The organism is Lwoffella lincolnii, assembly GCF_002014765.1.
Classification (GTDB): domain Bacteria; phylum Pseudomonadota; class Gammaproteobacteria; order Pseudomonadales; family Moraxellaceae; genus Psychrobacter; species Psychrobacter lincolnii.
In genome coordinates this window covers 461372-650670 of record NZ_MUYT01000004.1, presented here as the reverse complement: position 1 = coordinate 650670, position 189299 = coordinate 461372, and the positions used below count along the sequence as shown (strand labels likewise).

At 43.3% G+C, this 189299-nt stretch carries 159 protein-coding genes, 7 tRNA genes, 1 other RNA gene, 2 pseudogenes and 2 riboswitches (1 of these 171 cut by a window edge); of the genes and pseudogenes, 89 read left to right on the top strand and 80 right to left on the bottom strand.

Annotated features, from left to right (window positions below; genetic code table 11):
• Positions 1 to 28 precede the first annotated feature (28 nt).
• From fhuB to B0682_RS05060, 5 genes are all read right to left on the bottom strand, one after another.
• Positions 29 to 2086 (bottom strand): Fe(3+)-hydroxamate ABC transporter permease FhuB, encoded by a 2058-nt coding sequence (gene fhuB / locus B0682_RS05080; protein WP_078306946.1) that lies wholly within the window; start codon positions 2084 to 2086, stop codon positions 29 to 31.
• Positions 2076 to 3038, bottom strand: coding sequence for an ABC transporter substrate-binding protein (locus B0682_RS05075; protein WP_240494853.1), 963 nt, complete (start codon positions 3036 to 3038; stop codon positions 2076 to 2078). The genes fhuB and B0682_RS05075 overlap by 11 nt, the downstream gene beginning before the upstream one ends.
• Positions 3035 to 3808: an ABC transporter ATP-binding protein gene (locus B0682_RS05070; protein ID WP_078306944.1), complete on the bottom strand. Its 774-nt coding sequence runs from the start codon at positions 3806 to 3808 to the stop codon at positions 3035 to 3037. The genes B0682_RS05075 and B0682_RS05070 overlap by 4 nt, the downstream gene beginning before the upstream one ends.
• Before the next feature lie 156 nt (positions 3809 to 3964).
• Positions 3965 to 5044: an SIP domain-containing protein gene (locus B0682_RS05065; protein ID WP_078306942.1), complete on the bottom strand. Its 1080-nt coding sequence runs from the start codon at positions 5042 to 5044 to the stop codon at positions 3965 to 3967.
• A gap of 70 nt (positions 5045 to 5114) precedes the next feature.
• Entirely contained in the window at positions 5115 to 7139 is a 2025-nt protein-coding gene (locus tag B0682_RS05060; RefSeq protein WP_240494852.1) for a TonB-dependent siderophore receptor, read from the bottom strand.
• Between the two features lie 373 nt (positions 7140 to 7512).
• On the opposite strand from B0682_RS05060, the gene B0682_RS05055 reads away from it, so the two are divergent.
• Both B0682_RS05055 and B0682_RS05050 read left to right on the top strand, forming a co-directional pair.
• Positions 7513 to 7588 (top strand) — tRNA-Lys (locus tag B0682_RS05055).
• A 56-nt stretch (positions 7589 to 7644) separates the two neighbouring features.
• A tRNA-Lys gene (locus B0682_RS05050) sits at positions 7645 to 7720 on the top strand.
• Positions 7721 to 7894: 174 nt separating this feature from the next.
• Here B0682_RS05050 and B0682_RS05045 read toward each other — a convergent pair.
• Both B0682_RS05045 and B0682_RS05040 read right to left on the bottom strand, forming a co-directional pair.
• Positions 7895 to 10024 (bottom strand): MacB family efflux pump subunit, encoded by a 2130-nt coding sequence (locus tag B0682_RS05045; protein ID WP_078306940.1) that lies wholly within the window; start codon positions 10022 to 10024, stop codon positions 7895 to 7897.
• Between the two features lie 4 nt (positions 10025 to 10028).
• Complete coding sequence (locus tag B0682_RS05040) at positions 10029 to 11312, bottom strand: efflux RND transporter periplasmic adaptor subunit (RefSeq protein WP_078306939.1); 1284 nt, start codon at positions 11310 to 11312, stop codon at positions 10029 to 10031.
• 324 nt (positions 11313 to 11636) lie between these two features.
• Between B0682_RS05040 and B0682_RS05035 the strand changes: the two are divergent.
• Positions 11637 to 12764, top strand: a pseudogene (locus B0682_RS05035) (RNA-guided endonuclease TnpB family protein).
• A 118-nt stretch (positions 12765 to 12882) separates the two neighbouring features.
• Here the strand turns inward: B0682_RS05035 and B0682_RS05030 are convergent.
• The gene (locus B0682_RS05030; RefSeq protein ID WP_078306938.1) at positions 12883 to 14130 is read right to left on the bottom strand and encodes an MltF family protein; all 1248 of its coding nucleotides are present in this window, start codon (positions 14128 to 14130) and stop codon (positions 12883 to 12885) included.
• Positions 14131 to 14580: 450 nt separating this feature from the next.
• Positions 14581 to 14733 (bottom strand): hypothetical protein, encoded by a 153-nt coding sequence (locus B0682_RS09505; protein WP_158077867.1) that lies wholly within the window; start codon positions 14731 to 14733, stop codon positions 14581 to 14583.
• Positions 14734 to 14804: 71 nt separating this feature from the next.
• On the opposite strand from B0682_RS09505, the gene B0682_RS05020 reads away from it, so the two are divergent.
• Positions 14805 to 16256 (top strand): S1C family serine protease, encoded by a 1452-nt coding sequence (locus B0682_RS05020; protein WP_078306936.1) that lies wholly within the window; start codon positions 14805 to 14807, stop codon positions 16254 to 16256.
• A gap of 41 nt (positions 16257 to 16297) precedes the next feature.
• Here B0682_RS05020 and B0682_RS05015 read toward each other — a convergent pair whose 3' ends face one another.
• Together B0682_RS05015 and nrdB are read right to left on the bottom strand one after the other, a co-directional pair.
• Positions 16298 to 16552 (bottom strand): 2Fe-2S iron-sulfur cluster-binding protein, encoded by a 255-nt coding sequence (locus B0682_RS05015; protein WP_078306935.1) that lies wholly within the window; start codon positions 16550 to 16552, stop codon positions 16298 to 16300.
• A gap of 26 nt (positions 16553 to 16578) precedes the next feature.
• Positions 16579 to 17712, bottom strand: a complete 1134-nt coding sequence (gene nrdB / locus B0682_RS05010; protein ID WP_078307096.1) for a class Ia ribonucleoside-diphosphate reductase subunit beta — start codon at positions 17710 to 17712, stop codon at positions 16579 to 16581.
• Between the two features lie 317 nt (positions 17713 to 18029).
• Between nrdB and B0682_RS05005 the strand changes: the two genes are divergently transcribed.
• The 4 genes from B0682_RS05005 to B0682_RS04990 all read left to right on the top strand — a co-directional run bounded on the left by B0682_RS05005 (position 18030) and on the right by B0682_RS04990 (position 20685).
• Positions 18030 to 19517 (top strand): sodium-dependent transporter, encoded by a 1488-nt coding sequence (locus B0682_RS05005; protein WP_240494851.1) that lies wholly within the window; start codon positions 18030 to 18032, stop codon positions 19515 to 19517.
• 95 nt (positions 19518 to 19612) lie between these two features.
• Positions 19613 to 19726, top strand: coding sequence for a methionine/alanine import family NSS transporter small subunit (locus B0682_RS05000; RefSeq protein WP_078306933.1), 114 nt, complete (start codon positions 19613 to 19615; stop codon positions 19724 to 19726).
• A 176-nt stretch (positions 19727 to 19902) separates the two neighbouring features.
• The gene (locus B0682_RS04995; protein WP_143823270.1) at positions 19903 to 20262 is read left to right on the top strand and encodes a hypothetical protein; all 360 of its coding nucleotides are present in this window, start codon (positions 19903 to 19905) and stop codon (positions 20260 to 20262) included.
• Between the two features lie 39 nt (positions 20263 to 20301).
• Positions 20302 to 20685, top strand: coding sequence for a hypothetical protein (locus B0682_RS04990; protein WP_078306931.1), 384 nt, complete (start codon positions 20302 to 20304; stop codon positions 20683 to 20685).
• A gap of 1 nt (position 20686) precedes the next feature.
• Here the strand turns inward: B0682_RS04990 and B0682_RS04985 are convergent, their stop codons facing one another.
• The 3 genes from B0682_RS04985 to ffs all read right to left on the bottom strand — a co-directional run bounded on the left by B0682_RS04985 (position 20687) and on the right by ffs (position 21475).
• Complete coding sequence (locus tag B0682_RS04985) at positions 20687 to 20977, bottom strand: type II toxin-antitoxin system YafQ family toxin (RefSeq protein ID WP_420845502.1); 291 nt, start codon at positions 20975 to 20977, stop codon at positions 20687 to 20689.
• A complete protein-coding gene (locus tag B0682_RS04980) occupies positions 20919 to 21206 on the bottom strand; it encodes a type II toxin-antitoxin system RelB/DinJ family antitoxin (protein ID WP_078306929.1) in 288 nt (95 codons plus the stop codon). The genes B0682_RS04985 and B0682_RS04980 overlap by 59 nt, the downstream gene beginning before the upstream one ends.
• 172 nt (positions 21207 to 21378) lie before the next feature.
• Positions 21379 to 21475, bottom strand: an RNA gene (gene ffs, locus B0682_RS04975) — signal recognition particle sRNA small type.
• Positions 21476 to 21606: 131 nt separating this feature from the next.
• Here ffs and B0682_RS04970 point away from each other — a divergent pair.
• Positions 21607 to 22353, top strand: a complete 747-nt coding sequence (locus B0682_RS04970) for an SIMPL domain-containing protein (RefSeq protein ID WP_078306928.1) — start codon at positions 21607 to 21609, stop codon at positions 22351 to 22353.
• On the opposite strand, the gene B0682_RS04965 is transcribed toward B0682_RS04970, so the two are convergent.
• Positions 22350 to 23057 (bottom strand): DUF4124 domain-containing protein, encoded by a 708-nt coding sequence (locus B0682_RS04965; protein ID WP_078306927.1) that lies wholly within the window; start codon positions 23055 to 23057, stop codon positions 22350 to 22352. The two genes, B0682_RS04970 and B0682_RS04965, sit on opposite strands and share 4 nt — an antisense overlap.
• 148 nt (positions 23058 to 23205) lie before the next feature.
• A complete protein-coding gene (glnA, locus tag B0682_RS04960) occupies positions 23206 to 24615 on the bottom strand; it encodes a type I glutamate--ammonia ligase (protein WP_078306926.1) in 1410 nt (469 codons plus the stop codon).
• Positions 24616 to 24998: 383 nt separating this feature from the next.
• Here glnA and B0682_RS04955 point away from each other — a divergent pair, with 383 nt between their 5' ends.
• From B0682_RS04955 to B0682_RS04940, 4 genes are all read left to right on the top strand, one after another.
• Complete coding sequence (locus B0682_RS04955; protein ID WP_078306925.1) at positions 24999 to 25634, top strand: anthranilate synthase component II; 636 nt, start codon at positions 24999 to 25001, stop codon at positions 25632 to 25634.
• A 95-nt stretch (positions 25635 to 25729) separates the two neighbouring features.
• The gene (gene trpD / locus B0682_RS04950; protein ID WP_078306924.1) at positions 25730 to 26839 is read left to right on the top strand and encodes an anthranilate phosphoribosyltransferase; all 1110 of its coding nucleotides are present in this window, start codon (positions 25730 to 25732) and stop codon (positions 26837 to 26839) included.
• A gap of 100 nt (positions 26840 to 26939) precedes the next feature.
• A complete protein-coding gene (gene trpC / locus B0682_RS04945) occupies positions 26940 to 27800 on the top strand; it encodes an indole-3-glycerol phosphate synthase TrpC (protein WP_078306923.1) in 861 nt (286 codons plus the stop codon).
• A gap of 65 nt (positions 27801 to 27865) precedes the next feature.
• Complete coding sequence (locus B0682_RS04940) at positions 27866 to 28591, top strand: Smr/MutS family protein (RefSeq protein WP_078306922.1); 726 nt, start codon at positions 27866 to 27868, stop codon at positions 28589 to 28591.
• A gap of 155 nt (positions 28592 to 28746) precedes the next feature.
• Here B0682_RS04940 and tkt read toward each other — a convergent pair whose 3' ends face one another.
• The 3 genes from tkt to miaB form a co-directional block, all read right to left on the bottom strand.
• Positions 28747 to 30747, bottom strand: coding sequence for a transketolase (tkt, locus tag B0682_RS04935; RefSeq protein ID WP_078306921.1), 2001 nt, complete (start codon positions 30745 to 30747; stop codon positions 28747 to 28749).
• Between the two features lie 162 nt (positions 30748 to 30909).
• Positions 30910 to 32193, bottom strand: a complete 1284-nt coding sequence (serS, locus tag B0682_RS04930; RefSeq protein WP_078306920.1) for a serine--tRNA ligase — start codon at positions 32191 to 32193, stop codon at positions 30910 to 30912.
• Positions 32194 to 32290: 97 nt separating this feature from the next.
• A complete protein-coding gene (gene miaB, locus B0682_RS04925; RefSeq protein WP_078306919.1) occupies positions 32291 to 33751 on the bottom strand; it encodes a tRNA (N6-isopentenyl adenosine(37)-C2)-methylthiotransferase MiaB in 1461 nt (486 codons plus the stop codon).
• Between the two features lie 608 nt (positions 33752 to 34359).
• Between miaB and B0682_RS04915 the strand changes: the two genes are divergently transcribed.
• The 4 genes from B0682_RS04915 to B0682_RS04900 all read left to right on the top strand — a co-directional run bounded on the left by B0682_RS04915 (position 34360) and on the right by B0682_RS04900 (position 38921).
• Positions 34360 to 36618, top strand: a complete 2259-nt coding sequence (locus B0682_RS04915) for a lytic transglycosylase domain-containing protein (RefSeq protein ID WP_158077866.1) — start codon at positions 34360 to 34362, stop codon at positions 36616 to 36618.
• A 123-nt stretch (positions 36619 to 36741) separates the two neighbouring features.
• Positions 36742 to 37212, top strand: coding sequence for a YbaN family protein (locus tag B0682_RS04910; protein WP_078306917.1), 471 nt, complete (start codon positions 36742 to 36744; stop codon positions 37210 to 37212).
• A 263-nt stretch (positions 37213 to 37475) separates the two neighbouring features.
• A complete protein-coding gene (locus tag B0682_RS04905; RefSeq protein ID WP_078307092.1) occupies positions 37476 to 38468 on the top strand; it encodes a malate dehydrogenase in 993 nt (330 codons plus the stop codon).
• Between the two features lie 213 nt (positions 38469 to 38681).
• Entirely contained in the window at positions 38682 to 38921 is a 240-nt protein-coding gene (locus tag B0682_RS04900; RefSeq protein WP_078306916.1) for a DUF2789 family protein, read from the top strand.
• Positions 38922 to 39026: 105 nt separating this feature from the next.
• Here the strand turns inward: B0682_RS04900 and B0682_RS04895 are convergent, their stop codons facing one another.
• Positions 39027 to 39653, bottom strand: a complete 627-nt coding sequence (locus B0682_RS04895) for a pseudouridine synthase (RefSeq protein WP_078306915.1) — start codon at positions 39651 to 39653, stop codon at positions 39027 to 39029.
• Positions 39654 to 40036: 383 nt separating this feature from the next.
• Here B0682_RS04895 and ffh point away from each other — a divergent pair, with 383 nt between their 5' ends.
• Entirely contained in the window at positions 40037 to 41569 is a 1533-nt protein-coding gene (gene ffh, locus B0682_RS04885; RefSeq protein ID WP_078306913.1) for a signal recognition particle protein, read from the top strand.
• A 148-nt stretch (positions 41570 to 41717) separates the two neighbouring features.
• Here the strand turns inward: ffh and B0682_RS04880 are convergent, their stop codons facing one another.
• Complete coding sequence (locus B0682_RS04880; RefSeq protein WP_078307091.1) at positions 41718 to 42509, bottom strand: oxygen-binding di-iron domain-containing protein; 792 nt, start codon at positions 42507 to 42509, stop codon at positions 41718 to 41720.
• Between the two features lie 460 nt (positions 42510 to 42969).
• On the opposite strand from B0682_RS04880, the gene B0682_RS04875 reads away from it, so the two are divergent.
• The gene (locus B0682_RS04875; RefSeq protein WP_078306912.1) at positions 42970 to 43353 is read left to right on the top strand and encodes a hypothetical protein; all 384 of its coding nucleotides are present in this window, start codon (positions 42970 to 42972) and stop codon (positions 43351 to 43353) included.
• Positions 43354 to 43463: 110 nt separating this feature from the next.
• Here the strand turns inward: B0682_RS04875 and clpB are convergent, their stop codons facing one another.
• Positions 43464 to 46100: an ATP-dependent chaperone ClpB gene (gene clpB, locus B0682_RS04870; RefSeq protein WP_078306911.1), complete on the bottom strand. Its 2637-nt coding sequence runs from the start codon at positions 46098 to 46100 to the stop codon at positions 43464 to 43466.
• A gap of 210 nt (positions 46101 to 46310) precedes the next feature.
• Complete coding sequence (locus B0682_RS04865; RefSeq protein ID WP_078306910.1) at positions 46311 to 46871, bottom strand: NUDIX hydrolase; 561 nt, start codon at positions 46869 to 46871, stop codon at positions 46311 to 46313.
• 146 nt (positions 46872 to 47017) lie between these two features.
• On the opposite strand from B0682_RS04865, the gene B0682_RS04860 reads away from it, so the two are divergent.
• Positions 47018 to 47755: an NUDIX hydrolase gene (locus B0682_RS04860; RefSeq protein WP_240494850.1), complete on the top strand. Its 738-nt coding sequence runs from the start codon at positions 47018 to 47020 to the stop codon at positions 47753 to 47755.
• On the opposite strand, the gene B0682_RS04855 is transcribed toward B0682_RS04860, so the two are convergent.
• The 9 genes and pseudogenes from B0682_RS04855 to B0682_RS04825 form a co-directional block, all read right to left on the bottom strand.
• Entirely contained in the window at positions 47752 to 47952 is a 201-nt protein-coding gene (locus B0682_RS04855) for a hypothetical protein (protein ID WP_078306909.1), read from the bottom strand. The genes B0682_RS04860 and B0682_RS04855 overlap by 4 nt on opposite strands.
• Before the next feature lie 3 nt (positions 47953 to 47955).
• Positions 47956 to 48234 carry an EexN family lipoprotein gene (locus tag B0682_RS04850; RefSeq protein ID WP_078306908.1) on the bottom strand — a complete coding sequence of 93 codons (279 nt, stop codon included), beginning with the start codon at positions 48232 to 48234 and terminating at the stop codon, positions 47956 to 47958.
• Positions 48235 to 48330: 96 nt separating this feature from the next.
• Positions 48331 to 48870: pseudogene (locus tag B0682_RS04845) on the bottom strand (TrbJ/VirB5 family protein); the annotation flags it as partial.
• Between the two features lie 12 nt (positions 48871 to 48882).
• Positions 48883 to 49023, bottom strand: a complete 141-nt coding sequence (locus B0682_RS09500) for a hypothetical protein (RefSeq protein WP_158077865.1) — start codon at positions 49021 to 49023, stop codon at positions 48883 to 48885.
• A 57-nt stretch (positions 49024 to 49080) separates the two neighbouring features.
• Positions 49081 to 49242 (bottom strand): hypothetical protein, encoded by a 162-nt coding sequence (locus B0682_RS09495; protein ID WP_158077864.1) that lies wholly within the window; start codon positions 49240 to 49242, stop codon positions 49081 to 49083.
• Positions 49243 to 49366: 124 nt separating this feature from the next.
• Entirely contained in the window at positions 49367 to 49807 is a 441-nt protein-coding gene (gene rsfS, locus B0682_RS04840) for a ribosome silencing factor (RefSeq protein WP_078306906.1), read from the bottom strand.
• Positions 49808 to 49888: 81 nt separating this feature from the next.
• Complete coding sequence (locus tag B0682_RS04835; RefSeq protein WP_078306905.1) at positions 49889 to 50674, bottom strand: NYN domain-containing protein; 786 nt, start codon at positions 50672 to 50674, stop codon at positions 49889 to 49891.
• A 134-nt stretch (positions 50675 to 50808) separates the two neighbouring features.
• Positions 50809 to 52950 (bottom strand): phosphate acetyltransferase, encoded by a 2142-nt coding sequence (pta, locus tag B0682_RS04830; RefSeq protein WP_078306904.1) that lies wholly within the window; start codon positions 52948 to 52950, stop codon positions 50809 to 50811.
• 128 nt (positions 52951 to 53078) lie between these two features.
• Positions 53079 to 54254: an acetate/propionate family kinase gene (locus B0682_RS04825; protein WP_411350822.1), complete on the bottom strand. Its 1176-nt coding sequence runs from the start codon at positions 54252 to 54254 to the stop codon at positions 53079 to 53081.
• A gap of 423 nt (positions 54255 to 54677) precedes the next feature.
• On the opposite strand from B0682_RS04825, the gene lptM reads away from it, so the two are divergent.
• From lptM to B0682_RS04800, 5 genes are all read left to right on the top strand, one after another.
• Positions 54678 to 54950: an LPS translocon maturation chaperone LptM gene (lptM, locus tag B0682_RS04820; protein ID WP_143823266.1), complete on the top strand. Its 273-nt coding sequence runs from the start codon at positions 54678 to 54680 to the stop codon at positions 54948 to 54950.
• Between the two features lie 124 nt (positions 54951 to 55074).
• A complete protein-coding gene (locus B0682_RS04815; RefSeq protein WP_078306901.1) occupies positions 55075 to 55410 on the top strand; it encodes a hypothetical protein in 336 nt (111 codons plus the stop codon).
• Positions 55411 to 55555: 145 nt separating this feature from the next.
• The gene (gene lysA, locus B0682_RS04810) at positions 55556 to 56974 is read left to right on the top strand and encodes a diaminopimelate decarboxylase (protein WP_205760106.1); all 1419 of its coding nucleotides are present in this window, start codon (positions 55556 to 55558) and stop codon (positions 56972 to 56974) included.
• Positions 56975 to 57135: 161 nt separating this feature from the next.
• Complete coding sequence (dapF, locus tag B0682_RS04805; protein WP_078306899.1) at positions 57136 to 58065, top strand: diaminopimelate epimerase; 930 nt, start codon at positions 57136 to 57138, stop codon at positions 58063 to 58065.
• 21 nt (positions 58066 to 58086) lie between these two features.
• Positions 58087 to 59100 carry a tyrosine recombinase XerC gene (locus tag B0682_RS04800; protein ID WP_205760098.1) on the top strand — a complete coding sequence of 338 codons (1014 nt, stop codon included), beginning with the start codon at positions 58087 to 58089 and terminating at the stop codon, positions 59098 to 59100.
• Between the two features lie 45 nt (positions 59101 to 59145).
• Here B0682_RS04800 and B0682_RS04795 read toward each other — a convergent pair whose 3' ends face one another.
• On the bottom strand, positions 59146 to 59634 hold the full coding sequence (locus B0682_RS04795) for a cyclic nucleotide-binding domain-containing protein (RefSeq protein WP_078306897.1): 489 nt from the start codon (positions 59632 to 59634) through the stop codon (positions 59146 to 59148).
• Positions 59635 to 59768: 134 nt separating this feature from the next.
• The gene (locus tag B0682_RS04790) at positions 59769 to 60719 is read right to left on the bottom strand and encodes a nitrilase-related carbon-nitrogen hydrolase (protein ID WP_078307088.1); all 951 of its coding nucleotides are present in this window, start codon (positions 60717 to 60719) and stop codon (positions 59769 to 59771) included.
• Between the two features lie 248 nt (positions 60720 to 60967).
• Here B0682_RS04790 and rpoN point away from each other — a divergent pair, with 248 nt between their 5' ends.
• From rpoN to B0682_RS04740, 10 genes are all read left to right on the top strand, one after another.
• Complete coding sequence (rpoN, locus tag B0682_RS04785; protein ID WP_078306896.1) at positions 60968 to 62584, top strand: RNA polymerase factor sigma-54; 1617 nt, start codon at positions 60968 to 60970, stop codon at positions 62582 to 62584.
• 735 nt (positions 62585 to 63319) lie between these two features.
• A complete protein-coding gene (locus B0682_RS04780; protein ID WP_078306895.1) occupies positions 63320 to 64030 on the top strand; it encodes an FHA domain-containing protein in 711 nt (236 codons plus the stop codon).
• Positions 64031 to 64103: 73 nt separating this feature from the next.
• Positions 64104 to 64179: transfer RNA gene (locus tag B0682_RS04775), tRNA-Thr, on the top strand.
• 84 nt (positions 64180 to 64263) lie between these two features.
• Positions 64264 to 64347: transfer RNA gene (locus tag B0682_RS04770), tRNA-Tyr, on the top strand.
• A gap of 24 nt (positions 64348 to 64371) precedes the next feature.
• Positions 64372 to 64445 (top strand) — tRNA-Gly (locus B0682_RS04765).
• A gap of 11 nt (positions 64446 to 64456) precedes the next feature.
• Positions 64457 to 64531 (top strand) — tRNA-Thr (locus tag B0682_RS04760).
• A gap of 23 nt (positions 64532 to 64554) precedes the next feature.
• Positions 64555 to 64630, top strand: a tRNA-Asn gene (locus B0682_RS04755).
• A gap of 341 nt (positions 64631 to 64971) precedes the next feature.
• Positions 64972 to 65277 (top strand): CopG family transcriptional regulator, encoded by a 306-nt coding sequence (locus B0682_RS04750; RefSeq protein ID WP_078306894.1) that lies wholly within the window; start codon positions 64972 to 64974, stop codon positions 65275 to 65277.
• Between the two features lie 111 nt (positions 65278 to 65388).
• On the top strand, positions 65389 to 66243 hold the full coding sequence (gene kdsA, locus B0682_RS04745; protein ID WP_078306893.1) for a 3-deoxy-8-phosphooctulonate synthase: 855 nt from the start codon (positions 65389 to 65391) through the stop codon (positions 66241 to 66243).
• A 222-nt stretch (positions 66244 to 66465) separates the two neighbouring features.
• Positions 66466 to 67788: a lytic murein transglycosylase gene (locus B0682_RS04740; protein ID WP_420845505.1), complete on the top strand. Its 1323-nt coding sequence runs from the start codon at positions 66466 to 66468 to the stop codon at positions 67786 to 67788.
• Between the two features lie 190 nt (positions 67789 to 67978).
• On the opposite strand, the gene B0682_RS04735 is transcribed toward B0682_RS04740, so the two are convergent.
• Positions 67979 to 68455 carry a hemerythrin domain-containing protein gene (locus B0682_RS04735; RefSeq protein WP_078306892.1) on the bottom strand — a complete coding sequence of 159 codons (477 nt, stop codon included), beginning with the start codon at positions 68453 to 68455 and terminating at the stop codon, positions 67979 to 67981.
• A 366-nt stretch (positions 68456 to 68821) separates the two neighbouring features.
• Between B0682_RS04735 and B0682_RS04730 the strand changes: the two genes are divergently transcribed.
• The 6 genes from B0682_RS04730 (at position 68822) to B0682_RS04705 (ending at position 75935) form a co-directional block, all read left to right on the top strand.
• A complete protein-coding gene (locus B0682_RS04730) occupies positions 68822 to 71050 on the top strand; it encodes an NADP-dependent isocitrate dehydrogenase (RefSeq protein ID WP_240494848.1) in 2229 nt (742 codons plus the stop codon).
• A 219-nt stretch (positions 71051 to 71269) separates the two neighbouring features.
• Complete coding sequence (locus tag B0682_RS04725) at positions 71270 to 72061, top strand: DnaA ATPase domain-containing protein (protein WP_078306890.1); 792 nt, start codon at positions 71270 to 71272, stop codon at positions 72059 to 72061.
• A 62-nt stretch (positions 72062 to 72123) separates the two neighbouring features.
• Positions 72124 to 72807: a DUF2057 domain-containing protein gene (locus B0682_RS04720; RefSeq protein WP_205760105.1), complete on the top strand. Its 684-nt coding sequence runs from the start codon at positions 72124 to 72126 to the stop codon at positions 72805 to 72807.
• 126 nt (positions 72808 to 72933) lie between these two features.
• Complete coding sequence (recA, locus tag B0682_RS04715) at positions 72934 to 73992, top strand: recombinase RecA (RefSeq protein WP_078306888.1); 1059 nt, start codon at positions 72934 to 72936, stop codon at positions 73990 to 73992.
• Between the two features lie 113 nt (positions 73993 to 74105).
• Positions 74106 to 75020, top strand: a complete 915-nt coding sequence (locus B0682_RS04710; protein ID WP_078306887.1) for a regulatory protein RecX — start codon at positions 74106 to 74108, stop codon at positions 75018 to 75020.
• 114 nt (positions 75021 to 75134) lie between these two features.
• Positions 75135 to 75935, top strand: a complete 801-nt coding sequence (locus B0682_RS04705) for a hypothetical protein (RefSeq protein ID WP_143823265.1) — start codon at positions 75135 to 75137, stop codon at positions 75933 to 75935.
• A 77-nt stretch (positions 75936 to 76012) separates the two neighbouring features.
• On the opposite strand, the gene ligA is transcribed toward B0682_RS04705, so the two are convergent.
• The 7 genes from ligA to B0682_RS04665 all read right to left on the bottom strand — a co-directional run bounded on the left by ligA (position 76013) and on the right by B0682_RS04665 (position 87643).
• A complete protein-coding gene (gene ligA / locus B0682_RS04700) occupies positions 76013 to 78046 on the bottom strand; it encodes an NAD-dependent DNA ligase LigA (RefSeq protein ID WP_078306885.1) in 2034 nt (677 codons plus the stop codon).
• Between the two features lie 18 nt (positions 78047 to 78064).
• On the bottom strand, positions 78065 to 79525 hold the full coding sequence (locus tag B0682_RS04695; RefSeq protein WP_078306884.1) for a cell division protein ZipA C-terminal FtsZ-binding domain-containing protein: 1461 nt from the start codon (positions 79523 to 79525) through the stop codon (positions 78065 to 78067).
• Positions 79526 to 79741: 216 nt separating this feature from the next.
• Positions 79742 to 83770 carry an AAA family ATPase gene (locus B0682_RS04690; protein WP_078306883.1) on the bottom strand — a complete coding sequence of 1343 codons (4029 nt, stop codon included), beginning with the start codon at positions 83768 to 83770 and terminating at the stop codon, positions 79742 to 79744.
• 135 nt (positions 83771 to 83905) lie between these two features.
• Positions 83906 to 84568 (bottom strand): C39 family peptidase, encoded by a 663-nt coding sequence (locus B0682_RS04685; protein WP_078306882.1) that lies wholly within the window; start codon positions 84566 to 84568, stop codon positions 83906 to 83908.
• Between the two features lie 9 nt (positions 84569 to 84577).
• A complete protein-coding gene (locus B0682_RS04680) occupies positions 84578 to 85534 on the bottom strand; it encodes a hypothetical protein (RefSeq protein WP_078306881.1) in 957 nt (318 codons plus the stop codon).
• Between the two features lie 418 nt (positions 85535 to 85952).
• A complete protein-coding gene (locus tag B0682_RS04670) occupies positions 85953 to 86426 on the bottom strand; it encodes a hypothetical protein (RefSeq protein WP_066891645.1) in 474 nt (157 codons plus the stop codon).
• A gap of 410 nt (positions 86427 to 86836) precedes the next feature.
• Positions 86837 to 87643, bottom strand: coding sequence for a sulfite exporter TauE/SafE family protein (locus B0682_RS04665; RefSeq protein ID WP_078306879.1), 807 nt, complete (start codon positions 87641 to 87643; stop codon positions 86837 to 86839).
• Positions 87644 to 87882: 239 nt separating this feature from the next.
• On the opposite strand from B0682_RS04665, the gene B0682_RS04660 reads away from it, so the two are divergent.
• The 3 genes from B0682_RS04660 (at position 87883) to B0682_RS04650 (ending at position 90192) form a co-directional block, all read left to right on the top strand.
• Entirely contained in the window at positions 87883 to 88524 is a 642-nt protein-coding gene (locus B0682_RS04660) for a carbonic anhydrase (protein WP_078306878.1), read from the top strand.
• 164 nt (positions 88525 to 88688) lie between these two features.
• Complete coding sequence (gene gloA / locus B0682_RS04655) at positions 88689 to 89252, top strand: lactoylglutathione lyase (protein WP_078306877.1); 564 nt, start codon at positions 88689 to 88691, stop codon at positions 89250 to 89252.
• Between the two features lie 13 nt (positions 89253 to 89265).
• Positions 89266 to 90192: a mechanosensitive ion channel family protein gene (locus tag B0682_RS04650; protein WP_078306876.1), complete on the top strand. Its 927-nt coding sequence runs from the start codon at positions 89266 to 89268 to the stop codon at positions 90190 to 90192.
• Between the two features lie 34 nt (positions 90193 to 90226).
• Here B0682_RS04650 and ribA read toward each other — a convergent pair whose 3' ends face one another.
• On the bottom strand, positions 90227 to 90817 hold the full coding sequence (gene ribA, locus B0682_RS04645; protein WP_240494874.1) for a GTP cyclohydrolase II: 591 nt from the start codon (positions 90815 to 90817) through the stop codon (positions 90227 to 90229).
• Positions 90818 to 91166: 349 nt separating this feature from the next.
• Between ribA and B0682_RS04640 the strand changes: the two genes are divergently transcribed.
• Complete coding sequence (locus B0682_RS04640; RefSeq protein ID WP_078307085.1) at positions 91167 to 93386, top strand: 1-deoxy-D-xylulose-5-phosphate synthase; 2220 nt, start codon at positions 91167 to 91169, stop codon at positions 93384 to 93386.
• A 143-nt stretch (positions 93387 to 93529) separates the two neighbouring features.
• Positions 93530 to 94357 carry an inositol monophosphatase family protein gene (locus tag B0682_RS04635; protein WP_078306874.1) on the top strand — a complete coding sequence of 276 codons (828 nt, stop codon included), beginning with the start codon at positions 93530 to 93532 and terminating at the stop codon, positions 94355 to 94357.
• 84 nt (positions 94358 to 94441) lie between these two features.
• On the opposite strand, the gene B0682_RS04630 is transcribed toward B0682_RS04635, so the two are convergent.
• Positions 94442 to 95833 (bottom strand): WS/DGAT/MGAT family O-acyltransferase, encoded by a 1392-nt coding sequence (locus tag B0682_RS04630; RefSeq protein ID WP_078306873.1) that lies wholly within the window; start codon positions 95831 to 95833, stop codon positions 94442 to 94444.
• Positions 95834 to 96063: 230 nt separating this feature from the next.
• Between B0682_RS04630 and gspE the strand changes: the two genes are divergently transcribed.
• Both gspE and B0682_RS04620 read left to right on the top strand, forming a co-directional pair.
• The gene (gspE, locus tag B0682_RS04625) at positions 96064 to 97566 is read left to right on the top strand and encodes a type II secretion system ATPase GspE (protein ID WP_078306872.1); all 1503 of its coding nucleotides are present in this window, start codon (positions 96064 to 96066) and stop codon (positions 97564 to 97566) included.
• 105 nt (positions 97567 to 97671) lie between these two features.
• A complete protein-coding gene (locus B0682_RS04620) occupies positions 97672 to 99069 on the top strand; it encodes an FAD-binding oxidoreductase (RefSeq protein WP_078306871.1) in 1398 nt (465 codons plus the stop codon).
• A gap of 104 nt (positions 99070 to 99173) precedes the next feature.
• Here B0682_RS04620 and B0682_RS04615 read toward each other — a convergent pair whose 3' ends face one another.
• From B0682_RS04615 to gcvT, 10 genes are all read right to left on the bottom strand, one after another.
• The gene (locus B0682_RS04615; protein ID WP_078306870.1) at positions 99174 to 100814 is read right to left on the bottom strand and encodes a phosphohexomutase domain-containing protein; all 1641 of its coding nucleotides are present in this window, start codon (positions 100812 to 100814) and stop codon (positions 99174 to 99176) included.
• 117 nt (positions 100815 to 100931) lie between these two features.
• On the bottom strand, positions 100932 to 101396 hold the full coding sequence (gene dut / locus B0682_RS04610; RefSeq protein ID WP_078306869.1) for a dUTP diphosphatase: 465 nt from the start codon (positions 101394 to 101396) through the stop codon (positions 100932 to 100934).
• 34 nt (positions 101397 to 101430) lie between these two features.
• A complete protein-coding gene (locus B0682_RS04605) occupies positions 101431 to 102183 on the bottom strand; it encodes an ABC transporter ATP-binding protein (RefSeq protein ID WP_240494847.1) in 753 nt (250 codons plus the stop codon).
• An 18-nt stretch (positions 102184 to 102201) separates the two neighbouring features.
• Positions 102202 to 103185, bottom strand: a complete 984-nt coding sequence (locus tag B0682_RS04600; RefSeq protein WP_078307082.1) for an ABC transporter substrate-binding protein — start codon at positions 103183 to 103185, stop codon at positions 102202 to 102204.
• Between the two features lie 176 nt (positions 103186 to 103361).
• Positions 103362 to 104123, bottom strand: coding sequence for an ABC transporter permease (locus tag B0682_RS04595; RefSeq protein WP_078306868.1), 762 nt, complete (start codon positions 104121 to 104123; stop codon positions 103362 to 103364).
• 41 nt (positions 104124 to 104164) lie between these two features.
• On the bottom strand, positions 104165 to 107056 hold the full coding sequence (gcvP, locus tag B0682_RS04590; RefSeq protein ID WP_078306867.1) for an aminomethyl-transferring glycine dehydrogenase: 2892 nt from the start codon (positions 107054 to 107056) through the stop codon (positions 104165 to 104167).
• Between the two features lie 143 nt (positions 107057 to 107199).
• Positions 107200 to 107970, bottom strand: coding sequence for a nitroreductase family protein (locus tag B0682_RS04585; protein ID WP_078306866.1), 771 nt, complete (start codon positions 107968 to 107970; stop codon positions 107200 to 107202).
• Between the two features lie 236 nt (positions 107971 to 108206).
• Positions 108207 to 108392, bottom strand: a complete 186-nt coding sequence (locus B0682_RS09780; protein ID WP_158077863.1) for a zinc ribbon domain-containing protein — start codon at positions 108390 to 108392, stop codon at positions 108207 to 108209.
• Between the two features lie 195 nt (positions 108393 to 108587).
• A complete protein-coding gene (gene gcvH, locus B0682_RS04575; protein ID WP_078306864.1) occupies positions 108588 to 108971 on the bottom strand; it encodes a glycine cleavage system protein GcvH in 384 nt (127 codons plus the stop codon).
• Between the two features lie 297 nt (positions 108972 to 109268).
• Entirely contained in the window at positions 109269 to 110426 is a 1158-nt protein-coding gene (gene gcvT / locus B0682_RS04570; RefSeq protein ID WP_078306863.1) for a glycine cleavage system aminomethyltransferase GcvT, read from the bottom strand.
• A 129-nt stretch (positions 110427 to 110555) separates the two neighbouring features.
• Positions 110556 to 110701, bottom strand: a riboswitch (glycine riboswitch).
• Positions 110702 to 110763: 62 nt separating this feature from the next.
• Positions 110764 to 110928: riboswitch (glycine riboswitch) on the bottom strand.
• Positions 110929 to 111027: 99 nt separating this feature from the next.
• On the opposite strand from gcvT, the gene B0682_RS04565 reads away from it, so the two are divergent.
• Positions 111028 to 111348: a YcgL domain-containing protein gene (locus B0682_RS04565; RefSeq protein WP_078306862.1), complete on the top strand. Its 321-nt coding sequence runs from the start codon at positions 111028 to 111030 to the stop codon at positions 111346 to 111348.
• A 63-nt stretch (positions 111349 to 111411) separates the two neighbouring features.
• Positions 111412 to 111942: a hypothetical protein gene (locus B0682_RS04560; RefSeq protein ID WP_205760097.1), complete on the top strand. Its 531-nt coding sequence runs from the start codon at positions 111412 to 111414 to the stop codon at positions 111940 to 111942.
• Positions 111943 to 112008: 66 nt separating this feature from the next.
• On the opposite strand, the gene B0682_RS04555 is transcribed toward B0682_RS04560, so the two are convergent.
• Positions 112009 to 113304 (bottom strand): ribonuclease D, encoded by a 1296-nt coding sequence (locus tag B0682_RS04555; RefSeq protein WP_240494845.1) that lies wholly within the window; start codon positions 113302 to 113304, stop codon positions 112009 to 112011.
• A 297-nt stretch (positions 113305 to 113601) separates the two neighbouring features.
• Between B0682_RS04555 and B0682_RS04550 the strand changes: the two genes are divergently transcribed.
• The 3 genes from B0682_RS04550 to B0682_RS04540 all read left to right on the top strand — a co-directional run bounded on the left by B0682_RS04550 (position 113602) and on the right by B0682_RS04540 (position 115652).
• The gene (locus B0682_RS04550; protein ID WP_078306860.1) at positions 113602 to 114006 is read left to right on the top strand and encodes an ACP-like domain-containing protein; all 405 of its coding nucleotides are present in this window, start codon (positions 113602 to 113604) and stop codon (positions 114004 to 114006) included.
• A 151-nt stretch (positions 114007 to 114157) separates the two neighbouring features.
• Complete coding sequence (locus B0682_RS04545) at positions 114158 to 114514, top strand: ACP-like domain-containing protein (protein WP_078307081.1); 357 nt, start codon at positions 114158 to 114160, stop codon at positions 114512 to 114514.
• Positions 114515 to 114941: 427 nt separating this feature from the next.
• Positions 114942 to 115652, top strand: a complete 711-nt coding sequence (locus B0682_RS04540) for an epoxyqueuosine reductase QueH (protein WP_078306859.1) — start codon at positions 114942 to 114944, stop codon at positions 115650 to 115652.
• A 115-nt stretch (positions 115653 to 115767) separates the two neighbouring features.
• Here B0682_RS04540 and B0682_RS09625 read toward each other — a convergent pair whose 3' ends face one another.
• The 4 genes from B0682_RS09625 to B0682_RS04515 form a co-directional block, all read right to left on the bottom strand.
• Complete coding sequence (locus B0682_RS09625) at positions 115768 to 116211, bottom strand: cupin domain-containing protein (RefSeq protein ID WP_240494844.1); 444 nt, start codon at positions 116209 to 116211, stop codon at positions 115768 to 115770.
• A 139-nt stretch (positions 116212 to 116350) separates the two neighbouring features.
• Positions 116351 to 116947 carry a recombination mediator RecR gene (recR, locus tag B0682_RS04525; protein ID WP_078306858.1) on the bottom strand — a complete coding sequence of 199 codons (597 nt, stop codon included), beginning with the start codon at positions 116945 to 116947 and terminating at the stop codon, positions 116351 to 116353.
• A gap of 65 nt (positions 116948 to 117012) precedes the next feature.
• Positions 117013 to 117345 (bottom strand): YbaB/EbfC family nucleoid-associated protein, encoded by a 333-nt coding sequence (locus B0682_RS04520; RefSeq protein ID WP_078306857.1) that lies wholly within the window; start codon positions 117343 to 117345, stop codon positions 117013 to 117015.
• Positions 117346 to 117533: 188 nt separating this feature from the next.
• Entirely contained in the window at positions 117534 to 118814 is a 1281-nt protein-coding gene (locus B0682_RS04515; RefSeq protein WP_078306856.1) for an O-succinylhomoserine sulfhydrylase, read from the bottom strand.
• Positions 118815 to 119124: 310 nt separating this feature from the next.
• Here B0682_RS04515 and B0682_RS04510 point away from each other — a divergent pair, with 310 nt between their 5' ends.
• The 6 genes from B0682_RS04510 to leuB all read left to right on the top strand — a co-directional run bounded on the left by B0682_RS04510 (position 119125) and on the right by leuB (position 126455).
• Positions 119125 to 121134: a phospholipase D family protein gene (locus B0682_RS04510; RefSeq protein ID WP_143823264.1), complete on the top strand. Its 2010-nt coding sequence runs from the start codon at positions 119125 to 119127 to the stop codon at positions 121132 to 121134.
• Between the two features lie 259 nt (positions 121135 to 121393).
• On the top strand, positions 121394 to 122812 hold the full coding sequence (locus tag B0682_RS04505; RefSeq protein ID WP_078306854.1) for an MFS transporter: 1419 nt from the start codon (positions 121394 to 121396) through the stop codon (positions 122810 to 122812).
• Positions 122813 to 122872: 60 nt separating this feature from the next.
• A complete protein-coding gene (dusA, locus tag B0682_RS04500; RefSeq protein WP_078306853.1) occupies positions 122873 to 123847 on the top strand; it encodes a tRNA dihydrouridine(20/20a) synthase DusA in 975 nt (324 codons plus the stop codon).
• Between the two features lie 258 nt (positions 123848 to 124105).
• Positions 124106 to 124756 carry a 3-isopropylmalate dehydratase small subunit gene (gene leuD / locus B0682_RS04495; RefSeq protein ID WP_078306852.1) on the top strand — a complete coding sequence of 217 codons (651 nt, stop codon included), beginning with the start codon at positions 124106 to 124108 and terminating at the stop codon, positions 124754 to 124756.
• 17 nt (positions 124757 to 124773) lie between these two features.
• Entirely contained in the window at positions 124774 to 125361 is a 588-nt protein-coding gene (locus B0682_RS04490) for a hypothetical protein (RefSeq protein ID WP_066888030.1), read from the top strand.
• Positions 125362 to 125381: 20 nt separating this feature from the next.
• The gene (gene leuB / locus B0682_RS04485) at positions 125382 to 126455 is read left to right on the top strand and encodes a 3-isopropylmalate dehydrogenase (protein WP_078306851.1); all 1074 of its coding nucleotides are present in this window, start codon (positions 125382 to 125384) and stop codon (positions 126453 to 126455) included.
• Positions 126456 to 126515: 60 nt separating this feature from the next.
• Here leuB and B0682_RS04480 read toward each other — a convergent pair whose 3' ends face one another.
• From B0682_RS04480 to rsgA, 3 genes are all read right to left on the bottom strand, one after another.
• Entirely contained in the window at positions 126516 to 126860 is a 345-nt protein-coding gene (locus tag B0682_RS04480) for a YbeD family protein (protein ID WP_078306850.1), read from the bottom strand.
• 212 nt (positions 126861 to 127072) lie between these two features.
• Positions 127073 to 128947 (bottom strand): RNA polymerase sigma factor RpoD, encoded by a 1875-nt coding sequence (rpoD, locus tag B0682_RS04475; RefSeq protein WP_078306849.1) that lies wholly within the window; start codon positions 128945 to 128947, stop codon positions 127073 to 127075.
• 210 nt (positions 128948 to 129157) lie between these two features.
• Positions 129158 to 130273, bottom strand: coding sequence for a ribosome small subunit-dependent GTPase A (gene rsgA / locus B0682_RS04470; protein WP_078306848.1), 1116 nt, complete (start codon positions 130271 to 130273; stop codon positions 129158 to 129160).
• 220 nt (positions 130274 to 130493) lie between these two features.
• On the opposite strand from rsgA, the gene orn reads away from it, so the two are divergent.
• On the top strand, positions 130494 to 131084 hold the full coding sequence (gene orn / locus B0682_RS04465; protein WP_078307079.1) for an oligoribonuclease: 591 nt from the start codon (positions 130494 to 130496) through the stop codon (positions 131082 to 131084).
• Between the two features lie 21 nt (positions 131085 to 131105).
• Here the strand turns inward: orn and lpxH are convergent, their stop codons facing one another.
• The gene (gene lpxH, locus B0682_RS04460) at positions 131106 to 132074 is read right to left on the bottom strand and encodes a UDP-2,3-diacylglucosamine diphosphatase (protein ID WP_078306847.1); all 969 of its coding nucleotides are present in this window, start codon (positions 132072 to 132074) and stop codon (positions 131106 to 131108) included.
• 57 nt (positions 132075 to 132131) lie between these two features.
• Positions 132132 to 132644, bottom strand: coding sequence for a peptidylprolyl isomerase (locus B0682_RS04455; protein ID WP_078306846.1), 513 nt, complete (start codon positions 132642 to 132644; stop codon positions 132132 to 132134).
• Between the two features lie 277 nt (positions 132645 to 132921).
• Here B0682_RS04455 and B0682_RS04450 point away from each other — a divergent pair, with 277 nt between their 5' ends.
• Positions 132922 to 134676 (top strand): glutamine--tRNA ligase/YqeY domain fusion protein, encoded by a 1755-nt coding sequence (locus B0682_RS04450; protein ID WP_078306845.1) that lies wholly within the window; start codon positions 132922 to 132924, stop codon positions 134674 to 134676.
• A gap of 65 nt (positions 134677 to 134741) precedes the next feature.
• Here B0682_RS04450 and B0682_RS04445 read toward each other — a convergent pair whose 3' ends face one another.
• The 4 genes from B0682_RS04445 to B0682_RS09490 form a co-directional block, all read right to left on the bottom strand.
• On the bottom strand, positions 134742 to 135131 hold the full coding sequence (locus B0682_RS04445; protein ID WP_078306844.1) for a DUF2237 family protein: 390 nt from the start codon (positions 135129 to 135131) through the stop codon (positions 134742 to 134744).
• Between the two features lie 79 nt (positions 135132 to 135210).
• Positions 135211 to 135615, bottom strand: coding sequence for an ExbD/TolR family protein (locus B0682_RS04440; protein WP_078306843.1), 405 nt, complete (start codon positions 135613 to 135615; stop codon positions 135211 to 135213).
• Positions 135616 to 135664: 49 nt separating this feature from the next.
• Positions 135665 to 136234 (bottom strand): MotA/TolQ/ExbB proton channel family protein, encoded by a 570-nt coding sequence (locus B0682_RS04435; protein ID WP_078306842.1) that lies wholly within the window; start codon positions 136232 to 136234, stop codon positions 135665 to 135667.
• A 79-nt stretch (positions 136235 to 136313) separates the two neighbouring features.
• Positions 136314 to 137297: an energy transducer TonB gene (locus B0682_RS09490; RefSeq protein ID WP_078306841.1), complete on the bottom strand. Its 984-nt coding sequence runs from the start codon at positions 137295 to 137297 to the stop codon at positions 136314 to 136316.
• Positions 137298 to 137898: 601 nt separating this feature from the next.
• Between B0682_RS09490 and B0682_RS04425 the strand changes: the two genes are divergently transcribed.
• The 3 genes from B0682_RS04425 to B0682_RS04415 all read left to right on the top strand — a co-directional run bounded on the left by B0682_RS04425 (position 137899) and on the right by B0682_RS04415 (position 142184).
• On the top strand, positions 137899 to 139368 hold the full coding sequence (locus tag B0682_RS04425) for an ATP phosphoribosyltransferase regulatory subunit (RefSeq protein ID WP_240494843.1): 1470 nt from the start codon (positions 137899 to 137901) through the stop codon (positions 139366 to 139368).
• Between the two features lie 141 nt (positions 139369 to 139509).
• Positions 139510 to 140799 carry an adenylosuccinate synthase gene (locus tag B0682_RS04420; protein ID WP_078306840.1) on the top strand — a complete coding sequence of 430 codons (1290 nt, stop codon included), beginning with the start codon at positions 139510 to 139512 and terminating at the stop codon, positions 140797 to 140799.
• 383 nt (positions 140800 to 141182) lie between these two features.
• A complete protein-coding gene (locus tag B0682_RS04415; RefSeq protein WP_143823263.1) occupies positions 141183 to 142184 on the top strand; it encodes a hypothetical protein in 1002 nt (333 codons plus the stop codon).
• A gap of 125 nt (positions 142185 to 142309) precedes the next feature.
• On the opposite strand, the gene B0682_RS04410 is transcribed toward B0682_RS04415, so the two are convergent.
• Positions 142310 to 143254 carry an ATP-binding protein gene (locus B0682_RS04410; protein ID WP_205760103.1) on the bottom strand — a complete coding sequence of 315 codons (945 nt, stop codon included), beginning with the start codon at positions 143252 to 143254 and terminating at the stop codon, positions 142310 to 142312.
• 97 nt (positions 143255 to 143351) lie between these two features.
• Here B0682_RS04410 and B0682_RS04405 point away from each other — a divergent pair, with 97 nt between their 5' ends.
• Both B0682_RS04405 and rimO read left to right on the top strand, forming a co-directional pair.
• Complete coding sequence (locus tag B0682_RS04405) at positions 143352 to 144662, top strand: protein kinase domain-containing protein (RefSeq protein WP_078306837.1); 1311 nt, start codon at positions 143352 to 143354, stop codon at positions 144660 to 144662.
• Positions 144663 to 144719: 57 nt separating this feature from the next.
• On the top strand, positions 144720 to 146306 hold the full coding sequence (gene rimO, locus B0682_RS04400; protein ID WP_078306836.1) for a 30S ribosomal protein S12 methylthiotransferase RimO: 1587 nt from the start codon (positions 144720 to 144722) through the stop codon (positions 146304 to 146306).
• Positions 146307 to 146341: 35 nt separating this feature from the next.
• Here the strand turns inward: rimO and B0682_RS04395 are convergent, their stop codons facing one another.
• Positions 146342 to 147226 (bottom strand): DegV family protein, encoded by an 885-nt coding sequence (locus B0682_RS04395; RefSeq protein ID WP_078306835.1) that lies wholly within the window; start codon positions 147224 to 147226, stop codon positions 146342 to 146344.
• Positions 147227 to 147445: 219 nt separating this feature from the next.
• Between B0682_RS04395 and pyrH the strand changes: the two genes are divergently transcribed.
• The 10 genes from pyrH to lpxA all read left to right on the top strand — a co-directional run bounded on the left by pyrH (position 147446) and on the right by lpxA (position 158568).
• A complete protein-coding gene (gene pyrH / locus B0682_RS04390; protein WP_078306834.1) occupies positions 147446 to 148171 on the top strand; it encodes a UMP kinase in 726 nt (241 codons plus the stop codon).
• Between the two features lie 89 nt (positions 148172 to 148260).
• Positions 148261 to 148815, top strand: a complete 555-nt coding sequence (gene frr / locus B0682_RS04385) for a ribosome recycling factor (protein WP_078306833.1) — start codon at positions 148261 to 148263, stop codon at positions 148813 to 148815.
• A complete protein-coding gene (uppS, locus tag B0682_RS04380; RefSeq protein ID WP_078306832.1) occupies positions 148815 to 149612 on the top strand; it encodes a polyprenyl diphosphate synthase in 798 nt (265 codons plus the stop codon). Before frr ends, uppS begins: the two co-directional genes overlap by 1 nt.
• Before the next feature lie 118 nt (positions 149613 to 149730).
• The gene (locus B0682_RS04375) at positions 149731 to 150531 is read left to right on the top strand and encodes a phosphatidate cytidylyltransferase (protein WP_078306831.1); all 801 of its coding nucleotides are present in this window, start codon (positions 149731 to 149733) and stop codon (positions 150529 to 150531) included.
• 99 nt (positions 150532 to 150630) lie between these two features.
• Positions 150631 to 151914, top strand: a complete 1284-nt coding sequence (gene ispC, locus B0682_RS04370; protein WP_078306830.1) for a 1-deoxy-D-xylulose-5-phosphate reductoisomerase — start codon at positions 150631 to 150633, stop codon at positions 151912 to 151914.
• A 94-nt stretch (positions 151915 to 152008) separates the two neighbouring features.
• Positions 152009 to 153403 carry an RIP metalloprotease RseP gene (gene rseP / locus B0682_RS04365; protein ID WP_078307075.1) on the top strand — a complete coding sequence of 465 codons (1395 nt, stop codon included), beginning with the start codon at positions 152009 to 152011 and terminating at the stop codon, positions 153401 to 153403.
• Positions 153404 to 153452: 49 nt separating this feature from the next.
• Entirely contained in the window at positions 153453 to 155882 is a 2430-nt protein-coding gene (bamA, locus tag B0682_RS04360; protein WP_205760096.1) for an outer membrane protein assembly factor BamA, read from the top strand.
• Positions 155882 to 157030: a UDP-3-O-(3-hydroxymyristoyl)glucosamine N-acyltransferase gene (gene lpxD, locus B0682_RS04355; protein ID WP_078306828.1), complete on the top strand. Its 1149-nt coding sequence runs from the start codon at positions 155882 to 155884 to the stop codon at positions 157028 to 157030. Before bamA ends, lpxD begins: the two co-directional genes overlap by 1 nt.
• Before the next feature lie 98 nt (positions 157031 to 157128).
• The gene (gene fabZ, locus B0682_RS04350; protein WP_411350827.1) at positions 157129 to 157692 is read left to right on the top strand and encodes a 3-hydroxyacyl-ACP dehydratase FabZ; all 564 of its coding nucleotides are present in this window, start codon (positions 157129 to 157131) and stop codon (positions 157690 to 157692) included.
• A 102-nt stretch (positions 157693 to 157794) separates the two neighbouring features.
• Entirely contained in the window at positions 157795 to 158568 is a 774-nt protein-coding gene (gene lpxA, locus B0682_RS04345; protein WP_078306827.1) for an acyl-ACP--UDP-N-acetylglucosamine O-acyltransferase, read from the top strand.
• A 103-nt stretch (positions 158569 to 158671) separates the two neighbouring features.
• On the opposite strand, the gene nrdA is transcribed toward lpxA, so the two are convergent.
• From nrdA to B0682_RS04320, 5 genes are all read right to left on the bottom strand, one after another.
• Positions 158672 to 160975, bottom strand: a complete 2304-nt coding sequence (gene nrdA / locus B0682_RS04340; protein WP_078306826.1) for a class 1a ribonucleoside-diphosphate reductase subunit alpha — start codon at positions 160973 to 160975, stop codon at positions 158672 to 158674.
• Between the two features lie 426 nt (positions 160976 to 161401).
• Positions 161402 to 163702 (bottom strand): class I poly(R)-hydroxyalkanoic acid synthase, encoded by a 2301-nt coding sequence (phaC, locus tag B0682_RS04335; protein WP_205760095.1) that lies wholly within the window; start codon positions 163700 to 163702, stop codon positions 161402 to 161404.
• 174 nt (positions 163703 to 163876) lie between these two features.
• Complete coding sequence (locus tag B0682_RS04330; RefSeq protein WP_078306825.1) at positions 163877 to 164527, bottom strand: phasin family protein; 651 nt, start codon at positions 164525 to 164527, stop codon at positions 163877 to 163879.
• 266 nt (positions 164528 to 164793) lie between these two features.
• On the bottom strand, positions 164794 to 166290 hold the full coding sequence (putP, locus tag B0682_RS04325; protein ID WP_078306824.1) for a sodium/proline symporter PutP: 1497 nt from the start codon (positions 166288 to 166290) through the stop codon (positions 164794 to 164796).
• 217 nt (positions 166291 to 166507) lie between these two features.
• Positions 166508 to 167377, bottom strand: a complete 870-nt coding sequence (locus tag B0682_RS04320) for a LysR family transcriptional regulator (RefSeq protein ID WP_078306823.1) — start codon at positions 167375 to 167377, stop codon at positions 166508 to 166510.
• Between the two features lie 174 nt (positions 167378 to 167551).
• Between B0682_RS04320 and leuC the strand changes: the two genes are divergently transcribed.
• On the top strand, positions 167552 to 169015 hold the full coding sequence (gene leuC / locus B0682_RS04315; RefSeq protein WP_078307069.1) for a 3-isopropylmalate dehydratase large subunit: 1464 nt from the start codon (positions 167552 to 167554) through the stop codon (positions 169013 to 169015).
• A 77-nt stretch (positions 169016 to 169092) separates the two neighbouring features.
• On the opposite strand, the gene B0682_RS04310 is transcribed toward leuC, so the two are convergent.
• Positions 169093 to 170028, bottom strand: coding sequence for a phosphodiester glycosidase family protein (locus tag B0682_RS04310; protein ID WP_078306822.1), 936 nt, complete (start codon positions 170026 to 170028; stop codon positions 169093 to 169095).
• A 266-nt stretch (positions 170029 to 170294) separates the two neighbouring features.
• On the opposite strand from B0682_RS04310, the gene ndk reads away from it, so the two are divergent.
• From ndk to der, 11 genes are all read left to right on the top strand, one after another.
• Positions 170295 to 170726 carry a nucleoside-diphosphate kinase gene (ndk, locus tag B0682_RS04305; protein WP_078306821.1) on the top strand — a complete coding sequence of 144 codons (432 nt, stop codon included), beginning with the start codon at positions 170295 to 170297 and terminating at the stop codon, positions 170724 to 170726.
• 180 nt (positions 170727 to 170906) lie between these two features.
• The gene (rlmN, locus tag B0682_RS04295; RefSeq protein WP_078306819.1) at positions 170907 to 172103 is read left to right on the top strand and encodes a dual-specificity RNA methyltransferase RlmN; all 1197 of its coding nucleotides are present in this window, start codon (positions 170907 to 170909) and stop codon (positions 172101 to 172103) included.
• Positions 172104 to 172202: 99 nt separating this feature from the next.
• Positions 172203 to 173162: a tetratricopeptide repeat protein gene (locus B0682_RS04290; RefSeq protein WP_240494873.1), complete on the top strand. Its 960-nt coding sequence runs from the start codon at positions 172203 to 172205 to the stop codon at positions 173160 to 173162.
• Complete coding sequence (locus B0682_RS04285) at positions 173153 to 173980, top strand: helix-turn-helix domain-containing protein (RefSeq protein WP_078306818.1); 828 nt, start codon at positions 173153 to 173155, stop codon at positions 173978 to 173980. The genes B0682_RS04290 and B0682_RS04285 overlap by 10 nt, the downstream gene beginning before the upstream one ends.
• A gap of 85 nt (positions 173981 to 174065) precedes the next feature.
• On the top strand, positions 174066 to 175184 hold the full coding sequence (gene ispG, locus B0682_RS04280) for a flavodoxin-dependent (E)-4-hydroxy-3-methylbut-2-enyl-diphosphate synthase (protein ID WP_078306817.1): 1119 nt from the start codon (positions 174066 to 174068) through the stop codon (positions 175182 to 175184).
• An 88-nt stretch (positions 175185 to 175272) separates the two neighbouring features.
• Positions 175273 to 176007 (top strand): YceI family protein, encoded by a 735-nt coding sequence (locus tag B0682_RS04275; protein ID WP_078306816.1) that lies wholly within the window; start codon positions 175273 to 175275, stop codon positions 176005 to 176007.
• A 12-nt stretch (positions 176008 to 176019) separates the two neighbouring features.
• The gene (locus B0682_RS04270) at positions 176020 to 176844 is read left to right on the top strand and encodes a substrate-binding periplasmic protein (RefSeq protein WP_078306815.1); all 825 of its coding nucleotides are present in this window, start codon (positions 176020 to 176022) and stop codon (positions 176842 to 176844) included.
• 21 nt (positions 176845 to 176865) lie between these two features.
• On the top strand, positions 176866 to 178125 hold the full coding sequence (hisS, locus tag B0682_RS04265) for a histidine--tRNA ligase (RefSeq protein WP_078306814.1): 1260 nt from the start codon (positions 176866 to 176868) through the stop codon (positions 178123 to 178125).
• Positions 178126 to 178165: 40 nt separating this feature from the next.
• Positions 178166 to 179044 (top strand): YfgM family protein, encoded by an 879-nt coding sequence (locus B0682_RS04260; protein ID WP_078306813.1) that lies wholly within the window; start codon positions 178166 to 178168, stop codon positions 179042 to 179044.
• A gap of 182 nt (positions 179045 to 179226) precedes the next feature.
• Positions 179227 to 180468, top strand: a complete 1242-nt coding sequence (gene bamB, locus B0682_RS04255) for an outer membrane protein assembly factor BamB (RefSeq protein ID WP_158077862.1) — start codon at positions 179227 to 179229, stop codon at positions 180466 to 180468.
• 57 nt (positions 180469 to 180525) lie between these two features.
• Entirely contained in the window at positions 180526 to 181944 is a 1419-nt protein-coding gene (gene der, locus B0682_RS04250) for a ribosome biogenesis GTPase Der (protein WP_078306811.1), read from the top strand.
• Positions 181945 to 182042: 98 nt separating this feature from the next.
• Here the strand turns inward: der and B0682_RS04245 are convergent, their stop codons facing one another.
• Positions 182043 to 183191, bottom strand: a complete 1149-nt coding sequence (locus tag B0682_RS04245) for a D-alanyl-D-alanine carboxypeptidase family protein (protein ID WP_078306810.1) — start codon at positions 183189 to 183191, stop codon at positions 182043 to 182045.
• A gap of 247 nt (positions 183192 to 183438) precedes the next feature.
• A complete protein-coding gene (locus B0682_RS04240; RefSeq protein ID WP_143823261.1) occupies positions 183439 to 184275 on the bottom strand; it encodes an MCR_0457 family protein in 837 nt (278 codons plus the stop codon).
• A 458-nt stretch (positions 184276 to 184733) separates the two neighbouring features.
• On the opposite strand from B0682_RS04240, the gene B0682_RS04235 reads away from it, so the two are divergent.
• A complete protein-coding gene (locus B0682_RS04235; RefSeq protein WP_078307065.1) occupies positions 184734 to 185525 on the top strand; it encodes a M23 family metallopeptidase in 792 nt (263 codons plus the stop codon).
• Positions 185526 to 185657: 132 nt separating this feature from the next.
• Here the strand turns inward: B0682_RS04235 and B0682_RS04230 are convergent, their stop codons facing one another.
• Positions 185658 to 187055 (bottom strand): peptidylprolyl isomerase, encoded by a 1398-nt coding sequence (locus B0682_RS04230; protein ID WP_078306808.1) that lies wholly within the window; start codon positions 187053 to 187055, stop codon positions 185658 to 185660.
• A 174-nt stretch (positions 187056 to 187229) separates the two neighbouring features.
• Positions 187230 to 189299, bottom strand: the 3' portion of a protein-coding gene (locus B0682_RS04225; RefSeq protein WP_158077861.1) for an LPS-assembly protein LptD. 1101 nt of this gene lie beyond the right edge of the window; the window shows 2070 of its 3171 coding nt (coding positions 1102-3171); its start codon lies beyond the right edge, outside the window; the stop codon is at positions 187230 to 187232.

The window sequence follows — 189299 nt, the reverse complement described above, 5'->3', positions numbered from 1 at the left end:
CCCCTTCAATAGAAGGGGGGGTTTTTACCTATTCCTTGGACATCATTCTCATTAGATATAACAGATATATTCCTCCGATGACTGACGCAATGATACCTGTTGGGATTTCGTATGGAAAAATGACATAGCGTCCAATCCAATCTGCGATAAGCATCAACCCTGCTCCTAGCATTGCTGACAATGCCAGCTGTTGAGATAAGCGTACCGCTCCAAGCGTCATTGCCAAATGCGGTGTCATCAGTCCAATAAAGCTTAAAGGACCGACAACAAGGGTCGAGATGGTACTAAGTAATGCAACAAGAATTAAGGTGATAATTTTGGTGCGTTTAATTGATACGCCTAAATGGCGAGCCATGGTCTCATTTAGGCTCATTATTTGCAGTGGTTTTAGTATGAATAAGCTGATGATGAATAGTACCAATGCCGCTATGACCACCCACCAAGCTGAGTTTGGGTTGGCGTAATAGGTTGTGCCAGATAGCCAATTTAATATTGCTTGTAATCTGGGATCACCTGATATTTTAATCAATGTTAAAACGCTGGTCATCATCGCTGAGATGGCAACCCCAACCAATAACAATAAAGAAGGTGATAATTTTCTGGCTAGCCATATGACCAAAAGAAGCACCAAGCCTGATCCAATCATGCCTGATACCAATAATACAGTAATGTCTGCATTTTTTTGATTTTCTAATCCCAGCATTGCCAGTAATAATGGGTTGAACAAAAATGCCAATATGACGCCTAATGCGCCACCTGAGCTAATTCCCATCACCTCAGGGCTTGCCATGGGGTTGCAAGTGAGTTTTTGTAATAGGACACCAGCACAGGCGAGCATGGTACCTGTTGCCATTGCAGATAATGTGCGTGGTAGACGAAATTGTTCAATTAAATAAACATCTGTTTGAATGGTTAAATGACCCATGGCATTTGGGGCAATATATAATGCAAGTCCGCCCATGATAACCAATATAAGTGCCATTCCAAACCAAAAAAAGCGTGTTTTTTCACTTCTTTTTATGGTTAAAAAGGCGAAAGATTCTTCGTGATGAATTTGCTGTTTGCTTTGATGGATTACCAACCAAATAACCATGCCTGATCCTAAAATACCTGTCAATGCACCAACAGGCAAATTAAGCTGAATCATGGGTTTAAGCCATGTTGTGAGTAGTGTAACCAAGTTGTTACTTAGCCATAAGAAGACCGCACCAAATCCAAATCCTGCCAACAATCGCTGCCAAATATGGCGGATTGCCAATAGATTGACCATGCTGGCTGAGGCAAGTCCAACAAAACTTAAGATGCCAACCCGACTCACCACGCTGGCTGTGATGATGGCGACCAAAATTATTGCCGCCAATCGTACCTGTGCGACAGGCACGCCCAGACTTTTGGCTTGTCGGTCATCTAAGCCCATTAAGGTTAATGGTTTGAGCAATAAAAATAGCACTGGGGGTAAAAATACGCTGATTGCTAATAAAAATTGACCAGTTTGCCAGCTTGATTGAGTTAAGTATCCACTGCCCCAAACTAAAACTCCCATCGTCCAATCAGGATAAAATATGATGAGCAGTTGGGCAATGGAGAAAAATAAGATGTTCACCACTAAGCCACTTAAAATTAATATCACAGAGTTCATATGGCTTTTGGTAGAAATGGCAAAGACCAGCACCATGCCCAGCAGCGACCCAAAAAATGCAACCCAAAAACTTCCATGTAGCCCAAAACTTGGTGCAACGATGGCAACAATTAATAACGATAATTCAGCCCCTGATCCGACTGCCAGCGTGGTATCTGAGGCTAAGTTGTTTTTGACCAGTTGTTGTAGTAACACACTTGCCACGCCAAGCAAACCACCTGATAGCATTGCCACAAATATGGTTGGTATGAGTTGTAATTGTACAACCATCTGATTTAGGCTAAGTGATTGTGATGGTAAAAACAACCATACAAATGGGTCATGCCAAGCTGTTTTTATGACCAAGCTTGTGCTTACCATTGCCAAACATAACAAACAGACAAACCATAAAATAATAGGGGCTTTTGGGGTGATGACTTGTTTTATTGCTGATATTTTATTGGGCATTGGCTATTTTCCCTTGAAAGGTTGCTTCATTAAGCCGTTCACCGAAGGTAACCATGGACGATATGCCACCGTATACCCACAGTGGTTTTATGACCGTCATACAAAGATTGTTTGCATATCCGAGCCTTTGCCATAATAAGGTGTCTCTGAGATCTTGGTAAAGCATGGGGCTAAAAGGTTCAACCACGACCAGACAAGTCTGTTGGTCTAATTTTGCCAAATCTCCCAATGTGATTGATAAAAATCCCCACATGTTCGCTTGTCCCATTTTATCTTCAAGCGTGATTAGACTCAGCCCCATTTCTTGAGTGGCAGGTTTAAATAAGCTGTTGTTGGCATAAATTCGTAAATTATTGGCATCTGCAAAATTCACCACGGCAATTTTTTGAATATCGGGATTTTTTTGTCTAAATATTAATCCCAGTTCATGCAGTTTTTGTTTAGATTCTATTAAAAATGCTTCAGCTTGTTTGGGCTGATTGATGATTTCTCCCAGTTTTTTGGTTGTCTCGGCATAATTTTGCCAAGTTGCAATGTCGCCGTATGAACCAAAAAAGACGCTGGTATGAGGAGTGTCGCCATACAAGGGACGCAAATGAGCGTAAAAATCATTGTCAATAATCATATCAGGCTGTAATTGTGCCAATCGTTCGGGATTTGGATAAGACCTTGCTCCCAAGTCAATGGTTTGGCTTGGTAGTTCAGGCTTGCCAACCCAATCAGGATAAATTTTAACATCACCTACAGCCATGGGTGGATAACCCATGGCGGTTAATGTGGAAGCAATCGCCCAATCAGGGGTGATGATCTTAAGAGGCTGGTTTTGTGTGGTGGTTGAAGAAGTATTTTGCTGATTGTGTTGAGTGGCTTGATGGGTATTTTGATGATGGTTTTGTGGTTGGCAGCCAGATAGCAGTAAACTGATGGCGAACAGTAAGCTTTTTTGCATCATATGACCGCCACCTTTTTGCCATTCATGGGGTGGCTTAGTAAATGTAAATGAATGCCAAAGATACGCTCAAGCACCTTTGGTTGCATTGTGCTGGCAATATTACCAATATGGCACAGTTTGCCATTTTTTAGAGCAATGACTTCATCACAAAATTGTGAAGCAAGATTAATATCATGAATAATAATCATAACTGCCTTGTTTTTTTGTTTTGCCAAGTGTTGGATTAGGCGAAGTATTTCAACTTGATATACAATATCAAGTGCAGCAAGTGGTTCATCAAGCAAAAGATAAGGCGTATCTTGGGCAATACACATGGCAAGCCATGCTCTGGCTCTTTCGCCACCTGACAGCGTTGTCATCGACTGCTTGGCAAATTGTTCAATTTGAGTGTGTTGCATTGCTTGGCATAAGATGGCGTGGTCTTGTGAAGTGGGTTTTTGTAACCATTTTTGGTGGGGATACCGACCAAGCATCACAAGCTCAGAAACGGTAAAATGACTGGCATCAGGCAACTTTTGTGGCAGATAGGACAGATATTGAGCAAGCGTTTTGGGCGGCAAATCAAAAATTGATTGATTTGTCAATTCATCTAATGCCACATGCCCACTGGTTGGTGTTATTTCACCTGCTAAGGTTTTGATAAGTGTTGATTTGCCCGACCCATTATGCCCAATTAAAGCATATATTTTCCCCTTTTCTAGGGTGATATTAATATCATGCAGTAAGGTTTTTTCTTGGCGAATAACCGTAAGTGATTGAGTAAAGAGCATAAATTAACCAAAAAAGATAACTTAATCAAAAAAGATAACAAATGGTAAAAAATCATGGTAAAAAATAAGGCAAGTTGTTAAGCCAATCAGACAAAACAAAGTAACATGGGGCAAAATGAACCAAGCAGGCTTGGTAAAATGGTGTGTTTATCAGTCTTATTCATCTCGCCAATATACTTTTAGCACAATGTCGCAATTTGAGCCCAAAAAGTTGCGAAGCATTGATCGAAGATGTTTGGTTGTGGTTGCCTCAAGTCCGCCCCAAATAGAATCAATTTTGATTGGCGTGTGCTGTAAAAAATCGATTAATTGGGCAAAAATTTGTTCGTGTGGTGCGTCATTTATCTTTGCAATCACGGGTAAAACTGTGATGCAAGATGATGGTAATGCTTCATCTAAATAAGCCAGCTCCTGAGCATTTTGTAAAAAAAGCAGCACAATGGGCATTTGGGGGTTTTGCCAAAGTTCTATCAACCTTGCTACCGTAGGTAGAGAAGTTTCATCAGCAATCAATAAACTCTGACCATGTAGATGCTCAATTTTTTCAGGGAATTCTCTTTCGCTGGTAATGATGTCATTGATTTGAACTGACTTTACCCATGTTTCACCAAGACTAAACTCACCATTTTTTTTGCCATGACAATATATGTCAATCCATGCCAAATGTTGTTCCTCTCCTTGGGGGGATATGGCTTGCCAAGCTTTTCGAAGTGTATAGTAGCGATAAGGTCGATTGGAATTTTGCTTGGTGGCAGATGAGCTAAGATTGAGTAAAAATGCGTAACCAGCAGGCAGTTGGGATAGATTTGTTTTTGACTGTAAGGTCAGGCGATACATATTTTGGCTAACTGCTGATACCGCCTGTAAAACAAAGTGGCGTTGTCTAATTTCGATGGTTTTTTTACCTTGTTTGCGATCACTGCGTTGCAGCAGGGCGATGTATTGCTCATTGAGTTGCTCGGCGGATTGAATGGCGGTATCAAATTGCAAAAACCAAATTTGTTGTTCTTGTTGATTGGGTTGATACCAGTCTTGCCCAAACTGTAAATCCAAGACAAAACCTTCTTGATAAATTTGTTTTAGCATCACAGATTGTAGGTTTTTGCATTGATTTTGGGTCAGCTCAAGCAGACCGATTGCCATACTTTTGATGTCATCAAGGTGATCTTCATTGATGTGTTTAACGATATCAGCCAGTTTAGCATCGTTTAACGGCGTTAAAGTGTGTTTTTGCATGATGTTTTTGGTATTTGTTGTTGGGGTCGCTATGTTTTATCAGCAATCTTTTATCAGCAATCTAAAAATACTAAAAGTTTGCCGTCAGGCTGACACTGGCTTGGCGTTCTGCACCCATCCAACAGTTCATCTTATCATAGCAAGAGCCAACATAAGTTTTATTAAACAAATTACTGACACTTAAGCCTGCACTGAGTGTGGGGCTGATTTGATGACTGCCTGCCAAATCTACCAAAGTAACGCTTGGCAAGGTATCGGAATTTTGTCTATCAACTTGCATGCCTGCTTGATGGCGAATGCCAACATTGAGCAAAGTTTTATCATTGGGTGTGATGGTTGTCCAAAGGCTTGCGGTATGCTTGGCGACTTGTTGAGGGCGGTTGCCAACCAATTGTGGATTAAATTCATCTTTGCTGATTTTGGCATCCACATAGCCATAGCTGAAACCCGCATGAAGCCAGTCGTTAAAATGATGGTCGGCTGACATCTCAAACCCTTTTGAGGTGGTTTCGCCTGTTTGTGTCTGTTTTGTCCAATCAACCGTTGCCACTTTTTCATTTTTCTTAGTGATGTCAAAGGCTACCAAACTTGCTTTGGTTTTATTGTCAGTTGAGGTGTATTTTACCCCAACTTCAAACTGATTGGCCGTGGTGGGTTCAAACGGTTTGTTTGTCACAAAATTATTGCCAACCAAAGGTTGAAATGATTGAGAATAACTTGCATAAGGTGAAAGACCGTGATTGAAATGATAAATCCCTGCCAAGCGACCAGAAGTTTTATTGGCTTGATTGATGGTGGTTTTATGGGTGTTATTTGCCGTTTGGGTATTGGTTACACTTTCATAGTTATCACGGCGTAGCCCTGCAACAACGGTCAGGTTGTTCCATTGCATCTCATCTTGTAGATATACGCCAAGCTGCTTTTGCTTAATGTCATCTTTTTGTTGATAGCCTGTCAAGTTTAAATTGGTTTTGCTAAATAATCCATGGTCTGGTTGAGCAAGGTCAATGGTTGGAACGCCTTGATACATGGCGTCGGCATATTTGGCGGTACTGTTTGTTTTTTGATAATCCACACCGAGCAATAGGTTGTGTGATGAATCCTTGATAAATAAATCATAGGCCAATTGGTTGTCTGTTGACCAGTTTGTCATATTTTCATCTGTGGTATAGGCTGTACGGTTGAGCTTGGAGTCTGAGCCTTGTACAAATCCTTGATGATAAGTATTTTTTTGTTGAGCTTTGGCGTTGGTGTGGCGTAAGATGTGCTTGAACTTTAAAGAGTCGTTAATTTGCCAGTTAATGGTTTGGCTTGGCATGAAGACTTTTTTACTAAAGTGATTCCAGTGGTCGCCTGCATACGCATTTGCACCAAGCTTGCCATAGCTTGCGTTGTATAGCGTTCCTAAACTTGGCAATGGTGTGGAGGGTAACATATTTGGGTCATTTTGATAATAAACACTGGCAAGTACCGAGATGTCATCATTGGGTCTCCAAATCAGCGAAGGATTGATTAATGTCCGTTTTTCTTTGGTGTCTTGCATTTGTCCATCTTTTTTACGAACCAATGCAACCATGCGATAATTGATGTCATCGCTGAGCTTTGATGTGCTGTCAATGCCAACTTCTTTTAGGTTATGTGTGCCTGTACGCAGTCTTATTTCATGCTGAGGCGAGCTTTTGGGGGTCTTGGCAACTTGATTGACCATACCACCTGGTTCGTTAAAGCCGTATAATGAAGACGCAGGACCTTTTAATATCTCAATGGCTTCGGTGGCATAAGCATCTACTTGTGGCATCAAGTTCCATGTGCCGTCATAAGGCAATCTCATACCATCATAAAAATTTGAATAATTTTTAAATCCTCGGATGTTGTATTCATCAAAAATACTGACCGTCCCCCGATTTTCTGTATCAACACCTGCTTCATAGCGTAATGCACTGCTCACACTGTCGGCTTGGCGTTGTTTAAGCGTATTTTGTTCAATGCGATGATAGCTCATCGGAGCTTGGCTGGGTGGTAGGGTGGTTTTGGTGGCGGTGGTTCGATATGTTTCACCATAAACTGTTATGGCATCAAGTCTGACCGTGGGCAATGGCTCAGAAGAAATGAGGGGGGGGGGGTAGACGCCATTGCTGATATTGAGCTTGAGACCAAGCCTATGGTGATGATATGGCGTATCGTGATGGGCAATAAAGACAAACGCATGGCAACCGACCTTTAAAACTGATATTTAAAAAAAAGAGATGTGTCATGGGTGTTATCATATCAATGATAATTATCATTATCAATAAATTTTTATGTCTTTGTGGTGGGCTGATTCAATGATGAACGAAGTTAAATGAAGTTAAATGAAGTTAAATGATGATGAAGATAAAGCTAAATAAAGCTAAATAATGAATAAATCGTTAAATTTATGCTTGCAAAATAAATATTTATGCGTATAATATGCTCTCACGTTAAGGCAAGGGTCGTTAGCTCAGTTGGTAGAGCAGTTGACTTTTAATCAATTGGTCGCAGGTTCAAATCCTGCACGACCCACCATTCGCCAAAATTATTTTTTACTCAGTCTTATGATTGGGTTTTTTATTTGGCATTTTGGGTCGTTAGCTCAGTTGGTAGAGCAGTTGACTTTTAATCAATTGGTCGCAGGTTCAAATCCTGCACGACCCACCATTTATTATTTTATCTGCTTTTATTATCGTTGATATTGATTGATTCTAACCCAACATGGTTATGTTGGGTTTTTTTGTTGGTTTTCTTATTTTTGGCATGTGTTGTTTGGTTTGTTTAGAAAGTTGGTCTTTGTGCCATTGTCTCTTTGTGCCACTGTTTAAATGGGGATACGCCTTAGTCTCTTGATAGTGCTTCGACAGGGTTAAGCTTAGCGGCGTTACGAGCAGGTAAAAAGCCAAACAGCATGCCTATTGCTGTTGAGCAGACGATGGCGGTAACGATGGAAGTGGTGGAGTAGATGACTTTGATGTTGTCTGACCCTAAATTATTGATGATGAATCCTATCAAAAATGCCAAACCAATGCCCAATAAGCCGCCAAGCAGACATACCAGCACCGCTTCTATTAAGAACTGTTGCATGATGTCACTTTGGCGAGCGCCCACTGCCATTCGGACACCGATTTCGTTGGTGCGTTCGGTGACAGACACCAGCATGATGTTCATCACCCCAATGCCACCCACGATTAAGGAGATGATGGCGATGGATGAGATGAGTAAGGTCATGGTGGTTGTGGTGGATTCAACAGTTTCTTTTAGTGAGTCAATGTTGTGTAAGCGAAAATCATCTGTGCCATGACGACTTTTCATTAAGTCAGAAATGGCATTTTCAGCGGTTTTGGTGGATACGTCATCATTGATACGCACAACAAAGCTATCGATGTTGTTTTTGCCCAAAATACGGTACATGACGGTGGTATAGGGCATGTAGATTTGTGGAATGTCTGTCATGCGTGAGAAGTTGTTGTCATTTTTGGCAAGCACGCCAATGACCCTTGCTGGTACTTGTCCAACTTGAATGATTTTGCCCAAAACTGCGTCATCATTTGTGCCTTCACCAAAAAAAGTGGTTTTGGCAGTTTGGTCGATGACGATGTCTTGTGCCAAACTATCCATACTGTGTTGGCTAAATGATTGACCTGCCGCTAAGTTTTCACCTGTAACGGAAAGGTAGTCTTTACCCACGCCATTGATACTGGCGGTTTCTCGTGTTTGTTTGTGGCGACTAGATAGGTTGGTGTCAACTTGTGGGCTGACGCTCTGTACATAAGGTTGGGCAGCGACTGCTTGAGCGTCGTCGGCGGTGAGATTGTTATTGTGGTAGGCACGTCTGGGGTCGCCCCATTCATAGCCGTCTATGACGGTAATGGTATTTGTGCCTAAGGCGTTGATTTGGGATAAAATGCTCTGCTGAGAGCCTTGCCCAAGCCCAACGATTGAGACCACTGAGGCAATGCCGATGATGATGCCAAGCATGGTGAGTAGGGTGCGCATTTTGTGGGCTGTCATCGCCAACAAAGACATTTTAAAGGCTTCTTTGAAGCGATCTAGGGCAGGCAGTCGTGATGGTGTTAGTGGTTTTGATGTGGGTGGCGGTGATGTGGTCGGTTGTGATGTGGACTGTGTGTCGACATCGGTCAAATGAGCTGGGTTTGTTAAGCCAAATGAGTTTTGAGTTTGAGTTCTTTGAGCATGATGAATACCATCAGCATTATCCTGTGTTATGGGAGTGTTGCGATGGTCAGCAATGATATGACCATCTTTGATTTCTATGACTCGTTGAGCTTGAGCAGCCAGTTTTGGGTCATGAGTAACCATGATGATGGTATGCCCTGCTTCTTTCAGTTGGTGCAAAATTGCCATGACATCATGCCCAGATTCACTGTCTAATGCCCCTGTGGGCTCATCAGCAAAAATAATGTCGCCACCATTCATTAAGGCACGTGCAATGGACACTCGTTGTTGTTGTCCCCCTGATAGCTGGTTTGGGCGGTTATGGATTTTGTCTGCCAGTCCCAGTTGTGTCAGTAAGTGACTGGCATGTTGCTTTCGGGTTTGGGTTGCCATGCCAGCATACACAGCAGGAATGGCAACATTATCAATGGCAGGCAAATCACCCAATAAATGATACCGCTGAAAGATAAAGCCAAAATGCTCTCGTCTTAATTTGGCAAGTTCATCAGCAGACAGCTTGGCAACTGATTTATCATAGATGTGATAAGTGCCTGCGGTGGCTTGGTCAAGACAACCCAAAATGTTCATTAGGGTTGATTTGCCTGAGCCAGATTGACCGATGATGGCGACCATTTCACCAGCATAAAATGTCAGGTTGATGCCATGTAAAATGCGAATGGTCTGTTCACCTGCATTAAATTCTTTGATGAGATTCTCAATCTTAATCACGGCATGTTTGTTGTTTTTGTGATTATGGTGGTTTAAATGGTGGTTTGAGTGTTTATCAACCATGACATCACATCCGTATTTGTGCTGTGCTTGCGTCAATGGAATTTATAGTGCTGTCTTCACTTAAGATGACGGTATCACCTTGGTTAATTCCCCGCAAAATTTGAGCTTGTACCCGATTGTTAATACCAACGCTCACCACTTTTTCTAAGACATTGCCATCGGCATCTAACACTTTGACCAGTGTTTTGTTGGGTTGTTCTATTAAAGCGGCTGATGGTATTAGGACGGCATTTTTGGCTTGGTTAACAATGATGTTAAGCTGGGCTGTCATGTCAATGCGAAATTTATGTTCTGGATTTGGCACTTCTAAATAGCCAGTATAATATACTGCTGAGTTGGTGGCACTGGTATTGCTGATGGATTCAGGGGCAGGTTCGATGCCTTTTAAAGTGGCATCATAGCGTTTGTCAGGTGCCCCAATTAGGTTGAAATACACAGGCATGCCAGCAGAGACATTGACCACGTCTGCTTCAGATATTTGGGCATTGATGCGTATTTGTGATAAATCTGCCAACTTAACGATGGTGGGGGCAGATTGCATGGCATTGACGGTACTGCCTTGCTCGGTAACCACAGACACAACCGTGCCTGAGATGGGTGCTCGAATGGTGGTCTTGCCAAGATTTTCTTGGGCTTGGCTTAGGTTGCTGTTGGCTTTGTTGACGCTCTCTTTTTGGTTGGCAATGTTGGCTTGTGCTTGAGCGATGGCAGCTTGCATTTGGCTGATATTGGCTTTGGCTTTTGCCACGGCTGCATCGGCGGTGTCTGCTTGGGCGACAGCATTGTCATATTCCTGTTGGGAGATGGCATCAATGCCAATCAGGGGTTTGAGCCGTTGAAGATTGGTACGGGCTTGCTTTGCTAATGCTTGTTGGGATTGTAGGTCAGCTTTGGCACTTTCTAGGGCAGCATGGCGACTATTTAGCTCAGCTAAGGCACTGGATTGCTCGAAGCGACTTTGTGAAAGTGATGAAGTGGCATTTTGCAAGTTGGTGCGTTGATTGACTTGGTCGATTTGGGCAATTAAATCACCTTTTTCGACCACATCACCCACTTTTACATACAAAGTTTGAATCTCTCCACTGACTTGAGCGCCAACGTTAACGGTATTTATCGCCTTGACTTTACCTGTTGCGATGACGGTTTGTTCAATATCACCAATTTCAGCGATGGCGGTGATGTGGTTAGGGGCTTGTGGCGTTGGTTTTAAAAAGTAATAAGCCAAAGCGGTGATGATTATCAAGGTCAGGGCAATGATGCCCCATTTTTTCAGTTGGCGAGTGTTCAACGGCCACTCCTTAATCTAATCAGTTTAATCTAATCAATGGCATGATAAAGTAAAAGACCATGTGTTCAGTGTTCACATCAATCATATGTTTATATAAAATGCACTAGTTTAGCGTATTTTTTTGGTTAAAGATAATTAAGAAATGTAAGCTTTTAAACCATGTGTCTTTTAACCTATCCTGTGCTTACATCTCCACCCATAATCTCTGATTTAGGTGGAGATGTAAGCACAGGCGACCTAAGCAGGGCGTTGTTGTTTTTCGATATATTGTCTGATGGCATTAATAATGCTAAATTATAACTACATTCACTCAACTAACAAGCCATGCTCAAAGCCTACCAATACAGAATTTACCCAAACAGTGAACAAGCCATAGCGTTTGAACAACACTTTGGTTGTGTTCGTTTTGTTTATAATTGGGCATTGGCATTACAAAATAGATATTACAAAATCTTTGGCAAGTCGTTATCACGCAGTAAAATTCAAAGCCAGTTGGTTAAGAAAAAGAAAACAGGCAAGTTTGCATGGCTAAATGAAGTCAATAGCCAATCGTTACTTAATGCCCTGCTCAATGTACATATCGCATTTACTAATTTTTTTAAAAGTCGTGCCAAGTTTCCACGCTTTGAATCTAAAAAAATCCCACAGCGAAGTTATCAATGCCCCCAACATTACACCATAAACTTTGAACAAGGCATCATCAACCTACCCAAAATCAAAGGCATCAAAACCGTATTTAGCCGTGAATTTGTTGGCAATATCAAAACGGTTATGATTAGCAAAACCGCTACGGGAAAATACTATGCAAGCGTGTTGGTAGAAAACAATGAAGTTGTACCAACACCTACCACAATAGAGCCTAGCCTAACTGTTGGTATTGACTTAGGCATCAGCCATTTACTAAATCTATCAGACGGTAGCAAGTTTGATAACCCAAAACATTTAGCCAACGCCAGTAAACTATTGGCAGTACAGTAAAAAATCTTTGCTCGCAAACAAAAACAAAGTAAAAACCATCAAAAACAAAAATTAGCCGTTGCTCGTATTTATGAAACAATACGCAACCAGCGCTTAGACTTACACCATAAAATCACCCATAAACTGATTTGCGAAAACCAAGCTACCAGTTATGCACTTGAAGATTTAGGTGTAAAAAATATGGTAAAGAACCATAAACTTGCCAAAGCGATTCATGATGTCGGTTGGGGGCAGTTTGTTACCCTGCTTACCTACAAGGCAAATTGGTATGGTAAGAATATCCTAAAGGTAAATCGGTTCTTTGCCAGTAGTAAAATTTGTTCGCATTGCCATCACAAATTAGACAGTCTGCCGTTATCGGTGCGTCATTGGACGTGTCCTAGCTGTCAAACACAGCATGACCGTGATGCCAATGCAGCAAGCAATATACGCCATCAAGCGTTAGCTGATGCACTAGGACTTAGTGTTGTATAAAGAGTTCCCTCATGCCGATACTATTCAGCGATGGTGGCATGACGAAAGATGGCAACCAAAGTTGCTATGGGTCGCAAAGATTCTCACGCCTACCGCTGGGTTTGGTGGTGGGAGTGTGTCAAGCCATACGCTCCACACGCTTAAGCGACATATTCTGTAGTTTTATCTCTTCAAGATAACTGCGAATGTTTGACACATAGTGCATACATTGCACATAGCGTCCATTGGTTTGGGCATTGTCTGCCAAATAGGCATAAACATTGCTCCAGCTGTTGGCATCTTTACCCCCTTGGCTCAGCTTAGCTTGAATGTCTTTAATGGCATAAGGACCCATATTATAAGCCGCCAACGCAAACCATATGCGATCAGGGGCAGGCACATCAGCAAACTCAGTCTTGAGCAGCTCCAGATACTTAGCACCGCCACGGATACTCTGGACAGGGTCGACCCGATTGGACACGCCCATCTGTTTGGCGGTACTGTTGGTAAGCATCATGATGCCTTCCACGCCAGTGGGTGATATGGCATTGGCGTTGAGGTGTGATTCTTGATAGCCCATGGCAACCAAAAGCTCCCAATCATGGTTGTATTCATCGGCATGGGTCTGAAAAGATGATTTATAATTTGGCAACTTTTCTGTCAATACCTTGGCAAAATGTTGCTGATTGTAGTCATCTTTGAGCAGATTTTGGTTATAAAAATGAGCAATCTTGGCGGTATTTAGCACCTGCACATCATCGCAAATATAATGGCTGGCATGCAAAGCCAAAGCATCAGAACCCTCTTTAAACGTCCAGCTGATTTTGGGGTTAAGCCCATAACGGGTCAAAGTGGCATCACGCCCACAGCTTAAATTCAGCTCAGACAACCCCATGTCATTAATCGTTCGACTGCTTGCCACGGTCAATGCCATGTCCACATCGCCAAAGCGCACCGCATCTAAGGCATCTTGCTCATCATCATAAGACAGCAAATTGAGCGTAACGCCCAAATCATTGGCATAACCACGAGTCAAATCATAACCAAAACCATGCTCAAAGCCATCAATGGAAAAAAACGTACTGTCACCATGCACAGCCGCCACGGTCAATTCTTGGCGCATCATGACTTTGGTATGGGCATTGTGGGCATGGGCAGTTTTGGCATCGCCACCCAAAGCGGTGTTAAAAGTGGCGTTATTTGCCATGCCATGCTCAAATGTGGTTAAGCTTTTGGCAGGCAATGACAACATCGCAATGGCAACCATCTGTAACGCTTTTTTGGTCTTGATAAAACCAGACGTTGCCAATGACGGTGAGGGTGGGGGTGGGGGTGGGGGTGTGAGATGTGCAAAATAACGGGTAAAACGTGTGATGGGTTTAGTCATTAATTTACCATACAAATGTTGATAATCATATTGACAACCATGTTAATAACACTTGATAACGATGTCGATAATCTTGATGACCATGTTAATAATGGTTAATAACACTGATAACGATGTCGACAATATTAACAATGACGGTTAACAACAGTTAACAATAACGTTGCCAATAACAATGAACAAACAGCTTAAAAAAATCAGCCATAGTCATAAAAAACCGTGAATATTGGCGAATATTGGCAATCATTATGGATAAAAAAGTGTAAATATCAAGTTTGTAAAGGGTTAAACGGTATTTTTTTGACGATTTTGTTACAAAATATGAGCGAATTTGCCCATTATTTGCACAACTGACAAAATAATGAACAAACTGACTGTCCAGTCTTTTTCACAATCAGCTTTTAGCAAAATTGTCAATCTCTGTTTGTTAACATGTGCTTATTAACATGGTCATCAACTGCGTTCATCAACTGAGTTTTTTACCAACTTAATACAAAATGATGGTAAAAATTTGCTCACCAGATGAGCCAAACCGAGTAACATATAAAACATATAAAGCGAGCAACACAACGCATCACGCATCATGTTGATATGGTCATTGTTCATATCACTGATGTCACAACCTTTTAGCATCATAACCTTTTAGATGGCAACGACTTAAGTTAGATGGCAACGACATGGCAAGCAACCACCACCCACAAACCCCCAACCACAGTCAAACGCCCCAACCGCCCAACCGATCCAAGGCGTTGATTTGGTTGCCATGGGTCTTGTTGGTTGCGGTGCTGATGGCGTTCTTGTGGTACTTCATTACCACCCAAGCACACCCTTGGCAATCGCCAACTGATTGGCAACCGCCAAGAGAGCCATTGAACAATCACCCTGTTGCCATTCCCAACAACGCCAATAACACATCAGAGCAAGCGTATCCAAACCTAACCGATAAGGTGGTGTCTTATCATGATGCGGTGGCAAAAGCTGCTCAATCCGTGGTCAATATCTACACCACTCAGCATGTCAGCCAAAACCCATATATGGCCGATCCAATTTTACGCCATTTTTTTGAGTTTTATGGGGGGTCGCCCAACCAAGAACACAACTCAACCAACCTTGGTTCTGGGGTGATTGTCTCAGAAGATGGGTACATCGTGACCAATGCTCATGTGATTGAAAAGGCAGATGAGATCATTGTTGCGCTCAATGATGGGCGTAAAGGGCGTGCCACGGTGGTTGGCACAGACCCTGAAAGCGACTTGGCGGTGATACGCCTTGACATGACCGATTTAAAACCGCTGGCATTTCGAGAAATGCCCATACAAATCGGTGATGTGGCGTTGGCGATAGGCAACCCCTTTGGGGTAGGGCAGACAGTCACTCAAGGCATCATCTCTGCCACAGGGCGGACAGGCTTGGGCGTGAACACCTTTGAAGACTTTATCCAAACCGATGCCGCCATCAACCCCGGTAACTCAGGGGGGGCATTGGTGGACGCTTATGGGCAACTGATTGGCATCAACACCATGATATTTTCTCGCTCTGGTGGCTCGATGGGCATTGGCTTTGCCATTCCCATTGCCTTGGTTGAGCAGGTGATGAACGCCCTTATCCAAAGCGGTAAAGTCAGCCGTGGCTGGCTTGGCATCGAGGTACAATCCCACATCAAAGACCCCACCCAATTAGACACCACCACAGGCGTACAGGTGATGAACGTGGTGCCAGGTGGGCCTGCTGCCCAAGCAGGATTAAGGGCAGGGGACATCATTTTAACCATTGATGACATTGAGATGACCGATGCCAACCGCCTTATCCAATACGTGGCGCGCAAATTGCCCAACACCGTGCTTGATGTGCAGGTGTTGCGTCAAGGTCAAACCATACGCTTGCCCACGACCTTAGCAGAAAGACCCAATCAGCAAGAGTTATTATCCAACAGCTTTACCCTGCCCAACCAACTGCCCCCCCAGACCCTGCCACAAGAGCCAACCGACACGGACACTCTGGCAGACAATTCAGATCAAGGCTTTAGCCAGGGTTTTAGTCAAGGCATGGGCAACCAGCTGTCAGAAGCAGAAAGAGAGCAAATGCGCCAAAGGTTATTGGAGCTGTTTAGCACCCAACGGCCACATTGATCCAGCTTTTTTACCCAAAAGCCCTTTCACTTAACCCAAAATCAACCCAAATCCAAGTATACAACCCCCTGCACCTGACACACACATGGCAACAGCTCATCATCTTTAAGATGTGCCATCGGTGGGGTAGGGTAGCTGATGGGCAGGCTATGACCAATCACCCGACTGCGACAACTGCCACAGTAGCCTTGTTTGCATTGATAACTGACATCATGCCCTGTTCTGATGAGACCATCGAGCAGGCTTTCGCCCTCGTGCAGATAAAAACGTTGTCGTTTGGTCACCACCCAAGTCATCAGCCACCGCCCAAGCCCATTTTAAATCACAACTCAAAACCATCAAAATCATGCTCAGACAAATCCGCATCAATCTGCCCCACCAAATAAGAGCTGATTTCCGTCTCTTGTGGGGCAACTTGCACATTATCCGATGACAGCCATGTGTTGATCCAAGGAATGGGGTTGGACTTGGCATCGGCAAATAAGCTTGGCAAGCCCACCGCCTGCATGCGTAAATTGGTGATGTACTCCACATATTGGCTTAAGATGTCTTGATTTAGCCCAATCATCGAGCCATCTTTAAACAAATAGCCCGCCCACTGCTTTTCTTGCTCAGCCGCCTTACGAAATATCTCCACGCATTCATCATGGCAATCTTTGGCAATTTGTGCCATTTGTGGGTCATCTTTGCCCATCTGCATGATGGCAAGCATGTGCTGCGTGCCTGTCAGATGCAACGCCTCATCACGGGCAATCAATTTGATGATTTTGGCATTGCCCTCCATCAGCTTGCGTTCAGCAAAGGCGAACGAACACGCAAACGACACATAAAAGCGAATGGCCTCCAACACATTAATCGCCATCAGGCACAGATACAGCCGTTTTTTCAGCGAATATAAGCTCACCGTCAGCGACTGCCCATCAACCTGATACACCCCCTCGCCATACAAAAGATACAACTGAGCATCACGATACAACGCATCATAATAATCAGCGATGTCTGACGCACGCTCCAAGATGGGTTGATTGTCCAAGATGGCATCAAACACCACGCTGGGGTCATTGACAATGTTGCGAATGATGTGGGTATAACTGCGAGAATGAATCGTCTCACTAAACGACCAAGTCTCAATCCACGTCTCAAGCTCAGGGATAGACACCAACGGCAATAGCACCACATTGGGCGAACGCCCTTGAATGGAGTCCAGCAATGTCTGATATTTCAGATTAGACAAAAAAATGTGCTGTTCATGACTGGACAAATGAGCAAAGTCAATGCGATCACGAGACACGTCCACCTCTTCAGGTCGCCAAAAAAATGACAGCTGTTTTTCAATCAACTGCTCAAAGATGGGGTGCTTTTGTTGGTCATAACGAGCCACATTCACCGATTGGCCAAAGAACATCGGCTCGGTCAATGGGTTGTTTTTATTTTGGTTAAAAATGGAGTAGGTCATATGGGCCACCAGATAAAACAATAAAAAAATAATAAAAAACACAATTAGCGAGATATTAACTGACATATTAACATAAATTGCCGAAACAGATTATTTGGTCTATTTGTATGTTTTTTTTTGTTGTCTTACTGGTGAGAGCTTGACAACGATACAAGATTAACCGACACTACTACTTATATAAAAAAGTAGGGAAAATTATTAAATTGATAACTTTTGGTTATTTCATTCATAATCGATGCCATTTATGATGAATACTGCCTATCATAATGAATACTATCCATGGATAATCGTTAATTAAATGCTTAAAGGAGATGAGGGTGGCACAACAACATCAACAACGTGAAAACTGGTCTGGACGTTCGGCGTTCATCATCGCCGCCATCGGTTCAGCGGTTGGATTGGGTAACATTTGGCGTTTCCCTTATGTGGCGTATGACAATGGTGGTGGGGTGTTTATGGTGCCTTATGTCATTGCTCTGTTTACCGCTGCCATTCCTTTGCTGTTTTTAGACTACATCGTCGGTCATAAATATCGAAGTGCTGCTCCCATCGCTTATCAACGCATGATTGGGTCTGCTCAATATGTCGGTTGGTGGCAGACCTTGGTTTGTTTGGTGATTGCCATTTATTATGCGGCGGTCATCGTTTGGGCAGGCAGTTATATGCTGTTTTCATTTGGGCAAAAATGGGGTGATGATACCACCCAGTTTTTTGTCAGTGATTTTATTCATCACACAGGTGATTTAACCCATACCTTTGTGCCATCGATGTTTTTTGGCTTACTGCTGGTGTGGGCGGTGTCATTGGTCATCATGTATGGTGGCATTCGTAAGGGCTTAGAGATTGCCAACAAAATCTGCATTCCCTTGTTGATGGTGTTGTTTGGCATCATGGTATTTAAGGCGATTAATCTACCAGGGGCAAACATCGGTTTAGAGGCGTTTTTTTACCCTGATTGGGGCAAAATGGCAAACCCTAACGTTTGGCTGGCCGCTTATGGGCATGTGTTTTTTTCCTTGTCTGTGGGTTTTGGCATCATGGTTACCTATTCCTCTTATCTGAAAAAGAACACCAATTTGACAGGCTCAGGGTTGGTGGTAGCGTTTGCCAATTCAGGTTTTGAGTTGCTTGCTGGCATTGGTATTTTTGCTGCCATTGGTTACATGGCACAAGCAACAGGGCAAAACGTGGCAGAAGTCGCCACAGGCGGGGTGGGGTTGGCGTTTTTTGTCTTCCCAAAAATCATCTCAACCATGGGCAACAGTGGCGATTTTATCGGATTTTTGTTTTTCGGATCGCTGGTTGTGGCAGGCATCAGCTCACTGGTCAGTATTTTAGAAGTGCCAGTGTCAGCATTTCGTGATAAATTTGCTTGGTCTCGCAACAAATCAGTCACTGTCGTGGCAGGATTATCGGCTCTGGTGTCTATTTTGGCATTCTCGACGGGCAGTTCGTTGATTTTGGTGGATGTGATTGACCAGTTTTCCAATAACATTGGCATCGTCATGGGTGGTTTGATGTCGATTGTGTGGGTGTTTTGGTTTAACCGTCATAAAATTCCTGAGCTGCTTAACCACATTAATGCCATCTCAAGCATCAAATTGGGCAAGTTTTGGGTGTTTATGCTCACGGTGGTAACACCGATTGCCTTGTTGCTTACCTTGACATTAAAGCTGTTTGACTTGATTAAGACCCCATACGAGGGCTATTCAAGTCTTGTATTGATGCTGTTTGGTTGGGGCGTGGTGCTGTTTTTTGCCATCGGTGCGTTTGTCTTAAGTCGCATCAAAGGCAAGCATCACTAACCATGATGATGCCCCTTGCCCCATTAGCCTAACTTTGTGGCCAAATCAAATAGATACCGATATTGATTGATACTGATACCAAAGGGAGAAAACTTATGTCCACCACTGCCATCATCTTTATGCTGATTGCCATGATACTGATATGGGGAGGCTTGATACTTGCCACCTTGCATTTGATAAAAAATCCTGACCTACCGATGGAAGAATGATGACACCCTGGCATGACTGAATAATGGCATGACCGCATCAGCTCATCAAAAAAACCACGTCATGGTCTTGGCGTGGTTTTTTATTCGCAAGGCATAAAAAAAGCGAGCGAGCCAAAACTACCAAGCAAATCGTACAGAGCGAATTGACGACACCAGAATAACCCTTACAGCAGAAATTGAGAGAAAGCGAGCGTTTAATATCAAACTCTATCAGCGACCACCAAACGAACCTACAAGCGAAATTGAACACCGCCTTAGCATTCAAAAATTGGCTGATGATAACCATTGGTGGACTGTTGGCGATAATCTTAGTCATGGGATTGGCCGCCCTATGGACATACAAGAGTTTAAAAGACATGAGAGCCGAACAAGCTCAAATACAGGCAACCATAGACCAAATGCCCCTGCCACCAAAAGTATTGAACCAATTCAACATACAGCAAGACGAGAAATTTTACTACATAGCGACCAAAAACAAGAAAGCGGAAGTATTTGCCAACAAAAACGGTGGGTACACAATCAAAATACGCAAATAAACGCCATGAGAGAGCCTACAATCCCTGTCAAAAGTAAAAATGGTAGGGCAGAGTACCATCTCATCTGCACCAAAAACACGCTTAAAACGCATTGTAGAGCCTTTAAACGCCATTCAACAAAAAAGACAGGATTTTTTCACCAATGCACAACAGCTTTTTGAACGATTACAACACCTTGCTAACCGAACTAGAACAGCAGTTAAACGACTTACAGGCGACCACAGCAACGCAGGGCGAGCAGATACGGCAATTAACGGCAGTCAATCAGTCTTTGAGAATGCAGAACGAGCAATTACAGGGGCTAATAGACAAATTAACGACACAGAACGCCAAATTAAACAACGAGAACAACAGGCTAATGAGCTTGTTGCAGAACAGCAAAAAGCCCTAGCAAGTAGCAAGGGCTTTGGGTTTGGGCGGTAGGTTAGCCAAAAATTTCTGAATGGGAATTTAGGCGAGCTAAGTATAATATTTCGCCATCACTTCGGTAAATCAACACCAAATCATTAGCCACATGGCAATCACGCCAACCTTGCCAATTGCCAGTCAGTGCATGGTCTTTATATTTGGCTGGCAGTGTCTCACTGCGACTAAGACAGGCCAAAACTTCAATCAAGTTTGTTGTTAGCTTGATTTTACGGATACGGTCAAAGTCTTTACTGGTTTTGATTTGTAGCATCGCCATGCTCCGCCAAAAGTTCATCAAGATTGGCATATGGCGTACCACCGCCATTGTCTAGCTCATACATTGCCGAAATGGTTTTAGCATTTGGCTCATAGTCAGCTTGATGGCTTAGGCTTAGGGGAAACTTGCGAGTGGCGACAAGCTCCAAAAACAGCATTTTGACCGCTTGGCTTGGCGAAATGCCGTAACCGTCCAAAATCGCCTTTGCTTGGTGCTTTAAGTCATCATCAATACGGATATTTAGATTTGAAGTTGTCATAATTTAGGCTCACATTGCACATAAATTTAATTGCATTGTAAAGCTATTTTGGGGCAAAATCAAGCAATAAACTAACCTAGACACCCATCACTTTTTTGAAAAATAGGCGGTACATAATATTTTTGTGGGCGGTTTGTCGGTCAAAAGCAACCGCAAGGCATAAAAAAAGCGACTCTATCAGCACATCCTCGGCACACATTGTGTCTACTACCGTTGCTACCTTCCGGTCCTGGCGGGGTTCATAGGACAATGTTGCGAGGCTACCAATAGAGCCACCAAACACGTATTATACATAATTTTGACAAAATTGCAATGGTGATGTGTCAATTAATCACTTAAAATTGACACATCATGTCATGATGATTTTACACTTTGACCGATTTTATATTATAGGTATGTTATGAAAACACCCAAAAAAATCACCCTAGTAAATATCAAACGTGCCAGTAGCATGGCATTGACAATATTAACAACATTGGCAGTTTTCTCAGGCATCGCCACCGCTGTTCACGCCCAACCAACAGGTTATGACCAGCTCAGTTTTAGCACCCAAGTCAGTGATGAGATTGCCAATGATGAAGTGCAAGCCAGCCTATACAAAAAAGCCCAAGCCAAAACTGCCAAAGACCTTGCCACTCAGCTGAACACTGCCATCAACCAAGCCATGCTCACCGCCAAACGCTACCCAAGCATTACCGTCAGCACAGGGCAACAAAATACCTATCCAAGATATGATGACAATCATAAAATCATTGGCTGGACTGGGGAGGCTTATGTACAAATCAAAAGTAGCGACATGAATGCGGTCAGTCAGCTGATTGCTCAGTTACAAGACAATTTACTGATGGGTGATATTCATTTTACGGTGTCAAAACAGCGTCAAAATCAGATAGAAATTCAGCTTAAAGAACGGGCATCAAAAGCATTTCAAGAGCAAGCCAGCCGCTTAGCACACACTTGGGGGGCAAATGGCCATCGCCTGATTAGCGTCACTCTCACCAGCAACACACACCAACCGCCAATACCGATTGGATCTATGTATTCACTGGCAGATGCACAATTGACCGCTGTTCCTACTCAAGAGTTTGAATCAGGTAACAGCGTCATCAGTGTGATTGCTGATGGTAAGATTGAACTGGTTCGTTAGGGCGTTTTTGCCACGTCAGCAAATGGATTGTCTTGTCTTAGGTTAAAATACAGTTTTTGATACCAAGGCAGGCGGTCATAAACTGCCTTTTTGCGTTGTAAGGCACGCTTATTTTGTACTGCCAAGTTGTTTTGAATGACATAAATGGTCTGATTCACTTGGCTTAGCGTGCTTGTGGGGTGGCCATCGCCATGACTGATGATTTGAGCAGTCAGCGTGTGTTCACCGGGGTTAAGCTCAAGGGTGGGTATGCTGGCAGTCAGTCCTTGGGTAATGGGCTGTCCGTCAAGCAATATTTGTACTGTGTCAGTGGCATCTAGGCTGGGAGTAACGCTCAGCTGAACATCGATGTTTTGTGCTGGACGGCGATAGGGGGTTGGCTCACTTGGGCTGATAAAGGTGAGCTGATAACGTTTGGGCGTTTGGCTGTTTTGATGATTGGCGGTGGCACTGGTGTGATGGCTTGAAGCAGGGGCAGGCGTGTAGGTGGATGTGGTGGCAGAAGTAGGGCTGATGCTGATGCTGGTGATGTCGCTGGCGGTGTCTTGGTACTGGTTAGGGCGGTCAGTAAAGATGACCTTGCCATTGTTGTCGGTCACTTTATAAATTGGGGTCGCTGTTGCGGTTAGGCTTGCCATGCTGGTTAAGGCAAAAAACAAGGTGGTAGAAAACGTGCTAACGGTATTAACGGTATTGGGTTGCATAAAATCACCATAAAATAGACAGATGTTGTTGACATGGTCATTATATTATCAATAGTCAGTCAATTTAAAAACCCAGCTGATTGATATTAACTGGGTTTTTAAAACGTGTTCTAATCAATCAGTTTGCCAATGGCTGATTGGTAACTGATTAGCAGCTATAGTACATGTCCATTTCTACAGGGTGTACGGTCACATTGAGCCGTTGTGCTTCTTCTTGTTTTAAAGCAATGTAAGCTTCTAGCATCTCTTTGCTAAACACATCTCCTTTTAACAAAAAGTCCATGTCATCTTTTAATGCTTGCAAGGCAACTTCTAAGTTCTCTGCCACGGTTGGGATTTGGGCTTCTTCTTCTGGTGGCAAATCATACAAGTTTTTGTCTGCTGCGTCTCCTGGGTGCAGTTTGTTTTGAATTCCGTCTAAACCTGCCATCAGCAAGGCAGCAAAGGCAAGATAAGGGTTGGCAGCTGGGTCAGGGAATCGGGCTTCCACACGAATGGCTTTTGGGCTAGAGACATGTGGAATGCGAATGGATGCCGAGCGGTTGCGAGCTGAATATGCAAGCTTAATGGGTGCTTCGTAATGTGGCACAAGGCGTTTATAGCTGTTGGTTGCAGGGTTGGTGATGGCGTTTAATGCGCGGGCGTGTTTGATGATGCCACCGATGAAGTATAGGGCGGTTTCTGATAGACCTGCGTATTCATCGCCAGCAAAGGTGTTCTGTCCGTCTTTGCTGATGGAGATGTGAACGTGCATTCCTGAACCGTTATCACCAACCAAGGGTTTGGGCATAAAGGTGGCGGTTTTGCCAAACTGATGGGCAACGTTATGCACCACATATTTAAGTTGTTGTACTTCGTCCGCCTTACGCACCATGGTATTAAATGACACGCCAATCTCAGACTGGCACGAGGCAACTTCGTGATGATGCACTTCAACACGTCCTTTGCCCATGATTTCTTCGATACGCTCACACATCACTGATCGCATGTCTTGACTGCTGTCGATGGGTGGCACAGGCAAATAGCCACCTTTGACATGAGGGCGATGTCCTGTATTGCCCCATTGGTATTCAGTGTCGGTTGACCAAGCGGCTTCTTCAGCCGTGATGGTGTGCCTTGCCCCTGACATGTCGATGGACCATTTGACATCATCAAAGACAAAAAACTCTGGTTCAGGGCCAAAAAATGCCGTGTCACCAATGCCTGTTGATTTTAGGTACTCTTCGGCACGGCGAGCGATGGAGCGAGGATCACGGTCATAACCTTGTAATGTAGAGGGTTCAATGATGTCACAAGTTACCACCACCGTGGGTGAATCAAAAAATGGGTCAATAAACGCCGTCTTAGGGTCAGGACGCAAAATCATGTCCGACGCTTCGATGCCTTTCCAGCCAGCAATGGATGACCCATCAAACATTTTACCATCTTCTAGCACATCTTCATCAATGCTGTCAGCAGGATAGCTGATGTGATGCTCTTTGCCACGAGTGTCAGTAAAGCGAAAATCCACCCATTTGGCATTGGCTTTTTGGATAAGGTCGAATAACTTGTTGGACATGGAAGTCTCCTATTAAGTTGGTGAGATAAGATGGTGTGTTGGTTTGTGACAATTGTTTGCTTGTGGCATATTGATGGTGGCATATTGGGCATTTGATTGTTGATTGTGGCACAGTTGAGACCGACTATGCAACCATATAACATAAGCAACCATATGATGATGCCACCATACATCATCGGTGAGATAAAAGTGATGGTAAAAGCAGGGTGCTGGTTTATTGATACATTCGGTTTGTGTTATAGTTATCGTTAAGTTATCTTAAGTGTCTTTTGCTCCAGATTGCTTTTTAGATATTGATGTTTAGGTGTGATGGTTACTTTTGGTTGGATTGATGATGACGATGATACAGTTAGATGACAAAGTTAAAAGTTAAAAGGTAAACCATGCTACTATTCATTGATAACTTTGACAGTTTCACTTATAACCTTGTGCAGTATTTTGAGCAGTTGGGGCAGACGGTGTTGGTTAAGCAAAACGATGCAGTAAGTATTGAACAAATCCAAGCAATAATTCCAGATGCGATTGTCATTGGTCCTGGTCCTGGCACGCCAGATAGTTCAGGAATTAGCTTAACAGTGATTGAACGGTTGGCAGGCGTGTATCCAATATTAGGCGTGTGTTTGGGACATCAAGTAATTGCTCAAGTTTTTGGTGCTAAGATAGTGCCAGCAGAGCAAATCATGCACGGACGTATCAGTGCGGTTCATCATGATGGTAAAGGTTTGTTTGTAGGGCTTATTGAGCCATTTCTTGCCACTCGCTATCATTCTTTGTTGGTGGATAAGGATAGTTTGCCCCAATGTTTACAGGTGAGTGCTTGGACGCAAGATGGTCTAGATGGTAAAGCTAATATAAAAGAAATTATGGGTATTTGCCACCATCGTTTACCTTTGTATGGGGTACAGTTTCACCCCGAATCGATATTAAGTCAAGCAGGATTGCTCCTTTTGAATAATTTTTTGCGTCTGCATGGGTTAAGTGATATTGATAGTCAAACATTACCAACCACCACTCTTTAGTTTGTAACTTAATTTCTACCAGTTTTTATTTATCATTTTATCATTATTTTTATCATGATATAGCAACAAAACGTCAGCTACAAAAAGGATTACCCATGCAAAACAGCCAATACGCCCTAACCTTAGCACAAATCAATGCCCTAACTGAAGAACAAATCGATAAAAAACTACGCTTAGCATTAGACAACGCCATCGATCGCATTGACTTAACCTATGAGCAAATGCGAGAGGTGATGTTGCTTATCATGACAGGCAAATGCAATGACGCACGCATGGGAGCGATGCTCACTGCTTTACGCATGAAAAGCGAATCCATCGATGAAATTACCGCTGCCGCTGCTGTCATGCGTGAGCTTGCTGAACGCATCGAGCCTACCAATCCAGAACGTTTGGTGGACATTGTGGGGACAGGTGGCGATGGGGCAAACTTATTTAATGTCTCAACCGCATCAGCATTGGTTGCCGCCACCGCTGGGGTAAAAGTTGCCAAACATGGCAACCGAAGTGTGTCTGGCAAATCAGGCAGTTCTGATGTGTTGGCACAAGCAGGGGTTAAGCTGGACTTAAGCCATGATGAAACCTTGGCTTGTCTTGAACAACAAAATTTAGGATTTTTATTTGCACCCAACCATCACCCAGCCATGCGTCATGCCATGTCTGTCCGTCGTGCTTTGGGCATGCGTACTTTATTTAACATCTTAGGGCCACTGACCAACCCTGCTGGGGCTGTCAATGCTGTGATTGGTGTGTTTACCCCCAAGTTGTGTTTGCCCTTGGCGAAAGTCTTGCAAGAATTGGGTGATAAGCATGTGATGGTGGTTGGTTCTAACGATGGGCTTGATGAGATTAGCCTTGCTGCAGGCACTCAAGTGGCAGAACTCAAAGATGGTCATATTGAAGTGTATGAGCTGATGCCAGAAGATGTGGGTATTGACTCACAGACCCTAATTGGGTTAGAAGTTGCCACATCAGAGCAAAGCTTGGCATTGATACGAGTGGCGTTATCTGGTGAAGAAACCCACAGTAAAACGGTGCTAAAAGCTCGAGACATGATAGCCCTAAATGCAGGGGCAGCGATATACGTTGGTGGACTTGCCAGTAATTTGCCCAATGGGGTGAACATCGCCCAAAGTGTGATACAAAGTGGTGATGCGTTGCATAAAATGCACAATTTTACCAAGTTTACCCAATCATTTGGCAAATAATGCCAATGATATCATCATTAACAAATAATTAACAAATAATTAACAAATTTTTAATAAAATATTAACAAATCATAACCAATAACATAACAGCCAAACCGCCATGACCAATATCCCATCAGTCTTACAACGCATCATTGCCAGCAAATGGCAAGAGATTGACATTGCTAAAACTCAGCAATCTTTATCAGAGATAAAAGAGCAAGCGTTGGCTCAACACGCCAGTGGTGATTATCTCAGCCGTGGTTTTGCCCAAGCATTACGCCATGCTTGGCAGTTGAATCAAGTGGGCATCATCGCTGAAATCAAGCAAGCCTCACCGTCCAAAGGCATCATCAGCCCAAACTTTGACCCCATTGCCATCGCAAAAGGTTATCAACAAGCAGGGGCAAGTTGCTTATCGGTATTGACCGATGTGCGGTATTTTAAAGGGCATGATGACCATCTGATTGTGGCAAAAAATACGTGTGATTTGCCTGTGTTGCGTAAGGATTTTATGGTCGATGCGTATCACATTTATCAGTCTTATTTGCTTGGGGCGGATTGTGTGTTGCTGATTGTGGCGTGTTTGGACGATGATGCCTTGCATCAGTTACATGGTTTGGCCATAGATTTTGGCATGGACGTGTTGATTGAAGTGCATACCGCCAGTGAACTTGAACGAGCATTACAATTGCCCTTCACCAAGCACAATATTTATGGCATTAATAATCGTGATTTAAACACTTTTAACGTGGATTTGGCACACAGCATTCGGCTAAAAGACCAACTATTAGACCGCTTGGCACAACACGGCGATAAGGCACTTGTGGTCAGTGAAAGTGGCTTACAAACCGCACAAGATTTACGCTTAATGCAGGCCAATGGCATTCATCATTTTTTAATCGGTGAGCAGTTTATGAAAACTGAGCAACCAGCAAACGCATTGAGTGAGATGTTGGCACAATTATCAAGCTTGGCTTAAGCTTGGTTTGATTGATTTAATTTAAATGACATGAATTTAACATGACAGACAAATGGTGATTATCGATGTCAAACTCTTTATTTTCTAAACAAATGCAAGACCAGTTAAAAGAGCTAAAAAGTCAGCTCACTCGTGGACGTGATGCCACCTCAACCGATGTTGAAAACCGAAAACCCACTGAACCTGTGAGCTTGCCATCACATAAGCAAATCAAAAAAGCAGTCAAACAATTAAACAGCCAACATGTTGATGATGATAAGGTGCTGTTTATGCAAGCCATGGCAGGCGTACAACCTTTAGAAGATAAAAATATCCGCTCACCTGTTCATGCCCCAAAAATCAACAAACCCGATGCCACCACCTTATCCAAACGTGCCGCCGCTCAAGGCACTGATGATGTGGACTTAGGTTTGGGGTTGTCCGACATGCAAGCGTTACTAAACCCTGTTTCTGCTGATGCCTATCTGAGCCACAAAGTACCGACCCTACCGAACAACGTGTTTAATCAGCTCAAACAAGGCAAATTACGTTGGTATGATGCGGTGGACATTCACGGTTGTAACATCGAACAAGCTCGTGAAGCCATGATGACTTTGTTAACACAAGCCCAAAAAAATGGGGAAACAGTGGTAAAAATTGTCCATGGCAAAGGCAGTGATGCGATATTAAAAACGTGCGTCAATGGTTGGTTAAGGCAACTGCCTCAGGTATTGGCATTCGTGTCTGCCCCTGCTAAAGATGGTGGCAATGGGGCGGTGCTGGTGTTGTTAAAAAAAATGGCGTTTAAATAAAACGTCATCAGACCTTTAAGCCAAGGCAGAATAAGATAAGGCAGTTAAGCTAAAACGATGATTAAGCCAGAACGGTGATTAAATGGTTGCCAAACAAAAAGACATGCTCATATGAGCATGTCTTTTTTGTCTATGACAGAATCAACATGAAACAGTTAATCAATCAAGGCTTTTACTGCTTCTATCACCGCATTGCTGGTGATGCCAAACTCTTTAAATAAGTCTTTGGCAGGCGCAGACTCACCAAAGGTGGTCATGCCAATGATGTTGCCATTTAAGCCAACAAATTTATGCCAATAATCCACATGGGCAGCTTCGACTGCCACCCGAGCGGTAACATTACTGGGAAGCACAGCTTCACGATAATCTGCCTCTTGTTGGCTAAACACTTCGCAACACGGCATTGACACCACCCGCACCCCACGACCGTCGGCAGATAATTGTTGATGGGCTTGCATGGCAAGCTGTACTTCTGAGCCTGTGGCGATGATGATGGCTTCCAGTTTGCTTTGCTCTTTTGCCAACACATAGCCACCTTTGGCAATGTCTGCCACTTGGTTGTTGTTACGCTGTTGATGTGGTAAGTTTTGTCGGCTAAAAATCAATGCTGATGGGGTGTTGGCTGACTTAATGGCATGCACCCAGGCCACCGCTGTCTCAACGCTGTCGCAAGGTCGCCAAGTGTGTAGATTTGGCGTGGCTCTTAAGCTTGCTAACTGCTCAACAGGTTGATGCGTTGGGCCGTCTTCTCCCAGACCGATAGAGTCATGGGTATAGACATGAATGACCCGTTGTTTCATCAGTGCTGACATACGCACGGCGTTACGTGCGTATTCCATAAACATCAAAAAGGTTGCCACGTAAGGGATAAAACCACCATATAAGGCAATGCCATTGGCGATGGCGGTCATACCGAATTCACGCACGCCATAATAGATGTAGTTGCCATCAGCATCGGTTTGGATACCTTTTGCCCCTTCAAATAAAGTCAAATTTGATCCTGCCAAATCTGCTGAGCCACCAATCAGCTCAGGCAACAGTTTTTGCAAGGCATTTAAGGCATTTTGGCTGGCTTTACGACTGGCGATGTTGGCATCTGTGGTTTGACAAGCTTGGATAAAGGCGTAAGACTGTTGTTCAAACTCTTCTGGCAATCTGCCTTGTAAGCGTCTGAGTAATTCATTGGCAAGCTGTGGGTGAGCTTTTTGATAAGCATCAAAGTTGGCTTGCCAGTTTTTTTGTAACACATCACCTTTGGCTTTACCATTCCATGCGTCATAAATGGCATCATCTAGGTCAAATGGGGCATGTTTCCATGATAAAGTTTCACGAGTCAGGGCGATTTCATCATCACCCAAAGGCGCTCCGTGGCTGGACTCTTTACCTTGTTTGTTAGGGCTACCTGCCCCAATGATGGTTTTACAAATAATCAAACTGGGCTTATCGGTCTCATCGATGGCGGCTTGGGTAGCAACCGTGATGGCATCGGCATCATGTCCATCGATGCTTTGCACATGCCAATGATAGCTTTCAAAACGGGCTTTGGTATCATCACCAAACCAGCCTTCCACGTCGCCATCAATGGAAATGCCATTGTCATCATAAAAGAAAATCAACTTACCCAGCCCAAGCGTGCCTGCCAACGAGCAGACTTCATGGCTGATGCCTTCCATCAAGCAACCATCACCCAAAAACGCATAAGTATGATGATTAATGATGGCATGTCCATCACGGTTAAATTGAGCTGCCAAGGTGCGTTCGGCAATGGCAAAACCCACCGCATTGGCAATGCCTTGCCCCAAAGGTCCTGTGGTGGTCTCAACCCCTGGTGTGTAGCCGTATTCTGGGTGTCCGGGCGTTTTTGAATGTAACTGGCGAAAGTTTTTAATGTCATCAATGCTGACATCATAGCCTGATAAATGTAATAACGCATACTGAAGCATTGAACCATGACCATTTGACAACACAAAACGATCTCGGTTAATCCAGTTGGGGTCAGCAGGGTTGTGTTTTAAAAATTTACGCCACAGCACTTCGGCAATGTCTGCCATGCCCATTGGAGCTCCGGGGTGACCTGAATTGGCTTTTTGTACCGCATCAAAAGACAGCACACGAATGGCATTGGCAAGGACTCTTTCGTTAATTGGGGTAGGCATGATGATAATTCCTAAACAATGGTTTATAAATACTGGTTTTTAGATAAGATGCCCAGTTGTCATGAATAAAAAACGGTATGATGAATAACAAACAGCAAAAATAACCTTAACATTCACTCAACTTTAGGGACACGCCCTAATCATTGTTGTTAATTGTTGTCGTTAATCATTGTCTTTTTTAATGATTTTTTGCACACCACCCATGTACGGTTGTAAGGGTTTGGGAATGTTGATTGAACCATCAGCATTTTGGTGGTTTTCCATCAATGCCAAAAGCGTGCGACCAACTGCCAATCCTGAGCCGTTCAGTGTGTGCAAAAGCTCGGTTTTTTTGCCATCTTTGACACGGGCAGACATGCGCCGAGCTTGAAAGTCACCACAGTTAGAGCAACTGGAAATTTCTCGGTAGGTGTTTTGGCTGGGTAGCCACACCTCAATGTCATAAGTCTTGCTGGCACTAAATCCCATGTCGCCTGTACACAACTGCATCACTCGATAAGGCAAATCAAGCTGTTGCAAAATATATTCAGCCTGTGCGGTCATGTCCTCTAATGCTTGCTCAGATGCCTCTGCTCGCACCACATTGACCATTTCTACTTTTTCAAACTGATGTTGACGGATAAGACCACGAGTATCACGACCTGCTGACCCTGCTTCACTGCGAAAACACGGCGTGTGAGCGGTGAGTTTGATGGGTAATTCTTCTGGTTTGACAATCCGTTCACGCACACTGTTGGTCAGTGGCACTTCTGATGTGGGAATCAGATAGTATTCTTTATCGCTTGTCAGTTTAAATAAATCCTCTGCAAACTTTGGTAACTGCCCTGTCCCTTGTAAGCTGTCTGCATTAATGATATAAGGCACATACATTTCAGTATAGCCATATTTTTGCGTGTGGGTATCTAACATAAACTGCGTTAACGCCCGATTGAGGCGTGCTAATACCCCTGTCAACACACTAAAACGACTGCCTGTTAATTTGGCTGCCATCTCAAAATCCAACAACCCCATGTGTTCGCCTAAGTCGGTGTGGTCTTTAACCGCAAACTCAAACTGGCGTGGATTGCCCCAACGGCGAACTTCCACATTATCGGTTTCATCACTGCCCACAGGCACACCATCGGCAGGTAGATTGGGAATCTGTAAAGAGGCAGTGGTGATTTTGTCTTGCAAGGCACGAAGATTGTCTTCAGCTTGTTTAATGTCGCCACTTATCGCCTGCATCGCCTGCATCACATCACTGGCATCTTTACCTTGGCGTTTTAGCTCTCCAATTTGTTTTGCCCCTGCGTTGCGTTTGGCCTGTAGCTCTTCGGTGGTGATTTGTAGTTGTTTGCGTTGTTCTTCGATGTTCTCCCAAAATGACACGTCCAGCTCATAGCCACGAGTGGCAAGTTTGGTTTTTATGTCAGTTAAATCACCACGCAGTAGTTTTGGGTCAAGCATGTTAGTACCTTGTATTATCAGTTTGATTGATGTTTATATTCTAAAAATATGGTCATTAAAAACAACCATCATTAAATCTGTTTAATAAAAAACTTGGTTAACCCAACACGTCCAGTAACTCACCTTTAACCATATGTGGGCTGATGTATTCGGTGATTTGCACTTCTACCAGCTTGCCCATCAGCGATGCTTGTTGTGCGTCAGTTGCTAAAAATACCACCGAACGTGTGTTGTCTGCTGTGCCAAGCAAATGGTTATGATGGCGGTCAGCGGGCTCTTCTACCAGCACCCTTTGGCGTGTGCCAACCATGTTTTTGGTTTTGTTGAGTGTCGATTGCACAATCAGCTTTTGAAACTCAGCAAGGCGGTTTTTTTTGACTTGTAAAGGAATGTCATCTGGCAAGTCAGAAGCAGGCGTGCCAGGGCGTTTGGAGTAGATAAAACTGTACGAATGGTCAAAGTCTAAGTCTTTGGCCAGTTGCAGCGTTTGTTGATAATCATCATCGCTTTCACCAGGAAAGCCGATGATAAAATCACCAGATAAGTGTATGTCAGGACGCACTGCTCGTAATTTATTGATTTGGTTAATGTACACGTCGATGGTGTGGTTACGTTTCATCGCTGCTAAAACTGAATTTGAGCCACTTTGTACTGGCAGATGCAGATGTGATGCCAACTGTGGCAGTTTGCCATAAGCGTCGATGATGTCATCAGTGAATTCAAGTGGGTGGCTGGTGGTGTAGCGGATACGTTCGATGCCATCAATGTGTGCCACATAGTGCAAAAGCTCAGCAAATCGACAAATGCTACCATCATCTTTTTCGCCACGATAGCCGTTGACGTTTTGCCCAAGTAAAGTAACTTCTCGCACGCCTTGCTCAGCCAAGCTGTCAATCTCTGCCAACACGTCATCAAGTGGGCGAGACAACTCTTCACCACGAGTATAAGGCACGACACAAAACGAACAATATTTTGAGCAACCTTCCATGATAGAGACAAACGCCTTGAAGCCCTCGACTTTTGGCTCAGGCAAAAAGTCAAATTTCTCAATACTTGGGAAGGATACGTCTACCGTGCCGATGCGATTTTTTGGTTGGGTGTGTTGTTGCTTGGTGCTACTGTCATATAATTCTGGTAAGCGATGTAGGGTTTGTGGACCAAACACCATGTCCACATAAGGGGCTCGTTTTTGGATATTATCGCCTTCTTGTGATGCCACACAACCACCCACACCAATCACCAGCTTGGGATTTTTTTCTTTTAATTTACGCCAGCGACCCAGTTCGCTAAAGACCTTTTCTTGGGCTTTTTCTCGGATTGAACAGGTGTTCATAATCAGCACATCAGCATCGTTGATGTCATCGGTTAGAGTCATGCCATGCGAATCACCCAATACCGCCGCCATTTTTTCTGAATCATAGACATTCATCTGACAGCCTTGCGTGGCGATATAGACCTTTTTGTGTTGCTCAGATTTATCTTGTTTGGTTGTCTGTTCGATGCTATTGGCTAGGTTATGGTTTTGGGTGGAGCGGGGGTTAAATATCGTGGCAGTCATGGTGGCGGTTTCCAATACAGGCAAACAATGGATATGGATACAGTGGATATAAAAATAGTGGGTATAAAAACAGTCGATGTCAAAATAACAGATGCAAAGATTTTAACCATTTATTATAGCACATTATGTTGATGGCACATGATGTAAACGTGATGCTTGGCATCACTTGTCATTATGCCCTGTCTTTAAATGAAATGGTCTATGATGGTTATGATGTTATTTCGCTTTTATCTGTTGTCCATGTTATTTGTTATCCACGTTCGAAATTCATTGTTGGGTTTATTCGCTTAAGACATTTGCGTCAATCAATTGACAAATACTTGCTCAATACCTGCCCATTGGTATGTTTTATGTATCAACTTATGTCGATTTACCATTTGATGATTTTTTTGTTATCATCTTCATTTCTATTATTCTTGTTATTATCGTTCTGTTATTATCTTTATCTTATATGAGCATTCTTTCTTTATCAGACTTGCATTCTTTTATCAGACTTAATCACGGTATTGGTGACAGTAGGCGTTCTATTTTTTTATTTTGCCAGACCATAACATCATCTTGCTTGTGAGTTAGCCATGTTCTCTTTTTTTATCTTAAAGCTTACGAATATGTCCTATTTGCCGTTAACCAAAGGTCAAGTTACCTTAAGTGCCATGGTTGCCTTAGCAATGCTACAAACTGCCTGTAGTACCACAACCATAAACCCCAATGCCATAAACCCTGCCATAAACCCCAATGCCATGAACTCAAGTATGGGCGAGACCAACACAACACACACGCCAGCTGTGCTTGGTATGCCTAATATCCCTCAAAACGCCAACTTCAATGTCAACTCAAAACAATCTGCCACAACCCAACTTGTCATGCCCCAACCACCAAGCGATGACTATGCACCCAACAGACGCAATGGCAACATCGCCAATCATCATTCTCAAGGGTCAAATGCCATTGAAGAAACTGTGCCAACCGTCAGTGGTATTGAGCATTATCAATCTGCCAAACGTGCTGCCAACAATGGCGACCAAAACAGTTTGTATCGGTATGAGCAGATGATGGCAGGCAGTTTGTTTGCCATGTATCCAACCTACTGGCGGCTCAATAATGAGCTAAGCTCACTGTCGCCCAACAGCGTCATTGCTTTTGTCAAACAATATCCCAATACCGCATTGAGCGAAAAATTAGTCGCTGACTATGCTGAAGCCCAAGCCACCCAAGGCAATTACCAAGCGGTTAAACAAGTCTCACCCCACATCAAAAATGCCGATACCAGCGAACGCTGTGCCATGGCTTTGGGTGAGCTTTATGGCGGTGGTCAAACACAAGTCATGATAGAAAAACAAAAAGTATGGCTAAATACCAAAAAGCAACCCGCCCTTTGTGCTCAGTTGGCAACTGAGCTAAATGCTTACCAAGGCATCAGCCAAGATGAACGCCAACAGCGACTGTATCGCATGTTACGTATGGGTAACAACGGCGATATCATTGCTTTAAGTCGTCTTTTGGGAATGCCCATCAGTCATGAAGAATTAACTCGTATCAATCAAAATCCCAATGCCTTTTTTACCCAAATGGCCGCCCAACCGCCCAGCAGTAAAAACCGCCATCTGTATCTGTACGCCATTGGCCGCTTGACCGCAAAATCTTATCGTGAAGCCCATACCCAACTGGCTTATGATGTGCGTCAAGATGCTCACCGTCGTAACAAACTGCTCGATGATGCCACACGACAAATGGCATACCGCACCATTGCAGTCAAACGCATGAACATGAATACCGATGACGGCTTTAGTCATGAAGCGGTGGATTGGTTTCGTCAAAGCATGGGGCAACCTTTTAACTTTGAAGAAGCAGAAGACTATGCCCAAGCAAGCATTCGCTACAGTGAATGGCAAGATGTGATTAATGCCATCAGCCATATGGACAAAGGCATACAAGGTGATGATATTTGGCAATATTGGTTGGCAAGAGCCTATGAACATGGCAACCACCAACAACAAGGCATTGCCAGACAGATTTATGAACGATTGGCAAATCACACGGACTATTATGGACTGCTTGCCAAAGACAAACTGGGCAGACGACTGAACATCAACCAAATGGGGGGTGGTCGCTTACCACAAGTCAGCCATCAAGACCGCATGCGTGTCAAACAAAACGCCAACTTTGCTCGTGCCTTTGCGTTATATCATCATAATGGCGACCCTTCGGACACGAAACGAGAATGGAACTGGGCAGTTAAGCAAGCACGTGACCGTCGAGATAATGGACTGCTCATGGCAGCTGCCTTACAAGCCCATGAACTTGGCTGGCATGACCGCGCCATCTATGCACTTGATTCAAGCGAAACGGTTACCAACCTTGCCATCACCCACCCAACACCCTACCGTAACAGCGTATTACGTCATAGCCGTCATGTTGGCATCGACCCTGCATGGTCATACGGCATCATGCGTCAAGAAAGCCGTTTCAATGAATCAGCTCGCTCTCATGTGGGGGCAGGAGGCTTGATGCAAATCATGCCAAACACCGCCAAACACATCGCTCACAAGCTGGGTGAATCCCCACAAAACACCGCCAACCCCAATACCAATATCCGCTATGGCACTTGGTATCTTAGCAATAATTTACAAAAAGTGGGCCATCAACCTGCTGTTGCCACCGCAGGCTATAACGCAGGCTCAAGCAAAGCCATACGTTGGCTACCTAACCATGGCAACCTAAGTGCTGACCAATACATTGAAACCATTCCTTATTATGAAACCAAAGACTATGTGAAAAAGGTCATGGAAAATGCCACCTTTTATGGATACTTACTTGGTCAACCCAAACCGATAAGTGAGCGTATGGGCGTGGTCAGACCAAAATAGCAAAATAAAAAACAGCACCACTGACCGCTTAACAGCCAACAAGACATGCAAAACACAAGCAAAACCCATACGTCAATGCTAACGATAACAGTCTTTACTGGTAGTGAGTTTATGGACAAGTTTATGGACAAGTCTCCGATGTCTGATGACCTATTGGATACTCAAGCCACCCAAAACCAAGCTGCCCCAAAAAACGTACCATCAGCAACATCGAACACGGTTTGGCAACAAGTGGTGCGTGGGGGTTTTTTGTGCTTAGGGTTTTTATTTTTGGGCATTGGTATTGTGGGCATTATATTGCCTGTACTGCCAACTACTCCCTTTGTGTTACTGGCAACGGCTTGTTTTGCTAAAAGTTCCCAAAAATTTCATCTGTGGCTTGTCAATCATAAGACATTTGGTTCTTTCATCAGAAATTGGCATGAACGCCGAGCCATTCCTCGTTATGCCAAATATTTGGCATGGGGTATGATGGCGATGTCCTGTGCCATGTTATTTTATCGATTGTCTCACGAGATGATTTGGCTTGCCTATGCCATCAGTGCGATTTGTTTGCTCACAATCATTTGGATGGCACGCCTACCAGATGCCTAATGCCCATAACATTTAACACAAACACGAAATACACCAACACCCAGAACAAAAATACCCAGTACAACCATACAAATCAATATCGCACTTTTAACACAATATCGCACTTTTAACATTGCACTTTTAACTTGCCGTGGTTGGTCAATGCCACTTATCAAATGGGTGAAAAAGTGTTATCTTATGACGTGGTTAAAATTTCCATTTCAGTTGCTTTTTAAGCATTATTTTTTTATAAGTTAAAGGAATTACTGATGACACAAACCAATATGACACAAACAAAACAACCTGTTCGAGTTGCGGTGACTGGTGCTGCTGGTAACATCAGCTATGCCATGTTGTTTCGCATCGCATCTGGTGAGATGCTTGGTAAAGACCAGCCTGTGATTTTACAACTGCTTGAGATTACCCCAGCCCTTGATGCCCTAAAAGGCGTGGTGATGGAGCTGGAAGATTGTGCGTTTCCTTTGCTTGCTGGTGTGGTGCAGACTGACGATGCGAACGTGGCGTTTAAAGATGCTGACTATGCGTTATTGGTTGGTGCAAGACCCCGTGGGCCGGGCATGGAGCGTAAGGATTTGCTAGAAGCCAATGCTGCCATCTTCTCAGCCCAAGGTAAAGCATTAAATGACGTTGCCAGCCGTGATGTTAAAGTCTTGGTGGTCGGTAATCCTGCCAACACCAACGCCCTAATCGCTCAGCGTAACGCTAAAGATTTAAACCCACGCAATTTCACTGCCATGACTCGTCTAGACCACAACCGAGGCATGGCACAGCTGGCGGAACAGACCAACAGTACTGTCAATGACATCAAAAAAATGATTATTTGGGGCAATCATTCATCGACACAATATCCAGATTTGACCTTTACCACCGTGAATGGCAAGCCAGCTTTAGAGCAAGTTGAGCGTGATTGGTATGAAAACACTTATATTCCCAACGTGCAGCAACGTGGGGCAGCCATCATTAAAGCTCGTGGTGCGTCTTCTGCCGCATCAGCTGCCAACGCTGCCATCGCTCACATGCGTAGCTGGGCATTGGGTACTGATGATAATGATTGGGTGTCTATGGGCGTGTACTCACAAGGGCAATATGGCATCACTGAAGGCTTGATTTATTCATTCCCATGTACTTGCAAAAACGGCGATTGGCAAATTGTTGAAGGCTTAGATGTGTCGTCTGATTTTTCGCAACAAAAAATGAAAGCCACCGAAACTGAGCTGATAGAAGAGCGTGATGCGGTCAGCCATCTGTTACCATAAGTTGGTGTTGGCATCAGCGTTATTGGTTAATATGTCTTTATTATTGTATTAAGTCATATAATCAGTAATAAGCAACTTGTTAATTCAATTGACATATCAAGCCCCAACTAATTAGCTATCCATACCCTTGGGTCATTGGTTGGGTTTTTAACTGGTTGGGGCTATTTATCTTATCAATTAAAAAAATGAAACCACACACAAAAGGAACTTATTATGCTAGGCGAACAAAGCTACACCTTAAATGATTTATTCATTCAATTAGGATTGGACAGCTCAGATGAAGCCATTGACCAGTTTATCGCTGATAATCAGCTTGCTGAAGACACCAACTTAAAAGATGCCAAAGTTTGGACAGAAAAACAGCGTGCATTTTTGCAAGAAGAGTGGAATCGTGATGCCGTATGGGTGGAAGTCATTGATGAACTGAACGTAAGAATGCACCCAGACGCTTAATTGTCTTGATGATACGGTTTTAAGATGGCACGGTTACACGGTTAAAAGAGAAAAGGGAATTCATTGGCTAAGCCACCATGACAGTAAGCCATCACTGGGCCACCATTAAGCCATCACTGGCGACAGCCCAAGTTGGGCTAGGCGTTTGGCATTCAGATGCACTCTGACAAACTGCCCAACCGCCAGCTCCCCTAACTCAAACCCTGCCACTGACCAACGAATAAGCCGTAAGCAAGGTAAGCCAACTTGAGCGGTCATGCGTCTGACTTGGCGGTTTTTACCTTCATAGATGGTCAGCATCAGCCAGCTGGTTGGCACACTTTGACGCTGACGAATGGGTGGATACCTATCCCATAGACGCATGGGTAGGGTGTCTTTACTTAGCCGTTTGGCGGTTGCAGGCAGAGTTAAGCCATCTTTGAGCATCACGCCTTTAGACAGATGATGTAGCTGGTTATCGGTGGCTTGCCCTTCAACTTGCACCAAATAGGTTTTGCCCAGAGCATTTGTCTTCATGCCAAGTTTGTTTTGCTTAGGTTGGGTAATGACTTTATTTATCTGTCCGTCTGCGGTCAACAGCAGCAAGCCTTCACTGGTGGCATCAAGCCTACCTGCCACACGCAACGATTTATCCGTAAAAAAGGCAGACAATGTTTGATGCTCGTTAGCGTCATCAGCACGAAACTGGCTTAATACGCCATAAGGCTTGTTAAATAAAATGATTGATGACATGTGTCTTAAGCTGATTGGTTCGGTCAATTGGTGGGTGATTTGATGAGATGAATGAGGCTATTTTAACATAAGAAACTTTAACATAAGAAACATCATGGTATAAGAAACATCATGATAAACATCATCAGATATTTGCTGATGTGTTTAGTTTTTAACAAGTTTATGCTATAAAGTCGTTTGTGCGATGAGATAAAATGGCTTGTGCGATAAAACATAAGGAATATGCTTTATATGAGATGTTTTAACCGCTTGATGGCAATCCTTTGACATCAATCCCTTGATAAAACCATCATTTCGTATCATTGACAATACATAATACACAATACACATGCTTAAGTTAATTGCATCATCATTCATCATAACCATTAGTAGAGTAGTAGCCCATGTTTGAAACCCTAACTGAACGCCTATCATCTAGCCTACGTCATGTTGCAGGCACAGGACAACTGACAGAAGACAATATTAAAGACACCTTGCGTGAAGTTCGCATGGCATTGTTAGAAGCCGATGTGGCATTATCCGTTACCCGTGATTTTGTCAAACGAGTCAAAGAACAAGCCCTTGGTGAAGAGGTGCTAAAAGACCTAGCCCCAGGGCAAGCGTTTGTTAAAATCGTTTATGATGAACTCACCGAAATGATGGGCAGTGCCAATCAACAACTTGAGATGACAGGTAAGCCACCAGTCATCTATTTACTTGCTGGTTTGCAAGGGGCAGGCAAGACCACCACAGCAGGTAAGCTTGCCAAATATCTACAAGAGCGTCAAAAGAAAAAGGTGATGCTGGTGTCAGCTGACATCTACCGCCCTGCCGCCATCAATCAGCTTGAGCAGGTGGCAGAACAGGCTGGGGCTAAGTTTGTGCCATCAAGTGTTGATGAAGACCCCATTACCATTGCCAATCGCGCCATTGAACAGGCCAAAATTCAATACCAAGACATTCTTATCATTGACACAGCAGGTCGTTTGCACATTGATGATGCGATGATGAATGAAATCAAGGCATTAACAGCATCGGTCAGCCCATCAGAGACGCTGTTTGTGGTGGATTCAATGACAGGGCAAGATGCCGCCAACACCGCTAAAGCCTTTAATGACGCATTGCCATTGACAGGAGTCATATTAACCAAAACGGATGGCGACGCTCGTGGAGGTGCTGCGTTGTCAGTACGAGCCATCACTGGCAAACCCATTAAGTTTTTGGGGCGTGGTGAGAAGTTAGATGCTCTTGAGCCTTTTCACCCAGAGCGGATTGCTCAACGCATCTTGGGCATGGGTGATGTGCTAAGCCTTGTTGAAGAGGTTGAGCGACAAGTGGATCGAGAAAAAGCCGAAAAAATGGCGAAAAAAATCCAAAAAGGCGGTGATTTTGACCTTGAAGACTTGTTAACTCAATTTCAGCAAATGAAAAATATGGGAGGCATGGCAGGATTTTTGGATAAAATGCCTGGTATGAATGGAGCAGATGTTCAAAAAGCACTTGAAGAAGCCAAACCAGAAGAAAAGGTTAAGGAAATGGAAGCGTTAATCAACTCCATGACCCCATTTGAACGACAAAATCCCGATAAAATTAACCCCAGTCGTAAGCGTCGCATCGCCGAAGGTTCAGGAAAACAAATACAAGATGTCAATCGTTTGCTAAAACAACACAAACAAATGGCAAGAATGATGAAAATGTTGTCAAAACCAGAAGGAATTAGCAAAATGATGAAAGCGGTGCAAGGTTTGGCAAGCGGCATGGGCATGGGGGGCGGTGGCCCGCTCTTTGGTGGTGGCAATCAAGCTATGAATGCCAATACCAATACCAATGCCAACTTTGACATCAATGCCAATGCCTTACCCAGTCAAGAAGAACTGAAAAAACAGTTTGATGACATTCAGGCAAAATTACCCAAGCAATTTAAACAGCGGTTTTGATTGCTAAAAATCTTAATCACTAAAAAAAACAGCTTATCCAATTTGGGTAAGCTGTTTTGCGATAAGTGGTGTGTTGTCAGTGAATTTTGCTTATTTTAAACTCTGTTTTTTATGCTCTGCTTTTTATGTTTTATTGGCAACGAATTTATCATAGCAAATGACTAAAATCATAGGTTTTATCATCAATCAGATCCACACCGCAGGGCAAATTGGCTATCCATCTGATGAATTGCCCAATCATTGGCTGACCATCAAAGCGACAGCCATGTTGTGGTACCATTTTTTCCATGTCCAAATATTGTATGGATTTAGCCCATGCACGGGTGGCAATTTGACTGTTCATATAGCGTGTGTGAAAGCCTTTCATCTGTGCGATGTGTGCATCAAAATCCTCAACCACTTGCCCAGAATTCCCAACCAAAGAAGCTCCCATATCACCTGAAAATAAGATTTTGCTCACAGGGTCATAAAACTGAAAATTGCCCACAGAATGCAAGAAATGCGCAGGAATGGCAATGATGTGGCTGTCGCCCAAAGGATAACTGCCACCTGTGTCGGGAATGGTGATGAGAAACTCTGAGATGTCTTTTTTTAACCGTCCCTTAGTAAAACTGGAGTTATAATGTGGTAAGAACCGTTCCCAGAGCACAGGGATAATCAAGTGGGCTTGTGGTGTGTGCAATAACCAGCGTGGCATGGAAGCGATGATATCAGGGTCTTGGTGTGAACCGATGATGTATTTTATTTGTTCCATGTGTAAAAATTTGGTGATTTGTATGGTCAGTGGTGAAAACGTCAAATCACCACCCGGGTCAATCAAGGCAGCTTCTTGACCATCGAGGATAAGAAACTGATTAGATGGGACACTTTCGTCATCTTCTGGCATTGAAAAAGCGACGCACTTGTGACGCCCATCATCATATAATATGTAGCTTTTCATAATCACTCCCATAGTCATGTCATTGTGTCGTATGGATTGGTTATTATTTTATCAAACATTCTGTCAAAACGAACATCATGGATTGTTAAGCCATTATAACCAATTAAGCCTTAATTTGCATGGGGTTTTATAAAGTTTTTATGCCACTTTGGTTTTTATACCACGTTTAAGCCTGACACGTTTAAGCCTAAAGTCTTTTTCTCATCATCATTTTTTGTCATCATATGTTGTCTGTTGTCCTTACCTTGCTATGAATCATCTGCATGTCATCGATGTTATCAGTGTTGTTAAAAATGCCCTGTCTATGGTTGATTACTGTGTTATCATGGCTAACCACTAACTATTATTGGTTAAATTATGGCTAAATGACTGTCTTTATTTATTGTTATCAATTTATAATTTAATTGTTATCAATTTGGTTGTTATCTATTAATTATTATTCATGAATGGAATTAAATTTATGCGCCTGATTTATTCTCACCACATTAAGTCTCCCCACATTAAGCTTGCCTTGCTTTTGACTGTAGGCATGATGGCAGGCTGTCAGACCACGCCCACCACGCCTGTGATGCAACGTGCCAATCAAGTCTATGAAACCACAGGTTTTGGTAGCAGTAAGGTAAAAGCACAACGAATGGCGCTGGCTAATGCCAAATCAACTTGTGGCATTAAAAGCCCCATCATCTTAACGGATAAAATCACCTACAATGGGGTGTTAGACGAACGCACTGACAGAGTCATTCAAAAAGCAGGGCAAATTGCCACCAGTGTGTTGGGTTTGGGTAAAGCCAGTTTGGCAAGTGATGAAGACTATGAGTTTGCCATCACTTTCCGCTGTGAGTAAGGGCAAACGACATAAAGGCAAATGATAAATAGTAAAAAAAAGATAAAAAAATACCCCTGATGCTTGCCATTAGGGGTATTTTGTTGGTCTTTTATTCAGTGAGTGGGGTGTCAATTCAACCTTAACTTATCGAATGTTAGCATGGCAGATTGGTCATCAGCCACCCCCACCTTGATGATGTTACCTGCCACAAAATCACCAGCAAGCAATTTTAGGGACAGTGGGTTTTCTATCTGTTGTTGAATGGCTCGTTTAAGCGGTCTTGCTCCATAGACAGGGTCATAGCCAACACTGAGTAACTGCTCCATGGCATCATCAGACAGCTCAATGTTAAGCTCACGCTCTTTTAGACGATGACGCAACCGCTCCAGTTGTATCTGTGCGATGCCTGCCATCTCATGGCGACCCAATGGGTGGAACACCACGATTTCATCAATGCGGTTGATAAATTCGGGACGAAAATGGGCATTGACCGACTCCATCACCGCTGATTTAATTTGTTCATAGTTGCTGTCTTGGTTAGCTGAGCCATCTGAGTTATCGTCATGATAATGCTCTTGGATTTTGTGACTGCCTAAATTGCTGGTCATGATGATGACAGTGTTTTTAAAGTCCACCACCCGACCATGCGAATCAGTTAATCGCCCATCGTCCAATACTTGTAAGAGAATGTTAAACACATCTGGGTGTGCTTTTTCAACTTCATCAAACAGAACCACACCATAAGGATTACGGCGTACCGCTTCGGTCAGTAACCCACCTTCTTCATAGCCAATGTATCCTGGAGGTGCACCCACCAAACGACTGACACTATGCTTTTCCATAAACTCACTCATATCGATGCGTGTCATGGCATTTTCATCATCAAATAAGAAATTAGCAAGCGATTTGGTCAGCTCGGTTTTGCCCACACCTGTTGGCCCTAAAAATAAAAACGAACCAAAGGGCTTATTGGGGTCAGCCAGTCCTGCTCGGCTACGTCGCACCGCATTAGCAACCGCTTTGATGGCTTCATCTTGTCCGATGACCCGTTCGTGAAGTTTGCTCTCCATGTTGAGCATTTTTTCTCGTTCACCTTGTTGCATTTTATTGACAGGGATTCCTGTGGCGGCAGAGACCACTTCAGCAATTTCATTGTCGGTAACTTTGTTACGAAGCAGTTTGGTGTTGCCCATGTTGCCTGACTTATCATGCTGTTGTGCTAAATCTGATTCGCTGATGCGTTTTTCTAGTTGTGGAATGGTCTCGTATTGCAGTTTGCTCATGGTTTCATAGTCACCTTCACGACTGGCTTTATCATAGGCAATGCGTGCTTTATCCAGCTCATCTTTGAGCTGTTGACTGCCTTTGACCAAGGCTTTTTCAGCTTGCCAAATTTCATTTAGGTCAGCATATTGCTTTTGTAACCCTTCAATTTCATTATCCAAGAGTTTGACTTGTGATTTTGCCCCATCATCATCTTCGCCTTTGAGCGATTCACGTTGCATCTTTAACTGGATAAGACGACTGTCTAACTTATCTAAAGCTTCAGGTTTGCTGTCCATTTCCATACGCAGACGACTGGCGGCTTCATCTACCAAATCAATGGCTTTATCAGGTAAATTACGGTCAGTGATGTAACGGTGACTCATGCGAGCAGCGGCGATGATGGCACTGTCTTGGATATCCACACCATGATGCAGTTCATAACGTTCTTTTAGCCCTCGTAAGATGGCGATGGTGTTTTCTACCGATGGCTCATTCACCAGTACTTTTTGAAAGCGACGCTCAAGGGCGGCATCTTTTTCGATGTACTGACGGTATTCGTCCAGTGTTGTTGCCCCCACACAGTGCAATTCACCCCGAGCCAATGCAGGTTTGAGCATGTTGCCAGCGTCCATTGCCCCATCTGACTTGCCTGCCCCCACTAAGGTATGCAGCTCATCGATAAATAAGATGATGTTGCCTTCTTGTTTGGCAAGGTCACTGAGTACTGCTTTTAGGCGTTCTTCAAATTCACCCCGATATTTTGCCCCAGCGATTAAAGCCCCCAAATCCAGTGATAACACTTGCTTATGACGCATGCCTTCTGGTACGTCACCATTGACAATTTTGAGTGCTAAGCCTTCAACAATGGCGGTTTTACCTACCCCCGGTTCACCTATCAACACGGGGTTATTTTTAGTACGGCGTGACAGCACTTGAATGGTACGGCGTATCTCTTCATCTCGTCCGATGACAGGGTCTAGCTTGCCTTGTTCTGCTCGCTCGGTCAGGTTGATGGTGTATTTATTTAAGGCATCTCGTTGGTCTTCGGCATTTTGAGTGTTCACGGTTTGACCTCCTCGCACGGTTTGTATGACTTGGTTTAATTGAGTGGTGTCCACGCCTGCTGATTGTAAGATTTTTTGACTGTCACTGTGTTCTGCCAATGCCAATAATAGCCATTCTGTGGCGATGAACTCATCGCCCATTTTTTGGGCAAAACGGTCAGCTAAGTTGAGTACTTTAATGGTATTTTGGTTAAAATTAACTTCACCTGTGGGGTTGGTTAAAGTGGCTTGATGTTCCAGTGCTTTTTTGATGCCCTGTTGTAGCTTGTTAATGTCGCCTCCTGCTTGCTGTAAAAGCGACATAATGGACTCATCTTGTGATAAAACTGCCAATAAATGCACCGCATCAATGCTGGTATGGTCATGCCCAACCGCCAGACTTTGTGCGTTTTGGACGGTTTTTTGCAATTTTTGGGTAAATTTATCAAATCTCATGTTGTTGTCCTTTTTATTCAATATGGTTTTTGTGTTCAATATGGCTTTAAGTTTGGTATGACCTTACTTGATGTCCTATATTGTGTGTTTAGGGGGCATTTTCAACATAAAATCCCTGATAAATTTTGATGTTTTTGTGTTTGTCAAGTTAATATTTGGTGTCTATCAAGTAGGGTTTTGTTGATGACGATGGCATGTTGAATGTCTTTATCACTTCATCATCTCTTTGTCTATGCGTTCATGATGTAGCGGTGGTGCTGATGACATCTGTTGAGAATAAGCACGGCGGTCAGCAAAATAATGACGCAAGGTGCGTCTAACCGCTTCAAAAGCCAGTTTATCCCAAGGAATGTCAGTTTCAGCAAACAACCCACATTGTAGACTCTCACTGCCCACCCCAAACTGACCATGTTGCAACTGTGCCAAATACAGCACATACACCTGACCAATCTTGGGAATGTCATATAAGCAATACAGCATGGGATTGATGGCAATGGCATCGGCTTCTTCAAGGGTCTCTCTTAATGCCCCTTGAGCCGTGGTTTCGCCAATTTCCATAAATCCTGCTGGCAATGTCCACAAGCCGTATTGTGGTTCAATGGCTCTTTGACATAACAACACTTTATCGTCATGCACCACCAACGCACCGCAGATAATCTTAGGATTGTCATAATGAATATGCCCACAATAAGAGCAAACCAGTCGTGGGCGATTGTCGCCTTGTGGTATTTGATGTTTGGCATGATGACCACAGTTTTGGCAAAATGACATAAAAAACTCCAACAAATAGAAAAATATTTTACTGATTATGCAGTTCATAGAGCAGTGATTAATAATAGAGCAGTTGTCGACAATAGAACAGTTACATTATTATCATATGCCACACATTGCCACCGCCACCATACCCACATAACATCATGAACAGCCATCATATCACGTCTTATCCAACATGGAACACATTACCCCTACAAATGGCTCAAGCCCATGATTTAAATCATGCCGACTTACGTCAACTGTTGCATCGGTTACGCTTTGCCAACGCTCAAGGCATTGCCAATGACTTGCAAACCCGTCATTCACAAACCCGTCATTCACAAACCATCGATGACTTGATACAAACGCCCATTGCTCATGCCAGTGTGTTGGTGGCACTGACCAATGAGAGGCACCCCATGTTGTTGCTGACCAAAAGGGCATCACACATCACCGCTCATGCTGGTGAAATTGCCTTTGCTGGGGGTAAATACGAACCTGCTGACACCAATAACATCGTTACCGCCTTACGAGAGAGCTTAGAAGAAGTGAATCTTGACCCAACTGGGGTGCGATTGTTGGGACAACTGCCCACCCAAACGTCCAAATCAGGGTTGGTCGTGCGTCCGATTGTGGCGGTTATTCCGCCAAATTTATCATTGCAAGCAGAGCAGGGTGAGATTGAGCGGATATTTTGGGCAGACTGGCAGTATCTGCGTCATGCACCGACGGTAGATTATCATTTAATCACACAAGTGGCAGGGCAGAGTATGAAACTGGTTACCCCATGTTGGCAAGTAGATGGTGAAACTGTGTGGGGACTGACAGGGCGTATCATTGCCAGTTTGTTAAAGGTGGGGTTTGATAGACATATTGAGTGGTATTATCGGCAACAAACCTAGCAGGGATTAGATACATCATTCATGGTCACTAAAACACCCAATGTAATAAAAGTTAGTGTAAGACCAAGAGCGACCAATGGAGCAATTTCATTGGCGATAATGTCAGAATAACTACTGGCAAAACTCGCCAAAGAGCTGTTTACCTTTTCAAAACTAACACTTAAAAAACCAGAACCTTCGCCAGTATATTCAGCCATTTTCTAATTCCACTTTTGAACCTGCTTATCAGGACTATTACTATTAAATTCTTTTGAGTATCTTTCCTCTGCTGCCTGTGCAACACCACAATTTGGCTCATCTTTAACCAACTTTTCATAATTACCAATTTGAGACAATTTTTCTTTACAGGTAGTCAATAGTTCTCTTCTCAATTCTTTGTTTTGGTAAAGTTCATCAACAGTATAATCCGCTTTCTTTTCTCCACAAGCAGATAAAGAAACAGTCAAAGAAACTAACACAAAAATAACTAAACTTTTCATAAAAAGACCCCAAGTGTAAATTGATTGATTATTTGTGTGCAAGACCCATAACACATAAGCCCTGCACACAAACATTTTACCACTTAATCAATACAATTACTGCCACTTTTGAACGGCATTTCCTGAGCCATTGCTATTAAATCTCATTGACCGTTCTTTCGCTCTTTGCTCCTGCATATCTTTCTCAGCCTGCATAAGCATATTCATCATTTGAAGTTGGTTGCTTTGTAGCTGAATCATTGCAATTTCTACCTGAATGCGGTTTAATAGGTCGGCAGCGGCTTTGGGGTCTTTTTGTAGGTCAATGGAATTTGCCATACGCTGAATTTGAGCAAAACGCTGGTTGCTCTTGGCAAACATATCATCTAAAACAGCCTTATTGCCAAGTGCTTGCATTTTGGTTTGATTGGCGATTTGAGACAGTTGCTCTTTTTGTGTGCCTGTCAGTTGCTGGCTTTTTTCTAAGCGAGCCACCTTGTCTGCAAGACCCGCCCAGTTACCTGACTGGTAGTCTTTGTACATATCTTGCATTTCTTTTGGCATTTGACTGCCGTATTGATTAAACAATACACCAATATCACGGCTACCTCTGAATTGGTCATAAGTAGCTTTTGCTTGGTCATACTGTCTTTTTGCCTCGTTAAGCTGTTATAGCTGACGAGCAAAAACAGCAGAGTCAAATACCGTAATGGCGTGAGCTATGGTTGAGGTCATAACCACCCCAACAGGGGCGATTAGGGACAATGACAAAATTGCCGCCGTTGCTTTTTTGGTAAAATTTACTTTCATAAATTACTCCTTAGTTAGGAAAATGTGGCAGCTGCCGCAGGGTTAAAATAAGCAACTCTATCTACCACGATAACCATTTTCTTCATAAAAGACTGGCAACCAATCATCAGGGTGTTCTGAACCAAGTCGCTTGATGATGTCGTTGATTTTTTCAGCATTCTCTGGCGTGCCTGACAAAACAGTAATTTCTCTTTCAAAGCCCTTTAAGTTAAACTGCAATAAACATTGGTTAAAAAATATCGGTTAAAAAATATCGGTTAAAAAAACAGACCCATATCAGTATGGTTCATATTGGGTCAGTCGGGTCAGCTTGTTGAGTGGAGACTGGTTGAGTGGAGACTGGTCATCGATTTTCATATGAGCGTTTGTCGTGAATAGGTTGGGTAAGCTGGGCAAGCTGTTCTGGTGATGACCATAAGCCTTCTAAATCATAAAATTCACGAGCTTGGGGCATCATCACATGCACCACCACAGAACCTAAGTCCACCAAAGTCCAGTCGCTTTCTTTTTCACCTTCACGCCCCAATGGCAGATAGCCTGCGTGTTTGGCGGTAACAGACACATGGTCAGCAAGGGCTTGCACATGGCGTTTTGATGTGCCTTCGGCGATGACCATACGGTCGGCAACATCGGTCAAATTGGTGACGTCCAGCACGGTGATGTTTTTGGCTTTGACATCATCTAATGCGTCGGTAACAAGCTTTAGACAAGCGTCAATATGGGTTTGGATTTGTTGTTCGGTTGATTGAGGTTGTTGTGTTTGTTGGCTTATCGATTGCGTCATTGTGTTGGGTTACCTTGATAACAGAAATAATTTGGGTGAAATAAAATCAGTTTGGCTAATATTGGTTTAACCAAAATCGGTTTAGCGAGCTTCTAAAATTCGGTTACGCACAAAGATGACTTTATGTTGATTGTCATTGGGATAGCGTTCTTCTAACTCAAAATATCTGGGATACGCCCGCAAAAAGTCGCTAAATTTATCATAATGAAACAGACGAGAGTCAAAGTCTGGCTCAACCTTTAAGATGTAGTTTTTGACAGGGGCGATGTTTGCCCACCCTTGGTCATCTGCCATGCTGGCAATGGCAAGTTTGACCAGTGTGATTGCCACATCTACAGGCTTAAACTGATTGCTGTCCATAGAGAACAACATGTCCGCTGAGTCATAAAAATCCACCTTAGGCATCTCTTTGTTGTTGTCAAACATCTCAAGATAAGTGAACTTATCACACGCTTGCATAAAGGCTTTTGGCGTACTGCGATTGCCAAAGCCAAATACCTGCAAACCTTGCTCTCGCATACGCTGAGCCAGTCGTGTGTAGTCACTGTCAGATGTAACCAAACAAAAGCCATCAAACCGCCCTGTATATAGCAAATCCATGGCATCAATGATAAGAGCAGAGTCGGTGGCATTTTTGCCTGTGGTGTAGGCGAACTGCTGAATGGGCTGTAGTGAGTAGTTAAGCAATCTTCCCTTCCAGCTACCCAGTTGTGGTTTTGTCCAGTCACCATAGACACGGCGAACACTGGCTCGCCCAATGGCAGCGATTTCTGACATCAGGCGGTCTAAATGCTCCGTTGACGCATTATCAGCATCGATGAGCAAGGCAAGCTGTGCGTCTTTGTCAGGTTTATCAAATCCAGACATGGCTACTCCGCATGATTACATCAACATGGCATACAAGAAACAGGCATACACGAGCATGGCATACACGCATTTTCACAAGTATGACAAGCATTTTAACAAATTGCTTCAGCGATTACTTGTTATTTTATTGCTTATCATACGTTTGAGCTGTTGGCTTGAATGGCAGTCAAGGCAATGGTATAGACAATGTCATCAACCAATGCCCCACGAGATAAGTCATTGACAGGTTTGTTTAAGCCTTGCAACATGGGTCCGACACTGATGACGTTGGCACTTCGTTGTACTGCTTTATAAGTGGTGTTGCCTGTGTTTAGGTCGGGGAATATAAACACATTGGCTTGCCCTGCCACAGGTGAGTTGGGTGCTTTTTTCTTGCCCACGCTCATAACAGAGGCGGCATCGTATTGTAAGGGGCCGTCTACCAACAAGTCAGGGACTCGTTTACGCACAATTTCGGTGGCTTTTTTGACTTTTTCCACATCATCGCCAGTGCCTGATGTGCCAGTTGAATAGCTTATCATCGCCACTTTTGGTTCAATGCCAAATGCTTTGGCAGAGGCGGCGGATTGAATGGCAATTTCTGCCAGCTCTTCGGCGTTGGGGTTGGGGTTGATGGCACAATCACCATACACCACGACTTGCTCAGGCAATAGCATAAAAAATACCGATGATACCAGCGAATAATCTGGTGAGGTTTTAATCAGCTGAAAAGCAGGACGCACGGTATTGGCGGTGGTATGTACCGCTCCTGATACCAACCCATCTACTTCACCTTGATATAACATCATCGTCCCTAACACCACGGTGTCTTTAAGTTGACTTGCTGCCATTGGCTCGGTCAGTTTACCTTTGCGTCGCTCAACCATGGCATCGACATAGTTGTTGGCGATGCTGGCAGGGTCAATGATTTCAATGCCTTCGGGTAACTCGATGCCTTGGTTTTTGGCAACTTCTTCCACTTCTTCTTGGGTTGCCAACAGCACACAGTTGGCAATGCCACGGCTCTGGCAAATACTGGCAGCTTCTACTGTGCGTGGCTCTGCTCCTTCTGGTAAGACGATGCGCATTTTGGTTTGTTGGGCTTTTTTAACCACCAAATGACGAAACGCAGACGGTGATAATCTTGGAACATGTCCACGACTAAAGTAATCTTTTAGCCAATCTAAATCTAAATGAGCGGCAACAAAGCGAGCCACTTCACTGGCACGGTCAATGTCATCTTCAGGGATTTCATTGCTGATATTGCTTAAACGTTGAACCGTATCATAACTGTTGGTCTTAACGCTCATCACAGGCATGCCCGTCTTTAAAGCAGGGCGACACAAGTCGATGATGGTGCTGTTGGGCGTGATGCCCCCTGTTAAGATGATGCCTGCCATTGGCACACCATTCATTGAAGCTAAGGCAGTCGCCAGTAAGATGTCGTCTCGGTCACCAGGAGCGACAATCAAGCTACCACGGCTAAACACCTGCCCAATGTTGGCAACCGTTTGGGCAGTCAAAGTGGTGCGATTCACTCGGCGAGATTTGGCTTCGCCTTTATTTATCCAATACGCCCCAAGCTCTCGACCGATGTCCCATGTTCTTGGCACAGACAAACTATTAGAAAATGGCACAACCCCTAATAGATGGAACTTATCGGTGGCAAATGCAGGGGAGAGTTTTTTGACTGCCTTGATAAACGCATCATCTAAGTCAATATTGGCTTGCCCTGGGGCGACAGGTTGATTTTCAAAGACGTTTGGCACATTTTGTACTCGCATTAAAATACAACCCAAAGTGCGTGAACTTGCCAGACCACCAAATTCGGTGGCGTGTACGTCCAACTTGTATGCCAGTGCTTCAGGGTTTTGTAAGTCGGCAGTACTGACCAAAACGATGTGAGCATCTAAAGCATTTGCTAAAGCATGATTGACACTGACCGCATAAGACGCATCAGCAGACGGCACTAAGCCTTCGCACACCATCACGTCATAGTCATCTTTTAGGTTTTGATGCCCTGCCACCACTTCTTCCATCAAATCATCTAAATGACCATCGCCAATCATGCGCTCCATGCGATGACGGTTAATCGGCTTGGGGGATTTGATGCCAAAGGCTTTTTCCGCCAACGCCCCAGACGCATTTAAATTGTGTTTAGAGTCATCATCAGTCTGCAAAAATGGCTTCATAAAGCCTGCCTTAATGCCAGAGTAGTCTAACGCTTTGATTAAGCCCAAACTGGCAGATGTCAGACCAATGCCTCTTTGAGTGGGTATCAGTAAAATGGTTTGCATAAATTGCCCTTTTTATGAATGTGATACAAAACAATCATGATACAAAACAATCATGATATAGAATAATAATGGGTAAATTCTTTATCAGATTAACCAAGATAAGATTAGCCAAAATAAGACCGACCAAGCTACTTGCCAATCACCTCACGGGTTTCCATGGCAATTTGATACTCTTCATCGGTGGGAATAACCCAAAGTTCAAGCCGACTGTCAGGGTGGTGAAAACTGCCTTCACCGCCACGGATAAGCTTGGCATTTTTATCAGCGTCAATGTGAATGCCAAAATGACGCATCACCGCCAAAATATTGGCACGAGTCTCAGCAGCATTCTCACCAATACCACCTGTAAAGATAATGCCTGTCAGCGTTGGCACAGCACAGCTTAATGCCGCCAGATATTTACCCACTCGATATTCAAACATGGCAAGTGCCAGCTTGGCATTGGCATTGCCATCAGCCGCCGCTTCTTCAATGGTGCGCATGTCGTTGGAGATGCCAGACACCCCCAGCACGCCACTTTGTTTGTTCAATAAAGTATCAATCTCTTCAATGCTCATGCCTCGAGTTCGGTGCAAGTGAGCGTGTAAACTTGGGTCAACATCACCACTTCTTGTACCCATCATCAAGCCCTCAAGTGGGGTTAGTCCCATGCTGGTGTCCAAGCTTTTGCCATCATAAATCGCTGCTGCTGAACAACCATTGCCTAAATGGGCAGTTAGCCAACCGTGTGGGGCTGGTGTGTTGCTAAGCTTGCTGGCTCGATGCGACACATAGGCGTGTGATGTGCCATGAAAGCCATAACGGCGAATGCCATATTCTTCATACAGCTCTTTGGGAATGGCATAACGAAACGCCACATCAGGCATACTTTGGTGAAAGGCAGTATCAAACACCGCCACCTGTGGCAAATTAGGATAAAGGGTGTTGACCGCTTCGATGCCCAAAGCATTGGCAGGATTGTGTAATGGGGCTAATACGGTCAACTGTTTGATTTCTGATAACGTATGCTCATCAATCTTAACGGCCGATGAAAATTGACGCCCTCCATGAACCACCCGATGCCCAACCGCCACAGGTTGATGCTCTTTTAACAACTGTAAAATCTCTGTCAGGGCTTGCTTGTGGTCAGCCCCATTGAGTTTAAACAACTGTTTATCACCATCAGTGTTGGTGTGTTTAAGTTGTGCCAATGGTGTTCCCAATCCTTCTGCCAAGCCTGTGATGCGACTTTGATTGTCTTCACTGATTAAGGCGTATTTGATAGAAGAAGAACCACAGTTTAATACCAAAGTGGGGTTTATCATGATTGTCATAAATCAAATTCCTATGAATATGAATGAAATGTTAAGAAATAAACAAGCAGACCAAGTATTAACAAACGCAAGTCACAAAAACAAGTCGCAAAAATAGGGGCTTATTATACCGTTGTTTGCGGTTAAAAGGGTAAACAAAAGCATGAAAGGCTTAACCCATTGCATAAAAGATAAACCCATAAAGCAAAACCCATCAAATGATTGACTGAGCAATACTGTGTTAAAATCAATCCTAAATAGCCCTAAGTTAAGATATTAGAATGTTAAGACATTAAGATGACGGTATTAAGCGACAACATATTAAGCATATTAAGCATATTTTAAACCACCACAATACAGGCATGTTCTTATCCTAAGAGAGCATTAATACAAGAACATTGATACAAAAACATGGATATAACAGAGAGCATTGATATGAATATCTCGAAATCTGTCCTAACCATTTTGTTGTTGGTTGTCATGGGGCAATTATCAGCGTGTGGTCAAAAGGGTGATTTGTATTTGCCAGGCACCGCCAAGGGTGATGCTGACGACCGTTTTTTATTAACTCGGCCATTAGCAGACAAGCAAACCACGGATAACATGGCAGACGTTATCAGCAAGCAAGCTGATGATAAACATCACCAACTGTCCACAGACCCAACCAATTTGCATCTATTGCAGGATAATCCAATGCAGGCATATTGATTGGATTTAACATGTGATTGATTTAATTTGCGATTGGTTTTACTTACGCAAAATCACTTTTTTTAACTTAAGGTCATGTTAAAATAGTAACCCTTTTGCCCTTTATTCATACTAAGGTAATGTTATGCGTATTTTATCTGTTTTTAATGTCAATAAAGCCCTTGTCAGCACCACTTCGGTTGCGGTATTTTTGGCTGCTTCATGTTTGGTTGGTTGCAATCAAAGTGGTCAATCCACCGATACCAATACGGACAGCACCACAGGTTCAGAAGTGGTTGCCAGTACCGATGATGCCAATGAGCATTTGGCTGAACATGCAACAGAAGATGTGATAACCGTTGACCCAACCGAAGAGATGTCAGAAGAAACACAGACTGGTGAGCCAACGGCTGACACCATGACAGGCACAGGCTCAGTAGAAGAGCAAGTCATCAGTGATAATCCTGACCAAGCGTTTTAAGTTCTCCTTGGGTGTTATTTAGTTTGGTTTTGGCTATTTTGTTGGAATGTCTATGTCTGTTGTTTCGTCTGTTGTTTCTTCCCATTCGTTCGATAAGTTGTCTGAGCTGTCTGCTGATAGGTCTGCCATTCGGTATGATACGGACATGGGGTGCTACATCAATCCACATGCGTTGGTTGATTGTTTGCCTTATCTTTCTTATCGACCTTGTCAACATTTAGACCATCAATCGCAAATTGACCATGAATCCTTTGCTTTTGAACAACTTGCTTCTGAACAACTTTATGTTGAAGAAGTGTCATTATCCGATGTGGCAAAGAAGTTTGCCACGCCTTGTTATGTGTATAGTCATACCGCCATCAAGCAAGCTTATTTAGCGTATGCCAATGCGTTTGCAGACTTAGGCGTGCCTGCTCAAGTTTGTTATGCGGTTAAAGCCAACTCCAACTTAGCAGTGCTTGGTGTGCTAAGTGAGTTGGGCAGTGGCTTTGATATTGTGTCGGTGGGTGAGTTGATGCGGGTGTTGGCGGCAGGTGGTGATGCGTCAAAAGTGGTGTATTCAGGCGTTGGTAAGACCGCTTGTGACATTCGTTATGCGTTAGAAAAAGGCATTGGTTGTTTTAATGTTGAGTCGGTCAGTGAGCTTGAATTGATTGACCGTGTGGCAGGGCAGATGCAAGTAAAAGCACCCATCTCCTTACGCATTAACCCCAATGTGGATGCAGGTACGCACCCTTATATTTCAACAGGGCTTAAGCAAAATAAATTTGGCATTGCTCATAATCAGGCATTGGCGGTGTACCAACAAGCTCAAGCCCTGCCAAATCTTAACATCGTAGGCATCGACTGCCACATCGGTTCACAGCTGACTGAGACTGAGCCATTTTTGCATGCGTTGGATAAGCTGATTGATTTGATTGAGAAATTAAACGGTGCAGGCATTGAGTTTGCTCACATTGATATTGGTGGTGGGCTTGGTGTGCAGTATATTGATGAGTCGGTTGATGCGGTTGCAGACTTTGCTGTTGCTGTTACAAATCAGCTTAAAAAGTTGTTAGATAATGCTAAAAAACCAATAACACTGTTTTTAGAGCCGGGGCGTAGCATTGTTGCTAATGCTGGTGTGCTGTTGACTCATGTTGATGTACTCAAACCCAGTCTGTCTTTGGACAATGACAGCAAAAACTTTGCCATTGTTGATGCTGCCATGAATGACTTAATCCGCCCTGCTTTATATGAAGCAGAAATGGCAGTCATTCCTGTGATGCTTGCCAAACAATCAGACGAACCAATCAGTCAATCTGTGCCAAAGACAGCTTGGGACATCGTAGGAGCGATATGCGAGACAGGCGACTTTTTGGCAAAGGCACGCTTGCTTGACTTAAAAGAGCAACAACTGCTTGCGATGACAGGGGCAGGGGCGTATGGTTTTGTCATGTCCAGCAACTACAACACTCGCCCTAGAGCATGTGAGGTCATGGTCTGTGGTGATAAAATGCAACAAATTCGAGCCAGAGAACGCATTGAAGACTTATTTGCCACCGAGTCATTGATGAACGTTTGACCCAATCAGCACATTCTTTTTTTTTAATTTTTTATCCAAAGCTGTCGATTGCAAGCTTTGGATTTTTTGTCTGATTTTTTTAGCCATCATTTTTTAGCCATCATGGCAAGCTATCGGTTGACGTGATAAGATAATCACAAAACAAAACCAAAGGAATTATCATGTTAATAGAATTTACCAAAATGCACGGACTGGGCAATGACTTTATGGTCATCGATTTGGTGACTCAGCGTTTGGATTTAACCACGCCACTCATTAAATTACTGGGCGACCGCCACTTTGGCATCGGATTTGACCAATTATTGGTGGTTGAACCACCAACCAGACCGGATGTGGACTTTCGTTATCGTATTTTTAACCAAGACGGCTCAGAAGTACAACAATGTGGCAATGGGGCAAGATGTTTTGCTCGCTTTGTGCAAGCACGCAAACTTACCTTTAAGCAACGCTTAAGAGTTGAAACGGTCAGTGGCATCTTAACATTAACCACCGACCGCTATGGTTGGGTGCAAGTCGATATGGGTAAGCCCAAGTTTAAGCCTGCTGATGTTCCTTTTGCCCCAAAAGCCATCACCAAAATCCAAAATACCTACCGTCTCAATGTCAACGGCACTCCTGTGCAGTTGTATGTTGCCAACATGGGCAATCCCCACGCTGTCATCAAAACTGATGATGTGTTGACCGCTGATGTTGAAAGGCTGGGTAAAGCCATCGAAGCACATGAAGCCTTTCCCGAGCGGGTTAATGTCGGTTTTATGCAAATCATGAACCAACGGCACATTCGCTTGCGTGTTTATGAACGTGGGGTGGGTGAAACTCAAGCTTGTGGTACAGGGGCGTGTGCTGCTGTGGCAGTTGGCATCAATGAAGGCTGGTTAGATGAAGGTGAAGACATTCGAGCTCAATTATACGGGGGCAGTATGCTGGTCAAATGGCAACCAGGTTATAACATGATGATGACAGGACCGACTGCTTTTGTCTATGAAGGGGTGTTTAGCCCAGATGGTTTAATGGCACAAGCAGGCATTAAGGTGAATAAACCATACACTGATGACAGTGATAATGATGACGTTAGGGATAATGACTTGTGATGACTGATGATGCCGATGCTTATGCCAAAAATTAACGCCAAAATCAATGGCGACAATCAACGCCAAAATCAACGCCAGACCATGGTCATAGACATGCCAGTTGAGCAGTTGCCAGCCAATCAGATTCAGCTGGTGTCTGCTTGGCTTGAAAAATTATTACAACAAAACTACTCACACCACACATTAGACGCTTATCGCAGGGCAGTGATGAATTTGTTGGTATTTTTGCATAAACGACAACGACAGTTTAATCAATGCGACAAGCGACTGCTGACTTATTTTATCAGCGAACGCAGGGAGTACCATGGCATCAAGCCAATAAGCATGCAACATGAATTGTCTGCCATTCGCCATTTTTATGCTTGGTTGATTGATATGGGGCATGCCACCATCAACCCCACCACAGGGCATCAGCTCAAAAACCAAGTCCGCAATTTACCAACCATTGCTGATGTTGATTTACTCAGTCAATTATTAGACCAAGCCATGCCAGAAGATGCCAAGCAAGCTTGCTTATGGAGGCGAGATAGGGCGATGTTTGAGCTACTTTATGGCAGTGGATTGCGAGTGGGGGAGTTGGTTGCTTTGGATATTAATGACGTTGATTTGGTGCAAAAAGTGGTTAGGGTATTTGGTAAAGGGAAAAAGCGTCGACTTGTTCCCATGACCAGTGGCAGTGTTGATGCCATTCATCGCTATCTGCCCCAGCGTTGTCTTTGGGCAAAAAATGCAGACATGGCATTATTCATCAGTGAGCAACGGGGCAGACGGCTTAGCACTCGCAGTGTGCAACAACGCTTAAAAGTTTGGGCAACTCGTGCTGGCATTGACCAAAATCTATATCCACACTTGCTTAGACACTGTTTTGCATCACATATGTTATCAGAAAGTGGTGATTTACGAGCAGTACAAGAGATGCTGGGGCATGCCGATGTCAGCACCACGCAAATTTATACGCAAGTCGATTTTGTTAAGCTTACTCAAATCTATGACACAACCCACCCAAGGGCTGTTCGCATCACAGCAAAATCATAAGCCAACGTGTTTATATTCACCTAAATCCATATTCATCTAAGCAATCTAAGTAGATGACTCATTGCCACTTAACTCACTGCCACGCATTGCTGACAGTTCCTCATTGGTGTGACGCAGTTTAAGACTGAGCATGGACGCCAATGCCTTTAAAATTTTGATGCCAATTCTGGGGTGGTCAATCAAGATGCGTTCAAAATCACGTTTGGGCAACACGATTAAACCTGTTCTTTGGCTGGCCTTAGCAGACGCCGAACGAGACAAATCATCAATTAATGCCATTTCACCGATACCGTCCCCAGGTTTTAGCGTTACCAACATCACTTGTTTGTCTGGTAATTGTTTGAATATCTCGATGCTCCCCGCCACCACGAACGCCACATAATCACCCACCTCACCTTCAAAAAACAGATATTCACCTGCTTCTATGCCTCGAAAGGTCAAATACTGCTCCAAAATACCGAACTGATATCGGTCTAAATTTTGAAACACCACATTGCTTTTTAATAACTCGTATAAAGACATGTGAGCTGTCATGATAATGTCCATAGGAATATTAAGAGTATGGCACTGTTTTTTATTGATGACTGTTTTTGACTGATGAAGGTTGCCACTGACAACGTTGTTTACTGGCAAAATTTTATCTGACTGTGGTTCTTATGCCAAATGTCTTATGCCAAGCGATGACACTCAAAAATGGGTAAATCTACCCTATTTTGGTGTTGTTGTTCATCATCGAAAACAGCAGTAATCACACTAAAATCTCGTTTATGATGGCTGTTTTCACCATTTTGCCAATCATCAAAAGACGTGTTGTCCATTGTCAATATTTGACCACGGCTGTCAGTGATGGTGCTGTGCCCCCAAGTATGGCGAATGGTTGAACACGTGGTTGTGCTCATGTTGGTGTCAATGTCTGTCAGATGGTGTTGAGTGTCGTTAATGGGTGTTGGTATGATGTGTTTGCCCCCTTGTGCTGAGCCAATAACCAAACATTGACTGTCAATGGCACGAGCTTGTAATAATAACCGCCAATAAACTTCTCCTGTCTGATAAGTAAAGGCACTGGGCGCAGATAAAAGGTTCGCCCCTGACTGTCGTAGCCGTTGTGCCAATGCAGGAAAACGCAAATCAAAACACACCATCATGCCCAGCATGACTGTCGTATGGTCCAGCTCAAGATGAGCGGTGACAGTTTGAGTGCCTGCTTCAAAGGTTTGAGCTTCATCATAGCCACCTTGGTTGTCTGCCACTGTGGCACGGAACAGATGAATTTTATCATAGCGAGCCACTTGACTGCCATCAGGGGCAAACAGCAAGCTGGCTTGTCGAAGTCGCCCATCATTGATGACACTGCCATCTGGGCGATAAGGGCAAGGCAATGTCCCTGCCAACACATACAACTGATGCTTGCTGGCAAGATGAGCAAAGTGGGAACTAAGTTCATCAAAGCGTTGTGCTGTGGCATGCTGTCTGCCCATACTGGCAACATTCTCAGGCAGTACCACCAACTCTGCCCCTTGCCCTTTAGCAACATCAATGGCGGTGGCGGCGATTTGTAAATTGGCATCACAATCGGCTTGTGAATTCATGCCGATGCAGGCAATCATGGGCTTGGTCATGGCGTTACCCTTAACTGACGTATGATTTAACTGATGTGTCATTCAATTGATGTGTCATTTAACTGACAACTGACGCACCACTCACATGATGGTCTTTATTTTTCACAGACCACACCAGCACATCACCATATCATACCAGTTATTCCAAAGAATTTTGCCCAATTTATCTATAATGTAGTATCCTTTATCATATTGATTGTTATTAATAAAACAAACAACATCACCATCAACCAGAGTTTTTAATCATTATGAGTTTTTCATATGGTTTGGGGGCGAACCTTAAACTGGGGACTTCCCAAAAACTAACACCACAGATGCAACAAGCCATTCGCATCTTGCAACTGTCAAGTCTAGAGCTTGAGCAGGAAGTGGCAACCCAATTAGAATGCAATCCCTTTCTTGAACGAGTAGGGGACAGCCCTGAGCAAGCAGAAAACAGCCCTGAGCGAACAGACAGCCTTGAGTGGACAAATAAAACAGAATTGCCCCCCACAGAGAGCATGACTGATGACGATGGCGACTATGACTATGACTATGACAATGAAGACAGCTTTGACAAACTGTCACAAAGTGGGCTGGACGATACTGCCATCGATACCGATTGGGACAACATCTTTAGCCAGGACAGCACTGTCTTAGCATCGCCTGACACCAGCGATTACGATGACCACGAAGGACAAACCCAAAGTAGCATTCAAGACCATGTGCGATGGCAATTACAGTTAAATGAAGAACTCAATGAAATAGAGCTGTTAATTGCAGATTATTTGATTGATGCAATGAATGATGATGGTTTTATTGAGTTGGACATTGAAGGGTTGTACCAAAGTTTTCAAACCGTGTGTCAGTTTTATCAGTTGGATAACGCCATCAGCAAGTCAGACATTGAATCGGTGCTGACCACCATTCAAGAGTGCGACCCCATCGGTGTGGGAGCAAGAGATTTAAGTGAAAGCTTAAAGTTGCAACTGTATGAGATGAACTGTAAAACTCCCTTTGTCCAAGAAGCCCTACGGATTTTGCAACATTCTGATTTATTGGCAACCAACAACATCAGCGAGTTGTTAATTCGAACCCAGCTTGACATCAGCGACATAGAGCCAGCCTTGGAATTGCTCCGCACCCTAAATCCCTCTCCAGGAGAACACTACCGAAAGTCTCAACCCAAACTTACCAATATCAAAGAAACCTATGACATTGCTGATGTGCTGGTTACATTGCTGAGCAATCCAACCCAATCTGCTCAGCCCAATCAAGAGAATGAATTTGCCTTGCAACAAATGACATGGCAAGTGGAACTAAACCCAGATACCCTGCCCAAATTACGCATCAACCAAAAATACAGCCAACTTATCAAACGTGGTGATGCCAGTGATGACAATGCTTTTTTAAAGCAAAACTTTAGCGATGCTCGCCTATTTATCCGTAGCATCGAAGAACGCAACAACAATCTACTTAAGGTTGCCAGTTGTATTGTCAAACGCCAACAGGCTTTTTTATTGTATGGAGCGACTGCCATGCAGCCACTGGTTTTAAAAGATGTGGCTGACGAAGTGGGATTACATGAATCCACTGTCTCACGCTTAACCAGCAATAAAACTATGCTCACCCCACAAGGTTTATTTGAGCTAAAATACTTCTTTTCATCGTCTGTATCTGGCGTGGACGGTGACGTATCATCAACCGCCATCACCGCCATGATAGAGCAGATGATAGCCGATGAAAACCCAAAAAAACCCCTATCCGATAATGCCATCACCGATTATCTGCTTGAGCAAGGCATCGACATTGCAAGGCGTACCGTTGCCAAATATCGTGAACAGCTTGGCATTGGCTCTTCAACTCAACGCAGACAACGTTACTGACTGATTGACATACTCCCACCACCAAACCTAGCGGTTATGGTGGGGGAATCTTTGCGACCCATAACAATCCCAACCTAGATTGAATTGTTACCTTTCGTCATGCCACCATCGCTGAATGGTATCGGCATGAGGGAACTCTTTATACAACACTAAGTCCTAGTGCATCAGCTAATGCTTGCTTTTTATGGTTCTTTACCATGTTTTTTACACCTAAATATTCAATCACATGACTGGTAGCTTGGTTTTCGCAAATCAGTTTATGCGTGACTTTATGGTGTAAGTTTAAATGGTGTCAGTCTAAACGCTGGTTGCGTACTTTTTCATGAATACGAGCAACGGCTAATTTTTTGAAATATGGGTATGATTTAGCATTGTTTTTATTTAGTGTCTATGACATCGAAAAACAACAACGCCCTGATTAGGTCGCCTGTGCTTACATCTCCACCTAAATCAAAGATTATGGGTGGAGAATTACGCACGATGAGTTAAACGTTCTGATTAAACGCCACTGGCCACTAATTGTTGACTGATAACCGATGATGATGATTAGTACGATAAAATAAAATACTTGTTAAGATGAATAAATATGTTCTTAGCAAAATTAACACACAAATTGATGATAAATCCGCTATAATAACGGATTTAAAGTATTTTATTTTAAAGCATCTGACCATCATCGTTTAACATAATCCAAAAGTTTAACATAACCCAAAAAACAGCGGGAGACTTATCAACATGAGCAAATGGTCATTAACAGGCGTGAGCGAAGTCTTAGCAGAACTAGTTATCCCAGTCCATGATGACATACGCATCGGTCGTAGCCCTGATAGTGATGTGGTGTTGGCAAGCCAAAACATCTCTCGCCAACATGCGTTGATTAGTATCCAAAATGGTAACTTGTTTATTAAAGATTTAGGCTCGTCTAATGGCACATCAGTCAATGATAAAGCCCTTGAACCACAAAAATCCAAACACATCAATCATAACGATGTCATCGCTTTTGCCGACTTGGTATTTAAAGTGACTGACAACACTCAAGAGACGACCACCACTCAAGAGCTGACCGTCAGCACAGACAAAACCAATGAAGTCATAAAAAATGAAGAGGTAAAAAGTGAAGCCGTAAAAGATGAAGCAGAACCCGCACCAACGACTTTAGAGCCAGAACCAAGCACGCAAGAGCCAATAAGCATAAAAGAACCAGACACAAAACAATCAGAAAAAACCATCACGGCTGAACTAACAAAAATAGAGCTTGCTCAAACAGACACACCAGCCCAATCAGAAAAAGAATCAACCTCTAACCCAACCACCCTCTCTAAAGATGTGGTCTTTAAAGAGATGGTGAATGACCCAGCCAAAAAAGGCAACAGTAACCCAGTGAAGTGGTCAATCATCGCCATTATCATCGTTGCCGTGGCTTTTTGGCTATTTAATATGAATTAAATGCAAAAAAATATAAAATAATGGTTGCATTTTAAAATAAACTTGATAGAATACTTGCCACTTTAGCAGACACGCCGGCTTAGCTCAGTTGGTAGAGCAACTGACTTGTAATCAGTAGGTCGCCAGTTCGATTCCGGCAGCCGGCACCATCTGTTAAAGATTGCCAACATAACATCATGCCATTCATGTGATTCATAATGTGGCGTTGTGATATTATTGTTGGGCATGTTATCGGTGGGATTGGGGAGCGGTCAAACCCAGCAGACTGTAAATCTGCCGCGAAAGCTTCGAAGGTTCGAATCCTTCTCCCACCACCATTTATATTTATCTGCCAAGCACTTGCGGGTGTGGTTTAATGGTAGAACCTCAGCCTTCCAAGCTGATGGCGCGGGTTCGATTCCCGCCACCCGCTCCATACATTGATTTGCTCATATAGCTCAGGGGTAGAGCACTCCCTTGGTAAGGGAGAGGTCTCGAGTTCAATTCTCGATATGAGCTCCAATGCAAGTGCCGTTAAAGCCCATTCCCCAATAGCTCAGTTGGTAGAGCATCGGACTGTTAATCCGTGTGTCCCTGGTTCGAGCCCAGGTTGGGGAGCCATCTTAACCACTCAAACTTAACCATTTTAAGTCAGCTGTTTTATTTAGCCGTTTATTTAGATTAAGCTTGGCTTGGCTTGGTTAAATCAGTTAAATCATTACATTAGCAACCTATCCCATCTTAAAAGCGCTCACCTAAATGCTTTTTATGTCTACCATTTATATTTGCCAAAGTTTGAACAGGCTTTGAATGTTTGCCAGTTTCGATGACATCTATTTAATCCTTATCCTGTGATTATCCTGTTGTTATGGCTAGCTTAAGGTTTTTTTGGTAAAATTTGTTATACTTGTTTTCACCTTGGATTTGAGCTTTTATCCATCATTTTTTACCTAGGCTTGATTATGATACCTGTCCGTGTCAAAAACAAATTTTCTGATCACCCACAAAAAGTCATGCGTCCCATCAGTATTCGTCTCTCAGAAGAGATGATTGAGCTTTTAACAGAAACGGCACGTGAACATGGGTTTGAAAAAATTCAAGGCTTACTACGCCTGTATATTCGTGAGGGGTTAGACCGTGATAATGATAAATACACCTTGGCTCATGATGAAACTTTTATTGAAAAATTACGTAAAAAAGGAGTCAGTGAAAAAATCATTGAGCAAGCCATTATTGAAACTAATAATGTCTGCACCAACCAAAAATGACATAAAATAAATCACACAAGTCAAAAGTCATGATTCACTGACTTGAATTTTCACTCGATTTTAGCAAATAAGCACTCAAAAGCCCAAGTAATCAGCATGACGGAGAATACGATGAGTGAAAAAGCCCAATCTCATATTCAGTTAAATGGCATGAACATTGGTAATGATCAGCCTTTTGTGCTGTTCGGTGGTATGAATGTGTTAGAAAGCCGTGATTTGGCGTTTGAAATTGCTGAAACTTATGTTGAAATTTGTCAAAGATTGGACATTGGCTATGTTTTTAAAGCCAGTTTTGATAAAGCCAACCGTTCAAGTTTGTATTCATTTCGTGGGCATGGCATGGAGATGGGGTTACAGTGGCTGTCTGACATTAAAAAAACCTTTAATGTGCCTATCATTTCTGATGTGCATGAGCCATATCAAGCCAAGCCTGTGGCACAAGTGGCGGATATTATTCAGTTGCCTGCGTTTTTAAGTCGTCAGAGTGATTTGGTTACAGCGATGGCAAAGACGGGGGCAATTATTAATATCAAAAAAGCCCAATTCCTTGCCCCACATGAAATGCAACACATCATCAATAAATGTCTAGAAGCAGGTAACAATAAAATTATTTTGTGTGAGCGGGGTACGTCATTTGGTTATAATAACTTGGTGGTGGACATGCTTGGCTTTGACATCATGAAACAGATGAATGTGCCTGTGTTTTTTGATGTAACGCACAGCTTGCAACAGCCCGGAGCAAGGGCGGACAGTGCAGGTGGTCGCCGTGAGCAGATCACCACTTTGGCAAGGGCAGGCATGGCAACAGGGTTGGCAGGGCTATTTTTAGAAGCTCACCCTAACCCTGAGCAAGCCAAATGTGATGGGCCTTGTGCGTTGCGATTAAGTCAGCTTGAACCGTTTTTGGCACAATTAAAACAATTAGATGAGTTGGTCAAAGGTTTTGCTAAGTTAGACACAGCGTGATAGGTTCAATCACCATCAACCATGTAAAGGCGCAGATTTAAAAGCACATTACAAGGCAGATTAAACGGCACAAGACAGAAGATTAAAAGGCAGACTAAAAGGATTGTCATGAACTCACAGCATCAAAACCCATCAGCCCAAGTAAAGCGAAACCAATTTGCTCCCAAAGTTGTCCCTAAAGCCAAAGCAATCAATCAGTCTTGTGATGCTCTGCTTGGCGTGATGACGGCGATGCTATCAATGGCAATGCTGTCAGCTTGTGTGAGCAGTCCACAACCCATACCACAACTTATACCACAACCTGCCTCACAGCTTACCCCTCAACCATTCCAAACCGCACCAACGCCAGAACAACCACAAGTGATGCCAAACGTGATTGTGGTAACTCCTCCATCAGTCATTGCCACACGTCCAGTTGTGCCACCACAACCAACAGTGATTAATGGTTTTGGTGATTGGAAAGTCAGCTTTACCAATAAAGCGTTGGCAAGAGGGTTTTCTCAAGCTGAGATTGAGCGGTTGCTGGGCAATGCCCATCTTAATCAAAAAGTCGTTAGCCAAGACCGCAGTCAAGCCGAATTTGTCAAGATGCCTTGGGAGTATGTTGAATCTGCTGTTGCCAACAGTCGTGTCAGCAATGGGCGTAAGCATTTTATTGGTCATCGCAGGTTGTTTGATGACATTGGCAATCACTATGGTGTTGACCCAGCCATTGTGGCTGCCATTTGGGGAATGGAGTCATCTTATGGTGGCTTTATGGGTAATGCCAACTTGGTCAGCTCGTTGGCGACTTTGGCATATGATGGTCGTCGCCGTGATTTTGCTGAAGAACAATTGATGTCTCTGCTGACCTTACTTAGCCGTGGCGATGTGTCTTGGCACAATTTAGATGGATCGTGGGCAGGGGGTATGGGGCATACTCAATTCATTCCTGCCACTTGGTTGACACAAGGTGTGGACGGTGATGGCAATGGGCATAAAAACCCTTGGAATTTGACCGATGCGTTAAACAGCACTGCCAATTATTTGAGAAATTCTGGTTGGGTGCGTGGCGTTGACCCTGTGTATGAAGTGTTTTTGCCCAGTTATTTTGATTATCGATATCTTGATGACACCATGAGCCATGACGAATGGCGACAGCTGGGTGTGCAAGTGCTGGGGGGGTATGTGCCTGCCAATGCTCGCTTAAGTCTGTGGCTACCTGCAGGTAAGTTAGGTCCTGCCTTATTGACCAGTCAAAATTTTGACGTAATTAAGGTCTATAACAATTCCGCTAACTATGCGTTGGGGGTTAGTTTGCTTGCAAAAGCAATAAATGGACAAGGTGGTCTACAAACAGCGTGGCCCAAATATGAGCGACCACTCACCACCGTGCAAGTAACCAACTTACAGCGTCATTTGACACAAGCAGGGTATGATACTCATGGTATTGATGGGGTTATCGGTAGCAATACTCGTAAAGCTTTTGCCAGATGGCAGGCGGATAGCGGACAAGTGCCTGATGGTTTTATCACCCAAGACAGTGCCAAATTATTGATTTGGTAAGGCCATATGAGATTGCCCCTTCGTCATAAAGCTTAAATAAAGCTTGGTCAAAGGTTTGCATGTCCAGCTCACTGGATTTGGTCATGATGGCTGTTAAATAAGTTTTATATGAATGATGCCAAATAATATGTTGACACTTTGATATTATTTGACACTTTGATGGTTGTCTTGTTTGTGGTTATCTTGTCGTTTATTGATTATTTTGTACAAATTCGTTGTGTTCGACTTGATACAGTGAGCCAAGGCGTTGTTGTAAATCATCAGCAAGAATGTCTTTAGACTGTTTAAAGAATTCTTCTTCCTCTTCATCTAAATGATGACGAACTTTATGAATGAGGTCTTTTAAAGCTTGTTGCCATTTATCTGAGTCAGGCTGATGATTGTCTAAAGTGTCAATAAGTTCGTCCATTTCATGATGCTCAGTAATGGCATGACGAGCAATGTCCAAACCATCATCATGCTCCATAACAGGCACATAAAGATGACGCTCTTCAGCGGCCGCATGAGCGGTCAGCTCCAGCTTAAATTGCTGGTAGATTTTGGCTTGTTCTTTACTGTCATCGGTATTCTCTAACTGTTGACACAACTGACGTTGCACTTCATGACGGGCGATAAGGGCAGTAAAAATGTCTTGGTTTAGGTTAATGTCAGCTTTGATGTTGCTCATGGGTTTTCCTTAATTGATGTTAAAAATAAATTTAAAATATCTTTAAAAATAAATCTTTGAACATGGCTTTGATGAAACACATGTTATCCAAAGTATTATTTAAGCATTTTAATCAATTATTTGCTTAAAAACTGTGTTTGCTTGTTGCCATACGGTTGCTATCAGGTTAAGGTTAAGAATGGTTATCATTAGGGCATACCATCATCAAAGATTGACTGTGCATTAAATTTGCTTAATGGTCATCATGTCCTATAAAATAGAGATGCAGAATGCGTATTTATATGGTCAAATCAGGTTCTTTACCGATTTGTATGCCATACCAATTTTGATGCCACACATGATAAACAACAAAAGGATTGCATGATTATGCCAAAGATTTATTATACCCTAACCGACGAAGCTCCTTTATTGGCGACCTATTCTTTTTTACCTATTATTGAGACATTCACCACACCAGCGGGTATTGACATCATTAAAAGTGATATTTCACTGGCATCACGGGTTTTGGCTGAATTCCCTGATTATTTAAGTGAAGAACAACAACAAACAAAAACACTAGAAATCTTAGGTAAGTTGACTCAAGAACCTGATACCAACATCATTAAATTACCCAACATCAGTGCGTCAGTGGCACAGTTAGAAACGTGCATCGAAGAGCTACAAGCCAAAGGATTTGCCATTCCTGATTACCCAAGTAATCCCAACACCGAAGAAGAAAAAAACATCAAAGCCCGTTATGGTAAGTGCTTAGGGTCGGCTGTCAATCCTGTGTTGCGTGAAGGCAATTCAGACCGCAGAGCCCCCGCCGCTGTTAAAAATTATGCCAAAAAACATCCGCATTCGATGGGTGAATGGAAGCCGTGGTCAAAAACGCACGTGTCACACATGAATGAAGGTGATTTTTATCATGGTGAAAAATCCATGACCCTAGACAAAGCGTGTCAGGTAAAAATGGAACTGATTTGCGACGACGGTGAGACCATTTTATTAAAACCTGAAGTGGCATTGGAAAAAGGTGAAATCATTGACTCTATGTTCATGAGCAAAAAAGCCTTACTTGAGTTTTATGAAAAAGAGCTAAAAGATTGTAAAGAAGCGGACATTTTGTTCTCTTTGCACGTGAAAGCCACCATGATGAAAGTCTCACATCCCATTGTATTCGGTCATTGTGTGCGTGTGTATTATAAAGAAGCCTTTGAAAAATGGGGTGATTTGTTTGATGAACTTGGCATCAATGTCAATAACGGCATGGCAGGACTTTACGAAAAAATAGAAACCCTACCACGTTCACAGTACGATGAAATCATCAGAGATTTGCACGCTTGCCAAGAAAATCGCCCATCGTTGGCGATGGTGGACTCTGCCAAAGGCATTACCAACTTTTATTCACCCAATGATGTGATTGTTGATGCGTCCATGCCAGCGATGATACGCAGTGGCGGTAAAATGTGGGGGGCTGATGGCCGTCAGTATGATTGTAAAGCGGTGATGCCAGAATCAACTTTTGCTCGGATTTATCAAGAAGTCATCAATTTTTGTAAATGGCATGGCAATTTTGACCCAAGCACCATGGGAACAGTGCCAAATGTCGGTTTGATGGCAAAAAAAGCCGAAGAGTATGGCTCACATGACAAAACCTTTGAAATCAGTAAAAATGGGGTTGCCAACATCACGGACTTAGAAACAGGTGAGGTGTTGATGTCGCAACATGTTGAAGAAGGTGATATTTGGCGTATGTGTCAGACCAAAGATGCACCTATTCGTGATTGGGTTAAGCTTGCGGTGACTCGCACTCGCAATTCAGGAATGCCAGCGGTGTTCTGGTTAGACCCTTATCGTCCACATGAAAATGAGCTCATTAAAAAGGTAAAAACCTATCTAAAAGACCATGATACTCAAGGTTTGGACATTCAAATCATGTCGCAAGTGCGTGCCATGCGTTATACGCTAGAGCGTGTCTGTCGTGGTTTGGACACCATTTCAGTGACAGGCAATATTTTACGTGATTACCTAACTGATTTGTTCCCCATTCTTGAGCTGGGTACATCAGCTAAGATGCTGTCCATCGTACCCATGATGGCAGGGGGTGGCATGTACGAAACTGGGGCTGGTGGCTCTGCACCTAAGCATGTAGAACAGCTGGTGGAAGAAAACCATTTGCGTTGGGACTCACTCGGTGAGATGCTTGCCTTGGCGGTGTCGCTTGATGAACTTGGTGATAAAGAAAACAATCCAAAAGCTAAGTTACTGGCAAAAACGTTGGACGAAGCCACTGGTAAATTACTTGATAATGAAAAATCACCATCTAGACGCACAGGTGAACTAGACAATCGTGGCAGCCATTTTTATCTTGCCAAATATTGGGCCCAAGCATTGGCAAATCAAGAAGAAGATGCTGAGCTTAAAGTCAAATTTGAGCCACTGGCGAAATCATTGGCGGATAATGAAGAAAGAATTGTCGCTGATTTGATTGATGTGCAAGGTCAGCGGGTTGATATTGGTGGTTACTATAAGCCAGATGCAGATAAGTTACAGGCGGTGATGCGTCCTAGCCAACTCTTTAATGAAGCCTTGGCAAATGTGCTGACAAAATAGCCTAAAAGGATAATTGTCCTGATAAAAACCAGTGTCCAAATTCAGCATCTAAATTGAGCGTCTAAGTTTGGGTGCTGGTTTCTTATCAGTTTTAAAGACAGCAAATGACATGCCACTGGCCAATAATCATGCCACTATCAATATTATTCAAAATATGCTATATATAGCCTGCTAATATCACAAGATACGGCATTATGTGTACCATTAAGAGTAAATCGCATGGTTGACAACCAGCTTAATCTAAATCTTGAAGTCAAGCACGATGCTAGCCTAAGTGACTTTGCAGGTCCAGGTTGGCTTGCCATCATTGATGCGGTGCGTCAGTTACATGTCAGCCTAATCCACCAGCTGTATATTTTTGGCAGCCCTGATACGGGTAAGTCGCATCTGCTTTCTGCCATTTGTGAGTCGTTTATCGACATGGGACAGACAGCCATCAATCTGTCTTTAAGTGACTTATTGTACACTGATGTTCAAGTACTGTCGTCGCTTGAGAGTTTTGACTTGATTGCCATCGATGATGTCGATGCCATCGTAGGTCATGAGCAATGGCAAGAAGCGTTATTTCATCTGATTAATCGTAGCCATGAAGGGCAAAGGCGTTTGTTGTTTGCTGCTGACCGCCCTACCAATCAGCTATTCTTTAGTCTAAGGGATTTAAAGACTCGTTTGGCACAAGCCCCAAGCTTTAAAGTTCCTGATGGACACAATTTGGCAGACCGCAAGGCGATGCTAGAGTCGATATTGCGTCGTCGTGGTTGGCAATTTCATGCTGACATCACTGGGTATTTATTGGCAGAAGGACCGCACAACACAGGGGCGATGCTCAGAGTACTTAGTCATCTACAACCCATGTTTGCCAACATGCCTAGGGTAAATATCTCTAAGTCCAGCATTACCGAAGCCATGAAAATCATTGATGAACAGACTTTGCTTGCTGAACTTGAAGACATTCATGAGCAAACTCAACAAGAAGCGATACAAAATCAAAACTTTATTTTGGATTATTGACCATATAACTGCATTTAAATGAGTAAAGTGAGTAAATAAAGAAGAGAATGGTTATGAAACTGATTGCCCCCATGTCATTAGCTGTCATCATCAGTGTGTCTGTTGCTGCCACGTCAGCGGTTGCTTCGGTAACCTTAGCTGTCGATGACAACATCAAGGTTACCGCCATCAACGGACAGGCATATAACAGCAGTCCATTCCAAAAAATTCAAAGGTTGTATACGCTACAGCCTGGTAAGCACGTCATCACCGCTCGTTATGACCGCCTGTATGAGCTGGCTGGAGACAACCACGATTATTTAAAATCTGGTCATGTTACTTTGACCGCAGAACTGGCAGACAATCAAAACTATCAGTTGGTCATGCCCGGTCAGCCTGAGAGTTATCGTGATGCTCGTGAGTATGCCAAAAATCCACAGCTTGCCATCAAGCAAGGTAACAAAATTGTGGCAAGTCAAAGTGTCAGTGCCAACACGAAAGACACAGGCTTGTTGGGTGGATTAGGCTCAGCAATTGGTGGTCTGTTTGGGGGTAATTCATTTGGGAATAACTCAGCGGTAGAAGCCAATTCACAAGCCATTGCTGCCATTGACAATCAGCCAGCCAGTAACAGCATGAATACGGTCAGCACACAACAAACGTTTGCTAATCCTGCCAATATCAGCACCCTTGACCAATTCATGCAGTTATGGTTACAAGCCACCCCTGATGAGCGAGAAAAAATCCGCCAGTGGGTGAGTCCGTAGTTGTTTTGTAGCAGTTATTTTTTAATCCAAGCAGAATTTGCTGATATAAGCAGACTTTATTACCAAACACATCGCCACCAAACCCATCGCCAATAAAATGGCAATCTATCGGAGACACTATCTACTATGGACGAAAATAAAGCCAAAGCCCTTAAAGCTGCCTTGGGGCAAATTGAAAAACAATTTGGCAAAAATACCATCATGCACCTAGGAGATGAATCGGTTGCCATGGACGTTGATGTGGTGTCAACAGGTTCACTGGGATTGGACATCGCCTTAGGTATCGGCGGCTTGCCAAAAGGACGCATCATTGAAATTTATGGCCCTGAAAGCTCAGGCAAAACCACATTGACTCTACAGACCATTGCCCAATGTCAAAAACAAGGTGGTACTTGTGCCTTTATTGATGCTGAACACGCTCTTGACCCCATTTACGCTCGTAAACTTGGTGTGAATACCGATGAATTATTGGTATCACAACCTGACAATGGTGAGCAAGCCTTAGAAATTACTGATATGTTGGTACGTTCAGGGGCGATTGATATGATTGTGGTCGATTCGGTGGCAGCCTTGACTCCCAAGGCAGAAATCGAAGGTGAAATGGGTGATAGCCACATGGGGTTACAAGCCCGTTTGATGAGCCAAGCTTTGCGTAAAATCACAGGCAACGCCAAACGCTCTAACTGTATGGTGGTGTTCATCAATCAGTTGCGTATGAAAATTGGGGTTATGTTTGGCAACCCAGAAACCACCACAGGCGGTAATGCGTTGAAGTTCTACGCATCGGTGCGTTTGGACATTCGTCGTTTTGGCTCAGTTAAGAATGGTGATGAAATCATCGGTTCTGACACTCGTGTCAAAGTGATTAAAAATAAAATGGCCCCTCCGTTTAGACAAGCTGAATTTCAAATCATGTATGGCGAAGGCACTAACCACTTGGCAGAAATCATTGATTTGGGTGTTGAGATGGATTTGGTTGGTAAAGCGGGGGCATGGTACAGCTATGGTCATGATAAAATTGGTCAAGGTAAGGCCAATTCTGTGCAGTATTTAAAAGACCACCCAGAGATTGCCCAAGAAATTGAAGAAAAAATTCGTGCGGTTAAAATGAATCAAGGTGGTTCAAAGAGTTTTGATGACTCAAATGAGCAAGAAATGAATGACAATGATATGGCTAACGAATAAGCAAGTGAATTAGACATATCTATTAGACATCATCTATTATCCATCAAGTGTGCATCTATAAAGTGGCTCATCTTTGGGACACTTTATTGCACATGATGGCACATGGATTTATTATGCAAATTAAAACCCTTGCTGATATCTTGGCTGATAAGCAACAATTCCACAATTCTCAAACCCAAAATGCTCAAACCCACAATTCTCAAACCAACAATTCTCAAAAAAACAGCCAAGAAAAAAGTCAAACAAAAAACAGCCAAACAAAAAATACTCGAGCAAAAAAAAGCCAGTCAACCAAAAAACCATCAGACAATCAAACCGCAAATAATACCAAAAACAGTCGAACAACCATAAAGCCTACGCTGAGTATTCAAGATATTTTGCAACAGGTCAAAGAAAAAACACCCACATGCAACACTGCAACCGATGACGATGTCCTAGACAACCTACCCACCGCATTGACCGCTTATCTAAAAACACCAGAACAACGAGAAGCTGAAAGAGAACACATCAAAGCCGACAGTCGTTTACGCTGGTTGGCATTTTATTATTTGTCTATCCGTGAGCATTCTCGTCAAGAACTCAAAGACAAACTTATCGCCAAACAACAAAATCCTGACAAAGTCGATGCCTTATTAGATGAATTTGCTGAAAAAGGCCATCAAAGTGAGCAACGAGCTGCCATCATGCTTATCAAAGAAAGCATCAGAAAAGGGCGTGGTCGTCGCCGTATTGAGCATGACTTTCGCCAACGCAAACTTGATTTACCTGCCAATATTGATGAGATTATTGAGTTGGCTCAAAGCGAGTCACAAAGTTTTGCCGATTATGTGGCAGATGGTGGTGAACAAGTGAATTGGTTGGCATTGGCAGTAGAAGCACGAGTTAAGAAATATGGCAATGCCATTCCAACCAAGCCCAAGGATAAAGCCAAGCAGTTACGATTTTTACAATATCGTGGATTTAAAGCAGGGGTGTGTTATCAAGCCATTAAACTTAATATGCAAAGTTTAGATGATTTAACCCCCTAAAACGCAACTCCCCTAAAACAGATATTGTGACTGTCCGCAACAAATCCGTTATAATTAAAAACAACATTCATCATACCAACAAAGGCAGTCATTAAAGCCAGTATCAAGGACAGTATGAACATTTTAAATAAAATAACCCATTGCCATTTTATCCAGTACCACTTTATCCAGCACCATCTGCTCAAAAATCCACCTCACAATTCATCTCATGGTTCGCTCAAGTCGTTGTCGATGACGAGATTATTAAGTCTGTGTCTTTTATGTTTAGGATTGGGTCTGTCAGCCTGTGATGGCACTCAAACCACTGGTAAAACAGACACAACAGACACGGAACAAACCAGTACAACTCAAACCAGCACAACTGATATGACCCCAATCGAACAAATCAGCAACGGTAATGGCATCAACGATGCCAGTCATTTGGCTGATGTTAATGAAGACAATTTGGTTGATACAACACACATATCCACATCACAAACAGATGACACCAATACAAATAACACCAATACAAATAACACCAATAAGGTGGGCGAGCAAATCACCATTGATTGGACAAAAGTAGATTCTGGGGTTAAGCCTGTTGACCCAAAAAGCTATCCTTATGTCTTTGCTAAAGACAGCTCACCTGTAAAATCATATGCTGATTATTTTGGCGTGGATAGGGCAACTGCCCAGTACAATCTTACCATTGGCATGGCAAGTAATGAACCTTTATCAAAATTGCTTGACCAACTTGGTACGGCTTATGAAACGCACGAATTGATTGATGGTAACAAAATCACTTTGGTCATATACACCACCGATGCCATCGCTCCAAGCTCATATGACTATGTCATCGCTGATAAAATTGGACGAGGGTTGATATTGCCCATTCGCATCGTCAATAAAAAAGTGGCAGCTGAAACCGTGGAATAAGAAATCAAGCGGATAGATATTAAAGCAGATAGGCATTAAAGACACGTCCTAGGGACTTGCACTAACACTAATATGCACTAAGATGATGTCATTGCTAAAAACACTTCTTCATTGACCACTTTAATGCCCAGTTTTTGGGCTTTATCCAGTTTGCTGCCTGCTTTTTGACCTGCCAGTAGGGTGGTGGTCTTGGTAGAGACGCTACCAGATACTTTTGCCCCCAATGCTTGTAATTTTTCTTTGGCTTCATCACGGCTCATGCTGGCAAGCGTGCCAGTCACCACCCAAACCTCACCTGTGAGTGGCAGATTTTGCTCTTGAGTAACATGCACACTTTGCCAATGGATACCAGCATCTAGCAAGGCGGTGATGACTTCAAGATTATGTTTGGCACGGAAAAACTGATATATCAGTTCAGCGGTGATGTTACCCACATCAGGTGTGGCAAGCAGTGCATTTATGTCAGCATTCATTAAAGGGGTGAGTTCACCAAACTGATTTGCCAAGTTGTGTGCCGTGCTTTCGCCTACCCCACGAATACCAAGGGCATAGATGAATCGGGGCAAGGTGGTGGTTTTGCTTGCTTCGATGGCAAAAAGCAGGTTGTCGACTGATTTTTCGCCCAATTTTTCTAACCCCATCAAAGTCTCTTTATGGGTATGTAGCTGATAGATGTCTGCCACGGTCTTTATCAGTCCCTGTTTAAAAAAACTCACCAGCCATCGTTCACCCAAGCCATCAATGTCCATTGCTTTTCGTGATACAAAATGAATTAAGGCTTCTTGCTGTTGAGCAGGACAGTACAGACCGCCTGTACAGCGGGCCAATGCTTCGCCTTCGGGTAATGCCACAGGCGAATCACAGACAGGGCAATGGGTTGGTAGGGTGATGGGCTTGCTGTCATTGGCTCGTTTATCATGCCAAACTCGAGTAACCTTGGGGATAACGTCGCCTGCTCGATGCACACTGACGGTATCCCCTGCTCGAATGTCCAAACGTTCAATCTCACCAAAGTTATGCAAGGTAACACTACTGACAGTAACACCGCCCACTTGCACAGGCTCAAGTTTGCCCACTGGCGTTAGTTGTCCTGTCCGTCCCACTTGCCAGTTAATGGCGTTTAAAGTGGTGATGACTGTCTCGGCAGGGAATTTAAAAGCAATTGCCCAGCGTGGTTCACGGCTTAAATAACCCAAACGAGCCTGTAAGGTCAAGTCATTGACCTTTATCACCGTGCCATCTATCTCAAAGGGCAGGGCATCTCTCTCATCTAACACTTGTTGATAAAACGTCATCGCATCGGTCAGGTCTTTGACAATCACGGTTTTGGCTAATGTAAACCCAAGCTCACCCAGCCATTGTAAGGATTGATACTGGGTATGGATGCCCATTGGCAGACCTTGATTGACCGAATAAGCATAAAATGCTAAAGGACGAGTGGCGGCAATGCTGGGGTCAAGCTGACGCAAACTGCCAGCAGCAGCATTTCTAGGATTGGCAAAGGTTTTATCTCCACGGTCTTTGGCCTCTCGGTTAAGCTTGGCAAATCCTGCTTTTGGCATCAGAACTTCGCCACGCACTTCTAACAAGTCAATGTTGACAGCTTGGGGTAGATGGTGTGGTACGTTATGAATGGTTTTGACATTTTGGCTGATGTCTTCGCCTGTTTGTCCGTCACCACGGGTCACAGCTTGCATCAACGTGCCATTTTTATACAGAATAGACACTGCCAAACCATCTAGTTTGAGTTCCATTTCGTATTCAGGTTGTCGTAAGGGTTCGGGTAAACGTTCGTTGACTTTACGCATGAAGTCGGCAAGCTCATCTTGGTTGAACACGTTGCCAAGTGACAGCATGGGTATGGTATGGGTGATTTGGCTAAAGGCAGGCAGGGGAGTACCACCCACTTCGTTGATGGGACTGTCGGATTGTATCAGCTTGGGGTGGTGTTGTTCTAATGATAGTAGGGTATAACGCAGTTGGTCATATTCATTGTCGCTAATTTGTGGTTCATCTAACACATAATACGCATGGTTGTGCTGTTTTAACTCATCTATTAAAGCACGCATTTGCTTGACAATATGTTCATTTTTATCTTCATGATGACGCATCAAAAACACCGCCTGTTTTTATGGGTTTTCTAACTCTTCGATATCTTGTAACTGTGAACGCAAGCTAATCTTGTATTCTTTGGTCATCATCTCACCATGCTCATCAACCACGTAACCGCCAAGCTCTCGTGCCAATAGATTGGCAATGCTCATCATGCTATCAAAGCCTTGGAGAATCTTGGGGTGTGGTAAGGATAAAAACAGCACCACGCCTTTGAGCTGGGTATGGGGCAACTCGTTTAAATCAAATGGCTCAACCCCATTCACCGTTAATGCCATCATACTAAACCACAAAATACCCGTACCGTCTTTATTTTGATAACGGTGGAACATGTTCATTGTACCAAACTTAAAGCCAAACTTATCCACTAAATTAAGTAGCGTCCGCCCCCGAAAAAATCCAAACTCATGGACAGGTAATATGCTGATGTTTAAATTGCCTGATGCGTTGGTTAAGGGGCTGTCTTGCTCTGTGGCGTTATTTTGTGCCAGATGCTCATTAAGCATCGGACTGGCTTCTACAAACTCAGGAACAGAAGCGGTCTGTATGTTTGTCTGATATTTTTTTGTGGCAGATGCTAATGTGGCAGATGCTAAGTGTGCTTGTGTGTCTGAGCTGTGCTGTTGTGTTTGTGGTAACTCTTGTTCATGCTCATCTAAATCTAAAGTTTTTGATGTGTAGACCACGTCATATAAATCACCTGTGATGGGCTGATTGTCTACAGATTGACTGTTTATGGACTGATTGTTGTCAGTATTGATATGGACATCATCAAACAAGGCATCATCATCAAACTCAATGTCCACCCCTTCATCATGAATGTCATCATTAAATGACGTGTTCAATGATGCGTTGCTAAGCGTGTGATTAGGTGTGTCATTAAAGAGAGTGTCATTAAAGGGAGTGTTAAAGGGGGCGTTGTGTTGGCTAAAACGCATTGTTTGTTCATGATACGCTGATGATTGGTGATAGGGGCGGTGTTGTTCTGTGCCATGATTGACTGTTAGCCAGTCGTCTGCATCATCATCAATATTAAGAAAATTAGGCTCAATGTGCGTTTCATTTTCAATTTCTTTACTTGCATTGTTGACTTGGGTGGTTAGCCAGTCATCATCTGAAGGCTGTTTGTTTTGAGTTGTAAGCTCTGTCTTGTGATGAAAAGATGCGACATTATCAGTGTCTATGGCGTTTATGCTATCGTTATTTGTGGTTGGTTGATGTTGGTTGTTGTGATGGGGTGGTACATTCGGTTGGTCATCAGAGATGTTATCTGTATCATGGTGTGTCAGCTGGCGTAAATGACGTGGAATGATGGGAATGCCATCTTTATCATGCACATCATCATGCTCATCTTGGTCATACGTCTCATTCGATAGAGTGGCTTTGGGCTTGTCTTGTATGCCTTTAATAAACAGATATAACCCAAGTAGCATCATCGATAGGGGTAAAGCGATGATAAGACAGTTTTCGATGTTCATGAAAATTCCTTAAAGTTAAAAGCTTCCCCAATCTGATAAAGTTTGTGGTATGGCAACCACCATGGTCATTTTTTGCTGATAGGGATTAAATCCTTTTATTTTAGCATGGCTTGACCTTTATCGTCATCACATCATCGCTTAGATGTTGCTTGGACAGTGAAGCAATCCATGAAGCAATCAATAAAACAATCATTAAACTGGCTAATGTGTTTTGATTTAAAGTTCGTACGCAAGATGGTATTCGGCTTCATCTAAATTGACATTCACCAAAGTGGAGATGCCTGCATTGGGCATGGTGATGCCTTTGAGTTCATTGGCAATTTGCATGGACAGCTTGTTATGGCTGATAAAGATAAACTGCACTTCATGTGCCATCTCGTTAATTAAGCTTGTAAAACGTTCGACATTGGCATCATCAAGGGGAGCATCGACTTCATCTAACACACAAAAAGGAGCAGGGTGTTGTTTAAAGATGGCAAATATCAGGCTTAAGGCAGTCAGCGTTTTTTCACCACCAGAGAGTACCGCCAATCGGCTATTGCGTTTGCCTTTAGGCTGTGCCATCAGCTCAAGCCCTGCCCGCCATGCGTCCGATGTGGATAGTCCATCTTCATTCACCAAGCTTAAGCTGGCTTGCCCACCCCCAAACATGTTGGCAAACAGGTTATTTAAATCATCATTGACCGCTGTTAATGTTTGTAAAAATAACTGTTTGGTTTTGTCATCAATGGTGCTGATGGCATCGGTGAGTGTGTCAATACTGGCAAGAATGTCATCTGTTTGCTTGGTTAAAGGGGTAAGGCGTTCGGTGATGGCATCAAGTTCGGCTTTGGCTGCCATGTTCACCGCCCCTAGGCGACCCAGCTGGATTTGTAGGCTTTGGTAGTCTTGTTGTAGCCGTTGTTGTTTGGCGTGGTTATCGGCATTGTCAATTTTGCGGTTATGAGCGATGAAGTCCGCTAACAATGATGACGCACTCACGCCTGTGTTTAATAAATTGGCATGCTCATCTACTCGAATGGTGGCATCGTTTAGGCGTTCTTTGGCAATGGCAAGTTCGGTGGTGCAGGTGGCAAGATACGCATTGCTGTCATTTAACTGTTGCTGGGCATGGGTGCTGGCATCTTTTAAGCTTTGGTATTGTCGTTGTTGTTCTGTGAGCTGATGTTGATGTTCTTCCAGTTCAATTTTGCTGTGAGCAATGTCAGATTGTTGTTTTGTTAACAGAGCATCAAGTTTTACTAACTGTTGCTTGAGTTGATGTTGCTCACTTTGTTGTTGATGAATGCGTTGGTTGGTATGTTCGCTTTGGGTATGTAACTGTTTACTTTGCTCATGCAGATGCTCCAATTGCATGACCAGCTGTTGTTTGGCTAAGCTGGCTTGCTGTTGTGCTTGGGTCAGTTCATTGAGTGTGGTGTGGAGGTGGTCTTTTTGTGTTTGCAGTTGTTGTCTAGTGTTGTCCAGTTGTTTAATGGCAGTGAGATGACGGTGTCGCTGTTGTGTTAGCTCAATATTTTTAGCGTCTAGCTGGGCTTGATGTTGTTGCTGTTCGGTAAAGTCGGCATCGAGTTGATTTTTTTCTTGGTTTAGGCGGCGGTGGTCGTTTTGTAATTGATGCTGTTCACCTTGCCACATGGCAAGGTCATTTTTGGCTTGCATGTGGTCGGTTTTTAGATTTGCCAGTTGTGCTGTCCACTCTTCAAGGGTGATTTGCCCGTCTTTATGGCGAGAAGTGAGTTGTTTGTGGATTTTGGTTTGTTGGTTGATGTCGCTTTGTATGTCGGTTAGCATCTTTTCTAGCTGTGCTAACCGTTGCCTTTGGGCATGACGTTCCTTTAAGAAGTGACCGCCCCTGCCGTCTTGTCCCAATTTTGATAAATGAATGATGCCAAATTGACCGATAAGCCAACCTGTGTCTGTGCAGAGAGTGAATGGTTGATTTGATGACAAGATTTGTGATAGCAAGGTGATGATGGTATTGGTTGTTGATGTTTGCAGGTTTTCATGTTGTTCACGGTGTGGCTGTTCACCGATGCAACAATAATACCAGCCAGATAAGGCGGTTAGCGTTGGGGTTTTGATGAGTGTGTCTATTGCCCATAACGGCAGTTGGTGTGCATCAGCCAAAGTGGTAAGCAGTTTGGATTTTTTGTCATGGGTGGCTAATGTGTTTGCTTTGGTTGCTATTTGAGTGTCATTTTGAGTGTCATTTGCCCCATTTATTCCGTCTACTTGAGCCAAATTTTTTTGCTGTGTTGGTTGAGTATTGAGCAATGCTGTCATTTGACTGTTCGGACTGGATTGGCTGATTAGTGTTGCCAATATTTGCATGTCAAGGTTATTGATTGATGGCTGTGGCACAGTGTGGGTTAAAGCGTTTGGCAAATTTAACACAATGGCATCTAACCATAATGCCAACCATTGATCCAATCCGTCAGCATGCGCTAAACCCAGTTCGGTTAATTCAACACATTGGCCAAGTTGTTGATGTGATGACCGTTGTTGCCAATGATGCCAAAGGGTACTGATGTCGTGATGACCAGCGGTTTTAGGTGATGTTTGTTTTTTGGCTGATGATTGAACATGGTTTGGTTTATCCGAGTGCAAGATAGGCTTGGGGTGAAGAAGGGCATATAAGGTGTGATACTCACTGTCTAACATGGCATGGCGTTTTTCTAAGCTTATCAGTACTTGATGTTGCTCAGTAAGCTGTCGAGTATGTTGTTGTTGTTCGTGTTGGGCTTGTTGGTATTTTATTTCTAATTCATCTAACTGCTGTTCATAACGGCTAATCAGAGTGTGTTGCTTATCGATTTTTTGTTTAAGTAAGTCAAGCAAATGGGTTTGAGCAGTGTCGCTATTATCTTGCTCATCTTGGTTATCTTGATTATTTAGGGTCAATGCTTCTTTGGGTATGCCCAAGATTTTTAATGTGGTGGGTGTTGTCAATGCTTGCCAAGATTGTTGCCATTGATGGTGTTGTTGTTGCCATTTGCTCTTAGTGTGGCTAAGTTGCTTCAATGCCTGTTCATTAACGGCAAGCTGTTTGTCCACATTGTTAAGCTTTTGTTGTTCTTGTTCATGGGCGTGTTGAGCATCTTGCCATGCTTGTTTTAAGGGGGCAAGCTGGTTTTTTAGCTCGGTAATTTGTTGTTGATGTTTGCTTTGAGTGGGGTCAATCGCTTCAAGCTGTTGCTGTTTTTGTTGTCGTTCAACAGTGAGCTTGGCAAGGGTGTTTGTAAGATGCTGTTGACGATGATGATGTTGCTCGATGTTGTTACTGAGTTGATTTTGCTTGTCAAGTAAGATTTGATGCTGATGCTTAGTTTGTTGTTCTTGCATTTGTTGTTCATGCAAGGTATTACGTTTGTCATCTTTTAGCCATTGTTGTTCGGCAATGCGTTCATTTAATTTATCAACTTTTTGGCTAAGTGTGGCCAGCACATCTTGTTGTTGTTTGGCTTGGTGGCTTAGGGTTTGGTACTGTTTGGTCAGGGTTTGTTCATTTTGCTTGGCGGCATACAGTTGAGCGATGGCAAGTTGCCCTTCAATTTGGCTCATCTCGTTTTTGATGGCTTGATATTTTTGAGCGGTTTTGGCTTGATGGCTTAGGGTTTTGTGTTGTTTTTGTAGCTCACATTGTAAGTCATTTAGCCTGTCAAGATTTTCTTGGGCTTTTTGCAATTTTTTATGGGTTTCTTCCCGTCTGGCTTGATAACGTGATACGCCAGCGGCCTCTTCGATGAATTCTCTAAGCTGTTTGGGGCTTGAGTCCACAATCCGCCCAATCATGCCCTGTTCAATAACCGCATAACAGCCAGAGCCAAGCCCTGTGCCTAAAAATATGTCCACCACATCACGTCGGCGAGCTTTTGTGCCATTAATAAAATAGTCAGATTTGCCATCTTTGTTGACTTGTCGGCGTACAGACAACTCGTGATACAAATTAAGTTCGTGACGGATACCTGTGGTCTCATCTTGCGTATGCTCAAAGGTCAGCTCCACGCTTGCCATGCTCTTGCCAGCGTGATGTTGAGTACCAGCAAAAATCACATCACTCATTGACCCACCACGTAACTGCTTAGCAGAAGTTTCGCCAAGCACCCAACGAATGGCATCAATGACATTGGACTTACCACAGCCGTTAGGTCCAACAATGGCGGTGATGTTATGATGAAACGTAAACGTCGTGGGGTGAGCAAAGGACTTAAATCCTGCCAACTTAAGAGATTTTAAACGCATGGTGTGATTTTGGTAATCGGATAAAGGCAGATATTATAGCAAATTTTGACAGGGATTAGAGATGTTTTGTTTTTAACCAAACCCATCAACAAAAAAACCACCAACAAAAGACAACCAATGACAGCAATGTCATATTCATAAAAACCGCCTAAACAGCACAGGAGTTTGTTTTAATAAATGCTGAGTATCATGTACGGCGGTAAAATTTTTATCACTCATCTGTTTTTGGTGATGGGTGGTAGGCAGTATGAGCAGCACCTTGCCTGATGTGTGATTATCGGTGGTAAGCCACAGTCTTTCAAATTGCTTGCGTGTGAGTGTGCGATTGCCCCAACTGCTGTCGGATAAATAAACATTTTGCTTGTCAATGGCTCGCACCACGCTAAAATGGTCGCTTCGTTTGTGATTGACATAGACAATGGCAGGAATTTTTATTTTGGCAAGCGTGTCATAATCCATCGTCATACCACGAGCGGTGTAGCCGTATTTTTCACTTACGCTTGCCAAGTCTGCAAACGATGCCATCACATCATCTAATGCCATATCATCTAGGATTTGCTGTTCTGTTTTGGGGTGTTGATAAAAGTAAGTCAAGATGGTGGATAGCGATGACGCACCACATGAGTAGTCCACATCTTGTTTGGTGATTTTGCTGTCTCTACTGTCTTTCCAAGTGGCGTGCGTACCTAGCATGATGGGTTTAGGCGTGATAGGACTGATGACAAGGCTTTGCCCATTGGCATAAACCGATGAGCTAATGAAAGCAAGTGTGATGATGGCAACTTTGACAGATTTCATTTACAGATTTTACGGTGCAGATACAGTAGGCTCTGCTGATTTGATTTGGCGGTATTTTTGAGACAATGGCGGCGGCAATTTACCCAATTTGCTCGTCAAGCCCACAGACAATGTACTGCCACCATCGCCTGAGATGGGCGTACGAACATTGGCGGTTAGGTTACTCCGAGCGGTCATGGCATAGGCAAATCCTAGGTTTAGCGTGGTTTGGGTGCTGTTATTTTCTAGCTTGCCAAGCTCGCCCTTATCCGCCCATTTATGGCGAACCCCAACCCCGCCTGTCAGCGTGATGTCGGGATTGACCGCAAAGCCCACCGAGCCGTTTAGGGTTGCTGTATCACCCAAATCCACATGACCACCTGTATTGGTTTCACGTCTTGGCTGATATTGATAAGTACCCGTCAGACTAAGCACAATCGGATCATTGACCGTATAAGTGGTAAAGCCGATAAGGGCGGAGCTGGCGTTTTTGCGTTTTAGCCCTTGGGTGTTGTCATAAATAGACAGCTCGCCAAACACAAGGCTATCAGGGAATTTTTTATGATTTTTGGTGAGCTGATATTGGGTGCTGATACTGATGTCGTTTAGATAGGTGTCGCTTGACTTTGACAATTCCGCACCATTTTGGTGGCGTGCATTACGATAGATGGCATTCGTTTTTACGCCTATTTCTAGCTTATCGCTCACACCATAACGCACGCCCAGCCCTGCAATCAGGCTATCGGTATTGGCATTACTCTCGCCGATGGATGGCATATACAGCGTGCGACCCTGCCCTAAATCCACCATCTCAAAATCCTGTGTGGCGACAGATGAACGATGATGATTATAATAGCTCAAATCAGTATCAAGTCTAAAACGGTTTTTGTCTGCCAATAGGTCATCGACTGTAAGAGGGAGGTCGGCGTGGGCGGTTAAAGAAAATGACACCAACCCAAATACAATCATAATATGTTTATACATCATTACAAAACCTACTTAATCTCAATTATAACAGAATAAGATAGCCAACATCTTAATTTAGTTTTAGTTTATTAACTGACACAATTATTTACCATATCTTATTTTATGAAATGCCAATAATCCAAAAGCAGGACATACTCCCATATAAATTAAAAATCCTATCGAATAATTACCATAAATAATTTTTGCAAATATAAAACCAATTATACATAAGAGAGCCGTAAAAAAAACAATCTTTTTAATTGATAAATTTTCTCTATTAAAGAAGAAAACTAAGCTAGGATATATTGAGAACAGAAGTATGTAGTATATAATTTCAAAAATTGTCATATCATTATTTATGTAATTGTTGGCATAAAACACTGAAAGAAAGCACATCATTCAAAAGCACTTTCTTTCTTGTAAATAATATTACGGGATGCTACTTTTTCATGGTAACAGAAACACCACTCCCCGCAAGTGCCACACCTCCACCTAGAAAAGCAGCTCTCATAGCTCCTATTGGTGTTGCAGTCAATGCTCCGCCTACTGCCCCACTACCAATCGCAGTAGCGTAACCACCCAAAGTTCTTTGAGACTGGGGTACAGCCCTTACATATGTATTAACATTAACCATGCTTCCAAATAGAGCGGCACCACCCATATACGCTAGTGGCAACGCCGCCCCCTCCGTCTCTTGCATTTCTGCAAGTGTCATGTCTGTCGCTTGTAGATTTTCTACATTATCAAAAGCAAAAGATAGGTCGGCTTGTGGGGTTGTGGCGGAAACAGTTGTTTGGGGTAATACGATTGTTTGTGTATCCACACTCGGTGTGGTATAATGAGAAGTCGTCTCTGCAAATGCAGGAGCGATGGCTACGGTAGCACTTAGTGCTAGGATTGAAAGTTTTTTCATAAGTTTTTTCCTTTTATTGATTGTGAAAAAGCATCAGTCTGATACTGATAAGCCCTAACTACACCAGATGATGATATGTCGGAGTATCATCGTTTGGTGTGGTTTTTATGTAATATGGTAATAAATACAGTTGTACCTATCAATTGTCTTTTGTTTTGATTTTACCACCAATCATCTGGATAAATATCTCTTATCCACCAAAATATCAGAGATGGTTAGGGGTAGCAAGGTTCGGACAAATATCCTTGCATCCATGAAACATTTCATAACGATAAGCTCTTCATAACAATAAGCTCTTGTTTTTGAGTAAATTTTTATTTTTTACTTCACTTCAATGATAAATATGGCGATGGATAACCACTTAATGTTACTTTAACATCAAGTGGATTGCCATGAATGTCAATGACTTTTTAAACCACACTCTTATAAATGAGCTGACAACCCACCACAATGAGCAAACAAGCAAAGGCTTTTTTAAGCGTGCCAGCAGGCAGTTTGTGGGCGATTTTTGCCCCCAGTTTGGCGGTGATGAAACTTGCCACACTGATGGCAACAAAGGCGGGTAAATGCACAAAACCGACCAAGCCTGCCACAGGCTCACTCATGTTTGCCACATGGCGATGCCCAAACACCATAAAGCCTAACGCCCCTGCGATGGCAATGGGCAGACCGCATGCCGCACTGGTGCCAACCGCTTGTTTCATGGGCAGACCTGCGTGGGTGAGGTATGGCACGTTTAGGCTACCGCCCCCAATCCCAAAAATCGCCGAAGCCATGCCAATCACACCACCTGCCACACACTGGCTAAATGGCCTGGGCAGAGGCTTGATGTTCTCATCTGCTTTTTTCATGAACATCTGTATGGACATGATGATGGCAAACACGCCAATCAAGCCCTGCAAATGCTGTCCTTTAATGAGCGTTGCCACCCACGCCCCAAACAGTGAGCCGACCACCAAACCATAGGTCAGATTTTTAAACACCTCCCATCGCACTCCGCCACGTTTGTTGTGTGCTGTCATCGAGCTGATGGAGGTGATGATGATGGTCGCCAACGCTGTCCCCACCGACACATGGGGGATAAACTCAGATGGAAAACCATACGCCCCCAAAATCCACACCAAAGCAGGCACGATAATCAAACCACCGCCCACACCAAACAAGCCAGCACACACACCAGCAAATGTCCCAGCCAAAATAAACCAAACATACAACATGATGCGATGCTTCCTAAAACACGTGTTAATAAAACGAAAACTTAAATGACAAGCGTTAATAAAGTTTAAGGCGGTAACATAGCACATTCATCAACATTCGTCATCAATCGCCCATGTGTCATTAAGTGTCATTAATTTTAGTATGCCAGTATAATAATCGGTGTCTCATTAATCTAACAACCTAACCATCATATCATTACCGCCCATCACCCACAAAAACAAAGGAAATTAATATCATCATGACTTCTCAAAACCAACAACAGCTGGGGCTGGGCAGGCAAGCACTGGCAGAACTTAAAGCAGGCAACGCGCGCTATGTTGATAGCTTAACCAATGCTCAGTACCTTGTTAAGTGTCCAGAATTGACCAAAATTCAAAATCCCAAAGCCATTATTTTGGGTTGTTCTGATGCCCGTGTCCCTGTTGAATTGATTTTTGACCAAGGGTTGGGTGATTTATTTGTTATCCGTGTGGCAGGTAACATTGTCGCACCATCACAAATCGGTTCGGTTGAGTTTGCTGTCGAAAAATTTGCCACACGACTGGTGGTGGTATTGGGGCATTCACATTGTGGGGCAGTCACTGCTTGTGTGGAAGCCTTAATCAATCCTGAGCAATATTATTCCCCTAACCTACAATCCATCGTGGACCGCATTCGCCCCAGTGTTTATAACTTACATGAGCTGGTGACTGCCACAGGCAATGATGCTGATGCCAATGAGCTGATAAAACGTTCCATTCGTGCCAATGTGCGAATGTCGGTCAGTCAGCTAAAGCATGGCTCACGCATGTTAGAGGACATGGTGGATAATGGTGATTTGTTAATTTTGGGTGCCGAATACGACCTTACCACTGGTCAGGTGAATTTTTTAGACGACTGAGGTTTTTAAAAGGCCAAAATTTTTAAAAGAATTCAAGTTTTTACAAGACCAAAAAGTGTGAATGATGGATTAACGCTTTAACTGCTTAAAATTTTAGTTTATCATGCCATCAACATTCAACACACCCAACATTCAACACACCCACTCAAAAAAGGAGAAAACCCATGAAAAGTTCTGATGCTAACCCAAGTCAAATCAACCAACCCACCCAAACCCCACAGGTGGACGGTGTGATGCCCATTCCCACCCAAAGTGATGGTTTTATTTTTAACCACACAATGTTGCGTGTCAAAGACCCTACAGTGTCGTTGCGTTTTTATACCCAAGTATTGGGCATGACATTGTTGCATGTCAAACGTTTTGCGAACATGGGATTTGATTTGTATTTTTTGGCAAAACTTACTGAGCAAGAAAGAAACAATTTACCCAGTACTGATGAAGAATTGGCGGTTCATACCTTTCGCCAACGGGGCATTTTAGAGCTGACGCACAATTATGGCACAGAAAGTCAAGCCGATTTTGCCTATCACAGTGGCAATCAAGACCCCAAAGGTTTTGGGCATATTTGTTTTAGTGTGCCTGATTTAACCGCAGCCATTGCATGGTTTGATGAGAATGATGTCATTTATCAAAAACGCCCAGAAGATGGCAACATGAAGCACATTGCGTTTATCAAAGACCCTGATGGGTATTGGATAGAGATTGTCCAAGCAGACAAAATGAATTAGTTTGAGGTTGGTTATGCCAGTACAGCAAGCAACCCAAAACATCACTGAAAATGTGGTACAAAAAGTTGATGAATACACCACCATCGCTTCTGCTGCCAATACCATGTTTGTTGATTTCATGCAACAGTTGCCTTACTTCATTGTGGCATTGGTGGTGTTTTCGGTATTTTGGGGATTATCCTATTTTTTTAAAAAGACAGTCAACAAACTGCTGGGTTCACGTCAGGCTCATCGCAATTTAATACAAGTGTTTCAACGTGTTGGTGGGGCATTGATATTGTTTGTGGGCTTTATGGTTGCCATGGTGATTGCCGTACCGGGATTCACCCCTGCCAAATTGGTCGGGGCATTAGGGATTGGTTCGGTGGCGATTGGTTTTGCCTTTAAAGACATCTTTCAAAATTTGTTGTCTGGTATTTTGTTGTTATTGTCTGAGCCGTTTCGCATTGGTGACCAAATCATCTCAGGCAATTATGAAGGCACGGTTGAAGACATTAAGGTGCGAGCCACCACCATTAAAACTTATGATGGTAGGCAAGTGGTGATTCCTAATGCTCAACTGTACACGTCAGTGTTAACGGTCAATACCGCTTATGCTCGCCGCCGTCTGGAAGTGAGCGTGGGCATTGGTTATGAAGACAGCATTGATACCGCAGAGCAGGTGATTTTGCAAGCATTAAAAAAAGCCGACAGTGTCTCAAAATTGGCAGAACCTTCTGTGATAGCGGTTGGTTTTGGTGATTCAAGCATTGATTTAAAAGTGCGCTGGTTTATTGATAATGGGGCGCAAACCAACAAAGTGGCATCAACGCACGAAGTCATTAAAGCCATTAAATCTGCTTTGGACAATGCACGGGTGAATATCCCATTCCCCATTCGCACCTTGGACATGAGCGATGATTCGGTGACCAAACTGGCCAATAAATTGACAACCCAATGAATCGTCCCCAACGTGAGACACCCTTGAGTGTGGTCTATATCAGCTTTTGAAGGTCTTGCTCAATCATATGCCCCATGTGGTTGCGTTTGGTGTTAAGATAGTTGGTATTGTGTCCATTAACGCCCACCAATAATGGCACACGCTTAACCACTTCAAAACCCAACCCGTTGAGATAACTTAGCTTATCAGGGTTGTTGGTGATGAGATTGAGTCTTGTGATGCCAAGGTGTTTGAGCATGGGCAGGCACATGTCATAAGTGCGAGCATCAGCAGGCAAGCCAAGCATCAGATTGGCTTGTAAGGTGTCATGCCCTTGGTCTTGCAAGGCATAGGCACGGATTTTATTCACCAAACCAATGCCACGCCCTTCTTGACGTAAGTAGAGAATCGCTCCCATGCCATGAGCCTGTATCATCTGCATGCTGGTGTTGAGCTGTGGCCCACAATCGCATTTTAATGAAGAAAAGGCATCGCCTGTTAGGCATTCGCTATGAATGCGTATTAAGGGCAGTTTGTCATTGGCTAAGCGATGTTGGTCATCGTGATGAATGTGCATAGGTAGACCCACACTTAAGATGACATGCTCTTGTTGTTGTTCGTTTTCAAACACATGAATGTCAAACATACCGTGACGAGTGGGCAGTTTGGCTTGACTGATGAATTGATAAGACACGATACCTCACAAAGTTTGAGTGATTTTTATGCCATGAGATGCTTAATTAAGCTCAATGGCATTAGGCGAGAGGATAAAAAAATGCTATTATGCCACAAATCATCAATGTTGCTTTGATAAATGTCTTTGATGAATATTTTGGTGCATTTTTTAGTTTGGCAACGGTTATTTTATGAATATAAATACGGTTATCAATAAGGCGTTTTAGCTCATCATGCACGATTATTCTGACACCAGACACGCAACTGACCAATGCCGACAGCATACGCCAGATGAACCACGTCCAACCAGTCAACGCCACATGACCCATATGCCAAAAACCTTTACCAGCATTCCCACCGAGCGTCCGCTTACCCCTTTGTTAGATACCATTGATGCCCCTGCCCATTTAAAGGGCTTGAGCATCACACAGCTGTTGCAGCTGGCAGATGAGTTGCGTGCATTTATGTTGTATTCCTCTGGCATCAGTGGTGGGCATTTTGGAGCAAATCTTGGGGTCATCGAATTGACCGTGGCTTTGCATGCCCTGCTTGATATGCCCCAAGATCAGCTGGTGTGGGACGTGGGGCATCAAGCCTATGCCCACAAAATATTGACAGGAAGACGAGACAAAATCGCCAGTATTCGCAGTCAAGATGGCTTAACCGCTTTTCCAGAGCGTGGTGAGTCGGTCTATGACAGCTTTGGTGTGGGGCATTCGTCCACCGCCATATCAGCAGGCTTGGGCATGAGTTTGGCGATGCGTCATTTGGGCAAACATGCCAAAGTGGCGTGTGTGGTGGGTGATGGGGCGATGACAGGGGGCATGGCGTTTGAAGCCATGAACGATGCTGTGCAAAATCATGCTGACTTGTTGGTGGTTCTCAATGACAATGACATGTCCATTTCACAAGCAACAGGTGGTTTTTCTAAGCATTTGGCATCGCTCTGGCAACGTGGCTTGGCAGTGGACATTGATGCTGATGGCAAGCCCATCATCACCAGTCGCAAGTTGTCAAGTGATGACCGCCGTTTTCGGCATTACCTGCACATGACCAATGATGCGATTGGTGATTTTACCAATAAGTTGCCAAAAAAACTGGGGGAGAAAATCAGCCAACAATTTGCCAAAAAATTATTGCCAACACCCAGTCAGTTTGAACGCTTACCCGAACAAATTGCCGTTAAAATTGCCCAAAATATGTTTCCTGATAACTTGTTTAAGGCGATTGGATTTGCCTATTTTGGTCCTTTTGATGGGCATGATTTGTCCACTTTGATGCGAGTGTTGGGGCGAGTCAAACAGTTATCAGGCCCCATATTGGTGCATGTGCATACCGTCAAAGGTAAAGGATTTTTGCCTGCCGAAGCTGACCCTGTGGGTTATCATGCGATTGCCAAACTGCCTAAGATGTCAGTTGTCCCATCATCGTCATCTGTCAGTCAGAATAATGGGCAAAACAAACTCACCAAACCATCACCCAAGCCCCTTAAATATTCTCAAGTCTTTGGGCAGTTTATTTGTGATAAAGCATTCATTGACAGTAAGCTGATGGCAATCACGCCAGCGATGGAAGAAGGGTCTGGCATGAGTGAATTTGCTCAGCGTTACCCCAAGCAGTTTTTTGATGTGGCGATTGCTGAGCAACATGCGGTAACTTTGGCAGCTGGCATGGCAACACAAGGCGTTAAGCCAATTGTGGCGATTTATTCCACCTTTTTACAGCGGGGTTATGACCAGTTGGTGCATGATGTGGCATTACAGAAGTTAGATGTTTTGTTTGCCATTGATAGAGCGGGATTGGTGGGTGAAGATGGAGCAACTCATGCAGGGGTGTTTGATATTGCATTTATGCGTTGTGTGCCTAATATGGTCATTGCCACCCCAAAAGATGAAAATGAATGTTATCAACTGCTTAATACTTGCTATGAATACCAAGGGGCAGCAGCGGTTCGTTATCCTCGTGGGCAAGGCTTGGGTGAGCCAATACAGCGTCCTGCAGTGTGTTATGAGATTGGCAAAAGTCAAACAGAAATGGTGCTTGAGATGGGACAAGGCACGCATGTGGTGATGTTGGCATTTGGCACGATGGTTGCCACCGCCAAACAAGTGGCACAGCAGTTGGCAGATTCATGCAATGACGACCATGATGATGACCATGATGGCGGTCATTCAATACGCAAACCAGCCAATCAGCCAATAGGCAAAATCACGGTGATAAACATGCGTTGGGTGAAGCCGTTAGACACAAAAATGTTAGATAAGCTTATCAATGACAGCCACAATCAATCCACCCATGCCATTCATGTCGTTACGTTAGAAGAACATGCGGTGATGGGTGGTGCTGGCAGTGCGGTTAATGAGTATCTATTGACGCATTCAGCGTATGGGCAGGTAAAGTCAAATTTGAGCATCAGCAATATTGGCATTCCTGACCGATTCATTCATCATGGCAGTCATGAACAACAGTTGGCACATTGTGGCTTAGATGCAATGGGCATTCAAGCTCAGATTTTACAAACTTTACCAACTTTAATATGATGAACTGCCAAAGTAATGCTCATCAACTTTCAAACATCACTCTTAAAATTGTAAATTCTTATCAATTCTTAATACAATACAATTCTTAATACAATACAATGTTATCAATGTTCAACACGCCCTAAAACAAAGAGAGAAAATTTATGGAGCCTATGGTTAAAATAGCAGCACGAGCTGCTCAACTGGTTGGTGGTGAGATATTAAAGGCTCACAATAACCGCCACAAAATCGAGCTGAACATCGAGTCAAAAGGGCTAGATGGTTTGGTTACTCGCATTGATAGATACAGTGAAGAGCTGACCATTGCCACCTTAAAGAATAACTATCCCAATCATTCATTTTTGGGAGAAGAGTTTGGCTTGCAAGAAGGCCATGGTCATGATGCCGATTGGTGTTGGGTGATTGACCCATTAGATGGCACGCATAATTTTATCCATGGTGTGCCACATTTTTGTGTGTCCATTGCTGTACAACATAAGGGCGTTACTCAACATGGTGTGGTTTATGACCCTGTGCGAGATGAGTTATTTTCAGCCAGCCGTGGCAAAGGGGCTCGTCTAAATCAACGCCGTATTCAGGTCAGTGAGCGTAAAGAGATTTCAGGTGGTTTGTTCACCACTGGGCATCCATTGGAGCGACAACAAGGTGAAGAGATTTATCCGTTCATTCACCAACATTTTAACAGCTTAGCACGCATCTGTGAGATGGGTGGCCAAGTACGTCGCTTAGGCTCAGCAGCGTTGGATTTAAGCTATGTGGCGGCAGGGCGTTTTGATGGTTATTTTGAAATGTCGTTAAAACCTTGGGACATTGCCGCAGGGGAGTTGATAGTGAATGAAGCTCGTGGTGTGGTTGTTGACCATAAAGGGGCACATCAAGCCATGCAGACAGGCTCGGTCTTTGCCTGTAACGTGAAACTATTAAAGTCGTTGATGCAGGCTGTTGTGCCTGAGTGGGGCGATGAGTTTTGATGGTTTTGATATTGTGTTAAATTGATGTGATGTCAAATTGACGTTGCATTAAATTAACGTTGTATTAAATTAACATGAACCAACTCAAGGACATGCCCCAGCCTTATGGTCTTTGGTGATGCCATCTAGCAGACACAATTCATCAGCAATGTATTTGAGCATGTCTTGGGTGTGGGGCAACACATCATTACATGCCATGATGCCAAATTCCACCTTATCAATATAAGTCGCCAAGGTAATGTTCATCGCCTGTCCATTGAGTAAAATTGACGCAGGATATAACGCCTTTAGCTTAGCCCCATTCCAATATAATGCTTGTTTTGAACCGGGGACGTTAGAGATGATGAGATTAAATGCTTGTTTTTTTGGATATAAATTGGTTAATAAATTTAATCCTGCCCAAGCATAAGCAATGGCACTGTAGTTAATCACTTGGGCTTGGTTCATACGCCCAAACCGCTCTTTACCTTCTCTCATACTGCCATTGATGACTTTTAGGCGATCAATGGGGTCATGTAAGTGAGTGCCAAGATTGGCAAGCAAGAAAGATACTTGATTGCCACTGGCACTGTTGTCTGTTCGCAACGAAATTGGCACAAAGGCAATGAGTGGTTTTTTTGGTAGGGCATCATTTTGGAGTAAATAACGCCGCACTGCCCCAGCACACACTGCCAACACCACGTCATTAACCGACACTTGCCACCCTTCAGCAATGCGTTTAAAGGTAGACAAATCATAAGACTGGGTGGACAATCTGCGTGATGGGGTGATGCGTTGATTGAGCATACACATGGGTGCTTGCAAGGTGTTGATAAAATGAGGATCTTTAATTTTTTGGATACTCAAGGTCTTAATAAGTTCGTTAGCGACAGGTTTTATTGTGCCAAGTTGTTCTTTGATGATTTGTTTGATGGGTTTATTGATTGGCAGTATGGCATCAATCTGATTGCGATGGCGAGTGAGCAGAGACCATAATGGTAACGTCATCTGTTCATCAGGGGATTGCGACAAGGATTTTTTGACCAATCGCATGGCGGCGATGCCATCTACCAACGAATGGTGAATTTTAAAATACAAGGCAAATCGCTGTGGTCGTTCGGCTGTTTCAGGTTCAATCCCTTCGATGATATGGCATTCCCACATGGGGTTGGACTTGTTTAACAGTTTGCCATGCTCCACAGACACATAGGCAAGTAACTCACGAATACGGGCAGGCTGTGGCAGGGCAATATGGCGAAAGTGCTGAGTTAAGTCAAAATTATCATCTTTTTGCCAAAATAATAATCTATCTAACACTTGATTAAACGGAAAGCTTGGCGGTGTGGTTGATGTTTGCATTTGTTCCATTAAGGTTTTGACAAAGTCATGATCTGCATCTTTTGGGGGTTCAAATAAAAATAAACCACCGACATGCATCGGTTGCGTGCGTGATTCAAGCAACAAAAAAAGTTGGTCAACCAAGGTGAGAAGTCGCATCGCTTGTCCTTTTGTGTTTGGTATTTTTAACAGATTAAAATAAGAATATTGAAATAATGCAATATTATAATCAATCAAACGTCATCAGAACATGCTTTTGAGTGATGTTTGTACTAAAAATTAGCATACTTTGACAATAAAATTTATCAACCGATTGCTTTCTTTTTACGATATTTTACGTCATCATATCCGTTCATTATTAAATTTAGCATTAAATTTAGCCATTTTTTATGACTCAACTTCCTTACAGTTTCGCCAAACGTTACCAAATACTGGTCATTCCTGCTTCACAAATGGGTGAACCTGCCACCATTGTGATGACTGAGAAAACTCCATTATCTGCTGTCAATGAATCCATTCGCTTTGCTCATGAGCAAGGTGATAAGCAAATGCCTTACTTTGAACGCTTAAGTGTGAATGAATTTGATAAGCGTTTGGCAGTTTTTTATCAAGGCAATACAGGTGAGTCACAACATATCGCCGCAGGGCTAGAAGACCACCCAGATTTGATGAGTTTGGCAGACAGTGTGCCTGAAACTGAAGATTTGATGGACAGTCAAGATGATGCCCCCATCATTCGCCTGATAAATGCCTTGCTGTCAGAAGCCATTCGCCTAAACGCTTCTGATATTCATATTGAAACTTTTGAAAAACGGTTGTCAGTGCGTTTTCGAGTTGATGGTGACATGCGAGAGGTGGTTAGCCCAAAACGCCAACTTGCCCCTTTATTGGTTTCTCGTATTAAAGTCATGGCAAAGCTTGACATTGCTGAAAAACGCATTCCACAAGATGGGCGTATCTCGTTGCGTCTGGCGGGGCGTGAGGTGGATGTGCGGGTCTCTACCTTGCCGTCTAGCTTCGGTGAGAGGGTGGTTATGCGACTGTTAGACAAACAGGCAGGGCGACTGAACATAAGCTATCTTGGGCTTGCTGATGCTGACCATGCTCAGTTACAACGCCTAATCCATCGACCACATGGCATCATTTTGGTAACAGGACCGACAGGTTCAGGTAAGACCACCACGCTCTATGCCATCTTGACTGAACTTAATGATCAGACCCGCAATATTTTGACCGCTGAAGATCCCATTGAATTTCAGTTAGATGGTATTGGGCAGACGCAAGTGAATACTAAAGTGGACATGACCTTTGCTCGTAGCCTAAGAGCCATGCTCAGACAAGACCCTGATGTGGTGATGGTGGGGGAAATCCGTGACTTAGAGACGGCAGAGATTGCCGTACAAGCATCATTGACAGGGCATTTGGTATTATCTACCTTGCATACCAATACTGCCATTGGTGCAGTGACTCGTTTGCAAGATATGGGAGTTGAGCCGTTTTTGTTATCATCATCATTAATTGGGGTAGTTGCTCAACGTTTGGTACGAACCCTTTGCCCACACTGCCACACATGGCGAGATGCCACTGTCAGCGAAGCAAAGTTATTGCAAAACACAGATTTGAATCATCAACAAGTTAAAATTCCCATTCCCCAAGGGTGTGAGCAATGTAACCAATCAGGCTTTAAGGGACGCACTGCCATTTATGAAGTTGTCCCTATTGATGATGGCTTGCGACAGATGATACATGAAAAAGTGGCAGAATACGACTTGGAGCGGTATGCTCGCAGTAAAACACCGTCCATAAGGCATGATGGCATAAGCAAAGTCTTGGCGGGTAAGACAACCTTAGAAGAAGTGCTGAGAGTAACAAGGCAGGGAAGTGATGGGTGATGATAATTTTATCATTTGTTTGTGTGTCTTGTATCATGTTAGCTAATCACTTAAAATCACTGTTTAACCCCAGTTTAACCCTAACTTTTTAGCATGACAAAGACCATGAGTAAAATTAATCAACTATTAGACACCTTAAACCAACACGGCTTTGAACCTGCTCAAATTAAAACTGACCCTGATAGCTTAAACCATTGGGGCAAAGACTGGACAAAACACTTTGACCCCAACGCATCAGTCATCATCTTCCCCAAATCCACCGAACAAGTACAAACCATTGTTCAAGCATGTAATGACTTATCACTCATCATCACCCCAAGTGGTGGACGCACAGGGTTATCAGCTGGGGCTGTTGCCAGTAATGGTGAAGTGGTCATCAGCCTTGATAAAATGAACCGCATCATCAACTATTATCCTGCTGATCGCATGGTGCATCTTCAAGCAGGAGTCATCACCAAAACCTTACAAGACTTCGCCGAAAGCCACGATTTGTATTATCCTGTGGATTTTGCTTCAGCAGGCTCAAGCCAAATTGGTGGCAACATCAGTACCAATGCTGGTGGTATTAAGGTCATTCGTTATGGCATGACCCGCCATTGGGTATTGGGCTTAACCGTCGTAACAGGCAAAGGCGATGTCTTACACTTAAACAACGGCATGACAAAAAACGCCACAGGCTATGATTTACGTCAGCTGTTTATCGGAGCAGAAGGCACGCTTGGCATCGTTACCGAAGCCCAAATCAGACTTGAACGTCAGCCCAAAAATTTGAGTGTCATGGTACTGGGCGTGCCAGAATTTGCCCACATCATGCAAATATTATCTGCTTTTCAAGCCAAGATGGATTTGACAGCATTTGAATTTTTTGATGATGTGGCGGTGAGCAAGCTTTTAGCCACAGGACATGTACAAAAACCGTTTGAAACAGATGCCCCATTTTATGCCTTGTTAGAGTTTGAAGCACCTTATGAGCCGATGATGGACATGGCGATGGCGATTTTTTCAGAGTGTATGGAGCAAGGTTGGATTATTGATGGGGTAATGAGCCAGTCGATTGCCCAAGCCCAAGAGCTGTGGAAGTTGCGAGAATACATTTCTGAAACCATTTCGGTTTTCACCCCCTATAAAAATGATGTGTCGGTACTGATTTGTCATGTGCCTGATTTTATCGCTGATATTGAGCAAATTGTGAGTAACAATTACCCTGATTTTGAGATTTGTTGGTTTGGTCATATTGGAGATGGCAATTTGCATTTAAATATCTTAAAACCTGATGACTTAAGCAAAGATGAGTTTTTTGAAAAATGCAAAACCGTCAATCATCATGTTTTTTCCACAGTCAAAAAATATCATGGTTCAATCTCAGCCGAGCATGGTGTGGGCATGACCAAAAAACCGTATTTAAATTACACACGCACTGATGAAGAAATTGGTTATCTAAAAGCGATTAAACAAGTCTTTGACCCTAATGGCATTATGAATAAAGGTAAGATTTTTGATTGATGTTTGATGAAAAAAAGATTAGATGAGCAAAAGATAAGCCGTCAAAAAGGCAGTATTTTTGGCATCTGCTGGTTTGGGTAGCATGTGTTTGGGTGGCATGTGGCTTACTGACATGAGTGATGTATGTTGATATTGGCGATTTGTGTTGCCAAATTTGTGTCTACTTGTTTGCATAAAGTGACTAAGTGGGCTTTTATGGCATTAAAATGATACAAATCATCACCTGCAATGCGACAGGTCAAGCTTGGACTGGTGTTTGATGTTCTGACCACACCCACGCCATGTTCATATTCTAACCTTAGCCCATCGGTGGTGTCTAATTGTATCAACTTTGCTGATGTATTGGTAAGAAATGATTTTCCATGCTGATACCAGCCAAATAGGGCATCTATGATGGGTCGGTTGGTTGTTGGCAAAGGCAGATAGACATCACCAGTACTGACCACTGATGGTAAGGAATCTCTGATATTGGCTAGGCTCTTAGCGTGTTTGCTTAACCAAATCAATAAGCGTACCCCTGCATACATGGCATCGTCATGCAAGATAAAATGCCCATCATTAAAGATAAAATGCCCTGATAATTCTCCAGCAAATAGGGCGTGTCGATGTTCGTTTTTTAACGCATGACGCAGATGGCTGCTGCCCGTTTTACTTAAAATGGGCGTGCCACCATCACGTTGTATCAGTTTTGGCAACACATGTGAACATTTGACATCAAATAGCACAGCAGGTTTGTTCTGTTCTTGTTGTGATTGATATTGTTGTGATTGATTAAGCAGGCGTGTGTCACTGATGGCAATATGCCCAAGTAGATACAACAGATTGTCTTGGCTAAACAGCCGTCCTTGTTCATCAATCACACACAAGCGATCGCCATCACCATCAAACGCCAATCCAAGTTTGGCATGATGCTTAACCACTGTATTTGCCAGTTCTGTCAGCCTGTTTGCTTCGGTGGGGTCTGGGTTGCCTTTAGGAAAGTTACCATCAGCATTGTCATTAAGAACAATGACCGATTGGGCAAAGCCTGTCATTTGTATGATTTCATCAAACAACCGTTGGGCATAGGCGCTGGTTGCCCCATTGAGACAGTCAATCACCAATAAAGGCTTAGTGTGGTGATTTAAGTTGCCATTTGCCAAACCTTGATTCTGTTTTTGCAACATGGTCTTGGTGTCAATGTCAATCAACGTTTGACAAACCTGTTTAATCGCTTTTTGATAGTCGGTAAAAATATCTAAAGACTGTGCTGGTGGGTTTTGCTTGTCTGTGCCGTTATTTAAACTCATACGCCCATGCGCCATATCGCCAGTGATGTGAACATGAGCCATGCGTCGATAAAAATGCTCAATGTCGTTACTGTTTGGCGATTGGTGATGGGTGAGCCATTTGATGCCAGCATAATGCTTGGCAGAGTGGCTGGCGGTAACCATGATGCCATGACCTTCTTGCTGTTCGGCACAAAACACCATCATCGGTGTGGTGACAAGCCCTAAAGACAGCACCTTGATACCAACAGTGATTAAGGCATGGGTTAGCTTGTCTGCAATGATTGGGCTAAATTGTCTGGCATCAAAGCCCACCACCACCGTACTTGCCCCTGCTTGTTGATAATGCTCAGCAAACACATAAGCCAATACTGCCAAAAAATCATCGGTAAACAGGTCATGGTTGCCACGGATATCATAAGCTTTAAACAGTGGGTACTGAATAATGAACGGGTGAGGTAAGTTGACGGTTTCCATGTGCTGGTTTCTTTAGCGATGTTGGTGGTTGTCTCTTAACCATTTTGTTGCTTGGTTATTTTTTTGTTTTTTGACCATTTTATTTCTTGACTATTGTCTTAATTATTGTCTTGGTTGTTATTGTCGCCCTGTGTGTCCAAAACCACCTGCACCACGCATTGATGTGTGACCAAACTCATCAACGATGTCAAAAGTTGGTGATAACACTGGCACCACCACATATTGAGCCATACGCTCGGCGGGTTGTAAAATAAAATCGGTATCACTGCGATTCCAGATACTCACCATCAGCTCACCTTGATAATCTGAGTCAATCAACCCCACTAAATTGCCCAATACGATGCCGTGCTTATGCCCCAAACCAGAGCGTGGCAAAATCAGCCCTGCATAATTTGGGTCAGCGATATGAATGGCAAGCCCTGTCCCTATCAGTTCGGTCTGTCCTTGGCGTATGGTAATGGGTTCATCAATACAAGCCCGCAAATCAATGCCTGCACTGCCCATGGTGGCTTTTTGGGGAATGGGAAAATTGGGGTCTTGCCCAACTTTAGGGTTTAGAATTTTGACTTGAATGCTTTGCATGACGTGTCCTATGTTTATCTTGTGCTTATCTTAGTTAAGAAATGTTATTTTGAATGGCATGTAAAATGCTTTTTTTAAGTTTAATATAAGCTTGGCTGTCTAAAAAACCATCATATTTAGGGATAACAAACCGATGACTGAATTTGGCAGGGAATCCTTTTAACACATAAATCTCATCAGACAAAAATAAGGCTTCGTCAATGTCATGGGTGATGATAAGGCAAGTCAGCTCCAGCCGTTGTTGTAATTGATGAAACCAATGATACATCTCATTTTTAGTCACAAAATCCAATGCCGAAAACGGCTCATCAAGCAACATAATGGGGTTATCGCTCAGATAGGTTCTTAGCAAGGCAGCTCGCTGTTTTTGTCCACCAGACAGATGATGTGGATATTGGTTTTCTAACCCATCAAGCCCAAAATAAGGCAGTTGTGGCTTAACCGTTTGGGCAATTTGTGATTTGGTTTGTCCTTTTAATAACAAAGGCAGGCTGATGTTGTCGTACACGCTTTTAAATGGCAACAGCAAGTTTTTTTGTAGCATGTAGCCAACCGTACCTGCTTTGCCTGTGGTGTTGTTGCCGTTGATCCACACATCACCAGATGATGGCGTTATCAGCCCTGCGGCGATGTTAAATAACGTGGTCTTGCCAACACCACTTGCTCCGACAATACTGACCAGTTGTTTTTTTTGTACTTGCAAATCGATGCCTGCAAATAATGGCAACCCATTAAAGGCATGGTGAATGTCTTGTAATATCAGCATGGCATCTGTTGTGTTGTTCATTAGGTATTTTGTGGATATTTATGGTAAATAATCATTACTCACCCCAGCTTGTGGTGGTAGGGGCTTATCAATCAGTTTGTTGTCATAGACCCATTCATAAAATTTATCCCAGCGACCATAGTCAAATTTGCCCCAATCGCCATTATCATCAAGATATTGAGCAGACAGATATTTTTGGCTTGCCATTGCCAACTCTTCGTTGGTTTCTGGGGCGTATTTGAGTAATATTTTGGTACTGTCTTCTGGATTATGAGCGGCATAAACATAGCCCTTTTTAATGGCAGTTAGGGCGTGTTTGATTTTATCTGGATTACTTTGCAACGTGGTGTTGTTGGCGATAATGACAGGGCTATAATAGTCAAAAATGGGTTCATAATCTTTTAAAAAGAAAAAATCAGTTGCCACATTTTTTATTTGGGCATGGATACCGTCCCAGCCATAATAGGCTAATATATAATCGAATTGGTTTAACCGTAAGGCAGCCGTGGCATCGGTGGTCTCACCAGGGATTTTTACCAAATCATCTCCCACGATATGGGCAACTGTGGCATCATCGATGGGGTCTTCCCATGTGGAGTAGCGTTTACCATTCAGGTCTTTTGGCTTGGTTGCTCCCAATGATTTTAATGACATCAAGCCTGCGGTGTTATGCTGAGCAATGGCGGCAACGGCGGTGATGGGTACGTCCTTGACCAGTTTTTTAACCATATTGGGTTGAAAATAAATGCCCAAATCTGCTCGGTTGGTCGCCACCAATGTGGACGCACTGTCTTCACTGGGCTGAACGATTTTAACTTCCAACCCTTCTTCTGCAAAGTAGCCTTTATCTTGTGCCACATAAAGCCCTGTGTGGTTGGTGTTGGGTACCCAATCTAGTGAGATGACCAGTTCAGTTTTTGCGGTGTCATTGGCGTTATTGGCTTGATTGTCGGTTTTATCATTGGTGACGGTGCTGTCAGATTTGGGCTGACAAGCGGTTAATAACATCAGCAATGCCACCATGGTCATCATCAGCACCACCTTGATGGGTGTGTGTGAACGGTGGTCAATATGACAGATTGCCATGGGGGTAAAAGAGGGTGAGTACATAACGTTTCCTTAAATTTCTTTTTTTAAATTTCTTAAACCTTAATTAATGATAAATTTTTATAAAAAAATGTTAATCATGATAAACCAAATTATTGATACTCATGCTTTAATACTTGGCGTTCTAGCCACTTTACCAAAGCAATCAATAATAAAGTTAACACACTAATCAAAAAAATCACCGCAAACATGCTGTCTAAATCATAAGACTTACGCACACGGGTCATGTATACACCCAATCCATAATAACCGCCCAACCATTCAGCAATCACCGCTGAGATTAGGGCATAAGATAACGCAACCTTTAACCCTGTAAAAAAAGATGGCATGGCGGCAGGGATTTTAAGATGACGGTATAAATCTATTTTATCTGCTTGCATGGACTTAAACAGATTAAGATGTTCACGGCTGACTGATTGATAGCCATCAACCAATGCCACGGTGATGGGAAAAAATACCGATAAGACCACCAGCACCACTTTTGGGGTGATGCCATAGCCAAGCCAAATGATTAACAAAGGAGCAATGGCAATGGTGGGAATGGTTTGGTTAAGTAAAATTAATGGGTATACGGTTTGCTTAATGGTTTTGGACATGTCCATGGCAATCGACAGCACAAAGCTGATGACAAGACCAATGCCTGTGCCTAAAAATGCCGTTGCTAACGTGTATTTGGCATGGGTCATCAGCAAAACAAAGTCATTCACAAACGCCAGCACAATCTGCCAAGGTGATGGCAATAAATAATCAGGCAACAGCCCAAACTGAACCGAAAATTGCCATGCCAACAGTAAGCCAATCACCAGCACATGGCTTTTTATCAGTTTTTTGGTGCTGTACCAAAGTGTTGACATGGCGAGTCCTTTTGCTAAGCATGCTTGCATCAAACAGGGTTTTAAGCATAGCTGTCGGTGCTTGGGCAGCTGCATATTAAATTTTTATCGCCATACACGTCATCAACCCGTCCAACCGATGGCCAGAACTTATGCCCACGAATATAATCCAATGGGAAAGCGGCGGTATCACGACTGTAAGGGTGCGACCAATCACTGCTGGCAATCACAAATGCTGTGTGTGGGGCATTAACCAATGGGTTATCATTGCTTGTCCAGCCATCTTTGCCCTCTTTGACTTGCATGGCTTCGGCTTTAATTTGTTTTAAAGCGGCGATAAAGCGGTCAAGCTCAGCTTTTGATTCAGATTCAGTTGGCTCAATCATTAATGTGCCAGCGACAGGAAAGCTCATGGTTGGGGCATGAAAGCCATAATCCATGAGACGTTTGGCAATGTCCGACTCGCTGATGCCTGTTTCTTCTTTTAATGGGCGAATGTCAATGATACATTCATGAGCCACACGCCCATTTTTGCCAGTGTATAAGACAGGGTAGCTGTCTTTGAGTTCATTGGCAATGTAGTTGGCGTTGAGCAATGCCAGTTTGGTGGCTTGCGTCAGACCTTCAGCCCCCATCATGGTGATGTACATCCAAGTAATAGGCAAAATGCTGGCCGAGCCATAAGGGGCAGCTGAGACGGCACTGGTGTGATGACTGGCATTATGCACGGGGCTTACGCTGTGGTTGGTCATATAAGGGGCAAGGTGTGATTTCATGCCGATGGGTCCCATGCCCGGACCACCACCACCATGGGGGACACAAAAGGTCTTGTGCAGGTTCATATGTAGCACGTCTGCCCCCACGTCAGCAGGTTGCATGATGCCAACTTGAGCATTCATGTTTGCTCCATCCATATAGACTTGACCGCCATGTTCATGGATAAGGTTGCAAATATCACGGATACCCTCTTCAAACACGCCATGTGTCGATGGATAGGTTATCATCAATGCCCCAAGTTTGTCTGTGTGTTCTTGGCATTTGGCTTTTAAGTCGTCAGTATCGACATTACCATGTTCATCGGTATTCACCACCACCACGGTCATGCCCATCATCTGTGCGGTGGCAGGATTCGTGCCGTGGGCAGAGCGTGGGATTAGGCAAACATTTCGTTCGCTGTTACCATTGGCTTCATGATAACGGCGAATGGCAAGCAGACCTGCGTATTCACCTGATGCCCCAGAATTGGGTTGCATGGAGATTGCATCAAAACCTGTGATGGCCTTAAGTTGATTTTGTAGCTCATCAATCATGGCGATATAGCCTGTTACTTGCTCACGGGGGGCAAATGGATGCACATTGGCAAACTCATTCCATGTGATGGGCAACATCTCACTGGTGGCATTTAATTTCATGGTACAACTGCCCAAAGAAATCATGCTGCGGTTCATCGCCAAATCTTTGTCTTCTAGTGACTTTAAGTAGCGAAGCATCTCATGTTCGGTGTGATGACTGTTAAAAACTTGATGGGTCAAAATGTCACTTTGTCTAAGCAGGTCATCGGTCAGGCAAATATCAGCTTGCTCTGGCAGTTGATGGGATTTATTGACAAACAGCTGAGTGAGTGCTTCAAAGTCAGTCTGATCGCTGGTTTCGCTAAAGCTAACAGACAACTTACCATCGCCATGTTGCCATAAGTTGTAGCCAACGTTGGCGGCATTTTCATAGATTTGCTGAGCCAGTTTTTCACTGCCACAATCAATCAGCACCGTATCAAAAAACAGCGAATGCACCACGTTGTTATCACCATCTGTTTGGCGGATAACATCAGCAAAGGCAGTTGCCATGGCGTGAATGCGATTGGCAATGCGTTTAACCCCAACCGCCCCATGATAAACGGCATACATGCCTGCCAAATTTGCCAGCAGGACTTGTGATGTGCAAATATTGGAATTGGCTTTTTCACGGCGGATATGTTGCTCACGAGTTTGCAATGCCATGCGTAAAGCCATGTTGCCTTGAGCATCTTTTGACACACCAATAATACGCCCTGGGGCTTGGCGTTTATGCTTATCGCTAAAAGCAAAATAAGCGGCATGCGGACCACCAAATCCCATGGGAATGCCAAACCGCTGGGTACTGCCTAAAGCAATGTCTGCTCCCATTTGGGCAGGAGACTTTAACAACACCAAACTCATGATGTCCGCCCCAACGATACAAATGGTTTTGTTACTCTTTAACTTGGTGATGATGTCGGTTAAATCAACCATATCTCCTTCACGCCCCACATATTGCAGATATGCGCCAAAATAGTCACCGTCGGTTGCTTTGGTAAAATCACCAACCACCACGTCCCAACCGAAATATTTGGCACGGGTACGGATAACGTCAAGCGTTTGTGGGTATGTTCGTTCATCAACAAAAAAACGCTCAGACTTAGATTTACTGACACGTTTTGCCATTGCCATGCCTTCAGCGGCTGCCGTGGCCTCATCAAGCAGCGATGCCCCAGCCAAATCTAGCCCAGTCAAGTCGATACAGACTTGTTGAAAGTTCAACAACGCCTCTAACCGACCTTGTGAAATTTCAGCTTGATAAGGGGTATAGGCAGTGTACCAACCGGGATTTTCTAGCACATTACGTTGAATAACCGCTGGCAAGCGAGTGGGTGAATATCCTTGTCCAATATAGCTTTTATTCACCGTAATGTTATCAGCATGACGGCGCAGTTTTGCCAACGCATGATGTTCACTGATGGCAGCAGGTAATTGCAGTTTGTTTGGCATACGCACAGGCTTAGGCACGGTATCATCAATAAAGCTGTCTAGGTCATCATAACCCAATGTTTTTAGCATTTGTGCTTGTGTGTCGCTGTCTGAACCAAGATGACGGTGGATAAAAGCATTTTCGTTAAACAATGTCGCAAATGTTTGCGTGGCTGATTGAGAGTGGCTCATATGACATTCCTTATGTGGTGTTGGCTTAGTTGATTGTTGATTATGGCTGATTGATTTATTACTGATTGTCTGATGACTGATTGACAATGGCAAAACGGTGGTCAATAGATGATTGGTTTAAGTTTAAGTTTAAGTTTAAAGCATCATACTCTATGCACAAAACGACGTTCATCAAAACGGAACTGCTCGCCATAGATGCCTTTCTCACTTCGTTCACCTGCCCCTAGCATCATGGCAATGTGTTGATGTTCATTCAATCCTAACAATTTTTTCATCGCTGGTTCATCAAAGCCACCCATGGCACAGCTGTCAAAGCCATAAGCCCGCAACGCAAGCATCAGATTTTGAGCTGCCAAATACGCATTATTCACTGCCCACTCCTTGCGTTGTCTTTCATCATAAATGGGCGTTTTTATGGGACCTTTAAAAGCACGATGTCCTTTGATGACGGCTTTTTTTATCGGAGTCAGCACATTGGCAGGACCTGTGGTGAACGCCACAGGGATAAGCTTGCCATAGTAATCTTTGACAAGCTTGGGAACAGGCTTACTGGGGTATTGCTCAATGATTTGCTTGGCATGCTGACGCCATGTGTGGGTATTAGCGACAATGGCAATGAGTTTATTGGCAGTTTTGGCGGCATTTTGATTCATACAGAGTTGATTGGCTCGTTGGCGTTTCTGTATTGACTCAATGACATAAAATTCCCAAGGTTGCAGATTGCTTGAGTTGGGGGCAAGCATTGCCAAACGCAGACAATCATCTAACACCTCATCAGAAATGGGTGTGTCAGTAAAGATGCGTACTGACCGTCTTGAGCTGACCACTGATTTAAACGCATCAAGATGAGGCGTGTGGTTGGGTGTGGCGATGGTGTTTTCTTTGATGCTGTTTTCTTTATTGTTATTTGCCATGTGTCCTTCCTAACTTGTTTATAATCTGTTTCTAATCTGTTTCTAATCTGTTTCTAAGTCGTTCCTAAAGTGGCATTAAAAGTGGCATTGATTGGTGATTGACTTTGTGATTACACATAAGTCTTACATAAGCGCCATAGACTGACACGGTGGAACTCACCGACAAACTTTTTTAGGTAAAAGTTAACACTTTTATTGCGTTGTTTAAAATATTGAGACTGGCATTAATGTCTGTGTCATGAGTTTTTCCACAATTTTGCCATTGTCAGTTTCTCAGTTTCATTTAAAGGTAATTTATCTAACTTATCATTGCAAGCGTGGCAAGTCTTAGAACTTGGATAAAACCCGTCCAACTCTTTAATTGTGTTGTCCCATTGCTTAGCCTTATAGATGAGTTGGCGTTTAAATTCATAACAGCCCAAGCCAGAGATGGCACGGCTTAGCTGGATTTTATGAGCTGGATTTTAAATGGCTATTTTTAGCCCTTTGCTGTCGCCGACACAAAGGGCTAAAACAAACAGATGGCTTGTCAGATACCACTGCTTAATGATTGTTCAATGATTGCCCAACCACTATTTAACCACTGTTTAACTATTTTTTAGCCATGATGACTTTAATTATGACAACTCGTTTTTATAGTCGTCAGCACTTAATAAGCCATCAAAGTCTTCAGCATTGTCAGGTTTGATGCGAAAAAACCAACCATCACCATATGGGTCTGTGTTGATGGTTTCTGGTGCGTCTTCTAGCTCTTCGTTGATGGCAACGATTTCACCAGAGATGGGGGCATAAACATCAGATGCCGCTTTGACTGATTCGACAACGGCAATTTCATCGTCAGCAGAGACATTTTCGCCCACTTCTGGCAATTCCACATAGACAATATCACCGAGCAAATCTTGAGCGTGTTCGGTAATGCCAACAGTAATCGTACCGTCATCTTCTTGGCGTAGCCATTCATGACTGGCGACATATTTTAGTTCAGCTGGAATGTTACTCATGGTTTTCTCCTGTGAGTTTGGTGAATAAATGGGGGTTAATGGGTTAAAGGGTGTACTTAAAAGCGGTGTACGGCGTACAACGATTGGTCAAGCTATTAATAGACGCATTGTTTGTTTGCTTCATCATAATGACCGCCATAATCTAAGCATGTGTCTTTGGCATCACAGCCTACCAATAATAAAATAACCAAACCTGTACATAGATATTTCATATTATTTCAATTCCTAAACATAATAAAACGAACATAAAGACCCAAAAGCACCTTTGATGCTTTTGGTCAGTTTTTCGGTGTACAATCAATCAAATTGCTTTTTGCCATTTCTGACAAATGGCAGTTTGATGACTTTGACTTCAGAGAACTTGCCTTTACCACGCAAATCCACCAACATCACATCACCTTCAGTCACGCTATCAGGCACACGGGCGATGGCAATCGATTGCTTAAGGGTTGGAGAAAATGTGCCACTGGTGATGATGCCTGTTTGTTCACTAAAATCTTGATTGATAAAGACTGGCATGCCCTCACGCAACACGCCTTTACCTTCTAGTAATAAGCCGACTTGCTTCATGGCAGTGCCATCAGCCTTGGACATATCACGCTTGGCAATCAGAGCATCACGACCGATAAAATCACGTTCATCTTCTGCTTCCTTGGTTTTAAAAGACAGCGTCCAGCCCATATTGCATTCATAAGGGCTGATGGACTCGTCCATATCATGACCGTATAGGTTCATGCCAGCTTCCATGCGTAAGGTATCCCTTGCTCCCAAACCTGCAGGTTTGATGCCCACTTGAAGCAAATCGGTAAAAAATGCTGATGCGTCATCACCAGGCAAAATCACTTCCACGCCATCTTCCCCTGTGTAGCCTGTGCGAGCAACAAACCAATCTGCCCCTTCAATGTTGGTTAAATCTGCCCCAACAAACGGCTTTAAACCATCTAAAACACCTGCCCAGCTTGGTTTGGCTTGTTTGAGTTTGGCGATGGCGTTAGGTCCTTGCACAGCGAGCATGGCAAGCTCTGGGCGTTCGGTGATGACGACATCAAAGTCATGGGCAACACTGATGAAGTGTGCCAAATCTTTATCACGAGTGGCAGCATTGGAGACAATGCGATATTGGGTTTCATCTTCGTTCATGCGGTAGACAATCAAGTCATCAATCACCCCACCTTGTTCGTTAAGCATGCCAGAATATAAGGCTTTGCCAACAAACTTTAACTTAGCAACATCATTGGCGAGCAGCTTTTGTAGCCATGCCTTGGCATCTTTGCCTTGCACATCACTGACCACCATGTGCGACACATCAAACATGCCTGCATCAGTGCGGACAGCATCATGTTCTTCTAACTGTGAACCGTAATGAATGGGCAACTCCCAACCAGAAAAATCCACGATTTTGCCGTTGTTATCCAGGTGAGATTGATAAAAAGGAGTGCGTTGTGAATCAGTCATAAAAATCCTTAGCAAATAGGGTAAAGCAAACCGTTAACATAAACGTTGAAGGCAATCAACCATCATAATAAACAATCAAAGCATCGAAATACGCTGTTATCTGAGTGATGAGCTGATTTGGCGTTGATTTTTACCCCATCTGTCCGTTTTACCTGAGATTTTCAACAGACAATGATGGTTGAATGTCTCCAACCGATTGGCTGTTTTCTCCCCTTCGGTGATGGCAATATGACATGATAACTTATCAGCTTGCCATGCTCTCCAGATTTTTCACGACCTTTTTGTTAATATGACCATGCTTTAAGTCAATAAGTCAATATGACACATCAAAACGGGTGTGAGTGTTTCAGTCCTTTTACCTGAGCGATTGGCAGGGTGCATACGCCTTCGGTGGCAAAAGTATAAAAGTATTTTGTGCATGACAACAGCACCAAGATAAACATATCTAAGATAACAGTACCCAAGATAGATGCTATACTATGCCGTCTCCTGAAACATGCTTTCATTATGAAAAATTTCTGGCAAAATTACAAGGCAAATCATCACAAGATACATTTTCAGACACATTTTTAGCCACAGTTAAGTAAGGTAAAATAACCCCATGCACTGCGATATCTATAAATTCCCCAAATATGAAGATTTGTATGTCTATGTTGCTCGCCCCAATTATCCTGACGACATCGAGACGTTAACCGATTGGTTGGGCGTGTTGCCCAAGGCGTTTCGGACAAATTTGGGGTGCAGTGAGTTTGTGATGCACCTAGATTTGGGCAAAACCGATAAATTGGCTCGGGCAGATAAAGCTGACGTATTGGATAAGCTGGCATCACAAGGCTATTATGTGCAGATGCCACCAACAGACATATTGACTAAAACCGCCAAAAATCGTACCAAGCAAATGCAAGATAAACGCTATGACTGATGGGCAGGGCATGTTAAAATCTGACTTTACCCTATTGACATGCCTAGGTTGAAGATTGGACATATGATGGATTGGTTAAAAGACTTCATACTGAATTTACCGTTAGATGACATCAGCAACTGGGTCAGTCGTTTTGTGTTTTGGTGGAGTGATTTTGTTAAGGAAGTGCCAGCAGAACAATTGCCACTATATGCGTATGTTGGTGGCAGTGTTTTGGTGTTGTTATTATGGATTTTGGTGGTAAGAGCGTTGCCTAAGCCGATTGGTGGCATGAGCTGGGTGGTGTTATTGGCGGTATTATTAACCCCTGGGACAGCCGCTGGTGATTCAGTTGAGCTTGCTCCTGCCAGTATTGGCGTGGTATATGGGCTGTTGACCAAAGACCACACCACAGCATTAACCAGCTTATTACCCATCATGGTGGTGATTGTGGTGGGTTTATTTTTGGGGTTTTTGTGGCAACTTATCCGTACCGCCATTGAACAAGCCTTGTACGAAGACAAAAAACGCCGAGTGGCTGAACAATTAGATGACTTTGATAATACCGATTTATCAGACGATTTTGAGAATACCAATTACGATGCCAACCATTAAGATACCCTAAATTAAGTAAGACGCCATAAATAAGACACCTTCAATAAATACACAACCTACCCCCCATCAAGCATGCTTAGGGTGTTGTAAGCCCATGGCTTCTTGAATGTGTGCTTTATGTGAAAATAGCACAGGTAATATATGATTGGTAACTAATGACAATCGCCAGCCTTGCAATCCCAATGGTAATTGGCTGACTTCATTGCCTGTCATGCCAGTACCATCATCAATGATTTCTAATGCCACCAGCTCAAGCAGTTCTGTGAGCCATTTTTTCTTTAATAGTATGGTGGTGGGAATGCCCGTTTTTGTGTGATAATCCTGCAAAATGGAATTTAACTGATTTTTTAGGGTTTTGTCCTTACTTCGGTAAGGTGGTATCGTGGGGGCGGGGTATTTGCTGGCAGGCAATTGTTTGGCAGTATGCACAAGCTTAATAATTTCTGAGCCATATTGCTCGATGATGTGTCGGTGCAAACTGGTTTGGCGGTATAATTGTTTGTGAGTGCTTGGTAATAGCTCTACCAATTCAGCAATGCCTTGCTTGCGAATGATAAAGGGGCGTGGTTGATTGGTCTGCCGTGCCAGCTCTTCTCGCCATACCAACAAACTTTGCAAAAATGCCAATTGCACCCCATCATAACGATAATCTGCCGCTGACAGATACAGCAGGTCATCTTCCATATTTTGAGCATCATAGACTTCTTGGGCATAAAGCTGGCAGTCTTCGATGACCATGTCAATCAAGCCTTTATCGTTTAGTTGTCGACAGATGACCGCAAATAATGGCAATAGATAACGCACATCATCAGTGGCATAGTTTATTTGGGCATCAGATAAAGGACGGTGTAGCCAATTAGATTGACTTTCGCCCTTGTCAATGTCCACCCCAAGCTCGGTAGCAATTGCTTTTTGATACCCCATTTTTAGCTGTTGGGTCAAAAACCCCAAAGCAATTTGCGTATCAAAGACATTGGTTAACACAGGGCAATCTGCCAGCAGATAAAAGATGGCCAAATCTTCGCCACACGCATGCCAAATCATCAGTGGACATGCCATCAATGCTTGCCAAAGTGGCATTAGGTCATCAAACTTTAGAGCATCAATCAGATAAATCCGCTTCCCTGTGTTGATTTGTAGCAATGCCAATATCGGATAGTAAGTGTCTCGTTTGATGAATTCGGTATCCAGTGCCACCATACTCACATGAATAAGTTTAGCAAGTAAGTCTTGCAAAGCCTGCTCATGTCCTACCCAAACTGTTGGCAAACTTGTGGCACAGATGACATCCATGGCTAAGGTAGGGTTGTTTAGAGCGTGGCTAATGTGGCTGACGGTCTCAGATGGGGGTAATGGGGGCATGGTGGTGTTGATAACTCCAATGACATCAGTTGCTGATTATAGCAATAATTTTTTACCTTAATATTATAATTTTTACCATAACACTATAGTATTATTTTTTTTTTACATTATCATTTTACATTATCCTTACCCATTCATTCATTGACCGTTTGGTTTTGCGTTTGCTGTTTGCATGGAGATGCTTAACATTCATTAACTAAGCAAATGCACTTAAAATTTGGCGATGGGTAAATTAGGTTAATATGCTGTCAAACAAACGTCATTCTTTTAAACTTTTAGAACATTTGGAGATGTTATATGAAAATTTTAGCCCTAGCCCCTGCTGCTGTTTTGGCACTTGTTGGATTGACTGGCACTGCCCATGCTCACGATGCTCAACAAGCTCATGACTCTGCCGTGTTAAAGCGCCAAGTTACTTATGCTTGCCAATCAGGCAAACAAGTGACGGTTACTTATGGTTTCAACCAACAAAGACTGCCAACCTATGCCAGCTCTTATGTTGATGGCAAAACTCGCTTTATGCCACTTAATTTAAACCGTTCTGATAACATTGACAGCGTTTTTGGTGATGAAAATAATTACAGTTTAATGACCGATGCCATGTCATTAAATAACTACCACAGATTGGGCATTAACATCACCAGCCCTGCTGGAGATTTGGCTTATAAAAACTGCAATGTCAGATATGTTAAAAAGCTGTAATGACCATCATATAACTAATAACTAACGTCAATATCGTTATTCAATGACACCCAGTCAATGGCACCTAATAATGATTCTCAATTATGGGGCATCATTTGATGCCAATTTACACAAAAACCTGATACACAAATTGACACACAAGGAAAATCTCATGAAAAAACTTGCCTTTAGTCTTATCGTGGCTGCTGCTGGTATGATGGCTGTTTCTGCCAATGCCATGAGTCCAAAAACCGTCCAATATGCTTGCCAAGGTGGCAAAAATATAAACGTCAAATACATATTTAACGACGCAGATTTGCCAACCAAAGCCGTTGCCAGCTTATCTGGCAAAACTGTGGGCATGCCCATCAATCTCAACGCATCAGATATGACAAGCTCAGTTTTTGGTTTTGGTGGTTATACCATGACCGCAGACTATATCGATGCTAAAAGCTACAATCAAGCGGGCATTGCAACCATCACCGACCCAAATAACAAAATTTTGTTCAAAAACTGCAACCCAAAATAGGCAGAGCTTAATCTTAATAAGGTTAAGAAAACAAGATGAATAGAATTGAAACCTAAAACCTAAAATAAGTTTATTGACCACCAATAAAAAAGCATGGTTATCCATGCTTTTTTTTATTAAACTTACTGCAAAACCCTAATTTTATTAGGTTCAGCTTTTTTACAAAAGCCTTATACAATAAGAATAATCTGATTGTTGCTCATCAGTTTTGTAGGAAGTCTATTTTATGATTGTTTTTTTATGACTGTTGCCATGGGTGTTTTATGGTGGAGTACAAAGATTTCTACCCACTAAAAACTTGCTTAATGGGCAAAAAAACAGCACAATACAACAAAATTGGGCATTTGGTCAGTCCTTTTACCCTAAACTTCAGCACTCTAAACTTAAATAAATCAGCCAATCACACACATCAATGAGTACTATTGACATGAAAACAGACACACCTGTGGCAATTGCGAAAGCCTGTGATTATCCAACACTCACCCCCATTGACCGCCCCATTTTAACCCCACCAAACGGACATAAAAAAGTGCTGCTGCACTCATGTTGTGCCCCTTGTTCAGGTGAGGTCATGGAGGCGATGATTGCCAGTGGCATTGAATTTACCATTTATTTTTATAACCCCAACATTCACCCCAAAAAAGAGTATGAGATTCGCAAAAACGAGAACATCGCTTTTGCCCAAAAGCATGGCATACCATTCATTGATGCTGATTATGACATGGATAACTGGTTTACCCGTGCCAAAGGCATGGAGCAAGACCCTGAGCGAGGTCGCCGCTGTACCATGTGCTTTGACATGCGATTTGAACGCACTGCCTTGTATGCCCATGAAAATGGTTTTCCTGTAATAACCAGCTCTTTGGGAATTTCACGATGGAAGAACATGGCGCAAATCAATGATTGTGGTCATCGTGCCGCTGCCCCTTATGATGACCTTGAATATTGGGATTTTAACTGGCGTAAAGGCGGTGGCAGTAATCGCATGATTGAGATTAGCAAACGAGAGCATTTTTATCAACAAGAATACTGTGGCTGTGCTTACTCACTGCGTGATACCAATAATTTTCGCCGCAGCCAAGGACGAGAACCCATTAAGATTGGGGTTAAGTATTATGGTGATGAGCCAGTTGAATGACGGTCATAACACTCATAAACCATAAACGGTCATAAACCATAAACAGTCATAACAGACGCACGCCAAGCTTTTGATGAGCTTGGCGTGTTTTTACTGCTGTTTTTTATGGTGTGTTTTAATGAGCGTGATGATGGTGATGTGCTGGCTTTAAGTGATTGTTTGCGGTTTTATCTTTGGATACCAAGGTTACCACCACCGTTGTCGTTGCTAAAAAGGTGGCTTCAATGTCATGATTGCCATCAAAAATAAGCACATCACCTGAAGACAGTGTATGTGCTTCTTGACCATTTAATAACACCTGTGCCAAACCATTGGTAACAGTCAAGGTAACAATGTCGTTTGGGTGATTATGACGCTTCATCGGGGTGTCTTTGCTAAAAGTTTTACGCACCGTTTGAATGCCCAATTCATTTTGATAAATGACGCCTTCACCCTTTGGTGATATGCCCATTGGCTCTGCATGAGCAGGGGTGTGTAACCACGATAGTGATAAAACGAGTATTGATAAAATGGCTGTGCCAAGCCGTGTGTTGTTCATTGTTTTGTTGGTGTTTTTCATGGGTCATGCCTTTTTTATCTGAAATGTCTTTTAATGTCAATGCCAATACCTATGATATACGTACCTTTTGCACACAACAAGCTTTAAATAACAATATTTAAACAATAAGGTTTAAGTGATTTTACTTTAAAATCAATGGTTATGATAGCTTTAAACGGTGATTAAAAGCTTGATGTAAGGTGATTCCATCAAGGTATTCAAGTTCGCCACCCACTGGTACGCCTTGAGCCAGTTGGGTGATGGTGCTGACATGGGGGCTGGCAACTTGTGAGATAAAGTGGGCAGTGGTTTGACCTTCAACGGTGGTGCTGGTGGCTAATATCAGCTCATTGATGGGTTCGTCTTGTAGGCGTTTGAGCAGTTGTTCGATATTTAATTCATCGACACCAATGCCGTCAATGGGTGATAAATGCCCACCCAATACAAAATAACGGCCTTGATAACCGCCACTGCTCTCTATTGCCATGATGTCAGTAACCGATTCCACCACGCACAGCACGCTGTCATCACGCCTTGGGTTTTGACAAAGATGACATATCGGCTCATCGCTAAAGCCATGACAGCGGTTGCATTCAATGATGTTTTGCATGGCATCGTTTAGAGCGGTGGCTAGGGCAATGCCACCAGATCGCTTGTGGGTAAGCAGGTACAACGCCATACGTTGGGCGGTCTTTTGTCCGACTCCTGGCAAGATGCGTAGCTGATGAACCAGCTGATTAAATTTGGGGCTAAGCAAAATCAATGACCAAAACAAACCATCTATAAAATCACAACCATCTAAAAAATCAGATGATAAACCGCTTAGCCAAACAGCCCTTGCATGCCTGGTGGCAAGCCCATGCCACTGGTGGCATTAGCCATGACTTGTTCGTGCAATTCATCGGCTTGGCGAGAGGCATCATTGATGGCAGCGGCGATTAAATCTTCAATCATGTCTGCATCATCTTCTAATAAACTTGGGTCAATTGATAGGCGTTTGACCACATGGCGACCTGTCATGGTAACTTTGACTAAGCCATTACCAGCTTCAGCGTTAACTTCTTTATTTGCCAATTCTTTTTTGGCTTTTTCGACATTGGCCTCTACCTGTTTTTGCATGGCTTGGGCTTGTTGCATTAAGGCTTGGATATTCATATGGGTATTGTTTCCGTGGCTGATTGACTGTGTCAATGATTGGTTGACTAAAATCAGTTGAATAAAAAAGGCATTATAACGGTTTATGAGGGGGCTGTCTAAAGGTTAATGCTGGAATATTGATACAAAAAATCACGAACAAAAAGACCATTAGACAGTCTGGTCATCAAGCAGTCTGGGTCATGACATCACAGGCTGTCTAGACCCAAGGCTAAATCGGCGATGATGTCATCGACATTTTCAAGTCCGACTGATAGACGCAAAAGACTGTCTTTTACCCCAGCATCGGCACGAGCCTGCTCACCCATGCGATAATGGGTGGTGGTGGCTGGGTGGGTGATGATGCTTTTGGTGTCGCCAAGGTTATTACTGATGGAAATCATGCGGGTGCTGTCGATGACATGCCACGCATTGGCTTGCATGGCGGTGCCTTCACCAATCACCTCAAAGGCAACCATTGCCCCAAAACAGTCTTTTTGGTGATGTTGTTGTTTTGCCAATTCGTGAGCAGGGTGTTGTGGCAGTCCAGAGAAATGCACGTTACTGACATTGGGGTGTTGGTCTAGCCAAAAAGCGACTTTGTTGGCATTGGCACAGTGGGCAGACATTCGCAAATTAAGCGTTTCTAGCCCCTTAATAAACACCCACGCATTAAACGGACTCATGCTGATGCCAGCTGAACGCACCACCACAAATGCTGCTTCCATCAACTCATGTGAGCCAACCAACGCACCACCAAGTACTCGCCCTTGACCATCAATGTATTTAGTTGCTGAGTGAATGACAATGTCTGCCCCAAGCTGAAGTGGTTTTTGAATGGCGGGGGTGGCAAAGCAGTTATCCACCACCAATAGGGCATCATGTTTGTGGGCAAGATTTGCCAAATGGCGAATGTCGCATAACTGGGCAAGTGGGTTGCTTGGGCTTTCACAAAACAGCAGTTTGGTGTTGTCTTGTATGGCAGCCGCCCACGCTTGGTTATCCGTGGCATCGACAAATGTGCTGTCAATGCCAAACTTTGCCATTAAGTTGTTTAAAAGTCCTACGGTTGAGCCAAAGATTTGTTTGGCAATCAGCACATGGTCGCCAGCTTTTAGATAAGCCAAACACATGGTCAAAATCGCTCCCATTCCTGATGCGGTTGCCACTGCTCGCTCACCCCCTTCTAAGGCTGCCAGTCGTCTCTCAAAGGTGCGTACCGTGGGGTTGGTGTGGCGAGAATAAACGTTGCCTACCGCAGAACCATTGAAGTGATTGGCAGCATCTTGAGCGGAGTGGTACACATAAGAGCTGGTGGTAAAAATGACTTCGCCATGTTCACCTTCATCGGTGCGATGATGCCCTGAGCGAATGGCAAGGGTTTGGTCGCCATAGCCTGCATCAAGGCTGAGTGCGTCATTTTGCCAGTTGTTATCAAGGTTGTTATTAAGGTTGTTCGTTTTGTTGGTTGAGTGGTTGGTTTGGGTCATGATAAAGGGCTACCTACTGTGTGTTAATATAAAGCTTTTTAACAAATGATAAGCAGTTTGAATGAAGCAAATTTGTTATCATGCGTCAGCAATTTTGATGAAATTGGTGGTTGTTAGATTGGTGGTTATTATTTGGCATTTGGCATTTGGCATTTAACGTTATTAATCATTTGGCTTAAAGCTTGTTAAGGGATTGGTGTGATTTGATTTATCGGAATCAATCATTGCATAGATTACAATTTCTTTCAATAGCAGGGTGTTACCAGTCTTTTATATGGTTGTCATTAAGTAAGCTTAGGGAATGGGATTTATGAGCAGTTACGGGCTTGTTAGTCGTTTGCTGATTGGTCGCTTACTGATTGGTCGTTTGCTGATGATTGTGTCTTTGTCTGCCTTGCTGATGAGTTGTCAAAACTTATCTGATTTTGGTTTGCCCAATGAGCCACATTCGCCCAGCAGTCAAGCATTTACCCAAGTGGTTTATGACTTATATGCTGATAAGGATTTAGCTGTTGATAAGAGTGTTGCTGATAAGCGTGTTAAGGTCAATGTCAATGCTGATGTGGCGACTCACAATCAAGGTCAGGGTCTAGAAGTACCGACACTCACTCAATCCATCACTCAGCTGACGCTTGCCAATCCCAACAGGTCTGGTTATCTTAGCATCATCGAAGGCAATGACGCCATGGCAACACGCACCTTGCTTAGCAGACAAGCATCTAAGAGCATCGATGTGCAATATTACATTTGGCATAATGATGAAGCAGGGCAGTGGCTGTTGCATGAACTATGGCTGGCGGCAGAGCGTGGTGTTAAGGTGCGTTTGTTGCTTGATGATTTTAATGTCACTGCCAATATTGATGAGTTACTTTGGTATTTTGACCAGCATCCCAACATTGCCGTCCGCATCATCAATCCGATGGTGTGTCGCAACTGGCGTGGTCTAAACTATGTCGCTGATTTTAAGCGGATTAATCGGCGTATGCACAACAAAAGCATGACTTATGACCGTCAGCTGTCCATCATTGGTGGTCGTAACATTGGTAATGAGTATTTGTCCGATCACAACGCCAACCAATTTGCTGATTTGGACGTATTGTTGGTGGGGAATGTGGTTGATGATGTGGTATTAAGCTTTGAGTGGTTTTGGCAGTCTCAGCTGTCTTATGATGTCAGTCAACTGTTTAATAAACCAGTTGGCAAACAAATGAACAACCCAACAAACCAACCAACCAATAACCAACAAGGCAACTTGGTTACCGACACAATTCACAACAAACAGGGATTTATTGAGCGGTTGGATTTAATAAAAGATTATCTGGATAAATATGATGATGCACAATTGGCACACAAAATTACCAAAATCCTAGCCCAAGCCAATGACAGCACCTTAATTGGTGATAAAACTGGTGGGGAGCTGGATTCTAAGTTTCGTGTGCCACCACAACAAACGGATAAATCTCGCCATGCCAATGTGAAGCGTTTGGCTGATGATGCGGTTAATCAGTCATCTGTTGAGGCACCGCCCACGCTTGTTACGCCATCTCCCATTGAAGCACTTAAAAACTCAATCAGTAAGATTAACTTGATGCAACGCTTAGATAAGCAAGCGTTGGCATTCAAATGGGCGGACATGCAGTACATAAGCGACGTGCCACAAAAGCTTGACAACACCGCCCCCACCGACACTTACATCATTCATATGTTACAAAAGATGATAAAAGAGCCAAAGCAGAAGCTGAGCATCATCTCTTCTTATTTTGTGCCGACCAAACAAGGCGTTGATATGTTGGTGAAGCTTGCTGAGCGTGGCGTGGACATTGCCATATTAACCAATTCTTATGGGGCAACCGATGTGGCAGTGGTGCATTCAGGCTATGCCCCTTGGCGTAAACAACTGCTTAAAGCAGGGGTGCGTTTATATGAACTTAAACCCACCAAAGCAGAGCGTGGCAATTTTTTTAAACCACCGAGCGTTGCCACCACCAGTCTGCATGCCAAAAGTTTTGCCACCGATGATGAACAAATTTTTATTGGTTCGTTTAATTTTGACCCTCGCTCTGCCTTATTAAACACAGAGCTTGGGGTGGTGATACATGCCCCAACCATGGTCAAAGACATGCACCAAACTTTGACTGACACCGCCATGCAAGACACCGCTTATATATTAAGCCTTGATGAACAAGATGACATTCATTGGCGTACCATTGATGCCGCCACAGGTAACATGGTGACTTATGACATCGAGCCAAATATGGGCATTTTTGATCATGTGTTTGTGATGGTGCTGTCATGGTTGCCCATTGAATGGTTGTTATGAACACAGCATAAATGACGGTTCATCAGTGATGTGGTTACTTTTAATGACGAATATGTTACAAAAAAATGACATTGCGTCATCAAGCTGGTTTTAAAGTATGGGATTTTAATATCATGAATGGATTGTTGTTAATGGATTGTTGTTAAGATGTGATTTGTTAATCAGTGAATTTGATTTGATAAGATGCCATTTAATAAGATGTTATTTAATAATAAGTTAAGTTAATTCAATTTGGTAAATTGCTAGTTGGTCAGTTGTTATGCCGTTATCTGAAAATCCTGAGTTGTCTGTTTTAAATGCCAAACATTTATGGTTGATGCTGTTAATGGGGCTGTTGAGTGCGTTGGGATTTTTTGATTTTTTGATTTTTATGTACCTATTTGGTGAGCTTGGCAAGCTGTTTTTTTTGGAGAATACTGCCAGTTGGGTGCTTAGCATGCAGCTGGCAGGGCTATTTGCTGCAGGATATTTGGCACGAGTGTTTGGTGGCATTTGGGTTGGTCGCTTGGCTCAAAAACAAGGTCGCAAACAGGCACTAATGGTCAGTGCCACATTGATGGCAGGATTTACCTTTACGATAGGGTTATTACCCACCTCTGCCATGGTGGGTGTTTTTGCCTCCATATTATTTTTATTGCTACGTATTGGTCAAGGCGTGGCTTTGGGTGGGCTTGTGCCAGTGATTTGGGTGTATCTTGCTGAGAGTTTACCTAAGCGTTATCTGTCAATGTCCAGTGGGGTGGTTGTTGCCAGTTATGCTTTTGGCTTGATGGTGGCTAATATTGTTTTTGCCATTATTCTAGATGGCATGGGTGTCAATGCCATGTTATCGATAGGTTGGCGTTGGATGTTCATCATCTCTGGGACATTGACCATGATATTGCTGTATTATTTGCGTCAAATTCCCATGACTCAGATTTTTATGAATTATCAAAAAAATTACCTAAAGACTGAGCCAGCACACATTAAGCAAGCACAAAGTGGTCAGTCTGTATCACATACGGCTAATCGCTTCATCAAAGCAAAAAAATCGTTAAAACACACCAAGGATATCTTAAAAAATAGCATCAAAAAAAATGGCATTAAAGACCACATCAATGCCATTTTTATCGGTGGTCTATTAAGTCTTTATATCAGCAGTATTTTTATGATTGTTGCCATCTTATTGCCTGATTTGGTCATGGCGGTGTATCCGATTGATGCCGATATGGTGGGCATTGCAAATGGTTTGGGGTTATGGTTTTTGATGTTAGGATGTGTGTTTTATGGATTTTTGGCAGACAGAATGAATCCTGGGTTGGTGTTGATGGGGGGCAGTGTGATTTTAATGGCTCAGATATTTGGGTTTTATCTGCATTTGCAGGCAGGGGGTGAGTTGCTACTTATCTTATATGCCATACTGGGCTTTTCTGCTGGGGTGATTGGCATGATACCTGCACAAATATTACGCATGTTGCCGACTGGTATAAGAGCGTTGTATTTTAGTGTGATATATAATGTCGTTTATGCCATTGTTGGTGGGGTTTTGCCGTTTGTACTGGCATATATGTCAGCCACCATTGGTATGGTAACGGCTTTGTATGTGGCATTTTTGGCAATCATTGGGTTGATGCTGGGATTTATTTTATATCGCTTACCCAATCATGGTTTGGATTATTTGGATAAAAAGTCATGTTAAATTCAGTTGGTAGACAAATTTACTTCTTGAATTCATTAAAACATCAGAGACTTAAGCCAAATGATTGATTTTAAAGAACCTAAGCGGTTGAGTGTTGCTCCGATGATAGATTGGACAACGCCAGAATATCGCTATTTTGCTCGTCTGCTCAATCCACATGCTCATCTTTATACAGAGATGATAAGCACATCTGCCATTTTATATGGCAATACTGAGCGGTTATTACGCCATGATGATATGGAGCAACCATTGGTATTGCAACTGGGTGGTTCTCATGGCGAACAAATGACCCAATGTGCGATGATTGGTCAGCAACATGGCTTTAATGAAATCAATATCAATGTTGGCTGTCCGTCTGATAGGGTACAGCACAATAAGATTGGGGCGTGTCTGATGGCAGAGCCACACACCGTAGCGACATTGGTTAAGCAAATGCAAACCGCTGTTGATATTCCTATTACGGTAAAGCATCGCATTGGTATTGATGACTTTGACAGTTATGAATTTATGAAAACCTTTGTTGAGCAGGTGGCAGAAGCAGGGTGCAGACGATTCATTGTTCATGCTCGTATTGCGTGGTTACAAGGTCTCAGTCCCAAGCAAAATCGTGATATTCCCCCTTTAAGATATGATGATGTGTATCGGTTAAAACAAGATTTTAAAAGTTTACAGATTGAGATAAACGGTGGCATTGATGACATCGAACAAATCAAACAACATTTACATCATGTTGACGGTGTGATGATAGGCAGAGCCTTTTATCACAATCCTTATTTGCTTGCCGAATGCAATCAGCTATGGGGCAGTGCTGTTCCCACACGCAGGCAGATTATTGAGCAGTTATTGCCTTATTTACAACAACAAGTGGATAATGGTGAGCCATTAATGACGATGGTGCGACATTATTTGGGACTGTTTCAAGGGTTGTCAGGGGCAAGAAAATGGCGACAAGCGTTAAGTGTCAAACGCACCATGACCGTGGCTCAAGTGGCAGACGCAGCAGAGCAGGTGTTCATGGCTAATCCTGACGTTTAGGGCGTGATGCTCAGAGCATGCCCCTAATTTGGCACAACAGATTTTAATGGGCTAAAAATGACAAAATCTGACAAAATTGCATTAAATTATTTGATAACATGTCAATCTTGTTTGCACAAGACTTGTTTGAACAAAACTTGGGTCATACCCATATGCGCATCATAAACAGATAATAAACAACATGGTCATAAATAAATAAGCATGCCATTTGGTAAAAGTAATTATTTGGTAAAAGCAATAAGGAACAAAGGAATAAATATGAAACCATACACCACCGAACAGGGCATCGTTGCCCCACTTGACCGCTCAAATGTGGATACCGACCTGATTATTCCCAAGCAGTTTTTAAAATCCATCAAACGCACAGGCTTTGGCGATAATTTATTTGATGAATTGCGTTATTTGGACGAAGGATTTTTGGGGCAAGACATTGCCAAGCGTCCCAAAAATCCTGATTTTGTGTTAAACCAAGCCCGCTATGCTGGGGCAACCATTTTACTGGCTCGCAAAAACTTTGGCTGTGGGTCTAGCCGTGAACACGCTCCGTGGGCATTGGAAGAATATGGCTTTCGCACCGTGATTGCCCCAAGTTTTGCTGATATTTTTTATAATAACTGCTTTAAAAATGGCATGTTACCTGTTGTGTTAAGTGAAAGCGATGTTGATGACTTATTTAACGAATGTTTTGCCAATATTGGCTATCAATTAACGGTTGATTTAGAAAACCAAAAAGTCATCAGCCCAAGAGGCAAAGAGTATTCTTTTGAAGTTGATGCGTTTCGCAAACACTGCCTATTAAATGGTTTGGACGATATTGGGCTAACCTTGCAACACGCCGATGAAATTAAAGCCTTTGAAGAAAAAGCTAAAGCCGAACGCCCTTGGGTATTTAAAGAATTGACGGCTTGATTTTTAAGGATTTCCCAATGATAGATATTGAAAATATTCTTAAACAACTTGCTAACAAACGCCCTTTTTTTCATTCGGAAGCGGATTTTCAACATGCTTTGGCATGGGAAATACAAACGTGTTATCCAAAAGCAAATATCCGTATTGAAAAACCATATCTGATTGATGATAGACCATTTTACATTGATTTAATTGTTGAAATGGATGATAAAATAATTGCTATTGAATTAAAATATAAAACGAAGAAGTTTGAATTTGAATTAAATGGCGAAAATTTTTCTTTAAAAAATCAGGGTGCTCAAGGTTGGGGGCGTTACTATTTTGTTAATGATATCGTTAGGCTTGAAAAGCTAATGGAAAAGTTTGAAATATCGCAAGGCTATGCCATATTTCTAACAAATGATATGTATTATCAAAGTAAGTCAAAAGACAATACGGTTTATTTTGATTTTAGCTTGCAGAATGAAAAGACATTATCAGGTATCTTGAAATTGAAAGATGAAAAAAAGATAGATAAGACATTGCAGTTAAAAAATGATTATCTGTTAAATTGGCAACAATACGAGCCAACATATCAATTTCAATATTTAATTGTTAAAGTTTAAAGTAATAGAAGGAAAACTCCATGAAAAAACACATTGCCATTTTAAACGGTGATGGTATTGGACCTGAAATTGTCGCCCAAGCCGTTAAAGTATTGGATAAACTTATCCAAAATGGTTTACAGGCAAGTTATGAATACGCCAAATTGGGCGGTGAAGCCTATGACGCTTATGGTTTGCCATATCCAAGCCAAACCCAAGAAATCGTACAAAAAGCTGATGCGGTGTTATTGGGGGCGGTTGGTTCGCCTAAGTACGATGACCTTGACCGCCCATTGCGTCCTGAGCGTGGACTTTTGGCGATTCGCAAGGATTTGAATTTGTTTGCCAATTTGCGTCCTGCCATTTTGTACCAAGAGCTGGCGGGTGCGTCCACTTTAAAACCCGAGGTGGTATCGGGGCTTGATATTTTGATTGTGCGTGAGCTGACAGGGGACATTTATTTTGGTGAGCCACGGGGCATTGTAACCCTTGACAATGGCGAGCGTGAGGGCTTTAATACCATGCGTTATGGTGAAAGTGAGATTCGTCGTATTGCCAAAGTGTCCTTTGAGGCTGCCCAAAAACGCCGTGGCAAACTGTGCAGTGTGGATAAAGCCAATGTGCTAGAAACCACCGAACTTTGGCGGCAGATTTTTACCGAAGTTGGCAAAGACTATCCAGAGGTTGAGCTTAGTCATATGTATGTGGATAATGCTGCCATGCAATTGGTCAAAAATCCCAAGCAGTTTGATGTGATTGCCACAGGCAATATCTTTGGCGATATTTTATCCGACCAAGCGTCCATGCTCACAGGCTCTATTGGCATGTTGCCATCAGCAAGCCTAAATGAGACAGGCAAAGGCTTGTACGAGCCGTCTCATGGCTCTGCCCCTGACATTGCAGGGCAAGATAAGGCAAATCCACTGGCGACCATATTATCGCTTGCCATGTTGGTCAGATATAGCCTAAATGATGAACAGCGGGCGGCACAGATTGAGCGGGCGGTACAAAAAGTGTTAGAGCAAGGCTATCGTACAGCGGATATTTATGAAGATGGCACGACGCTTGTGTCTTGTGATGAGATGGGGGAGGCGGTGTTAAAGCATTTGGCTTAAGACTTTATTTATGCCATAAGATTTATGCCACACACCAAATTACTCCACCATATATCAATATCACACCACCATGCGGACGGTTTTGGCGTTATCAAGTGCCGCATACAGCTCATTGACTTGTTTGGCGTTGGTCAAATACAACTGACAACGCAACGAATAAAAACGCCCTGTGCGTGAGGGTTTGACTTCGATGCTGGCAAGGTCAAAATCTGGAAATTGGCTGCCTAAAATTAGCTTGACTTCGTCTTGTAGCTCTTGATGCTTGCCTTCATGTCCGATGATGCTCATGGGGTAGTTCATCGGAAAATTCCAAAGTTCTGGGTTTTGAATGTCGGTTTTTTTGCCTTTTATGTCAGGTTGGCAAAATCCTGCATTGATGTCGCTGATGTGAACGTCTTTGGTCATGGCGTGTTCCTATAAAATGGGTTGCGATGTGGATAAATGATGACATGTCAGTTAATGGCGGTGTTCATCAGGATTTCAAGTAACAATCCATTTGACAGTTTGATGATTTAACAGTTTGATGATTTGATAAAAAACGGCCAAACAAAAAAAGCGAAAAATCACTTTTCGCCTTTATTGTTTGGCTTTTTTTGTTTAATTTGGTCAATGATGATTTAATCATTTTCCAGAAATGACCGTAAATGTTCGGACCGAGAAGGGTGGCGTAATTTACGCAATGCTTTGGCTTCAATTTGGCGGATACGCTCACGAGTCACATCAAACTGTTTACCGACTTCTTCTAAGGTGTGGTCGGTAGGCATGTCGATACCAAATCGCATTTTTAATACTTTGGCTTCACGTTCGGTCAGATTATTCAGCACATCACGAGTTGCTTCACGCAGTCCTGCTGCTGTGGCATCATCTACTGGGCTTGAGATGGTTTGGTCTTCGATGAAATCACCCAAATGGCTGTCTTCATCATCACCAATGGGTGTTTCCATTGAGATGGGCTCTTTGGCGATTTTTAGCACTTTACGTACTTTGGTCTCGTCCATCTCAAGGCGTTCACCAAGCTCTTCTGGGGTTGGTTCACGTCCCATCTCTTGTAACAGCTGACGAGACACACGGTTAATTTTATTGATGGTCTCAATCATATGCACAGGGATACGGATGGTGCGAGCTTGGTCTGCAATTGAGCGAGTGATTGCTTGGCGTATCCACCATGTGGCATAGGTTGAGAATTTATAACCACGGCGGTACTCAAATTTATCCACCGCTTTCATCAGACCAATGTTGCCTTCTTGAATCAAATCAAGGAATTGTAAGCCACGGTTGGTGTATTTTTTGGCAATGGAGATGACCAAACGTAAGTTGGCTTCCACCATCTCTTTTTTGGCACGACGAGATTTGGCTTCACCAATGGCGATGCGACGAGCCACGTCTTTCATGTCCTTAATTTCCATGCCCAAGCGGTCTTCATGGTCACGAATGCGTCTTTGTAATAAAATCACATCATCAATCACCTTCTCTAGATGCTCAGCAAATTTAGGTTGACCACTTAAGCGTTCGGTCAGCCAATCGACGTTGGTTTCATTACTGGGAAAGGTTTTACGAAATTCATTGCGAGGCATGCGACCACGGCGAATAACCAATCGCATGATTTGTCTTTCTTGCTTGCGGACATCATCATAGGTGTCAAACACCACCGCCATGACTTGGTCAGATAGGCGGTTGTTAAGTTTTAGGTGCATAAAGCGGTCTGCCAGTTGAGCGTATGCTTCTTTGGCTTGTTCGCTGTCTCGCCCATGCTCTGTTAGAGTTTGCTTGGCAATGGTAAATAAGCCATCAATTTCTTCAAAACGTGTGCGTACTTCGTCCAAATCCAGACCACTGCCATCATCGTTTTCTTCCAGTTCGTCATCGGCATCACCGTCGCTGTCGTCAACATCATTATCATCATCATTGACGGTTTTGGGCTTAGGTTTTAGTTCAGGGATATTGTTATCGTCATCACTGGGGTTATCTGCCACTTCAATATCTAAAAAACCTGTGATGATGTCGGTTATTTTTTTATTACCTTGTAAGGCTTCGTTGTATTCGTCCAATACCAGCTGTACCGTGCCTGGCCAATATGCCATGGCGTGTTGAATGTCTCGTATGCCTTCTTCGATGCGTTTGGCAATGGCAATCTCACCTTCACGAGTCAGCAAATCCACCGTTCCCATCTCACGCATGTACATACGCACAGGGTCGGTGGTACGTCCCGGTTCGGTCTCAACCGATGCCAACACTTGTGCTGCTTCATCTGCTGCCATGTCATCATCTGAACCATCATCGCTCATCAAGATGTCATCGTCATCAGGAGCAGACTCAAACACTTTAATGCCCACGTCGCTGAGCATCTGTACGATGTCTTCGATTTGGTCAGTTTCGGTGATGGATTCAGGCAATTGGTCGTTGACTTCAGCATAGGTCAGATAGCCTTGCTCTTTGCCCATCTTGATTAAGGTGGCTAATTGCGAGGTGGATTCGGTGGATTGGTCACTCATAATGGCTCACTTAAAAAACAAATACGGATAAAAAATTAAATGACGTTAAAACTCAATATGAAAACTTCATGATGTTAAACTTTATGATGTTAAAACAGTGTCAAACGTAAAACAGCGTCAAAGCAACGAATATTCATAATAAAGGGCATCAAAATAAAGAGGCGATATTTTAACATAATGGGGGCAAGGCTTAACGATTTAAAGGCAGGGCTAATAACCTTGCGTATCCGCTTCTGCTTGTAAAAGCACCAAATTGTCTACCCTGCGTTTTAGCACATGGCCATCTGCCACCGCTTGGCGTAAAGCACAACCTTTACTGTTGTCGGTGTGTTTGCAATCACGGAATTGACATTGACCCACCAACGGAGCAAGTTCAATAAACCCTGAGATGATGTCGTCAGGTGATAAGTGCCAAATGCCATACTCACGAATACCGGGGGTGTCCACAATGCCCCCTTGTGTTAAGTCATGACGATAAAAAGGCAACAGACGGCTGGTGGTGGTGGTGTGTTGACCCAGTTTGGAATTTTCGGAGATGACATTGATGCTTTGCTGACAGTCAGGTAGCAAGGCATTTATCAAACTGCTTTTACCGACGCCAGACTGTCCTGCAAATACCACCATTTTATCAGCAAGTTGGTTTTTTAAATGAAGTTGGTTTTTTAAATGATTGTTTAAAGCATTGTTATTTAAAGCATTGTCATTCATACATGCTTGGGTGATTAGGGTGTCATAGCCTAATTGACGGTAGTCGTCTAACAGATGTTGGATATGGGCATGGTCGCTGTCATTTAATAAGTCTGCTTTATTTAATATCAATAGCGGACGCACGCCACTATGATGAGCAACCACCAAATAACGGTCAATCAGACTGGGGGCTGGTATGGGCAAAGGAGCAAACATAATCGCCAACACATCAACATTAGCAACCACAGGTTTGAGCTTATGATAGCGGTCTGGGCGGGTTATCAGTGATTGACGTGGTAACAGCGTCTCAATACGTCCAAAGCCTGTATTGGGGTCAGCAATCCAACGCACTTTGTCGCCAACAGTGAGCATGGGTAAGTTAGTGCGAGCATGACAACGCCATATGTCATGCAGTTGTATGGTCTGCCAAAAAGGGGGCGGTTCATCATCAGCGACTGTGGGGGGGGTTGGCAGGCGAGCAGGCAGACAGGTAACTTGCACTGCCAACTGTTTACCATAATGGGCGATGACAACACCATCTAACAAATCGTCATCATCAATCGTAACGGCATCTTGCTGTTGTTTGCTGATGCGTCTGAGTTGTTGCTTGTTCAGCTTGCGTTGTCGGATTAACGTCATAAAATATCAATAAAAAACAAATAAAATGCAAGTGTACCTGTAAAATCTGTTAGGATATAGCGTTATTTGCAGTATTTTGTATTGGTCATCAAAATAAGTCAGATGATTAAATCCCTTTTAATCATTCAATGTTAACCATTCAGTTTAAGTCAATGGCATGAATCAACAATCCAATAGTGATACCCAAATGAACAACCGTACCGACCACGGTGAAAAACACATGAACGAAAAACGTACGGTCAGTCTTAAATCATCTCAAAGTAAAAATGGCAAAAATCTTATCTGGATTGACCTAGAAATGACAGGATTGGATACCTTAAATGATGACATCATTGAGATTGCCACCATCGTTACCGATGCTCATTTAAATGTCTTAGCCGAAGGTCCTGTATTTGCCATTAAAGTTGCTGACCGTATCTTAAATGGCATGGACGACTGGAATACCAAACAACACGGACAGTCTGGCTTGATTGACCGAGTGCGTCGCAGCCAAATTACCCTTAAACAAGCTGAACAAGAAACCATCTCATTTTTGAGTAAATGGGTAGATGCTGGTAACTCGCCCATGTGTGGTAATTCCATTTGCCAAGACCGCCGTTTTTTAGCACGGCAAATGCCCAAGCTTGAGCAATTTTTTCATTATCGTAACTTAGATGTGTCAACGGTTAAAGAGTTGGCATATCGTTGGCGACCTGATATTTTAAACACGTTTGAAAAAAAAGGCAGCCATTTGGCACTTGATGACATTCGTGACTCTATTCGTGAACTGAAACATTATCGTGAATATTTTTTTAAAAACGCTCAAGTTTAAAACGCTCAAGCTGAAGCACCCTCACTTAAGTAGATGGGCAAAATTGACCAAACGTAGCTTGGCTAATCCGTTTTTTTTATCACTGACCAACACGCCCATCACTGCTGATACCTGTGTTGTGTTGTCTGATTGCCAATCACCCAAAACAAATCGGTATTTATGATTGGCAAGTTTATGAATGGCAGGGCGGTGGGTATGCCCATGTAATAACATATCGACTTGCACCATCACATCATCAACGGCAGCAGCGTTGACATCCATGATGTGTGATGCTTTTTTGTGATTGGATTTTTGACTTTTTTGTCTTAATAAATTAGCAATTTTTTGCCGTTTGTGTAAAGGCTTGCTTAATAACCACCATTGCAGTAAACGGTTACGAGACCAACGCCGTAAGCGTTGATACGCTTTGTCATCGGTGCATAACGCATCGCCATGCTCCAAACGTAATCTATGATGAACGCTTGTATGATGCAAGCTGGTATGATGACTGTTGCAATGTTTGGGGGTGCTATGTTCGGTTGGCTGATTAATATGAGTGGTTATTGGGGTGGGATTATCCACCAATTCATCATCTATCAATTCGTATAAATCAATCAATTGTGGTTCAGTAACCAGTTGCCCAGCAAACACATTACATAAAGGTTGACCAAGTAAAAAATCTCGGTTACCGTGCATCACCAAAATATCACACCCTTGGATACGTAATGATTTTAATGCCATGAACATGGGTGTGAGCCAATGTGTCATTTTGGCATCATCGCTTAATTGCAGATAGCTGTCATCGCCTATCCACGCATCGAACCAATCACCCAAAATATACAGTTGACGTAAATTGGGTAGGGCTAATAAATCATCAAGCAATGCCAAAAAAGCCTGCATCAAGGCAGGTTCATCAGCTGATAAATGCAAATCACTGACAAACACCGCCTGTAATTGGTGTGGGCAAGTGGTGATGAGATGCTCAAAGGTCTCAAAAGTTGGGTCAGTCATCACGTCGCTTGACCTTGACTTAGCTTGATTTGGACTTGGCTTGATTCGGCTTTTAACTTAAGGTGTAACAAGCTTAATGGAGTTGATGACCACAGGCTCTTTGGGCACATCAGCGTGCATGCCATAACGACCTGTGGCAACGCCTTTGATGTTATTGACCACGTCCATGCCTTCCGTGACCTTACCAAACACAGCATAGCCCCAACCTTGTGGGTTTTTGCCAGAATGGTTTAAAAAGTCATTGTTTTTGACATTAATAAAAAATTGACTGGTGGCAGAGTGTGGGGCTTGTGTGCGAGCCATGGCGATTGTACCGACATCATTGGTTAAGCCGTTATCTGCTTCGTTTTCGATGGGGGCATGGGTTTTGCGTTCGTTCATGTTGCTATCCATACCACCGCCTTGTATCATAAAGCCATCAATGACCCGATGAAAAATCGTGCCGTCATAATGACCAGATTTGACGTAGTTTAGGAAGTTTTCGACGGTTTTTGGGGCTTTGTCTTCATTAAGTTGAATGATGATTTCACCCATTGAAGTGTCTAATTTAACGACTGGTGGCATGTCCATGTTGTGTTCCTTATTGTGAGTTAAAAGATTACGAGATAAGATTAAGCAATAAATTAATGCTAAGTGTAGCTATTTTTATGCCATTTGTCATCTTTTTTGCCACTGATGTGCCACTGAATTAAGATATCTTTTGGGCTAAAAATTTTGCTAAAATATAAAAATAATATCGATACGCCCTAATATGTGCTTAATCACTTAATGCTTACTTAATTAATGCCTAATCATAGAAACTGAATCATAAAAATTTAATCATAAAAACTTAATCATAGGAATTTTCATGAGCGACAACGCAATCCATTCGACCGATACCCATGCCAACGCAACCCATGCCAATGAAAAAAATGACTTTATCCGTGCCATCATTCGTGATGACATCAAAGCCCAAAAGTATCAGCAGATTGTTACTCGCTTTCCGCCAGAGCCTAATGGTTATTTACATTTAGGGCATGTCAAATCCATTTGTTTAAACTTTGGTGTTGCTGATGAATTTTCAGGTGTTTGTCATTTGCGTTATGACGACACCAATCCCACCGCCGAAAAACAAGATTACATTGATAACATTAAAAAAGATGTGCAATGGCTGGGTTTTAACTGGGCAGGACAAGCTCGTCATGCGTCCGATTATTTTGATAAGTTGTATGATTGGGCGGTGCAACTCATCAATCAAGGTGATGCTTATGTGGATTTGCAAACCCCTGAACAAATCAAACAGAACCGTGGTTCGTTTAAGCAGGCAGGCACGCCATCACCCCAACGTGATGCCAGCGTGGCAGATAATTTGAGCCGATTTGCTGACATGAAAGCTGGTAAATACAAGGACGGTGAAGCGGTGCTAAGAGCCAAGATTGACATGAGCCACCCCAACATGAACATGCGTGACCCTGTGATTTATCGGGTCATGCACCAAAGTCATCATCAGACTGGTGATGCGTGGTGTGTGTATCCCATGTATGATTATGCCCATCCGTTGTCCGATGCCATCGAAGGCATTACCCATTCTTTGTGTACTTTAGAGTTTGAAGACCATCGCCCCTTTTATGATTGGGTGATAGATAAAATTGGCTTTGAACAACCACCGCATCAGTATGAGTTTAGCCGTCTTAACGTTGACCATACCTTAACCAGTAAGCGTAAACTAAAACAGCTGGTTGATGAAGGCGTTGTAACAGGTTGGGATGACCCACGCATGCCAACCATCGCAGGAATGCGTCGCCGTGGTTATACCCCTGAAGGCTTGCGAGATTTTTGTGACCGTGTTGGTGTTGCCAAAGCGGACGGCGTGGTGGACATGCGATTGCTTGAGTTTAGCATTCGTCAATCGCTTGAGAACACAACAGCAAGGGGCATGGCGGTATTACGTCCTTTAAAAGTAACCATCACTAATTTTAACGAAGCAGTCAGCCATTGGGAAAGCTTAAAATCAGATGGCGTGAATGCTCGTTGGGATAAAGCCAATGCCACCCTTTGGCTTACTCAGCCAAAACACCCCAACATAGACATGGGTGAACGAGAAATTCCTTTCACCCAAACCATCTACATTGATGCCAATGATTATGAACTTGTGCCACCAAAAGGCTATAAACGCCTATCACCAGATAAACCAGAGATTCGCTTGCGTAACACTTATGTGTTAAGCGTTACCAAGCATGTCATCGATGAGACAGGACAAGTCACAGAACTGTTTGCCACCATTGATCCCAATACCTTGGGCAAGAACCCTGAAGACCGTAAAGTAAAAGGGGTCATTCATTGGGTGTCTGCCAGTATGGGCATACCTGCCACCGTGCGTTTGTATCAGTCGCTGTTTTGTGTTGACAATCCTAGCAATGTCAGTGATGTGCATGATGCACTCAATGCCAATAGCCTAACCATACTCAATGCCGTGGTTGAGCCGTCATTGGCTCATGTGGATGCAGGCAGTCGCTTTCAATTTGAGAGAGAAGGGTATTTTATCGCTGACAGCAAAGAACACACACCTGATAAACCTGTGTTTAATGAAATTGTCAGCTTAAAAGACAACTTTAAGCCGTAGTGGAGATGTTTGTGGGATTTAAGTGAGAATGAATGTCGTTGGAATGACAGTTATTGGAATGACAGTTAAATGGCATATTTTTTTAAAGTGTCAATGTCCACCAACTCCAGCAAACTTTCGTGACAGGCTTCAAGTTTGATGGGTGATGCCACGCCATAATCTAACGCTTCAATCCAACGCAATGCACACACGCACCAAAAGTCCCCTGGTGTTAAACCTGGGAAATGAAACTCTGGCAAAGGGGTGATTAAATCATTGCCTCGGTCTGCCGAAAATTGCAAAAACTCTGCTGTCACACGAGTACAAACAGTATGCTGACTCACATCATGAATGCCCGTGTGGCAAAAGCCATCTCGATAATAGCCTGTCAATGGGAAAAAACAACAGCTGGCCAAGGCAGTGCCTAAAACATTGGTGCGATTATTGTGGGGGCTTGGCTCAATCGGTTGGTTCATAAAACTGTTTTTGTAACAAACCTTCTGTAAAAAACTGCTTGTGAAAATTGTCTTAAAGGTCGGATTACCGACCTTTTTATCATGATTGATTCACAAAAGCAATCTTACTTAAACCTGCTTGACTGGCGGTTGCCAATACTTGAGCGATGATGTCATATTGACTTTCTTTATCTGCTCGCAGTTGAATTTGGGGGTCTTTGCCTGCTTGTGCTTCTTCACTTAGGCGAGTTTGTAATTGCTCAAGGCTGATGGCTTGGCTGTCCCAAAAAATTCCTGAGTCTTTATCAATGCTGATTTGAATGACTTCTGGTGGTTGCTCATTGACGCTGGCACTGGTTTTGGGTAAATCGAGTGGTACGGTTGGGTTTAACACCGTGGCGGTAACCAAAAAAATAATCATCAGCACCAGCATGATGTCAATCAAGGGAATGAGATTCATCTCATTCATGCCTTGACCATCATCACCGTCTAATTGAAATGCCATAATAAATTCCTAATACTGTGTTGGTTTATGGAAAAATGAGCATGGGCAGTCAGTTTGTGGTAGATCGTAATAGGCTTTTTGCCAACAGTTCATGTGAGACATCGTTGGCTTGGTGCAAGGCTTTGCGATTGATACGCAACACAATATTATAAAAAATCACCGCAGGAATTGCCACCGCAAGCCCCAACCCTGTCATAATCAATGCTTCACCAACAGGTCCTGCCACTTGCCCAAGTCCTGCTTGACCACTTTCACCAATGCTATGCAAAGCATGAAAAATTCCCCAAACTGTGCCAAACAATCCAATAAATGGTGCGATTGAAGCGGTTGTGCCAAGGACAGACAAGCCTTTTTCACTGTCAAATCGGTAACGACTGATTTGTTGCAATAAGGTTTGTTCAATCACTGCTTTTTTGCTGTCAGCTGACAGACCCATCAGCTGTGGTTGTAGGGCATTTAGTTGCTCAGTTAAGCCATCTGTTACAACATTTGCCAGCTTTTTACTTTGCAAAATTCGTAAGATTCCGACAACCCATGAGCTAAGTGATAGGGCGAATAAAACGAAAAATAATACTTTGGTGATGGCATCGGTATATTGCCAGTAGTGCATAAAATTCATAAAATCTCCTTAGATATGAGTTGGCAAATATATTGGATAAAATAAGACTTTTTAATCAAAATGCTGACTGTAAAAATGCTTACCTGTGTTCATAAGTCATGGGAATGATGACAATGCCTTTGACAGGTGTGCCATTTTGGGTAAAGGGGCGAAATCTTCCTGAGCGAATCTGTTTTTGTGCCGCTCTATCAAAGCGATTGTTACCAGAGCTTTCAGCGATATCAACTTGGGTGATTTTACCTTGTTTGTCCACCGTTAATTTAAGCAGTACGGTGAGCTGTTCGCCTGGTTCTAGGTGTTGTGTGATGCTATGTGGCAACGTTAAATGTGGTCGATTTCGCCAACTGGCATCACTTTGTGAAAAGGTAATAGGTCGTTGAGACCTTGCCCGTTCATCAGCTTCACGTTGCAGTCTTGCCCGTTCATCGGCTTCACGTTGCAGTCTTGCTCGTTCATCGGCTTCACGTTGCAGTCTTGCCCGTTCATCAGCTTCACGTTGCAGTCGTTCTTGTTCTTGCTGGATTTCCCACGCACTGGGGCGATTATCGACAATTTGACTGGTGATGATTTCAGGCTCAGGCTCAGGTTCAACGACTGGTTCAGGCTCAGGTTCAGGGATTGGCTCAGGTTTGGGTTCAGGCTCAATGACTGGTTCAGGGATTGGCTCAGGAATGGGTTCGGGTTTAGGCTCAATGACTGGCTCAGGCTTAGGCGGTTCAGGCTCAATGACTGGCTCAGGCTGAGCAACTGGCTCAGGGCTAGACTCAGGTTCAGAGACTGGTTCAGGGCTAGGCTCAGGCTCAACAGGCAGCTCTGTCACTTCTTGAATAAATTGCACTTCGATTGGTTTGGGTGGTTCTGTTTGTTTTAATGGCATGGGTGGCATGTGCGACAATCCCACCGCCACGCCCATGTGCAATGCCAAAACGCCAATGACCACTGACATGTTGGTGCGGTTGTTTGTGCTGATGTCTGTTGTGGATGATTGGCGTTCAAACCCTAAATGAGTTTGTGCTTGAGATGGTGTTTGAGAATTTACATTCAATTTTGATTTATTTGCCATTTAAGCCACTCAAATTTGCTTGATGCTATGTTGTTTTATGCGATGCTATGTTGTTTTATGCCATATTCATGTATCATGGTTAACCAATATGGCATGCCAGCACCATCATATATGAATATGACTGACATATCATACATGGTGTTGTTAAAAAAAGAAGTCAGCCGACGATATGGGGGTATTGCAAAATAATGAGAATGATAATTATTTATAGAAAATTATATAATAATTTTTTCTATCATTCAACTGTTTATATGGATTTTTAGGTCATGCTAGGTCATGCGTTAGTATTTCTCATCTATAATTTTGTAGTCAGTAGAGATACTCACTCATGCCCTAATCAAGGTATTTTGGTTCTATATTGCCTTAACTTGTCAAAACCATGAACGACTTGTCAAAACCATGAATGATATGTTGATGACACTCAGCATAAATGGGTATGATAAAACTGACGCTTATGCTATCATTCAAGTGTTCAACTAAGCATTCAATAAAACTTAAGCATTCAATCAAAGCCATCATCATGTGTGTTTGCTTATGTGTGAATGTCGTCAAACCTTACCTTGTTTTGTCTACATTTGGCTTAAAATCACCATAAGTAACCATGAACGCACCCAATGCTTATCAATTCATCACCACAGTACCTATGTCAGACAATCCAGATAACAGTTCGTCATTAGCCAATAACATGGCTCATCATAACATCGTTCATAATAACGTGGCTCATCATGTTAACATCGCTTCTTATGATGCCAATCATTGGCTATTGCCTGATGGCGTGCATGATGTGTTGTTTGCCGATGCCGATAAACAACAATACCTACGCCATCGCTTAATCAAACAGTTACAAAGCCATGGTTATCAGTTGGTTTCTCCGCCTTTGATTGAATTTACCGAGTCTTTGTTACAAGAAGCATCAGAAGATCTTAAACGCCAAACGTTTAAACTCATTGACCAGGTAACAGGGCGACTGATGGGCGTGCGTGCCGACACCACCCCACAAATTCGACGCATTGATGCCAAGTTTGGGCAAGCATATTTTGCTAAGGCGGTGGCTCGCTATTGCTATGCAGGGCATGTCATTCACACATTACCCAATGGTTTGTTTGGTTCACGCACCCCTTTGCAGTTGGGGGCGGAGCTGTTCGGCTGCGACACAATAGAAGCAGATTTTGAGTTGCTTGACGTGTTGTATGCGTTGCTGTCTGATTTAAACTTACCCGTCAGTTGGCATTTGGATTTGGGGCATGTGGGCGTGTTTAAACGCTTAAGCGAGCTTGCCAATTTGGACAACACCACCAGTGAGCATTTGATGCGGTGTTATGCCAATAAAGCCTTGCCTGAGTTGGAGCAATTTTGTCATTGCCTTGCATTTGGGCAAGATTTTTATCAGTTGGCAATTCATGGGCATGACTTACACAAATTGCAGGCACAATTTAGTGCTGATGTGGCAAATGATGTGGTGATTCAGCAGAGTTTGGCAGAGTTACAGCGTGTTTATCAGCATTTATCACAAGCCAAAACCATTTGTGGGGATAACGTTTGTGATAATCTGCCAAACATCAGTATGGATTTGACTGAGCTGTCAGGTTATCATTATCATACAGGCTTGGTGTTTAATCTGTATGTGAATAACGAATCGCAAGTGGTGGCAAGAGGTGGTCGCTTTAATGGGCAAATGGCCACTTTAGCCAAGCCAACGATTGATACCATCAAGCCACTAAAACCAGTTGAGCCACCAAGCCAACGGCTTAGCACCCATTACCAACAAGACCGCCAACAAGAACGCCAACAGCAAAGTCGCCCTGCCATTGGTTTTAGTATGGACGTGACTCGGTTGTTGCCATATTTTATAGATGAGACAGAGAGTTTGGCAAGTCATTGGATTTGGGTGGTGTATCAAGACATACAACAGCTAAATGCCAAACAAGCCGACCAGTTGGCAGATGTCATTGCCAAATTACGTCGACAAGGGCATCGAGTCATCAAACCATTAACCGCAGTTGATAAACCAGATAACATTACTCACCATTTACACCATCAGCAAGGGCAATGGGTATTGACAAAGATATGATGGGCAAGATATGAGTGATGTTTATTTTTTTAGTGGTTCTTTAGTGGCGTTTGTGCTAATTTTTTGTGGTCAGTTTTAGTCAGTTGTCGTTATTTTTTTTACAGTTTATAGTCATTTCTTGTTGTTATTTAAGGAGACATCATGGGAAAAAATGTCGTTGTTTTGGGCAGTCAGTGGGGTGATGAAGGTAAAGGTAAAATCGTTGATTTGCTCACTGAAAAAGCCGCTGCCGTTGCTCGCTTTCAAGGTGGACACAACGCTGGGCATACCTTGGTGGTGGGTGGTGAAAAAACAGTGTTACATCTTATCCCATCAGGCATCTTGCGTGATGATGTCACTTGTTATATCGGTCATGGTGTGGTGCTTGCTCCTGATGCTTTGTTAAAAGAAATCAAAGAATTAGAGAATAAAGATGTGCCTGTGCGTGAGCGTCTGCGCATCTCTCCTAACTGTCCACTCATCATGCCGTATCATGTGGCATTAGATAAAGCCCGTGAAGCCAAGCGTGGTAGTGGCAAAATTGGTACAACAGGGCGTGGCATCGGTCCTGCTTATGAAGACAAAGTTGCTCGCCGTGCCATTAAGTTTGCTGATTTGTTCCGTCATGATGCCCAAGAAAAACTGCGTAATTTAATTGATTATCATAATTTTCAGTTGACCAAATATTATGGCGTTGATGCCATTGACTTTGATGCCACTTATGAGTTGTTTTTGCAGTGGCGAGATGCGTTAAAGGATTTGGTTGCCGATGTGACAGGTGAACTAAACGAGTTACGTAAAGCAGGTAAACACTTAATGTTTGAAGGGGCTCAAGGTACGTTGCTTGACATCGATCATGGCACTTATCCGTTTGTTACCAGCTCCAATACCACCGCTGGGGGCGTGTCGACAGGCACAGGCATCGGCCCTTTATATTTAGATTATGTATTGGGCATTACCAAAGCCTACACCACTCGGGTGGGGGGTGGTCCATTTCCCACGGAACTGTTTGACGATGTGGGCGCCCATCTTGCCAAAGTGGGTCATGAGTTTGGGGCAACCACAGGACGTGCCAGGCGTTGTGGTTGGTTTGATGCCGAAAGCTTACGCCGTGCGGTGGTGCTAAATTCGCTATCAGGCATTTGTCTGACTAAGCTTGACGTGCTGGACGGACTGGACGAAATTCGCATTGGGATTGGCTATGAGTTGCCTGAAACTGAGTCTGAAGGGGCTTATGATGCTGAGTTTTATGAGTCGGTTACGCCTATCTATGAGACGGTGGCAGGTTGGTCTGAATCAACCGTGGGCATCACCCAATATGACGACTTGCCAGACAATGCCAAAGCCTACATCAAACGCATCGAAGAATTGATAGATTGCCCTGTGGACATCATATCGACAGGTCCTGATAGAGAACAGACCATTGTGTTAAGAGACCCATATGATGCCTGATGTGGTTGCCCAACCATCTAACATTATTAACTATTATTAAGGCACATGTTGGTCAGCAAAAGATTTTGACCGCCATCAGGTGGACATCAATCAGGTACAAAAAATTTAATTCATGTTTAATTGATGATGCTAGGTTATTCTTAGGGTATCTCCCTAATAAAAACTGAGTTTGATGGCAAAATGGCATGAATGGGCGTATAATAAGATGACTGGCATGGGCTGATGGCTCTTAGCCATTTGTTTAATTCTTAGCAATTGATTGACAACTCATTTCATGGATAATTCATGTCAAAGACGTGGAGTGATGTGTCATTAAATCATTAAATAATATATTGTCAGATATTGGCAAAATTACCATAAAGCTAAAACTGGAACTAAAACGTATGAAACTAAAACGCATGAAACTTAAGCATCACACACTCTGTTTGGCTCTATTGACAAGCACCGCCTTTGTATTGACTGCCTGTGGTGGTGATGATGAAAAACTGGGTCGCTCTTTAGGTAAGCGAATTGCTGAATCCTCACAAGACCAAAACACAGGGGTTTTTCTTGACAGTGTGGTGCAGGGGTTAGACTATGTCTATAATGGCAACTCAAGTAAAACGATTAATGGCATGTTCATCTATCCTAAACATGCCAGCAAGGCCATCACCTTTAAATTAGGTGAGATGACACTGGGTTCAACCATGCCAAAATCTGTTGTTACCCCTGCTGATTTAACCACAGAAAGTAACGAAGTGGTTCGTATCCTACAAGTTCTACAAAGTGTTGATAATGACAACGACCTTAAAAATGGCATTGACATTGATAAAGACGTTGCCAAGCGGTTCACTGCTGGTGATTTTCAAACCCTCATTCAACAAAAAGATGATGATAAGTTTGCTGAGCATTTAAAGCCAAAACTCAATAGCAACCAACATGTTCAATCCCCACAAAAAGCACAGCAACATTTTTATGACACGATACAAACGCATGACGCATTCGCCAAATCAACAGAATTGGCAAAACTGGCACAAGCATTTGTGGGTACTTGGCAATCAGATTGCAAAAATGATTTGAGCAATAGTGAAAAAACAATCTTATCTTATAAAATAGGCGACAAACCAAATGAGATTGTAGAAACAAAAACAATCACAACATATGCAGGTAAAAATTGTGTTGATGCTCAATATCATGAGAAAACACAACATTCACCCTTTGTGAACATTGTGTTTGCCAGTGCCAATAAAGACAATCAACAAGTTGTAACCATGCTTCCAAAACCATCTTCCCAATCACCTTCTAAAGAGCAGGTCAGAATGTCGCAATTAATATGGCAAAGCTCAGACCGCTTTATAGAAAGTAGTTTTGGAGACAGTCAACAAACATACACTCGTGTTAAATAGTCAATATTGAATGGTATTGAGACTTAATGGCATTAAGAAAAAACCAAGCCTAAATTCATTTGGGTTTGGTTTTTTATCTGATGTTTTTAAATCTGTGTCAATCTGATAGTGTTAGCTCACCTTTGTTAGCCCAACTGCGTTAGCCCAATTTTCCCCACCCAATCTCTGGCAAATTGATACGCCACTCGCCCAGAGCGTCCGCCTCTTTCACTGGCAAAGCGAATGGCGTTATTTGTGATTTCTTCATTCATGTTTGCCAAATTGATGGTTGTTGCCCCACGGCTGTCTGACAGATGACTATTTGATAGCTTATGCACATAATACCGTGCAATGCTCACATAAGTATCTTGTGTCATCGGTTGAAACGACAGCCAAATCCCAAAGCGGTCAGACAAAGACACCGTTTCATCAATGGTTTCATAAGGGTTGACTTCATCAGTCTGTCCGTTATAGATGTCTCGGTTGTCTTTCATCAGTTGGGGCAACAGATGACGGCGGTTACTGGTGGCATAAACGAGCAGTTTGTCTTGCTCAGAAGACAGTGAGCCGTCTAGCACCGATTTTAACGCCCGATAGCTTTCATCTTGTTTGTCAAATGCCAAATCATCACAATACACCACATAACGCACATTGGCATGTTCTGGTAGGGCAGACACGGCTTGACGTATTTTATCCAATGCTGATAAATCCATGCGAGCCACTTCTATCAACCGCAGCCCATCAGTGGCAAATTGGCTTAATAAGGCACGCACTAATGACGACTTACCACCACCACGAGTGCCTGTCATCAGCACATGATTGGCTGGCAGACCTTGCAAAAACTGGCGAGTGTTGTTGATTAATCGCTGTTTTTGTCGTTCGATACCCAGTAAGTCGCTCAATTGTATCGCTGTTGCTCCAGTGATGTCCATGGTTATTGGTTCAAGATGGCCACCATTGATGTTACTGGCATCTGCCACCCAGCGATACGCCAACACCGCAGGGTCAATGGTAAGGGGCTTGCCAGCGTGAGAAATGGCTTGGCTCAGATATGTGTTTAGTAACGCCAATGTTTGCTCAGGTAGGGTGATGTTGTGAGTATGTTGCATTAATTGTTTTGTCCTTAGTCAAAAAGTCGGTGAGCCAAAAGATTTGTTAAAATGGCATCAGTCTCAATGCGATGGTGTCATGTCAGTAATCCATATGACAGTCAGTAGCCCATATGACAGACTGATGCCAAAGAGCCATGTCAAAGAACCATGCCAAAAGGAAGCCATGCCAAAAAGTCATCTTAACCTTAGCCACCTTAGTCATATGGACAATGCCCAGCAGGCATTACTGGAAGCATTGTCACCACACTTGGTGGCATCGGTGATGTCCATGGACAATGGTCAATTCACGCTGGCATCGCTTAAGCATCATCGGCTGAGCTTAACTTCTGCTGATGGTCAAAAAAACGCCCATCGCATCATGTATCAAGGCATCAGCAGTGGCAACTTAACCGATGGCGTTCAGCGTTATCAACGTGTCATCATTAAATGGCAAATGAAATGGCAACATCAGCCATCACACAGTGATTTTACTTCTCTTAACCCTGATTACCATGATTTTAATATGGATATGAGCTTGGATTTGAATGTTGATTTGAACACACAAATCAAGCGGTTAACTCAGCTAAGCAAAAATAACCCCATATGCACTGATGCTGACATTTGTCGCATTGCATTGCCATTGTATGGTCAATCTGATTTGCCTTTGACGTTAGAGTGTCAGCAAGACAAGCAAATGGGGCGATTAAGTGTGATGCTGTTGCCATATTTTGATATGGGAAGCTTACAACAAATTTGTCATCAATCCCAGTCAAAACAATCAGCCAATGCACAGCAAGCAGACAGCATGTTTATCAGTCATCTTATTTTACAAGCCGCATTGGCTTTACAACAAGTGCATGATGCCAAGCTGATTCATGGTGATGTCAAGCCAAGCAATTTTTTATTAAGTTCCTCGCCATTAAGCTCATCAGCATCTAATTCTAACTTTAACTTTACAGCCTTACCATTGGTCCATATCACCGATTTTGCCTTAGCCCAACCTCAAAGGCAGTTTCACAAGCAATCTCAGTTAACATCGCTGTCTTTGCCCATTGCAGGCACGCCAGCGTATCTTGCCCCAGAATGTTGGTTAGGCAGGGGGGTGAGCATTGCCAGTGATGTGTATGCCTTTGGTTTGATGGTGTATCAGTTGTTAACTCACACAAGAGCAGGGCAGGCGTATGTTGCATCAAGCATGAGCGATATTGACCGTTCACAAGCAATTGACCGCTCACAAGCATGGAAAAATTGGCACACCAGTCGCCACTTAGACCAGCATAAAACCTCACTCAAACTCCCAACTCAATGGCAATCTTGGCAAAATGTCATCAATGCTTGTGTTCAATATCAACCCAACAAGCGACCACAAAACATGCAAGCCGTGATAAAATTACTGCCAACAGCGTGATGAATTCACCCAATCCATTTTAGCCAAGCTAACCCAAATTTAGCCAAAAGGTCATTTATGTCTAGCCAAGCACGTATTTTTAATCCCAAAGCCAATTTTCAAGACAATTTTCAAGCCAGCCACCATCAAGCCAATCACAATCAAAACCGTAACATCGTGCAATCTGCCAGTGTCATTACCAAGCAAGCTGAACAAACAGCTCAAGGCACATTTGCCTTAAAAGCCACATCTGCCCCTAAAGTTGGTTTTGTTTCTTTGGGTTGTCCCAAGGCATTGGTGGATTCTGAACGCATCATCACCGCACTGACCAAAGAAGGCTATCGTGTTGCCAATGATTATGATGGGGCAGATTTGGTGGTGGTCAATACTTGTGGCTTTATTGAATCAGCCGTGCAAGAGTCGCTAGATGCCATTGGTGAAGCCATCAACCAAAATGGCAAAGTCATCGTTACAGGTTGTCTGGGTAAAGATGCTGAACGCATCAAAACCATGCACCCAGCAGTGCTGTCTGTGACAGGTGCTCACGCTTATCAAGAAGTCGTTACGGCCGTCAATACCCATGCACCCATCAGCCAAGCGGATAAAATCAACACTTACGACCCCAAAATTGACCTTATTAACGATGCAGGCATCAAGCTCACCCCAGCCCATTATGCTTACTTAAAAATCTCTGAAGGCTGTAACCATCGTTGTACCTTTTGTATCATTCCAGCGCTTCGGGGCGACTTGGTATCACGCCCCATTGATGAGGTGATGAATGAAGCCAAAGCCTTACAGTCAGCAGGTGTTAAAGAGATGCTTGTCATCTCGCAAGACACATCAGCTTATGGTGTGGATTTAAAATATAAAACCAGCTTTTGGCAAGGCATGCCCTTGAAGTCTAAATTTGTTAACTTGTGTCAAGCATTGCATCAATTGGCTCGCCAATCGGGCATGTGGGTGCGTCTGCATTATGTTTATCCTTATCCACATGTCGATGATGTGGTGGCACTGATGAGCCAATTTACCGCTGAGCAAGGGGGTTTATTGCCATATTTGGACATTCCTTTTCAACACGCCAGTCCAAGCGTCCTAAAAGCCATGAAACGCCCCGCCCACGCTGAAAACACCCTAGAACGCATTGGCAGATGGCGACAGCTTTGCCCTGATATCGTCATTCGCTCAACCTTTGTGGTTGGCTTCCCTGGGGAGACTGAAGCAGACTTTGAATACTTGCTAGACTGGCTTGAGCAAGCTCAATTGGACAGAGTGGGGTGTTTTACCTATTCTGACATTGAAGGAGCAGCTGCCAATAATTTGCCCAATCCTGTGCCAGAACACATCAAGCAAGACCGCCATAATCGCTTGATGGCACAACAACAACGCATCAGTGCCAATAAGCTTGCCCAAAAAGTGGGTAAAACCCTAACCGTGTTGGTAGATGACATTGACACTGACGAATCCATCGCCATCTGTCGCAGTATCGCTGACGCTCCAGAGATTGATGGGCATGTTTATGTTGACCACATCGATGCCAGTGTTAACATTGGCGACCGCCTGACCATCACCATTGATGAGGCCAGTGAATATGACTTATTTGCCAACTTTGCAACTGCCAATATCAACCAAAACATCAACCAACAGCCCAATATAAACCAACAGTAAAGCACCAATAACCATCGGATAATGGATTGGCTGGTCTAAAACAAGTCTATTGACATGGGAATGTTATGAATAAATGCCCCTAAGCCCACTGTGTTAGGACCATGGGTGGCGACTGACACAGGGGTAACAGGCTGGACAATCACCTCATTCAATCCAAGTTTATCTTTGACCCTTTGAGCAGTATAGGCAACCAGCTCATGATTGCCCGCATCAAGCAGGTAAGGATAGGCGTGTTTATTTTTTATCTCTTTACCCAAATAATCAATCATCAAGTCAATGGCTTTTTCGATTTTTCTGACCTTTTTGATGGCTTCGATTTTACCGTCTTGTTGAATCTCTAACATCGGCTTGATGTCTAACAAATTTGCAAAAAAACTGGCGGTTGTTTTTAAACGCCCACTTCTGGTCAAATAGGTCAAATCTTCCACCACAAAAAAACAACGATGCGATTGATTTAACGCATTAAGATGGTCAATGATGGTATTGATGCTTTCATTTTGAATAAATAAACGTTGGGCATCTAACGTCATCAACGCTTGGGTAAAGTTAATTTGCTGACAGTCAAGGACATGCACGGTCATTGCTGGGTGAATCACTGCCATGTCATCACGCACTTGACTGATGATATGAAAGCTTTTGCTTAAGTGTTGCGAGTGGGTGATGATGATGACTTCATCATAGTTGTCTTCGGCCAATTGGGCAAATAATTGGCGAATTTCATCTTCACTGGCAGGAGCGGTACTCATGGTGGTGTTTGGACTGGCGGTGATGATGTTTTGCAGTCGCTTAATGTCAATGTTATGACCGTCTAAAAAATCAACATTGTTAATTAACAAATGCTGATGAATGGAGCGTACAGAATGGCGGATATCCATATAATCCAAGCAAGAAGTGGAAGTAGATAAGACGATGCGTTTCATGCGATGTTATAGTTAAATTAAATAAATATATTGATGAAATTAACTATAACATATAAAAAAGTGAAGATAAATATCCCCATGCTGTCATATTGGTGGACATCAGAAACAAACGAATGTCATCAGCAATCATGGCTATTAAATTCACCACTTTTTTGTTAAAATTTGTCAAATTTATCCCATCAACTCAATTTCCACACAACTCATCATCAAAGGTGGCTTATGTCTGACAAAAATCCCCGTTATAATCGAATCTTGCTTAAATTATCTGGCGAAGCATTGGCAGGTGGGCAAGGCATGGGCATCAACGCCGATGTGTTGGATAAAATGAGCCTTGCCATTGCTCACTTACGAGGCTTAGATGTGCAAGTTGGCATTGTGGTTGGTGGTGGTAATCTGTATCGTGGCAGTCAGCTACAGCAAGAAGGCTTGGTTGGGCGAGTCACAGGTGACCAAATGGGCATGCTTGCCACCGTCATGAATGGGCTTGCCATGCGAGATGCCTTAGAGCGTCGCAACATCAAAAGCCGCTTGATGTCAGCTTTGCCCATCGGTGAAGTGACAGAAAGCTACTCAAGCCGTAACGCCATTCGCTATCTTAAGCATGGTGAGGTGTGTATTTTTGTCGCTGGCACAGGCAATCCATTTTTTACCACAGACACCGCCGCTTGCTTGCGAGGCATTGAGATTGAAGCCAATTTGATTTTAAAGGCGACCAAAGTTGACGGCGTGTATGACAAAGACCCAAGCACTCATGCCGATGCGATTAAATACGATTATTTAAGTTTTGATGAGGTGCTTGAGCAAAAGCTAGGCGTGATGGACTTAACCGCCATTGCACTGTTGCGTGAACATAATGTGCCATTGCAAGTGTTTGACATGAATAAGCCAAATGCCTTACTTAATGTGGTGATGGGGGAAGAAGAAGGCACAAAAGTCGGTCAGTAACATCACAAAGATATGACACATTTTTGAATGTTTTTATTTTTATCCGTTTATTCCGTTTATGTTTATTCCGTTTATAAAGGAGACAATCTATGATAAACGACATCAAAAAAGACGGTGAAAACCGCATGAAAAAAACCCTAGAAGCGTTAGACACTGCTTTTAGCAAGGTGCGTACAGGGCGGGCCCACCCAAGTATGTTGGGTAGTGTGATGGTGGATTATTATGGCTCACCCACACCTTTAAACCAAGTTGCCAGTGTGAATGTGGAAGATGCCCGCACATTATTGGTACAGCCGTTTGACCGTAGCATGGTACAGACGGTGGATAAAGCCATTCGTGAAGCAGATTTGGGTCTTAACCCCATGACTGCCGATGTCATACGTGTGCCAATGCCAGCCTTAACTGAAGAGACTCGTAAAGACATGCAAAAACTGGCTCGCTCTGAAGCTGAGAACAGTCGAGTCTCCATACGTAACATTCGCCGTGACATGCTTGGTGACATCAAAGAGTTGGCAAAAGACAAAGAAATATCAGAAGATGAAGAGCGTCGAGCAGGTGATGATGTGCAAAAGCTGACTGACAAATACATCACCAATATTGATGATAAGCTTGAGAAAAAAGAAGCTGAATTGATGGAAGTGTGATGAACACTCAGTTGGTCAGTCGCTTGCCTGAGCATTTGCCTAAGCACCATTTGCCTAAGCACATTGCCATCATTATGGACGGCAATAACCGCTTTGCTAAGGCACACGCCATGCCCGCAGGTCAGGGGCATGTGGCAGGCAAAGATGCCCTTGACCCGATTGTTAGACAATGCTTAGCATTGGGCATTGACGTATTGACGGTGTTTGCTTTTTCTAGCGAAAACTGGCAACGCCCTGCCAATGAAGTGGCGTTGTTGATGAGACTGCTTGAAGAATCCATTCATGAGCAAATTCCCAAAATGAATGAACACCAAGTACGCTTGCGTTTTATTGGTGATAGGTCTCAGTTATCAGATAAGCTACAAGTTTTGATGGCAAATGCTGAAGCACAGACGGCTCACTTTACGGCCATGACGTTGGTGATAGCGGTGAGTTATGGTGGTCAATGGGACATTGCTCAAGCTGCCAAACAGCTGGCAAGTCAAGTGGTTCAAGGCAACATCAGCTTACAAAGTATCAATGTTGATAGCATGAGTGAGCATTTGGCACTGGCAGATGTGCCTGCGGTGGACATGCTTATTCGCACAGGTGGTGAGTATCGGTTGTCTAATTTTTTGTTGTGGCAGATGGCGTATGCAGAGTTATTCTTTACCGAGACATTATGGCCACAGTTTTCACCAACTGAACTGGAACGAATGCTCGTTGAGTTTGCCAGTCGGCAACGGCGATTTGGCAGAACCAGCGAGCAGGTGATTGCTGGCAATTTGGTAAACTTAGCACATCAGCGGTCGTCTTAGGATTTTAATGCAATTAAACCAGCGGTTCTTTTAGCTAATCTATTCTCTTAACTGTTCTCTTAACTGATTGTTACTTGATTGATGTTTTTTGAACCCATTAACCATTTTGAGCAATATTATGTGGCAACGCATCAAAACAGCCGTTATCCTAGTCATCATTGTGGGTGTTGCGTTATTTGCCAGTGACACACCTTGGCTATTTGTGCCATTGTTGGCGGTGGGGGTAACCATTGCTGCTCATGAATGGACAAAGCTGATGCCAGCACAGCGTAAGCCCATGCACTTTGTGCTATTGGTGTTGCTATTGACCATGATAAGCTTGCTGTTTCCCAAAGTGTGGCTGATTTGGTGGCTGATGTCCGTGGTGATTTGGCTGATGGCATTAGCATGGGTATGGCAATATCCCACTCGCACTCAGTGGTATGGCAGACGATTAATGACCATGGGGGTGATTATTTTGACCGCTGCCATCACCGCCATGTTTTATTTATGGCAACAGTCACCTTGGTGGCTGATGTATGTGTTTATTTTGGTATGGTGTGCTGACAGTGGGGCATATTTTGTTGGGCGAAAGTTTGGTAAAACCAAGATGGCTCCCAATGTTTCACCAAATAAAAGCATGCAAGGCTTGTATGGTGGCTTAACCGTTGGCATGGGTGTGGCATTATTTATCAGTATGTATTGGCTTAAATACACAGGGTCAGTGCTGTTGGTGTTTATGCTGTTATCAGCAATGACCATCATGGCATCGGTGTTGGGTGATTTATTTGAGTCCATGCTCAAACGGCGTGCTGGTATTAAAGACTCTGGCACTGTGTTACCAGGGCATGGTGGTGTGCTTGACCGCATTGATTCATTGCTGTCTGCCACGCCGATTTTTGCTCTGGGATATTTACTGTTGCAAGTGTTGTCAGTTTGATTCATTTGCCATGATTAAATTGTGATTATGTATTAAGCCATTAATAAGAATTTATTAAGTCATTATTAAAAACGTCATTTAAATTTAAAAAGGTCTGATATGACTGGCAACTGCCCAAACTTATCACCGATAACCGCTCAAAATAAGGCTCAAAAGGTCGATGGGCAACATGGGCAAAAAGTCGCCATTTTAGGTGCGACAGGTTCAATCGGCACCAGCACACTTGATATTTTAAGTCGTCATGATGACAAATATGACGTTTATGCCTTATCAGGGCATAGCCGTTTGGACGAGTTATTTCAGCTTTGTGTGCGCTGGCGACCCAAGCGAGTTGCTGTGCCTAAGTGGCAAGTCGATGCGTTTGCTCAAAGACTGAGTAAGGCAGATTTGCAGATTGATGTGGTGGCAGGGCAAGCAGGGCTAGATGACATTGCTTGCGACCCACAAGTGGACACGGTGGTTGCTGCCATTGTCGGCAGTGCTGGACTGTCTTCAACGTTGATGGCGGTGCAGGCAGGTAAACGAGTCTTGCTCGCCAACAAAGAGGCTTTGGTGATGGCAGGCAGTCTGATGATGCACCATGCCAAGCTGTCTGGGGCAAAGATATTGCCTGTTGATTCTGAGCATAACGCCATTTTTCAATGCTTGCCACAGACGGTACAACAAAACCAACATGCCATTCATGACAAGCATCATGGCATCAGTCAGTTGTGGCTGACGGCATCGGGAGGTCCTTTTTTGTCTGCAAGCTTTGATGAGATGCAATCAGCAACGGTTGAGCAAGCTGTTAACCACCCGAATTGGTCGATGGGGCAAAAAATTTCAGTGGACTCTGCCACCATGATGAATAAAGGGCTTGAGCTGATAGAAGCCTGCTATTTATTTGATTTGCCAGAAGATAAAATCCAAGTGGTGATGCACCCACAAAGCATCGTGCATTCATTGGTACAATATGCTGATGGCAGTTTTTTGGCACAGATGGGGTCGCCTGACATGCGTACCCCAATCGCCCATGTGTTAAGCTTCCCTGAGCGGATTGACAGTGGTGTCGTGCCTTTAAATTTATATGAGCTTGGCAAATTGGAGTTTTTGCCACCCGATTTACATAAGTTTAAATGTTTGGCATTGGCAAGAGAAGCCATGCGAGCAGGAAGTTGGGCAACCATCAGCTTAAATGCGGTCAATGAAGTGGCAGTGCAAGCGTTTTTAGATGGGCATATCCGTTTAACTGACATTGCCAATATGAATGAAAACGTGTTAAACAGCATGAATCAGCATCAATATCCCAATGAAATCAACGATTTGGCGAGCATTTTGGCAATTGATAATGACAGTCGAGCTTTAGCAAGACACAACATTGAAAAAAATCACATTAGTAAATGATAAAAGTAGCAGATGATAAATATAAGTGGCAAACAGTCAATGAAAGTAGCAAGCAATTAATTGGTGAAAATGAGGTAACCGCATGTCTTTGTTAATGACCATTATCTTGACCATCTTAGCGGCGGTGTTTGTGCTTGGTCCTTTGGTGGCATTGCATGAATTTGGGCATTATATCGTTGCTCGGCTTTGTGGGGTAAAAGTGTTGACTTATTCGATAGGTTTTGGACCCAAACTTGCCAGTTGGACAAGCAAAAAATCAGGCATTGACTATCGGCTGTCCGCCTTACCGCTTGGTGGTTATGTCAAAATGTTAGATGGTCGAGAAGGTGATGTCCCCAAAGGTCAAGAGCATTTGGCATTTGATAAACAGCACCCAATGAAAAAAATTGCCATTGTGGCAGCAGGACCTGTTACCAACCTGTTAATCGCCATGGCTTTGTTTTGGGTGTTATTTTTAACCCCAAGCGAACAGCTGAATACTCGCATTGGCACGATATTACCCAACAGTCCAGCGGCAACCGCCAAGCTTAATGTGGGTGATAAAATCACCGCTGTCGATGGTGAGGCGGTGGACGGCTGGGAGGCAATTAACTACCGTTTGGCAAATCACATGGGTGAGACCACTCAAGTAACGCTGACGGTCATACCTTATCAAGATGATGAACCAACTGCTCAATCGATACAGTACCAACTGCCAATTACCAAATTTATGCAAGGCAAAAACAGCGGTAAAGATGCCTTAACCGCCATTGGGGTAACTCCTTGGCAACCAAACATTCCTGCGGTGATTGGACAACTGAGTGATGATGGGGCTGCCAAGCGTCAAGGCTTGCAGATAGGGGATAAAATCATTGCCATCAATGATGAACCTATCAACGACTGGATAACGATGACTCGAGTGGTGCAAGACAATCCTGAAAAACTGCTTAACTTTAAAGTGTTGCGTGGTGATGAACAAATGACGTTTGCTGTCATGCCCCAAGGCAAAAAAGACACCATGGGTAATGTCTATGGGCAAATCGGAGCTGGCGTCAATTCTGTTGATGGTGCAGTTGATATTCAAGTGCCTGACAGCTATAAAACCACCATCGCCTATGACCCCATGACGGCAATGGGCAAAGCAGTGGGCAAAACTTATGACTTGTCCATGATGACATTATCGTCTATGGGCAAAATGATAACTGGCTTGATTGGCATTGATAATTTATCAGGTCCGATTACCATTGCCAAAGTTGCCAAACAAAGTTTTGAAATCAGTTGGCAGATGGTATTATCAACCGCAGGGTTGATTAGCCTAAGCCTTGCTGTGCTTAATCTATTGCCTATTCCCGTATTAGATGGTGGACATCTGTTGTATTATTTTATTGAGCTGATAAGGGGCAAACCATTATCTGAGACCACGCAAAATATTGGCTTTAATTTGGGGTTTTTGCTCTTGGCGGTGTTCATGGTGATGGCGTTGAGTGTGGATATTGGTCGGCTATTTTGATATTTTTAGGGTGTTTTTAATCAATCTTTTTTGTACAAAAACTGTGAGTATGTGTATGAGTTCAACTAAATTTTATTCCATGTCGGTCTTACCATTGGTGGTGATGATGTCGATGGCATCTGCCCATGCCGTCCATGGCTCTTATGGTGTGGTAACTGACATTCAATTTGTGGGTTTACAAAGAATCACGGCTGAGAGTTTATATCCCATTTTGCCTACCACAGTGGGGGGTAGCATCAATCAAGAGCAGTTATCAGAAAGCATCAAATCACTATATGACACAGGTAACTTTTCTGATGTGCAAGTGGTTAATGATGATGGTGTGTTGCGTTTTTTGGTGGTTGAGCGTCCCATCATTGCGGAGATAAATTATAAAGGCAATACCCTAATCCCCAAGCAAGGATTAGAAGATGGGCTAAAACACGCAGGTCTTGTCAAAGGCAGTGTGCTAAAACAAGCCACCTTATTTGGGGTTGCCAATGAATTACAACAACAATACATACTACAAGGCTACTATAACAGTGACATCAACGTTGAACAGACTTTGCTTGATGGCAATCGTGTGAAGCTTGACATCACCTTTATTGAGGGCAAACCTGCCAAGGTGATAGACATCAACATCATTGGTAACGACTATTTTAGCGATGAAGACATCAAAGACGTGTTTGCCCTAAAAGAAGCATCTTGGACTCGTTTATTATCCAAATCTGACCGCTATGCTCAAGAAAAACTGGCTGCCAGCTTAGAAAATCTAAAAGCCATGTACCAAAATTCAGGCTTTATCCGCTTTAACATTGACAACGCCACCTTAAATGTCAGTGAAGACAAAAAGCATGTATTTATAGAAGTGGCAATCAGCGAAGGTCAGCAGTATGCCTTTGGTAAAGTAAGTTTCTTGGGCAATACGCCCTACAGCCAAGAAGAGCTGAATAAGCAAGTCAGTTTTGCGACCAATGAACAATATTCTAAAGCCAAACTTGATGACACCACCGCCAATATTAAAAACAAGTTGGGTGATGATGGGTACTATTTTGCCCAAATTCGCCCCATTCCACGCATCAATGATGACACGCACACGGTGGACATGGATTATTACATTGACCCTGTGCGTCCTGTTTATGTGCGTCGCATCAACTTTTTTGGCAATACCAAAACGCAAGATGAGGTGTTAAGACGTGAGATGCGTCAACTAGAAGGGGCATTGGCGTCCAGTCAAAAAATTCAGCTGTCACGCATTCGTTTGATGCGCACAGGGTATTTTAAATCTGTGGTGGCAGATGTTAAACCAGTTCCCAATCAACTTGATCAGGTTGATGTGAATATCACCGTTGTTGAGCAACCAACAGGCAGTTCAACCATTGCCGCAGGTTATTCACAAAGTGGTGGGGTTACCTTTCAATTTGACTTATCACAACGCAACTTTTTAGGAACGGGCAATGGTCTTAATTTTGGTTTATCACGTTCTGAGACTCGTGAAAACTATAATATTGGCATCACCGACCCATATTTTACCAAAGATGGTGTGTCCCAAGGAATCAATGCCTATTATCGTAAAACCAAGCTTGATGATAAAAATGTCAGTAACTACATCACTGACTCTTATGGAGCGACGCTCAATTATGGCTACCCTGTCGATGAAGATACCCGTGTCAGTGCAGGGTTTAACATTGACAGAACCGACATAACAGGCGGTCGTTGGATGGGCATTTCAAACGTACAAAGCATCATTGATGATGGTGGTCGGGCAACGGTGCATACAGGTAACGACAAAGGACGGTATAACTTTGAGAATGACTATACGTCCTATAATCTGATGCTTGGTTGGTCACACAGCACGTTAGATAAGCCTGTTTTTCCAACCAAAGGCATGAGTCATAATGTGGATTTTACCATCGGCTTGGGTGATAAAACTTACCAAAAAGCCAGTTACACAGGCAACCTATATCTGCCTGTGGGCAAAGGCTTTATAGGGCGTGGTTATACCAAATTGGGTTATGGTCATAATTTGCCATTTTATGATAACTTTTATGCTGGTGGCTATGGCACAGTGCGTGGTTTTGACTACTATAGCTTAGGGCCTAAGTCAACGACTTTTTTTGATACCCAGTTTGAGCCTGAGAAGCAAAATTATCTGCCTGAAGAAGTGGGTGGAAATGCCATGGCGGCGGTGGGGGCAGAGCTGATATTACCCATGCCATTTAAAGGGGATTGGGCAGACCAAGTGCGTCCTGTTTTGTTTGTCGAAGGGGCTCAAGTCTTTGACACCACAGGTAAAGAAAACAAAACCTTTATCTATCATGGCAACGACACTAAAATTCCGCTGTTAACACAAGACAAGCAAATGCGATACAGTGCTGGAGCAGGCATTACTTGGTTTACCCCCATAGGTCCGATTGCCATCAGCTATGCCAAGCCTTTTAATAAAAAAGAAGGTGATAAGGTAGATGAAGTTCAGTTCCAGATTGGTAATGTCTTTTAATGAGCCAATTTAACCAATCTGCCAATCAATCTATTAACAGCGTCTGCTCAATCAGCGTTCGTCAATTAATAGCGGTCATTGAACAAAGACAGGTGGTTACCAATAAAGGTCGCCTTGATGCAAACGCATTAGATACCTGTGTGCAAGCATTGGCATCACTGGATAAAGCAGACGTAACCGACTTGTCTTTTGTCAATGACGAATATCATGCCAAATGGTTGCCCAAATCAAAGGCAGGCGTCATCATCACGTCGATTAAACATGCTGATGCTGCCCCTGATACGGCCGTGTTGATTGAAGTGAACTCGCCTTATTTGGCGTACGCCAGTTGCAGTCAGCTGTTTGACGCTGATAACCCCGTCACTACTTTTGCTTGGTTATCCGATTCTGATATGACTGCTGATACAGATAATGATAAGCCACAACCCTCTCCCATTATCCACCCAACTGCCTATGTGGACACATCAGCTAAATTGGGTAATGGTGTGTGGGTGGGGGCACACTGTTTTGTTGATAAAGACTGCCAAATCGGCGATGGCAGTTATTTACAAGCAGGTGTGGTGATGGAGATGGGCAGTGTGTTGGGTAAAAACTGTCGCATCATGGCAAATGTGGTGATACACCATCACTGTCAGTTGGGTGATGATGTTCACATACATGCAGGAGCAGTGATAGGCAGTGCTGGCTTTGGTTATGCCCCTTATCAGCATAAAGAGAAATCTCAATCTCCGCAACATCGCTGGCAAGCCATTGCTCAGGTGGGTCAGGTTCAAATTGGACACCGAGTACGCATCGGTGCCAACACCTGTATCGACCGTGGGGCGATAGACAATACTGTGATTGCTGATGATGTCATCATTGATAACTTGGTGCAAATTGCCCACAATGTTCATATTGGACAAGCCACCGCCATTGCTGCCAATACCGCCATTGCTGGCAGTACCCACATCGGACAACGGTGTATCATTGCAGGGGCAGTTGGTATCAGTGGTCATCTGAGCATTACCGATGATGTCATCATCTCTGCCATGACCATGGTTACCAAATCGATTGATAAGCCAGGTCGTTATTCATCTGGCATTCCTGTCATGCCAACCGCTGAGTGGCGGCGGGCGGTGGTGGGTTTTCGCCAAAGTGGACGCAAATAAAAAGTGAACACAAATAAAAACCAAACGCATGACATGATAAACAAGATTAAAAAACCCGAAGGAACAAGCACATGAGCCACACGCCCCCTATGAATGTGATGTCAGTTGATAATATCAATGACCGTTTAAATCAGCTGGGTTTGGCAAGTGATTTCGCCATGACTGATGACGACTTACAAGCATTAAGCCTGCAATCATTATCATTGCCGATAAACTCACAAACCTTAAAACGGTTTTTGCCACATCGTTATCCATTTGTGATGTTAGATAGGGTGGTGGCACTACGGGCAGGGTTGAACATCGTGGGTTATAAAAATGTAAGCAATAATGAAAATTTTTTTAATGGGCATTTTCCCAATCAACCTTTGATGCCGGGGGTATTGATGGTCGAAGCCATGGCTCAAATTGCTGGTGTGTTAGGCTTTGTCAGTGATGGCAAAAACTTGAGCGATGGTATGGTGTATCTGTTTGCAGGAGTCGATAATGTCCGATTTAAACGCCAAGTTATCCCTGGTGATTGCTTGTGGCTGACCGCCACTTTATCTGGCCAAAAGCGACAGGTATCCAAATATCAAGCACAAGCATTGGTAGATGGACAGATGACTGCCAGTGCTGAAATCACACTCATTAAACAGCCCAGCACACAAGATAACAGTTTTTAAAATGACCGATTTTGCAACAACAGCTTTTGCAACATACTAAAAAGTGATGTTGAAAACCTTGTTCGACTTGTGCGTATTTATTTTTGATTTTAGGTAACATTCATGACCATTCACCCAACAGCCATCATCTCAGATAATACTCATATCGACCCAACTGCCAAAATTGGGGCGTATTGTGTTATTGGTGATGATGTCAGCATTGGTGCAGGGTGCGTGTTGATGTCGCATGTGGTGATAAGAAAAAATACCAAAATTGGGCAAAATAATAAAATCTATCAATTCGCCAGTATCGGTGAAGATTGCCAAGACCTAAAGTATGCAGGCGAAGAGACATGGCTAGAGATTGGCGATAATAATCTGATAAGAGAAGCCTGTAGCTTTCATCGGGGGACGGTACAAGATGGGGGAGTAACCAAAATTGGCAGTCATAACTTATTTATGGTCAATACTCACATTGCTCATGATTGCGTGGTTGGCAACCATAACATCTTAGCCAATAACGTGGGCGTGGCAGGGCATGTGCGTATTGGTGATTATGTGGTCATCGGAGGCAATGCTGGTATTCATCAGTTTTGTCATGTGGCACATTATGCCATGATTGCTGCTGCCAGTTTGATTATCAAAGATGTCATGGCTTTCACCACTGTGTCAGGCAACCCTGCTAAAGTGCGTGGGCTAAATATTGAAGGCATGCGACGCAAATCATGGTCAAACCATACCATCAGTCAGTTACGCCAAGCATATCAATGGGTGTTCCGCAGTGGCCTGACCACAGACCAAGCCATCGCCAAACTTAAGCCAATGGTGGCAGATGAACCTAAAATTCAGCTGATGATAGACAGCTTGACAAACAGTCGCCGTGGTATTGTGCGATAAAGTTTAAACATTAACCAATTGACCGTTAGGGCGTGTCTGTCATTCGGCACAATGGCTTTTATCCAGCAATACGCCCTAACAATGATAACTGAGAATTTATCACCTATAGCTTACACGCTCCCCCAGCACAACCGTCATCGATGTTTTCTTGAGTGTCGTTTGCTCCGTCACGAGTGTTATGATAATAAAGGGTTTTTATGCCAAGCTTATAAGCGGTTAATAAGTCTTTTAATAACACCTTCATCGGTACTCGTCCACCTTCATAGCGACTGGGGTCATAGTTGGTATTGGCAGAGATGCTTTGGTCAACAAACTTTTGCATGATGGCAACCAGTTTAAGATAACCGTCATTATTGGGCATGTGCCACAGCAGTTCATACTGATGTCTTAGGCGGTCAATGTCAGGGACGACTTGTTTTAAAATGCCATCTTTAGAGGCCTTGATGGATACCAAACCACGAGGTGGTTCAATGCCATTGGTGGCGTTGGCAATTTGGCTGGAAGTTTCAGAGGGCATTAATGCGGTCAAGGTGGAATTACGTAACCCATGGTTTTTGATGTCAGCACGCAAGCTTTCCCAATCGTAATGTAATGGCTCAGCACAAATTTTATCTAGGTCGGCTTTATAAGTGTCAATCGGTAAGATGCCTTGTGCGTATGTGGTTTCGGCAAAAGCAGGGCAAGGGGCTTGCTCTTGTGCCAGTGTGTTAGATGCTTTTAGCAGATAATATTGTAACGCTTCAAAAGTACGATGCGTTAGTGCCAAAGCCCCATTGGTGGCTGTTGATTCATCAGAGTAGCGGGTGCCATTTTTTGCCAAATAATACGCATAGTTGATGACCCCCACACCCAAGGTGCGGCGTTGCATGCTGCTATTTTTGGCAGCGATGACAGGATAGTCTTGATAATCTAATAGAGCATCTAACGCACGCACAATAAGCTCAGCAGGTTCTTCTATGTCGGTCAGCTTTTCTACCTTACCCAAATTCACCGCTGACAGTGTGCATAAGGCAATCTCGCCTTTATCATCGTTGATGTTGTCTAACTCTTTGGTGGGTAGGGCTATCTCCATACACAAGTTAGACTGACGGATAGGGGCGATTGCAGGGTCAAAGGGACTGTGAGTGTTGCAATGGTCAACGTTTTGTACATAGATACGTCCTGTGCTGGCACGTTCTTGCATCATCATGCTAAACAGCTCACTGGCAGGGACTTGGCGTTTACGAATGTTGTCGTCTGCTTCGTACTTTTCATACAGGCGTTCAAATTCATCTTGGTCAGCAAAAAATGCGTCATACAAACCTGGCACATCAGATGGCGAAAATAGGCTGATATGCTGACCTTTAATAAGTCGAGTGTATAATGTTTTGTTAATTTGTACGCCATAGTCCATTTGACGCACACGGTTGTCTTCGACGCCACGGTTATTTTTTAGCACAAGCAGGCTTTCTACTTCCAAATGCCACAGTGGATAAAACAGTGTCGCCGCCCCACCACGCACACCACCTTGTGAGCAGCATTTCACCGCCGTTTGAAACAACTTATAAAACGGAATACAGCCTGTGTGCTTGGCTTCACCGCCACGAATGGGGCTTCCTAACGCCCGAATACGTCCAGCATTAACCCCAATGCCAGCTCGTTGTGATACATACCGCACGATGGCACTGGTGGTGGCGTTGATGGAATCTAAGCTGTCTCCACATTCTATCAGCACACATGAACTAAACTGGCGTGATGGTGTGCGTACCCCTGACATGATGGGCGTGGGCAATGAAATACGAAACTGCGAAGTTGCGTCATAAAACCGCTTGATATAATCCATGCGAGTGTCTTTATCATACAAAGTATCATAGCTTGCAAATAAACACATGCCAACCAACATGTAAAGAAATTGTGGGCTTTCAAATACCTGCTTATTGACACGGTCTTGTACCAAATATTTGCCCGCCATTTGCTCAACAGCGGCATAAGCCAAGTTCATGTCTCGCCAATGGTCTATATGGTCGTTTAGCTCATTGAATTCTGCTTGTGAATAGTCTGTCAAGATGTGAGCGTCATAACGCCCTGCTTGAGTAAGTTTACTGACATGATCGAATAAATGTGGTGGCTCAAATTGATTGTAGGCGATTTTACGCAAATGAAAAATCGCCAAACGTGCTGCCAAATATTGATAGTCTGGCGTTTGCTCACTGATAAGGTCGGCAGCAGCTTTGATGATGGTCTCGTGGATATCACGGGTTTTGATGCCTTCATAAAATTGAATGTGTGATTTTAGTTCAACCTGTGATACCGACACATTATCTAAGCCCTTGGCTGCCCACGTAATGACTTTGTGAATTTTATCCAAATCAATTAATTCTAAGCGTCCATCACGTTTGGTTACTTGGATATTATCAATATGGGTCATAGGCTTGCTCCGTTTTGACTGGCGAAAATACCATATGGTAAAAGCATGGCAAAACCACCATAAAATACCATATATGGGGTTTTTCATTGGATTGTGGCACAATATAATGAAAAATTAGGCAAAATGCTAGGTTGATTTTTTAGGCTGATTATGCCTTTGTTATGACGATGATGTGATAAAAAACACTTGATTTTTTGTATTGACGAGCAGATAAGGGCTGACAAGGGGGTGGTCAGTCAATCATGGGCAAAATGGTGTTTTATGAAATTTTTTTATACAAAACCAAAGAAAGTCATCTTTTTACCAACAAAAACGACACGTCAAATGATGACGTGTCATTCATACCGTTAATACCATTACGCCATTCATAACATGGCTTAAAAGGCCCAGATGAAAGGTTTAGACAAATGGCTTAAGCTAAGCCTTTTAAGTATCAGACGAATACGCATTAACAGGTCTTCGATTACTTTTTAACGCTTGTTCAGCAGTTACCAGCACATAAGTACCGGGGGCATTGCCATAAGTGGTGATTGTCTGGCCTTGATGGTCTTGACCAACTTGGCGAGCAGGCACAAGCTTATCTTTGCTCATGAATGACGCATTGTCAGGGGTGGTTGCTAACCAGCCTTGCCATTCATGCCACCAGCTGTCTTGGACAAATTCAGCGGTTTCATACCATTGGTCAGCATCGACGGGGTATGAGCTGGTATCCGTGTTCATGTTTTGTTGGGTGCGATAATAGCCATATTTACCACCAGGGGCGTTCATGATGCCAGCGATGTGTCCTGACTCACCCAGCACAAATTTGGTCTGTCCACCAAACACTTGTGTGGCAGGGTAACAGCTTTTCCATTTGGCAATATGGTCTTGTAAAGTAGCAACCGAAAAAACTGGTGTCTTCACTTCTCGTAAATCTATTTGTACCCCATCAAACAGCAACTCACCCTTAGCTTGTAATTTGTTACCAAGATAAAATTCACCCAATAAAAACTGATGCAAGCTAGCAGTTACATTGGTACAGTCTGAGTTCCAATACAGCAAATCAAATGGTACTGGACGCTCACCTTTTAGGTAATTTTGTACAAAATAATTCCAATACAGGCTGTTTTCTCTGAGCAAGCTAAATGATACCCCCATCATGCGTCCATCAAACACGCCCAGCTGGTCATTTTGTTGGTTGATGGCGTTGACGATTTTTTCATCGACAAACACGCCAATGTCACCAGGGTCGCTAAAGTCAATGATAGATGCCCATAAAGTGGCGCTGGCAACTCGGTTACTTTGCCCTTGTTTGGCAAGCCAACCTAATGTCAATGACGTGAGCATGCCACCAATACAATAGCCTACCACGTTGGCTTGTGATTCGCCTGTGATGCGTTCGACTTCATCTAAAGCGGTGAGTAGGCCATCGTGCATGTAGTGAATCATGCCGATGTCTTTATAATGTGGCGTGGGATTTGCCCATGACAACACAAACACCGTATGACCTTGTGCCACAGCCCAGCGGATAAAAGAATTTTTTTCACGCAAATCCATGATGTAGAATTTATTAATCCAAGGTGGAACAAGTACCAGCGGTTTTTGATACACTTTTTCTGTGCTTGGGGCATACTGGATAAGCTCAAACAGATAATTTTGATACACCACCTGCCCTTTGGCGGTGGCGATGTTATCACCGACTCGAAAGGCAGATTGGTCAGTCATGCGAATATTTAGCGTATCTGCACTGTTTTCAAGATCTACTGCCAACTGTTTTAGACCGTCTATTAAATTTTGCCCTTGTGTTTCTATGGTCAGCCGAAGCACTTCAGGGTTGGTAAACAAAAAATTAGTGGGAGCAACGGCGTTTATCCATTGGCGAGTAAAAAAAGACAACCGCTGGCGAGTCTTATCGTCCACGCCCTCCAGTTCATCAATGGTTTGCATCATGGCTTGTGATGTGAGCAGATAATGCTGCTTTAGATAATCAAACCATGGGTTGTTGTCCCATTCTGCATCATTAAAACGTTTGTCGCCTTTTTCTGGAGTTACCACAGCATCAGGTTGCTGTCCACTCATTTTAAGTAAGGTGTTTTGCCAAAGTTGCCATTGGTTTTTCCAAAGATTGGTTTGCTCATCGACCATCACCCCCGGATTGTGTTGCATCATCTCGGCAAAATGTTGCCAACCTTGAAGCAAATCAAACGTTACCGAGGTGCTGGTGGGGCTGTTTTGTCCACTCATGCGTAGCATTTGGTTGTTGATACGCAAAGCGGTGTCAGTCATACTTTGAGTAATGGGATTATTAAACCAAATGTCAAAAGGGTTAAAATAAAACGGTTCATTTCTTTGGCTCTGTGGATTAGGGTTCTGTGAGCGGATATCAGCAGATTTTTGTTGATTATCGCTGGCGTGTGTGTTCATCAAAATGGCAAAGGGATTGAACAAAAAAGGGTTTTGCTTGAGTGTTTGATTGTTATCTTGACTGGGCTTGGGTGATGTAAACCCTGTAAATGCCTGTTGAATATGCTCAGGTTTAAGGTGTTGTTCACTCATGTTTTGTGTAAACAGATGTTGGGCTTGTTGGATACTGTCTTGCCATTGTTTTTGCCATTGTAAAAACACGTGCATCATGTCAGCAAACGCATCTTGATTTGTGTGGTCATGGTCTTGATTGCTGTTATTATTTTGATTGATGGTATTATCTTGATTGCTTTTATCGGTGGCAGATGAGTCATAGGTTGCCATAATCAGTTTCCAAAATCAGTGAATTAAAGTCCATTTTTTTGGGTTATCAGCTTGGTATAAAAAAGCTTGAGCAGTTGGTAACCACTCAAGCCAATGGATTGCTTTTATATGATTGCTTTTATGTTAAGGTGGTTAAGCCTTTATTTAACCAAAACTTAAGCACAAGCAAAAGCCTTATTTACTGGTGGTCTTACTGGTGCTACTGCCTGTTGTTTTGGTGTTAGATGAGCTGGTGGTGGTTTTGCTGGCTTGTTCGGTGGCTTTTTTGACCGCTTCAGAAGCTTGCTCACTGGCTTTGGCAGCAGCATCAGTGGCGGCTTTGGTCATATTGCTTGCCATTTCATTACCACGACGCATGACTTCATTCATCTGTTCACTGGTGCGGTTAAAGTTCTCTGCCACTTTTTGGTTAAATACTTCGGCGTTTTTGCTGGCTTGTTCGGTGGCAGATTGCATGGCATTTTGCATGTTGTTTGACGCATCGCCATACATTTCATTCATGGCGGTGATGATTTCTTGACGCATGGCATTGCCTAAGTCAGTCATACGCTGAGCGTCTTCGAGCATTTGTTGCCCCATTTGGTTAAGCAATTCGCTTTGTTTTTGTCCAAAATGGCTGGCTTTTTCAGCAGAGTCCACTTCTGATGCGTTACGCAGTTGGGTCAGCCCCATTTCTGAATAGGTACGCATGGTGTTTAAAGAAAACTGGGTCATTTTTTCGGCATTGGCAAGCATGGCTTGGTTAAGTCTTGCCCAAGGCTGATAAAATTGGCGAGAGTTTTCTTTTAAATTATCACTCATGTTGTCAAAAAATTGTTGGTTCATGGTAAACTTCCTTGAGAGTGTTTGGTAGAGTAGCGTATTTGGTGAGTGGGTTCGTTAGTGGAAATAAAATCTTAATCTTTGATTTTACTTGATTAAGCTTATATTATTGGTATACGAATGTATACTTTTAAGCTTAATATTTTTGTATTGTTATGTTAATGGTTATTCGTAAATCTTATAAGAAAGTCTTATAAGAAAAATAAAGCCATCAAAGCTGATTTGGTGGCTTTTGTTCTATGGTAATTGCGTTAATCAAACAGTCAGCGTCATAATTTACTTTCCATCTCATCAAAGCGTGCAACAATGTGTGGCTTAGGAGCAGGGGTTGCCAGTGAACCCACCACAATGGCAATGCTAGACAGCACAAACCCTGGCACAATGGCGTATAACCAGCTGTTTAAAGCAGTGCCATCAGCCATGGTGAAGCCACCATAAATCCAAATGATGACCGTCAATGCACCGACCACCATGCCTGCCAATGCCCCATTACGGTTCATGCGTCGCCATAATAAGCTAAAGATGACCAAAGGACCGAATGCTGCCCCAAATCCTGCCCACGCATTAGACACCAAATCCAGCACCGAACTGTCACGGTCAGATGCCAGCATAATCGACACAATCGCAACCACAATCACCGAGATACGACCAACCAGCACTTGTCGAGACTCAGGGGCTTCTTTGTCCAGATACAGTCGATAAATATCACGAGTCAGCGAACTAGACACCACAAGCAGCTGGGAAGAAATGGTACTCATGATGGCCGCTAAAATCGCCGCCAATAAAAATCCTGACACCAATGGGTGGAATAAGAACTGTGAAAATACCAAAAAAATGGTCTCAGGGTCATCTAAAGTCATGGCAGTTTTTCTGACATACGCCACACCCGCAAAGCCTGTCAATAACGCCCCAATAAGGCTTAAAATCATCCAGCCGATGCCAATGTTACGAGCCGTTGGCACATCTTTGACTGAGCGTATCGCCATAAAGCGGACGATGATATGGGGCTGACCAAAATAACCCAACCCCCACGCCATCAGTGAGATAATCGCCATGATTGACACACCGCTGGTGATGTTAAGCAAATCAGCGTTGATGTTGCGTACCGTCTCAATGGTGGGCGCAACCCCACCTAAATCAGTAAAGGCAACCACAGGCACGATAATCATGGCAAATAACATGATGACCCCCTGCACAAAGTCAGTCATTGACACCGCCAAAAAACCACCCATTAGGGTGTATAACACCACGATGCCAGCGGTAATCCACAGTCCCATGCCATAAGACATGCCCAAAGAGCTTTCAAACAGCTTGCCACCACCGACCAAGCTGGCTGCGGTGTACACGGTAAAAAACAAGATAATGACAAAGGCAGAAATCACACGCAACAGATGCGACTTGTCTTCAAAGCGGTTAGAAAAATAGTCAGGCAGGGTAATGGCATTATCCACCACTTCGGTATAAACCCGCAAACGTGGGGCAACGATGATATAGTTTAACAATGCCCCAATGGTCAAGCCCAATGCAATCCAAATACTCACCACACCCGATGCGTACATATAGCCAGGCAACCCCATCAGTAGCCAGCCTGACATGTCTGATGCCCCAGCTGATAATGCCGTTACTGCAGGACCTAAGCCACGCCCACCGAGCATATAACCTTCGGAGTCGTTGTTTTGTTTAAAATACGCATACACCCCAATGCCAATCATCAGAGCAAAATAAGCAGCGAGTGAAATCCACACGCCAATGTCTATTCCATTCATAGAGAAGTCCTAGTTTTTAGCTTGTTATGGCGGTTAAATAAAATTACAATATAAAATAATTTAGCCATAAATCAAATCATTTGGTCATAAAATTTTTGCTTGAATTAATTAATTATAGTGTATTTTACTGACCAAATCGAATAATAAGAATGATTTTTATTTAAATGGTAACATGAATGTGGGAATGATGACTGACATGGCAATTGGGTAAGCAAGGCTAAATGGGTGATAATAGCCCCATCAAAGCATCAGCACTGGCAGAGCGAGTCAAACTGGGGTTAATCACCAAGCCCAAATATCGCTGTAGCTCAATGTTATCTTTCATATCAATCGGCTCAAGCTCTTGGTTAATCAAAGTCTGAGGCAACACTGACCACCCAAGCCCCACCGATACCAGCATGCGAATGGACTCCAACGGATTGGTACTCATGGTGGCATAAGGCTTAAGATTGTGCTTGGCAAATTCTGCTAAGGTAATCTGACTGGTGAAAGTATTGGCAGATGGCAAAATCGCAGGATAATGTGCCAGTTGCTCAAGCGTAACATTAATCTTTTTGGCAAGTGGTGATAACGTTCCTGTCACAAAATATAAAGGGTCTGACCATAGCGTATGATAGCTTAAACGTTTGTCATAGACAGGGGGCAAAGTCAAAAACGCCAACGCCACATCACCGTCCAACACCGCCTTGTGAGCTTCTTCTGAATCGACAAAATGCACTTCTATTTGTACCGCAGGATACATCTGGATAAACTGCTTCAGCACAGGTGGCAAGTGGTGTAAACCGATATGATGACTTGTGCCGATAACCAACTTGCCTGATACCGTGTGTTGCGAGTTTTTTAGATTAATGCGAAAATTATCATAGTCATCAAGCCATCGCTTGGCATGTGGCAATAAACGATGTGCCGCTTGAGTTGGCACGATGCCACGCCCAACCGTATCAAATAAGGTTACCCCAAACTCATCTTCTAAATTTTTGATGCGTTTACTGACCGCAGGTTGAGTGATAAACAACTTTTCAGCAGCAGCCGAGATGCTTCCTGTGTGCATCACAGTCACAAAGGTGGTGAGATTGGTGGTATTCATGATAAATATTAACCAAAAGTTTTGAAATTTATAAAAATCATCAATTATAATTATAAAACGAGACTGCTATAATCGCAACAGCAATCATAAGAGCAATCACAACAGCAGTCGCAAAAATAAAAAAAGTGTTAAGCACGTTAAACATAAGGAATGACCACCACCATGACCGCATCAATGCAACAATCAATCTCCCATTCAATACCCCATTCAAACAGTCGCCCCAAAACCTTAACCCTATATGACAAACTTTGGCAAGACCACTTGGTTAGACAGCGTGATGATGGCTCAAGTTTGATTTATATTGACCGTCATCTGTTGCATGAAGTGACCAGCCCACAAGCCTTTGAAGGTCTTGAACTGGCAGGTCGCAAGCCTTGGCGATTGTCTGCCAACATTGCCACCCCTGACCATAACGTGCCAACCACCGTCAAAGAACGCAGCCAAGGCATGGCGGGCATCAAAGATGACGTGTCTCGCTTACAAGTGACCACATTAGATGATAATTGTCAGAAGTTTGGGATTGAAGAATTCACCATCAATGACATTCGTCAAGGCATTGTCCATGTGGTTGGACCTGAACAAGGTTTGGTACTTCCTGGTATGACCGTGGTGTGTGGTGACAGTCATACTGCCACACATGGGGCGTTGGGCTGTTTGGCACATGGTATTGGCACATCGGAAGTGGAACATGTGTTGGCAACTCAATGTCTTGTTCAAAAGAAAATGAAAAATATGCTCATTAAAGTCAATGGCAAACTTGGGCAAGGGGTTACGCCCAAAGATGTCGTGCTTGCCATCATTGCCAAAATTGGCACAGCAGGTGGTACAGGTCATGCCATTGAATTTGGTGGACAAGTGTTTAAAGACATGAGCATGGAAGGGCGTATGACCGTCTGTAACATGGCCATTGAAGCAGGCGCAAGGGTTGGCATGGTGGCGGTAGATGACATCACCATTGACTATGTCAAAGGTCGCCCGTACGCTCCAACAGGTGAGACTTGGGAGAAAGCGGTTGAATACTGGAAAACCCTGCATTCTGATGCTGATGCACGATTTGACAGTGTGATAGAGCTAGATGGCAGTGACATTGCCCCACAAGTCTCATGGGGAACATCGCCTGAGATGGTGGTGGACATCACCCAAAATGTACCCACGTTGGACATGGCAAAAGACGATGTGCAAAAAAATGCGTGGATTCGTGCCTATGAATACATGGGCTTGCGTGCAGGGCAACCGATGAGCGATATTAAGCTTGACCGAATTTTTATCGGTTCTTGTACCAACTCTCGCATTGAAGATTTACGCTTGGCGGCCAATGTGATTAAAGGTCGCAAAGTGGCTGACAGCGTTAAAGAAGCCATCATCGTGGCAGGCTCTGGACTGGTCAAACAACAAGCTGAAAATGAAGGGCTTGATAAGATATTTACCGATGCTGGCTTTGAATGGCGTGAACCGGGTTGTTCAATGTGCCTTGCGATGAATGCTGATAAGCTTGAGCCACAAGAGCATTGTGCCAGTACCAGTAATCGCAATTTTGAAGGTAGGCAAGGCAATGGCGGACGCACGCATTTGGTCAGTCCTGCGATGGCAGCAGCGGCAGCGATTGCAGGGCATTTTGTCGATGTGAGAGATTTTTAGCGTAACTGGGTTTAGAATGGCTGGGTTGTTACCCATTTGGTTTGGGATTGATTGTTGGCATTGATTGCTGTTTACTTTCAATCAAACTTACTTTCAATCAAGCCTATCATTACCCCCATGTTTTTTTTATCGTTAATTTTTAGCTCTGGAGCATATAACGCTGATGCAATACCACCATCTAAAAATAACGCATTCTTGCAATTTAACTGAGTTTGGAACAATAATGCAAACTCATAAAAATTGACTGGCACACGACTGTGCACCAGTTTGATTTTACCATCTTCGCTGATGCCAATGCCGTTGCGAATTTTCTTAGAAGTGGAATCAGCGGTAAATTTTGGGTGCATTGCCCCATCAATCACCAGCATGGGTCCTGATTGGGTGGCAAACTTAGGTTTTACCCCTGCTTTTAGCTGACGTTGCATTTGCTCACTGGTGTCAATATGAAAGCCATCATCATTCCACCAAAACACCCCATTTGGCATCAGATGAAAATTGCCTTCACCTTCGTTTAGATTGAGTGACAGTATCTGCTTGCCATCAATCACGGTATAGCCAATGGGGGCAAATTCGTGGTTGTACATGCCTGCATTGCTGGCAAATAGCAGTTGTTTGTTGGCACTGAGTTGTTGTTTTAATGCCGAAAAAGTGAATAATGGCTTGGCGTTTTTGTCTGTATTATCATCAGCTTGCCGCCAAAACAGCCGAAGTGATAAGTTCTGTGCTTGTTGTTCTGCTTGTTGCTTAGTGTCTTTTTGGCCATGTTGGCCATGGTTCTGATGGTGTGAGGGTGCTAATAGCATCTTTTCATCTATCGCACAAATGTCATACCAAAAAGGCTCTTTAAACGCTTGACAATATTGATTGGATTGACTAGCATCATCTGTTTGATTGATGTGTCCCCAAGTCGTATCAGCATCACAAGCGGTCAATATCAAAGTACCGCTACTTAATAGCGTATAAATTAAGTTTTGTAAATGTTTTGTTGATAAAAAAATTTTGATTTTACGCATGGCAACCCTTACTCATCGTTTTTATCGTCATCTTGTGCATCGTCATTATAAGCAAATCAAGCATTTTTATCAGATAAAAATCAGATAAATTTAGGTAAAATAGCCAATCACTCAGATGATGCCGTCCACCCATCTGCCCAAGATTTGTCGGTATTTTTATCAAGTTTTTGTTGTCTTGACAAGATTGTGTTTTTGGGTAAATATAATGCGTTACTTATTGATAACCATTTATGAATAACCATTTATGAATACCATGGGAGAATGACATGGCGATTGAACGCACCTTATCCATCATCAAACCTGATGCTGTTGCTGGCAATCACATCGGTGAGATTTATGACCGTTTTGAAAAAGCAGGATTAAAAATTATCGCCACCAAAATGTTGCATTTGGATAATGACAAGGCAGGGGGGTTTTATGCTGAGCATCAAGAACGCCCATTTTATAATGATTTGGTCAGCTTTATGACATCAGGACCTGTGGTGGTGTCGGTATTAGAGGGTGAAAATGCGGTGGCACATCATCGTGAACTGATGGGTGCTACCAACCCACAAGAAGCCAGTGAAGGCACTATTCGTAAAGACTTTGCCAACAGCATCGATGAAAATGCGGTACACGGCTCAGATTCAGTCACATCAGCACAACGTGAGATTGCTTATTTTTTTGATGATAAAGAAGTCTGCCCACGTACTCGTTGAGTTGATTTTTTTAAGCTTTGACAAGCTAAAAACCGCATTCTTTGTGATGCGGTTTTTATTTAATGGTTTGTTTTTTATGGTTTTAACACGTGTGGTTTTAACATTGGTATTTGCCCCATTATTGACTATAATAGAACCATTTATTGATGAGCAAAGATATGAACATGAGCAAAATTGGATATGAACAAAATCGTTACCATTGATCCTAGCACACAAGATGAGATTGTGTCCAAGCACAATCTGTTGGGATTGTCGTACCCACAGTTGGTGGCGTTTTTTGCTGATATTGGGGAAAAGGCATTTCGTGCCAGTCAAGTCATGAAGTGGATACACCAGTACGGCGTTACTGATTTTACTCAGATGACCAATTTATCCAAAAAACTGCAAGACAAACTGACACAAGTGGCAGCTGTTACACCGCCCACAGTGAGGTTTAAACAATTTAGTGAAGATGGCACTCGCAAGTGGGTGTTTGAAGTGGCAGGTGGTTCATTGGTTGAGACGGTGTTAATCCCTGCTGATGATGGCAAACAATATGGGCGAAAAACGTTGTGTATTTCATCACAAGTGGGGTGTGCGTTGGATTGTTCATTTTGTAGTACTGGTAAGCAAGGATTTGAGCGCGATTTAACTGCCAGTGAAATCATCGGTCAGCTTTGGGTTGCCAATCAGTCTTATATGCAAGATGTCCCTGTCAGTGAGCGAGAAAACCGAGTAACTAATGTGGTGATGATGGGCATGGGTGAACCGTTGCTTAACTATGACCCTGTGGTTGCGAGCATGTCCATTATGTTAAATGACCACGCTTATGGGCTGTCTAAACGACGAGTGACCTTATCGACCTCTGGCATTGTGCCGAAGATGTATGAGTTGGCAAAAGACATTGATGTGGCGTTGGCGATTTCGCTACATGCCCCCAACGATGAGTTGCGTAATCAGCTTGTGCCTATCAACAAAAAATATCCACTAAAAGAGTTGATACAAGCCGCCAAAGCCTATGTTTATCACGAAAATCCAAGGCACAAAAAGCACGTTACCATTGAATATGTGATGTTATCAAACATCAATGACAGTGATGAACACGCCAAACAGTTGATTGAGCTGTTAAATGGGTTGCCAAGTAAGATTAATCTGATACCTTTTAATCCATTTCCCCACGCCCCTTATCAACGCTCAAGTAACAATCGCATTCATGCGTTTAGTCATTTGTTAAACCAAGCTGGCTTTGTTTGTACGGTGCGTCAAACTCGAGGTGATGATATTGATGCGGCTTGTGGGCAGTTGGTTGGACAAGTGGCAGACAAAACACGTCGTTCGGCTAAATGGCGACAAAGCATTGAACGAAATAAAGCATTGAATAAGCCATATCAATCATGAAACGTTAAAAGATTGAAAAACATATCAACCATAAAACAATGAAACCATAAAGCATGAAACATGAAAGCATGAAACATTAAAAAAGACAGAGACTTGACCATGTTGCAAATCAGCTTACCGCATCATTTAAAACCGCCTCATTCACAAAGGTTAAATCACATCAGCACAACTGATGACGTTGGTTGCCCCAAGATGTTGATAACTGACATGTTAATGTCTGGCAAGTTAAGCGTTGGCATGATGGTGGCAGTGTTGGCATTGACGTTGTCTGGCTGTCAAAGCACCCCAACCGACGCGTTTACTAATAGCAATTATAATGCCAATACACAAGCTTCTGGTAACCGTGAAAAAAGCCCCCAAGAAGTTGCCAGTATTCGCACCACTTTAGCCAGTGAATACATTCGAGACAAAAAACTTGATGCCGCCATGCGTCAGTTGCAACTGGCATTTGACGCAGATGCTCGCTATGTGCCAGCTCATGATATGATGGGTGTCTTGTTACAGCAAGAGGGCAGTCCAAGCAACTTTGCTAAGGCAGAAGAATACTTCAAAAAAGCCATCAGTATCGACCCAAGCTTTATGCAGGCACACAATAACTATGGCGTGTATCTGTCGCAAGCCAACCGCCATGCTGAGGCGATTAAGCAGTTTCAAATTGCAGGCGAGGCACTCGGTTATCAAGGACGCATTGCATCACTTGAAAACTTAGGACGCACCTATCTTAAGCTGAACAATGACGATGCTGCCATACAGACTTTTATTAGGGCGTTAGAAAGCGACAGCAACAGCATCATCTCACGCATCGAGCTGGTGGATTTGTTGCTAAAACACAACCGTATCCAACAAGCTCAAAAATTGTATGATGAAACTGATGCGTTATTTGGTCATCAAATCATCACCCCACGCACCTTGATGCAAGGCATCAAACTGGCACATGAAACAGGCAACATGGCAAAGCGTCAACAACTGACCCAAGAGCTGTTATCCACTTTTGCACTAAGTAATGAAGCAAAAACTCTAAGAACTTGGCTAACCAACCCTGAGGCAACATGGAAGTAACAAAATCATCAAATGATACCTTATCTTTTGGTCATGCGTTAAGAAAAGCTCGTGAAAAACAAAACATCACCCTTGAGCAAGCGTCCAAAGATTTGTTCATCAAAGAGCGTCAGCTGGCGGCGTTAGAAGCTGAGAACTTTGCTGTCTTGCCACAGCAGACCTTTGCCAAGGGTTTTGCCATCAACTACGCACGCTATCTTAAGCTTAATGTTGATGAGATGTCAGCCAGTTTTGACCGTGCCTATCCCAGTGAAATGCGTGTTACTAAAGCTGAAGACATCGCATCTCCATTGCGTCCAATGGGCACATTGCACCGTGATAGCAGACGCAGTTTTCGTTTTAATCCGCTATTGTTATTGGCGGTGATATGTGTCATCAGTTTGGCAGTATTTTTGTTGCGGACGGTCAGCAATGCTCAAAGCCAAAAAGAAGCCGATAGTCAGCAACCCACCATTGAAGAGATGGGCAACATTGACCAAGAGCAAGGCTCAGCTCTTAATGGCATCGAAATCACCAACAGCACAGGCTCAGCATTAAACCTAACTCATGCTGACCAAACTAACAGCCCAACCAACCCCCAAGCATCTGAGCTGGAGTTTTGGGTACAAAATAAAACCAACCTCTCTGTGATTGATGCCAATGGGCAAGTGCTATGGCAAGGTGAAAAGGGTAGGGGCAGTTTTACCCTAACTGGCAATGCCCCATTTACCATTAAGATTGATAATGTCAAAAACGTCAGTCTAAATATGAATAAACAGCCCGTCCGTTTGTCTCAATACAGCCAAAATAACCAAGCTGTCTTTAAATTATCACCATAATTTTTAAACTGTCGCCATAGCCAGTCAAAATGAACGAAAAAAATCAGCCCAATAAAAACAAGCCCCATAAAAACAAGAGTCCATCATGAGCCATCATTCCCCCATTCAACGTAAACGCACCAAACAAATCCATGTCGGCTCTGTGGCAGTGGGTGGTGATGCCCCCATCAGTGTGCAGAGCATGACCAATACCGACACGTGTGATGTACAAGCCACCGTTGCCCAAATTCAGCGATGCGTAGACGCAGGGGTGGATTTTATGCGAGTATCCACGCCCAGCATGGACAGCGTGCAAGCATTTGGTGAAATCAAAAAACAAGTCAGCGTGCCATTGGTTGCTGACATTCATTTTGATTATAAAATTGCCTTGGCAGTGGCAGAAGCAGGGGCGGATTGTTTGCGGATAAATCCAGGTAACATTGGCAATGAACAAAAAGTGCGAGAAGTGGTTGCTTGTGCCAGGCACCACAATGTTCCCATTCGCATCGGGGTAAACGCAGGTTCGCTTGAAAAAGACATTCAAAGAAAATATGGCGAACCAACAGGCGAGGCCATGCTAGAATCGGCGTTACGCCATATTGATATCTTAGAAAAACTGGGCTTTGACCAATATAAAATCTCGGTTAAAGCCAGCAATGTGTTCTTAACCCTTGATGCGTATCGATTGATTTCTGCCCAAATTGACAACCCATTACATCTTGGGGTAACTGAAGCTGGCGTGTATCGCACAGGTACGGTAAAATCCGCCATTGCTTTGGGCAGTTTGCTACTTGATGGCATTGGTGATACCATGCGCATCTCTTTGGCGGCAGCACCAGAAGAAGAGATTAAAATCGGCTTTGACATTTTAAAATCATTGAGCATTCGTGCTAATGGGGTCAACTTCATTGCTTGCCCCAGCTGTTCTCGTCAAGAATTTGATGTGATTAAAGTGATGAATATTTTAGAGGCTCGTTTAGAGGACATTCGTGAGCCGATGAATGTGTCGGTGATTGGTTGTAAGGTGAATGGGCCAGGAGAAGCCAAAGAATCAGACATTGGCGTGGTGGGGGCAAGCCCCAACAGCTTGGTATATCAAGATGGTAAAAAAAGCCATCTGATAGACACCGAAAAATTGGCAGATGAAATTGAGGCGATGGTGCGAAAAAAAGTAAAAATGATGGCAAATAAAAAAGCCAATGAAATCATTCGTGTGGCACAATAGCCATTTTCAAGCCATTTTTACTGATGTTTTTTCTGGATTTTTTGATTAAGGTTTAATTACTGATGGTCATTAATGATATGGATGAATTATGAAAAAAATACTCTTAACTTCATTGTTGTTATGCTTGGTGGCTTGTGGCTCACAACCAGCATCTGATGACATAACCGAAGCTCAACACAGCTCTGAAAATGCCAGTTCTGAAAATAATGGTAATTCTGACAGTGCGGTCGCTGAAAATTCAGTCGCTGATTCTGTGTCTGAAGTGCAGACAGTCAATCAGGCATCTGAGGTTTCTGATTGGTTGTTAAAAGATGCAGACATCGGTTTTGTCAGCACCAAAATTGATAAAAAGCGCAATCACATCGAAGAAATAGGTGAATTTACTCAATACTCTGGTCTGTTTAATAAGCTGGGCGAGCTGTTATTAAAGATTGATTTATCCAGTGTCAAAACCGACATCGTTATTAGAGATGATCGCTTAAGAGATTGGTTATTTAATGTGGACGAATTCACAACCGCAGTTGTGACCACAACCTTAGATGCTGATACCATCAATGGGTTAAAAGTTGGTGAGACGATGCAATTAACCCAACCTTTTGTGTTGGACATGCACGGACATACGGTGGATTTGGTGGCAGACTTGACGATCACACGTGAAAGTAACACATTGATGCTGGTAGAGACCAACACCCCTATCAAGTTAGATGTCAAAAAATTTGATATGTCAGAGGGCATGAAACGTTTAACAGAAGTTATGGGATTATCTAGGATTGATAATGTCGTTCCTATCACCTTTAAGGGCAAATTTGTCAGACCACTTTAAATGGATAATGTTATGAAAAAGATATTGTGTGTTTTACCCCTATTTTGGTTGTTAGGTGGATGCGGTAACACCAATGATAACCATGCCAACGCCAACCATGCCAATCATGAAACTGCCAATACTGATGGGCAACAAGATAAACTGACAGAAGTCAAAGTGGCTTTTATTGCATCAGAGACAGGCAATGAGCCATTAAATTTTCGTGATGAGCGAGGTGATTTGCAAGGGTTTGAATACGATGTTTTGCAAGAAATTGCCAAACGTAGCCATCATCATTTTGTATACAGTTATCAACCACGGCAAAACCTATTTGAAAGCCTTGCTGATAATAAATTTGATATGATTGTTGGTAGCATTGCCATTACAGATGATCGGCGTAAGCAATATGCCATGAGCAATCCTTATTTGGAGGTGTATCCAGTCACAATCATCAGTAAAGACAAGGACATTAAGACGCTGCATCAACTCAAAGACAAACATGTCGCCATTAAAGACAGCTCAATGGATACGCTTTATGACATTGTGACTCAGAAAAAACAAGAAGAAGAATTAAATGATGTGCAATACATGCGAAGTGATTGGCTGGCGGTACAAAGTGTGTTGTCCAATAAAGCAGAAGCGGCAATCAGTGATTCATCAGTCATTCCTTATTATGTGGAAAAATATTCTGAGAAAAAATCGCCTTTGTATTTTGCCATTGATTATGACTATCCACAAGAACTTTACGGATTTGTTTTAAATAAATCAGACAGTCAGCTGTTAGAAGAGGTGAACGCATCATTGGCAGACATGAAGGCAGATGGCACATATCAAAGTATTTATAAAAAATGGTTTTAATTTGGGGGCAATGGTGTGATGATGCTGACATCAATCAAAGGGTTTAATGACATTTTGCCTGCTGACAGTCAAAAATGGCAACGATTAGAAGCCATTTTGGCAGACATTTTGGCACGGTTTGGTTTTGAGCAGATTCGCCTGCCCATCGTGGAAGAGACCCAGCTGTTTTCTCGTGCCATTGGTGACGCCACCGACATTGTTGAAAAAGAAATGTATAGTTTCACCGATAAATCTGATCCACCCACGCCACTGACCTTACGCCCAGAAGGCACGGCAGGGGCAGTGCGAGCGGTGTTGGAGCATCATCTATTGCGTGGCGACACACCAAAACTTTGGTACACAGGACCGATGTTTCGCTATGAACGCCCACAAAAAGGACGATACCGTCAGTTTCATCAGCTGGGGGTGGAAAGTTTTGGCAGTAAGATGCCTGATGCTGATGCTGAATTGATTATCATGACCGCCATGATGTGGCAGGCATTGGGCATTGAAAAAGCAGTAACGCTTGAGCTAAATAGCTTAGGAGAGCTTACCGAACGCCTTGCTTATCGCACCGCATTGATTGAGTATTTAAAAGACAAACAAGACGAGCTGGACAGTGATAGCCAACGGCGTTTGACCACCAACCCCTTACGCATATTAGACAGCAAAGATGCCAATACCCAAAAACTTCTAGAAAATGCCCCAAAGTTAGCGGATTTTTTGGGTGAGGACAGCCAAGCCCATTTTGCCAAAGTCAAAGAATACCTAACCGCTGTTGGCATTGAGTTTGTGATTAATCCTAAGTTGGTGCGTGGTTTGGATTATTACAATAAAACCGTGTTTGAATGGACAACCGATAAATTAGGCAGCCAAGCCACGGTGTGTGGCGGTGGGCGTTATGATGGCCTGATCGGTCAGCTCAAAGGGTCTGATAAATCAGAACCTGCCGTGGGTTTTGCCATTGGGCTTGAACGATTGCTATTGCTGATTGAAGCGGTTAATCCATTTAATCCTGTGTCTGCTTGTGATGTGTTTGTGGTGGCTCACCCTGATGTCTATACTCAAGCGGTAAAATTTGCCCACAAACTTCGCACCCAGCGTGTTGACCTAAGGGTAAAAATGGGGTCAGCAATCAGTTTAAAAGCACAAATGAAAAAGGCGGATAAATCTGGTGCAAGATTTACCGTGATTATCGGTGAAGATGAAGTGAAACATGAGCAAATCAGCATCAAAGACATGCAAAATGCTGAACAGACCACACAATCCCAAGCATGGTGCGTGGCGAATTTATTAAAATAAACAGCCAAGTAAACAAACAACAGTTGAGTAAAAATCTCCTATGAGTAACAACATTTCGGTCAATGGTGATGGCAGTCTGGACAAACTTAAGCGGTATGGTGGCAACATTGCCATGGCGATTGTCGTGGCATTGTTGGCTTTTGCCATTTGGCAATATTGGCAAAAAAACCATTCGCACGCCGATTTGACAGCGTCAGACATGTACACGCAAATCCAGCAAAGCCAAGAACAGATTGCCCTTGGCTTACAAAACCCTGACCTTGCCGAGGCTGACCGCAACGAGTTGCTAAAGCAACAAGAACAGCTTGGTTTGCAAATTGAGCAGTTGGTGGCTGGGCATTCTGACAGCATCTATGCTTGGCAAGCTTTGATGGCACAAGCCAAAGAGCAGACCGATGATGGTCATTATTCAAAGGCGATTGACAGCTTAAGTCAGGCGTTAAGTGTCAAAGATATTGATGCAGGGCTAAAAGCCATCACCGAGTTGCGACTGGGGCAGGTGTATTTGGCGGACAATCAACTTGATGCTGGCAAAAAAGTGGTGAGTGTTGAGATGCCAACTGCCTTTGAAGCCAGCCGTCAAGAGTTGCTTGGTGATATTTATGTCAAACAAAATAAGCTTGATGATGCCAAACGTGCTTATGAAAATGCGTGGGAGCTGTTGCGTAAACGTGAAGAAAACCGTGCCATTTTGTCATTAAAAATGGAGAGTTTGGGCATGCAATTTGAGCCGATTGTCGTCCCACAAATGGTTCAGATGCAGGATTTGACCGCGCCTTTACAAGCACCTGCCACAGATGTTGCCATGCACCATGTTGATGCAGACACTGTTGACGCAAACGCTGTTGATTCAGATACTATTGACGCAGACAATGAACAAGGTGGCAGTGACTTGGAGAATGCCACACAACCACAATAAGCAACGGCTTGGGTTGAACAACACAAACAGACCAGCCAAATGACCAGCCAAGTCAAATGAGCAAAGTTAAACCACCAAAATTAAACCACCAAAGTTAACCCACTGAACTGACTTTAAGTTATCAATTTAAGCCAAATTGAAGTTACATTGCCAAACCAAATGAGTGAACGATAATGTCTAAAATGTCTAACCACAAATTTTTTTTAAGCCATTTAAGTAACCCAACACATCACCAAGCACATCATGCAAACAGGTATTTGGTAAAAAAACCGTTTTTTTTGCTGGGTGTGTTGGCGGTTTCGCTTGCTTTGACTGCCTGTAATAAAGGCATCAACCCGGTGGAGCATGAACCAAGCAAACTTGTGAGCTTGGCACAAAATCCCACCGTGCTACAGCCCATTGCTAATTTTAAACTGGGTGGTGGCAATGCTAAAGACCCCTTGAATTTGCAACCTGTTATCCAAGCCAATCATGTCTTTGTGGCATCTCGTGATGGTCAGGTAAAATCGTATCCGTTGGCAAGTGATGCCCATGCGTGGTCAATCAAGCTAAAAACACCAATCACATCTGGCATAACGGCTGATGCCACTGGTCAAACCTTGGTTGTTACCCATAAAGATGGCAGTGTTACCGCCTTAAATGCTCAAAATGGGGCAGTGAAGTGGCAACGTCAATTAAGCGGTACGGTGCTTGCACCCGCATTGATTGCCAATGCTCGTGTGCTGTTGATGGCAAACGATGGCAACCTATATGGGCTAAACTTACACACAGGTGAGCAGGTTTGGCGATTTAATACCAGCACACCAGCCATGAGTGTGCGTGGAGCAGCGTCCCCCATCTTACTGACTGACAACTTGGCATTATTTGCTGGTGCTGATGGACGCATGTATGGCTTAACGGTTGATGCAGGTTTGCCACAGTGGTCTTATCGTGTTGGCATTGCCTTAGGGGCGAGTGCCATTGAACGCATGACTGACATCGATGCCACGCCAGTTGTGGATAATAATCAATTGTTTGTGGTGAGCCATGGTGGGCAATTGGTGGGTTTTGATTTGACCCAGCAACGCATCTTATGGCAACAAGACACAGCCAGCCTTAAGCGGTTGGCAATCACCGATACTACTGTCATTGCCACTGATTTAACAGGAAAAGTCTTGGCATTTCATCGCAAGACAGGTGAACCATTGTGGCAAAATGAATCTTTAATGTATCGCCAGTTAACCAATCCTGTTGTCATCAATCACTTGGGGCAATCGTTGATTGCGGTGGGTGATTTTGAAGGTTATGTGCATATGTTAGACGCTCAAACTGGCGATATTGTCAGCCGTATTCGTGGTCAGGGCAGTTTGACCCATCTGAATGTCATGGACAATCGTTTGGTCACTCAGAGCATACAAGGTGATGTGCAGCTTTGGCAATGGTAATCATCTCAACCATATCACCATTTTTTGTGTTTTATCCTAATTAGGTCATTTATAACCATGAGCATCAAACCTGTCGTTGCTTTAATTGGTCGTCCCAATGTGGGCAAATCAACCATATTCAACCAACTTACCAAGTCTCGCCAAGCGTTGGTTGCTGACTTTTCTGGCTTGACTCGAGACCGCCAATATGGTGATGTGCATTATGATGGTAAATCTTTTATTGTGGTCGACACAGGTGGCATAGGCGAAGCAGATGATGGCTCTGGCAACATTGATGATTATATGTCGGAGCAATCTTATACCGCCATTCATGAAGCGGATATTTTGCTGTTTGTGGTGGACGCTCGTGCTGGTGTCATTGGTTCAGACAGTGAGATTGCCAAATTTTTGCACAGCTTGGGCAAGCCTGTTTATTTGGTTGCCAATAAAATTGATGGTATCCATGAGGCCGCCATTGGTGAATTTTTTGCTTTAGGCTTAGGCAAGCCATATCCTGTAACCGCCACTCATGGTAAAGGTTTGCTGACCCTATTAGATGATTTGACCGCTGGCATGACTTTGGACACTGACGCAGAAGAAGACGTAACAGATGGGCTTAAGCTTGCCATCATCGGTCGCCCTAACGTGGGCAAATCTACCTTGGTTAATCGCATGTTGGGTGAAGAGCGGGTGGTGGTGTTTGACATGCCTGGCACGACCCGAGACAGCATTTATATTCCCTTTGAGCGAGAAGGTAAGCATTATGTGCTGATTGATACCGCTGGTGTGCGTCGCCGTGGGCGAATTGATGAGACGGTTGAGAAATTTTCGGTTGTTAAGACCTTACAAGCCATCAAAGATGCCAATGTGGTGGTGTTGGTGATAGATGCCCAAGAAGGCATTGTTGATCAGGATTTGCATATGCTTGGCTATGCCTTAGATGCAGGGCGAGCAATGGTCATCGCCATCAACAAATGGGATGGGCTGACAGACGAACAAAAATCCTACGTCAAAACCGAGATGGACAGACGTTTTAACTTTATTCCATATGTTAAAACACATCTTATCTCAGCATTGCATGGCACAGGTGTGGGCAATTTGTATCCTTCCATTCATAAAGCCTACCAGTCATCACTGTTTAAAGTCTCTACCAATCGCTTGACACAGATATTACAAGACGCCGTTACCGCTCACCCACCACCCATGATATCAGGGCGACGCATCAAACTACGTTATGCCCATCTTGGGGGACACAATCCGCCTGTCATCGTCATTCATGGCAATCAAACCAAATCATTGCCAAAAAGCTATCGCCGTTATTTAGAAAATCAGTTTAGGCAAGTGTTTAAACTGGAAGGCACACCGCTTAACATCGAGCTGAAGCAAAATGAAAATCCTTTTGAAGGGCGACAAAATAAATCGACCAAAACCAAAGCACAACGGCTTAGACAAAAAAAACGCATTCAAAAATTTAAACGCAATGACAAAAAACGCTGACGCTGAAAAAATGCTGACGCTAGGGACACACCTAGCGTTTGATTAAGATAACGATAACGCTTAATGAATTAAAACAACATGAGTTAAAACAACATGAATTAAAACAACTGCTTTACCCAACGGCTGATGCGTTGCCATAATCGATGAATAAAGCCTGCTTGTTCAATGTCTTGCGTGGCAACCACATCAGCAGATGCCACGGTTTTGCCATTTTGTACGGCATGGACTTTGCCCAACGTTTGACCTTTTTTGATGGGAGCTTGTAGGTCAGGCTGGATATCAACAGCGGTGGTGAGTTTGCCTTGAGCATTTTTGGTTGTCAGCACACGCAAATCACTGGCAGTGACCAACTCAACTTGCTCCGTTGTGCCAAACCACACAGGCACTTTTTGTATCAATTGTCCTTTGGGGGCAAGCACTGCATGGGTGAAATGCCCAAAGCCCCAATTTAATAACTCACGAGATTGGTCTGCTCGGGCTTGCATGCTTTTAGCACCCATGATGACAGAGATTAGACGCATGCCATTGCGATTGCTTGATGCAACCAAGCAATAACCTGCTGCATTGGTATGTCCAGTTTTTAGCCCATCGACTGTTGGGTCAGTGAGCAGTAACGCATTGCGGTTGCCTTGGGTAATGCCATTATAGGTGAATTCTTTTTCAGAATAGATGTCATAATATTTGTCGCTATGTGAAATGATTGCCTTGGCAAGTTTTGCCAAATCCATCGCCGAAGCCACATGACCATCTGCAGGCATGCCAGTGGCGTTGACAAAATGCGAATCAGTCATACCCAAGGCTTGAGCTTCTTCATTCATCAGTTGAGCAAAAGAGGATTCACTGCCAGAGACATACTCAGCCATGGCGATGGAAGCATCATTGCCTGATTGAATGATGATGCCCTTGAGCATGTCGATGACAGGGGCAGTTTTATTGACAGGCACATACATACATGACTGCTGACTGCTACCACGACACCACGCATTTTCGCTCATGAGTACAGGTTCATTTTCTGTCAGCTCACCATTTAATAATTTTTTTTCGATGATGTAACTGGTCATCATTTTGGTTAATGACGCAGGAGGCAGGGGCTCATTGGCATTTTTTTGAGCCAAAATTTCGCCTGTGGTGTAGTCCATCAGTACATAAGCACTGTTGTCCATCTCTGGTGGTGTTAAAGCGTATGCACTAAAACTGCTGGTAAGAAGTGCAAGGGTAAAAGCGGTTTTTTGTGAAGATAAAATCATGACAATGACAACAATAATTTAAAGGCAATAATTTATAAAGGTAAATAAAGTAAATAAGCTTTCAATAAAGCTGATGATGACAGCTTTTAAGCCATAAAATCTGTGATAAAGTGGCGTATCTTAACAAATAATATCAACAGATAAAACATCAATTATCATCACCATCAATTATCATTGCCATGTTACCTATTATTTGTCATATGCGATTGATAAAGTGGTGTCTATTTAAAAGAAACAGTTACAGCGGTCATAAAGGAGCGGTTGCAATTTCTTGACATAAAATGGATTTGTCAGTCTTAGACAAGCCATTTAGCCAAGATTTAAGGCTATTTAGCTCACGTCGGTAGTTACGCTGGGTGGATAAAGAGTGCATGATTGCTTGTGGGTCGTCCACATTGGGCAACAAATCTTGCAGTCGAGTGTTAAACGCCCGTTGAAACGATTTTTGTTGGGAAGCAGACAACACGCTTGGACAAATCTCACTTAACACATGCATGACCTGTAGCGAGGTCAATTCCACTTTATCCATCTCCAAAATTTCATTGGCAGATGGCAATGCGTCATTTTCTTTATCATGACTTGCCACCATCATGGGATTGCTGCGTTGCTTTTGTATGCTTGGCAACATATGAATGCGATAGCTGACAGTCTGACTGATGTGATGCAAACCTATGGGCATATGGTGGCTTTGAGCTGTTTTTGCTGATGTGGGATTTGCTGGGGCAATGAAAAAGAACTCTGTGTTAGCATGGGCTAAGGTGACACTTATCAGCGAATTGATGGTAACAATCATGCCAAAAAACAACCGAGATAACTTCACAGGGTTGGGGCAAATTGACATCAGTACGGACTTAAGGTGATAAAAAAACTGCCAAGCCAGCTCAGACAATCCTAAGGGTAACTCAGGGGGGCTGATGGGTTTGATGATTGTGTGTTTTGTTATTGACAGTTGAGCTTTAAAAAAAAGACTGGGCTTAACCAAATTGGGAAAAAACATCATTCGCTTTTTAGCAGTCAAATTAAGCATGTTTGTCGTACGTCCACTGAATGTTGTTAACACTGATGTTGTTAATGCGTTCGTCATGCACATCCATATTAAGCATGATTGATGATGGTCATCATTATTGATGATATAAAAATAGAAATGACCAAGGCATATGAATGACCAAGATAATAGTATCTTGCTAATATCACGGTGTCATGTAGCAAATCCTTAATCCTGTTATGATATTGTGTCTAAATATTAATTATTGGAACTATTTAGCAACAATTTTTTGCAAAAAATGCCTGTGTGATGACATGCTTATGTGATGAATTGCCAACACATTCTAACACGTCCTAATCGGTTCATGGCACACCATTAAAAGACATGCCATTAAAAATACATGCTATTAAAAATAAATGTATCTGTTACAATGAAAACGCTTCCCATCGTGATGACCACATGACCATCAGAGTATTACCATGAATTTTTTATTATTTTTTATTCAATCGAAACTAAAAAGCCATGTTTGGTTGCAGTATTGCTTGCCAGCAAAATTCATGTCTAAACTGAAACAAATATCATGTTTATCATGTGGTTATTTAAGGCTGTTATTAAACGCATTATGGGTGGTGAGTGTGTTGGCTCTAACCGCATGTGCCAGCCCAAACCCACATCAGGTTAATACCAGCACACAAAATATCATCATTAATGAGCAAGGTGTGCCTAACCGTTACCTTGTGAAATCAGGTGATACGGTCAGTCGCATTGCTCAGCGATATGGGTTAAATTACCGAGAAATTGGGCGACTTAATCAGCTAGACAGTCATTATACGATTTATGCAGGCACGTGGTTGACGTTATGGAATGCTCGCACCAACACCAGCTATTTACCCAGCAATCAGAACATTAAGGTTGCTAAGGGGTTTATGCTCCCCAGTCATAATAGGGTGATTGGTGAGTTCAATAAAAGTAATGGCATCATTGGCATGTGGTTTGAAGGTCAGCTAAACGACCCTGTGCTGGCCAGTCAAGATGGCAAAGTTCTTTATGTCGGTGAAAGCTTAAAAGATTATGGCAAATTAATCATGCTAGAACATGGTAATGGTGTGGTCACGGCTTATGCTCATAACAATCGCCTTTTGGTCAGTCAAGATGAGCTGGTCAAACGTGGGCAACCGATTGCCACCATGGGTCATATTGCCACCCATTCTGCCATCAGAAACAACATGGCGGTCAATGGCATGGCGGCAAACAATAACGCAAACAATAACAATAACGTGGTGGCATTGGAATTTCAGGTGCGGTTGCACGGTGAACCCATTGACCCAAGAAGCATCTTGACTAACTAAAAACATTTTTACTAACAATCATCATGGCGTTTGTGTTGAGTGTTATTCATGTCGAGTGTTATTCATCGTTGTTCAAAATGTTTTTCACCGTTGTTCAAAATGCTGTATTGTTGTTCACAGTGATTGACACACTTATTGATACACTCGAATATATGAGTTTGCTTTTAATTGTTCAAGCCATTCTTCGATGATTTGTGGGGCTTGGCGAGATTGTAGTATCATCAAGGCTTGCTGGCGTTGTCGCTCGTTACTGATGTCTTTTTGTCTGGTTGCTGATACCTTGACAATGTGCCAACCAAATTGCGTTGCAAACGGTGTGGAGAAGTTACCGATGGGGGTGCGTTTCATCATGGCTTCAAACTCAGGCACCATCTCACCTTCGCTGACCCAATCCAAATCACCGCCTTTGCCAGCTGACCCTGCGTCTTGTGAGTACATGGTCGCAAGCTGAGCAAAATCTTCACCATGGCGTAAGGCGTTATGAATCTCGTCTATCTTTTGCTTGGCAAAAGGTTCTGTTTGCTGGTCTTGATTTTTAATTAAAATGTGCTGAGTATGCCATTGGGGAATGATGTTGGTTTGTTCGTTTTGTGATTGACGCACATCAATAAGTTTGATGATGTCTAAGCCATGTTGGGTAATCAGTGGTGGGGTAACTTCACCAATTTGTAAACTGGTGATGCGATCGGCTAGGGCAGCAGGTAGGTTGTCTGCCAAATGGTATCCCATATTGCCCCCTTCAATGGGGTGTGGGTATTGGGTGGCTAATGAAGACAGCAATTGATTTATCTGTGGTTGCGTACGCACATCATTGTTTTGTAATGCTTTAACCAAAGTATCTGCCACGTTCATGGCGTGCTGTTGCTCATTGGCACTTAGATTATTGATGTCAGACAGATATGGCACACGAAAGTGTAAGGTTTCGTATTCTTTAGGGGTGAGAAGATTGCTTTCTGGCGATTGCAAAAATGCCTGAATGTCTTGTTCATTGATGGACAGCTCACCATATAATTGTCTTTGTTGTAGGGCTTGGATGATTTGTTTTTCGGCAATCTGTTGATGTAATTGGGCATATGACCCAGCCATCTGGCTGTCCATGTGTTGTTGTAGCTGTGTCAAAGAGTGAAAGTTTTGGCTTTTGGCAATGTCATTGAGTTCTGCATTGACAGCATCGGCATTTAAGGTGAGTCCTAAGCGTTTGGCATAATCCAGTTGCAATTGTTTGATGATTAAGCCATCAAGGGTTTGAGTTTGTAACTGACTGTCTGAAATCAACTGCTCACCATTGGCTTGTAAGGCAAGGCGTTCAGCTTGTAAAGCTCGTTCAAAATCACTTTTTAAAATGACCGAATCATTCACCATCGCAAGAATGCCATCACTGTGAATGGTGGCTTCACTAGATGACGCACTGACTGTTGTTGTGTTGGCTTGTGTTGTGTTGGCTTGTGCAGGCATTGCCACAGTTGTGAATGCCCAAGACATGGCAATGGATAAACCCAACATTGGGCGAGTTAACATAAGTTTACGCATAAAAAAATCTCTTTAAAAAAAATCTAGAAACCACTCAATAAAATCATCAAACAAAATAGCACACATTGGCACAAATGATTTGGTAATCATGCAATCATGGTACTATTATAATAAAATCATGAGGATAAAAAATCATTATAAATCATCATAATAAAAAATCTGACCAATACGTGTCTATTTTACCCAAGCATCTTGCACAGGTGTCAAGCCATATGTCCTATCTTGTAACAAACGGCTAAAGCGTCCACTCTTTGGGCTAAGCCCTGTTAAACGTAGCTCTGCCATGATGGTATTATCAGGTCGAGCGGTGATGTCCAACTCATTGGTATGTCGTCTGACATAGACCGATGCCCCAATGCAGCAATCTTGAAAATCAATCCCAAGCAGCCCATCGGTGATTTGGTAACGCTCATCATCAAACTGCCCTTGTGCCATCAGTCGCCAGTTTTGGTTCACGGGCATCACCAAAGAAGCCGTATATGCTTTTAGGGGTAATTGGTTGGTGTTTTGGTCGGCTTGTCGGTTGATGACACCTAAGCTTATCATGCTGTTGTCAGTGGGCTGATAACGCAACTGACTGGTTAAAAAATTTAGGCGGTGGTCAGATTTGCTGGCGATATTGGCATGCCACCATAGCTGTTTAATGGGTTGGGCTTGTATGCTGGCAACCATGCCAGAAGAGCGATTGCTAAATAGTGCCTTATCAGAGCTGGCGTGGGTATTGGGTGTGCTGATAAAGTCGCTTAAACGGGTCTTGCCATGACTCAAATAAAACTGCTCGGCGATACCAACATCTAATCGGGTGTTGCCTTCGCTGTCTATGTAACGGTAGTTAATGGCTGGGGTGATGGCATGCAAGTCTTGAATGCGGTCATGCCCCAAAAACCAAGAATCAGCAAACAGTTGTTCATAAGATAAAGAAGCAATGCGGGTGTTAAAATTTGGTAGGCTGTTTTGGTCTTTAAATGGGGTGTAAGTGTACTTTAACCGTGGGCTTAGCAGTTGGTGTCCATTTTTTATGATGGCTTTATTGTGGTCATCAACGCCATCAAACCAACCAAACGGTGAGCCTATTTTTTTTAGATAAATGCCTGTGTCTAAAGCAACAGTGGGCAAAAAGATGCCCTGCTGTCTGTCATGTTTGCTGATTTGGTTGTTCAATGTGGTGTGTTCATCATAGCGAGCAAACAGCTGTTGTAAGCTGACGCTTGGCACGGCATAGCCCCAAGTGTTGTGCATTGGGTAGATGGCGGTCAGTTTATTGTACATGCGAAATCCGCTTTTCTCTGGGGCAGAGTTGTCTGTGATGCTTTTTTGAAAATAGCCGCTGTCATGCACGCCTGTCAGCTTGATGTTGTTGGTGATGTTGTTGTTGGTGATGTTGTTGATGTGGTTGTTGTTTTTTAGCCACTGATTTAATGGCAATGCGTAATTGACCGTCAATTGTGGCAGTTTGGAATATGGCTTGAGTGCATCGGTGGTGGGGTTACCAAACGCATCGGTAACATCTAAGTTTTGGTAGGTTTCTACTTTTAGATGGGCGTTGATGTATTCATTAAAATAATTAAGCTGAGCAGAACGTGGCAAGTGGGCATGGTTATCAAAATTGCCAAGATGCTCCCTGCCTGTTGTGCCAAATACTTCAAAATCATCAATAAAATCTGCGTCAGAGACATATTGGTACACCGCTTCGCCAGTCAGATTGTCAACGTGTTTTGACTGCCAAAGATGCTTGGCAAATAGGCTTTTGCGGGTTTTTTTGTCATATTGACGGTCGTTAGGCAGATAGTCGCCTTGAATTTGACTATGACCAAAATCATGACTTAAATGGCGAAACTCTGCCGATAGCATGGGGTTGCGGTTGCTAAAGACCCTTGGGGTGATGGTGGTGTCCATATTGGCCGCTAAGTTGGCATAATATGGAGTTTGTAATTCAACTTGCCCATCGTTTCGCCAACTGACGCTGGGCAGTAAAAAGCCACTGGCACGCCTATCATCAATCGGAAAATTAAAGTAAGGCAGATACGCCACTGGCACATCGCCAATCTTAAGCCGTGCATCTTTTGCCACCCCACGCCCTGATTGATTGTTTAGCTCAATGCTACCTGCTTGCAATCGCCACTTAGGATTGGTGGGCGGGCAAGTGGTGAACATCACATCGGTTAAGTGAAGTCGGTCATTGCCCGTTTTACGCAAAGTTTTGGCATGACCGTGAGCTTGTAGGGGAATGCTGGCAAATGCCAC

What these genes read in the sequence shown, in the direction of transcription:
- fhuB (WP_078306946.1), bottom strand. Translation starts at nt 2,086, where the DNA reads ATGCCCAATAAAATATCAGCAATAAAACAAGTCATCACCCCAAAAGCC.
- B0682_RS05075 (WP_240494853.1), bottom strand. Translation starts at nt 3,038, where the DNA reads ATGATGCAAAAAAGCTTACTGTTCGCCATCAGTTTACTGCTATCTGGC.
- B0682_RS05070 (WP_078306944.1), bottom strand. Translation starts at nt 3,808, where the DNA reads ATGCTCTTTACTCAATCACTTACGGTTATTCGCCAAGAAAAAACCTTA.
- B0682_RS05065 (WP_078306942.1), bottom strand. Translation starts at nt 5,044, where the DNA reads ATGCAAAAACACACTTTAACGCCGTTAAACGATGCTAAACTGGCTGAT.
- B0682_RS05045 (WP_078306940.1), bottom strand. Translation starts at nt 10,024, where the DNA reads ATGGTTGATAAACACTCAAACCACCATTTAAACCACCATAATCACAAA.
- B0682_RS05030 (WP_078306938.1), bottom strand. Translation starts at nt 14,130, where the DNA reads ATGACTAAACCCATCACACGTTTTACCCGTTATTTTGCACATCTCACA.
- B0682_RS09505 (WP_158077867.1), bottom strand. Translation starts at nt 14,733, where the DNA reads ATGAACAATGACCATATCAACATGATGCGTGATGCGTTGTGTTGCTCG.
- B0682_RS05020 (WP_078306936.1), top strand. Translation starts at nt 14,805, where the DNA reads ATGGCAAGCAACCACCACCCACAAACCCCCAACCACAGTCAAACGCCC.
- B0682_RS05015 (WP_078306935.1), bottom strand. Translation starts at nt 16,552, where the DNA reads ATGACTTGGGTGGTGACCAAACGACAACGTTTTTATCTGCACGAGGGC.
- nrdB (WP_078307096.1), bottom strand. Translation starts at nt 17,712, where the DNA reads ATGACCTACTCCATTTTTAACCAAAATAAAAACAACCCATTGACCGAG.
- B0682_RS05000 (WP_078306933.1), top strand. Translation starts at nt 19,613, where the DNA reads ATGTCCACCACTGCCATCATCTTTATGCTGATTGCCATGATACTGATA.
- B0682_RS04990 (WP_078306931.1), top strand. Translation starts at nt 20,302, where the DNA reads ATGGTAGGGCAGAGTACCATCTCATCTGCACCAAAAACACGCTTAAAA.
- B0682_RS04985 (WP_420845502.1), bottom strand. Translation starts at nt 20,977, where the DNA reads ATGCCAATCTTGATGAACTTTTGGCGGAGCATGGCGATGCTACAAATC.
- B0682_RS04980 (WP_078306929.1), bottom strand. Translation starts at nt 21,206, where the DNA reads ATGACAACTTCAAATCTAAATATCCGTATTGATGATGACTTAAAGCAC.
- B0682_RS04970 (WP_078306928.1), top strand. Translation starts at nt 21,607, where the DNA reads ATGAAAACACCCAAAAAAATCACCCTAGTAAATATCAAACGTGCCAGT.
- B0682_RS04965 (WP_078306927.1), bottom strand. Translation starts at nt 23,057, where the DNA reads ATGCAACCCAATACCGTTAATACCGTTAGCACGTTTTCTACCACCTTG.
- glnA (WP_078306926.1), bottom strand. Translation starts at nt 24,615, where the DNA reads ATGTCCAACAAGTTATTCGACCTTATCCAAAAAGCCAATGCCAAATGG.
- B0682_RS04955 (WP_078306925.1), top strand. Translation starts at nt 24,999, where the DNA reads ATGCTACTATTCATTGATAACTTTGACAGTTTCACTTATAACCTTGTG.
- trpD (WP_078306924.1), top strand. Translation starts at nt 25,730, where the DNA reads ATGCAAAACAGCCAATACGCCCTAACCTTAGCACAAATCAATGCCCTA.
- trpC (WP_078306923.1), top strand. Translation starts at nt 26,940, where the DNA reads ATGACCAATATCCCATCAGTCTTACAACGCATCATTGCCAGCAAATGG.
- B0682_RS04940 (WP_078306922.1), top strand. Translation starts at nt 27,866, where the DNA reads ATGTCAAACTCTTTATTTTCTAAACAAATGCAAGACCAGTTAAAAGAG.
- tkt (WP_078306921.1), bottom strand. Translation starts at nt 30,747, where the DNA reads ATGCCTACCCCAATTAACGAAAGAGTCCTTGCCAATGCCATTCGTGTG.
- serS (WP_078306920.1), bottom strand. Translation starts at nt 32,193, where the DNA reads ATGCTTGACCCAAAACTACTGCGTGGTGATTTAACTGACATAAAAACC.
- miaB (WP_078306919.1), bottom strand. Translation starts at nt 33,751, where the DNA reads ATGACTGCCACGATATTTAACCCCCGCTCCACCCAAAACCATAACCTA.
- B0682_RS04915 (WP_158077866.1), top strand. Translation starts at nt 34,360, where the DNA reads ATGTCCTATTTGCCGTTAACCAAAGGTCAAGTTACCTTAAGTGCCATG.
- B0682_RS04910 (WP_078306917.1), top strand. Translation starts at nt 36,742, where the DNA reads ATGGACAAGTCTCCGATGTCTGATGACCTATTGGATACTCAAGCCACC.
- B0682_RS04905 (WP_078307092.1), top strand. Translation starts at nt 37,476, where the DNA reads ATGACACAAACAAAACAACCTGTTCGAGTTGCGGTGACTGGTGCTGCT.
- B0682_RS04900 (WP_078306916.1), top strand. Translation starts at nt 38,682, where the DNA reads ATGCTAGGCGAACAAAGCTACACCTTAAATGATTTATTCATTCAATTA.
- B0682_RS04895 (WP_078306915.1), bottom strand. Translation starts at nt 39,653, where the DNA reads ATGTCATCAATCATTTTATTTAACAAGCCTTATGGCGTATTAAGCCAG.
- ffh (WP_078306913.1), top strand. Translation starts at nt 40,037, where the DNA reads ATGTTTGAAACCCTAACTGAACGCCTATCATCTAGCCTACGTCATGTT.
- B0682_RS04880 (WP_078307091.1), bottom strand. Translation starts at nt 42,509, where the DNA reads ATGAAAAGCTACATATTATATGATGATGGGCGTCACAAGTGCGTCGCT.
- B0682_RS04875 (WP_078306912.1), top strand. Translation starts at nt 42,970, where the DNA reads ATGCGCCTGATTTATTCTCACCACATTAAGTCTCCCCACATTAAGCTT.
- clpB (WP_078306911.1), bottom strand. Translation starts at nt 46,100, where the DNA reads ATGAGATTTGATAAATTTACCCAAAAATTGCAAAAAACCGTCCAAAAC.
- B0682_RS04865 (WP_078306910.1), bottom strand. Translation starts at nt 46,871, where the DNA reads ATGTCATTTTGCCAAAACTGTGGTCATCATGCCAAACATCAAATACCA.
- B0682_RS04860 (WP_240494850.1), top strand. Translation starts at nt 47,018, where the DNA reads ATGAACAGCCATCATATCACGTCTTATCCAACATGGAACACATTACCC.
- B0682_RS04855 (WP_078306909.1), bottom strand. Translation starts at nt 47,952, where the DNA reads ATGGCTGAATATACTGGCGAAGGTTCTGGTTTTTTAAGTGTTAGTTTT.
- B0682_RS04850 (WP_078306908.1), bottom strand. Translation starts at nt 48,234, where the DNA reads ATGAAAAGTTTAGTTATTTTTGTGTTAGTTTCTTTGACTGTTTCTTTA.
- B0682_RS09500 (WP_158077865.1), bottom strand. Translation starts at nt 49,023, where the DNA reads ATGAAAGTAAATTTTACCAAAAAAGCAACGGCGGCAATTTTGTCATTG.
- rsfS (WP_078306906.1), bottom strand. Translation starts at nt 49,807, where the DNA reads ATGACGCAATCGATAAGCCAACAAACACAACAACCTCAATCAACCGAA.
- B0682_RS04835 (WP_078306905.1), bottom strand. Translation starts at nt 50,674, where the DNA reads ATGTCTGGATTTGATAAACCTGACAAAGACGCACAGCTTGCCTTGCTC.
- pta (WP_078306904.1), bottom strand. Translation starts at nt 52,950, where the DNA reads ATGCAAACCATTTTACTGATACCCACTCAAAGAGGCATTGGTCTGACA.
- B0682_RS04825 (WP_411350822.1), bottom strand. Translation starts at nt 54,254, where the DNA reads ATGATAAACCCCACTTTGGTATTAAACTGTGGTTCTTCTTCTATCAAA.
- lptM (WP_143823266.1), top strand. Translation starts at nt 54,678, where the DNA reads ATGAATATCTCGAAATCTGTCCTAACCATTTTGTTGTTGGTTGTCATG.
- B0682_RS04815 (WP_078306901.1), top strand. Translation starts at nt 55,075, where the DNA reads ATGCGTATTTTATCTGTTTTTAATGTCAATAAAGCCCTTGTCAGCACC.
- lysA (WP_205760106.1), top strand. Translation starts at nt 55,556, where the DNA reads ATGGGGTGCTACATCAATCCACATGCGTTGGTTGATTGTTTGCCTTAT.
- dapF (WP_078306899.1), top strand. Translation starts at nt 57,136, where the DNA reads ATGTTAATAGAATTTACCAAAATGCACGGACTGGGCAATGACTTTATG.
- B0682_RS04800 (WP_205760098.1), top strand. Translation starts at nt 58,087, where the DNA reads ATGCCAAAAATTAACGCCAAAATCAATGGCGACAATCAACGCCAAAAT.
- B0682_RS04795 (WP_078306897.1), bottom strand. Translation starts at nt 59,634, where the DNA reads ATGACAGCTCACATGTCTTTATACGAGTTATTAAAAAGCAATGTGGTG.
- B0682_RS04790 (WP_078307088.1), bottom strand. Translation starts at nt 60,719, where the DNA reads ATGACCAAGCCCATGATTGCCTGCATCGGCATGAATTCACAAGCCGAT.
- rpoN (WP_078306896.1), top strand. Translation starts at nt 60,968, where the DNA reads ATGAGTTTTTCATATGGTTTGGGGGCGAACCTTAAACTGGGGACTTCC.
- B0682_RS04780 (WP_078306895.1), top strand. Translation starts at nt 63,320, where the DNA reads ATGAGCAAATGGTCATTAACAGGCGTGAGCGAAGTCTTAGCAGAACTA.
- B0682_RS04750 (WP_078306894.1), top strand. Translation starts at nt 64,972, where the DNA reads ATGATACCTGTCCGTGTCAAAAACAAATTTTCTGATCACCCACAAAAA.
- kdsA (WP_078306893.1), top strand. Translation starts at nt 65,389, where the DNA reads ATGAGTGAAAAAGCCCAATCTCATATTCAGTTAAATGGCATGAACATT.
- B0682_RS04740 (WP_420845505.1), top strand. Translation starts at nt 66,466, where the DNA reads ATGACGGCGATGCTATCAATGGCAATGCTGTCAGCTTGTGTGAGCAGT.
- B0682_RS04735 (WP_078306892.1), bottom strand. Translation starts at nt 68,455, where the DNA reads ATGAGCAACATCAAAGCTGACATTAACCTAAACCAAGACATTTTTACT.
- B0682_RS04730 (WP_240494848.1), top strand. Translation starts at nt 68,822, where the DNA reads ATGCCAAAGATTTATTATACCCTAACCGACGAAGCTCCTTTATTGGCG.
- B0682_RS04725 (WP_078306890.1), top strand. Translation starts at nt 71,270, where the DNA reads ATGGTTGACAACCAGCTTAATCTAAATCTTGAAGTCAAGCACGATGCT.
- recA (WP_078306888.1), top strand. Translation starts at nt 72,934, where the DNA reads ATGGACGAAAATAAAGCCAAAGCCCTTAAAGCTGCCTTGGGGCAAATT.
- B0682_RS04710 (WP_078306887.1), top strand. Translation starts at nt 74,106, where the DNA reads ATGCAAATTAAAACCCTTGCTGATATCTTGGCTGATAAGCAACAATTC.
- B0682_RS04705 (WP_143823265.1), top strand. Translation starts at nt 75,135, where the DNA reads ATGAACATTTTAAATAAAATAACCCATTGCCATTTTATCCAGTACCAC.
- ligA (WP_078306885.1), bottom strand. Translation starts at nt 78,046, where the DNA reads ATGCGTCATCATGAAGATAAAAATGAACATATTGTCAAGCAAATGCGT.
- B0682_RS04695 (WP_078306884.1), bottom strand. Translation starts at nt 79,525, where the DNA reads ATGAACATCGAAAACTGTCTTATCATCGCTTTACCCCTATCGATGATG.
- B0682_RS04690 (WP_078306883.1), bottom strand. Translation starts at nt 83,770, where the DNA reads ATGCGTTTAAAATCTCTTAAGTTGGCAGGATTTAAGTCCTTTGCTCAC.
- B0682_RS04685 (WP_078306882.1), bottom strand. Translation starts at nt 84,568, where the DNA reads ATGAAATCTGTCAAAGTTGCCATCATCACACTTGCTTTCATTAGCTCA.
- B0682_RS04680 (WP_078306881.1), bottom strand. Translation starts at nt 85,534, where the DNA reads ATGATGTATAAACATATTATGATTGTATTTGGGTTGGTGTCATTTTCT.
- B0682_RS04670 (WP_066891645.1), bottom strand. Translation starts at nt 86,426, where the DNA reads ATGAAAAAACTTTCAATCCTAGCACTAAGTGCTACCGTAGCCATCGCT.
- B0682_RS04665 (WP_078306879.1), bottom strand. Translation starts at nt 87,643, where the DNA reads ATGTTGTATGTTTGGTTTATTTTGGCTGGGACATTTGCTGGTGTGTGT.
- B0682_RS04660 (WP_078306878.1), top strand. Translation starts at nt 87,883, where the DNA reads ATGACTTCTCAAAACCAACAACAGCTGGGGCTGGGCAGGCAAGCACTG.
- gloA (WP_078306877.1), top strand. Translation starts at nt 88,689, where the DNA reads ATGAAAAGTTCTGATGCTAACCCAAGTCAAATCAACCAACCCACCCAA.
- B0682_RS04650 (WP_078306876.1), top strand. Translation starts at nt 89,266, where the DNA reads ATGCCAGTACAGCAAGCAACCCAAAACATCACTGAAAATGTGGTACAA.
- ribA (WP_240494874.1), bottom strand. Translation starts at nt 90,817, where the DNA reads ATGTTTGACATTCATGTGTTTGAAAACGAACAACAACAAGAGCATGTC.
- B0682_RS04640 (WP_078307085.1), top strand. Translation starts at nt 91,167, where the DNA reads ATGACCCATATGCCAAAAACCTTTACCAGCATTCCCACCGAGCGTCCG.
- B0682_RS04635 (WP_078306874.1), top strand. Translation starts at nt 93,530, where the DNA reads ATGGAGCCTATGGTTAAAATAGCAGCACGAGCTGCTCAACTGGTTGGT.
- B0682_RS04630 (WP_078306873.1), bottom strand. Translation starts at nt 95,833, where the DNA reads ATGCGACTTCTCACCTTGGTTGACCAACTTTTTTTGTTGCTTGAATCA.
- gspE (WP_078306872.1), top strand. Translation starts at nt 96,064, where the DNA reads ATGACTCAACTTCCTTACAGTTTCGCCAAACGTTACCAAATACTGGTC.
- B0682_RS04620 (WP_078306871.1), top strand. Translation starts at nt 97,672, where the DNA reads ATGAGTAAAATTAATCAACTATTAGACACCTTAAACCAACACGGCTTT.
- B0682_RS04615 (WP_078306870.1), bottom strand. Translation starts at nt 100,814, where the DNA reads ATGGAAACCGTCAACTTACCTCACCCGTTCATTATTCAGTACCCACTG.
- dut (WP_078306869.1), bottom strand. Translation starts at nt 101,396, where the DNA reads ATGCAAAGCATTCAAGTCAAAATTCTAAACCCTAAAGTTGGGCAAGAC.
- B0682_RS04605 (WP_240494847.1), bottom strand. Translation starts at nt 102,183, where the DNA reads ATGAACAACACAACAGATGCCATGCTGATATTACAAGACATTCACCAT.
- B0682_RS04600 (WP_078307082.1), bottom strand. Translation starts at nt 103,185, where the DNA reads ATGGTGGCATTGCTGATGTTATTAACCGCTTGTCAGCCCAAATCTGAC.
- B0682_RS04595 (WP_078306868.1), bottom strand. Translation starts at nt 104,123, where the DNA reads ATGTCAACACTTTGGTACAGCACCAAAAAACTGATAAAAAGCCATGTG.
- gcvP (WP_078306867.1), bottom strand. Translation starts at nt 107,056, where the DNA reads ATGAGCCACTCTCAATCAGCCACGCAAACATTTGCGACATTGTTTAAC.
- B0682_RS04585 (WP_078306866.1), bottom strand. Translation starts at nt 107,970, where the DNA reads ATGGCAAATAACAATAAAGAAAACAGCATCAAAGAAAACACCATCGCC.
- gcvH (WP_078306864.1), bottom strand. Translation starts at nt 108,971, where the DNA reads ATGAGTAACATTCCAGCTGAACTAAAATATGTCGCCAGTCATGAATGG.
- gcvT (WP_078306863.1), bottom strand. Translation starts at nt 110,426, where the DNA reads ATGACTGATTCACAACGCACTCCTTTTTATCAATCTCACCTGGATAAC.
- B0682_RS04565 (WP_078306862.1), top strand. Translation starts at nt 111,028, where the DNA reads ATGCACTGCGATATCTATAAATTCCCCAAATATGAAGATTTGTATGTC.
- B0682_RS04560 (WP_205760097.1), top strand. Translation starts at nt 111,412, where the DNA reads ATGATGGATTGGTTAAAAGACTTCATACTGAATTTACCGTTAGATGAC.
- B0682_RS04555 (WP_240494845.1), bottom strand. Translation starts at nt 113,304, where the DNA reads ATGCCCCCATTACCCCCATCTGAGACCGTCAGCCACATTAGCCACGCT.
- B0682_RS04550 (WP_078306860.1), top strand. Translation starts at nt 113,602, where the DNA reads ATGAAAATTTTAGCCCTAGCCCCTGCTGCTGTTTTGGCACTTGTTGGA.
- B0682_RS04545 (WP_078307081.1), top strand. Translation starts at nt 114,158, where the DNA reads ATGAAAAAACTTGCCTTTAGTCTTATCGTGGCTGCTGCTGGTATGATG.
- B0682_RS04540 (WP_078306859.1), top strand. Translation starts at nt 114,942, where the DNA reads ATGAAAACAGACACACCTGTGGCAATTGCGAAAGCCTGTGATTATCCA.
- B0682_RS09625 (WP_240494844.1), bottom strand. Translation starts at nt 116,211, where the DNA reads ATGAAAAACACCAACAAAACAATGAACAACACACGGCTTGGCACAGCC.
- B0682_RS04520 (WP_078306857.1), bottom strand. Translation starts at nt 117,345, where the DNA reads ATGAATATCCAAGCCTTAATGCAACAAGCCCAAGCCATGCAAAAACAG.
- B0682_RS04515 (WP_078306856.1), bottom strand. Translation starts at nt 118,814, where the DNA reads ATGACCCAAACCAACCACTCAACCAACAAAACGAACAACCTTAATAAC.
- B0682_RS04510 (WP_143823264.1), top strand. Translation starts at nt 119,125, where the DNA reads ATGAGCAGTTACGGGCTTGTTAGTCGTTTGCTGATTGGTCGCTTACTG.
- B0682_RS04505 (WP_078306854.1), top strand. Translation starts at nt 121,394, where the DNA reads ATGCCGTTATCTGAAAATCCTGAGTTGTCTGTTTTAAATGCCAAACAT.
- dusA (WP_078306853.1), top strand. Translation starts at nt 122,873, where the DNA reads ATGATTGATTTTAAAGAACCTAAGCGGTTGAGTGTTGCTCCGATGATA.
- leuD (WP_078306852.1), top strand. Translation starts at nt 124,106, where the DNA reads ATGAAACCATACACCACCGAACAGGGCATCGTTGCCCCACTTGACCGC.
- B0682_RS04490 (WP_066888030.1), top strand. Translation starts at nt 124,774, where the DNA reads ATGATAGATATTGAAAATATTCTTAAACAACTTGCTAACAAACGCCCT.
- leuB (WP_078306851.1), top strand. Translation starts at nt 125,382, where the DNA reads ATGAAAAAACACATTGCCATTTTAAACGGTGATGGTATTGGACCTGAA.
- B0682_RS04480 (WP_078306850.1), bottom strand. Translation starts at nt 126,860, where the DNA reads ATGACCAAAGACGTTCACATCAGCGACATCAATGCAGGATTTTGCCAA.
- rpoD (WP_078306849.1), bottom strand. Translation starts at nt 128,947, where the DNA reads ATGAGTGACCAATCCACCGAATCCACCTCGCAATTAGCCACCTTAATC.
- rsgA (WP_078306848.1), bottom strand. Translation starts at nt 130,273, where the DNA reads ATGACGTTAATCCGACAACGCAAGCTGAACAAGCAACAACTCAGACGC.
- orn (WP_078307079.1), top strand. Translation starts at nt 130,494, where the DNA reads ATGAACGAAAAACGTACGGTCAGTCTTAAATCATCTCAAAGTAAAAAT.
- lpxH (WP_078306847.1), bottom strand. Translation starts at nt 132,074, where the DNA reads ATGACTGACCCAACTTTTGAGACCTTTGAGCATCTCATCACCACTTGC.
- B0682_RS04455 (WP_078306846.1), bottom strand. Translation starts at nt 132,644, where the DNA reads ATGGACATGCCACCAGTCGTTAAATTAGACACTTCAATGGGTGAAATC.
- B0682_RS04450 (WP_078306845.1), top strand. Translation starts at nt 132,922, where the DNA reads ATGAGCGACAACGCAATCCATTCGACCGATACCCATGCCAACGCAACC.
- B0682_RS04445 (WP_078306844.1), bottom strand. Translation starts at nt 135,131, where the DNA reads ATGAACCAACCGATTGAGCCAAGCCCCCACAATAATCGCACCAATGTT.
- B0682_RS04440 (WP_078306843.1), bottom strand. Translation starts at nt 135,615, where the DNA reads ATGGCATTTCAATTAGACGGTGATGATGGTCAAGGCATGAATGAGATG.
- B0682_RS04435 (WP_078306842.1), bottom strand. Translation starts at nt 136,234, where the DNA reads ATGAATTTTATGCACTACTGGCAATATACCGATGCCATCACCAAAGTA.
- B0682_RS09490 (WP_078306841.1), bottom strand. Translation starts at nt 137,297, where the DNA reads ATGGCAAATAAATCAAAATTGAATGTAAATTCTCAAACACCATCTCAA.
- B0682_RS04425 (WP_240494843.1), top strand. Translation starts at nt 137,899, where the DNA reads ATGAACGCACCCAATGCTTATCAATTCATCACCACAGTACCTATGTCA.
- B0682_RS04420 (WP_078306840.1), top strand. Translation starts at nt 139,510, where the DNA reads ATGGGAAAAAATGTCGTTGTTTTGGGCAGTCAGTGGGGTGATGAAGGT.
- B0682_RS04415 (WP_143823263.1), top strand. Translation starts at nt 141,183, where the DNA reads ATGAAACTAAAACGCATGAAACTTAAGCATCACACACTCTGTTTGGCT.
- B0682_RS04405 (WP_078306837.1), top strand. Translation starts at nt 143,352, where the DNA reads ATGTCAGTAATCCATATGACAGTCAGTAGCCCATATGACAGACTGATG.
- rimO (WP_078306836.1), top strand. Translation starts at nt 144,720, where the DNA reads ATGTCTAGCCAAGCACGTATTTTTAATCCCAAAGCCAATTTTCAAGAC.
- B0682_RS04395 (WP_078306835.1), bottom strand. Translation starts at nt 147,226, where the DNA reads ATGAAACGCATCGTCTTATCTACTTCCACTTCTTGCTTGGATTATATG.
- pyrH (WP_078306834.1), top strand. Translation starts at nt 147,446, where the DNA reads ATGTCTGACAAAAATCCCCGTTATAATCGAATCTTGCTTAAATTATCT.
- frr (WP_078306833.1), top strand. Translation starts at nt 148,261, where the DNA reads ATGATAAACGACATCAAAAAAGACGGTGAAAACCGCATGAAAAAAACC.
- uppS (WP_078306832.1), top strand. Translation starts at nt 148,815, where the DNA reads ATGAACACTCAGTTGGTCAGTCGCTTGCCTGAGCATTTGCCTAAGCAC.
- B0682_RS04375 (WP_078306831.1), top strand. Translation starts at nt 149,731, where the DNA reads ATGTGGCAACGCATCAAAACAGCCGTTATCCTAGTCATCATTGTGGGT.
- ispC (WP_078306830.1), top strand. Translation starts at nt 150,631, where the DNA reads ATGACTGGCAACTGCCCAAACTTATCACCGATAACCGCTCAAAATAAG.
- rseP (WP_078307075.1), top strand. Translation starts at nt 152,009, where the DNA reads ATGACCATTATCTTGACCATCTTAGCGGCGGTGTTTGTGCTTGGTCCT.
- bamA (WP_205760096.1), top strand. Translation starts at nt 153,453, where the DNA reads ATGTGTATGAGTTCAACTAAATTTTATTCCATGTCGGTCTTACCATTG.
- lpxD (WP_078306828.1), top strand. Translation starts at nt 155,882, where the DNA reads ATGAGCCAATTTAACCAATCTGCCAATCAATCTATTAACAGCGTCTGC.
- fabZ (WP_411350827.1), top strand. Translation starts at nt 157,129, where the DNA reads ATGTCAGTTGATAATATCAATGACCGTTTAAATCAGCTGGGTTTGGCA.
- lpxA (WP_078306827.1), top strand. Translation starts at nt 157,795, where the DNA reads ATGACCATTCACCCAACAGCCATCATCTCAGATAATACTCATATCGAC.
- nrdA (WP_078306826.1), bottom strand. Translation starts at nt 160,975, where the DNA reads ATGACCCATATTGATAATATCCAAGTAACCAAACGTGATGGACGCTTA.
- phaC (WP_205760095.1), bottom strand. Translation starts at nt 163,702, where the DNA reads ATGGCAACCTATGACTCATCTGCCACCGATAAAAGCAATCAAGATAAT.
- B0682_RS04330 (WP_078306825.1), bottom strand. Translation starts at nt 164,527, where the DNA reads ATGAACCAACAATTTTTTGACAACATGAGTGATAATTTAAAAGAAAAC.
- putP (WP_078306824.1), bottom strand. Translation starts at nt 166,290, where the DNA reads ATGAATGGAATAGACATTGGCGTGTGGATTTCACTCGCTGCTTATTTT.
- B0682_RS04320 (WP_078306823.1), bottom strand. Translation starts at nt 167,377, where the DNA reads ATGAATACCACCAATCTCACCACCTTTGTGACTGTGATGCACACAGGA.
- leuC (WP_078307069.1), top strand. Translation starts at nt 167,552, where the DNA reads ATGCAACAATCAATCTCCCATTCAATACCCCATTCAAACAGTCGCCCC.
- B0682_RS04310 (WP_078306822.1), bottom strand. Translation starts at nt 170,028, where the DNA reads ATGCGTAAAATCAAAATTTTTTTATCAACAAAACATTTACAAAACTTA.
- ndk (WP_078306821.1), top strand. Translation starts at nt 170,295, where the DNA reads ATGGCGATTGAACGCACCTTATCCATCATCAAACCTGATGCTGTTGCT.
- rlmN (WP_078306819.1), top strand. Translation starts at nt 170,907, where the DNA reads ATGAACAAAATCGTTACCATTGATCCTAGCACACAAGATGAGATTGTG.
- B0682_RS04290 (WP_240494873.1), top strand. Translation starts at nt 172,203, where the DNA reads ATGTTGCAAATCAGCTTACCGCATCATTTAAAACCGCCTCATTCACAA.
- B0682_RS04285 (WP_078306818.1), top strand. Translation starts at nt 173,153, where the DNA reads ATGGAAGTAACAAAATCATCAAATGATACCTTATCTTTTGGTCATGCG.
- ispG (WP_078306817.1), top strand. Translation starts at nt 174,066, where the DNA reads ATGAGCCATCATTCCCCCATTCAACGTAAACGCACCAAACAAATCCAT.
- B0682_RS04275 (WP_078306816.1), top strand. Translation starts at nt 175,273, where the DNA reads ATGAAAAAAATACTCTTAACTTCATTGTTGTTATGCTTGGTGGCTTGT.
- B0682_RS04270 (WP_078306815.1), top strand. Translation starts at nt 176,020, where the DNA reads ATGAAAAAGATATTGTGTGTTTTACCCCTATTTTGGTTGTTAGGTGGA.
- hisS (WP_078306814.1), top strand. Translation starts at nt 176,866, where the DNA reads ATGCTGACATCAATCAAAGGGTTTAATGACATTTTGCCTGCTGACAGT.
- B0682_RS04260 (WP_078306813.1), top strand. Translation starts at nt 178,166, where the DNA reads ATGAGTAACAACATTTCGGTCAATGGTGATGGCAGTCTGGACAAACTT.
- bamB (WP_158077862.1), top strand. Translation starts at nt 179,227, where the DNA reads ATGTCTAACCACAAATTTTTTTTAAGCCATTTAAGTAACCCAACACAT.
- der (WP_078306811.1), top strand. Translation starts at nt 180,526, where the DNA reads ATGAGCATCAAACCTGTCGTTGCTTTAATTGGTCGTCCCAATGTGGGC.
- B0682_RS04245 (WP_078306810.1), bottom strand. Translation starts at nt 183,191, where the DNA reads ATGATTTTATCTTCACAAAAAACCGCTTTTACCCTTGCACTTCTTACC.
- B0682_RS04240 (WP_143823261.1), bottom strand. Translation starts at nt 184,275, where the DNA reads ATGACGAACGCATTAACAACATCAGTGTTAACAACATTCAGTGGACGT.
- B0682_RS04235 (WP_078307065.1), top strand. Translation starts at nt 184,734, where the DNA reads ATGTCTAAACTGAAACAAATATCATGTTTATCATGTGGTTATTTAAGG.
- B0682_RS04230 (WP_078306808.1), bottom strand. Translation starts at nt 187,055, where the DNA reads ATGCGTAAACTTATGTTAACTCGCCCAATGTTGGGTTTATCCATTGCC.